Origin of the sequence: Vibrio lamellibrachiae, assembly GCF_050337265.1 — a bacterium.
Taxonomy (GTDB): Bacteria; Pseudomonadota; Gammaproteobacteria; order Enterobacterales; family Vibrionaceae; genus Vibrio; species Vibrio kyushuensis.
This window is the reverse complement of the sequence record NZ_JAKJSU010000005.1, coordinates 173,015-403,700: the sequence shown is the minus strand read 5'-3', so window position 1 is coordinate 403,700 and position 230,686 is coordinate 173,015. Positions and strand designations below refer to the sequence as shown.

The 230,686-nt window shown below is 42.4% G+C and carries 201 protein-coding genes and 1 pseudogene (2 of these 202 cut by a window edge); 120 read left to right on the top strand and 82 right to left on the bottom strand.

Going from position 1 to position 230,686, the window contains the following annotated elements:
- The 9 genes from L4C54_RS07390 to L4C54_RS07350 all read left to right on the top strand — a co-directional run.
- A protein-coding gene (locus L4C54_RS07390) for a sodium ion-translocating decarboxylase subunit beta (RefSeq protein ID WP_428799847.1) crosses the window boundary here: on the top strand, positions 1-915 show its 3' portion. 390 nt of this gene lie to the left of the window's left edge; 915 of the gene's 1,305 nt are visible here — the last part of the coding sequence; its start codon lies beyond the left edge, outside the window; it ends in the stop codon at positions 913-915.
- Positions 916-1,026: 111 nt separating this feature from the next.
- Positions 1,027-2,664: an ATP-binding protein gene (locus tag L4C54_RS07385; RefSeq protein ID WP_428807664.1), complete on the top strand. Its 1,638-nt coding sequence runs from the start codon at positions 1,027-1,029 to the stop codon at positions 2,662-2,664.
- The gene (locus L4C54_RS07380) at positions 2,661-3,350 is read left to right on the top strand and encodes a response regulator (protein WP_428799849.1); all 690 of its coding nucleotides are present in this window, start codon (positions 2,661-2,663) and stop codon (positions 3,348-3,350) included. Before L4C54_RS07385 ends, L4C54_RS07380 begins: the two co-directional genes overlap by 4 nt.
- Positions 3,351-3,662: 312 nt before the next feature.
- Positions 3,663-3,962 carry a citrate lyase acyl carrier protein gene (gene citD, locus L4C54_RS07375; protein WP_428799850.1) on the top strand — a complete coding sequence of 100 codons (300 nt, stop codon included), beginning with the start codon at positions 3,663-3,665 and terminating at the stop codon, positions 3,960-3,962.
- Complete coding sequence (citE, locus tag L4C54_RS07370; protein ID WP_428799851.1) at positions 3,962-4,837, top strand: citrate (pro-3S)-lyase subunit beta; 876 nt, start codon at positions 3,962-3,964, stop codon at positions 4,835-4,837. Before citD ends, citE begins: the two co-directional genes overlap by 1 nt.
- Positions 4,838-4,849: 12 nt before the next feature.
- On the top strand, positions 4,850-6,364 hold the full coding sequence (gene citF, locus L4C54_RS07365) for a citrate lyase subunit alpha (protein ID WP_428807663.1): 1,515 nt from the start codon (positions 4,850-4,852) through the stop codon (positions 6,362-6,364).
- Between the two features lie 3 nt (positions 6,365-6,367).
- Complete coding sequence (gene citX / locus L4C54_RS07360) at positions 6,368-6,889, top strand: citrate lyase holo-[acyl-carrier protein] synthase (RefSeq protein ID WP_428807662.1); 522 nt, start codon at positions 6,368-6,370, stop codon at positions 6,887-6,889.
- Positions 6,876-7,826, top strand: coding sequence for a triphosphoribosyl-dephospho-CoA synthase CitG (gene citG / locus L4C54_RS07355; protein WP_428807661.1), 951 nt, complete (start codon positions 6,876-6,878; stop codon positions 7,824-7,826). The genes citX and citG overlap by 14 nt, the downstream gene beginning before the upstream one ends.
- 129 nt (positions 7,827-7,955) lie before the next feature.
- Positions 7,956-8,729 (top strand): DUF5718 family protein, encoded by a 774-nt coding sequence (locus L4C54_RS07350; protein ID WP_428807660.1) that lies wholly within the window; start codon positions 7,956-7,958, stop codon positions 8,727-8,729.
- A 94-nt stretch (positions 8,730-8,823) separates the two neighbouring features.
- Here the strand turns inward: L4C54_RS07350 and L4C54_RS07345 are convergent, their stop codons facing one another.
- Genes L4C54_RS07345 through L4C54_RS07335 form a run of 3 tightly spaced genes read right to left on the bottom strand, consistent with a single transcriptional unit; the run spans position 8,824 to position 12,049 of the window.
- Complete coding sequence (locus tag L4C54_RS07345; protein WP_428799855.1) at positions 8,824-9,798, bottom strand: TAXI family TRAP transporter solute-binding subunit; 975 nt, start codon at positions 9,796-9,798, stop codon at positions 8,824-8,826.
- A 48-nt stretch (positions 9,799-9,846) separates the two neighbouring features.
- Entirely contained in the window at positions 9,847-10,686 is an 840-nt protein-coding gene (locus L4C54_RS07340; protein WP_428807952.1) for a beta-keto acid cleavage family enzyme, read from the bottom strand.
- A gap of 25 nt (positions 10,687-10,711) precedes the next feature.
- Positions 10,712-12,049 carry an aspartate aminotransferase family protein gene (locus L4C54_RS07335; protein WP_428807659.1) on the bottom strand — a complete coding sequence of 446 codons (1,338 nt, stop codon included), beginning with the start codon at positions 12,047-12,049 and terminating at the stop codon, positions 10,712-10,714.
- A 225-nt stretch (positions 12,050-12,274) separates the two neighbouring features.
- Here L4C54_RS07335 and L4C54_RS07330 point away from each other — a divergent pair, with 225 nt between their 5' ends.
- From L4C54_RS07330 to L4C54_RS07320, 3 genes are read left to right on the top strand one after another with little or no spacing between them, the layout of a single operon-like run.
- The gene (locus L4C54_RS07330) at positions 12,275-12,646 is read left to right on the top strand and encodes a GntR family transcriptional regulator (RefSeq protein WP_428807658.1); all 372 of its coding nucleotides are present in this window, start codon (positions 12,275-12,277) and stop codon (positions 12,644-12,646) included.
- Positions 12,643-13,515: an ABC transporter ATP-binding protein gene (locus L4C54_RS07325; protein WP_428807657.1), complete on the top strand. Its 873-nt coding sequence runs from the start codon at positions 12,643-12,645 to the stop codon at positions 13,513-13,515. The genes L4C54_RS07330 and L4C54_RS07325 overlap by 4 nt, the downstream gene beginning before the upstream one ends.
- Positions 13,515-14,345 carry a hypothetical protein gene (locus L4C54_RS07320; RefSeq protein ID WP_428807656.1) on the top strand — a complete coding sequence of 277 codons (831 nt, stop codon included), beginning with the start codon at positions 13,515-13,517 and terminating at the stop codon, positions 14,343-14,345. The genes L4C54_RS07325 and L4C54_RS07320 overlap by 1 nt, the downstream gene beginning before the upstream one ends.
- Positions 14,346-14,961: 616 nt before the next feature.
- On the opposite strand, the gene L4C54_RS07315 is transcribed toward L4C54_RS07320, so the two are convergent.
- Genes L4C54_RS07315 through L4C54_RS07295 form a run of 5 tightly spaced genes read right to left on the bottom strand, consistent with a single transcriptional unit; the run spans position 14,962 to position 21,377 of the window.
- Complete coding sequence (locus L4C54_RS07315) at positions 14,962-16,065, bottom strand: ABC transporter ATP-binding protein (protein ID WP_428807655.1); 1,104 nt, start codon at positions 16,063-16,065, stop codon at positions 14,962-14,964.
- A 55-nt stretch (positions 16,066-16,120) separates the two neighbouring features.
- Positions 16,121-18,232 (bottom strand): ADP-ribosylglycohydrolase family protein, encoded by a 2,112-nt coding sequence (locus tag L4C54_RS07310; protein WP_428807654.1) that lies wholly within the window; start codon positions 18,230-18,232, stop codon positions 16,121-16,123.
- Positions 18,233-18,237: 5 nt separating this feature from the next.
- On the bottom strand, positions 18,238-19,140 hold the full coding sequence (locus L4C54_RS07305; protein WP_428807653.1) for a carbohydrate ABC transporter permease: 903 nt from the start codon (positions 19,138-19,140) through the stop codon (positions 18,238-18,240).
- Between the two features lie 3 nt (positions 19,141-19,143).
- Complete coding sequence (locus tag L4C54_RS07300) at positions 19,144-19,998, bottom strand: carbohydrate ABC transporter permease (protein ID WP_428807652.1); 855 nt, start codon at positions 19,996-19,998, stop codon at positions 19,144-19,146.
- A gap of 59 nt (positions 19,999-20,057) precedes the next feature.
- Positions 20,058-21,377, bottom strand: coding sequence for an ABC transporter substrate-binding protein (locus L4C54_RS07295; RefSeq protein ID WP_428807651.1), 1,320 nt, complete (start codon positions 21,375-21,377; stop codon positions 20,058-20,060).
- Positions 21,378-21,918: 541 nt separating this feature from the next.
- On the opposite strand from L4C54_RS07295, the gene L4C54_RS07290 reads away from it, so the two are divergent.
- Positions 21,919-23,139, top strand: a complete 1,221-nt coding sequence (locus L4C54_RS07290) for a ribokinase (protein ID WP_428807650.1) — start codon at positions 21,919-21,921, stop codon at positions 23,137-23,139.
- Between the two features lie 336 nt (positions 23,140-23,475).
- On the opposite strand, the gene L4C54_RS07285 is transcribed toward L4C54_RS07290, so the two are convergent.
- From L4C54_RS07285 to L4C54_RS07270, 4 genes are all read right to left on the bottom strand, one after another.
- The gene (locus tag L4C54_RS07285; protein ID WP_428807649.1) at positions 23,476-25,221 is read right to left on the bottom strand and encodes an ABC-F family ATP-binding cassette domain-containing protein; all 1,746 of its coding nucleotides are present in this window, start codon (positions 25,219-25,221) and stop codon (positions 23,476-23,478) included.
- Between the two features lie 333 nt (positions 25,222-25,554).
- Positions 25,555-26,421, bottom strand: coding sequence for a helix-turn-helix transcriptional regulator (locus tag L4C54_RS07280; RefSeq protein WP_428807648.1), 867 nt, complete (start codon positions 26,419-26,421; stop codon positions 25,555-25,557).
- A gap of 347 nt (positions 26,422-26,768) precedes the next feature.
- Positions 26,769-27,917 (bottom strand): L-threonine dehydrogenase, encoded by a 1,149-nt coding sequence (yiaY, locus tag L4C54_RS07275; RefSeq protein WP_428807647.1) that lies wholly within the window; start codon positions 27,915-27,917, stop codon positions 26,769-26,771.
- Positions 27,918-28,218: 301 nt separating this feature from the next.
- Positions 28,219-28,494: a hypothetical protein gene (locus tag L4C54_RS07270; protein ID WP_428799864.1), complete on the bottom strand. Its 276-nt coding sequence runs from the start codon at positions 28,492-28,494 to the stop codon at positions 28,219-28,221.
- Positions 28,495-28,653: 159 nt separating this feature from the next.
- On the opposite strand from L4C54_RS07270, the gene L4C54_RS07265 reads away from it, so the two are divergent.
- From L4C54_RS07265 to gatZ, 4 genes are all read left to right on the top strand, one after another.
- On the top strand, positions 28,654-29,241 hold the full coding sequence (locus L4C54_RS07265) for a hypothetical protein (protein WP_428807646.1): 588 nt from the start codon (positions 28,654-28,656) through the stop codon (positions 29,239-29,241).
- Positions 29,242-29,368: 127 nt separating this feature from the next.
- On the top strand, positions 29,369-31,270 hold the full coding sequence (gene secD, locus L4C54_RS07260; protein WP_428807645.1) for a protein translocase subunit SecD: 1,902 nt from the start codon (positions 29,369-29,371) through the stop codon (positions 31,268-31,270).
- Between the two features lie 74 nt (positions 31,271-31,344).
- Entirely contained in the window at positions 31,345-32,265 is a 921-nt protein-coding gene (gene secF / locus L4C54_RS07255) for a protein translocase subunit SecF (RefSeq protein ID WP_428807951.1), read from the top strand.
- Between the two features lie 314 nt (positions 32,266-32,579).
- Positions 32,580-33,854, top strand: a complete 1,275-nt coding sequence (gene gatZ, locus L4C54_RS07250; protein WP_428807644.1) for a tagatose-bisphosphate aldolase subunit GatZ — start codon at positions 32,580-32,582, stop codon at positions 33,852-33,854.
- Positions 33,855-34,000: 146 nt separating this feature from the next.
- Here gatZ and xylB read toward each other — a convergent pair whose 3' ends face one another.
- Positions 34,001-35,488 carry a xylulokinase gene (xylB, locus tag L4C54_RS07245; RefSeq protein WP_428807643.1) on the bottom strand — a complete coding sequence of 496 codons (1,488 nt, stop codon included), beginning with the start codon at positions 35,486-35,488 and terminating at the stop codon, positions 34,001-34,003.
- 162 nt (positions 35,489-35,650) lie between these two features.
- On the opposite strand from xylB, the gene L4C54_RS07240 reads away from it, so the two are divergent.
- The 8 genes from L4C54_RS07240 (at position 35,651) to L4C54_RS07205 (ending at position 44,591) form a co-directional block, all read left to right on the top strand.
- Positions 35,651-36,697, top strand: a complete 1,047-nt coding sequence (locus tag L4C54_RS07240) for an alcohol dehydrogenase catalytic domain-containing protein (RefSeq protein WP_428807642.1) — start codon at positions 35,651-35,653, stop codon at positions 36,695-36,697.
- The gene (gatY, locus tag L4C54_RS07235) at positions 36,697-37,551 is read left to right on the top strand and encodes a tagatose-bisphosphate aldolase subunit GatY (RefSeq protein WP_428807641.1); all 855 of its coding nucleotides are present in this window, start codon (positions 36,697-36,699) and stop codon (positions 37,549-37,551) included. Before L4C54_RS07240 ends, gatY begins: the two co-directional genes overlap by 1 nt.
- Before the next feature lie 12 nt (positions 37,552-37,563).
- Positions 37,564-37,986 (top strand): L-fucose mutarotase, encoded by a 423-nt coding sequence (gene fucU, locus L4C54_RS07230; protein WP_428807640.1) that lies wholly within the window; start codon positions 37,564-37,566, stop codon positions 37,984-37,986.
- 9 nt (positions 37,987-37,995) lie between these two features.
- A complete protein-coding gene (locus tag L4C54_RS07225; protein ID WP_428807639.1) occupies positions 37,996-39,519 on the top strand; it encodes a sugar ABC transporter ATP-binding protein in 1,524 nt (507 codons plus the stop codon).
- A complete protein-coding gene (locus L4C54_RS07220; RefSeq protein WP_428807638.1) occupies positions 39,519-41,519 on the top strand; it encodes a substrate-binding domain-containing protein in 2,001 nt (666 codons plus the stop codon). Before L4C54_RS07225 ends, L4C54_RS07220 begins: the two co-directional genes overlap by 1 nt.
- Before the next feature lie 49 nt (positions 41,520-41,568).
- Positions 41,569-42,591, top strand: coding sequence for an aldo/keto reductase (locus L4C54_RS07215; RefSeq protein WP_428807637.1), 1,023 nt, complete (start codon positions 41,569-41,571; stop codon positions 42,589-42,591).
- 137 nt (positions 42,592-42,728) lie between these two features.
- Positions 42,729-43,502: a DeoR/GlpR family DNA-binding transcription regulator gene (locus L4C54_RS07210; protein ID WP_428799876.1), complete on the top strand. Its 774-nt coding sequence runs from the start codon at positions 42,729-42,731 to the stop codon at positions 43,500-43,502.
- A gap of 138 nt (positions 43,503-43,640) precedes the next feature.
- Positions 43,641-44,591, top strand: a complete 951-nt coding sequence (locus L4C54_RS07205; protein WP_428807636.1) for an AEC family transporter — start codon at positions 43,641-43,643, stop codon at positions 44,589-44,591.
- 56 nt (positions 44,592-44,647) lie between these two features.
- Here L4C54_RS07205 and L4C54_RS07200 read toward each other — a convergent pair whose 3' ends face one another.
- A complete protein-coding gene (locus tag L4C54_RS07200; protein ID WP_428807635.1) occupies positions 44,648-45,685 on the bottom strand; it encodes a sensor domain-containing diguanylate cyclase in 1,038 nt (345 codons plus the stop codon).
- A 211-nt stretch (positions 45,686-45,896) separates the two neighbouring features.
- Here L4C54_RS07200 and yjjG point away from each other — a divergent pair, with 211 nt between their 5' ends.
- A complete protein-coding gene (gene yjjG, locus L4C54_RS07195; RefSeq protein WP_428807634.1) occupies positions 45,897-46,571 on the top strand; it encodes a pyrimidine 5'-nucleotidase in 675 nt (224 codons plus the stop codon).
- Between the two features lie 92 nt (positions 46,572-46,663).
- Here yjjG and L4C54_RS07190 read toward each other — a convergent pair whose 3' ends face one another.
- The 3 genes from L4C54_RS07190 to L4C54_RS07180 form a co-directional block, all read right to left on the bottom strand.
- Complete coding sequence (locus L4C54_RS07190; RefSeq protein ID WP_428807633.1) at positions 46,664-47,809, bottom strand: conjugal transfer protein TraF; 1,146 nt, start codon at positions 47,807-47,809, stop codon at positions 46,664-46,666.
- 306 nt (positions 47,810-48,115) lie between these two features.
- Complete coding sequence (locus L4C54_RS07185) at positions 48,116-48,802, bottom strand: helix-turn-helix transcriptional regulator (RefSeq protein ID WP_428807632.1); 687 nt, start codon at positions 48,800-48,802, stop codon at positions 48,116-48,118.
- 33 nt (positions 48,803-48,835) lie between these two features.
- The gene (locus L4C54_RS07180) at positions 48,836-49,147 is read right to left on the bottom strand and encodes a hypothetical protein (protein WP_428807631.1); all 312 of its coding nucleotides are present in this window, start codon (positions 49,145-49,147) and stop codon (positions 48,836-48,838) included.
- 261 nt (positions 49,148-49,408) lie between these two features.
- Here L4C54_RS07180 and L4C54_RS07175 point away from each other — a divergent pair, with 261 nt between their 5' ends.
- Complete coding sequence (locus L4C54_RS07175; RefSeq protein WP_428799883.1) at positions 49,409-50,008, top strand: DUF1294 domain-containing protein; 600 nt, start codon at positions 49,409-49,411, stop codon at positions 50,006-50,008.
- Between the two features lie 574 nt (positions 50,009-50,582).
- Positions 50,583-52,229, top strand: coding sequence for a BCCT family transporter (locus tag L4C54_RS07170; protein WP_428807630.1), 1,647 nt, complete (start codon positions 50,583-50,585; stop codon positions 52,227-52,229).
- Positions 52,230-52,323: 94 nt separating this feature from the next.
- On the opposite strand, the gene L4C54_RS07165 is transcribed toward L4C54_RS07170, so the two are convergent.
- The 4 genes from L4C54_RS07165 to L4C54_RS07150 form a co-directional block, all read right to left on the bottom strand.
- Complete coding sequence (locus tag L4C54_RS07165; RefSeq protein WP_428799885.1) at positions 52,324-52,611, bottom strand: carboxymuconolactone decarboxylase family protein; 288 nt, start codon at positions 52,609-52,611, stop codon at positions 52,324-52,326.
- 49 nt (positions 52,612-52,660) lie between these two features.
- Positions 52,661-53,080, bottom strand: a complete 420-nt coding sequence (locus L4C54_RS07160) for a VOC family protein (RefSeq protein WP_428799886.1) — start codon at positions 53,078-53,080, stop codon at positions 52,661-52,663.
- A 62-nt stretch (positions 53,081-53,142) separates the two neighbouring features.
- A complete protein-coding gene (locus L4C54_RS07155) occupies positions 53,143-53,505 on the bottom strand; it encodes an MmcQ/YjbR family DNA-binding protein (RefSeq protein WP_428807629.1) in 363 nt (120 codons plus the stop codon).
- Between the two features lie 53 nt (positions 53,506-53,558).
- Complete coding sequence (locus tag L4C54_RS07150; RefSeq protein WP_428807628.1) at positions 53,559-54,050, bottom strand: DUF2867 domain-containing protein; 492 nt, start codon at positions 54,048-54,050, stop codon at positions 53,559-53,561.
- 234 nt (positions 54,051-54,284) lie between these two features.
- Here L4C54_RS07150 and nfsA point away from each other — a divergent pair, with 234 nt between their 5' ends.
- Entirely contained in the window at positions 54,285-55,007 is a 723-nt protein-coding gene (gene nfsA / locus L4C54_RS07145; protein WP_428807627.1) for an oxygen-insensitive NADPH nitroreductase, read from the top strand.
- Between the two features lie 99 nt (positions 55,008-55,106).
- On the opposite strand, the gene L4C54_RS07140 is transcribed toward nfsA, so the two are convergent.
- Positions 55,107-56,582 (bottom strand): peptide MFS transporter, encoded by a 1,476-nt coding sequence (locus L4C54_RS07140; RefSeq protein WP_428807626.1) that lies wholly within the window; start codon positions 56,580-56,582, stop codon positions 55,107-55,109.
- Between the two features lie 317 nt (positions 56,583-56,899).
- Positions 56,900-58,270, bottom strand: a complete 1,371-nt coding sequence (locus L4C54_RS07135; protein WP_428799891.1) for an L-serine ammonia-lyase — start codon at positions 58,268-58,270, stop codon at positions 56,900-56,902.
- Between the two features lie 152 nt (positions 58,271-58,422).
- On the opposite strand from L4C54_RS07135, the gene L4C54_RS07130 reads away from it, so the two are divergent.
- Complete coding sequence (locus L4C54_RS07130) at positions 58,423-59,283, top strand: YdcF family protein (RefSeq protein WP_428807625.1); 861 nt, start codon at positions 58,423-58,425, stop codon at positions 59,281-59,283.
- Between the two features lie 16 nt (positions 59,284-59,299).
- Here L4C54_RS07130 and L4C54_RS07125 read toward each other — a convergent pair whose 3' ends face one another.
- Complete coding sequence (locus L4C54_RS07125; protein WP_428799893.1) at positions 59,300-59,560, bottom strand: putative hemolysin; 261 nt, start codon at positions 59,558-59,560, stop codon at positions 59,300-59,302.
- Positions 59,561-59,745: 185 nt separating this feature from the next.
- Here L4C54_RS07125 and L4C54_RS07120 point away from each other — a divergent pair, with 185 nt between their 5' ends.
- Positions 59,746-60,678, top strand: a complete 933-nt coding sequence (locus tag L4C54_RS07120) for an exopolyphosphatase (RefSeq protein WP_428807624.1) — start codon at positions 59,746-59,748, stop codon at positions 60,676-60,678.
- 90 nt (positions 60,679-60,768) lie between these two features.
- Here L4C54_RS07120 and L4C54_RS07115 read toward each other — a convergent pair whose 3' ends face one another.
- Both L4C54_RS07115 and L4C54_RS07110 read right to left on the bottom strand, forming a co-directional pair.
- Positions 60,769-61,785: a GGDEF domain-containing protein gene (locus tag L4C54_RS07115; RefSeq protein ID WP_428800736.1), complete on the bottom strand. Its 1,017-nt coding sequence runs from the start codon at positions 61,783-61,785 to the stop codon at positions 60,769-60,771.
- A 131-nt stretch (positions 61,786-61,916) separates the two neighbouring features.
- Positions 61,917-62,813: an EamA family transporter gene (locus tag L4C54_RS07110; protein WP_428807623.1), complete on the bottom strand. Its 897-nt coding sequence runs from the start codon at positions 62,811-62,813 to the stop codon at positions 61,917-61,919.
- A gap of 126 nt (positions 62,814-62,939) precedes the next feature.
- On the opposite strand from L4C54_RS07110, the gene L4C54_RS07105 reads away from it, so the two are divergent.
- On the top strand, positions 62,940-63,425 hold the full coding sequence (locus L4C54_RS07105) for a MarR family winged helix-turn-helix transcriptional regulator (protein ID WP_428807622.1): 486 nt from the start codon (positions 62,940-62,942) through the stop codon (positions 63,423-63,425).
- Positions 63,426-63,470: 45 nt separating this feature from the next.
- The gene (locus L4C54_RS07100; protein ID WP_428807621.1) at positions 63,471-63,839 is read left to right on the top strand and encodes an MmcQ/YjbR family DNA-binding protein; all 369 of its coding nucleotides are present in this window, start codon (positions 63,471-63,473) and stop codon (positions 63,837-63,839) included.
- 56 nt (positions 63,840-63,895) lie between these two features.
- Here L4C54_RS07100 and L4C54_RS07095 read toward each other — a convergent pair whose 3' ends face one another.
- Positions 63,896-64,813 carry a chemotaxis protein gene (locus tag L4C54_RS07095; RefSeq protein ID WP_428807620.1) on the bottom strand — a complete coding sequence of 306 codons (918 nt, stop codon included), beginning with the start codon at positions 64,811-64,813 and terminating at the stop codon, positions 63,896-63,898.
- A gap of 196 nt (positions 64,814-65,009) precedes the next feature.
- On the opposite strand from L4C54_RS07095, the gene ppiC reads away from it, so the two are divergent.
- The 5 genes from ppiC (at position 65,010) to L4C54_RS07070 (ending at position 70,355) form a co-directional block, all read left to right on the top strand.
- A complete protein-coding gene (gene ppiC / locus L4C54_RS07090; protein WP_248009694.1) occupies positions 65,010-65,288 on the top strand; it encodes a peptidylprolyl isomerase PpiC in 279 nt (92 codons plus the stop codon).
- Positions 65,289-65,525: 237 nt separating this feature from the next.
- Entirely contained in the window at positions 65,526-66,878 is a 1,353-nt protein-coding gene (locus L4C54_RS07085; protein ID WP_428807619.1) for a TackOD1 domain-containing metal-binding protein, read from the top strand.
- Entirely contained in the window at positions 66,865-68,181 is a 1,317-nt protein-coding gene (locus L4C54_RS07080; protein ID WP_428807618.1) for a glycosyltransferase family 2 protein, read from the top strand. Before L4C54_RS07085 ends, L4C54_RS07080 begins: the two co-directional genes overlap by 14 nt.
- A gap of 2 nt (positions 68,182-68,183) precedes the next feature.
- Entirely contained in the window at positions 68,184-69,218 is a 1,035-nt protein-coding gene (locus tag L4C54_RS07075) for an HlyD family secretion protein (protein WP_428807617.1), read from the top strand.
- Between the two features lie 219 nt (positions 69,219-69,437).
- Complete coding sequence (locus L4C54_RS07070) at positions 69,438-70,355, top strand: LysR family transcriptional regulator (protein WP_428807616.1); 918 nt, start codon at positions 69,438-69,440, stop codon at positions 70,353-70,355.
- A 157-nt stretch (positions 70,356-70,512) separates the two neighbouring features.
- On the opposite strand, the gene L4C54_RS07065 is transcribed toward L4C54_RS07070, so the two are convergent.
- The 4 genes from L4C54_RS07065 to aceB form a co-directional block, all read right to left on the bottom strand.
- Positions 70,513-71,460 carry a GGDEF domain-containing protein gene (locus L4C54_RS07065; RefSeq protein ID WP_428807615.1) on the bottom strand — a complete coding sequence of 316 codons (948 nt, stop codon included), beginning with the start codon at positions 71,458-71,460 and terminating at the stop codon, positions 70,513-70,515.
- Between the two features lie 14 nt (positions 71,461-71,474).
- Complete coding sequence (locus tag L4C54_RS07060) at positions 71,475-71,831, bottom strand: group I truncated hemoglobin (protein ID WP_428807614.1); 357 nt, start codon at positions 71,829-71,831, stop codon at positions 71,475-71,477.
- A 325-nt stretch (positions 71,832-72,156) separates the two neighbouring features.
- Positions 72,157-72,594 (bottom strand): GlcG/HbpS family heme-binding protein, encoded by a 438-nt coding sequence (locus L4C54_RS07055; protein ID WP_428799903.1) that lies wholly within the window; start codon positions 72,592-72,594, stop codon positions 72,157-72,159.
- Positions 72,595-72,660: 66 nt separating this feature from the next.
- Entirely contained in the window at positions 72,661-74,316 is a 1,656-nt protein-coding gene (aceB, locus tag L4C54_RS07050) for a malate synthase A (RefSeq protein WP_428807613.1), read from the bottom strand.
- A gap of 312 nt (positions 74,317-74,628) precedes the next feature.
- On the opposite strand from aceB, the gene gcl reads away from it, so the two are divergent.
- The 4 genes from gcl to L4C54_RS07030 all read left to right on the top strand — a co-directional run bounded on the left by gcl (position 74,629) and on the right by L4C54_RS07030 (position 79,355).
- A complete protein-coding gene (gene gcl / locus L4C54_RS07045) occupies positions 74,629-76,410 on the top strand; it encodes a glyoxylate carboligase (RefSeq protein ID WP_428807612.1) in 1,782 nt (593 codons plus the stop codon).
- Between the two features lie 206 nt (positions 76,411-76,616).
- Positions 76,617-77,393: a hydroxypyruvate isomerase gene (gene hyi, locus L4C54_RS07040; protein ID WP_428807611.1), complete on the top strand. Its 777-nt coding sequence runs from the start codon at positions 76,617-76,619 to the stop codon at positions 77,391-77,393.
- 47 nt (positions 77,394-77,440) lie between these two features.
- Positions 77,441-78,355, top strand: coding sequence for a 2-hydroxy-3-oxopropionate reductase (locus tag L4C54_RS07035; protein WP_428807610.1), 915 nt, complete (start codon positions 77,441-77,443; stop codon positions 78,353-78,355).
- Between the two features lie 382 nt (positions 78,356-78,737).
- Complete coding sequence (locus tag L4C54_RS07030) at positions 78,738-79,355, top strand: TetR/AcrR family transcriptional regulator (RefSeq protein ID WP_428807609.1); 618 nt, start codon at positions 78,738-78,740, stop codon at positions 79,353-79,355.
- A 36-nt stretch (positions 79,356-79,391) separates the two neighbouring features.
- Here L4C54_RS07030 and L4C54_RS07025 read toward each other — a convergent pair whose 3' ends face one another.
- A complete protein-coding gene (locus L4C54_RS07025) occupies positions 79,392-80,309 on the bottom strand; it encodes a LysR family transcriptional regulator (RefSeq protein ID WP_428807608.1) in 918 nt (305 codons plus the stop codon).
- Positions 80,310-80,399: 90 nt separating this feature from the next.
- On the opposite strand from L4C54_RS07025, the gene L4C54_RS07020 reads away from it, so the two are divergent.
- On the top strand, positions 80,400-81,302 hold the full coding sequence (locus tag L4C54_RS07020) for a PhzF family phenazine biosynthesis protein (protein WP_428807607.1): 903 nt from the start codon (positions 80,400-80,402) through the stop codon (positions 81,300-81,302).
- Between the two features lie 86 nt (positions 81,303-81,388).
- On the opposite strand, the gene L4C54_RS07015 is transcribed toward L4C54_RS07020, so the two are convergent.
- Positions 81,389-81,565 carry a hypothetical protein gene (locus tag L4C54_RS07015; RefSeq protein WP_428799911.1) on the bottom strand — a complete coding sequence of 59 codons (177 nt, stop codon included), beginning with the start codon at positions 81,563-81,565 and terminating at the stop codon, positions 81,389-81,391.
- A gap of 272 nt (positions 81,566-81,837) precedes the next feature.
- Between L4C54_RS07015 and L4C54_RS07010 the strand changes: the two genes are divergently transcribed.
- A complete protein-coding gene (locus tag L4C54_RS07010) occupies positions 81,838-82,431 on the top strand; it encodes an HAD family hydrolase (RefSeq protein WP_428807606.1) in 594 nt (197 codons plus the stop codon).
- Positions 82,432-82,683: 252 nt separating this feature from the next.
- Here L4C54_RS07010 and L4C54_RS07005 read toward each other — a convergent pair whose 3' ends face one another.
- The 3 genes from L4C54_RS07005 to L4C54_RS06995 form a co-directional block, all read right to left on the bottom strand.
- Positions 82,684-83,841: a GGDEF domain-containing protein gene (locus tag L4C54_RS07005; RefSeq protein WP_428807605.1), complete on the bottom strand. Its 1,158-nt coding sequence runs from the start codon at positions 83,839-83,841 to the stop codon at positions 82,684-82,686.
- A 183-nt stretch (positions 83,842-84,024) separates the two neighbouring features.
- Entirely contained in the window at positions 84,025-84,453 is a 429-nt protein-coding gene (locus L4C54_RS07000) for a MarR family winged helix-turn-helix transcriptional regulator (protein WP_428807604.1), read from the bottom strand.
- A 4-nt stretch (positions 84,454-84,457) separates the two neighbouring features.
- Positions 84,458-85,087, bottom strand: coding sequence for a cytochrome b/b6 domain-containing protein (locus L4C54_RS06995; protein ID WP_428799915.1), 630 nt, complete (start codon positions 85,085-85,087; stop codon positions 84,458-84,460).
- A 121-nt stretch (positions 85,088-85,208) separates the two neighbouring features.
- On the opposite strand from L4C54_RS06995, the gene L4C54_RS06990 reads away from it, so the two are divergent.
- The gene (locus L4C54_RS06990; protein ID WP_428807603.1) at positions 85,209-85,670 is read left to right on the top strand and encodes a c-type cytochrome; all 462 of its coding nucleotides are present in this window, start codon (positions 85,209-85,211) and stop codon (positions 85,668-85,670) included.
- 104 nt (positions 85,671-85,774) lie between these two features.
- Positions 85,775-86,245, top strand: coding sequence for a hypothetical protein (locus L4C54_RS06985; protein ID WP_428807602.1), 471 nt, complete (start codon positions 85,775-85,777; stop codon positions 86,243-86,245).
- Between the two features lie 14 nt (positions 86,246-86,259).
- On the opposite strand, the gene L4C54_RS06980 is transcribed toward L4C54_RS06985, so the two are convergent.
- The 3 genes from L4C54_RS06980 to L4C54_RS06970 all read right to left on the bottom strand — a co-directional run bounded on the left by L4C54_RS06980 (position 86,260) and on the right by L4C54_RS06970 (position 89,345).
- Complete coding sequence (locus L4C54_RS06980) at positions 86,260-86,496, bottom strand: hypothetical protein (protein WP_428799918.1); 237 nt, start codon at positions 86,494-86,496, stop codon at positions 86,260-86,262.
- 159 nt (positions 86,497-86,655) lie between these two features.
- Positions 86,656-87,282 carry a hypothetical protein gene (locus L4C54_RS06975; protein WP_428799919.1) on the bottom strand — a complete coding sequence of 209 codons (627 nt, stop codon included), beginning with the start codon at positions 87,280-87,282 and terminating at the stop codon, positions 86,656-86,658.
- Between the two features lie 152 nt (positions 87,283-87,434).
- Positions 87,435-89,345 carry a tetratricopeptide repeat-containing diguanylate cyclase gene (locus L4C54_RS06970; RefSeq protein WP_428807601.1) on the bottom strand — a complete coding sequence of 637 codons (1,911 nt, stop codon included), beginning with the start codon at positions 89,343-89,345 and terminating at the stop codon, positions 87,435-87,437.
- Positions 89,346-89,589: 244 nt separating this feature from the next.
- Here L4C54_RS06970 and L4C54_RS06965 point away from each other — a divergent pair, with 244 nt between their 5' ends.
- A complete protein-coding gene (locus tag L4C54_RS06965; protein ID WP_428807600.1) occupies positions 89,590-90,249 on the top strand; it encodes an alpha/beta hydrolase in 660 nt (219 codons plus the stop codon).
- Between the two features lie 63 nt (positions 90,250-90,312).
- Here the strand turns inward: L4C54_RS06965 and L4C54_RS06960 are convergent, their stop codons facing one another.
- The 3 genes from L4C54_RS06960 to L4C54_RS06950 form a co-directional block, all read right to left on the bottom strand.
- Positions 90,313-91,860, bottom strand: a complete 1,548-nt coding sequence (locus L4C54_RS06960; RefSeq protein ID WP_428807599.1) for a glutamate synthase-related protein — start codon at positions 91,858-91,860, stop codon at positions 90,313-90,315.
- Between the two features lie 210 nt (positions 91,861-92,070).
- Positions 92,071-93,063: a glutathione S-transferase family protein gene (locus L4C54_RS06955; protein ID WP_428807950.1), complete on the bottom strand. Its 993-nt coding sequence runs from the start codon at positions 93,061-93,063 to the stop codon at positions 92,071-92,073.
- 57 nt (positions 93,064-93,120) lie between these two features.
- Positions 93,121-93,978, bottom strand: coding sequence for a pirin family protein (locus tag L4C54_RS06950; RefSeq protein WP_428799923.1), 858 nt, complete (start codon positions 93,976-93,978; stop codon positions 93,121-93,123).
- Positions 93,979-94,137: 159 nt separating this feature from the next.
- On the opposite strand from L4C54_RS06950, the gene L4C54_RS06945 reads away from it, so the two are divergent.
- The 5 genes from L4C54_RS06945 to L4C54_RS06925 all read left to right on the top strand — a co-directional run bounded on the left by L4C54_RS06945 (position 94,138) and on the right by L4C54_RS06925 (position 99,701).
- On the top strand, positions 94,138-95,043 hold the full coding sequence (locus tag L4C54_RS06945; protein ID WP_428799924.1) for a LysR family transcriptional regulator: 906 nt from the start codon (positions 94,138-94,140) through the stop codon (positions 95,041-95,043).
- An 82-nt stretch (positions 95,044-95,125) separates the two neighbouring features.
- Positions 95,126-95,485 carry a DUF6559 family protein gene (locus tag L4C54_RS06940; protein ID WP_428799925.1) on the top strand — a complete coding sequence of 120 codons (360 nt, stop codon included), beginning with the start codon at positions 95,126-95,128 and terminating at the stop codon, positions 95,483-95,485.
- A gap of 274 nt (positions 95,486-95,759) precedes the next feature.
- Positions 95,760-97,274 carry an Lcl C-terminal domain-containing protein gene (locus tag L4C54_RS06935; protein WP_428807598.1) on the top strand — a complete coding sequence of 505 codons (1,515 nt, stop codon included), beginning with the start codon at positions 95,760-95,762 and terminating at the stop codon, positions 97,272-97,274.
- A 76-nt stretch (positions 97,275-97,350) separates the two neighbouring features.
- Entirely contained in the window at positions 97,351-97,656 is a 306-nt protein-coding gene (locus L4C54_RS06930; protein WP_428799927.1) for a DUF1330 domain-containing protein, read from the top strand.
- A 428-nt stretch (positions 97,657-98,084) separates the two neighbouring features.
- Entirely contained in the window at positions 98,085-99,701 is a 1,617-nt protein-coding gene (locus tag L4C54_RS06925; RefSeq protein ID WP_428807597.1) for an ATP-binding cassette domain-containing protein, read from the top strand.
- 73 nt (positions 99,702-99,774) lie between these two features.
- On the opposite strand, the gene L4C54_RS06920 is transcribed toward L4C54_RS06925, so the two are convergent.
- Positions 99,775-102,165 (bottom strand): PKD domain-containing protein, encoded by a 2,391-nt coding sequence (locus tag L4C54_RS06920; protein ID WP_428807596.1) that lies wholly within the window; start codon positions 102,163-102,165, stop codon positions 99,775-99,777.
- A gap of 265 nt (positions 102,166-102,430) precedes the next feature.
- Here L4C54_RS06920 and rsgA point away from each other — a divergent pair, with 265 nt between their 5' ends.
- On the top strand, positions 102,431-103,480 hold the full coding sequence (gene rsgA, locus L4C54_RS06915) for a ribosome small subunit-dependent GTPase A (protein ID WP_428807595.1): 1,050 nt from the start codon (positions 102,431-102,433) through the stop codon (positions 103,478-103,480).
- 160 nt (positions 103,481-103,640) lie between these two features.
- Entirely contained in the window at positions 103,641-108,254 is a 4,614-nt protein-coding gene (locus L4C54_RS06910; protein WP_428807594.1) for a response regulator, read from the top strand.
- A 280-nt stretch (positions 108,255-108,534) separates the two neighbouring features.
- Here L4C54_RS06910 and L4C54_RS06905 read toward each other — a convergent pair whose 3' ends face one another.
- Positions 108,535-109,575: an alkene reductase gene (locus L4C54_RS06905; protein ID WP_428807593.1), complete on the bottom strand. Its 1,041-nt coding sequence runs from the start codon at positions 109,573-109,575 to the stop codon at positions 108,535-108,537.
- Positions 109,576-109,715: 140 nt separating this feature from the next.
- On the opposite strand from L4C54_RS06905, the gene L4C54_RS06900 reads away from it, so the two are divergent.
- Positions 109,716-110,294, top strand: a complete 579-nt coding sequence (locus L4C54_RS06900) for a TetR/AcrR family transcriptional regulator (protein ID WP_428799933.1) — start codon at positions 109,716-109,718, stop codon at positions 110,292-110,294.
- A 5-nt stretch (positions 110,295-110,299) separates the two neighbouring features.
- On the opposite strand, the gene L4C54_RS06895 is transcribed toward L4C54_RS06900, so the two are convergent.
- From L4C54_RS06895 to uraH, 6 genes are all read right to left on the bottom strand, one after another.
- Complete coding sequence (locus tag L4C54_RS06895) at positions 110,300-110,719, bottom strand: GNAT family N-acetyltransferase (RefSeq protein ID WP_428799934.1); 420 nt, start codon at positions 110,717-110,719, stop codon at positions 110,300-110,302.
- 66 nt (positions 110,720-110,785) lie between these two features.
- Positions 110,786-111,226: a hypothetical protein gene (locus tag L4C54_RS06890; protein ID WP_428807592.1), complete on the bottom strand. Its 441-nt coding sequence runs from the start codon at positions 111,224-111,226 to the stop codon at positions 110,786-110,788.
- 267 nt (positions 111,227-111,493) lie between these two features.
- The gene (locus L4C54_RS06885) at positions 111,494-112,852 is read right to left on the bottom strand and encodes an 8-oxoguanine deaminase (RefSeq protein WP_428807591.1); all 1,359 of its coding nucleotides are present in this window, start codon (positions 112,850-112,852) and stop codon (positions 111,494-111,496) included.
- A gap of 167 nt (positions 112,853-113,019) precedes the next feature.
- Positions 113,020-114,450, bottom strand: a complete 1,431-nt coding sequence (locus tag L4C54_RS06880) for a nucleobase:cation symporter-2 family protein (RefSeq protein WP_428807590.1) — start codon at positions 114,448-114,450, stop codon at positions 113,020-113,022.
- Positions 114,451-114,791: 341 nt separating this feature from the next.
- On the bottom strand, positions 114,792-116,132 hold the full coding sequence (locus L4C54_RS06875) for an NCS2 family permease (protein WP_428799938.1): 1,341 nt from the start codon (positions 116,130-116,132) through the stop codon (positions 114,792-114,794).
- Between the two features lie 207 nt (positions 116,133-116,339).
- On the bottom strand, positions 116,340-116,693 hold the full coding sequence (gene uraH, locus L4C54_RS06870) for a hydroxyisourate hydrolase (RefSeq protein ID WP_428799939.1): 354 nt from the start codon (positions 116,691-116,693) through the stop codon (positions 116,340-116,342).
- Between the two features lie 434 nt (positions 116,694-117,127).
- Between uraH and puuE the strand changes: the two genes are divergently transcribed.
- The 5 genes from puuE to L4C54_RS06845 all read left to right on the top strand — a co-directional run bounded on the left by puuE (position 117,128) and on the right by L4C54_RS06845 (position 121,661).
- The gene (gene puuE / locus L4C54_RS06865) at positions 117,128-118,039 is read left to right on the top strand and encodes an allantoinase PuuE (RefSeq protein WP_428807589.1); all 912 of its coding nucleotides are present in this window, start codon (positions 117,128-117,130) and stop codon (positions 118,037-118,039) included.
- Positions 118,040-118,066: 27 nt separating this feature from the next.
- The gene (uraD, locus tag L4C54_RS06860; RefSeq protein ID WP_428807588.1) at positions 118,067-118,582 is read left to right on the top strand and encodes a 2-oxo-4-hydroxy-4-carboxy-5-ureidoimidazoline decarboxylase; all 516 of its coding nucleotides are present in this window, start codon (positions 118,067-118,069) and stop codon (positions 118,580-118,582) included.
- 99 nt (positions 118,583-118,681) lie between these two features.
- Positions 118,682-119,689, top strand: a complete 1,008-nt coding sequence (gene alc, locus L4C54_RS06855) for an allantoicase (protein ID WP_428807587.1) — start codon at positions 118,682-118,684, stop codon at positions 119,687-119,689.
- Between the two features lie 62 nt (positions 119,690-119,751).
- Positions 119,752-120,327 (top strand): ureidoglycolate lyase, encoded by a 576-nt coding sequence (locus L4C54_RS06850; RefSeq protein ID WP_428807586.1) that lies wholly within the window; start codon positions 119,752-119,754, stop codon positions 120,325-120,327.
- Between the two features lie 62 nt (positions 120,328-120,389).
- Positions 120,390-121,661 (top strand): urate hydroxylase PuuD, encoded by a 1,272-nt coding sequence (locus tag L4C54_RS06845; protein ID WP_428807585.1) that lies wholly within the window; start codon positions 120,390-120,392, stop codon positions 121,659-121,661.
- Between the two features lie 92 nt (positions 121,662-121,753).
- Here the strand turns inward: L4C54_RS06845 and L4C54_RS06840 are convergent, their stop codons facing one another.
- Together L4C54_RS06840 and L4C54_RS06835 are read right to left on the bottom strand one after the other, a co-directional pair.
- On the bottom strand, positions 121,754-122,455 hold the full coding sequence (locus L4C54_RS06840; protein ID WP_428807584.1) for an SDR family NAD(P)-dependent oxidoreductase: 702 nt from the start codon (positions 122,453-122,455) through the stop codon (positions 121,754-121,756).
- Between the two features lie 246 nt (positions 122,456-122,701).
- Positions 122,702-123,577, bottom strand: coding sequence for an AEC family transporter (locus L4C54_RS06835; protein ID WP_428807583.1), 876 nt, complete (start codon positions 123,575-123,577; stop codon positions 122,702-122,704).
- Positions 123,578-123,791: 214 nt separating this feature from the next.
- Between L4C54_RS06835 and L4C54_RS06830 the strand changes: the two genes are divergently transcribed.
- From L4C54_RS06830 to L4C54_RS06820, 3 genes are all read left to right on the top strand, one after another.
- The gene (locus L4C54_RS06830; RefSeq protein WP_428807582.1) at positions 123,792-124,940 is read left to right on the top strand and encodes a sugar diacid recognition domain-containing protein; all 1,149 of its coding nucleotides are present in this window, start codon (positions 123,792-123,794) and stop codon (positions 124,938-124,940) included.
- 173 nt (positions 124,941-125,113) lie between these two features.
- Positions 125,114-126,469, top strand: a complete 1,356-nt coding sequence (locus tag L4C54_RS06825; protein ID WP_428807581.1) for a GntP family permease — start codon at positions 125,114-125,116, stop codon at positions 126,467-126,469.
- A gap of 22 nt (positions 126,470-126,491) precedes the next feature.
- A complete protein-coding gene (locus tag L4C54_RS06820; RefSeq protein ID WP_428807580.1) occupies positions 126,492-127,625 on the top strand; it encodes a glycerate kinase in 1,134 nt (377 codons plus the stop codon).
- Positions 127,626-127,746: 121 nt separating this feature from the next.
- On the opposite strand, the gene L4C54_RS06815 is transcribed toward L4C54_RS06820, so the two are convergent.
- From L4C54_RS06815 to dsrO, 4 genes are all read right to left on the bottom strand, one after another.
- Complete coding sequence (locus L4C54_RS06815; protein ID WP_428807579.1) at positions 127,747-128,712, bottom strand: DUF2860 family protein; 966 nt, start codon at positions 128,710-128,712, stop codon at positions 127,747-127,749.
- A gap of 271 nt (positions 128,713-128,983) precedes the next feature.
- The gene (locus L4C54_RS06810; RefSeq protein WP_428807578.1) at positions 128,984-132,076 is read right to left on the bottom strand and encodes a tetrathionate reductase subunit A; all 3,093 of its coding nucleotides are present in this window, start codon (positions 132,074-132,076) and stop codon (positions 128,984-128,986) included.
- 26 nt (positions 132,077-132,102) lie between these two features.
- Positions 132,103-133,251, bottom strand: a complete 1,149-nt coding sequence (gene nrfD, locus L4C54_RS06805; protein WP_428807577.1) for an NrfD/PsrC family molybdoenzyme membrane anchor subunit — start codon at positions 133,249-133,251, stop codon at positions 132,103-132,105.
- Positions 133,248-134,024, bottom strand: a complete 777-nt coding sequence (gene dsrO / locus L4C54_RS06800; RefSeq protein ID WP_428807576.1) for a sulfate reduction electron transfer complex DsrMKJOP subunit DsrO — start codon at positions 134,022-134,024, stop codon at positions 133,248-133,250. Before dsrO ends, nrfD begins: the two co-directional genes overlap by 4 nt.
- Before the next feature lie 175 nt (positions 134,025-134,199).
- On the opposite strand from dsrO, the gene L4C54_RS06795 reads away from it, so the two are divergent.
- The 6 genes from L4C54_RS06795 to L4C54_RS06770 all read left to right on the top strand — a co-directional run bounded on the left by L4C54_RS06795 (position 134,200) and on the right by L4C54_RS06770 (position 142,907).
- Positions 134,200-136,152 (top strand): sensor histidine kinase, encoded by a 1,953-nt coding sequence (locus tag L4C54_RS06795; protein ID WP_428807575.1) that lies wholly within the window; start codon positions 134,200-134,202, stop codon positions 136,150-136,152.
- Positions 136,152-136,748: a response regulator transcription factor gene (locus L4C54_RS06790; RefSeq protein ID WP_428807574.1), complete on the top strand. Its 597-nt coding sequence runs from the start codon at positions 136,152-136,154 to the stop codon at positions 136,746-136,748. The genes L4C54_RS06795 and L4C54_RS06790 overlap by 1 nt, the downstream gene beginning before the upstream one ends.
- A 268-nt stretch (positions 136,749-137,016) precedes the next feature.
- Positions 137,017-138,498: a DUF1800 family protein gene (locus tag L4C54_RS06785; protein ID WP_428807573.1), complete on the top strand. Its 1,482-nt coding sequence runs from the start codon at positions 137,017-137,019 to the stop codon at positions 138,496-138,498.
- Positions 138,499-138,504: 6 nt separating this feature from the next.
- Positions 138,505-140,262, top strand: coding sequence for a DUF1501 domain-containing protein (locus L4C54_RS06780; protein WP_428807572.1), 1,758 nt, complete (start codon positions 138,505-138,507; stop codon positions 140,260-140,262).
- 316 nt (positions 140,263-140,578) lie between these two features.
- Positions 140,579-140,728, top strand: coding sequence for a hypothetical protein (locus L4C54_RS06775; RefSeq protein ID WP_428799952.1), 150 nt, complete (start codon positions 140,579-140,581; stop codon positions 140,726-140,728).
- Positions 140,715-142,907: a hypothetical protein gene (locus tag L4C54_RS06770; protein ID WP_428807571.1), complete on the top strand. Its 2,193-nt coding sequence runs from the start codon at positions 140,715-140,717 to the stop codon at positions 142,905-142,907. The genes L4C54_RS06775 and L4C54_RS06770 overlap by 14 nt, the downstream gene beginning before the upstream one ends.
- A 58-nt stretch (positions 142,908-142,965) precedes the next feature.
- On the opposite strand, the gene ykgO is transcribed toward L4C54_RS06770, so the two are convergent.
- Together ykgO and L4C54_RS06760 are read right to left on the bottom strand one after the other, a co-directional pair.
- Entirely contained in the window at positions 142,966-143,109 is a 144-nt protein-coding gene (ykgO, locus tag L4C54_RS06765) for a type B 50S ribosomal protein L36 (RefSeq protein WP_428799954.1), read from the bottom strand.
- Positions 143,110-143,122: 13 nt separating this feature from the next.
- Entirely contained in the window at positions 143,123-143,380 is a 258-nt protein-coding gene (locus tag L4C54_RS06760) for a type B 50S ribosomal protein L31 (RefSeq protein WP_428799955.1), read from the bottom strand.
- Between the two features lie 183 nt (positions 143,381-143,563).
- Here L4C54_RS06760 and L4C54_RS06755 point away from each other — a divergent pair, with 183 nt between their 5' ends.
- A complete protein-coding gene (locus L4C54_RS06755; protein ID WP_428799956.1) occupies positions 143,564-143,920 on the top strand; it encodes a hypothetical protein in 357 nt (118 codons plus the stop codon).
- A gap of 119 nt (positions 143,921-144,039) precedes the next feature.
- Positions 144,040-145,542, top strand: coding sequence for a PepSY-associated TM helix domain-containing protein (locus L4C54_RS06750; protein ID WP_428807570.1), 1,503 nt, complete (start codon positions 144,040-144,042; stop codon positions 145,540-145,542).
- A 124-nt stretch (positions 145,543-145,666) separates the two neighbouring features.
- On the opposite strand, the gene L4C54_RS06745 is transcribed toward L4C54_RS06750, so the two are convergent.
- Positions 145,667-146,452 (bottom strand): hypothetical protein, encoded by a 786-nt coding sequence (locus L4C54_RS06745; protein ID WP_428807569.1) that lies wholly within the window; start codon positions 146,450-146,452, stop codon positions 145,667-145,669.
- Between the two features lie 624 nt (positions 146,453-147,076).
- Here L4C54_RS06745 and L4C54_RS06740 point away from each other — a divergent pair.
- Positions 147,077-148,570 carry a DUF1214 domain-containing protein gene (locus L4C54_RS06740; RefSeq protein ID WP_428807568.1) on the top strand — a complete coding sequence of 498 codons (1,494 nt, stop codon included), beginning with the start codon at positions 147,077-147,079 and terminating at the stop codon, positions 148,568-148,570.
- A 93-nt stretch (positions 148,571-148,663) separates the two neighbouring features.
- Here L4C54_RS06740 and L4C54_RS06735 read toward each other — a convergent pair whose 3' ends face one another.
- A complete protein-coding gene (locus tag L4C54_RS06735; protein ID WP_428807567.1) occupies positions 148,664-150,313 on the bottom strand; it encodes an SgrR family transcriptional regulator in 1,650 nt (549 codons plus the stop codon).
- Between the two features lie 132 nt (positions 150,314-150,445).
- Between L4C54_RS06735 and L4C54_RS06730 the strand changes: the two genes are divergently transcribed.
- Both L4C54_RS06730 and L4C54_RS06725 read left to right on the top strand, forming a co-directional pair.
- On the top strand, positions 150,446-151,009 hold the full coding sequence (locus tag L4C54_RS06730; protein ID WP_428807566.1) for a porin family protein: 564 nt from the start codon (positions 150,446-150,448) through the stop codon (positions 151,007-151,009).
- Between the two features lie 54 nt (positions 151,010-151,063).
- Complete coding sequence (locus L4C54_RS06725; protein ID WP_428807565.1) at positions 151,064-151,816, top strand: YadA C-terminal domain-containing protein; 753 nt, start codon at positions 151,064-151,066, stop codon at positions 151,814-151,816.
- A gap of 135 nt (positions 151,817-151,951) precedes the next feature.
- Here the strand turns inward: L4C54_RS06725 and L4C54_RS06720 are convergent, their stop codons facing one another.
- From L4C54_RS06720 to L4C54_RS06695, 6 genes are all read right to left on the bottom strand, one after another.
- Positions 151,952-152,167 carry a hypothetical protein gene (locus tag L4C54_RS06720; protein ID WP_428799963.1) on the bottom strand — a complete coding sequence of 72 codons (216 nt, stop codon included), beginning with the start codon at positions 152,165-152,167 and terminating at the stop codon, positions 151,952-151,954.
- A 197-nt stretch (positions 152,168-152,364) separates the two neighbouring features.
- The gene (gene guaD / locus L4C54_RS06715; protein ID WP_428807564.1) at positions 152,365-153,699 is read right to left on the bottom strand and encodes a guanine deaminase; all 1,335 of its coding nucleotides are present in this window, start codon (positions 153,697-153,699) and stop codon (positions 152,365-152,367) included.
- A gap of 45 nt (positions 153,700-153,744) precedes the next feature.
- The gene (gene xdhC / locus L4C54_RS06710; RefSeq protein ID WP_428807949.1) at positions 153,745-154,593 is read right to left on the bottom strand and encodes a xanthine dehydrogenase accessory protein XdhC; all 849 of its coding nucleotides are present in this window, start codon (positions 154,591-154,593) and stop codon (positions 153,745-153,747) included.
- A 260-nt stretch (positions 154,594-154,853) separates the two neighbouring features.
- Entirely contained in the window at positions 154,854-157,241 is a 2,388-nt protein-coding gene (xdhB, locus tag L4C54_RS06705) for a xanthine dehydrogenase molybdopterin binding subunit (RefSeq protein WP_428807563.1), read from the bottom strand.
- Entirely contained in the window at positions 157,234-158,679 is a 1,446-nt protein-coding gene (gene xdhA, locus L4C54_RS06700; RefSeq protein WP_428807562.1) for a xanthine dehydrogenase small subunit, read from the bottom strand. The genes xdhB and xdhA overlap by 8 nt, the downstream gene beginning before the upstream one ends.
- A gap of 426 nt (positions 158,680-159,105) precedes the next feature.
- On the bottom strand, positions 159,106-159,837 hold the full coding sequence (locus L4C54_RS06695; RefSeq protein ID WP_428807561.1) for a GntR family transcriptional regulator: 732 nt from the start codon (positions 159,835-159,837) through the stop codon (positions 159,106-159,108).
- 747 nt (positions 159,838-160,584) lie between these two features.
- On the opposite strand from L4C54_RS06695, the gene L4C54_RS06690 reads away from it, so the two are divergent.
- Genes L4C54_RS06690 through L4C54_RS06670 form a run of 5 tightly spaced genes read left to right on the top strand, consistent with a single transcriptional unit; the run spans position 160,585 to position 167,869 of the window.
- A complete protein-coding gene (locus L4C54_RS06690; RefSeq protein ID WP_428807948.1) occupies positions 160,585-162,363 on the top strand; it encodes an extracellular solute-binding protein in 1,779 nt (592 codons plus the stop codon).
- 11 nt (positions 162,364-162,374) lie between these two features.
- On the top strand, positions 162,375-163,463 hold the full coding sequence (locus tag L4C54_RS06685) for a microcin C ABC transporter permease YejB (RefSeq protein WP_428807560.1): 1,089 nt from the start codon (positions 162,375-162,377) through the stop codon (positions 163,461-163,463).
- Position 163,464: 1 nt separating this feature from the next.
- Entirely contained in the window at positions 163,465-164,562 is a 1,098-nt protein-coding gene (locus L4C54_RS06680; protein ID WP_428807559.1) for an ABC transporter permease, read from the top strand.
- 2 nt (positions 164,563-164,564) lie between these two features.
- Entirely contained in the window at positions 164,565-166,187 is a 1,623-nt protein-coding gene (locus L4C54_RS06675) for an ABC transporter ATP-binding protein (RefSeq protein WP_428807558.1), read from the top strand.
- 59 nt (positions 166,188-166,246) lie between these two features.
- On the top strand, positions 166,247-167,869 hold the full coding sequence (locus tag L4C54_RS06670; RefSeq protein ID WP_428807557.1) for a lipase/acyltransferase domain-containing protein: 1,623 nt from the start codon (positions 166,247-166,249) through the stop codon (positions 167,867-167,869).
- Positions 167,870-168,066: 197 nt separating this feature from the next.
- Here L4C54_RS06670 and L4C54_RS06665 read toward each other — a convergent pair whose 3' ends face one another.
- Positions 168,067-168,351 (bottom strand): malic enzyme-like NAD(P)-binding protein, encoded by a 285-nt coding sequence (locus L4C54_RS06665; protein WP_428807947.1) that lies wholly within the window; start codon positions 168,349-168,351, stop codon positions 168,067-168,069.
- Positions 168,352-168,699: 348 nt separating this feature from the next.
- On the opposite strand from L4C54_RS06665, the gene L4C54_RS06660 reads away from it, so the two are divergent.
- Entirely contained in the window at positions 168,700-171,042 is a 2,343-nt protein-coding gene (locus tag L4C54_RS06660; RefSeq protein WP_428807556.1) for an exo-alpha-sialidase, read from the top strand.
- A 268-nt stretch (positions 171,043-171,310) separates the two neighbouring features.
- Complete coding sequence (locus L4C54_RS06655; RefSeq protein ID WP_428807555.1) at positions 171,311-173,056, top strand: methyl-accepting chemotaxis protein; 1,746 nt, start codon at positions 171,311-171,313, stop codon at positions 173,054-173,056.
- 249 nt (positions 173,057-173,305) lie between these two features.
- Here L4C54_RS06655 and L4C54_RS06650 read toward each other — a convergent pair whose 3' ends face one another.
- Positions 173,306-174,205 (bottom strand): LysR substrate-binding domain-containing protein, encoded by a 900-nt coding sequence (locus L4C54_RS06650; protein ID WP_428799974.1) that lies wholly within the window; start codon positions 174,203-174,205, stop codon positions 173,306-173,308.
- Between the two features lie 130 nt (positions 174,206-174,335).
- On the opposite strand from L4C54_RS06650, the gene L4C54_RS06645 reads away from it, so the two are divergent.
- Positions 174,336-176,213: an alkyl sulfatase dimerization domain-containing protein gene (locus L4C54_RS06645; RefSeq protein WP_428799975.1), complete on the top strand. Its 1,878-nt coding sequence runs from the start codon at positions 174,336-174,338 to the stop codon at positions 176,211-176,213.
- 78 nt (positions 176,214-176,291) lie between these two features.
- Positions 176,292-176,783: a hypothetical protein gene (locus tag L4C54_RS06640; RefSeq protein ID WP_428799976.1), complete on the top strand. Its 492-nt coding sequence runs from the start codon at positions 176,292-176,294 to the stop codon at positions 176,781-176,783.
- A gap of 147 nt (positions 176,784-176,930) precedes the next feature.
- Here the strand turns inward: L4C54_RS06640 and L4C54_RS06635 are convergent, their stop codons facing one another.
- The gene (locus tag L4C54_RS06635) at positions 176,931-177,569 is read right to left on the bottom strand and encodes a DUF2268 domain-containing putative Zn-dependent protease (RefSeq protein WP_428799977.1); all 639 of its coding nucleotides are present in this window, start codon (positions 177,567-177,569) and stop codon (positions 176,931-176,933) included.
- A 112-nt stretch (positions 177,570-177,681) separates the two neighbouring features.
- Here L4C54_RS06635 and L4C54_RS06630 point away from each other — a divergent pair.
- Positions 177,682-177,954: pseudogene (locus L4C54_RS06630) on the top strand (response regulator); the annotation flags it as partial.
- Between the two features lie 11 nt (positions 177,955-177,965).
- Here the strand turns inward: L4C54_RS06630 and L4C54_RS06625 are convergent.
- The 3 genes from L4C54_RS06625 to L4C54_RS06615 form a co-directional block, all read right to left on the bottom strand.
- Positions 177,966-179,258, bottom strand: a complete 1,293-nt coding sequence (locus L4C54_RS06625; RefSeq protein ID WP_428807554.1) for a hypothetical protein — start codon at positions 179,256-179,258, stop codon at positions 177,966-177,968.
- Positions 179,259-179,637: 379 nt separating this feature from the next.
- The gene (locus L4C54_RS06620; protein WP_428807553.1) at positions 179,638-180,063 is read right to left on the bottom strand and encodes a hypothetical protein; all 426 of its coding nucleotides are present in this window, start codon (positions 180,061-180,063) and stop codon (positions 179,638-179,640) included.
- A gap of 118 nt (positions 180,064-180,181) precedes the next feature.
- Positions 180,182-180,628, bottom strand: coding sequence for a PPC domain-containing DNA-binding protein (locus L4C54_RS06615; protein WP_428807552.1), 447 nt, complete (start codon positions 180,626-180,628; stop codon positions 180,182-180,184).
- Between the two features lie 455 nt (positions 180,629-181,083).
- On the opposite strand from L4C54_RS06615, the gene L4C54_RS06610 reads away from it, so the two are divergent.
- Positions 181,084-181,590 (top strand): YgjV family protein, encoded by a 507-nt coding sequence (locus L4C54_RS06610; RefSeq protein ID WP_428807551.1) that lies wholly within the window; start codon positions 181,084-181,086, stop codon positions 181,588-181,590.
- A 174-nt stretch (positions 181,591-181,764) separates the two neighbouring features.
- On the top strand, positions 181,765-182,319 hold the full coding sequence (locus tag L4C54_RS06605) for an RNA-binding S4 domain-containing protein (protein ID WP_428807550.1): 555 nt from the start codon (positions 181,765-181,767) through the stop codon (positions 182,317-182,319).
- A gap of 129 nt (positions 182,320-182,448) precedes the next feature.
- On the opposite strand, the gene L4C54_RS06600 is transcribed toward L4C54_RS06605, so the two are convergent.
- Positions 182,449-183,192: an NAD(P)-dependent oxidoreductase gene (locus tag L4C54_RS06600; RefSeq protein WP_428807549.1), complete on the bottom strand. Its 744-nt coding sequence runs from the start codon at positions 183,190-183,192 to the stop codon at positions 182,449-182,451.
- A 95-nt stretch (positions 183,193-183,287) separates the two neighbouring features.
- Here L4C54_RS06600 and L4C54_RS06595 point away from each other — a divergent pair, with 95 nt between their 5' ends.
- On the top strand, positions 183,288-184,199 hold the full coding sequence (locus L4C54_RS06595) for a LysR family transcriptional regulator (RefSeq protein ID WP_428807548.1): 912 nt from the start codon (positions 183,288-183,290) through the stop codon (positions 184,197-184,199).
- A gap of 197 nt (positions 184,200-184,396) precedes the next feature.
- Positions 184,397-185,236, top strand: coding sequence for an isopenicillin N synthase family dioxygenase (locus L4C54_RS06590; RefSeq protein ID WP_428799985.1), 840 nt, complete (start codon positions 184,397-184,399; stop codon positions 185,234-185,236).
- Between the two features lie 220 nt (positions 185,237-185,456).
- On the opposite strand, the gene L4C54_RS06585 is transcribed toward L4C54_RS06590, so the two are convergent.
- From L4C54_RS06585 to L4C54_RS06575, 3 genes are all read right to left on the bottom strand, one after another.
- On the bottom strand, positions 185,457-186,911 hold the full coding sequence (locus tag L4C54_RS06585; RefSeq protein WP_428807547.1) for an amidase: 1,455 nt from the start codon (positions 186,909-186,911) through the stop codon (positions 185,457-185,459).
- Positions 186,912-186,971: 60 nt separating this feature from the next.
- The gene (locus tag L4C54_RS06580; protein WP_428807546.1) at positions 186,972-188,648 is read right to left on the bottom strand and encodes a M28 family peptidase; all 1,677 of its coding nucleotides are present in this window, start codon (positions 188,646-188,648) and stop codon (positions 186,972-186,974) included.
- Between the two features lie 118 nt (positions 188,649-188,766).
- Positions 188,767-189,783: a helix-turn-helix domain-containing protein gene (locus tag L4C54_RS06575; RefSeq protein ID WP_428807545.1), complete on the bottom strand. Its 1,017-nt coding sequence runs from the start codon at positions 189,781-189,783 to the stop codon at positions 188,767-188,769.
- A 289-nt stretch (positions 189,784-190,072) separates the two neighbouring features.
- On the opposite strand from L4C54_RS06575, the gene L4C54_RS06570 reads away from it, so the two are divergent.
- From L4C54_RS06570 to vctC, 6 genes are all read left to right on the top strand, one after another.
- A complete protein-coding gene (locus L4C54_RS06570; RefSeq protein ID WP_428807946.1) occupies positions 190,073-191,455 on the top strand; it encodes an MATE family efflux transporter in 1,383 nt (460 codons plus the stop codon).
- Positions 191,456-191,593: 138 nt separating this feature from the next.
- The gene (locus tag L4C54_RS06565) at positions 191,594-192,670 is read left to right on the top strand and encodes a PQQ-dependent sugar dehydrogenase (RefSeq protein ID WP_428807544.1); all 1,077 of its coding nucleotides are present in this window, start codon (positions 191,594-191,596) and stop codon (positions 192,668-192,670) included.
- A 176-nt stretch (positions 192,671-192,846) separates the two neighbouring features.
- The gene (locus L4C54_RS06560) at positions 192,847-193,788 is read left to right on the top strand and encodes a siderophore ABC transporter substrate-binding protein (RefSeq protein ID WP_428807543.1); all 942 of its coding nucleotides are present in this window, start codon (positions 192,847-192,849) and stop codon (positions 193,786-193,788) included.
- A 25-nt stretch (positions 193,789-193,813) separates the two neighbouring features.
- On the top strand, positions 193,814-194,752 hold the full coding sequence (gene vctD, locus L4C54_RS06555) for an iron chelate uptake ABC transporter permease subunit VctD (protein WP_428807542.1): 939 nt from the start codon (positions 193,814-193,816) through the stop codon (positions 194,750-194,752).
- Complete coding sequence (vctG, locus tag L4C54_RS06550) at positions 194,742-195,692, top strand: iron chelate uptake ABC transporter permease subunit VctG (RefSeq protein ID WP_428807541.1); 951 nt, start codon at positions 194,742-194,744, stop codon at positions 195,690-195,692. Before vctD ends, vctG begins: the two co-directional genes overlap by 11 nt.
- 5 nt (positions 195,693-195,697) lie before the next feature.
- A complete protein-coding gene (gene vctC, locus L4C54_RS06545) occupies positions 195,698-196,453 on the top strand; it encodes an iron chelate ABC transporter ATP-binding protein VctC (protein ID WP_428799993.1) in 756 nt (251 codons plus the stop codon).
- Positions 196,454-196,485: 32 nt separating this feature from the next.
- On the opposite strand, the gene L4C54_RS06540 is transcribed toward vctC, so the two are convergent.
- On the bottom strand, positions 196,486-197,292 hold the full coding sequence (locus L4C54_RS06540) for a hypothetical protein (RefSeq protein WP_428807540.1): 807 nt from the start codon (positions 197,290-197,292) through the stop codon (positions 196,486-196,488).
- A gap of 285 nt (positions 197,293-197,577) precedes the next feature.
- On the opposite strand from L4C54_RS06540, the gene L4C54_RS06535 reads away from it, so the two are divergent.
- Positions 197,578-198,240 (top strand): DNA alkylation repair protein, encoded by a 663-nt coding sequence (locus tag L4C54_RS06535; protein ID WP_428807539.1) that lies wholly within the window; start codon positions 197,578-197,580, stop codon positions 198,238-198,240.
- A 35-nt stretch (positions 198,241-198,275) separates the two neighbouring features.
- Here L4C54_RS06535 and L4C54_RS06530 read toward each other — a convergent pair whose 3' ends face one another.
- Positions 198,276-199,496 (bottom strand): cyclic di-GMP phosphodiesterase, encoded by a 1,221-nt coding sequence (locus tag L4C54_RS06530; protein ID WP_428807538.1) that lies wholly within the window; start codon positions 199,494-199,496, stop codon positions 198,276-198,278.
- A 331-nt stretch (positions 199,497-199,827) separates the two neighbouring features.
- On the opposite strand from L4C54_RS06530, the gene L4C54_RS06525 reads away from it, so the two are divergent.
- From L4C54_RS06525 to L4C54_RS06435, 19 genes are all read left to right on the top strand, one after another.
- Entirely contained in the window at positions 199,828-200,826 is a 999-nt protein-coding gene (locus L4C54_RS06525) for a succinylglutamate desuccinylase/aspartoacylase family protein (protein WP_428807537.1), read from the top strand.
- Between the two features lie 116 nt (positions 200,827-200,942).
- Positions 200,943-201,608: a response regulator transcription factor gene (locus L4C54_RS06520; RefSeq protein ID WP_428799998.1), complete on the top strand. Its 666-nt coding sequence runs from the start codon at positions 200,943-200,945 to the stop codon at positions 201,606-201,608.
- Complete coding sequence (locus L4C54_RS06515; protein ID WP_428799999.1) at positions 201,608-202,990, top strand: histidine kinase sensor domain-containing protein; 1,383 nt, start codon at positions 201,608-201,610, stop codon at positions 202,988-202,990. The genes L4C54_RS06520 and L4C54_RS06515 overlap by 1 nt, the downstream gene beginning before the upstream one ends.
- Positions 202,991-203,220: 230 nt before the next feature.
- Positions 203,221-205,329: a TonB-dependent siderophore receptor gene (locus L4C54_RS06510; protein ID WP_428807536.1), complete on the top strand. Its 2,109-nt coding sequence runs from the start codon at positions 203,221-203,223 to the stop codon at positions 205,327-205,329.
- Between the two features lie 198 nt (positions 205,330-205,527).
- Positions 205,528-206,295 (top strand): DUF3450 domain-containing protein, encoded by a 768-nt coding sequence (locus L4C54_RS06505; protein ID WP_428807535.1) that lies wholly within the window; start codon positions 205,528-205,530, stop codon positions 206,293-206,295.
- Positions 206,295-207,677: a MotA/TolQ/ExbB proton channel family protein gene (locus tag L4C54_RS06500; RefSeq protein WP_428807534.1), complete on the top strand. Its 1,383-nt coding sequence runs from the start codon at positions 206,295-206,297 to the stop codon at positions 207,675-207,677. Before L4C54_RS06505 ends, L4C54_RS06500 begins: the two co-directional genes overlap by 1 nt.
- Positions 207,678-207,733: 56 nt before the next feature.
- A complete protein-coding gene (locus tag L4C54_RS06495; protein WP_428807945.1) occupies positions 207,734-208,255 on the top strand; it encodes a MotA/TolQ/ExbB proton channel family protein in 522 nt (173 codons plus the stop codon).
- Positions 208,252-208,656 (top strand): ExbD/TolR family protein, encoded by a 405-nt coding sequence (locus L4C54_RS06490; RefSeq protein ID WP_428807533.1) that lies wholly within the window; start codon positions 208,252-208,254, stop codon positions 208,654-208,656. The genes L4C54_RS06495 and L4C54_RS06490 overlap by 4 nt, the downstream gene beginning before the upstream one ends.
- A complete protein-coding gene (locus L4C54_RS06485) occupies positions 208,656-209,276 on the top strand; it encodes an energy transducer TonB (protein WP_428807532.1) in 621 nt (206 codons plus the stop codon). The genes L4C54_RS06490 and L4C54_RS06485 overlap by 1 nt, the downstream gene beginning before the upstream one ends.
- Positions 209,273-210,445, top strand: coding sequence for a tetratricopeptide repeat protein (locus L4C54_RS06480; protein WP_428807531.1), 1,173 nt, complete (start codon positions 209,273-209,275; stop codon positions 210,443-210,445). Before L4C54_RS06485 ends, L4C54_RS06480 begins: the two co-directional genes overlap by 4 nt.
- Before the next feature lie 215 nt (positions 210,446-210,660).
- Positions 210,661-211,287 (top strand): PepSY-associated TM helix domain-containing protein, encoded by a 627-nt coding sequence (locus L4C54_RS06475; protein ID WP_428800006.1) that lies wholly within the window; start codon positions 210,661-210,663, stop codon positions 211,285-211,287.
- Positions 211,288-211,316: 29 nt separating this feature from the next.
- Positions 211,317-211,835 carry a DUF2271 domain-containing protein gene (locus L4C54_RS06470; RefSeq protein ID WP_428807530.1) on the top strand — a complete coding sequence of 173 codons (519 nt, stop codon included), beginning with the start codon at positions 211,317-211,319 and terminating at the stop codon, positions 211,833-211,835.
- A 143-nt stretch (positions 211,836-211,978) separates the two neighbouring features.
- Entirely contained in the window at positions 211,979-212,812 is an 834-nt protein-coding gene (locus L4C54_RS06465; protein ID WP_428807529.1) for a DUF4198 domain-containing protein, read from the top strand.
- Between the two features lie 61 nt (positions 212,813-212,873).
- Positions 212,874-213,254 (top strand): hypothetical protein, encoded by a 381-nt coding sequence (locus L4C54_RS06460; protein ID WP_428807528.1) that lies wholly within the window; start codon positions 212,874-212,876, stop codon positions 213,252-213,254.
- Positions 213,251-213,931, top strand: coding sequence for a DUF6162 family protein (locus L4C54_RS06455; protein ID WP_428807527.1), 681 nt, complete (start codon positions 213,251-213,253; stop codon positions 213,929-213,931). The genes L4C54_RS06460 and L4C54_RS06455 overlap by 4 nt, the downstream gene beginning before the upstream one ends.
- A gap of 44 nt (positions 213,932-213,975) precedes the next feature.
- Positions 213,976-214,872, top strand: a complete 897-nt coding sequence (locus L4C54_RS06450; RefSeq protein ID WP_428807944.1) for a metal ABC transporter solute-binding protein, Zn/Mn family — start codon at positions 213,976-213,978, stop codon at positions 214,870-214,872.
- A complete protein-coding gene (locus L4C54_RS06445) occupies positions 214,872-215,600 on the top strand; it encodes a metal ABC transporter ATP-binding protein (RefSeq protein ID WP_428807526.1) in 729 nt (242 codons plus the stop codon). Before L4C54_RS06450 ends, L4C54_RS06445 begins: the two co-directional genes overlap by 1 nt.
- Positions 215,600-216,475, top strand: coding sequence for a metal ABC transporter permease (locus tag L4C54_RS06440; protein WP_428807525.1), 876 nt, complete (start codon positions 215,600-215,602; stop codon positions 216,473-216,475). The genes L4C54_RS06445 and L4C54_RS06440 overlap by 1 nt, the downstream gene beginning before the upstream one ends.
- Before the next feature lie 2 nt (positions 216,476-216,477).
- Positions 216,478-217,365, top strand: a complete 888-nt coding sequence (locus L4C54_RS06435) for an ABC transporter substrate-binding protein (protein WP_428807524.1) — start codon at positions 216,478-216,480, stop codon at positions 217,363-217,365.
- A 50-nt stretch (positions 217,366-217,415) separates the two neighbouring features.
- Here L4C54_RS06435 and cueR read toward each other — a convergent pair whose 3' ends face one another.
- Positions 217,416-217,802, bottom strand: coding sequence for a Cu(I)-responsive transcriptional regulator (cueR, locus tag L4C54_RS06430; RefSeq protein ID WP_428800014.1), 387 nt, complete (start codon positions 217,800-217,802; stop codon positions 217,416-217,418).
- Positions 217,803-217,849: 47 nt separating this feature from the next.
- A complete protein-coding gene (locus tag L4C54_RS06425) occupies positions 217,850-218,905 on the bottom strand; it encodes a helix-turn-helix domain-containing protein (protein ID WP_428807523.1) in 1,056 nt (351 codons plus the stop codon).
- Between the two features lie 115 nt (positions 218,906-219,020).
- Between L4C54_RS06425 and L4C54_RS06420 the strand changes: the two genes are divergently transcribed.
- The 4 genes from L4C54_RS06420 (at position 219,021) to L4C54_RS06405 (ending at position 224,730) form a co-directional block, all read left to right on the top strand.
- Entirely contained in the window at positions 219,021-221,027 is a 2,007-nt protein-coding gene (locus L4C54_RS06420) for a TonB-dependent siderophore receptor (protein WP_428807522.1), read from the top strand.
- Between the two features lie 85 nt (positions 221,028-221,112).
- Positions 221,113-221,418, top strand: coding sequence for a DUF2218 domain-containing protein (locus L4C54_RS06415; RefSeq protein WP_428807521.1), 306 nt, complete (start codon positions 221,113-221,115; stop codon positions 221,416-221,418).
- A 311-nt stretch (positions 221,419-221,729) separates the two neighbouring features.
- Positions 221,730-222,923, top strand: a complete 1,194-nt coding sequence (locus L4C54_RS06410; protein WP_428807520.1) for an acetate/propionate family kinase — start codon at positions 221,730-221,732, stop codon at positions 222,921-222,923.
- A 274-nt stretch (positions 222,924-223,197) separates the two neighbouring features.
- Positions 223,198-224,730: a phospholipase D family protein gene (locus tag L4C54_RS06405; protein WP_428807519.1), complete on the top strand. Its 1,533-nt coding sequence runs from the start codon at positions 223,198-223,200 to the stop codon at positions 224,728-224,730.
- 166 nt (positions 224,731-224,896) lie between these two features.
- On the opposite strand, the gene L4C54_RS06400 is transcribed toward L4C54_RS06405, so the two are convergent.
- The gene (locus L4C54_RS06400) at positions 224,897-227,596 is read right to left on the bottom strand and encodes a DUF2339 domain-containing protein (protein ID WP_428807518.1); all 2,700 of its coding nucleotides are present in this window, start codon (positions 227,594-227,596) and stop codon (positions 224,897-224,899) included.
- Positions 227,597-227,906: 310 nt separating this feature from the next.
- On the opposite strand from L4C54_RS06400, the gene L4C54_RS06395 reads away from it, so the two are divergent.
- Together L4C54_RS06395 and nifW are read left to right on the top strand one after the other, a co-directional pair.
- Positions 227,907-229,886, top strand: coding sequence for a methyl-accepting chemotaxis protein (locus tag L4C54_RS06395; RefSeq protein ID WP_428807517.1), 1,980 nt, complete (start codon positions 227,907-227,909; stop codon positions 229,884-229,886).
- Positions 229,887-229,990: 104 nt separating this feature from the next.
- Positions 229,991-230,266, top strand: a complete 276-nt coding sequence (nifW, locus tag L4C54_RS06390) for a nitrogenase-stabilizing/protective NifW family protein (RefSeq protein WP_428807943.1) — start codon at positions 229,991-229,993, stop codon at positions 230,264-230,266.
- A 42-nt stretch (positions 230,267-230,308) separates the two neighbouring features.
- On the opposite strand, the gene L4C54_RS06385 is transcribed toward nifW, so the two are convergent.
- Positions 230,309-230,686 carry the final stretch of a LysR substrate-binding domain-containing protein gene (locus tag L4C54_RS06385; protein WP_428807516.1) on the bottom strand. Its footprint extends 510 nt past the window's final position, so 378 of the gene's 888 nt are visible here — the last part of the coding sequence; its start codon lies off the right edge, out of view; its stop codon occupies positions 230,309-230,311.

Genomic DNA, 230,686 nt, shown 5'->3' with positions numbered 1-230,686 from the left:
GTCATTGCGTCTGGTGTTGGTCCACTAGTTATATTTATGGGGGTGGGTGCGATGACCGATTTTGGTCCTCTACTCGCTAACCCTAAAACATTGCTATTAGGTGCAGCTGCGCAGTTCGGCATTTTTGCCACCGTGTTAGGTGCATTGGGTCTTAGCCAGCTAGGGTTAATGGATTTTAGCGTGGCACAAGCAGCGGCAATTGGCATTATTGGTGGCGCTGATGGCCCAACGGCTATCTACGTTTCTAGCATGCTTGCTCCTGAACTTTTAGGCGCAATCGCTGTTGCAGCATATTCTTACATGGCTTTGGTTCCAATGATCCAGCCGCCTATTATGAGAGCGTTAACAACAGAAGCGGAACGTAAGATCACAATGACTCAGCTTCGCACAGTGAGCAAAGTTGAAAAAGTGTGCTTCCCGTTAATGCTGCTTATACTGATTGCTATGTTACTCCCTTCAGCAACACCACTACTGGGTATGTTCTGTTTTGGCAACCTGATGCGTGAGTGTGGTGTGGTTGAACGTTTAAATGAAACAGCTCAAAACGGCTTAATCAACATTGTGACTATTTTCCTTGGTCTATCTGTTGGTTCCAAGCTTATGGCTGATAAGTTTTTACAACCACAAACACTTGGAATTCTAGCATTAGGTATCGTGGCTTTCTGCGTGGGTACAGCGACTGGCTTGATCATGGCTAAACTAATGAACAAAGTCTGCAAAGAGAAGGTCAATCCGCTGATCGGCTCTGCTGGTGTTTCTGCTGTACCGATGGCTGCACGAGTGACCAACAAAGTGGGCCTAGAAGCGAATGCACAGAACTTTCTACTGATGCACGCAATGGGTCCAAACGTCGCTGGTGTTATTGGCTCGGCAGTAGCTGCCGGTGTAATGATCAAGTATGTGATCGGTGGTTAAGCAAACTATTAAAAGGGAGGCATCAGTGCCTTCCTTTCTATTGATATTCTTGTCAGAATAATAATTCAATATTTTGGATGAATATAGAATTAATAAAGGGAGCCTTTGTGTATGAGCACTACCTCTATGCAATTAATAGCAAGAGTAAAAAGCGGTTTATCATTTAGAAATCGAGTCTTTATATTAATTTTTGCATTAATGATGGTGCAACTGATCTTTGTAAGTATAAATTTCCACAAAGGTCTTCTCGATACTTTAGAGCACCAAGTTGGAACGCGTGCCTTAATTCAAGCAAAAGAAATTGCCAGTGATCCTGAGTTAATTCAAGAAGTAAGAATTAAAAATGTCCCAGCGATAGAGCGAGTAATAGATAGACTGCATAAGATCTCTGATGCTAGCTTTATTGTCATTGGTGATTCGAATGGCATACGGTTATCTCATCCAGTAAAAAGTCAAATTGGATTTCCGATGCAGGGGGGTGATAATGCGGGCGTTTTAGAACGCGGCGAAGCATATATTTCGCTAAAGGAAGGAAGCCTTGGTTATGGTGTTCGTGGAAAAGCCCCAATTGTTGATTTCGATGGTGAAATAATCGGCGTTATTTCAGTTGGTTATTTATTTGATCGATTTGAACAGTGGGTTGAATTTTATTTTGAACCTGTCGTGTACGAATTCATATTGATGTTCTTTCTTACTATCGTGGGAGCGTGGTTCTTTTCAAGCCATATTAAGAAAAAAATGAACGGTATGGAGCCTTCTGAAATTGCTATGGCGCTCTATTTGCAAAAATCCATTTTATCTTCCGTTTATGAGGGTGTTATCGCCATAGATAAAGAAGGGACGATTCTCACGACAAACCGTAGTGCACTAGATATCCTAGGGGCGAATGGCAATGTTCAAGGCGTTACCTCTCGGTCGATTACTGACCTCGTTAGCAACTCACAGTTTTTTTTCCAAACCCCTTTCGATAAAAACATAAAAGATGAAATTGTCTCAATTAATAACCAAACAGTTATAGCAAATCGTGTTGCAATATTTGATAAAGAAGACTTAATTGGTTGGGTTGTCAGCTTTAGGCACAAGAATGATATCAACTCATTAACAGCAGAATTAACACAAATTAAACAATACACCGATAACTTACGAGTTATGCGTCATGAGCATGCTAATAAACTATCGACAATAAGTGGTTTAATTGAAATAGGTGAGAACCAAGCAGCATTAGAATTGATCAATAGTGAAAGTATTAGAAAACAGCAATTAATTGATTTTGTAAGCTCTAGAATTAAATTAAAGCAGATTGCGGGGATTTTACTTGGTAAATATTCTCGATCTTGCGAACTTGGTCTAGATTTACAGTTTGATCCTACCTGTCAATTATATCAATTAAGTGAGAAAATAGATCCAAACGAATTGTCTGCCATTATTGGAAATTTGATTGATAATGCATTCGAGGCAACTCTAAAAAACCCTGAAAGTAACAAGATTGTTACAGTGTTAATTACCGATGCAGGTAATGACTTAGTTATTGAAGTTGGTGATAACGGTTGCGGAATTTCAGCTGATATAGCCAGTACGATATTTAGTCGAGGGGTTACCAGTAAAAATGATAATGAAGGCCATGGAATAGGTCTGTACCTAATTAACAGGTACGTAACAAATGCTGGAGGAGTTATATTAGTCGACGATGCAGAACCGAAGGGAACCATATTTTCGATATTTATTCCGAATAAGGTGAATGAAGAATGAATATGATCGATGTATTAATTATTGAGGATGAAGTAGGGATTGCTGAACTGCATGCACAATTTTTTCGTCAAACGGTAAGGTTTAACCCCATTGGTATCGCTTCAAGCGTCGCCATGGCAAAAACCATGATCCGTATCCACAAACCAAAACTGATTATTTTAGATAACTATCTGCCAGATGGCCTAGGGATCGATCTTTTCCGAGATGTGATTGCGGAGAAAGGGAATTACAAACCAGACTTTATACTGGTAACGGCCTCAAGTGAGATGGACACCGTTAAAGATGCGCTTCAGTGTGGCTGTTTTGACTACCTTTTAAAGCCAATCTCTTATGATCGATTACAAGAAACGCTGAACCGATACTTAAAGTACAACTGTGCAATTAAAGCGTTTGATAATATCAGCCAACGTCATGTTGATGATCTTTTTAATATTCAAGCTAGAGACAAAGAATCGAGTCGATTACCAAAAGGAATTGGTGAGTTAACGCTGGATAAGATCAAGCAAGTATTTAGCCAGAATTGTGGTTTTAAATTTACTGCAGAGAGCTTAGGCTCAGAAGTTGGCATTAGTAAAACCACCGCAAGACGCTACCTTGAATACTGTTCGGCAAGTGGCTTTTTGGCTGTTGAAAATGAACACGGTCGAGTTGGTCGCCCTGAAAGAGTTTATGTTAAAAACGATTAGTCGATCCTAAACTTAGTTGTCTCTAAAAAACGCCGCTTTCTTTATAAGAAAGTGGCGTTTTTATGCGTACAACGCTGCCATTCAAACACTAAAACCCTCTCTTCATACGAATTAAAGCACTAAAACTAACCTTCAAAGTGGTTAAATTCATTAACTCCATTAATGGTGTTTACCCTATGACGAAACTTGAACTTCATCCCCTTATAACAGCAACTGATTAACGACAATATCCTTAGTCGGCAATAGCTCTTAACTTCGTCTGTTACCTACCCAAATTAAAGATTTCCAATAGCCGTATCTTAAGGATTTGTTATGAATATTAGTCAGCGATCTTACGCTGGAACACTAGAGTCAAGTGACTTGCTGGTCGAGGTTACCCCTTGTAGCAGTGGGCATTTAGAAATTGATATTACCAGCTCTGTAGAAAAACAATTTGAACCACTAATTCGACGCGTTGTGAAAACAACACTCGAGGAGATGGGTGTAACGTCTGCGATTGTTGTCGTTAACGATAAAGGCGCACTTGATTGCGTGATTCGGGCTCGCGTGCAAGCTGCGGTTATGCGCGGCGCTGGTATTGGTAGTGAAGATATCATTTGGGGAGCAGTGTAATGAGTAAGCTACGTAGAAGTATGTTATTTGTGCCGAGTTCAAATGCAGCAATGTTAAGCAACTCATTTATCTACACGCCCGATGCAATCATGTTTGATCTTGAAGACTCCGTTTCAATTCGTGAAAAAGATACCGCGCGTATGTTGGTCTACAACGCGTTGCAACATCCGTTGTATGCCGATATTGAGACTGTTGTTCGTGTTAACGCTTTGGAGTCTGAGTTTGGTCGCGCTGATGTAAGAGCGGTGGTTAAAGCGGGTGTTAACGCAGTTCGTCTACCAAAGACTGATACGGTTCAAGATGTCATTGATATGGAAATGGTTATTGAGCAAGCCGAAATTGAGTTTGGTCGTGAGTTAGGTAGTACCAAAATGCTTGCTGCTATTGAATCAGCGCAGGGCGTTAATAATGCCGTTGAGATCGCATGTGGTTCAAAACGCTTGATTGGTATTGCTCTTGGTGCTGAAGACTATGTGCGCGATTTACGTACGCAGCGTACTCCACAAGGCACTGAGTTACTGTTTGCTCGTTGTTCAATACTACAAGCGGCACGCGCTGCAGGCATTATGGCCTTTGATACTGTCTATTCTGACACTGCCAACGAAGAAGGTTTCTTGAACGAAGCTGAACACATCAAAGATTTAGGTTTTGATGGCAAGTCACTGATCAACCCTCGTCAAATCGAAATGATTCATAACGTTTTTGCTCCGTCACAAAAAGAAGTTGACCACGCCATTGCTGTGATCGAAGTTGCCGAAGAAGCAGAGCAGCAAGGGTCGGGCGTTGTATCGCTAAATGGAAAAATGGTGGACGCGCCAATCATTGAACGCGCTCGTTGGACACTTGAAAAAGCAAAATCTGGAATCAAACAGTAAGGCAGCAGCGCTATGAATAACGAAAACACCCTATACATTGATTTAGAAAAACAGAACCTAACCCCTTATTCTGGGCCGCATGCTTTAACACCTCACTTGCTTGATAGAGAGAGCAAAAAAAACCGCAAGATTTTTAAAAGTGTTGAAGATTCGGTCAAAAATAGTGGCTTAAAAGATGGAATGACCATCTCTTTTCACCACTCGTTTCGTGGCGGAGACAAAATCATCAACATGGTGATGGACGTAATCGCTGATCTTGGGTTTAAAAACTTAACCCTAGCCTCAAGCTCATTGTCCGATGTTCACGCGCCACTGGTTAGACATATTGAAAATGGCGTGATCACGCAGATCTATACGTCTGGATTACGTGGAGAACTTGCAGAAAAGATCTCGCGTGGATTACTTGATCAGCCTATCCATATTCACTCTCACGGTGGGCGCGTTCACCTTGTTCAAAATGGTGAACTGAATATTGATGTAGCGTTTCTTGGCGTATCAACAACCGACGAATTCGGTAATGCCAATGCTGTTAGTGGTAAAGCGCGCTGTGGTTCACTAGGTTATGCACAAATTGATGCGAAATACGCTAAGCATGTTGTGCTGCTAACGGAAGAGATAGTTCCATTTCCAAACCATCCAGCTTCGATAGCTCAAGACGATGTCGATAGTGTTGTCGTTGTTGAGAGCGTTGGAGATGCTTCGAAGATTGGCGGTGGTGCAACACGAATGACAAGTAACCCTCGTGAACTATTGATAGCACGTAAAGCGGCGGATGTGATTGAACATTCGGGCTATTTTAAACCTGATTTCTCAATGCAGACTGGCTCGGGTGGCGCATCATTAGCGGTGACTCGTTTTCTTGAAGAGAAGATGGTGAGAAAAGATATTGCCGCGAGTTTTGCGCTTGGTGGTATTACGTCAACCATGGTGGATCTGCACGAAAAAGGGCTGATTAAAACCCTACTAGACGTGCAATCGTTTGATGCTAATGCAGCAGACTCATTAGCGAGAAACCCAAATCATATCGAAATTTCTGCAAATCAATACGCGAATCCAGCCTCAAAAGGTGCGGTAGTTGACAGGCTTGATGTGGTTATTCTCAGTGCTTTAGAAATTGATACTGATTTTAACGTCAACGTTATTACCGGATCAGACGGTGTTATTCGTGGTGCATCGGGTGGTCATAGTGATACCGCTGCTTCTGCAAACTTAACAATAATTGTGGCTCCTTTAGTTCGTGGGCGTATTCCAACGGTGGTGGATTCGGTTCTTAACGTTGTCACAGTTGGTAGCCTGATTGATGTTCTCGTAACCGATCACGGCATTGCAGTAAACCCAGAGCGTAAAGACATTCAACAGAAGCTTGAGCAAGCAGGAGTTGAATTAATGAGTATCGAACAGCTTCAGCAGCGCGCTGAGTTGTTAACAGGCAAAGCTCGTCCGATTGAATATAAGAAAAAGATCGTGGGCTATGTACGTTATCGCGATGGATCGGTTATAGACACAATCAATCAAGTTCGAGATTAGCGTTTGTACCGCGGGCCTAAAGTTACTTTGCATCAAGTCCTTGAGGGCAAAGAGGAACGCGTTCGGCGGCAAAGAGAGTGGATGGCAGTCCATTCTCTTCCGCTTATTTCTTTTACCATCAATATGCTAGGAGAAGTAAAGCAAAACAAGATAGCAAAAATCGCCTTTGGATCAGGTCATCAGGCCATTATTGAGAAATGCAAAGAACATCAGATCAATATTTCGGGCGTCGGAATCAAAATCGCTGTTACTGGTTATGAGTTGATATTTGCCATAGATGTGAATAGCGCACAACAACTGAAACAGCTAATGGTTGAAGTAGAAGAAGATCACCCGTTTGGACGTTTATTCGATATTGATGTTATTGACCTAGACGGATCTCAGATCTCACGCCAACAGCTAAACCAACCTCCCAGACGATGTTTGATATGCGAACAGCAAGCTAAAACATGTGCTCGCAATCGAACCCACTCTCTTACCGAAATGATCAATAAAATGAGTGAGATAATAAATGAACGCGACTAAAACTTTAGAATGGCTCATGGACGATTGCCCCCTGTATCGTTCATCGGAAAAAGGTGAAGCCCAGCTAAATATCTATGAATTAGCCGGTAACTTGGCTTACCACGCCATGATGTTAGAGGTACACCTAACGCCAAAAGCGGGTCTTGTTGACTGTGTTTCAAGTGGTGCTCATTGCGATATGGATATCGACACCTTTATTGCGAGTTCTAACACCCTTAGGCCGTACATGAAACTGTTCGTTAAAGCGGGCTGTAACATGCATGAAAAACCGGCGAAAGAACTTTTACCGGGCCTACGTAAAGTCGGCATCCAAGCGGAAAATGCCATGTTCCGAGCAACGAATAATGTGAATACCCATAAAGGGATGATATTTACTCTTGGGCTTATCTGTGGCGCTGTCGGTTGGCTTCATAAAAAGGGGATCAGTTATGACGCTGCGCGGGTTCGAGCTGTGATTAAAGAGTGCTGTGCTGATTTGGTGTCTAAAGAATTAAAAGACGCTATCGGAACCCCCAAAACAGCCGGCGAACGTGCTTATCATCAACATGGATTAACGGGCATCCGTGGTGAAGCGGCAAAAGGGTATCCAACCATCTTTAAATACAGTCTTCCCCTTTATGAAGGATGTATTCGCAGTGGACAGTCTGAAGAACAAGCGATGTCCAAAAGTTTGTTGTCTTTAATGGCACATAATGATGACAGTAACTTAGTTAACCGTGGCGGTATTGAAGGTCTTAATTATGTTCAATTGCAAGCTCAAGGCTTACTGCAATATGGAGATCTTGCACCTGAGTATTTGGAGCAGAAAGTTACTTTGTTTGACCAGCAATTGATTGAAAGAAACCTAAGCCCAGGTGGTAGTGCTGATTTACTTGCTGCAACGTGGTTATTAGCTCAACTTAACGTTTGCTCACAAATTCTAGTCAATAAGCGTTAATTGTTTCGTCGAAAGAGGGCTGTGAAAATATCCAATAGCAGTCAATAAATGAGTGGAAAATTAAAATAATCCAGTCAATAAACTGGAAATAGTCAGAGTCATAGCCAGCAAAAATAAGAGGAAGAAAGCATGCTTAGTTTAGGCATCATAGGAAATTTTTTAGGGCATCTAAGTGGTGCAGAAAGTGTCACAGAGGATCGTTTACCTAACGGAATATTTGTTATTGATTGTGAGCACCCTGACACACTCAGCAGCAATGAGATTGCAAAATACCCAGAGCAGGGCAGTAAGGTAGATATAGAACCAGAATTCGTATTACGTTGTCAGGTGAGTTACGCCGGAGGCAAAGTGAGCGCGCTAATGGCGAAGCAGATGACGATTGGAAATGACTTTACCATTCGAGACCTACCGGGTTCAGAGAAAATAGATCAACGGAAATCGTGGGGCGCACAATCTAAGGGCATCAACGCTCATTGGTGGGATATTTTACGATTAAGCCCCGCCAATTATGGTGAAAATTTTAGGCTCATTTCCTTTATTGAGCGAAACGGAGAGATGATCTTAGCAACGCCTGAAGTTAACTGTACAGAGTTGAAAGTGTTTTACTGTCACTTGATGGCTTGGATGGTGGATAGAATCAACAACCAAAAGGACGAAGGCATGTACAGTGCCATCTTACCAAGCATTGCAAAGTTAGGTTATCCAAGTGAGTTGATTCTATATACCGGCGCGCCTAACTATACACCTTGGGGTGAGAAAAACTTCGTTCAAAAAGGTGATAAAATTCATATCGCAGGTTATGACGCTGAGTTTGTCGATAGTGCACTTGTGAAAGAGATGTTTAACCGTAATGAAACTGACAATAACGATTATCTTCTCTCATTCACACAAACCGTCGAATAGTTTCAAGCCGTAGATAAATAGATAAATAAAGAAAAAGGGCTTAATAACTAAGCCCTTTTTACATTTTTCTTATGCTTTATTTAAGTTAAGTCAATTACTTAATCAAACCAATCTCACGATAGTACTTTTCCGCACCAGCATGCAATGGAGCAGATAGACCATCTTTCATCATCTCTTCTTTCTTCAAGTTGGCAAATGCAGGGTGAAGACGTCTAAAGTCGTCAAAGTTTTCAAAGACAGCTTTAACAATGTTATAGACGACATCTTCTGGAACTTCCGTTGACGAAACAAACGTAGCACCTACACCAAATGTTGCTGTGTCGTTGTCGTTACCACGATACATACCACCGGGAACGCTAGCTGTACGATAGAAGCTATTGTCAGAGACTAGCTTATCGACTTGCTTACCAGAAACAGAAACCACGACACTGTCACATGATGTTGTCGCTTCTTTAATCGCCCCACTTGGGTGGCCAACCGTGTAGATCATTGCATCGATTTTGTTATCACACAGCGCAGAAGACTGCTCAGATGCTTTTAACTCTGATACCAATTTAAAGTCGTCATTTGTCCAGCCATACTCAGCCATCAACACTTCCATGGTACCGCGTTGACCAGAACCAGGATTACCAATGTTTACACGCTTACCTTTAAGATCTTCAAATGTTTTAATTCCAGAATCGGCTCTTGCTACAACCGTAAAGGGTTCAGGGTGAACAGAGAATACTGCGCGTAGCTCTTTAAAAGCCCCTTTATCAGCAAACTTGCTGGTGCCGTTGTAAGCGTGATACTGCCAATCTGATTGAGCAATACCGAGATCGAGTTCACCCGCACGAATGGTATTGATGTTGTAAATTGAACCGCCAGTGCTTTCTACTGAACAGCGGATATGGTGTTCACTTCTAGACTTGTTGACTAGACGACAGATAGCACCGCCTGTTGGGTAATACACCCCAGTAACACCTCCTGTGCCAATTGTAACGAATCGGTCTTGAGCTACCGCAGTGCTTGCCGCACCAATCAATAAAGTTGCGGTTGTAGCGGTGACGAGTGACTTAAGTCGCTTCATGGTATTTCCTTATTTCTTTGTTAGTACAGTGACTCAACGGGTAACAGGTTATTGAATAATTAGATTCCTGTATTCGTTGGCGTCATAGGTTCCAATGTTGAGTTGGGTTAATAGATCTTTCAGTTGTTTCACTTGCTGATCATTGCTAATAGCAGGGTGTCCAAATACATCTAAGTGGTTATTTTCAAACCCTATTCGAACATCTCCTCCTAAAAGCGCTGCCGCAGTAAGAGAGTGTAACTCTAGGGAGCCAAACGCGCATACCGCCCAACGGCAAGAAAGCTGTTGCAAATATGGGAAATAAGGCAACAAGTCAGTTGGGTTGGACAATAAATGGTCGTTATATCTACCTAAGACTAGCAAAAGATGATGATTTTGCTCTGGAAGTATCTGATTTTCTATGAGATCTAGGTAACGTTTAAGCTCATTAACTGAATAAACGATATATTGAGGAATGATCGATTGCTCTGCCACCCAATGGAAAAAACCTCTTGCCGTTTCATTGTGGCTATCATCGGGGATGAGTTCTTTAATAGCGAAAGAAGCCGCTTCAGGCTTCACTGCTTTAACTAATGACATCTGTTGCTCCGGCGAATATTGGCCGACTGCTTCAGTGGTCAGCTGAACTAATATGCTGGTTCCTACTCGTTCTTTTACGGCTCTATAAGTGTTGATATTGTCTTCGATCTCTAGCGAATGCTTGCCTTGTGCATCCCTTGAGTGAAGATGAACCATGGCCGCACCTTGGTGGAGACATGCTTCAACGGTATCGGCAATTTGTGTTGGCGCAATAGGCAGAGCAGAGTGTGTGCTTGTGGTCTTTGTTGCGCCATTTGGGGCAACGATGATTCCGATTGCTTTTGGTGTTACGACACTTGTCTCTGATATCACGATATTCTCCTTGGACATCAGGTTACCCTTTATTTAGTTGGCGCATTACTTTTTGCAGTGTGACGTTAAGCTTATCAACGATTTCATCCGACTGATGGTCATCAATAATAAACGGAGGTGCAAGGAGGATATGGTTACCCTGAGACCCATCAATAGTCCCCCCCATTGGGTATATCATTAAACCTTCGTCCATTGCTGTTGCTTTTAATTTTTTAGCTAGTTGATCAGATGCCGGGTGAGGCTGCTTCGATTCTTTGTCTTTAACCAGTTCAAGACCGATAAAAAGACCACGACCACGTATCTCGCCTATGTAGCTTTGATGGTTGAGAGTATCGTGTAGTTTTTCTTGCAAGCTTTGCCCTACTAGTGCGACTTGTGTGATTAGATCGTTATCTTGAATATAATTTATAGTGGCAAGGCTTGCTGCACATGCCATTGGGTGGGCCATAAAAGTATGACCATGCTGAAAGAAACCACTTCCTTGAGCAATCGTGTCGTAGATTTTACTACTCACAAGAGTTGCACCAATAGGCTGATAACCAGCCCCAAGCCCTTTTGCCATAGTGACAATATCAGGGACAATATTTTCATATTCAAAGGCGAAAAAACGCCCACTTCGACCAACGCCACACATCACTTCGTCCAGAATAAGTAAGACATCATATCGATTGCAGATTTTACGTATTTGAGAAAAGTAACCTGCGCTAGGCACGACCGCTCCAGAGGTTGCGCCAACAATAGGCTCTGCAACAAAAGCCATGACATTTTCTGCCCCTATTTCAAGTATTGAAGCTTCAAGTTCACTAGCAGAACGAAGGGCGTAGGCATCATCACTCTCTCCCTGAGCTTGAAACCGATAAGGGTAGCAAGGGTTGATATGATGCGAAGAAGGCATGATGGCTTTGAACGGATCCCGACGCCAATGATTCCCTCCAACAGATAGAGCACCAAGCGTATTACCGTGATAGCTTTGATGCCGAGCAATGAACTGAGTTTTTTGAGGTTTACCTTGCTCAAGGAAATACTGTCGGGTCACTTTTAATGCGGCTTCAACAGCCTCTGAACCACCACTTGTAAAGTAAACATGATTGAGAGAGTCGGGTGCTAACGACGCTATTTTCGTCGCTAGATCTTCCGCCACTTGGCTAGTAAAAAACCCGGTATGAGCGTAAGGGACATCATCAAGTTGGTGTTGTATGGCTTGCTTTACGTGAGCATTGTCGTGCCCTAAATTAGACACTGCCGCTCCCCCGCAGGCATCAAGGTATTTTTTACCGCGAGTATCATAAAGGTAAGCACCTCGACCGTGAGATATTGTAGGTAATGCCGACTGGCAATGACGATGAAAAATATGAGACATATCCGTAACCTTTGGACCACTGACTATTGGAGAATAGTTGAGGATTTGACGCTTTCCAGTAGCACGGAACAATTGTTTGTGACTTGATATATAGCTCACGAATAAAGTTATGCTAACAATATCTGAATCTGTCTAAATATGGTCGAAACGCTAATTTATCTTCTCATTCAACACTTGCGGTGTTATATGTATATATAACACTGAATCAGCCAAAGGAAACTACTCATGATGCATTGGCATGATCGCCAACCGATTTTTCGTCAGTTGGCTGATCAGATCACCCAACAGATACTGCAAGGCATTTGGAAAGAAGGAGAAGCTTTGCCTTCAGTACGAAGTGTTTCTGCGGATATGAAGATTAACCATTTGACGGTAATGAAAGGTTATCAATTGCTGGTTGATGAAGGGTTAGTAGAAAAGAGACGTGGTCAAGGCATGTTCGTTACCCTAGGTGCAACGCAACAGCTTCTTGCCGATGAGAAAGCCAGTTTTCTTCAACAACAAATTCCTCAAATTGCTGCCACATTACAACGTCTGGGCATGTCGCTCGAAGAGTTCAATCAGCAACTTAAACCACACATTAAAGGTGAAGAATGAGCGCATTAGTCAGTGTAAAAAACGCCTCCAAGCTTTATAGCAAACAAGGAGGGCAAAAGCAGGGTGAAGCTCTACATGACGTCAGTTTTGAACTGCAAGCTGGTCAGGTGCTTGGCCTTCTAGGTCATAATGGCGCAGGTAAATCGACGCTTATTAACGCTCTACTTGGTGCTCACGAATGCCAAGGTACGATTCGTATTAATGGTTTTGAACCTATCGCACAGCGCGACAAGATCATGCAGAGCTTATCGTATATCTCTGATGTCAACGTTTTGCCCGGTTGGATGACCGTTGCGCAGCTGCTCAGCTACTCTGAAGGGGTTCACCCTGCCTTCAACCGAAGTAAAGCGGATGAACTACTTCATCAAACCGATATCAAACCGCGTGCTCGAATTAAATCGCTCTCAAAAGGAATGAAGGTACAGCTGCATCTGGCCATTGTGATTGCGACCAATACCCAAATCCTTATCTTGGATGAACCGACGTTAGGGCTTGATTTAGTCTACCGCGATACTTTTTATCGCCACTTGCTAGAGTGGTTTCATGATGGTGAGCGCGTACTGATTATTGCAAGCCATGAAGTTGATGAGATTGAACACCTGCTTACCGATGTATTAATTCTTAAGCATGGTCGGTCTGTGCTACAAACGTCGATGGAAAGCATCAGCGAAGATTACTTCATCCTTGATGCCAGCGACGAGCATCGTGTGCAGGTTGAAGCTTTAAAACCACTCTCTTCACAAAAGGGGCTAGGTACAACTAGGTGGCTGCTCTCATCTCAACATGCAGAACAAGTGGACGGGCTTGGTGATATTTATGGCGTTAAGTTATCCGATCTATTTTTGGCCTTGCAGAAGGAGGCAGCGTAATGCGTTCAATCTTAGCTATGATGCGTAAAGAGTGGTTAGAAAATCCATTAGTGACGCGTATTCCTTTATTCATGTTTGCTTGCGGTCTACTACTGTTTATTAGCTTAATTACTAGCTCAACCTTGCAGCATAATATGTTTTTCCAAATGAGCTTTAGCGGTGATGTTAGTGATATCCATAAAGAGTTGGGTGACGACGTCAATATGCTCGTCGCGGGCGGTGTGGGGTTATTATCCATCTTGATGAGTGTGCAATATTTCCCAAGAACACTGCGTAAAGAACGCTCTGAGGGGAGTATTATGTTTTGGCGCAGTATGCCAGTCAGTGATATTAAAACTCACTTAGTGAAGCTAGCTTTTGGTTTATTAGTCATTCCTTTGGTCTGTTCGATACTGGTCTTTTCTGCAGATTTAATGTTGTGGGTTTTGAACATATCCACTGATCATCAGCTGGCTCTGTTGTATCGTCAAGCATCATTAGGTTACGTGTTGCTGAACTGGATAGAGTTTTTATTTAGAATGATCGTAGCAGGGGCTCTGCTGTTGCCTCTAGCACTCGTAGCGATGGCGATATCACAGAAAGTGAACTCGCCGCTTCTGGTGATCTTAATTGCCGTTTACGCACTGCGCTGGATGCCAATAGCAATGTTCAATAACTATGGATTAGATCAGTTCTTCTCTGAAATATTCTACTTACCACTGCACGCTATTCTTGCGCCAAACCCATTTAGCGCCATTCCTGAAGCGGGTTGGATAAATGTTGCTATTTACGCTGTCATCGGTGTATTAGCATGGTTAGCGAGCCTTAAATTTAGCCGAACAGTCAGTTAGATTAAACAGCAGACGAAGCGGGGGGCCCTCGCTTTTGCTCCTTTTGAAAATATACGTGGCTTAGACTGACGTTACGTGGTCGCCGAGATAGATCACTTATTTATTGAACAATCAAATGATATCGAAGGTGACTGGTATGACATTATATACCAGTCACCTTTGATAACCTCTCACATGACCGATATTAGAGTAAGCTCAATAGAGAGATTAATTTGAGGTAATAATGATGATGAAGGTCATGATTGGATTGTTACTGTTTTCTCAATATGCATTTTCAGAAGTGTTCATCACACATTGCTGAGATAGACCTCCTGAGCTAAACGTAATTGAGAATGGCTGCAGTGGCCCCCAGAGCAAAACTGCCATCCGAATTAGTCGTAAATGACGATAAAGATTGAAGCTGCCCTTGCACTTTCTCGCTAGAATGAACCAACTGTAACGATTTTGTACTGAAGTATGCTACACGCTTTACTAATATAGAAAGGCATGGATTGCTTCAAGTATTGAATAGCTACCGACTCAACGCCTTCTTAGCTACCTCAGGCATTCCCTGATAAGCATAAGTTTAAACGATACGCAAACGCGTACCGTTAGCTTTAGCCTAAACACAATATAACTACGTTATATTTCTTAACGACTCTCCACTAGATGAGCAAAACAAATGGATGTCATCTAACGAAAATCTCAACTCTAATTCATCACTGTCTTTAACTGAATGATTGGCATCTACCTCGACAATAAAATTCTGGTCGCCAATTAATGAGTCTATTTGAATTGTGGGACCAAGTAATTCACTTGTTACCACAGTGCTTTTAATTCTCAACATCGGTTCATCACTAGCACTCTCGCCGGCTGTAGATACATCCATAGGGCGCACACCAAAAGTTACATCTTGCCCATCAAGCAGAGTTTTAAACTTCGCCTTTGGCAACTCAATTGATTGCTTACCAAGTTTCAACTGTAATATATCCTGGCTTTCTTCTACTTTTGCATGTAGCAAGTTCATATTTGGCGTACCAATAAAACCTGCAACAAATGCATTAATTGGATTTTGGTAAATTTCTTTCGGTGTTCCAATCTGCTCGATTACCCCATCGCGTAAAATTACCACTCTATCAGCTAATGTTAATGCCTCTATTTGGTCATGAGTAACGTAAATAGTCGTTTTATTCAGTCGCTTATGAAGTGCTTTGATCTCATGTCTCATTTGCCCACGCAACTTAGCATCAAGATTTGAAAGCGGTTCGTCAAACAAGAACACATCTGGTGTTCGCACCATAGATCTCCCCATTGCTACCCTTTGTCTTTGTCCACCGGAAAGCGCTTTAGGCTTACGCTGAAGATAGGGAGTAAGCTCTAATATTTCGGCTGCCCACTGCACCTTTTTATCCACCTCTTCATCACATAGTTTACTAATCCTTAATCCAAAAGCGATGTTCTCGTATACGGTCATATGCGGGTAAAGGGCGTAACTTTGAAAAACCATTGCGATATTACGATCACCGGGTGACAAATCATTTACTATACGATCCCCAATAGAGATCTCTCCATCCGTTATATCTTCCAACCCCGCTAGCATACGCAACGTAGTTGATTTACCACAGCCTGACGGGCCTAGTAATACAATGAACTCGCCATCCTTAACATCAAGGTTGAAGCCTTTGACAATTTGAGTGTCACCAAAGGACTTATTTACATTGTTGAATGATAGTGTTGCCATCTTGTACTCCAATCGGTTTATTAGGGCATGAAAACATGCCCTAACCTTATATTAGTTAAAGAGATTTAACTTCGATGCCACTGAACGTAATTGGACCCATTGAGTTATAAACACCAACTAAGCCACATTCAAAGGTGCTTGCCATATCATTATCTGTAATGTTGAAAACCTCTTGATCACCGATATGGCCGATAAAATGGTTGCCCTCTACTTTCAGACTAAATAGGTACCCGGTATGCGTACTCCACGGGAAGTTCTCTTCGGTAATCACTGTTCTTTCATCATAGTGATAACGAACCAACTGAGCTTTATCATCATGGGTCAGTTCGAGTACATAATATCGAGTCAGGCCACGATAACGTGCTATCAAACCGAAATTTTCCTTGAGCTCAGAGACAAGATTTGTTTGACACTGGTAGTCAGTCCAATCTTCACTACCGTGAACAAATACACCTGCATCACTACGGTCATTATTGATAATTGATACTGATTTTCTGTTAGGAAATTTTCTTAACTGATCAGTTGTTTTAATCCAACTATTTTCCCAGAAGTCAGAGAGTTCTTCCGTCCCGACCATCAATTCCATGTTTGGTGAGCCACTCCAATCCAGTTCATGTAGGTTCAGAATTCCACTCTTACCTATATCAGTCGAGTTAAATAGCTCGATACCAATACTTCGAATCAAGTGAGACCCTACGGAGGGAATTATCCATTCAATTTTTTGTTCTGAGTCGATAACGTAGTCATCTGAATAGATGATGTGGCTGGATAATTCGCTATCGTATGTCTCAATGTAGAATCGAACATTAGCTTGACCATTATCACTTTGACAAGTTGAAAGCGTCGCTTTAACTGTTTGACCAGAGTAAAGAGTCGGGCAACCTAGTGTATGGTAGCGTTCTTTAACCAGTACCTCTCTGTCAGTATGTGTCGCCGTACTAACTCTCGCAGGAACACCTTTTATAAGGTGAGCATATTCAATTGTAAGTTTTTTACCTGTGTTAGATAGACGTACATTTGGTGATAAGTCTTGATGACTCAGTGCCATAAACCCTTGCAAGGACCCTGGGAGTGAAAAGTGAAACTTGGCAGCCCTTGGTACTATTTCATTAAGATGTAACTTGGACGCAATACGGTAAAACTTATCCGTTTGTTGTACAGCGTCTGACACATTCTGATAGCTGCTTCCACTTGGAAGGTAGAAACGGTCACATACAGGGGTTCTCCAATCATAACCATCATCTAGTGCTGTTAACCCTAGACGAATTCCATTGATACAACCTACATTTGCCGCGTTACAATCCGTATCCCATCCTAAGGTGTTCACTATCTTCATCGACTTGTGGAAGCTATCACCAGCATACAACAGCGATAGAATGATCAAGCCATGATTGGGCATAACATGACAATTCCCCGGGTATTTATCATAGCCATAGTTCTCTTTGAGAAGTTCAAATGCGGCTCGCCAGTTGTTTGGATCCGCTTCATACCATCCACGAATATCTGCAATCATAGTTGAAATTGCACAGTCACTAGGGATGTAAGACAGGCCCAAATCAATCAGGGTATTAAGATCTTTCTCTACAAACGCTTGTGCTTCCATCGCTGCAATCAAGCACGCAGCATGTACAGCTTCACCGTCGTGACTCACAAGGCCGGCTTCGCGAGCAAGTTGTACAGCTTTATCTGGCATTGCAGGACAAAGCATAGCCCAACCATCTATAAATATCTGCGCACCAATCTGTTCCGCTACGGCATGACCATTTTGTTCAATAGACCCACTAGCCGGTGCTTCGATACCACGCTTTAGATTTAACCAAGCCGTATGTTCCGTCGACATTCCCATGCCACCCCACCACAATATGGTTTGATGCTCGATAAGGTAGTCAACCCATGTTTGACCTATATGTTTGGCTGAGAAATCAGGTCTAAATAAATGGTCTTCTAGTGCATGTGCAAATAAAAATGTGCCTGTAATGTCATCATCACTTACTATCAGAGGAACGCCAACTTGCTCATGGACATAACGGTTTATGTCACCAAACTGAGCCGTTATTTCTTCATAGCTCCAGCCTTCAAAAGGCCTTCCTACATATACACCAATAATCTTGCCGACGATGCCAGCATATAATTTTTCATAATAATCAGATGGAAATTGAATACTCATTTTTATTACCCTTTTACTGAACCGCCAACTAAACCTTCCACAAAACGCTTTTGCAAAAGAACAAAAAAGAAGATGACAGGCGCAATTAAGATCATTGCTCCGGCCATCAAAATGCCAGAATCATTACCGTATGTGCCTTGTAAGGAAAAGAAGGCAACTATTGCAGATGATTTTTCCGTGCCTTGCATGAAAATGCTAGACAACAAGAACTCATTCCACGCTCCAAGGCCAACGATTAACGACACTGTCAAAAGCCCAGGTGCTACCATAGGAATTAAAACCCGTCTTAGCACCTGCCATGGAGACGCCCCTTCAATTTGAGCACTCTCCTCAAGTTCCACAGGAATTGCTGCAAAGTAGGTTCGAAGAATAAAAGTAGCGAATGGGATTTGTGTCACCGCGTAGATAAGTGCCAAACTTAACTGATTGTTTAAAATATTTAATTCTGCGTAAGTAAAATACAGAACAAACATAAATAGCTGGGATGGTACGGTCATCACAGCCATCAGCCAAAGCATGATCATTTGCCAGCTTCTAACGAGTTTTCTTGCGAGCACCCAAGCTAGCGGAGTAGCTAATACGAGCACTATAGAAATAGTGTAAAGCGCTACCATAATGCTATTTGGTATTGTTGATGAAAAGTGTGCATAATTCCAAGCGTTAGAAAAGTTACTCCAAGCTATATCACTGGGTAATGCCAAGGGATTAGATGTAATATCAGCATTAGACTTAAAACTATTAATCACCATTAAAGCAATGGGAAACAAAGTCACAAACGAAACGAATACCAACGCAATATGACTTAACCATATAGATAAGCTTTTCGTATTTTTCCGTTTTCGAGTCGATAATCCTTCTCTAAATACCTTTTTTTCCGTCCTAATCACCTGTTCAGAATTGATAGACATTATTTAGTTCTCCTCTCTCTGGAAAAATATATAGGCTGCTGTCGAAATCAATCCAAAGAAGCTAATAACAACTGAAATTGCTGCTGCTCCACCTACATCGAACTCCTGGAATGCCCGCTTATAAGACAACGTTGCCAATAACTCTGACGAGTTAGCTGGACCCCCTCCGGTTAAAACAAAAACATAGTCAAAGGCTAAAAATGACCAGATAACTGACAGCGAAAGAATGAGTAAAATCGTAGGTTTAATAAATGGCATAATAATGCGGGTCACAATTTGATAAAAACTCGCACCATCCACCTTAGCTGCTTCAATTTGCTCCTGATTTATTTGCCTCATGGCGGCAAAGAAAATGATGGCAACGAAGCCCCACCAATGCCACATATCTACTACGATTACACCAAATAATGAAGTGGCAGGGTCTGAGAGAGGATTTTGCAATACCCTTTCACCTTCAAACATCACCTTGTTTATATAGCTAAAAACACCAGAGACTGGGCTATAAATCATATCTCGCCAGATTGTTGCGTTAATAACAGATGCGAGTAGGTATGGAATCAAAAATATTGATTGATAGATTATTTTTCCTTTTTTTACTAGCATTAAAAGCGCTGAAATAAAGACACCAAAAATAACGGGAATAGTTATAAATAAAAATGTCCAAACGACATTATTCCAAAGAACACCCAAAAAGGATTCATCGGTAAACAACATTTCAAAGTTCTCAAGACCCACCCACAAAGGAGTACCAAAGCCATCCCAGTCGGTAAAGGAAATGTAAACCGTAAATAAAGCGGGCACGACTATCATCAAAAAATTGATAGCGAGCGCTGGTACAACCCAGTATTTTACATTCATAAGTTATCTCGCTCTAAAAACAGGCATACATGTGTACGCCTGTTTTTTTGGGGGGAGGGCTAGCTACCTACAGGTGCAGGGATAGTAGGAACTTCGCCACGTTTTAGTTCACGTTGAAAGGTTTTATCAAGATCATTGACAAATTTATCCATAGTCATCTTTTCAAGCCAGACGGCTTCAATATTTTCAATAATAAATTGACGACTTCTAGGCGGAAAGAACGTCCAAGTAGCAAGGCCTATATTGCCTACATCCATTGCATTAACGACTTCTGTCACATGCTCATAGAAAGCGGGGTGCACATTCTCTTTAAATGCGTCTAACGGAAGCTCTTCTAAAGGCACTAACCATTCTCCCGGCCAAACACTTGCCATATCAACAAATGTTTCCTTAGAAAGAAGTTTATCTAAGACAAACGCTGCTCCGTCTTTATTTTTCGAATTAGCATTGATAGAGAAAGCTGCGCCAATGGCAATTGAATAATTAGGATAGGTTGAATCCGAGCAAAGTGCTGGTAGCGGAGCTACGCCTATATTGTCTCGGTGCTCCTCCTTGATGAACTGAAATGCCCAGGTGCCAGATATGGTCATTGGATAGACTTCCTGCTCCATCCCCGCAATCATTTCATCTATATTCAGAGAAAAGTAATCATCTTTAGTAAAGGATTCTTTGAACCAATCATCAACAATATCAAAACTTTCTCTCACTTCTGGTGATGACCACTTTATCTTTCCTTTCAATACATCATGAAATTGTTGTGAATTTAGGCAACTTGCTTGTATAGCAGAGACATAATGCTCATTATTTCCCTGCCAACCTTTATTACCGGCAGCGAACGGCATGTAACCAGCCTCTCGCACTTTCACTTTAAGAGATTCAAGCTCACTCTTTGTTGTTGGTACATCCCAGTTGTTATCTTTAAACATTTTTTTATTGTAAAAAACACCTAAGCTTTCGAATGTTTTTGGTAATCCGTAAAGAGTATTATCAACTTTAAGTGAATCCATCATCACTTCTTGGTACTTGTTCGTCCAACCATATTTTTTAGCATACTCATCTAAAGGCTCTACCTTTCGAGAAGTTACAAGTCTTTTTAAAATAGTAGGCCCTTCGGTCATAAATATATCAAAGGTATCTTGACTAGCCATTAACGCCATCTGGGTTTTAACACCAACATCACCATAATATTCAATTTTTACATTGTATTCATCCTGTGAATTATTGAACGGAGTTATAAACGTATCTTGTAGAGCCTGTTGGTGTCTAGGTTCTGCATTCTCATACCAAATTGTTATATCTTCTTTAGCAAGCACACTCCCTATACTGCCGATTATTACAGCACAGGATATTGAATTAATAATGAATTTTGGTGAGTTCATTTTATTCTCTCTATTATTATAATTTAATGAGGACTGGGTTTCCTCATATATTCATCAAATGCAAATTGAAAATGAAATCTACATTTAACGCTGTTATTGGATATTTAACCTAACAATTACTTTAATGAAGCCAGAGCATAAAAGCTGCATTAAAACTCACAAATAGAAAATCAACATGGACATAGAATGTCCTTCACATATAACTAAAAACAAATCAACATCACAATTCGGCCTAGTAAATACAAAGATGGCGATTCATAAGCAAGTCATAGGTGATTAAGTTATATTATTGATATAAATGAATAATGTATGAATAAATCAAGCGAAAATGAATAATAATATCGATGCAGCTATATATCTTGAACCATCAACAATTTCCAACTCACTAATAAAAGAATCACACTCGTTAACAATGTGTAACAAATAGTCTACGCGCCATCACTCAAAGTGGACATTAAATGTCCATTGCGGTTATATTTTTGTGTAATGCTTTAGATAATATTAATTCTATTATGACTATATTATTGATTAAGGGGGCGTCATGGACAAATACACTAGAATTAACACCATTAGAATCTCACTGTTAAAAGATAAGATAATTTACACACGTGACCTAGAAAAACGCTTCAATGTTACTGGAAGGACAATTCGTAGAGATCTACTGAACTTACAGAAATCAGGGATAGCGGAGTTAATATTTGGTGGCGCCAAACTTATTGAATCAAATAATAAAACTCTATTTAGAGATATAGGAATAAAAAATATTATGTCTAAACTTGTAGAAAAGTACCCTGAATCATTAAACATTGATCCAAGAGATGAAAATAGTGAAATAGGTGTTTACGTTCTGGGATCATTTAATATTGATATCGTTTCAGAAGTGATAGACTTCCCGAAAGTAGGTCAAACTATTCATTCACTTTCAACCAATTTTTATGCTGGAGGTAAAGGGTCTAACCAAGCAACAGCAGCTAGTATTGTTTGTGATAACGTACATCTAGCAGTGAAAATTGGAAACGATTCGTTCGGCCTGAAAGCTAGAGACTATTTTGCTGGAACTAATATCCGATCAAAAACGATACTTGAAGATGATGAATTGCCGACAGGTAATGCGATGATCATCGTTTCTCAAGAAACTGGCGACAACATAATTACCATTGACCTTGCTGCCAACCAAAACATCCACTCTGTTGAGTTAATGAATGAATTCGCCTTAATAGAGCGTTCAAAGATTTTTCTGACCCAATTGGAAAATAACTTTGAAATTACACGCCTAGCTATTGAACACGCTAGTCGCACACCAGCTACAGTCATGGTCAACCCAGCGCCTTATCAAGACAGTATAAAAAGCATAATGCACCTAATTGATATCATTACCCCAAATGAAACTGAAGCTCATGATTTATCTGGAATTGAAGTAATTGATCTCGAAAGTGCAAAAGAGGCCGCTCTTGAAATATATAAAATGGGTCCAAAGATTGTAGTCATCACTCTAGGCGCAAATGGATCACTACTTTTTAATGGCAACAACTTCCAACATTTCAAACCATTTAAAGCGGTAGTCAACGATACTAGTGGAGCAGGTGATTCATTTAATGGATCTCTCGCGGCCAGCCTCGCTAATGGGGAAAGTCTTGAATTTTCGTTAAAATATGCGTCTGCATTTGCATCTTTGGCTGTTGAACGTAAAGGAGCTTCAAATATGCCAGACTCATCGTTGGTTGAGGCTAGGTTAAGTATGGAATCAGTTGGGGCAATATAAAATAATAAGAACTCTTAAACACGAACGAATCAGCAATGCCTTAACATAGTCGATTCGTTCTATTTAATTTAAATGTATGTATTTATTTTGGAAGTCAACCTACTGTCAAACTTGTAGTGGATTAACAAATTTGGTCACATAGTTAGATGAGGAAAAATAAGTCAAAGTGCAGGACTTGAAACTAGCCATAATCCCACTCTCTCTCATTTCGGGGCACTTTTAATTAAGCAAATACCAATAGCTATTTTTCTGGTGTAAAAAAGGCTACCCATACAACATGCAGGGTAGCCAATTAGTTGTACCGTTAGTCATAATTATGTGTATGACTGCTCTTGCTTAAAGTTGACTATTAATGGCGACAATTTCTTCTCGCCACTGTTTTTGTAAACTTGGTTTTTGATGCTTAGGTCTTCGCTGTAAATCGTTTTCCAATAGTGACTCAAGTTGTAGCAAACGCTTTAATAGCTGGTCCTCTTCTGATGGTTCTTCACTTAGGGTAGGGGCTGCTTTTTTAACTATCGGCTCATTACTGACGATTGAATGTTCACTTCGAACAGTAAGTTGCAGGTAGACCTCTTCCACTGATAAGTATTCCGTTAGAGTCCCATTTTGAATTAGCCAGAAACGATTACAGCTTTGTTCTATTAAGCTACGATCATGACTGACCAGAACCGTTGCCCCATCGAATTCATTAAGCGTTTCAATCAGCTCCTCTTTTCCTTCCATGTCTAAATGGTTGGTAGGCTCATCAAGAAATAGCAGGTGATACCTTGCAAGTGTCAGCCCAACGAACAGTAATCGTGCTCTTTCGCCACCGCTCAGTGATGAGATTTGTTGACCATGCCTGACATACTTAAAACCAGCATTAATTAATGCTCGCTTACTTTGCTCGGTATTGATTGAAGCAAATTGACTTAAAGCATCAGTCAGTGTGTCTTCATCATTAAGCTGCTCAAGTGACTGATCGTAATAACCTAAACGACAGCGCTCATGAAAAGTAATAGAGCGCTCTGAACCATTTAAGGAGCCTGCATCTTCTGCTTGTTCTAGAAGGTAATGCCGATGTAGGAAATTCAGTAGTGTTGATTTACCACACCCGTTACTGCCTAAAATTGCAATCCGATCACCGCTTTTAATGCGTAAATTGGGCATATTAAACAGTGCGAGTGAGCTTTGTGGTGGCTTTATGGTAAAAGGGGCGATCTCGATTAAACGATTTGCAGCCAACGCCTCTCCTTGAAGCTTCAAACGCCAGGGCGGACCTTCGCTAACTTCTGTTTGCTCTTCTTCCAAACGCTCTTTTCTGGCAAACATGGTTTTTGCTTTGCGAGCCAAATCTTCGTTGTCGTATACCTTGCCCCACACCGCTAGGCGTTTGGCGCTTTTCTCTATACGGTCGATTTCTTTTTGCTCACTAAGGTGACGAGCTTGGTCTTGCATATCTTTCTCAACCAGTGCTTCTCTTGCTTTAGAACATGGCAAAGCAAAGTGGTGAAGAGATTGGTCACGCATAACCCATGTTGTATTGGTTACCGAATCAAGCAAGGTTTGATCGTGAGAAACCAACACAAATGATCCCTTCCACCGCAACAGAAATTGCTCTAACCACATAAGAGAGGGTAGATCTAAGTGGTTACTTGGCTCATCGAGTAACAACAAATCGGGATCTTTGATTATTGCTCTGGCAAGTAAAAACCGCATTTGTTGACCGCCACTGCAATTAACCACTGGCATATTCCAAGTCGATTCAGAAAAGCCTAATTCGGATAGAAGTAATTCTGCACGCCATTGCTCTCCCTCATCTAAGGTTTCGGCTAATGCAGTTAGAACGGTTTTAAACTTCAGTTCGTCAGGAATGTGTTGTTCAACATAACTTAGAAGGCACTGTTTGGCTTTCGAGATATGCCCTTCACTGGGTTCGTATTGCCCATCCAACAGCTTAAGCAGTGAACTTTTGCCACAACCATTATGTCCGATAAGGCCAATTTTATCGCCACGATTAACGGTGATAGACAGCTCTTTGAATAGTGCGCTAGAGGTGTAGGAAAGTGTAAGGGATTGTGCTGTTAAAAAAGTACTCATAATTGTCTCAAGAATTTTGGGCGTAAGACGCCATTGTCTGGGTTGACAATAATTCTTCGAGCTTGAGGGGAACTACTCGTGTAACGTTTTCTGTAAAGGTAATTATTCGCTCAAGTCGAGATTATCGCAACGCGATATCAGTAACTATTGAGCGAGCTGTAATGCCAAATAAACGTGGGTTGATTGAAGACCACAAAGACATAGATTCCTCCTTAGATTAATTGTGAAAATGTATCCATTTTCGATTATTCGGTAACCATAATTCTATTGTTGTTTTGAGCAAAGTAAAGAAATTTGAAATCTAAACATGCGTACTTGCTACTCAGTACTATATTAGTGAAAACTTTCAGCGCGGTAGTGATGACGCTGATATTGTTTTGGTGTTAGACCAAAGGCTGCTTTAAATAAGCGAATGAAGTGCGAGATATTGTCGTAACCCACTGCCATTGCTGTGTCGGTAACCGACGAGTGGCCTAGCAATAACTTGGCTTGATCTAATTTTAAATCCTTGAGGTATTCCTTTGGTGTTTTATCCATAATCGCCTTAAAACGTTGGCTGAAGTTGGATGAAGACATACCCACTTCTTCTGCCACATCTGACACCGTCATCACTTTACCAAGATCAGAATTCATAAGCCGTACAGCTCGATTAATCGGATGATGATTATGGTTTCGAATGATATCAAAGCACCCTTGCTGTTTTACAAGCTCATAGACCATTTCTTGGCTGTTTAAGTTGAGTAAGAAAGGGATGTTTACATCGTTATTATTTAAAATTTCTAGAGTGCGTTGATGCAAAGTACTCATTCGACCGGACACTTTATTGTGTTGAAACTGTGAGTAATTCAAATCACTGAGTGTATTGAGCTCTAAGTTGTCTGATACCAGCTGTAAAACGCCATCAATGATTCGATCGTTAAATTCATAGACCAAGGCTTGCGTTGATTTTGGCATCGACATGTAGACACAAGAATCAGGCGGCAATAACACGAACTCATCTTTATGGTATTGAAAGCTTTGAGATTGATTCACGCTGACCTCTTTTGCACCATTCAATATGGTACATAAGCGTGGTTGGTTATAGGTATGGTACTCGTCTTGAAAAAATTGAGGCAGCTCGTAGTAGAGCAGGTTAATGTCATTGGTCGTAATGGCGTACTCTCGTTCTGCTACTCGGCTGAAATTTTTTATAGTTTTCATCGTTAAATCTAGGTGATAGCAATAAGCAATTTTCGATAGTAGTCAGCGAAGGTCGTTAATTCTATGATCTAGATTAGCTCGGTAACAGACAAAAAGACCCCACAGCCATAACTGTGGGGTCTCTATCACTTCAAACGTAATTCGTTATTACCTAACCTCTGCACGGGATAATTTAAGCCAGTCAGCCCAGCTTCTTTAGTATCTAACTTCGTTAAAATCAACACAATAGACTAGCTATTGACTTATGATTTTGCCTTGTTATCCAACTAAATTAGCCACACTGACTTATGAATTAGCCCAAGCGATGAAAGTTCGATTATTGTCGACTTTCTTATCCCGAGCTGAGGTTACATGGCATGAGAGAGTATTTTCACGATCTCTTCATGTGTTGCTTGTTTTGGATTGGTGAAACCACACACGTCTTTCAGCGCGTTCTCAGCAAGTGTGTTGAAGTCATCGACCTTCACACCTAACTCTTCCAAGCCAGCAGGGATTGAGACATCTTGAGATAGCTGTCGAATAGCGTTTAGACCGGCTTCTGCGGCTTTTTCACTAGTCATTCCCTCAACGTTAACACCCATTGCTTTTGCAACATCACCAAGGCGTTCTGGGCTAACTTGCGCGTTGTACTCTTGTACATGAGGCAACAAAATCGCGTTACATACGCCATGAGGAAGGTCATAGAATCCACCAAGCTGGTGAGCAATAGCGTGTACATAACCAAGAGAAGCGTTGTTAAACGCCATACCCGCCATGAACTGTGCGTAAGCCATGTTGTCTCGCGCTTTAATATCATCACCGTTGGTCACAGCTTGGCGAAGGTTTGCTTGAATCATCTCAATGGCTTTGATTGCAACGGCATCAGTAACGGGCGTTGCAGCAGTCGAAACATAAGCTTCAACGGCGTGGGTTAGCGCGTCCATCCCTGTCGCGGCGGTTAATGATGCGGGCTTATCGAGCATTAGCTCTGGATCGTTGACTGACATGATTGGTGTCACGTGTTTATCAACAATAGCCATTTTAATGTGATGCTCTTCATCGGTAATGATACAGAATCGTGTCATTTCTGAAGCAGTACCAGCGGTTGTGTTGATTGCGATAAGTGGCGCTTGTGGTTTAGCTGATTGATCAAGGCCTTCGTAATCTTTGATTTCGCCGCCGTTAGTTGCAAGCAAAGCAATGCCTTTCGCACAATCATGCGGAGAGCCGCCACCTAAAGAGATCACACTGTCGCAGTTTGCTTCTTTAAACATGGCAAGGCCATCATTGACGTTAATTATAGTTGGGTTTGGCTTTGTTTCATCATAAACCACACATTCAACGTCAGCTTCTTTTAGTAGGGTAGTCACTTTAGCAACTAGGCCGATTTGCACTAATACATTATCTGTCACGATAAGCGGTTTTTTGTACCCATAAGATTGAATACTTGTCACTGCTTCTTTTAAGCAACCTTCACCAATCACGTTCACTGCCGGTATGTAAAATGTGCTAGACATGTTTTTTGCTCCAGATTTAATAAGTAATTTGGTCGAGAAGACACGTTGGTTATCCCTCTTAATGATTGGAGTCTATCAACCTGTATTTTTCTCAACTAGCTGGTATTTTACGAAAGTAGTCCGTTTTTAATATCTTCAGCTCAACCCTTGAATTAGCGCGATTTTTCTTGATATGCCTCAATCTTTTAGTGTAGAAAACGGCGTTTGAATAAAGGGTAAACGGGCAGGCATAAAAAAGAGCAACGATAATAGGCATCATTGCTCTGTACCCAATAAAACAATCCCTACAAGGATCTATAGACTAGAGACTTAACTCGGCTGGAATAACAGTTGCTTGCTCATCTAATTCAATTTGGGTTAAAAAACTGTTGCTGTGCTCTTTACACAGTGGCACAACGAATAGGGCTTCTTCGCTAAACGCGGATTGTTTTACTAATACACCGTGGTGGTGCTCGTTCGTGCAATTATGTTCAGCACAAAAGCTATACTGGCTCTGGTTAAAATGCTTCCAGTAACTTAGCCAATGCTGCTTGGATTCCTCACTTAGATTCTCGTTGAATGCGTTCGTCACAATCATTATTTTGTCCTGTTGATTAGCTTGGAATCCATATTACCTGCGAGTGAAAAAGTGATGTATGAGTGAGCACTCATGTTTGTGTGGAGGTTATACCTTTATTGGTCGAAATGAATTTAATTAAATGAGAGCGTTTTGTCGCCGTGACTCGATAGATTTTAGATGTTTTTAGTTGTGACCAGACCTATTCATCCTTATTATGTCAGCCTGTTAGTTACTCACTTGGCTGGTTTGATGCCCGTTCACTTTATTAAGATATTTTGGTTAACGATTTTTGCGCTGCTATTGCCATCGCAAGCATTCGCGAGCCTGATACAAAGTGATAGCGTTCATGACTCAAAGCTAGAAAACAGTGAGCTAACTTATCACCATCAACCTTTGTTGATGGAAGATCAACCATCGCCTCACACATCTCTACAATCTCTTTTTGATTCAATCGTTTTTGAATCTACCGAGGAAACGCCTAAGCCACTAGCACCAAGGCCGGTGTCACAAACTGAAGTTATTGATAGTGCAATCGCCATCATTAACTCTAGCCGTTGGTCTGCTTCTTCTACTCTGATTGAAGAGGCCAGTGAGCCAAGCAGCGAATTCTTCGACGATCTTACTCATGTGCCACATTATAAACGTTATCTACACGCTATTTATGATGTCGATTTTTGGGTAGGTGACGCTTTTGCATCAGAGCACCGCATTTCAGGCTGGAAAGAGACCAACGCTCTTTATGTCGCATTAAATAGCCAGTTCTAAATAGATAATCTTTACTCCCCTTAAATAAATTTATTCATTTTGATGAGCACGTCGGTTGTATTACATCGACGAGGCTGGTCAACGCTATTTATAAAACTTGATCTTGCGGTCAAGGGACGGTTTATCTATGAAAAATCTTTCTCAAAAGAACACGGCCAAACAGAGCTTAGACAGTAAGAAAAAAGCTAGAAAGGCGAACTCTGCTCGCCTGCTTAATCACTACCCTGTGTGGAAATACATTGTACTCATCACTACCATCATTGTTTTGGCATTGAGTGCCATTCCGACGTGGTATGGGGAACAACCGTCTATTCAGCTTTCACTTTCCGAAGAGACAGTGAGTAACGAACTCAATAAAACATCGAACGCGGCATTTCAACTATCAGGCCTTCTCGAGTCAGAAGGTATCTCGACGAATCAAATCGAGCAGGTAGGCAATAAATTCACATTAGTCTTTGATTCAGAGACGGATCAAAGTAACGCTCGCATTATTTTAGACGACCTGATTAGTGAGCGAGACAGCATTAGCTTCTCTTACCTTTCAGTGGCACCAAAATGGTTTACCCAGTTCGGATTTAACCCTATTAAGCTAGGTTTGGACTTACGTGGCGGCGTCCAGTTTCTGCTTAACGTTGATGTTGATAAAGCGTTTGAAGAGCAGCGCGATACGATGGTGGAAGAAGTTAGAGACTCATTACGCCAAGAGCGCTTACGGGGTGTAAAACTAACTAAGCTAGGTGTCGATGGTTTTGAGGTATCGACGTCGTCGTCACAGGCATTGAACAGCGCCAGTACCTTTATTAAAACCAATTACTCCGGTTGGGATATAAAGAACCACTCAGACTACCTAACGGTTTCTCCATCTGCGCAAAACCGAACTGAATTTCAAACCATTACGATTCAGCAGAACTTAAAAATAATGCGTGACCGTATTGAAGAGCTTGGTATTACTGAAGCATTGGTACAGCGTCAGGGTGAGCACGGAATACGTATTGAGCTACCGGGTGTACAAGATCCAACCCAAGCGAAAAACGTTATCGGTGCGACTGCGAGTTTATCTTTCCATCAGGCGAAATCGACCACTGACGGTATGACTCGTTCTGACATGATATTAAAAGATGAAAGCGGTCAACCTGTGATGCTAGCGAAACGCCCTGTATTAACAGGTGAGCACATCGTTAATGCCCGTGCAGGGGTCGACGAAATGGGGATGTCAGAGGTCAACATATCTCTTGACCACGCTGGTGGCAAGATCATGAGTGATTTCTCTCGCACCAATATTGGCAAGCCAATGGCAACGGTGTATCGCGAGTACACCACTAACGCTAAAGGTGAGTCTCAGCGCAGCGAAAAAGTCATTTCAGTCGCAACTATTCAGTCTCAGCTAGGAAGTCAGTTCCGTATTACAGGAGCAGGCTCGATGGCTGAAGCACAAGAGCTGGCTTTGTTGCTGAGAGCCGGTTCACTCACCGCTCCGGTGACGATTGTCGAAGAGCGTACCATCGGCGCATCTTTGGGCGCTGAAAATATCAAAAATGGCTTTGCGGCGTTAGCGTTAGGCATGGGGTTAACCTTAACCTTTATGGCGTTGTGGTATCGACGCTTAGGCTGGGTTGCCAATACGGCTCTGATCACTAACATCGGCTGTCTACTTGGTTTAATCGCTTTATTGCCCGGTGCAGTCCTTACTCTGCCCGGAATCGCTGGACTGGTATTAACCGTAGGTATGGCGGTGGACACCAATGTGCTTATATTTGAAAGAATACGAGATAAGCTTGCAGAAGGGAGAACATTCGCGCAATCCATCGATCTGGGTTTTAGCAGCGCGCTTAGCACCATATTAGACGCCAATATTACCACCATGATCACTGCTGTGATTCTTTACTCTATCGGTAACGGCCCTATTCAGGGGTTTGCATTAACTCTAGGTCTCGGTCTATTGACCAGTATGTTTACAGGTGTCTTTGTTTCACGCTCTATCATCAATCTAATTTGGGGTCGCGATTCTCGTCGTGAAGTAAAGGTTTAATCATGACTAATCGCATCATAAAGACAAACAGCAATATCGACTTAACCAGTAATATCGAGACAAATGGGAAAACAATGAAAGTGAATCCATTTAAAAAGAACATTCGAAAAATACGATACTTCACCAGTTATGTTTCTCTTTTCTTAATGGTGATCTCCGTTGCTGCTCTTGGAATGAAAGGGCTTAATATGGGCCTCGATTTTACCGGAGGAATGGTGACTGAAGTCAGGGTTGACCTTGGTCTGACTAATGGGGAGTTAGTTGATACCTTAGCTCCGGAATTAGGCGAGTTAACGACAGTAACGCATTCAGGTGAAGAGGGACGTTGGGTTATTCGTTACCCTATTCCTGATTCTTCCATTGAACAATCAGGCGTTGAACTGCCGAATATAGAACAACTGCTGAGTGGAGTTTCAAACAATGTCGAAGTCATGAGTAACAGCATGGTGGGATCCCAAGTAGGAGATGATCTAGTGAATCAAGGCGGACTTGCATTAATGATCTCTATGTTGACCATATTGGCTTACTTATGTTTTCGCTTCGAATGGCGGTTAGCCAGTGGCTCGTTGCTTGCACTGCTGCATGATGTGGTATTAGTGCTTGGATTCTTTGCTGCAACCCAGATGGAATTTAACCTTACGGTCTTTGCGGCAGTATTGGCAATATTGGGTTATTCATTAAATGACTCAATCATCATTGCCGATCGTATTCGTGAGCTGCTGGTGGCGAAACAAGACAAACCAACTGCAGAGGTGACTGATAGTGCCGTCATCGCAACGTTTTCAAGAACAATGGTAACTTCAGGGACGACGTTAATTACTGTTTCCGCGCTTTGGTTCATGGGGGGCAGTGCTTTGGAAGGTTTTGCTACGGCAATGTTTATCGGAATTCTATCTGGCACGTGGTCTTCGATTTCGATTGGTACAGTATTACCAGAGTGGTTAAAGCTACAACCTATACATTATTTACCTGTAGAGATTGATACTGCGCCTTAATGTGCTATGGCCCGCTATATAAAGGGTTTACATTGTAAACTATCAAAGAAAAAGAGCCATTTATATGGCTCTTTTTTGTATTCATAGTGATATTTTTTGTCGAAGTGCGTGTCTATGATTGGTCAGGCTTTCTAATCTATTTCCTGATGTAATTGAGCATTCATACTTAGTGTTGTCTCCTTCCATTTTTTCCTACCCTTCTTCTTTATCTTTCGTTTGCTTGTGTTTTCTTTCTTTTATTTGCCATTTGTATTTACATTTCATTTCACTTCGATCAATAATAAACGAAATCAATTGAAGGAATAGGTGGTGGAATGAAAAATATCGTTAAGGCTCATGGTAGCAAAGGGAATGTAGGAATCTGTTCAGTGTGCTCTGCTCATCCTTGGGTGATTGAAGCAACGCTCAGATTTGAGCTGGCATCGACCAATAAGGTTCTTATTGAGTCAACGTCAAACCAGGTGAATCAATTCGGTGGCTATACGGGAATGGTTCCGTCGCAGTTCAGAGACTTTGTATTTGAGTTGGCTAATAAGATTGGCTTTCCAAAGCAGCGAATAATTCTTGGCGGTGACCACTTAGGGCCAAATTGCTGGCAATCAGAGTCGGCGGAATCGGCAATGCTGAAATCTGAAGCATTGATTGATGCATATGTATCAGCAGGTTATAGCAAAATTCACCTTGATACATCGATGTCATGTGCTGGTGATCCCGTGCCTCTTGACCCAATGGAAGTTGCTCGAAGAGCGGCAAGATTGGCCAAAGTAGCAGAGGCTTCTGCATCGCCTGAGTTAAAAGAGATCCTAACTTATGTTATTGGTACGGAAGTACCTGTACCGGGTGGTGAAAAAGAGGCCATTAAGGCTGTTCATGTCACTGAAGTGGACTCGGCGCGCATGACCATTGAAACGCATAAACAAGCTTTTGAAGAGATCGGTATTTACCATGCCCTTGACCGTGTTGTTGGTGTAGTTGTACAACCCGCGGTTGAATTTGACCACTCAAATGTCATTCACTATAAGTCAGAGCAAGCTCAAGAACTTTCAAAATTCATCGAATCAACGCCGTACATTTACGAAGCTCACTCAACAGACTATCAAACCAAAGAAAACTTACAGCAGTTGGTACGCGATCACTACGCAATTTTGAAAGTGGGTCCTTGGCTGACGTTTGCCATGAGAGAGGCCATTTATGCGCTGGCTGAAATAGAGAAAGAACTCGTTGATGCTGCAAAGCAGAGTCATGCGAAAGATGTGATCAGTCAAATATTGATGGATGATAAGCGTTACTGGGAGCAGTACTACAGTACTACTTTTTCAGATGCTCGCGTTCAACTGAGTTTCAGTCTTTCGGATAGAATCCGTTATTACTGGGCAGATGAACGTATTATGAAAGCATTGGATACAATGATCAGTAACCTTGATGATGTTGAGATTCCGCTGGGCTTATTAAGCCAATACCTACCCGTACAGTGTGGAAAAGTACTCTCAGGAGAGATGAAAGCAACGCCGATGGAGGTCATTTACTCTAAAATCCAAGAGGTGTTAGAACAGTATAGTTTCGCCTGCGTTCCTCGTGAATGCGCTTAGAATATAAATAATTATGCCGACACTGCTTAATGAGTCGCTGCATTCTAATTAGAGACCTAAAAAACACCCAATGCTATTTCATTGGGTGTTTTTATTTAGTCTTTGTCTCGCTATTGATGAGTCTATTAGCCAACGAAGGGATTCACTTAACTCGGGAAATTACTGTCTAGGTAGTGATCGACAAGACGGTTGTATTGAGTTGAAAGTGCTTTGTATTGAATGTGATTGTTTTGATTCGGTCTAATCGTTTTGGATTCATCAAACTCGACAAATTTTTCACAGACTGTCGATATGTCGAGTTTATTGGCCCCATCATTCTCTTTTGTCCAATAGGCTTGTAATGCACCACCAATAGCTGCTGCTTCTGTTGATAGAGGAGTAATAAGCTCAAGGTTTGTTACATCAGAAATCATTTGGCGCCATACTCTACTGTTCGCGCCACCACCTATAACGCAAGCACGGTTAAATTCGACCCCGGACTGTTTTAGCACGTCTATGCCTCGAGCAAGATTATAAGTTACCCCTTCAACAGTTGACCTAACTAGGTTTTGTTGTGTCAGGTTTGATGCAGATATATTCAGCAATGCACCTTTTGCACTGGGTACATTGGGAAGTCTCGCTCCATTGTAAAAAGGGAGCGAGAGTAGATCTTGCGAACCAATAGGAGCGCTGTCTAATAATGTGTCAAAATCTGCAATGCCTTTGCCAATTAAATCAAGAATTTGATTATTCGCAGTAGTGACATTCATGGTACTCACTAGTGGTAAATAGCCATTAGTAGAGGAGCAGAACGCATTAAGATCCGGAAATCTCCTGCTATCAACCTGATTATGAGTGTGAGCGAAAGCGGTTCCAGATGTGCCTAAGCTAACCGTTAACATACCTTGGTCTACATTTCCGGTACCAATGGCTGCCATCATATTATCGCCACCACCACTCGATACAATAACGCTTGGGCTTAATCCTAGACTGGCACAAATATTAGGCATTAACGTTCCGAACACCGCTTCTGATGAAACCACTTCAGGTGTTTGATAACTTGTTGGTAAATCTATATATGAAAGTAGCTCATGATCGATTGATTTAGTATGGGTATTAAACCAACCTGTTCCTGATGCATCACCAGACTCTATAGCATAACGCCCTGTTAAACAGTAATTAAGGTAGTCATGAGGCAGCATAATTTTGTGTATGCGTGAGAAGGCGGATGGGTTATTTCGCTTTACCCAGAGTAATTTTGCGATGGTGAAAGCAACGGGGACTTGAATTCCGAGTCTTTCATTTATTTCAGTATTATGAAATCTTTCAAACTCTTTCAGTTCGTTTTCAGGCCTAGTGTCACACCAAAGCAGTGCATCACAGATGATTTGGTCATTTTTATCGAGTAGCACTAAGCCATGTTGTTGCCCAGAAATACCGATACCTTTTAAGGACCTCTTGCCACTTTCAAAGCCTTTAAATGCAAGCCTTATTGAGTTATACATCGCTTCAAGCCAGTCCTGCGGGGCTTGCTCTCTCTTTCCTGTCGAGTCTTGTGCAAGTTTATGTGGTGTATAAGCAGTATTTAAAACGTGCCCTTCATCCCACAGGACTGCCTTGGTCCCTTGCGTGCCGCAATCTATTCCAATGTACATTCTTTGATTCCATCCATTTGTTACTAATTTGATTGTTTTTGTGATCCAACATTAATATTCGTAATATTACGTTGGCTTTCGAAAGGTATTGTACATAAAGTAGTAAGAAATCGAAAGATAAAATAAAGTTATGAAACTAAGTTAAGGGTAAGGGTCGTTTGAATGCTAAGTATCGCGGTTAAATCAAACAAAAAACTTGAGGTCGCCCACATCGCACAACCGGAAGTTGAAGACAATTCGGTAATTGTGAAGGTGCACTTCTCTGGATTATGTGGTTCAGATCTTCCACGTATTTTCTATGATGGGGCTCATTTTTATCCCATCGTTCTAGGGCACGAATTCTCGGGGGAGATTATAGAAATAGGAAAAGGAGTCGCTGATCTAAAAGTTGGAGATCGCATAGCGTGTGCCCCGCTCATTCCTTGTGGTGAATGTGAACAGTGTAATGAAGGCAACTACAGCTTATGTCCAAATTACAGCTTTATTGGTTCGCGTATTCAAGGCGGTAACGCTCAGTATGTAAAGGTTCCAAGCAAGTGCTGCTTTAAGCTTGCTGATGATGTGACATCTCAAGATGCCGCATTTTTTGAGCCGTTAACCGTTAGCCTTCATCCAATTTTGATGGCTGATGGATGTGAAGGAAAAAACGTAGTTATCGTTGGCGTTGGAACGATTGGTCTACTAGCAGTTCAAGCAGCAAAAGCACTGGGTGCAGTGAGTGTAACAGCTATCGACATTGATCAATCTAAGTTAGAAAAAGCGATGTCGATGGGGGCTGACTTTGTTATTAACTCGGGTACAGAAGAGGGAACGGCATTAGCCAATAATATAGAGACTCCCCATGGAGCTCAGCTGATATTAGAGACGGCCGGTAACCCACAAACGGTAAAACTGTGCATAAGCATAGCAAAACCAAAAGCGACCATTGCTCTTATAGGAACGTTACATCATGACCTTACAATGTCTCATCAAGAGTTTGGTCAAATACTTCGTAAAGAACTGAAGCTATTCGGCAGTTGGATGAACTACTCAGCACCTTACCCAGGAAAAGAATGGGAACTCGCTGAGAGCCTATTTTCATGTGGTTTGATAAAAACCGACGCTTTAATTGATGGTCTATATAGCCCAAATAATTTTGTTGAACGAGTAACCGAACTGCAAGGGCAAAGCCCATCAGGAAAAATCCTATTAGATTGGAGCCAACAGTAATGAGCCTTACACACACTAAATTTTTATTAGAGCACGCTCAAAAGTATGGGTACGCGGTTCCTGCTTTTAATATTCATAATCTGGAATCAGTGCACTGTGTACTAGATACAGCAAAAGAGATGAATTCTCCTGTTATTTTAGCGGGTACGCCATCAACGTATCAATACGCAGGAACACCGGAATTAGTTGCTTTAGTGACCGCTGCGGCAAGGGATAGAGATATGCAAGTGGCATTGCATCTAGATCATCATACGAGCATTGATGATATTGAAGTAAAGATACAGGCAGGTATACGTTCAGTAATGATTGATGGGTCACATGAATCATTCTTAAATAATATTTCTATCACTAAACATGCCGTTGAATTATGTCATCGTTACGGCTGCAGTGTTGAGGCGGAATTAGGCCAATTAGTGGGCCAAGAAGATGACCTGATTATTGAGTCGGTTGACGAGCCATATACAGATCCTATGCAGGCTGCAGAGTTTGTTGCCAAAACGGGTATTGACTCATTGGCCGTTGCGATTGGTACTGCGCACGGTCTTTATAAAGAAGAGCCTAAACTCGATTTCGAACGACTCGCGGCGATTGCCAAAGTGGTTTCTATTCCTCTCGTTCTTCATGGGGCGTCAGGCATTTCAGCAGATGATGTATCTCGTTGTGTCTCAATGGGAATTACCAAAGTTAATGTAGCTACCGAACTTAAAATTGCCTATGCAAACACATTAAAAGAAGTGTTTGCCAACGACCCATCAGTCAATGATCCACGCATATATAACGTAGAAGCAAAAAAGGCGATGGCAAGTGTTATTCGCCAGAAGATCGATATATGCGGAAGTGCAGGTCGTTTATAAGGAATCAATGTGATGCTTAAAAATGTCAACTCAATAATAGAGCCAGAGCTTTTATACATACTGGCCAAAATGGGCCACGGAGATGAAGTGATATTGTCGGATATTCATTTCCCTGCTCATTCATTTAATAACAATGTTCTGCAAGCCAGAGGCTGTGAAGTTTCTGATCTTGCCAATGCGATTACGGATCTTATCGAGCTAGACCAGTATGTAGTCGATAAGGCCGTCATGATGCAAACCGTTGGTGATGATGTTCACCCTGAAGGGCTTGTTGAAGAGTATGTTGCCAATTTACCCGTAGGCACCGAAATTTCATTTATTGAGCGCTTTGCGTTTTATGAACGAGCAAAAAAAGCAAGTTGTGTGGTAGTAACGGGCACGACTAGAAAGTACGGGAATTTAATTCTCAAGAAAGGCGTGACTCCGACAAACTAAGGAATAGTTATGTGTAGTCCAATATTAACAATGAGTGGAATCTCTAAGGCATTTACGGGCGTGCAAGCTCTAAAAGATGTCAATTTTCAGCTTCGTGCTGGTGAAGTTCACGCCCTAATGGGTGAGAACGGAGCGGGTAAGTCTACTCTAATGAAAGTATTGATTGGTGTACATAAAGCCGATGAAGGGCATATCACCTATCAAGGTAAAAGTATTGAATATAGCTCAGTGTTAGATGCACAAAAAGCAGGGATATCCATGATATTTCAAGAGCTTAATCTAATACCTCACTTGTCGGTGGCTGAAAATATCTTTTTTGCACGAGAGCCCCTTAAGCATGGATTAGTAGACTATAAAACCATGTGCCATGAGGCGAGTAAATTGCTTGATATGTTTGATATTGATGTCAAACCAACGGACATCGTAAACACGCTATCTGTGGCGAAACAGCAGATGGTTGAAATTGCTAAATCGCTTAGCTTTGATGTTGAAATCCTAATAATGGATGAGCCAACATCTGCCTTAACTGATCGAGAAATTGATGCTCTATTTGTGTTGGTTGAGAAGCTGAAATCGCGTGGTGTGGCAATCGTATATATCTCTCATCGAATGGATGAATTAAAACGTATTTGCGACCATATCACCATCTTCCGTGATGGCCAGTATGTCTCTAATCATCGGTTTAGTGAGATTTCCATGGATGACATCATTGCCAAAATGGTAGGGCGCTCCCTTGATAATCACTTTCCTGAAAAAAAAGCCGTGGTGACCGATGAAATGATCTTATCGGCAATGAATGTCACTCGCTATGGTGTATTTAAGCCGCTTAATTTCGACTTACGTAAAGGTGAAATTCTCGCAATAACAGGACTTGTGGGAGCGAAAAGAACTGAACTTGCAAGAGCACTGTTTGGAGCTGACCGTCTGTCAGATGGTGAGCTTTTTGTTCACGGCGAGAAAAAGACGATTAAGACCCCATCTGATGCAATAAAAGCGGGTGTGGCGTATCTCTCTGAAGATAGAAAGCTCAATGGCGTCGCAGTAAAAATGTCGATTCGTGAAAATACGACCATGGCGTCAATGGATAAAGTAAGCAGCCGTTTAGGTATTATTTCAACAAAATCTGAAACCGATGCTGCAAAGCAATATATCGATAAGATGGCCATCAAAACCCCAACCGTTGAGCAGATTGTTGGCAACCTTTCAGGTGGTAATCAGCAAAAAGTGGTGATCGGGAAATGGTTATTTAGAGATGCCAAAGTAATGATTTTTGATGAACCAACACGCGGAATTGATGTTGGCGCAAAATACGCGATTTATGAGTTGTTGGATGAGCTAGCTTGCCAAGGAGTCGGCGTCATTATGATTTCGTCTGAGCTACCAGAAGTACTGGGCATGTCTGACAGAGTCATTGTAATGAAGGAAGGAGAGATGACAGCGATGCTAAATACCGCTGATACATCTCAGGAGGAAATTATGCAGTACGCAACAGGAGTGAAAAACATGTTCCCTTTACTTGAGGAGGCTATCTAATGAGCGAACAACATAAAGCTTTGCTACAGAAACTGGCTTCGGTGGGGGGATTGCTTGCATTGATCATCGCCTTCTCTTTTTCAAGCCCGTACTTTCTGACAATGAATAACATTATGACGGTTGGTCTACAAACGTCGACGATTACCATTATTGGCATCGGTGTCATGCTAACCATTCTGACTGGCGGGATTGATCTGTCGATTGGCTCTGTGATGGCTCTTTCTGGCGTGACTGCGGGTATCGCGGTTAACGCAGGCTTACCTGTGCCACTTGGTATGGCTGTGGGTGTAGCAACAGGGACATTTTGTGGTCTATTGAATGGGCTATGTGTTTCAAAGCTTCGTCTTCCTCCTTTTATTGCCACTCTTGGAATGATGATGATTGCACGTGGTGTCGCACTGTACATCACCAATGCAGCGCCAGTTTCAGGAATGCCAGAATCCTTTTCATACTTAGGTAATGGCGCACTATTTCGAGTGGTTGAAATGGGTGCTAATGGATTTCCTATTGTGAAGTTTGCGGGCATTCCGTATCCAGTTATCGTCATGCTGTTAGTTGTGGCTGCGTTTTCATTCTTGCTAACCAAAATGCGTCTAGGACGCTATCTGTATGCAATAGGTTCAAATGAAGAAGCTGCTCGCCTATCGGGCATTGATACTCAAAAAGTTAAGACTGCTGCTTATATGGCATCAGGCATGCTTGCAGGACTTGCAGGCGTCATTATTGCTAGTCGACTTGTCACCGCACAACCCAATGGTTCTGTTATGGCTGAGTTAGACGCAATCGCATCAGCCGTTGTGGGGGGAACATCATTAATGGGCGGAGTTGGTACTGTAACCGGTGCAGTTATTGGCTCATTCATTATTGGTGTATTACGCAACGGTCTGAACATGAATGGAGTGAGTTTCTTCGTTCAACAAATAGTCATTGGTGGTGTGATTATCGCTACCGTTGCATACGACCAATACCGTATGCATAGAACAACGACTGTAAAACAACCTACAAAAAACACGACAAAAAAATCCAAAACGGATGGAGATAATATGAAAGTTAATAAATTAGCTACGCTTGCTGCTATGGGACTTGCAATCACTTTTTCTGGTGTGTCAGCTGACGCTACTGCCGCTCAAAAGGAAATTGCAGTTGTTGTTAAAACAGAAAACTCAAATTTCTGGCAAAACGTGAAAGGGGGGTCAGTTGATGCGGCCAATGGACTGGATGACTACAACATTACTTTCCAAGGACCAGCTGCTGAAACGGCCGTGGATGAGCAAGTTAACATGATTCAAAATGCTTTGAACCGTGGTGTAGCAGGCCTTGTTATAGCTCCAACGGATCCTAATGCCTTGGTTCCAGCACTAAAAGCAGCGTGGGAGCGTGGTGTACCGGTTGCTCTGATAGATTCAGGTCTAAACGATGATGATAAATATCACCAAGCTTTCTTATCTACCGATAATCGTGCGGCTGGTAAATTAGCAGCTCTTAAAATGATTAAAGCGCTAGATGGCAAAAAAGGTAAAGTTGCAATGATGAGCTATACCGCAGGTTCTGGTTCAGCGATTGACCGTGACGGCGGATTCCAAGAAACAATTGAAGCAGCTGGCTATGAGGTTGTTGGCCCGTTCTACTCAAATGCTGACATGGTTACAGCGTTAAACCAAACCGTTGATGTGTTGGCATCAAATGAAGATTTAGTCGGTATCTTTGGCTCAAATGAACCAACGGCAGTAGGCATGGCTCGTGCAATTGAACAACGTGGTTACACAGGTCGCATCGTAGCGGTTGCTTTTGACGGTAACGCCGACATCCAAAAGTTCATTCGTGATGGAGTTCTTGATGGCGCAGTAGTTCAGTCTTCATACGGTATGGGCTTCATGGGTGTAGTAACAGTAGCAGAAATCTTAAATGGTAAAAAACCAGAACCGTTTATCGATACGGGTGTTGTCTATGTAACACAAGACAATATCGACAGCAAAAAGGCACAAGCAGTACTTTACTAATAGGACTTCCCCCTTTGCTTAGGTAAAGGGGGACACATGGAGAAATACAATGTCTTTATCAACACTTGAGCGCACGGTCGACATTAACAAAGTACCAACCAAAACATTGCGTACCGGTGCGATTATGCCTGCGATTGGTCTTGGAACATTTGGTTCAGATAGATTTACTGCAGAGCAGGTTTCAGAAGCGGTCATGGGCGCTCTCAAAGCGGGTTATCGATTCTTAGATTGCGCTTCAATCTATGGCAATGAAGACCAAATTGGTAAGGTGCTGAGTGATGCAATGGCGGATTTAAACCTGCCAAGAGAAGCGTTCTTTGTCACCTCTAAAGTTTGGAATGATCAGCATGATGATGTGATTAATGCTTGTAAAAAAACGCTGGCTGATTTGCAGGTAGATTATCTAGATCTCTATTTAGTTCATTGGCCATTCCCTAATTTCCACCCAATTGGTTGTGATGTTGATTCTCGCAGCGCAGACGCAACACCTTATATTCATGATGAGTTTATGAAAACATGGCGTCAAATGGAGCAGCTGGTTGATATGGGGCTCGTTAAGGCGATTGGTACATCTAATATGACCATCCCTAAAATGGAGCTATTGTTGCGTGATGCTCGGGTTCTTCCTTCAGTCAATGAAATGGAGTGTCACCCTCTGTTTCAACAGCAAGACCTCTACGACTATTTGACAGAAAACCAGATTGTACCTGTTGGATTTTGCCCTATTGGTTCTCCATCAAGGCCTGATCGTGACAAAACTGAAAATGATTTAGTTGATACTGAGCACCCGGTGATCGTTAATGCAGCGAAACGACTTGGTGTGCATCCTGCGATTGTTTGCTTGAAATGGGCAGTTCAGCGTGGCCATGTTCCGATTCCTTTCTCGGTTAGAGAGAGTGAATATGTTTCGAATTTAAAATGTGCAACGGAAAATCCGCTTACTGATCAAGAGATGAGAGATATCTCGAAAATAGATGCAGACAATCGACTCATTAAAGGTCAAGTATTTCTTTGGCAAGGTGCTAAAGGATGGGAAGATTTGTGGGACTTAGACGGTACCATTACTAAATGAACGTCGATTAAGTCATTATAAAGTTAGAATTTGCCTAATTAGATTGCAGTTTGCTTCAGGTCATGTTGAAGTGGACTGTAATCGCTTAGAATCGAAATGAAACGAAAGTTTGATGATTGAAATTGTAAGGTTGGTAAATGAATCCATTAAAACGTAAAGAGAAAATCCTCGAACTTCTGAAGACACAAGAGCAGGTGTCCGTTAAGGAGTTGTCGACACTGTTTAAGACGTCTGAAGTGACACTTCGAGCCGATTTAAAGAACTTAGAGAAACAAGGCAAACTAAAGCGGTTTTTTGGCGGTGCTCAATCTATCAACTCTCTGCCTCTAACTCAAAATGATGATGAAGTTCAGTTAGACAGTCGCTATGACATGAACAAAGATTCAAAAAGCAAAATTGCTCAAGCTGCGGCTGACCTTGTATCAAAAGGCGATTCCATCATTATGGATAGCGGTAGTACAACTCACTTGGTTGCCGAGCAATTGGCTGGCGAAGGTGGTTACACTATTATTACCAATAATTTAGCAGCATCTTCAGCTCTGATGGAAGCGCAAGATACGACTTTGGTCATTGTCGGTGGCACGTATCGCGCTAAGACAAAATCACTTCACGGATATCAAGCCGCTCAATGCCTAGAAGGTGTTCAGGCGGATGTGTTGTTTGTCGGTGCTGATGGTATTGACCCTAGCAAAGGAATTACGACTTTCAATGAAGGCTTTGCGATTACTGACGTCATGGCAAAGTGCGTACAAAAAGTCATTGCTGTTGTGGATTCTTCAAAACTTGGACGCATCGGTTTTAATAAGGTACTTGATGTATCACGCATTAATACGCTGGTCATTGATAGTGGAATATCAACGGAAATGAAGCAACAATTTGAATCTTCAGGTGTTGAAGTGATCGTTGTGTAACTTTGTTGAACGATGGATCGCTTATCAACGGACTGTTGGTCAGTGGACTGTCGATCAATAGATTGTCGTTAAATAGAATTCTTGATGAGTTAATAGTGTCACTGTTAACTCATATCTCACTGAGATGTTGCCGTTGTTATGGGTATAGTTTGGGCTTTAGTTATTGTTGTCATTGGCTTTTTATTAGGTCTGGTTTTTCAAAAAAAGAACCCAAATCATAGCCGAAAAGTGAGTATTCTATTTTCTAAATCTTCATTATTCTTTTTAATTCCATTCAGTGTTTTAAGTTCACTCTGGCAAATGCCGAGTATTACCGCTCAGCTTATCTACTTACCGTTGATTGGTGCTGCTGTTATTGGTGTTGGTGCGGCAGTTGGGTTTATTTATCGCCGTTATTTTCAGCTAACGGATCATCAGTTTGGTGCGCTTCTTCCCGTCACCACTTTCTACAATTTAGGTGCACTGGGAAATCTTATTGTATTTGTCACCATAGGTGAGAATGGGGTTGCTCTGCTTGCTTTGTTTAAATTGTGTGAAGAGTTAATCTATTTTGGATGGGCATTTCCCTATTCACGAACATTAGGGCGAACCAGCTCTGTAACCGGGGACGAAAAGACTCGATTTTGGAAGGATCCTATTTTCATCATCGCTATTGGTGCGGTCATCTTGGGTATCCTCATGAATCAATCCCAAATAGCTCGCCCTACGATATTTACTGACATTATTCAGCTAACCGTTCCTTTAAGCAGTTTTTTAATGATCATGGCTGTCGGTATGACATTCAATATAATTGGTGGAGGAAAGTGGATAAAGCTTGGTATATTTTCTTCGATCATGCGCTCAACGCTTTCTGTTATCGTCGTGATGACATTGATTTCTCTATTCGATCTCTGGAGTGTATATCAAGGGGATCTTGCTCGGGTGTGTCTATTGCTTGCTGTTATGCCCACGGCATTTATGTCAGTACTCCCGTCGGTGCTTTATGATTTAGATAAGAGCCTAGCCAATACAGTCTGGCTAATTAGTTTTCTAACCTCTGTTGCGGTGATCCCCTTTACAATTGCTTTGTTTCCGCTGTTGGGGATATAACATTAGCGAAGCCGGTAAAGTACTAGGTAATATAGGTTGTTCAGTACTTATTTCAGTTATTGTTTTTCAGCATAGCAACAGACTCGATTACGCCCCGAGTTTTTGGCTTGATAGAGTGCTGAATCTGCGCGCGCCAAAACATCGGTGAAATTGGCATCTGTGTCCTTAGGGGTAGATATACCGATGCTAATCGTACAGTGGAGCTGTTGTTCTTTGAAATAGACAACCATTTCTTCAATCGATTGTCGGTATTTGTCAGCAAGTGTTGCCGCTTCTTCTTCAGTAATGTTACTGAGTAACAAAACAAACTCTTCTCCTCCAATTCTCGCGAACAGATCGTTTTTACGTTTTATCTTTTGGATTTGTTTTGCCATTGCAATAAGTACTTCATCCCCACCTAAATGCCCATGTTTATCGTTGAGTAGTTTGAAGTGATCGATATCGATAATTAATAAAGCATGGTTTTTATCAAACGCTCTCGGTTTATCATTGATAAGTTGGGTTGCTTCAAAGAAAGCGCGTCGATTCATAATCCCAGTTAACACGTCAATATTAACCAAGCTTTCCATCTTAACAATTTGTTCCTGCACGCTTATCTGAGAGGCGATCCAACTGACTAAGCTTGAGAGAACACGTGCATCTTGATCATTAAAATGGTGTTTATCTTGGTGTCCAATATTAATCGTACCAAAACACTTATCATTACTAACCAGTGGTGCGTCCATACATGAGAGTAGGCCACCTTCGGCTAACCACTGACAATCTAGCAGTGTTTCGCTACTGGTATCATTGCAAATAGCCAGCTTTTCGTTAGCAAAAACACGTCCAACCATAGTGTTTTCTATTGGAATAGGTCGTTCAAGTGGAATTGCTTCATTGCCACTTAACGCGAATAACGAAAGGAACTCAGGCTCTTTGTGCAAAGCAATACTGACGCGGTCAGAGTGAAAAATCTGTTTGATCCAATAGGAAGTGCTATGAAGTATGTCGCCAAGAGTTTTGGCTTTAGATAGCTCATCAAAAAACTCTAGGGGGAAATAGGCGTGTTTACTGTGATTTTCCTTTGCAGGTTGTAAAGGAGAGACATATTTCAATTCTGGTATCCTCTTGTTAACAACCGTTTACCCTCATTTAAAGTCTAGTGAGTACAACAGGAAATTACCAATCTCATTATTGAGTAACAGATTAATTAATTCAAAATTAGGTATGCGTCAAGTTGAAATGGGCTGCAGATGTTCTAGCAAAGTTTGATTACATCCTTTTATAAAATGATTACACTTGCTGACAGACATAATAGGAGCAACCATGAAGTACGATTGGATTTTATTTGACGCTGACGAGACCCTGTTTCATTTTGATGCCTTTAAAGGGATGCAGCTGATGTTTTCGCGCAAAGGCGTAGATTTTACTAAGCAAGATTACGCTGTGTATCAACAGGTTAATAAGCCACTTTGGGTTGACTATCAAAACGGTGATATTACCGCACATCAGCTAAAGCATACGCGTTTCGAATCGTGGGCTGAAAAGCTAAATACGACAACAGCAGAGCTTAACTCAGCGTTCTTAGAAGCGATGGCAGACATCTGCACGTTGTTGCCTGGGGCCAAAGAACTCATGAATGCTTTGTCTGGTAAGGCAAAAATGGGCATCATCACTAATGGTTTTACCGAGCTTCAAGCGATTCGTTTGGAACGTACGGGCATGACGGAATATTTTGAACATGTAGTGATCTCTGAAGAAGTGGGCATCGCGAAACCTGACTTGGGTATTTTCTCGCATGCATTGGAACGTATGGGGAACCCGTGTAAATCCAAGGTTCTAATGGTGGGTGATAACCTTCATTCTGATATTGTTGGTGGTATTAATTTTGGTATCGAGACATGCTGGTTAAACGCAGCAGATAGCCTAGCTTCTAGTGACGTTAAACCACATTATACGGTGAATTCTCTGCATCAGCTTAAGAGTATACTTCTAGATTAGAAGGCGAATTAAAAGAAATAGCACCGAGTATTGAGTCAATGACATTCGGCGCTATTTTTTCTTATTCTTACTCGCTAATTTATTTCTACTGACTAGTAGGTAAATGCAAGCTGAGCAGAAACACCGTAATTATTGTCACTTCCTGCTTGTGCTGCGATATCAAGACCAAGCACTCCCCATGGTCTAAAGCCAAGCCCTACCGAAATTAGGTCATCAGCGTGATCAGTCAAGCTATGCATGTAGCCGGTTCGAAACTGAGCCCAACCCCAAGCATCAAGCTCAGCACCAAAACGAGCGTACTGAGTTTTATAATCAAACTCTTTCAAATATTGCTTACTATTTAGATCAAAATCTGCAGCAAGCCGAACCCAGTTTCGATCGTAATTAATCCCTAGTACATACTCGGGTTCAACGAGAAAAGTTGCCGATTGGCCATAGAGTTCGTTAGTACGTAATTCATGACTAATTAGGTTACGAGCAGTAAAGCCAATGTTAGTTTTTTCTGTTAGATCATAAGACAATCCGAAATCCATGTTGAATCCGGATTTTTCAGTATAATCTTCATCCCACTCAAATGAACTATCTTCCATATCGCTTAATGATTCGACGTAATTCAGTGCATAGATCTGCTGAAACTTTGGTGAGAACCCTAGAAGAAACGCATGCTCTCCCCATTGTATTTCTCTAGCGAAAGTCAAACCAATATCCAAGACTGCTCCTCCCGCTGACTGAGCGCTTGAAAAGAGCTCATCTTGCGTTGGGTCAGCTGCCGCCAAGTCCCGTTGATCAACCATTATAGCCGAAACAACAGAGACTTGACCTTTAGTGAAGAAATTCGTACTTAACACACTGTTTGGAATAGCAACGGCCATACCTACGTTCGCTTCAACATTAACCACCCCTTTGTCCAAAGAGCGCATAGCTTGTCGCCATTCTTGAAGTAATTGTTGATCACTTGGGTTGAGTTGTAGTTTGTCATCTAAATCGATGAAGCTATCGAGTTTATCAATGGTGTCATCGCCATCATGAACGCGCGCACCCACCATCGGTAGGATAAAACCAAATCCATGATCTTGTTGATCCTTTGCAGCTAGAGCCGGGTTGTGGAAGCTAGATGTAAGAAAGTTAGCGGAAGCAACACCTGTCCCCCCCATACCAACACTTCGTGTATCAAATGCGGTCATTGCATTAATGCTACAAGGAACCAAAAATAGACTCATGAATACTGACTTTTTCATTTACAACCCACTACTTAATTATATTTATACCGAATGGTATTTTTGTGGGGGCGATGATATCCATAGTGCAATTATTTGTATATTGGAAATGAGCGCTCAGAAACAGTTTGAAATGCTTTTGTCAGAGTTTGGTGATTTTTTGGTTCTTTTTTGGTGGGTTGGAGCTGATGTATAAAAATATAGTTCCAAATAGAAGTGTACCGCAACTAGATGAAGTACGATGTTTTGTTTGATGTGACAGGTGGAACCTATAATCTTCAGGTTCGCTTTTATCGATTACCATTAAAGTTTGAAAACTAGCTAAGTTTAATCAGGCGGTGAGTACTGGGCAATATAATGAGTAAGGGATTTGGAATCACTAGTTTCAAATCCCTCTTCTAATACAGCCAAAGATTCAATTCTATCCAAACGAAAATGACGATAATCATCCCTAAGCTCACACCACGCGACAAGCGTCCAGTTCTTACCCCAAAATATCTGTCCTAATGGCTGCAACACCCGTTCGGTTTTAGAGCCGTTCTCTGCGGTATATAACATTGAGACTTTATGCCGTTCATCGGTTGCGTGGCGAAGCAATTGCCCCCGTTTCGCCGTATCGGTTTGAATGTGATAATCGGGTACTAGAATAGGAAAAGATTCGACTTGTTGTTTGAGTTTATCTGGCAACACGGAAAGTATTTTAGCAGAGGCGCTTCGTGATGCATTGGCGAGCTCTTCGTCTGACCATGCTCTGACCATTCTCATGCCAAGTTCAAGTGCCATCATCTCTTTTTCAGTAAACATAAGCGGTGGTAGGTGAGAGCCAGCTTGCAGTACATAACCGACCCCCGCCTCTCCATGTATGGGTACACCGGAGCTGATCAGGGATTGAATATCACGATAAATGGTACGTTCACTGACTTCCATTGTCTCAGCGAGCTGCGCGGCAGTGGTTGCGAAGCGCTTAGAGCGTAGTAGAGTCAGTAGTTCAAATAATCGTTCTGATTTACTCATTTCAATCCCTATTCATTGTTATTCTCTCGCTGCCTACCCTTGGCATGAACTCATTTTAATCACTTGGTGCTTCATATCTACTGATTCAGGGTCAATCAGTGACATAAGAGGCTGACAATCAGGGCAATTCATAAATTGCTCTCCTGCAGATTTTGCTTCTTCCATCGATTTCCAATAAACCGTGTCAGTCCAGTGACCACTTTCTTCATTGTGGCTAAGTGAGCGGTATAAAAAACCAGGCAGGGTAGAAACAAAAGCTTGGCTCTTTTCAGAAGCTTGAATAAATTCTTGTTCGTTAGAAGTAGATAGAAGGTTAAAGCTGACCATTTCAATTACTTGACTCATGTTATGTCCTTATTTAGTTAGATTGTGTTGCGTTCAAAACAATCATACGAGTTGCGTGTGTCAGAACGTGTCAGTAGAGAATGGGTAAAAAATTGTGCTAGAAGCTTGCCTATAGTTGAATATGCAACCTAAGCTCAATACAGTTCGATAATTAGCCATAAATCAAGAATTGCCTAAAGGTGATCGAAATTGGTGTCGAATACGTCATTGGTTTAGGAAGGAGCAAGCGTTGGGCGATCAATGCTTGTAGGGGAAGTTACTATGTCTATAGTAGGTAAAATTGCTGAGTGGGATGATATTAAGGGCTACGGTTTCATCTCGGTTGACAGGCAAGCACCACGTATTTTATTTCATCTCTCTGACCTGTCTGGTCACAGTCAAAGGCCTCGTTTAAATGAACGGGTGCATTTTACGTTAACGAAAGATGTTCACGGCTCGTTTATTGCGAAAGAAATCGAACGGCCAGTAATATTTAGTTTTTCTTTGGCGGTCACTGTCTGGTTTATCACTATATTGGGATCGGCTGTGTGGCTGCTTCATTATCCTTCGATTGCGCTATTGTATTATGCGTTTCTTAGCTCTGTTACTTATCTTGTCTATCTTTATGATCGGTCAGCTACGATAGATAAGCATACTCGAATGCCTGAAATTTTCCTTCATACTCTAGCTATTTTGGGTGGGTGGCCTGGTGCTGCTTTGGCCCAGTCGTTTTTAAGGCATAAAAGCATCGGTACGAGTTTTCGGTATGGCTTTTGGGCAACCGTTGTGTTGAACGTATCGCTTTATGCTTGGACATTTACCAAAGCTGGCGAAATGAAGCTCTATGAAATTATCAATACATTACAGGTTTATATGATGTAACTCTGTAATTGTCTTCTATAAACAAAATTAGGCGGCTTATGCTGCCTTTTTCTTTTTGTCACACATCTATAATCACTTCTATTTATATTTTTCTTGTATGAACCTTAAGCTGTTTAATGACATTTCCTGAATTATGAAGCGACAGGGTACAGTTGCTTTTCATTCTATTTAATTTTCGATCTGGATTGTATTGCTAGTAAATACAATGAGATAGCATTGGTTTTGAGTGGTGTTATCTAAGGAAAAACCTTTTTGGGAACACCTTTTGTAACGACTTTAGATTAGGCAGTGTAGGTTTATTACACTAGAATACGGCGCAAATTATTCTTTGCTCCTCCAATTAAGGTAGTAGAGCTTAGTGGAATAGTTGCCCATTTTAAGTCATGCAGACATATTCAATATCATCCTTATTAGATGCCGGTGCTTACGAAAAAATAAGTCTGGCTAGATATTGATTAAATATTGCCAAGCTGAATAAAGGCGATATGTACGTGATTAGAACAATTTCAGTGAATGGAGTAATTCTGCTCGGTTCACTTTAGAAGCACTCAAAGAAATAAGTGCTTTTATTCCTATGGCAATAACTAAGGAGTTACTTATTAGTAACGACATGATGTCTCCTGATGGCAAAGTATCAGCAATTTCAACCGACTATCAATTAGGTCAAGATAATATCGCACTTAAAGTCGGCCCATTTGGTTTAGACATCCATAACCGAGTCTTTCTCATCTCCGCTATATCCATTGTGCTTTTTGTTCTGTTTACCCTCGCTCTTGGGGAGCAAGCCGGCACACTATTTAACGACCTAAGAAATTGGGTTACCTCCAAAGTTGATTGGTTTCTATTACTCGCGGGCAATATTTTTATACTAGTGTGTCTTGGTCTATTGGTTTCACCACTAGGTAAAGTTCGCATTGGCGGTACAGAAGCAACGCCTGACTATTCCTATAAAGCGTGGATATCAATGTTATTTGCCGCTGGGATGGGCATAGCGCTGATGTTCTACGGCGTAGCTGAGCCGCTTGGTCACTATAATGCAGCTCTTGGCGGCATCGTTATCGAAGATGGCGTGAGAACTGACTGGGCTCCGATTGGCGCAGCTGCTGGCGATATGGTCGCGGCACAAAGCCTTGGCATGTCAGCGACTATCTTTCACTGGGGTTTGAACGCGTGGTCTATCTATGCTGTTTTGGCTCTAAGCTTAGCGATCTTTGCTTTTAATAAAGGCTTACCGTTAACGATGCGATCTGTTTTTTATCCTATCTTTGGTGAAAGAGTTTGGGGTTGGACAGGCCACGTGATTGATATTTTAGCGGTTATCACGACACTGTTTGGTTTAGCTACTTCTTTAGGATTTGGCGCCGCGCAAGCAGCCGCGGGTCTTAACTATTTGTTCGGTATCGATAACTCGGTAACAACACAGGTGGTGTTGATTATCGCTATTATCTCCATTGCTGTTGTTTCATGCTGTGCTGGATTAGACGCTGGCGTTAAACGCTTATCTGAATTCAATATGGGGCTTGCTGCTCTATTGTTGATTTTCGTTGTTATTGTCGGTCCAACGTTAGCCATTGCGACAGGTTTCTTCGACAGTCTACTTTCTTATGCAAAAGATCTTCCAGCATTATCAATGCCATTTGGTCGTGAAGATGCAAACTTTAGTCAAGGTTGGACAGCGTTCTACTGGGCTTGGTGGGTTTCTTGGTCTCCGTTTGTTGGCATGTTCATAGCGCGTATTTCTCGTGGCCGTACGGTCCGTGAATTCATGACATGTGTATTGGTTGTTCCAACTTTGGCGTGTGCGCTTTGGTTTACCTCTTTTGGTACAACGGCAATCATCAAAGTTCAGCAAGGGTTTGATAGTATTTCTGATGCTGAGTTGCCAGTGCAGCTGTTCGCAATGCTAGACACGTTACCGCTATCTCAGATTACGTCAGTTATCGCGATTATATTGGTGATTGTGTTCTTTATTACTTCTTCTGATTCTGGTTCACTTGTTATCGATACCATTTCAGCAGGCGGTAAAGTAGACGCACCAGTTCCACAACGAATCTTTTGGTGTAGCCTTCAAGGGTTAGTTGCGATTGCACTACTTATTGGTGGTGGATTGGGCGCACTTCAAGCGATGGCAATCTCGACAGGTCTTCCGTTTACCGTCATTTTGCTTCTTGGCTGTGTGTGTTTAGTCAAAGGCTTAATGAGTGAGCCAAGAGTAAGCTAATTAATGATTAGCCAAATAGCCACGGTGATGTGGTTATTTGGCTCTTGCTGCCATTCCGTGGTTTACATTCACCGATCAAGCTTAAGCGACACTTCTATTCAAACGAGTCTAGGTCGATTTTGTATTTTTCCAACACCTCTTGCATCTGCAATTTCTTTTGCCCCGCAGCTACAGCCATTACCTTTGCCGTTACATCTGAAATCTCGCCTTTAGTAATCCCTGCTTTTTTTGCTTGGGTTAAATAATAACGAGTGCAAGGTAGACAGTTCATTGCCATTGCTGCTGATAAGCCTACCAATAGCTCAGTTTTTGTGTCTAGGTGATCATTATCGTGGGTCGAGCGATAAAACGCTCCATAAGCTTCTTGGTGCTTTCCTAGCATAAGGTTCTCCTTTGGTGTGCCAAGGCATATTTCCTGAACTTATTTGCTATTAATTTCTTGATGCCATTGGGTGTTCAGGGTTCAACTGAAGTAGATCCCATAAGTTGCCATAGAGATCTTCAAATACCGCGACGGTTCCATAATCTTGCTCTTGCGGTTCCCGAATGAACTTGATGCCATCGGAGATCATTCGGTTGTAGTCACGCCAAAAGTCATCAGTGCTAAGAAATAAGAAAACGCGACCACCAGATTGGTTGCCAATGAATTCGTCTTGTTCTGGTTTGGACGCACGAGCAAGTAAAAGGGTTACGCCATTCGAACCTGGAGGTGATACCACAACCCAGCGTTTATCTTGTTCTGGCTGATATGTATCTTCTACAAGCTCAAAGTTTAATTTGTTGACATAAAAATCAATCGCTTCGTCATAATCCTTAACGACTAAAGCAATATGTACTATTGATTGTTTCACTTTACTACCCTTGATCATGGTTAACGTTGGCTAGCTCTATAGCGCTTACTTAACATACATGGCTAAAACTCTACGCCTAGTTCTTTCTGTTTACGCTTACTCAAGCCTAATGAAACTATGCGATAGGACTCCGAGATATAATATCTTAATTCTTCGTCTAACGATCCTGTTGTATCCGTTTGCTGTATCCATTTCATGCCACGGTTAGCAAAGTATGGCGCAGGTTGATAGCCATTGTATTCACTTAGAAACTCAAAGTTTCGAGGTGATGTTTTGAAGGTGTAGGCGGGTTGACCATTCTTATCACGAAATCCAATCGCGAAAACTTTACCGCCAATTTTCCAAACATCCGAATTACCCCATTGAACAACATGGGTCGTTGAAGGGAATTCTCGGCACAGTTGATTGAATTGGTCATGAACCATATTTATACCTTTTTGGAGTCAGGTCTGAGTACTGATTCAACATGGTTATTTACCTAGGCTAATTGCTTTAACGAAGATGGAACGATAACTTTATGAACTGGAGCTACGAAAAACATGTAAATCTTGCCCCATATATTATGCACATGAACGACGGTGGTGGCATGAATGATGGCTTGTTCACCTTTTGGCTCAATTAAAAAGGATAAACGTACATCTAAGTGCTTATCACGATCTTCCATGACTATTTCATGTTCTAAATTAGCCACAACTTTGAAAATGCCTATAGTGTCTCCTGGTTTAAAATCTTCACGTGTTTTCTCGTGATCAAATTCGTTCATTTGTCCAAGATGTTTTAATCCAAGCTTTGAGACAGTCCAATTTCTGAGTGCCATGAGTCGTATAACCCAAGCCGGGGTTTTTTGGGCGATTTGTGAGTAGATATCAAAAGCGCTTTCGCCGCTATAGGGAATGGTCTTAGTGTGACAATCTTTAAAGTAGGCAGTGCCTAACGAATCTTGAAGTAGGGTATTACTTGGAATATCCACCGATCTCTCCTTGTATCTTGGTGTGGGAGTTGGTTATAAAGTGAGCTTATACAACATACCACAATAGAGTTAAGGTGTTATTCTGATTGCCTATAATTTGCCAATAGTGATTCAAGATTGAGATCATCTTGGTTTACGCAAAGTTTAAATATAGCTAATGTAAACATCCCCATCAGATGGGGATTCTTATGACATCGTTATTATCACTTCAAACAGAAGGAATGTATGAGACTTATGAACAGCACAATTGAAACCATTTTAGGCCATCGCTCTATTCGTAAATACACCGAACAGCCAATAGAGCCGAGTCAATTAGAGGTTATTATTCAAGCAGGGCTCGCAGCCTCTTCATCAAGTTTATTACAGGCCGTTTCCATCATTAGAATTACAGATAAAGAAAAACGACACGCATTGGCGCAATATGCGGGAAATCAAGGTTATGTTGAAAGTGCCGCTGAGTTTTTGATCTTCTGTATAGACTTTCAAAGACACGTTGTCATCAACCCAGACGTTCAGGCTGATTTTACCGAACTCACTCTTATTGGAGCGGTGGATTCAGGCATTATGGCGCAAAACTGTTTATTGGCGGCAGAGTCTATGGGACTAGGTGGTGTGTTTATTGGCGGCTTGCGTAACAGTGCTGCGCAAGTTGATGAACTTCTTGCGCTGCCAGGGAATACGGCTGTTCTGTTTGGTTTATGTTTAGGTCATCCAGATCAAAACCCAGAAACGAAACCTAGATTACCGGCGCAGGTTGTCTTGCACGAAAACCAGTATGAGCCCTTGAATTTAAAGGATGTTGAAACGTACGATGAAACAATGAAAACGTACTATTCACACCGCTCAAGTAATCAAAAACAGAGAAGCTGGTCACAGCAAATTACTGGGAAGCTTTCAGGTGAATCAAGACCACATATATTGCCTTACCTGAATGCTAAAGGTTTGGCAAAACGTTAAGAGACGTTAAGCGTATTGATACAATAAATGTAGAAAGCCCTAATCATATGATTAGGGCTCTGTCTTTTAGTGCTTTAAACCGGTTGAATAATTGAGGTATTAGCTCTCTGCTTCAACCAACTCTGGCTGCTCTGATTCTTTAGCGGCGGCAAGCATCTTACGAATGACGACTGAAGATACAAACGCGATACCCACCATAACAACCGCTAGAACTGTTAATAGCTGGAAGTAATCACCGTAAACCGTTTGAACGATCTCTTGAGTCAGCTCTTGACCTTTTTCTAGTGCGATCGACGTAGAGAATACTGCGCCAACGATACCACTTAGCGCGATAGCAACAGAGAAAAGGCTCACAGAGAAGTTCTCGATGTGCTTAGGCGCAACGGAAAGAATAAACGCAACCACGAGACTTCCCACAATAACTTCAGCAAAGGCTTGGAAGAAGTGAATCACTAAGAATACTTCAGGTCGAATAACGACATCCTCACCAACACCCATTACAGCCATTGTCAGTATGCCGAATGCAATCGCCGTGCAGATGAATGAGAAGCCAATCTTTGTAGCCGTAGAGAAGCTAACGCCACGTTTTTCTAAAGATGAAAAGGTCATTGAAATGACAGGGCCTGCAACAATACACCACAGTGGGTTCATCGCCATTGAAGCTTCAGGTGCAATAGGAATAATGCCGAACAGATCACCGCGCATGGTGTTGATGGTTACCATGGTCATTGATGTCATCATTTGACCGTAGTAAACGAAGAAGCATGTCGTGAGCACAACCATGATTAGGATTGTCCCCATCTTCAGCGCGTCAGATTTGCTTGATTTAAGCATTAACGAAATGAAGTACAAGATAGCTGCTGCGCCGATTGCGTAAACGATATTTTGTCCGATATCCATGTTGGAGAACATGAAGAACACCAAGCCAACCATTGCTGCTGAAAGACCGAAGAACGCAATCCAATTTTTTGTACTTACTGGTGCTTTATCAATGTCAGCGGCTACATTGACTAGCTGCTTGTTGAAAATGATCAATGTGATAAATGCAAAACCAGCCATTACAGCGGATAGCATAAAGCTGCCGTGGAAGCCAATCACCAAAACGAACATTGGGAATAGGTATTGGCCTAACAGCGCGCCTACGTTATTAACGGAGTAGTTAACAGGGTAGCCATTTTCGAAATCTTCTTCAGTAGAAAAAGTGCGTTTGTACAAACTAGGATATGAAGGAGACATTAGGCCACGAGCGTAACTTGCTAGTGCAATACCAACTAGGGCTAGCGGAACATTGGTTGTCGACGCCCCAAGAATGAGCAAGCCATAACCCACTGAAAACGTACCGTAGGCGATCGTTAGCGAGCGGTATGAGCCGAGAAACTTGTCAGCAATAAATCCGCCGGCGATAGCAAATAGGGGGCCGATGGATGAAAATGCACCGACAACCATCATCGTATCTGCTTCGCTATAGCCTAGGTCCTCTAGGAAGAATCGGGTCAGAATGACCATGACACCATAGAAAGACAAACCAAACATCATTTGGCAGAACATCATTGATTTGTTGAGCTTATTCCACATAATCACCTCGTTAAATTGCTTAAAGATAGAATTAACATCTAACAACTCTATCATTTGTAGATAGACATAAACTGAAACAATTATCGCAGAAAAAGTTATTTAGTCACGAGGATTTCTAATGTATGGATTCGTTTATCTAATGCGAGTGTGGTTATTATGCTTATTATTAACACGTAACCGATTGCATTTTGAATTAGATAGACTAATGGAAACACTGATTTCATTATTGGTAGGGTGATTCGAGATGTTTGAACGCTATTAACGCCCACTTTTGTGGGCGGTAGAAAGAAAAGGAACAAGATAGGTTGGAGTATTGGTTACTCGCAGGGAGGCGCTTGATAAATAGTTGCTAGCCCACCGAGTGATGTTTCTCGGTACTTTCTATTCATGTCCTTACCTGTTTCATACATGGTTTCAATTACCTTATCGAGCGAGATTAAGCATTTGCTGGTTCGTTTCAGAGCCATACGTGAAGCATTGATCGCTTTCATCGCCCCCATCGCGTTACGTTCGATACATGGCACTTGAACAAGGCCGCCGATTGGGTCGCAAGTCATACCTAAAGAGTGTTCCATTGCGATCTCTGCGGCAATGCACATCTGCTCATTACTACCGCCTCTTAGGGCTGTTAAGCCAGCAGCAGCCATAGAAGAAGAGACGCCAACTTCACCTTGGCAGCCGACTTCTGCGCCAGAAATCGACGCGTTGGTTTTATACAAAATGCCAATGGCACCAGAAACTGCGATAAAGTCCTTGAGCTGCTTGGTATCAAGCTCTTTAATAAAGCGATGGTAATACATCAATACGGCTGGAATAACACCAGCCGCACCATTGGTAGGCGAGGTAACAACTTGGCCACCTGCTGCATTCTCCTCACTAACAGCGAACGCAAATAGATTAACCCAGTCGAGGATCTCCATAGGATCGTTCTCAATTGCGGCATTCGCTTCAAGTTTTTTGAGCAGATTTGGTGCGCGTCGAGTTACATTTAAGCCGCCATCTAAGATACCTTCTGTATCAAAGCCACGCTGCATGCATAAAGACATCACCTTCCATATTTGGTCGGCTTTCGCGTCAATCTCAGCAGGTTTTAAAAAGCTCTGTTCATTTTTTAAAATCATTCCACCAAGGCTTAAACCAATACTGTCCGCAGTTTCGAGCATTTCTTGCGCAGAACTAAAAGGGTGGGCGACGTTAACGTCAACCTTTTGATCTTTACTTTCAAGTTCGGTCGCAGTCGCGATAAAACCGCCGCCAATGGAATAGTAGGTTTCAAAGCCTATTTGGTTGGCCTGGTCATCAAAGGCGGTGATGGTCATGCCATTTTCATGCAATGGCAGGTTGGTAGAATGGAATAAGATGTCACTGTCGTAATTAAACTTAATGTTGTGGTCACCGGCAATGCACAAAGAGTTGTCATCAATCGCGGCTTGCATTTCAACATTCGCTGTAGTGACTTTAATAGTGTCAGGTTTGTATCCAAGCAAGCCCAAAATAGTGGCTCGATCGGTATGGTGACCAATACCAGTGAGTGACAAAGACCCGTAGAGATCAACCTGAATACGAGTCACTTTGGATATCTGTTCTTTGATAAGACGAGTAAATCGGTAGCCCGCAATCATCGGGCCGTTAGTATGTGAGCTAGAAGGGCCAACGCCAATTTTATAAATATCAAAAATCGATAGCATAACTTCGTCCTACCTTGGTTGTGTCTGTTAAACTGGGACAACTAATTAAGTTTAGCTGTTAAGTGAATGAGTGTGCGTCTGTTTTATCGATTTAATCTAACTCAAAAGGTCATTTATTCATCTATTCAACAACGAGAATTGAGACATCAGTGATGGGTATTGAGAAAGTTATTATTGTGTTAGGAAAGCGCCTTCAGAATAGTCAATTGACGTTAGAAGGAAAAAGCCGCGTAGATGCTTTGATTGATTACTTGCCGAGTCAAAGTCCATCTCATACTGCATTGTTGTTCTGTGGTGGAACAACCAAAGAGCAGAGTATCTCTGAGTCTCAGGCGATGTTTGGTTATTTTCAGATGCACGCTGGTGCGATTGAATTTCCTACGCAACATATCTTATTAGAACAAGACTCAACGAGCACCGTAGAAAATATTCAGCACGGCTCAAAAGCATTACTTGATAGCGGTCTCATTAAAAATGATGCTCAACTTGAGGTTGTATTTGTATCAAATGATTATCACTTATATAGAATTTTTGAGATTCAACAGTTGATGGATGAGCAGGGGCTTCTAGGTGTGTTACGCGCTAAGTGTTTGGCTCAAGGGGTAACACTAAATATATCCTATCGATTAGATGATCATGTATCTGTACCGATTCCATATAACGATGTTAAAGCCGATCTATTTTTGCATGTTGAAGCACTAACGACCTATCGCGTGTATTTAGAAGGGGTGGTGAGTGGTGTGTTTCGTAGGGATTTAACAGAGGTTCGAAAACAGCCACTTAAGATAGCAGAACAAGCTCTGATAGCACTTAATCAGCAATTAACAGGGAATGATGAATTTATGATGCTAGCGTTGTTGGTTCAGACGCTAGAAAAAGCGGTGTTTGAGACTATGCCTAATATGCCAATAAAAAAGGTAAGGGAGTATCTCGCAGTGTTGGATACAAACCTTACCTTATTGAATCGATATCTTGACCCTGAGAGTCAATTAGAAACTCGTTGGTGGCGCTGATAACTCGCCAGATTGATTACTTCTCTTTCTTTTGCTCTTGAGCATTACGGTAGTATTCCCACTGCTCTGTACGCTCTTCTTCTGAAATCACACAGTAAGTTACGCGCATTTCATTTTCAGACACGGTTTCAAGTTCACCGCCTTGCTGTACACAGTAAACTGACGCTGGGTTAGCAATAGACGTATATTCTTTAACCTCATATTCATCAGGTTCGCTTGAGCAGCCAGCTAACACAGCAACGGCTGCTAAACTCGCAAAAATATAGGTTTTTTTCATTATTATCTCCAAATAAACACCTTTATGTCTTAGGTCAGTATAAAAGAACCTTTAAAAAATATTGTGTTAAGTTTGTCAAAAAATTGAACATGTCTAGAATTAATACAAACACCACAGTAATTACACATTGATCCAATTAATGATGTTTGACTCAGTGAACATAAATACCAAGTAAGGATCTAGGTATGTCAGTGAATAAATTTCGGCTTGTTACTCGTAGCGATTTCGATGGGCTAGTTTGCGCTGTACTATTAAAGCAACTTGATTTGATTGAAGACATTACATTTGTTCACCCTAAAGATATGCAGGATGGCAAAGTAACGATTACCGAAAATGATATCGTGACCAATCTTCCCTACGTTCCTCAAGCTCACCTTGTTTTTGATCATCACCTTTCAGAGAAATTGCGTAACCCTGGTGAACACACCAATCACATTATTGAACCCGACACCCCATCAGCTGCGAGAGTGGTTTGGGACTATTACGGGGGAGTTTCAAAGTTTCCGCTGCATTGGGTTGAGATGATGGAAGCGGTCGATAAAGGGGATTCTGCAAACTTTACTCGTGATGAGGTTCTAGATTCAACTGACTGGAATCTACTTAATTTTCTAATGGATGCAAGAACGGGACTGGGGAGATTCCGAGATTTTAGAATATCTAATTATCAATTGATGATGGACCTTATCGATTTTTGTAAATCCCATACGATAGATGAAATTCTACAGCTCCCTGATGTTATTGAACGGGTTTCTATGTATCGAGAGCATGAAAACCTGTTCAAAGAGCAGATTGTTCGCTGTGCAAAAGTATACGACAACTTAGTGGTTTTAGATCTCACCAAAGAAGAGACGATATACGCAGGGAATCGTTTTATGATTTATGCGGTATTTCCACAGTGTAATATCTCGATTCATAAAATGTGGGGATTTCAAAAACAGAACATTGTGTTTGCCACAGGTAAATCGATCTTTGATAAAGGCTCAAAAACCAATGTAGGTGAGTTGATGCTTAAACATGGTGGAGGTGGGCATAAAGCCGCTGGAACCTGTCAAATCAATATTGAGAAGGCAGATGAAGTTGAACAAATCTTGATTGAAAAAATAACCACTGATGGATAAACAACCAAGTATCTGGTTGTCAGATTCAAACAAAATAAGGGCTCAATATCTACTATTGAGCCCTTATTTTTCTAACTATTATGTTACGTCTTAAAGAGGCATTACACGATTTCTTCCTAATTGCTTCGCCTCATAAAGCAATGCATCAGCACGATCTACTAACATTTCGACAGAATCACCTCTTTGATATTCAGCCACCCCAAATGAAGCGGTAATATTTGCAATCTGCTTACCAGAACGGCGATCTTTTATCGACAGCTTTTCAATACCACGGCGAACGGTTTCTGCAAATTGGCGGGCAATTCTAATGGATTTATTTGGAACAATAAGCGCGAACTCTTCTCCACCAAATCGATAAGCTGTTATCCCTTCACGGCAGCTGGTTTGCAGCCGTTTTGCTAACGCTCGAATAACGGTATCACCAAATAGATGACCATAATTATCGTTGAAGTTTTTGAAGTGATCGATATCGAGCAAAATAAGAGACATCGGCTGCTCTGCACGGCATAACGAAAAAAGATCAGCATCAAAGGCTCTACGATTGTATAGGCTCGATAAGCTATCAAAGAGCGCGTCTTGTTGAACTTCTGCAAGTTGGGATTTTAAGCGAGATATTTCTTGGGTAGCAGTACTAAGTTGACCATTGAGGAAATCGGTCGAATTACGGATCTCTCGTGACTCAGAGACAAGTTGACGAATTACTCCCATTACTTCATCGAGAGATAACCCTTCTTTTTCTACGCGGCTAAGATCGGTAAAACTCTTATCAATAAATTCAGAAAATGAAGAGGTGTCGGAAAGAGTATCAGTCATCGAGCTAGCGACTTCGTTGACCAGTAGTTCGATATTTTCTCTCAGATCTGTTAGATCAGTTTCAGCTTGATCGGCAACATAGTTGTTATAAAGCTCTTTGCCCGCAGCAGGCGGACACACACCAAAATTCTCAACAACCATGTCGAGTTCTTGATTAAGTTCAGGGTTACTTTCATCGACGTAGGTGTACCACACTGCATAATTCGCGGGCGTCGCGGCAACATGGTTTTTCATCATCAATGGAACTGCCTTTTTTAAATTAGCAGTCGATTTTTTGAAGTCGTCGCTCGTCATTTCTATTTTTGCTGCCATAACTAACAATTACTTATAAGCCTAAGATTAGTTGATTAATTGAATGTTTGCTTCAATATTCTTTGTCTATTTTAGCAAAAGCAACAAAGCTGAGTAACCATCAAAATCAAGCTTTAGCTAACTTTTACGGAAGATGGAGACTTGACTTGTCTAATCGAAATAATAATCTGAGGTAATAGGGAAGTAGCTATCATACTAAGCATCAATGTATATTGATAGAGTGTAAATGAGTCCCCAATCAGTATTAATCCACTGACGATTCCAGCGATAGGGTTTGCGATGCTACCAAATGTAAAGTCAACGACAGACATTCTTTGTAAGAGCCAAACGTACATGCCATAGCCAAGCGCGGTATTAAAACCAATAACCCAAAGTAGGCCCATAAAGTTTGCGCTATTAAAGTTCTCATATACGGCAATATATGGGGCAGAATCGACAAAATAGTGGAAGCCAGAAGCAAGAGCTAGAATAATGCCACCGATTAATAACTGCCAAGTTAGTACACTCCACCAGTCCATTTTGCTGCCAAGTGATTTCGTAATACTACTGCCAACAACAATACACATGATCGCTGCCAACATCGCCGCTAAGCCAATAGGGTTGAGGCTAATGGAACTTGGGTCAAACAGTAGCCACGCTAAAATTACTAACCCGATACCAGATAGTGCCTGTAACAAATTGGGTCTTTTATTTCCGATTACCCAATGAAAAATCATCGCAAAGACGGGAACGGAAACCATACCAACACCTGATATAGCAGATGGTAATGTCAATGCCATAACAAATATCAAGCCAAAGAACGTCGCAATGTTGATTAGGCCCAAACTGAAGAGAACTTGCCACTCTCCCTTTTTAGGTAGGGTCGGTTTAACCATTAGCAGCAATAATCCAGCGGGCAAAGCGCGCAAAGCCCCTAGCAATAAAGGTGGCCAGTTAGGAAGCGTATACTGTGTTACGGCATACGTTGTGCCCCAGAAAAATGCGGGGATCATTGCTAAAAGTATATTCATAAAATCAATTATCTTCACATTAAGATATTTTTGTGTGAACTTACGCCTAAAATCACTATTTGTAAAGTATCTTTATGTTAAGATATTGAGGATCTGATCTATTTTTTAAGGGAGAGTAAATTAATTATGGACGCAATTGAACGTGTTGTAGAGCAGTGGGCCACCGAGAAACCAGAGTTAGATACGCAGCCAATGGCAATGCTAGGGCGTTTATTGCGTGTTTCCAAACACTTAGAAACACACGTTGCAGAAAAACATAAGCAATATGACTTAAAATTAGGTGAATTTGATGTACTGGCCACGTTGAGAAGAAGTGGCAAACCATACAGCCTAACGCCGTCTGAATTAATTGACTCAATGATGCTGACATCGGGTGCGATGACCAATCGTCTCGACAAGTTAGAAAAGAAAGGGCTTATTGAACGTACTCACAGTAAAGAAGACCGTCGTAGCGTATTCGTAAAGCTGACGAAAGATGGATTAGTTCTCATCGATGAAATGATGACAGAGCATGTCGCCGTGCAAACCAGTTTGGTTGACTCTTTATCGGCAACTCAGAAGAAGCAATTAAATCAATTGTTAACAACATGGCTAGCTCAGTTCGAATCATAAGGTTGCAGCTAGTTGCGGTAAGAGCACCTTGACAAGGAGGTAGTGGTGGAGAGTAAGCAACTTGAAGAGTTCTTAATGGCGTTTGTCGCAGCAGAGCAGGACTTCCCTTTTGGCGTTGAGGTTTTAGTTCTGAAAGTGAAAGGTAAAATGTTTGCACTTATTAGTGAACGTGATGGAAGAGAAATTGTAAACCTAAAGTGTGCCCCTGAAGATGGAGAAGTTCTAGTCAGCCAGTTTGATGGTATTTCTCCGGGGTATCATATGAATAAACGCCATTGGGTAACGGTTGACCTCAATAGTGATGTTGAAGAGTCCCTTATCAAAGAGTTAAGTGAGCGATCCTACCAACTCGTAGTAAGCAAACTCAAAAAATCAGAAAGAGAAACGCTCTATGTAAGCGAGTGCCAGAAATAGAAATGCTGAGTGATTCACTCAGCATTTTTCGGCATATCCCAAATTCAATAAACGGGCTAAACGGGTTGTTTACTCTCTTCGATATGCTTAGCACCTTTCAGCATCGCTTGTATCAATTCGCCAGCATTAAATTTCTCTAACGCTTCATGAGCGCCCACTTGATGCGCTCTCTCAATACAAATCTCACTCGATAGCGACGTGTGCAAAATGCAGTAAGCGCTATCAAGATCTGGCGAGTTTTGTACTTCAAATGCAAGCTCGTAACCATCTAAACCCGGCATTTCAATATCACTAACTAAGAGATCTATTGCCTGAACGGTTGAAGACTGAGACTTCATTAACTCAAGTGCTTCCAGCCCGTTCTTACAGATTTGATAAGGGATATTGATTCTATCCAACGCATCTGCGAGTTGTTTTCTGGCAATTGAAGAGTCGTCCACAAGTAGGATGTTCAGAGCTTTTAAGCGCTCTCGTTCAATATCTGTAAGCATAGGGATATTGGCGGATTCATATTGCGGATATATTTTTGACAGTAATAATTCAACATCGAGCATCTGTACGATTTGCTCGTCGTGACGCGTGATACCCGTTACGAACACATCCTTACCTGTTGTTTCAGGTGGAGACTCAATGGAGCGCCAGTTACATTCAATGATCTTTTCAATTGAGCGCACCATAAAGGCAACAATCGTACGTAAACAGTCGGTCACAATGAGGTAGCTATCATTGTATTCTTCAGGTTGAATCGGTCGAAAACCAATGGCCGCAGCCATATCGATTACAGGGACTGTTAAGTCACGAATTGTCACCGTACCAACTACATGGTGATGTGAGTAAGGAATTTGAGTTGTAGGCATATAGGGAACAATTTCCCGAACCTTTAGTGTCCCTATAGCGAACAGTTGTTTCTGCGCATTCAGGGTGAACATAAGCATACCTTGGGATTGGTTTGCTTTACTGGGTGTTTTAGCCATAACGTGTCTCAAAGATGAATCTACTACTATTAATAGTAACGTATTTTCCTTATGGGGCAATGCCAACGGATGTGGAATTTGGCACCAGTGAAACGTTTATTGATCTAACAAGGTATGTGAGTTGGGTGAAGATCTCGATTGGTTGAGGTAGAATCGCAGCCAATGAGTAGTTAGACATTACAAGTAGAGCAAAAACATGGCGAGCACCGCAGCAGCACTTCACATTTTGGTGAAGCATAAAGAACAAGCAGAAGACATCATCAAGCAACTTAAAAAGGGCGCAAAGTTTCAAACCCTCGCTAAGAAATACTCAAATTGCCCATCAGGTAAAAAGGGTGGCGACTTGGGTGAGTTTCGTAAAGGTCAAATGGTGCCTCAATTCGATAAAGTCTGCTTTAGTGGCGAAACTCTAGTTCCTCACCTAGTTAAAACTAAGTTTGGCTGGCATGTGGTGAAAGTGCTTTATCGTACTTAAATAACATAGATATTATCTAGTATTAGCAAGAATATTTTTGTTGGCACTGCTGTTGATAAGATAGGTGATAAAGGGGGGCTTATATACATCTACATGCGTAATGTATTAAGTGTTATTAGTGATGATGTGTTATTAACATTTAGCATTTGTACATGATGATCAAATGAAATAACATCGCGCTCCTCTATCAAGTGAGGTAGGACATAGGTTGAGATTTTGCAAACTCTGGGGGAGTGTATGAATAAAAGTATAGATGTTTATTGTATTGGAAACATGGAGTTCAATACTAGTCAGCAGGTTACTTTTCAATCCGTAGAAAACTTAGTAGATCTTCCCAAGGTTCTTGGTGGCACACTTATTATCAACCTAGTACCTAGTAAGCAAGATACGACGCTACAGGATTTTCATCGTTTACTTAGCTTTTGGTCTTGGCGTGTCTATGTATTAAACCCAAGCCCTCTATCTGCAATCTTATCTGACGGCATTTTTGATCCTGAAAGGATGATTGAAGATTCAAGTAATCACTCCTTAAAGTTACAAACAATACGTTCTACAAGTGATATCGAACCGTTGATAGGATGGTTAGGCCTAGATTTCTCGAGGCGGCTTCTACCAAGTAAGATTGTAACTAGTCAAACTGTCTATTCGTATCCGCTTGTGGAACTCTATTACCCTGAACTGAGTTCTACATATCGATTTGTACTTTCTGAAGTAAAACGAGATATTCTAGAGATTGACAGTCTCGTAGATCGAATTCGTGTATGCCGAGATTGTAATAGCGCACATCTTAATTATATTGAATCATGTCCTTCATGCAAAAATATAGATATTTCAGAGAGGGTGTCTTTACATTGCTTTACTTGTGGTCACGTTGCCGAACAAAGTAAATTTAAGCGAAATAATAAAATAGAGTGCCCTAAGTGTTTAACACAACTACGCCACATTGGTGTTGATTATGATCGCCCGTTAGAGACCCATTCATGTAATGCTTGCGCACACACCTTTGCAGAAGCAGAAACATTATCAGTATGCTTTAGCTGTGGTTCTCAAAATGATATTTCTGAGCTCGTGGTTAGAAAAATCTACGCATTAAAGCTCGGTACTCAAGGCGAGTATATAATGCGACATGGCGCTCAGTCGGCAGCACCTGAATTGTCCTTACAAGGTAAGGTAGATGGTAACTATTTTTCTAACTTGCTGGATTGGGTAAACCGATTGGCTGTTCGACATCAAGAAGAGCATTTATTATTAGGGCTATATCTGCCTCGATTAACAGACTACGCATTAAAAAATGGTGAAGCAAAAATGTTCGCATTATTGGAACAAATTACGTATCGATTAAACGGTTTATTTAGAGATTCGGATATTTGCTGCCAATATAAAAGTGATGTGTTATTTGTTTTAATGCCAAAAACTAAGATGAAAAATATGCAGGTACTGAAAGATAAAATTGAACAGCTGTGTAGTCTAATTGAAGATGAAGAGTTTACCCTAAATGTAACAGCTTGGAGCATACCTGATATAGACATGAAAGGTGATGTATCGTTCTGGCTTGAAAATAGAGTCGGCGAAATCTATGCTGCCGAATAGTATTAGTTTACAACAATACTTTTGGGGCATGCTGAGTGAAAACGTAGAATTATGGTTACTACTCTTTCCCATGATGTTCTTAGTTGAGCTACCTTTATTTCTACTAGTATTAACGGGGATATTTCGTTGGGCATACTATGAAAATAAAGTTGAAGTAGTTGAGTATCCGTCAATTTCTTTTGTAATTACTTGTTATGGTGAAGGTGATGCGATCGAGATTACGATCGACACGCTAGTCGAACAAATCTATCCTGGGTCTATAGAAATTCTTGCTGTAGTAGATGGAGCCTCGCAAAATCAAGACACGTATCAGGCTGCAATTCGTGGAGAGCGACGTCATGCTGGAGTTAAAAATCGTACTGTTCGAGTCGTTCCTAAATGGCAAAGAGGTGGGAGAGTATCTACATTAAATGCAGGTTTAGATGCCGCCAAAGGTGAGTTTGTAATTAATGTAGATGGTGATACATCCTTCGACAATGATATGACGTTGCAAATGGTGAGCAAGTTTTCGGATGCGAATGTTATAGCGTCTGGTGGGGCTTTAAGAGTTCGAAATTGGAAAAAAAATTTAATTACTCGGATGCAGTCTTTAGAGTACATGCTATCTATGCAGGCGGGCAAAACTGGACTATCTAATTGGGGTGTACTAAATAATATTTCCGGTGCTTTCGGTGCATTTAGAAAAAATAGTTTGAAACAGGTTGGAGGCTGGGACACCCATACAGCAGAAGATTTAGATCTTACTATGAGGCTCAAACAATATAAGAAGCGCTATCCAAATACTAAATTGGCTTTTACACCAAGAGCAGTAGGGCATACTGATGTACCTGATACCATAAGTGGATTAGTATCTCAACGATTGAGGTGGGATGGAGATCTTCTCTTCCTTTTTTTACGAAAACATAATGAAGGTATAACTCCAAAGCTATTAGGTTGGGGGAATTTTGTTTTTACTTTAGTGTATGGGGTGTTACAAAATATTCTATTACCGATATTAGTAACATTATTTATGCTTTATATATCCTGGTCTTACCCTTCTGACTTTGTCATAGCATTACTTGTATTGCTTTATTCCATGTATTTATTTATTGGTGCGATATTTTATATTGTTTATCTAGGGTTAGTATCAGAAAGAGTAAAAGAGGACTTTCTGATGGCGAAATGGTTACCACTATATCCGCTCTACCAAATGTGTATGCGATTAATTACGGCTTTTTCAATGGTTAATGAGTTACTCAGAAGGAGCCATGAAGAATCAAGTATGGCTCCATGGTGGGTACTTAAAAAAGGTAAAAGGTTTTAATAATGAAAGTGAAGTTTCATTTAAAAAAAGAGAATAACCCTCAATCGAACGATGGCGTGAAAGTTGTATATGGTAAAGCTAAAAGAGGGGGGTATCGACTACGGTGGTATCTAATTTTAGCTCTGGTGGTTAGTCCAGTAATATTTTTGGCCTATTTATTTTTTCGGAATAATATTTTGACTATTTCTCCTGCTATTGTTACTTCAAACCCGGTAACAATAACCGCTAAGACCGCGGGTACCGTAGGGCCAACTCCAGTTAAAATAGGAGTCTTAGTTAATGAGAATCAAGCCGTTATTCAACTTAATAATCTAGAAATAGAAGAGCAGATTAGCTTTCTGGAATCGGAGCTTCTTAAACTTATTGAAGTGCCCATCGATATTGATAGTCTTCACTTGAATGGCATAACTGAAACCCGAAGAAGTCTAGATAAGATTTTACAGATACAACATCGGTATGAAGAATACCGAGAGAAAGGACAAGTCTCAGAAGTTGATTATACTAGTATAGTTGGAATAAGTAATTCGCTTAATAATCAGTTAAATAATCAGTTAATTGCTTATAATGAAGCCAAAAGAGATAGGAAAGAACGCAACCTTGCCGGGGCGGTTAGTCAATCTAGGCGTTTATTAATGCAGGACTTGGTGCTAAAAAGGACACTTGAGCGTGAACTGACCATAACATCGCCATATGATGGGCGCGTTGTAGACATTCACGTTGTCGAAGGACAACGAGTTCAAGAGGGTGATGAGCTAATTACAATATCTAGGAACACCGTTCCGCATATCGTTGCCTATTTAAACCCTAAATACCTTGATCTTGCGAAACAGGAAAAGAAGGTGAAGGTGAGATTTCCTGATGGAACCAGCTATGATGCAATGGTGTCGAAGTCTGTCGAAGTGGTGAGCAAACTACCCTCTCAGCTTGTGAGTCCATTTGAAGGTCAACCTGCATTTTTGAAAGTGAACTTAGATCTTATTACTGAACCTAGACAGGAGCACTGGGTAGAGGGTATGACAGTAGAGGTACGTTTTTAATAAAATAGAGATAATGACCTTTACGATGTAGTAGAAAATTCAACTCATTCTATCTGCTTTTATTATGGAACCGTATAGGTTGGCTATTTCAACTAGCATATTTGATTAGTGTAGGCGAAGGAGACATCTTCAACGGACGTCTCTTTACTTATCTAAATATCGATAAGTAACTGTTTAAAGGTTATGATCATACTGCGGGTGGATAACTAAGATAAAGCTATGGATGATCAACTTAAAAATCTAGACTTACGACTTTTGATGTTATTGAAGGTTTTGGTAAAAACCAAAAGCACCTCGAAGGCCGCAGAGCAATTAGGTATATCTCAATCTTCTGCGAGTAAAGGGCTAGAAAAGCTGAGAGCGGCATTTGGCGATCATCTGTTTATTCGTAAACCTTATGGAATCGAACCGTCTGAGATGGCGATTAAGCTTGCCGAAGCTATGGACGCTCTATTATTACCAGTTTCGAATGTCTTAAGAGACTACCAAAACTTTGATCCATTGGAATACACTGGCAACCTTTCTATCGTGGCTAATACATTCTTGTTGGAAGTCATTGGTGCAGAGATCATCCTCCATTTGAAAAGTATCTTTCCTAAAGCAACGTTTAATATAACAAGCTGGAATGAACACAGTATTGCGGAACTATTGGAAGGGAAGCACGACTACGGTATTCAACTTGAACAAGTTCCTTTACCACAGGATTTATACAGTCAAAAAATATATTCAGAAGGCAATTTAATTTTTGCCAGACAAGATCACCCTGTTCTAGATAGCTCAACGACATGGGAAGATATTGCGGAGCTGCCCTTGGTTATTTTAAGGCAACCAGTTCAAAGCATGGCGACACTGCCTTTACTTAAGACTTATCGAGAACTTGGGCATGATCCTGAAGTTCAGCTCATCTCTACTAGCCTTTCTGCCGCCAATGCTTTTTTGAAGACATCTGATGCGATTATGTACGCCACAGAAACACTTATTCGCTTAACGGATGGGCTCAGTTGTTACCCAGTACCGAATGATAGGATATCAATTGGTACAACGGTGTTAAAAGGCTGTCTGTTGCAAACTCGTAGAAATTATCCAATGCATAAGTACTTGCATGGCGAGATGAAAACGTTGTTTTCTAGGCTTTAAACACCACTTCTGTAGCTAAACTATATTGATAAGGCTGATGCTCATTGGCCTTAACTATTAATATATCTATTTTTTAAAACTCTCTTCCATAACCCTAAGCAGCTAATTTAACTCTATTTCAAGTAGCTAATAGCTCTATAAATACAGTACCTAGAAATTAATAGGTGTTTTGCCGCTCGCTGCAACCATGCTTTACCTGATATTCGTTATCCAACGGAATAGATTTTGAATATCTGATGATTTGAGAGCGTCCATTTTGTTTTGCGTAATAAAGGGCTTTATCCGCTTTTCTTAATAGATCATCTAATGAGTCGACTGAGTTAATACTGTCGGCAACTCCAGCACTAAAACTTACCGTAGTTAATGTCCCTGAAGGGGTAGTCAACGGTAGGGCTCTGACCGCGAGCAAAATGAATTCTAGTTCTTTTAGATGCGTAAGAGAATCGGCGCCATTGTGGATGATGCAGAACTCTTCTCCACCAAGGCGAGCAAAAAATTGCGAATCGGTTAAATGCTGGTTGATATGCGTTGCAAAAGCTTTTAACACATCATCACCAAAACAATGACCGTAGGTGTCGTTACAGCGTTTGAAATGGTCGATATCAATAATGCTAACCGCGCAGTCTAATTCTTTACTTGCTTGTTTCATCTCATCGAACTTAGCAAACAGCGACCGTCGATTAGGGATATTGGTGAGCTGATCAACGTGGGCGAGAACATGCATGTCATGGCTATACTTCTCAAGCATGTGTGATGAGCTACGAAGCAGCTGTTGCGACTTTTTCAGTTGAGTGATGTCTTGCCCATGTGTAACGATAAGGTTAGTGATTGAGCAATAATTGAAGGTGAATTCATAAATCATACGGCAACGAGCTTGTGCAATTTCAAGTGTAAACTGATGTGTGTTCTTTTCTCCTTCAACATATTGGCTAAGCATATTTTCAAGCTTACCAATCAAGACATTACCGGAAGGCGCTTGTTTACTGTTGCTGAGTTCAAATAGTTGACGGCTGCACTCGTTGAGAAACACCGAGCGTTTTGTTTTTGGGTCAAACAAAATGATGGGTGCAGGTATTGAGTTGAATAAACCAAACCTATCTTTCATGTTCAATACTCTCTCTAGCCGAGAATTAACGTTTTTTTCGTTGTTATAGTATCAAGTAGTTGCTTAATGTCGTGGCTTTCAACACCAAAGTTAGTGAGTACTTCTGTTAATATTGAGACTACTTCAGACCATGCGTCCTCGCTGATAGAAAACCGGCTATGAGCGTTTAATAGCTCTCTGTCATCATAGTTTTGTGGACCACCCATGATGGAGCTTATAAAATTGACTTGATGGTCAATCAACGCATTAAAGTTGGTGTTTTCGAAGTAGGGGCTTAGCGTTTCTGAAGCCAACACTTGATCAAAAAACACTTCCACGATTTGGTGTACTTGCCCAAAGCCGCCGTATTTTAGGTATAAAGAAGAACTCAATGTGTCATCTCCATGCTACTTGATGCGTAATATCCTTAGTTACTGTAACTATAGGATAACTTAATGAAATGGCGACTTTAGAGCATGTAATATGTCAAAAATTGAGTATTCCCTTCATTATTTCTAAGAGTTTTGGTATGAGCTTGAAATTATGCAATTGGTTTCTCTTATTGATACTTACCAATACTGAGGGTTGTGTTTATTCATATCGTTTGAGCAAAGTAGTTGTCCCTCCACTGTATGAAGGGACATAGTAGAAGCCATCAAGAACGTGTTAAATGTAGCTAGAGAGCTATAAGTAGCACGTTAGATAGATTGGTGTTGATTAAGCCACCATCTCATCACAAAACAGCTCTGCATGACTTATTCCATCAAGCGCACAACTTTCGTCAACGTCAGAGACATCACCACTTACACCCACAGCACCGAGTACCGTATTTTCCTCATCACGAATCAATAAACCGCCCGGTACAGGCACCATGTTTCCGTGAGCGAGAACATTCACAGCAGAGATAAACGCAGGACGTGTATCTGCATCTTGAGCGAGCTTTCTTGAAGAGCAACCGAGCGCTAAAGCTCCCCATGCTTTTGCAACCGCAATATCAGGTCGCATCATACTCGAGCCATCTTGGCGCTGGAGTGAAATAAGCTTTCCACCGCTATCAAGTACTGCAACGGTAAGTGGTGCACTATTGGTTTGTTGCCCTGCGTTTAGCGTGCCGTCAATAATGGTCAACGCTTGTTGAAGAGTTAAACTTCCCATGTTATCTCCTAAGTCTATGATCGCTATCGGTGCTTTTTGAGGAGTAAGAGTGCCTATAGATAAAGCTTATAGGCGACTAGCTCCTTTAAGAAGCGGATAGCTTGGTAAAGTTAGGAAGTTGGCAAACTGTTTTGCTGTTGAAAGATCGTAAAATAGATCGGCGGTTTCTTTAAATCGCCCAGCAGCATAACGAGCTTCTCCAACTTCTTGTGAAATTGTATCGAGCTCTTGATAGAGCCATTTATGCAAACGTTCTTTGTCAAAAGGTTGGCCATCATCCAGAGTGATGCCGTGGTGGATCCACTGCCAAATGTTTGCTCGTGAAATTTCAGCAGTAGCAGCGTCTTCCATTAATCCGTAGATTGGTACACAGCCTTTGCCTTGAATCCATGACTCGATGTAATACAGCGCAATACGTATGTTTTTACGAACGCCTTCCTCATCGCGTCTGCCGGTGCAAGGTTTAAGCAGCAGGTCTGCATCTATGGTGTGTGTTGGGCTACTAAAATCCAGTTGATTGGCTTTGCCATTCATGTGCTTGTTGAGGGTAGACATAGCAAGGTCAACAAGAGCAGGGTGAGCCACCCAAGTACCATCGTGACCATTGGTGACTTCGCGTTGTTTATCCTCAATCACCTTCGCGGTGACTGCCGCCATTTTTTGAGGATCTTTATTTGGAATAAAAGCTGACATTCCCCCCATAGCCAGTGCGCCACGAGCATGACATGTGCGTACCAATAACTGACTGTAAGCGTTCAAGAAATCTTGATTCATGCCAATGCCATGTCTGTCTGGCAAAATTCGGTCGGCATGATTTTTCAGTGTTTTGATGTAGCTGAAGATGTAATCCCAGCGGCCACAGTTCATCGCAACGATGTGGTCACGCATAGCGTAGAGAATTTCGTCCATCTGGAAAGCAGCAGGTAAGGTTTCAATTAATACTGTTGCTTTAATGGTTCCGCGTTCCACGCTGAAATAATCTTCAGTAAAACGGAAAACATCATCCCACCATTGCGCTTCTTCCATGCTTTCTAGTTTGGGAATGTAGTAGTAAACGCCCAATCCCTTCTCAGCACGGCTTTGATAGTTATGAAAAAAGTACAGCGCGAAGTCCATTAGACAACCCGCAATCGCCTCATCATTAAAGTTAATACCTTGTTCAGGTAGATGGATTCCACGAGGGCGTGCAATCAGTTGTGAATGTTCTGCATTAAGCTCGTATTGTTTGTTTTTTGCTTCATCTGAATAGCTGATCGTACCTAGGTTGGCATCGCGCAGGTTAACTTGACCATCAATCATGTTCTCCCATGTAGGCGCAGAGGCATCTTCAAAGCAGCACATAAAGACCTTTGCACCAGAGTTCATGGCATTTATAACCATTTTTCGATCAATAGGGCCGGTTATTTCTACTCGTCTATCGAGCAGTGGTGCTGGAATTTGGGCAACACGCCACTGTTTATCTTCACGTATTTGGCGTGTGTCTTGTCTAAAATCGGGTAGAGCGCCTTTGTCATATTCTGCTTGGGCAACATCTCTTGCAGTTAATAGGCTGTTTCTACGATCTTGGAAGGTCTCTACTAGTTTATGTAGAAAGGTAATAGCAGGCTTAGACAGGATCGATTTGTACTCTGGGTTACAATTATCACCTAATATTTCTAGCTTCGACTCCGAAAGCTTTGGTGTAGAAAAATCAGTGCGATCCGCTGTGTCATTTGAATTCATTGTTCGTCTCCTTAAACAATACCGATTGAATTTGTATACAAAATCAAATTTACATGTCTACTTATATTGTAATTCTAGTAAACAATCAAAGTAATTTTAACAAAGTATTATCATTAATATTCGAGTGAAATTAATTTAACGTAAAGATAGTTTATATAAAGCTAAGTGGGTTAGGGGCCTTGAGGTTAGTAACCACTTAGGAATGCGTGTGGTTGTTATTTTGATGTTAAATTTGTTCTTGCCAAATTCTGAGAAAAGCTCATAGTGTACAAAGTCGTTTTAAATTGTATACAATCCGAAAGGGAGATTCACATGGCTAGAATGAAAGCAATAGAAGCTGCAGTTGAGGTAATGAAACTAGAAGGTGTTGATATCGCCTTTGGTGTTCCAGGTGCAGCTATTAACCCAATGTATGCCGCAATGAAAAAGCTGGAAGGTATTGATCATGTGCTGGCACGCCATGTTGAAGGTGCTTCCCATATGGCGGAAGGGTATACACGTACCAATCAAGACAACATCGGTGTATGTATAGGTACATCAGGCCCAGCGGGAACAGATATGATCACGGGGCTTTATTCTGCATCAGCGGATTCGATTCCAATTTTATGTATTACAGGCCAAGCACCACGCGCAAGACTGCATAAAGAAGATTTCCAAGCAGTAGACATTGAAACTATTGCTAAGCCAGTAACCAAATGGGCAACAACCGTACTAGAGCCAGCTCAAGTACCGCGTGCTTTCCAAAAAGCGTTCCATATTATGCGCTCAGGCCGACCTGGACCGGTTCTACTTGATCTACCCATTGATGTTCAGTTAGCTGAGATTGAATTTGATATCGAAACCTATCAACCTCTAGAAGCTTACAAACCTAAAGCGACAAGAGAGCAAGCTGAAAAAGCAATGTCGATGATGTGTGATTCTGAGAATCCTCTTATTGTCTCTGGTGGTGGTGTTATTAATGCTGGGGCATCTGAGTTGCTTCAGCAGTTCGCTGAAATTACCGGTGTTCCTGTTGTTCCAACATTAATGGGTTGGGGAACGATTCCTGATGACCATGAGCTGATGGCGGGTATGGTAGGGCTTCAAACTGCGCACCGTTACGGTAACGAAACCATGCTTCAATCAGATTTCGTATTTGGTATTGGTAACCGTTTTGCAAACCGTCATACGGGTTCATTGGATGTTTACACCAAAGATCGTACGTTCGTTCACGTTGATATCGAACCGACGCAAATTGGCCGCGTATTCTGTCCGGATCTAGGTATCGTATCTGATGCGAAATCGGCACTTGAGCAGCTAGTAGAAGTAGCGAAAGAGTGGCGTGACAAAGGTATTCTGCCGAATCGTAGCCAGTGGGTGAACGAGTGTCAGCAGCGTAAAGCAACCATGCTGCGTAAAACGCACTATACCGAAATTCCTGTTAAACCAATGCGTGTTTACGAAGAGATGAACAAAGCATTTGATCGCGAAACTTGTTACGTAAGTACGATTGGTTTGTCGCAAATTGCTGCAGCGCAAATGCTTCACGTTTATAAGCCGCGCCACTGGATCAACTGTGGTCAAGCTGGCCCTCTAGGTTGGACTATTCCTGCTGCGCTAGGTGTACGTGCCGCAGATCCAAGCCGTCCTATAGTTGCTATCTCTGGTGATTACGATTTCCAATTCATGATCGAAGAGTTAGCGGTTGGTGCTCAATTTAACCTTCCATACATCCACGTTGTCGTGAACAACTCGTACCTTGGCCTGATTCGTCAAGCACAGCGACAGTTTGATATCGATTACTGTGTTCAGTTAGCTTTTGAAAACCAAAACGCACCAGAGCTTGAAGGTTACGGCGTAGACCACGTAGCGGTTGTTGAGGGCCTAGGTTGTAAAGCGATTCGAGTTCGAGATCCTGACCTATTGCCACAAGCTTTTGAAGATGCAAAATCGCTAATGAACAAGCATAAAGTGCCAGTTGTCGTTGAAGTAATTCTAGAGCGCGTTACGAACATTGCGATGGGTGTTGAGATTAACGCCATCAATGAATTCGAATCTCTAGCTGAAACACTTGAAGATGCGCCAACAGCGTTACGTAATAACTTAAGCCAATAGATTCAGTAAATAGCTTATGTAAATAACGTAAGCAAACAGCTTAGAGAGTTACAAATAACACGAGCTTAAGAACCAATACTATTTCATGTAATGCACGCTATTAGTAAGGACTGTCGCACATAAGGCTCCACCAACGTTATCAACAGCGGTGTTATGTGTGATGGACTTTACACGATTTGGCTTACATGAAAATTAAGGAGAACATCATGCCAAAATTTGCCGCCAACTTATCGATGCTTTTTAACGAAGTTGATTTTCTAGATCGCTTCAAAGCAGCCTCAGATGCGGGTTTTCAAGGGGTAGAATATCTATTTCCTTATGACTTTAGCGCACAGGAAATTAAACAAAACCTGGACACATACAAGCTGGAACAGGTTCTGTTCAATTTGCCTGCTGGCGATTGGAATGCTGGAGACAGAGGTATTGCAGTTGACCCTAGCCGTGTTGCCGAGTTCCAATCAGGTGTAGCAAAAGCGATTGAATACGCGAAAGTACTCGGTTGTACGCAAATCAACTGTTTAGCGGGTATCGCACCAAAAGGTGTGACTGAGGCAGACGCCTATTCAGTGCTCGTGATTAACCTAAGATACGCGGCTGAAGCACTAAAAGCTCAAGGTATCTCTATGGTTATCGAGGCGATTAACACTCGCGATATACCTGGCTTCTTTATTAATAACACAGAGCAAGCAAAGGGTATTATCAAAGAAGTTGGCAGCGATAACTTGTCACTTCAGTATGACATTTACCACATGCAGATTATGGAAGGCGACCTTGCGCCAACCATGAGTAATAACATCGCTCATATTGGCCACGTTCAGCTGGCTGATAACCCAGGACGTAATGAGCCGGGAACAGGCGAAATCAACTATCCATTCGTACTTGCTCACCTAGACAGCCTTGGTTATACCGGTTGGGTTGGGTGTGAGTACAAACCAAAGACAACAACGACAGACGGCTTAGATTGGCTTAATCAATATCGTTAATTGAATCGTGATAACTGAACAATCGAGTTAAAGCAGAATATTCAATAATGAGTTATGGAGAACAAAGTATGAAAATAGCATTTATCGGAACAGGAATCATGGGTAAGCCAATGGCTGAAAATCTGCAAAAAGCAGGTCATCAGTTGGTATTTACTGACCACTTTAACCCAGCACCACAAGATCTTGTAACAGCTGGCGCTATCGTGACTCATTCACCAAAAGAAGCAACGCAGGTTGCTGACGTTATTATCTTGATGGTGCCAAATACACCGCAAGTGGAAGACGTTCTATTTGGTGATAACGGTGTTGAGCAAGGCTTAGGTGACAACGCGGAAACGAAGCTTGTAATTGATATGAGTTCAATCTCACCAATGGCAACGCAAGCTATTGCTAAACGCGTTAAAGAGAGTGGCGCTCAATATCTAGATGCTCCTGTTTCAGGTGGTGAAGTTGGTGCAGTAGGCGGTACGCTAAGCATCATGGTTGGTGGCGATCAAACTGCATTTGACGTGGCAAAGCCTCTGTTTGAAGTGATGGGTAAAAACATCACACTAGTGGGCGACAATGGCGCAGGTCAAACAACGAAAGTAGCAAACCAAATCATTGTTGCACTGAATATTGAAGCGGTTTCAGAAGCCTTAGTCTTTGCTTCTAAAGCAGGCGCAGATCCAGCACGTGTTCGCCAAGCTCTATTGGGTGGCTTTGCTAGCTCGAAAATTCTAGAAGTGCACGGTGAACGAATGATTGAAGGGACGTTTGATCCAGGCTTCAAAATCGCACTTCACCAGAAAGACCTTAACTTGGCGTTAAGCGGTGCAGAAGAGCTGAAAGTAGCCCTTCCTAATACAGCAAACGCACAAGAGTTGTTTGGTGAGTGCGCGGCATTAGGTGGTGAAAACTGGGACCACTCAGCACTGATCAAAGCAATTGAAAATCGTTCAGACCATTCGATTCGTAAGTAACTTTACGCTGAGAATTGAATGAGCAAAGAAGGCTAGTATTTACGCTGTTTGGGTCGTTATGTTTAGATTATTTCCACTAAATTATACCGACTCAAATAGAAGCAGCGTAAGTACCCTATAGAGTGATTACTTGGGCAGGCGATCACTCGGATTTTTCCTCGCAAATCGCGTAGTTTCGTCTCCTTTTATGCGCGTTCCCGTCCCTTGAAGACAAAGCGAATAGGCGCTTCACCTATTCATTCTTAGCAGGCGCTTTTGATTCAAGGTCGGGATTTTTTCTTTCCCGCTTTATCCCATAAATAGTTTTAACTCTTTATATCTATTGGACTTATCGAACAAATTAATTACTATGACAAAGAAGACCCTATGGATAGGTAAACGCATGTCTCGGATTAGAGAGAAAAACCAACAGCTTATTATTGAAGTTGCCAGTGAACAGTTCGCCATAAATGGTTACGCTGCCACAAAAATGGTCGATATTGCCAAAGCTGCCAACATTCCGAAACCCAATGTATTCTATTATTTTAGTAGCAAGGACAAGCTCTACTATGCGGTACTGGAAATGGTTACTCAGCCGTTACTGGAAGCCTCCCGTCCTATTGAGCATCTCGACAACCCCGTCGAAGCGTTAACTCAATACATTCAAACCAAACTACGTATCTCTCGTGATTACCCTTATGCCTCAAAAGTATTTGCTAATGAAGTTATGTCGGGGGCAAAAGTATTGCCTAGTGAAGTGGGTGAAGAGCTATTCAAACAGTCTCAAATGATTCTAGATAAGTTCAAAGCATGGTCTGACCAAGGCTTAATGGATGTAGTCCCACCACATCATTTAATGTTCACTATATGGGCAGCAACTCAAACCTACGCTGACTTTAGTTGGCAGATCTGTAATGTGATGGAAAAAGATACCCTAGATAATGAAGATTATGCTGACGCAGCAGAGTTCTTAACACAACTTGTGATCAAAGGATGCGGCGTAAAAAGCGCAACTGAATAGTTCTAATTTGTCATGCTTGTTTGTACATAACTATCATTAGGTTCGTTTAATTTCCTCTTTGAGCCATTGATACAAGGACTCAAAACGCTGGCCCTCAGCGAAACTTGGCTTACACACTAGCCAATATCCTGATTGGATTGCGACAGGTGGGCCAACCTTTTTCAAAAATCCGGACTGAATATCCTGTTCAATGAGTAGGGTACGCCCCAAAGCAATGCCAATACCGTTAATCGCGGCTTGCAGCATTAAATCGGCGCGGTCGAACTGATGTGTAGGTAGCTTCGATACATCACCATCATAGCTAGTTCCTTCAAAGTAACTTTTCCAGTCGAATTGAGTACGATCTTTTTCTCCAAGACGATCACCCAATAGCGTTGTATCGCTGCCAATAAATAATGATTCAACGTCTTCTTCAAAGGTGCTCATCAACGCAGGGCTAACGACAGGCTGTAACGAACAGCGGCTCAGACGTGTAGAGTGCAACCCTGGATATGGGCCTGTTCCAAACCTAATGGCAACATCTATAGGCTCATGATCAAAATTCACAGGTTCGTCACTCACATTGAGCGAAATATTAATGTCATGTGATTGTGCATGACTCAGTATCGGTATCATCCACTTCATTGCCAGTGATGAAGAGAGCGAGAGTTTTATTTGTGCAGTCGATTGTAACTCACTGAGCTTATCAAGTGCCTTTGGCCATATCGATTGGGACTTTTTAGCTGCATGGCATAATACTAAGCCAGCCTCGGTTGGCACGAGTTTCCTTGTTGTGCGTTCAAAGAGCGTAACGCCTAGAGCTTGCTCGAGAGATCGAACTCGATGACTCACTGCCGATTGCTGAATATTGAGTGTATCAGCGGCTTTGGTAAAACTAAGTTCTTCCCCAATAGCGGCCAGCATCGGTGCAGCTTGGCTCAGGCGAATGAGTAACTTCTCTTGATTGTCATTCATGAATTTAACTCATGTTTATATGAGTATTTATAGTAGTCGAACCTATCTATTATTCCTAACAACAAGATGAAACTTTGATAGGGAAATAGCATGAATACTGAACAACGTCATATAAAAGCGCACATCGTGAATGGTTTCGTAACTAACGGGCAAGGTGGTAATCCCGCGGGTGTGGTTCTCAATGCTGATGATTATTCTGAAGCGGATATGTTGAACATTGCACAGCGTATTGGATTGTCTGAAACGGCTTTTGTTTCTAAATCGCAGACTGAGGCATTTAAATTAGACTTCTTCACACCCAATCGCCGAATTGCCCATTGTGGGCATGCGACTATAGCGACTTTCTCTTATTTGGCTGAAAGTGGCACGATCAAAGAAGGCGACTCAAGCAAAGAAACAGTGGACGGTCCGCGGAAGATACTCATTAAAAATGGCGCGGCTTATATGGAGCAGTTAGCCCCAAGGTACTCTCAAGAAGATGATTGGAAATCGAAGGGCGTTACCACCGACGATGTCCTTGCATCATTAAATATCTCAGAACAAAGCTTGGCTCCTAGCGCACCGATTACATTAGTGAATACCGGAAACAGTTTCATTATTATCGGCGTACGAAGCGGTGAGGATCTAAGAAATATAGCGCCGAATTTTGAACAGATCGCTGAGATTAGTGAGAAGTTGGATTTGATTGGCTATTACGTATTTACAGTTGATGAAACGGTGACGGATAAAGACGCAACGACACGTATGTTTGCACCTCGATTCGCTATAGAGGAAGAGTCAGCTACAGGTATGGCCGCGGGACCATTGGCGAGTTATTTACGAGATTATCTTGGTGTGAGAAAAACCACGCTTCTTATAGAACAAGGCGCTTATATGCAGCCTGCTTCGACGAGTTTAATCACGGTCGACCTTGAAGTCGAAAAGGGGAAAATTGCAGGACTAATGGCGGGTGGGTATGGTCAGGTAATGCGTGATTTGGATATCTATATTTAGTTGTGTAATGAATGTATGGGTAAATAAGAGTTCATAGAGAAGAAGTCTACATTTTAGACTTCTTCTCTAATCATTTAAACCATGCGCTAGTTAACTGCTGCTTCTAAAGATCTGTGCTCCTCAATGTGAGGTACTTCAGCGTGCGTACTGAGATCAAGTTGGTAGGCATCATAAGTGCAGTCTCCAATGGCGTGTCTTGGGCAGACATGAACATTGGCTCTACCGATCAATTCTGTATGGCAGTTTGGGCAGTACTTTTCCATTGTAACCTCCAGATTAGCTAATGATTGTCCCAGCCAAAATTGGCGTGGAATTTAAACTCTAGTCAACAAGTTTACTATCTGTATGAACAAACAATGCTAACTTACATCTATTAACCTTTGCTTACACTTTTATGAATTGTGGCTCATATTGGATGATGTTGTATTGCGAACGTTTCTAATCCGCGTAAAGTGGAAGTTAAATGGTGTTTTCGTCAATGTTTACAACACAGTAAACGTTCGAAGCCCTAGTTACCTTTTCTTTGGAGATACGATTGAACCTTTCTCATATTAAAGCCGTTATTTTTGATCTTGATGGTACGCTGGTGGACTCGAAACTCGATTTTCATCAATTAAGACAACAGCTTGGTTTTCCTCATGGGGAACCAATTCTTGAATATATTGATAAAATGGAGAGTGAAAAGGAAAGAATCTCGGCGAATAAAACGGTTTTTGATTTTGAAATGAAAGCAGCTAAAACTGCAACCCTAATGCCCGGAGCGTTAAAGCTTATCAACGCGTTACACCAAGATGGCTATCCAACCGCTATTCTGACCCGAAACATAAGGCCTGCAAGCCAAATGATGCTCAGCAACTTAGCCTTACCGATTGATTTGATGCTCACGCGAGAAGATTGTCCGCCTAAACCAAGCCCTGAAGGATTATTCATTCTTGCTAACACATTGAAGCTAGATGTCAGCGAGCTGGTTTATGTGGGGGATTATAAGTTTGATTTAGAAGCTGCTCGAAATGCCAATATGCTCGCGTGTCTTTTTGATAGATACGGCGACAGTGAGTTTAAAAACCAAGCAGATATAGTGATTAATAATTTTGAACAACTCTTGGGCATGCTAAGAACTGATGCATAATTGATAGGACGTTACTCATTCCACTGAGGTAATAGAGTAGAGGTCTTGCCTTTTCCATTGCAGCCAGTAAGCTACTGGCACTTTCAAATATCCACTTACTAGGCTCAGTATGTTTATCTTTATTCGTCTTTTTAAACTAGCGATCATTTGTGCGCTGTTTTTCACTGTTTTTGATCTTATTGAATCAGGGGAAATTACTTGGGTTGGCCGCTTAATGAGTAGCGTTAATCTGTAAGCCTTTCGAACTCTTTTCTAATCACTCACGACAACACGATTTCTACCTGCGCTTTTTGCGTCATAGAGCGCTTTATCTGCACGCTCAATAGCTGACTCCCAATGCTCGTCAGCTTTTAATGCGCTAACTCCGAAGCTGGCGGTACAAAACTCTCGATTACTCGGCAGCATCGACGTTCTTTGGATTACGCCTTTCAATTTTTCAGCAACAATTTCTGCGTGGTGTCTGGTCGTTTCAGGTAACAAAACTAAAAACTCTTCCCCACCATAGCGGAAACAGAAATCATTACTGCGAGTTTCTACTCGTAAGATTCGGCCAATATCACGTAATACCTTGTCGCCCGTTTGATGCCCATAGACGTCGTTAATATTCTTAAATTTATCGATATCGATGAGAAGTATTGATAGCGAGTGGTCGAATCGTTGGGCTCTAGCGGCTTCTTTTGGGACGAGTTCTTCCAGTGCTCTTCGATTGTAGAGTTTCGTTAACTCATCTTTGAGTGATGAATCATATATCGTTGCCACCAAGCGTCCTGTCAGCATCCACGTAATAGAGAGCCCGATAAAGATAATCAACGTAATGATTGTGACAAACGTAAGTTGCTGCACTGCATTCGCCGCCATGAAGTCTTCAATTCGTTCGTCGAAAGGCAGCCGAATAATTCGAAATAATGAATAGAGTGCATAGATCACTAGGCCCGTAGAGAGTAAATGCTTAGCGGGTACTATGTCATCCACGGTTCCTTTATGGTTGGCATAAAAAGCAAGAATGCTTATTAGCCCCGTGTGCGTTGCCATTATAGCGATGCGCGCGTCGGTAGAGGTGGAAAAATAGGTGAAGTAGGTTAATCCAATCACCACGGCAGGTAAGGAGTAATATCCCCAGTTTGCTATGGCGATAGGGTAGCCTCTAATCCGACACACACCATGTAGAATCAGAGTGTAACTTACTGATATGAGGGAGTTCGCGAGTATTTTAGATACCCATAGTGTCGTGTTATTACCAAAGCTTAAAAGAAGAAAGCCGATACCGAGCAAGAAGAGTGCAAAAGCAATGATGCTAACACCGTGGATGCTCGGCTGAAGCCTTTGAATGAGCGCAAGGCTAATGCCGTATGTGAAAGAAAGTAACACGCAGACGATAGATAAAGTGGGAATATCTAGTTCGATCAACATACAGCCTCTCATCTGTGATTATATCGTTCAGTGTAGGTCATATCTGAGCAATGGTAATCAGGTCAGTGCTTATTGATGAGCATTGGTGTAAACAAAGGAAGGGCAATGATTAGTCGAGTCACCAAGCGTGATATCGCTGTTGGTGACCCGATGGTAACCTGATTTATATAGATTGTTTTCTTTCTAAACGACTGCGACCATTTTCTGTAATAGCCTAATCATCTCAGTTTGCTCAGCTTTATCTAACGAGCTAAGCATATCTTTGTTCACAGCAAGAGGAATCGGCAACAACACTTCTTTTAAAGCGTGTCCTTGCTCGGTTAAATAAATACGAAAAGATCGTCGACTATTAGGATCATCACGCCTTTCAACTAGCCCAAGTTTTTCGAGTTTATCGAGCGTTCGGGTCGTGGTGGAGTTCTCGACCTTAGATTTTGCTGAAATATCCCGTTGAGTCACGCCTTCTTCTTCCCAGAGGCACATCATGGTTGGCCAAAGGGCGAGGGTTAAGCCGTGTTTTTTTAGCTCTATTTCAAATTTCTTAGCGGCTTGTCCTGCGATGACATTGATCATCCACCCAAAGCTTGTTTGCCTACTAAACTGTTCTGTCATTTCGTTATGCCATTGATGGTGCAATTATTGTCATGGTAACTAATCCTGCAATAACTAGCATTAAAAAAGCGCGTCGGTGAGAGACAAACTTCACTGCCATAGGGCCTGATTTAGTTGCTTGGCTTCCAGTCAACATCGCCTTTAATAAAGGTTTTCTTTTGAACTTATAGACAATAATAGCTGCTACATGGAGAACAACGACGAGCGGTAAAATGTTAGCTAGCAATAAATGCGTTGACTCTAGCCAGTCGAATACGCCATCAGTTAGCCAAATATCTGAATTGGGTAAACTATCTAAAAAACCTGAAAGTGCTAAACCAGAAATACATTGAAGGAGCAGTAAAGAAATGAGCCCGATAACCATAAGAGCTCCGAGCGGGTTATGCCCGATATTGGTTTGAGGCTGACCTTTTAAGTATCGAATGATCTTAATAGGTGACACAACAAATTGAGTGAAACGATTGGTATCACTTCCCCAGAATCCGAGCAGTACTCGCCAGATTATTAAACTCAAAAGCGCTAACCCCAATAGAGTATGTGGGCCATTCCCTGAGAAACCAGAAATGAGTAATCCACAAAAAATTGCGGCTTGTAACCAGTGATAGACCCGTGTCGCTAAATCCCAAACTTTCATGTTTTTTCCTCGGTATAAATTACGTTTTCATTTAATTTACACTGCAATAGTTGCAATCGCAACAGTTGCGGTGTAAATTATCGTTCAAAGGTCAACTAGGAACCTGAAAAGAGGACATACCATGAAGAAAACAGTTGTTACTACAAAGACGATGATGCATGTACTACTAGCAGTAGTGCTAGTGATTCCAATTGTTGCGTTAGCGAGCGGTTTTGAGAAACAAATTGATGATAGGCAAAATGCGTTCTCTCAAATTGAACGTGAATTAAAGTCTGCAAAAAATGTTATTGATGGAAGCAACACTGATTGGTTCGAGCTGAATGAACGCAGTCAGGCGTTACAAAGTTATGGAGATACCTTACACGCCTCATTTTCAGTCGGTAGCCAAAACGGAAGTAAGGCCAAACAAGAAGTATGGGATAACCCAAAGAAGTTTAATTCGTTACTGAGTCAGATGACGTCGAGTTTCGAAGCGTTAGAGAGAGCAAGTGAGAGTAAAGACGTAGCAAAGGCAAACTCAGCGCTTAAAAGTGCTAATGGTACGTGTCGAAGTTGTCACCGAGCTTACCGTGCTCGCTGGTAGAACATGATTGTTTAAAGTGTACGTCTATATAAGTACTTCCATAAATGCCTGTCTATAACTGAGTATTGCCATTTTTACTCTCAAGCTTAATTAGGATTATAACGATGAAACCTACAATTACAGTCATACACCGAATCGCAGCCATGCTTGCGTTTTTAATGATATTTTCATTTTTCACGAGCACAGTAGTGGTTGAATTATTCGGTGATCATCAGGACGTTTATCAAGTCAAAACGGTCATATCTTATGCGATATGGTTGCTTATACCGATGATGGCGATCACGGGGTTCACCGGAGCAAAAATGGGCGGAAAAAGTTCGTATCCGCCTATTCTAGCAAAGAAAAAGCGAATGCCTTTTATCGCGATAAATGGGTTATTGATTCTCACCCCATGCGCTTTTTACTTACAGTACCTAGCTGAACAGTCTCAATTTAATGATATCTTTTATGTTGTTCAAGGATTGGAACTGATGGCTGGAATGATCAATCTCACCTTGATGTCGCTCAATATTCGAGATGGCTTAGCGATGAGCAAACGAAGAAAGAGCTCATCTAATCGAACAATTAAAAGCTAAAATCCTTGTTGATTTTAACGAACTTCTAGACCGAGATTATATTGGGCTAAGCAGCGTGTGACGTAACTGATCTTTAGAAATGCCGCGATGATAATCGTACTGAGATGCGCGGCAATTTGTACCGGCAAAGAGAACTGGTTAGCCAATGGGTACGCAATAATAATACTGGTAATCATGGCAATCACTGTGAAAGCTAAAATGATATTGGATACTGAAAGAAGTGTTTGAAATCGTTGAGTAGTGTTCGACATAGTAATCACCTAAATAGTAATAGTTACCATTATCTATAGCGAAAACCATGCCAATACATAAAACTCATATAAATCAATTGAATGGAAAATTCATTGATTTAAATCATGTAATTATGACATAGTATAAATTAAGTCATAATGACTCTAGTGTGTTTTTTGTTACCAGCTTCTAAAACCACAGGTATCAATGTGGAATCGAACGCCAGAATAGAGCCCTAATCCAACTTCATATTTTTGCCCATTTTTAGCATGGATAGCTTTGAGTTTTTTATGTAAATCAGGGCGAGAAATATCAGAGGAAGGCACAAGGTCTAAAGCGCAAAAGTCTAAGTGCTTACTACGCAGCGCTCCTCCAGCTTGTTGATTATAAATGTCGGTTCTTTCTCCCGATACAGGGATCACGACACCAATTTCAGGTTCAATATAGGTTTGAATGAAGATGAGCGTACGAATCATGTTAGGGAGGTGTTTCGAGTTTGGCAGCGTGAACAGGGTCGTATTACTCATCACCCAATCCGTCCCTTGTAATAAGATTAAATGCAGAGGCATAGTTGGTTTTATCCCTGCGTCTCTTAACTGCTTTCCTATTTTTAATACCTTGTCTTCGGCATGGTTCAGCAGTGTCCAACCCCGAAAGGCGACCCGCGTGGGAAGCTTGTAACCATGAACATCAACAATCAAATCGTCGTAGTTGATTTCAGTTTCTTCAGTGTAGAGCTTTTGCAGATCATCAGAATGAGGCTGGGAGGTCATCAGGAGCAAGGAAATAAACAGGTGAGAGTACATGGCGTCGCTCCAATGTTTGAGGTCTATTGAGTATAGACGCTCGTTTATTTCTTATTGATTGATGTGATTTTAAGGCGAGTTTCAAAAGACTTAGGCATGCTCCACTTAGAGGGGAGCATAGTTTTTGATTATCGACAGCCCGTTGGAAGTGGCTAAGGAAAGGTCGCTTGATTTCGACCGTTTTGTTTTGACTGATACAAGAATGTGTCGGCCTCAACAAACGGGGAGGAGTCATGGCGAAGCGAAGCAATACGGTTGGGTTTACTAACGCCAACGGAGATCGTAATGGTCAATTCTCCTGCTTTGGTTAAGTAAGGATTTTCACCTATCTGTTGCAGAAGTAAGTTGATGCGAGGTTGGATATCTTTACTCTCTTTGAGTAACCACAAGAACTCTTCGCCGCCCCACCGAATGAGTAGCTCATCATCATTGATGCATTGCTTAAGCCTTATCGCGGTTTGGATTAACACCTCATCACCCACATCGTGCCCATGGGTATCATTAATACTTTTAAACCAATCTAAATCGATGAGAACTACGCGATATTGAGCGTCTTTGTCTAGCCTTGAACCTGACTCCAGCTCTTTTTGATAGTATCTACGATTATTCACATTTGTTAGTGGATCTTGATAGGAAAGCTGCTGAAGCTCGGTGTTTTTACTCCTAACGATCAGGGTTTTACGAACGACAAGAACGAGTAGAAGCAGAGCAACGGTCCCCCAAATAGACAGTATTCTAAAATGCAGTTTTTCTTTACCAAGTTGTAAGGCATTTAATTTGTTTTGTACGCTGAGCAAATCACGCTCTTGCTGAACTTCTTGGGTATCAAAAGCAAATTCTAGAGCGTATATTTCATTAATGAATTGCTCACGCTCTTTATCATTATATTCTTTATAAATGCGTAGAGCCTCCGTTGAATTCCCTTGAAGCTCATATATTTCAGCTTTGGCTTTATAGGAGTTTATCAACCACCGGTCATGCTCAATTTCCTTGAATATGGCGATTGCGCTGTTTAACTGATCCATAGCCTGAGCGTAACTCTCTAAACCGATAAAGCTTTTGGCTGTGATAAATCGGCATATTCCGAGTTGTTTTGGGTAATCCTTGGCAGTTGGATAGGATTGACAATCCATAGATATATTATTCGCTTCTTCATATCGGTTTTCGAGCAACAGCAACCGAGCTTCAACTTTAAGCTTTAGGATTTGGTAGTAGTCACTCAAATCAGAATCAAAGTACTTTAGTGCTGCTTCGTAGGTATTTCTAGCGGCGGTGGCATCTAGTAGTTTGTTGTAGATAAATGACTGATTGAACAGTACTACTAACAGCCGTTCTTTAGGGGCATTGTCACTGGATTCGAACGTGGTATAAGCCTGTTTTAAGTAATCTAGCGCCTTTTCCCATTGCTCTAAATGAACGTAAAGTAGACCAAGATTATTGTAAAATCGTCCGTTGTATTCGTTTTTTGGGTACTTCTTTCCTAGTTCTAAGCCTTTGTGAAAGTACAGTTGTGAGGCTTTGAGTTGGTTTGAAGCATTATAGAGAGCGCCGGCTGTATTATAGGCTCTCAATAATAAAAATTCCGCGCGGTTACGTTCAGCCATCTCAATAGCCTTTTTAATATTTTCTATTCCGGTATTGATTTCACCACTCTTTACTGTTTTTTCAGCTTGCTCTATGAGTAATTGGGCTTGAAGCCATTCCACATCCTTCGCCTTTGCCAATAGAGTCAGTTGTTGATTTAGATCTAATGCTAAAGATGCAGCGCTTTGCTTGTTTGCAATATCACGCTTTAAAAGCAAGCTGACAATGTTCTCTAGTGTACTCCATGTCTCATTTGACCGAGTTTCTAATGCTTTTAAATCTTGATGGGCTTCCATTGGATCGTGATGGATGAGTTTACCAATGCGAATAAGTTCGTTACCAACGGTGCTATCAGCCAACTGTTCATTTGGGCTTAACATTATGGTGGCTTTTTGAGAAGGTAAGTGATTGGTACTGAATAAAAAAACTTCAATTGTAATGATTGCAAGCATTGTGAACAGTGACGCTACAATGATCAATCCAACTCTTTTAAGAAGCGTATCTTTGCTAATCAATTTCAATTCTCAATTACTATGAATGTAGCCACTGCTGCTTAAAGTGGCATTGGCCTAAGTATAGCGTGAAATGTTTAGTAGTAGACTATTACATAACTACTTATTATTGAATTACTTGGGGCTAATGCGATTGTATTATAATATTTGGCCATCAAACATAGGTGTCAATGGAATCTACTTAGCCTATGAACATATATGAGAAGTGATTATGAAATATTTGTCGAGTGTTGAAATTGAACCAACAACTAAAGCGACCGCTTCGGTAATTTGGTTGCATGGTTTAGGGGCTGATGGTCATAATTTTGAGCCAATAGTAGGGGAGCTGAATCTTCCTGAAAGCTTAGCGGTTCGCTTTGTATTCCCTCATTCCCCTTCTATACCAGTCACGGTCAATGGCGGTATGGTCATGCCCGCGTGGTACGACATTTTGGATATGAGCATTGAACGAAAGGTAGATTTGCCTCAGTTAAATGATTCAGCCATTGCTGTACAAGCGCTAATCGACCGTGAAATAGAGCGTGGAGTTGAACCTAACCGTATTATTCTCGCAGGCTTTTCTCAGGGTGGCGCTGTCGCGTATCAAGCTGCATTGACTTATGAAAAACCATTAGCGGGTTTATTGGCGATGTCGACCTATTTCGCCACCAAGGACACCATCGAAATACATGACAGTAATAAGAACATTAACATTAGCATACAGCACGGTAGCTTAGATCCTGTTGTTGCGCCTTTACTGGGTGACCAAGCGCTAAAAGCATTGGAAGATAAAGGATTTCAACCAAGTTATAAGCAGTACCCTATGCAACATTGCGTGTGTGAAGAGCAAATAGCCGATATCTCGGAGTGGTTACAAGAGCGCTTAATGTAATAAAAAGCGCGACTCATAGGTCGCGCTTAAAGTTTCTAGTGATTAATGAAAATTACTTGGTCTCTAATTTAGCTTACTTGCTCCCGAATACTTAACGCCAGATAACATCGCCATTTCTCTGTCCCATGTTGCTAGATCTTTCGGGTTAAATTTACCGAGGTCATCATGACCACATGCTCGTGACATAACTTGCATCAACTCAGTTGACGCCTCAAAGAAGTTCTTCAGTTGCTTTGATGCTTTGTCTACGTTAAGTCGTTGGCGTAAATCCGCTTTTTGTGTCGCAATTCCAGCGGGGCAGTTATTGGTGTTACACATACGTGCCGCCACGCAGCCAATGGATTGCATTGCGCTGTTTGAAATCGCTACGCCGTCGGCGCCTAATGCCATCGCTTTTACGAAATCCATTGGAACACGTAGGCCTCCAGTGACGATTAATGTGACTCGTCCGCTCGCGCCTTGCTGATCCAAATAGCGTCTGGCTCTGGCTAAAGCAGGAATCGTAGGCACGCTGATATGATCGCGGAACATCTCTGGTGCTGCGCCTGTACCGCCGCCACGCCCATCTAGAATGATGTAGTCAGCCGTTGCATCTAGCGCAAACTGAATATCTTCTTCGATATGGTTGGCACTGAGTTTAAAGCCGATGGGAATGCCACCTGTGACTTCACGAACTCTGTTCGCAAAGGCTTTGAAGTCTTCTACGGTATTTAAGTTGGAAAACGTAGGAGGGGAAATCGCGGGCTCACCCTCAGGGATGCCACGAACTTGAGAGATCTTTCCGATATTTTTATTACCAGGGAGGTGACCACCCGTTCCGGTTTTCGCGCCTTGCCCACCTTTAAAGTGGAATGCTTGTACGTTTTTGAGTTTCGACTCGTCATAACCAAAGCCTGCACTGGCGTATTCATAGAAGTAGCGAGAATTCTCAGCTTGTTCTTCGGTGAGCATACCTCCCTCACCAGAACAGATACCTGTGCCAGCAAGCTCTGCGCCTCTCGACATCGATATTTTTGCTTCTTCCGACAGTGCGCCAAAGCTCATGTCAGAAACAAACAGTGGGATGTTAAGTGTGAGTGGTTTTTTAGCGTCAGGTCCAATGACGAGTTCAGTAGCAACAGGAACATCTTCCATCAATGGCTTAGTTGCCATTTGTGCAACCATGACTTGTAGGTCATCCCAGTGGGGTAGGAGGTGTCTAGGCACTCCCATGGATGTCATAGGACCATGATGCCCAACTTTAGCAAGACCATCTCGCGCCAACTGGTGAATAAACTCGACCGTAGGCTCTTCTAATGTTGCCGTTGCTGTAGGGGAAGCATCCACTGATTGAATTTGAACACCAGGGCCTTCTTTCCCAACTTGATCGGTCGTAAATTGTTTATGGGAACCGTCGCAAAAAGGTGTGTTCGCCGAGTGCTTACACTTACAAAGGTAAGCGTCGCCACTCTCTTCAGCGACAAAGCTTTTTGACTTCATGCCTGTTCCTGCGTGTGAGCCGTCGCAGTAAGGTTGATTTTTGGAACGTCCACAGGCACAAAAATAGTAGGTTTGATCTTTCACCAGTTCGACTTTAATTGGTTTGTTGTCCGCGATTATTGGATTGCTCATGCTGTTTCCCTCTCCATGGGGTTTTTATCATTATGATTTGATCTTTCTTTTACTAGTAAGCTATTCGTTAAGAACTAGTCATTTAGAAGTAAGCATAGGAAACACAACGAGAATTAGCGTAGATTTATTTGCGACATCAACGCTAATTCTAGGTGTAACGCCTACTTAAGTTTCATTTCTCTCCATTCCCTGTCAGTAATCGCCTGTAAGTCACTTGTCTAATAGATCAGCGCGGTTATGAGGCGTTGTGAAGTCTAGTTCAGGGCCTTTTGGAATCACAAGCGTTGGGTTTATGGTCTCGTGGCTGCCGTAGTAGTGCGCTTTGATATAAGGAATATTAACGGTTTCAGCAACGCCCTCAACTTGATAGAGGTCGCGCAGATAGCCCCAGATATTCGGGTAGTCGACAATGCGCTTTAGGTTACATTTGAAATGGCCAACGTAAACTGCATCGAATCGAACCAAGGTAGTAAATAAGCGCCAATCCGCTTCCGTTATGGTGTTACCCATTAAATAACGCTTGGTCGATAAGCGTTCCTCAAGCGTATCAAGAGCGTTAAATACGTCGACAACAGCTTCATCATAAGCAGTTTGAGTGGTTGCAAATCCTGCTCGGTAAACACCGTTATTGATATTTGGGTAAATGAACGCATTAAGCTCGTCAATTTCAGCTTGAAGCGCTTGTGGGTAGAAATCGAGAGGTGTCGTGGTCGTCTCAATATCATCAAACGCTTCATTAAACATACGGATAATTTCCGCAGACTCGTTGCTCACAATCGTTTCGGTTTTCTTATCCCAAAGAATGGGCACCGTGACTCGACCAGTGTAATCAGGATCTGCTTTGGTATAGATCTGGTGAGCAAATTTTGCATCCATAATTGGATCTGGGATCACACCGTCTCCCGCCTCAAAATGCCAACCGTTTTCACCCATATAGGCGTTAACGACCGACATTGAGATGATATCTTCTAACCCTTTTAGCGAGCGATAGATAATGGTTCGATGAGCCCAAGGGCAGGCTAGTGATACATATAGGTGGTAGCGATTCGCTTCTGCTTTAAAACCATTATTACCGGTTGGCCCAGCGCTGCCATCCTTTGTTACCCAACTACGAAAGCTCGACTCTTTGCGTTTGAATTTTCCGCCGGTTGATTTAGTGTCATACCAATCTGTATGCCATTCGCCATTAACTAATAATCCCATCATATTCTCCTTTTCAAATCGTGGTAGTGCTAAGTAATTAGTGGAAAGCAACGAGTGTTAAGCAAATTTTCCGCTGCTGTAGTCTTGAAATGCTTGCATCAATTCTTGTCTGGTATTCATCACAAATGGGCCGCCTCTTACCACAGGCTCGTTCAGTGGTTTCCCCGCTAAAAGCAGGAACTGTGCATCGCTGCTTGCTGTGATTGAAAGTTGCTCTTCGCCTTTGCTAAGAATACCGATGTACTTCTCTTCAACAGATTGGCCATCAATATAAATGCTACCTTCGATAACGTAGACAAAGGCGTTGTGTCCTGCCGGAATATCTTGAACAAATGTTCTGTTATGAGGCATCGACACATGCATGTAAGTCGGTGACGTGTAGGCATTATCAACGGGTCCCGTTGTCCCTTGATTAGTCGTTCCTGAAATAACACGAATCGATGTACCATCTTCGCGCTCTTCGAGTGGCGTACGTTCCGGTGGAAACTCTTGGTAGCCCGGCTCAACCATCTTGGAGTCTTGAGGAAGGTTTACCCACAATTGATAGCCCTTGAGTAGTCCATGTTCTTGCTCTGGCATTTCAGAGTGCAGGATCCCTTTTCCAGCTGTCATCCACTGTACGCCCCCGGGTTCAATCACACCTTCATTGCCAGTGCTGTCTTTGTGGCGCATCTTACCGTTTAGCAAATAAGTGACCGTTTCAAAGCCTCGGTGCGGGTGAGTTGGAAAACCGCCTACGTAATCAGACGCTTGATCACTTTCAAAACAATCGAGCAATAAAAATGGGTCGAGCATATCGAGTTCGTTAGTCCCGATGATGCGAGTCAACTTCACGCCGTCACCATCAGAGGTATTCACGCCTTTGTAGACTCGGCTGAGCGTACGGTATTGAGTTTTCGTTTTTGTCATGTCCATCGGTTAATCCTCGTTGTCTCTCTGATTCATCTGTTTCTTCAATAAACCTGTTTTTCAATAAACTAATACTAGTTGTTGATAAAAACGCATTAAACAGCAAGAATGAGAAATGATTGTTCTCATTTCGAGATTAATGGGCAAGGTTAGGAGAGTGCTGGTATGGGGCAGCTAGAGAGTATTCACATATTCATCAAGGTTGTTGAAACGGGCAGTATTACTAAAGCTTCTGAGCAGCTAGGTTTAGCAAAGTCAGCCATCAGCAAAAGGCTCAGTGAGTTAGAGCAGCAATTGGGCGTGAAGCTGATAAACCGTACCACACGTAAATCGAGTATTACTGAAGCGGGCCAGATCTACTTTCAAAAAAGTAAATTGATCTATGAAGAGCTTGATGAATTGAACTGTGAGATCTCCTCAGTACAAAAGAACTTAATTGGGACGTTAAAAATCGCCGTACCACTCTCTTTTGGTATTGAGCATTTAGTCCCTGCTCTTGATGAGTTCTCAAAGTTGCATAGTGAGCTAAAATTGGATGTCGACTTTTCAGACCGAAGGGTAGATTTGGTTCAAGATGGTTTTGACCTCGCGCTTAGAATCGGTCATTTGGCAGATTCCACACTCAAAGCGAAAGCCATCACGCCTATCCGACACATATTATGTGCAAGCCCCGCTTATCTTAATGAGTTTGGCATTCCAAAATCGCCAGACGATCTTAAAAACCATAAGTTTCTTAGGTACAGCCAAATGTCATTATCAGGGTTGCAGCTTATGGATGAAAACAAACAGAAGTTCATGGCGCAGATTGATGTGGTTCATAGTGCTAACAATGGTGAGTTTCTTAAAAGTATGGCGACATCAGGGCACGGCATTACCCACTTACCAACATTTATTATTTGGAAAGAGTTGAAAAGTGGTGCGTTAAAACAGATCCTAACGGCATACACGCCGGAGCCACAAAACGCTTATATTGTTTACCCAGAGACGCGTTACTTACCTCAAAAAAGCCGTGCGCTGATTGATTTTTTAGCTGACTACTTTGGTGATGTACCATATTGGGATGACGAGTAATCAAGGTTATTGATGTAAAGAAGTGGGCTCGGAAGTTGGGCCCTATTGGCGATACTTCTGACAAACAGAGCGAGAAATCTAAGTGATAAGATACATTCAACGACGCCGTATTAAAAAGGTAATAAAGTTACTTTCTGCGCGCTTGGTTAAGAGTTATGGGAGTAGAGAATACTTTTCTATTGGTCAGGTCAAGACCTCCACCAGTGAGCTAAATAAACGTCAACAGCAAATCGCCTTGGCGTTGTACGCCAATCCACAAGATTTGGATCAAGAGGACAACTTGGCACTTCACTCACTGCGCAGTGACGTATCGAACGATTTTTTTGGTGGATGTGATTACACAGGCCAAGACGTTCTCAATTTACTGGGTTCAGGCGGTTGGAAAGGCGGCCGGATGAACGATGATATGTCACACCGATTTGGTATGGGGAGTCGGTATTAAGTTGCGTACTACTGTTTCTGGGAACTAGAAAAAAACGCCCCTATATTGGGGCGCTTTTCGTTTGTTGATACTTCCTGTATCCATAGACAAGTCCAATCTGCAGCACCTTTACGGAAAGCCAGATCATCGATATCTCCAGTTGTGTATCACTGTCGAGTTTAGCACAGTGATGCTTTGAAAGCTGACTGTTCTTTACGCAACTTTACGGCCTGACACTGTTTATTTACTTAGCAGCATCTACAGTATGATGAGGATTCATTGTAGGGAAATTCAAATGACTATCGATCATCGCATGACACCCATTAAATTGGCTTTAACACTAGCCTCAACAGTGGGCGCACTTCTATCTGCAAGCAGCTTTGCTTCGACGTTAACGACCCCAATTGTTGATACCAACCAAACCCAGTGCTTTAGCAATAAAAACAGCAGCAGTTGCTCTAGTAATGTCGGTCAGGATGCGCAGTACCAAGGCAATCTGCCAAACTATACAAATAATGGTAATGGAACAGTCAGCGATAACGTCACCCGTCTAATGTGGACACAATCAACAGACTTGGATAATAACGGTAAAATCACCGTAGATGACAAGTTAGGGTATGAAGACGCGTTAGAGTATGTGAAGTCAATTCGAACAGGTGGCTATAATGATTGGCGTTTACCTACTATTAAAGAACTCCATTCATTGGTGCTGTTTGACGGACAAGACCCAAGTGGTTTAAAGCCGTCGGGAGAGGTGAGTTTAGTGCCGTTTATTGATGCTCGATATTTCGTGATTAATGCGGGAGATACCGATTCTGGGGAGCGATTAATCGACAGTCAGTTTGTCTCTAGCACCAAGTATGTCTCTACCACGATGAACAAAGATGAAACCGTGTTTGGGGTGAATTTTATTGATGGGCGAATTAAGGGTTATGGTATTGAGCACCCACGAGGCGGTAAGAAAACTTTCTACGTATTAGCGGTTCGTGGTAATACCGATTATGGCGTTAATCAGTTTTCAGATAACCGTAATGGAACGATTATGGATTCGGCAACAACCTTAGTGTGGCAACAGTCAGACAGCCAAAATCAGATGGATTTCCCCAAAGCACTCTCTTATTGCGAAAGCCTTTCCATCGCAGGTCGTGATGACTGGCGTCTGCCGAATGTAAAAGAGCTACAGTCCATCGTCGATTATTCACGGTCTCCCGCAACCACAGACTCTCCCTCCATTGACCCTATCTTTTCGAGTACTTCAATTAAGAGTGAAGGGAATCAAAATGATTACGCGAATTATTGGAGCAGCACGACGCATATCAACCTTCGAAATGGCGCTAATGCTTCCTATGTTTCATTTGGCCGTTCAATGGGGTATATGAATGGAAAGTGGATGGATGTACACGGCGCAGGGGCGCAACGAAGCGATCCTAAAGTAGGCGATGCAGGCGACTATCCTACAGGGCATGGCCCGCAAGGGGATTCGATTCGAATTGATAATATGGTGCGTTGCGTCACCGGAGGTTCGGTTCAATTTGTTGAGCAGCCTGATCTTATTCCGCGCCCTGCCATGACGTTCAAAAATAGTGCATCTAGTTCCGCAAGTTCAAGTGGGTCACAAGGGGTTTCAAATAAACAACCAATGAGACAGGGTAGCGGAAAATCAGGTAATGGGCATTTTGAAAAAATGGACCGAAATGGTGATGGGAAGCTTTCCAAAAATGAAGTGAAAGGCCCGTTAGCGAATGACTTTAAACGACTTGATAACAATAGTGATGGATACATATCTAAAGATGAAATGCCTAAGCGGTGACTCGTGAGCGTATTTGATCTATGAATACCGTAATAACTTCTATACTAAATAAGCAAATTATCAATAGGAGTTAAAAATGTCGGTTTATTATTCGGTAGTGGAAGTGACCCCAACCAGTGAAGACTGGATCCCAAGTTATATTGAAGAGGTGACCAAGTTAGTTGCTAAGCATGGTGGTAAGTATCTTGCGAGGACGGGCAACCATAAACAGATGGAAGGCGACCGTGAAAGCCCTGCACTCTGTGTCATTTTGGAGTGGCCATCAAAAGAAGCGGCTGAACGTTTTATGGAAGATCCCGCTTACGGACCTCACTTTAAAGCGCGAACAGAAGGTGCAGTCAATCAGCATGTGTTCATCGAAGGTAAGGACGATTTTGCTTGAAAACAGTGTTACCTAGAGCATTCAGATGCCCTGTCTATTTTGATGGGGCGTTTTTATTTTTAGTGATTGAGTAATTAAAATTGTGACTGCTAGCAGTTGTCAATTGCTTCGAGTTACGGTTACAATCTGTTCAACCCATCTCTAGGAGTCTACGCCCATATGAATAACTAATACCTGTCATCCACTTTTTTACATTATTTTTTGGATCCACAGGGTTAGTAGGCGTAGCTTTATCGCTCGTATCGAGCCGTATTTTTTGCTCATACCGAGCGCGATTTCCAGCACAGCACTACATTATTTAGAACGCATTCGATGACGTTTATTCGTTAATTATGGCTGCGTTCTATCTAGGTTTTTGTCTAGATTATTTCTAGGTCAATACCGTAATCTCGCTACGTCTAACGCCCCTGTTTAACAGGAGGCTTTTTATGCCACAAGTACACATACAATCAACAATACAAACCACACAGATAGCGATACAAGCTAATAATCTAAGCTACCAATTCGATAATGGAGAAACTCTGTTTGAGGGTATTTGCTGCACATTAACTCATCGCCGAATTGGTTTAATTGGTCGAAATGGAGTCGGTAAATCTATTCTGGCGTCGTTGCTCATTAAAGAGCGAGAACCCTCTTCGGGAAACGTTACGTTACACACGCAAGTTGCAAGCTATAGCCAATTACCGTCGTCGCTTCTTAATGGTGAGATAACGATAGCTCAGTACTTAAACCTTGATGTTGTGTTTACGGCCATTGAGCGAATAGAGCAAGGAGAGTGTGATGCTGACCTATTTACAATCGTTGGAGAGCAATGGTTAGCCAAACAAGATCTAGAACAACAATTAGTGGAACTCGGTTTGCCAAAAGATGTTCATTTTCCTTGCCAATTGCTCAGCGGAGGCCAATTGGCACGGCTCCGTTTATGGCAGCTGTTTCGATCAGATGTTGGTTTGCTCGTGTTGGACGAGCCGTCTAATCACCTAGACGACGAAGGTCGATCTTGGTTGATCAAGAAAATAAATCAATTTTTAGGGCATGTCTTACTGATCAGCCATGATAGACAGTTATTAAGACAAATGGAGCGAATTTGGGAGCTGTCGACGTTAGGGCTTACACAGTTCGGTGGCAGTTTTGATTTTTACGTCGAACAAAAGCAGCAAGAATTGTTCGCAGTTGAAAGGCAGATAAATAGCGTCGCTAAGCAGCAAAAATGTTTGGAAGTGGAGGCGCAGAAAAACAGGGAGAAGTTCGAGCAAAGAGCAGCCAAAGGAAATAAGGAGAGAGCAAAGGGGGGAACACCTAAAGTTGTTCTCAATCAACGCCGCAGTAAAGCGACGGCCAAGGTGTCAAATCGAATAAAAAATGAGAACGGTCGGCGCGGATTGCTACAAGAGAAAGCGAATGGATTGCTAGCGAGACAAGAGCAATTGAAAGATCAAAAAATGTACCTATCGGACGGTACGCAACGATCGAAAAACTTACTATCAATTGTTAATGGACAGCTCCCGTTTGGTAACCAAGGCTCGATAAATCTGCAAATTAACAGTTCGATGAAAATGCACCTTCAAGGTGGAAATGGGATCGGTAAATCGACACTGCTTAAAGCCATGCTAGGTAATGTGGAACGTGTTGGTGGCCAGTGGAACATCAATACGCCGATGGTTTATTTAGACCAGCACTTTGGCTTAATGAAAGGGGATAGCTCGGCATTGGATAATGTTTGCCACTATTGTCAGGGCATGCAGCAAAGTGACGCGAGAACCTTACTGGCGGGAATTGGTTTTCGTCGTGATGATGTGCATCGGTTGGTGAGCCAACTCAGTGGTGGAGAGAAAATGAAACTCGCCATGTTGGTGGTGACCCATCAAATTGATCAACCGTTGCTTTTATTGGATGAGCCGGATAATCATTTAGATTTAGACTCAAAAATCACACTATCGAGTGCACTTCAGCAGTATCAGGGCGCATTCGTGATAGTCAGTCATGACGACGAATTTGTACAAGAGTGCGGGGTGAATCGTACTTATTTATTAGAAAAAATATGATGATTAGCTAAACAGGAAAACTATAAAAAAGCGGCTTCATGTTCGAAGCCGCTTATTGATTTACATGTGATCCTTATGGGGAGCTAATACTGGTTTCGCCACCAAAGTCATAACCAGATTTACTGATGTTCGTGACAGTCAAAGTGATGCCTTCACCTGCTGGGATTGAACTTGAGGTAAATGATACGACTCCTCTTTTATTGGTTCTTCCTGATGCAGTTTGAGAACTGTTGCTTCCCCAATCCCAACGAACGCTAACATTGGCTCTGCGAATAGTATCGCCATTACCGTTATGGTCTTTAACAGTGGCTGTAACAGTATAGGTAGTGCCAGAACCTCCACCATCATCGCCCCCTCCTGATCCACCGCCGCCTTTACCTTTTCCGCCTCTTGCTTTAGAGACTGTAATGTTTTGGGTAATGGTCAGGTTAGCTTTCATGTCATTGAGTGTCGGGTCGGAGTCGACGGTGACATTAACACTATCATTACCCGTAGCGCCGAAATCATCTGTGACGGTGAGTGTCGCAGTGTGGTTACCTGTAGAGCTGTATGTATGGCTTGGGTTCGCTTGTGTAGAGCTATTACCATCGCCGAAGTCCCAGCTATAGCTCACGATAGTACCGTCACTGTCTGTTGAGCCAGTGTTTGAGAATTGCACAGAGGTTCCTAGGATGACAGAATTAGAATCGACGGATGCTTGAGCCGTAGGCGCTGTGTTGGTTACGTTGATGATTACGGAGTCTTCACTGCTATTACCATTGCTATCCGTAACGGTGAGTGTCGCTGTGTAGCTACCCGGTATTGTATAGGTATGTGAAGAATCGAGCCCTGTATCGACATTGCCATCACCGAAGTCCCATTCATAAGAGCTGATAGTTGTGTTTGGTTCGTTCGCGGAAGAACCGCTACCGTTAAATTCAACAAAGAGTGGGTAATTACCAGAGATGGGTGTCGCGCTTATGTCCGCTGTTGGTTTGAGTACTCCACCAGCATCAGGATAGGTACCACTAAGTGTGTAATTCCCTAAGCTACCGTAATCGGTATAGCCTGAAGGGGATGAACTCATTGGAGAGCCTACACCCACACCTTCGACGGAGAGGTAGTAATCATTAAGCGCAACTGGATAATTAACGATGGTGGCAGAGAGTGAAGGGCTTGGGTTGAAGCTAGCAAGCATGCCACCACTGCTATCATATAGAATCGCCATAATATCTAAGTTAGGGCTTTCAACATGAGGCTCTATGGTGATACTGAGATCGCCTGAACCTGATTCAATACGATAGAAATCTACATCGTTGGTACCTGAAATAATACTGGATACAGCATCAAGCGTTACGTTAGAGCCATCACTGCTCCCTGTAAGTAGTTCAGCACTAGGAAGGCCATTATTGTCATCAACCAGTAATTTGGCTCCAAAGCTATCAATGACACTAAGATCGTCCTCACTATTATTCGCACCGTAGTAGTCTCCTTTGCTCCACTGCACAAGTGGTTGGTCGTAACCTACGCCCATTATTGGAGCCCAACCAAGCGAGTTGCCGGTACCGTTGTGACCCCAGTAGTAGTTTGTTCCCGGGCCGCCATCATGAGATAGACCTAAATTATGCCCAGCTTCATGAGAGGTTGCCTCAGCGATATTTTTTGCAGAATTTGATAGGTTGTCATAAAACACAAACGCTGGTTTATACCAACCTGCGGAGTAAAAGCCAGGGTAATAATCAAATACGCCCACGTAAGCAAATCCACCACAATTACACGCATTAGGGCCTGCGGTGAAATCCTCTGTGATCATTACTCGGGTCCCATAGATACTATCACCCGAGTTGTCTCGCATGATGGCGTCAACGCCGGGGTCTTGTGTCGTTACATCTACATCAAAGGGTGCGTAATCTTCCGCGACCATCTGCCATACTTTTTGAATAGCGCTATGCTCGCTGCTACTAAATGTATTTGGAGAGCCATCTAAATCAAATGGAGTTGCGTTGAAGTTACCGTAACTGTTATTCCATGCCGTGTTGATAATATTACTATCACCTGTGAAATCGAGGTATATCACACGACTTGATCCGGGGCGGCTATGCAACAGAAAAGTTTGCGAATCAGGAAAGGCACCTTCTGATATTTCAGATTCACCTTCGGGTTCTGGTGCTAGCTGTGGGCTTGGCTCAATAATGAGCATGCGACCAGTTTGATCAATCCATATCGATGGGTCATCGCGAATCATTTTGACAAATTCAGCCACAGTTTTACCATACCACGCAGCGACTTCTGGAAGCTTATTCCCCAGCGCAACAATAGCAACTTGTCCTTGCGCCCGCTCTGGTAGTTCTATATTAGGGAAGGGAGGGCGGTTTTCTTGCGCTGCTTGGGTAACATTAGTCGTAAACAAAGCCAACAGTACGATCATCGCAAAGTGAATGAATACCTTATAGGCATATTGAGGGTGTGATAAATAACTTGTCATAACAACGTCCTAGTAAATACTGCATGTAGTAAGGAGTAAGCCAACGTTATTTTTATATTTAGTTATCCATTAATTTTAGTCGATCAGAGCAGTTTGTGCGGATTAATTAACGGTTCTATCAATAATGATTGGTGTTGCTATTAATTGATGTGAATATGAGATTAACTTGACCTGTCTACTGCTCTATAGTTTAAAGTGCTAATAGTAGAACGAGCATCAATAGTCATATAGAAATCAGCACCACCAATACGATATAAGGTTAAACATGAATAGCGACATCAGCCCCACTCTTCCTCAACTGGGTTGGAGACCATTCTTTCAACAACAACTTAGCTTAGAAGACCTTGAAAACTTGCAAGTTGGGCGCGTGTTAGAGCAGCATCGTAGCCAATTAGTAGTCATGAGCGAGCAAGGACAAGTTAGTTTATCGTTGACTCCAAATAGCGAACGAGCGTGTGTCGGGGATTGGGTCTTATTTGATGAGTCACATCGTTTGCAGCGTCTACTAGATCGTCAATCTCTGTTTCAGCGTAAAGCGCCGGGTTCTAAAGTGGATACGCAGTTGATCGCAGCCAATATCGATAGCGTATTTATAGTCTGTTCGCTGAATGATGATTTTAACCTAAGTCGAATTGAGCGCTACCTTGCAATAGCAAAAGAAGCAGACGTTGAGCCAGTGATTATTTTGACCAAAGCTGACTTGTGTGATGAAACCGATGAAAGGCGTCAACAAGTTCAAGCACTTGATCCGTTCTTAATGGTGCATGCTATCAATACCTTAGATGCTAGCCATCTTGATGAATTAAGTCATTATTGCAAAGTGGGCAAAACCATTGCCTTTTTGGGCTCATCTGGTGTCGGTAAATCAACGCTAGTCAACGGGTTGATGGGATCTGAGGTGATGGATACGGGTGCAATCAGAGAGGATGACAGTAAAGGGCGTCATACCACCACATATCGGGCGATTAAGTGGCTACCTCAAGGTGGGTTGTTAATGGACACTCCGGGAATGCGAGAATTGCAATTAAGTGATTGCGAGCAAGGTGTCAGTGATACCTTTGGAGAAATTACCGAACTTGCCGAGCAATGTAGATTTGGCGATTGCAGCCATGGTTCAGAGCCTGGATGCGCTATTCAAGCTGCATTAACCCAAGGCACACTGGAAGAGAGACGTTTTGTCAGCTATCAGAAGTTAATGCGAGAGCAGGCGTTCAACAGCGCCACATTGGCAGAAAAAAGAGCCAAAGATAAAGCGTTTGGTAAGATGGTGAACAACGTACAAAGTGAAGCAAGATATAGGAAAAAAGGGCGTTAGCTGGCGCATATACCAAAGCTTATGTGAGCACTTAATTTAGTTTCTCTACGTATTCGTTGGCTAATGATAGAGAGGCTTTAATTTAAAGATACTCAGCGTTTGACAAAATCCTTGTCTAGACTTTTAGTTAATATTATAAAAGTAAATAGTGGCTAGGCTTATGAATGTACGTTTTAACAAACGTAATATGTTCGTGTACGCCGTTGTAGGGATATGTTTAATTCCCATTATTCTCAATGTATTTGGTTTAGGTTTTGAATCTGATTATTTGGTTTTAACACCAGATATGTTTTCAGATGGGTCAATCAAAGTTGACTTGTTATTTAAGGTATTGACGGGAGCGTTACATCACGCTTTGTTAGAGTGGACGGCGGTGAACATTGCGTTCATTGCGGCACTTTCCTCATTTCTACATTATTCGATTCGTAAAGACATCACTGTACCTATTATTGGCATGGCAATTTTTTCAGCCGGCATGGTTGATGCCTTTCATACCTTAGCGGCTTTGCGTTTGATTGAAGCTAACGCACCCAATTCCGATTTCATTCCTTTTACTTGGGCGTTATCAAGAATATTCAATGCGTCAATAATGATTGTCGGTGCAAGTATCAGTATCTGGATTTCGAGTCGTCGATTACGAGTAAGTAAAGACGATCCTGCCTTTTCTCATGACCCGCGACAGCTGTATGTTCTACTTGGTATTAGTTTATTGTTTGTAGGCTTATCTTATTCGGTTGTGCATGTCGCTGCGGTCAGTACTACCCTGCCACAAACCATGTATCAAGATGCGTTAATTACACGACCATTTGATGTGTTGCCTTTAGCTCTATTTTTATTTGGAGGGACACTTTTTTGGGTATGGTATAAACAAGATCGTACGATAATTAAGTTTGCCTTATTGGTCAGTATCATCCCTGAAGTTGTAACTCAGGCTCACATGGCTTTTGGTTCAACAGCTCTGTTTGATAACGACTTTAATATTGCCCATGCGTTAAAAATACTGGCGTATAGTACGGTGCTATGCGGCTTAGTGTTTGACTTATCGTTAAATAATACGCTTGCCAAATCGAGTGAAAAACGTGTTCACTGGAAAGAGGAAGAGAAAGCTTGGAAACAGATTCAAACAGAAACGCTAAATGTGGGAAGCGCGAATCGACCACTGGCAATTAAGCTTCCGATTGCCGCTTTCATTTTAGCACTCTCAGTTGCGATCGTTGTGAGTGTAAGTTTCTACCTAGAAAGTGAACGACTAATATTGAATCAAGAAGCCGAGGAGCTACATTCTGAATCGACGATTTTAAAACCAACCATTACTCAGATTTATAAACAATCAGTCAGTGATTTAATATTTTTGAGCCGAACGCCCCCCATTCAAGGGATTATATTCTCTGAATCAAACCAAGATTCGGTTAACTACGCGTTATGGCGAGAGCGGTTAGAGCAGATATTTGAACAAATGATGCGAAGTAAATCGTCCTATTCTAAGTTGCAGTATGTAGGCGTTGCTAACGATGCAACTGAAATAGTGGCAAGTGTTAGGACCGATTACGGTATCAATACCGTTCCTGCTTCCAGATTGGCTAAGACCGCAGGTGACACGCTAGTTACTCAAACATTGTTGCTTTCAAAGGGGCAAACGTTCCATTCAGCTTTTGAACGAGACCAAGGCAGTTATGGCGTGGAATTACGCATCTCAACGCCGATATTTGATGAGAGTACGGGAGATGTTTATGGTTTAGTCGAAATGAACATCAACTTGTCGCTGTTTTTAGAAGACTTTGTTGAAGATAATTTAGATAACTTTAATGTGTATTTGGCAGACAACAAAGGACAATTGTTGATTGAGCCGAGCCATGACCACGAAGTGAGGAAGGACCATAACTTATTCGATATATTTCCGAATTTAGATAAGGCGCTCATTAAGCGTGAACAAATGGGATTCTTCTATGAAGAAGACGTAGAGACAGAACAAAGCATTTCATCCTACTTTTCCAAAATCAAATTAACCGATATTAGAAGTTCTGATTTTTTCTACATGGTATTGCAGCGTCGAAATAATTTAACGTCGGTCCAATTGGAAGATTTTCGAAACCGAAGTTTAATACTCGGAGTTTCTCTTTCTTTGATTGCGCTTGCCTTTGCAGTCGTTGCGTCTAGACGGGCGCTAAAACCGTTATTGACCCTTACAACCGCAGTTCAAGAATATGAGAGCACGGGACGAATTGTAGAGGTTCCCATTGATGCAAACGATGAAATAGGCGTTTTGTCACGAAGCTTTAGTAACGCGTTGAAAAGAACCAATGACGCTTTAGCGTCAGAGCAAGAATCATCGAAAGAGGCGCATGATAACCTCATAAAATTGCAAGGTATTTTAGATTCCGTTGCCGATGCCATTATCACGGCTGATGAGTTTGGCTGCATTCAGTCCTTCAACCCTGCAGCGGAAAGAACGTTTGGTTATACTGCCGAGGAGGCGATTGGTCAGAATCTTAAAATGCTTATGCCCAATGAAACCGCGAAAAACCATGATGATTATCTGAAAAATAGAAACCGATTAAAAGAAACGTCCATTCTGGTTAATGGTGCTGAGCTAGTTGCTGTACGAAAAGGAGGAGAAACTTTCCCCATTTATTTATCGGTTACGGAAGTTCAATTAGAAGAGAGCGTGCTATTTACAGGTATTGTTCGGGATATTACGGCAGAAAAAGACGCTGAAAATTTGTTGATCATTGAGAAAGAGAAAGCCGAAGTTGCAGCGACGCAAAAGTCTGAATTCTTGGCTTGTATGAGCCACGAGATTCGAACACCAATGAACGGTGTACTGGGTATGTTAGGGCTTCTTCTCGACACCAAATTAGACAAAGGGCAACAGCATCAAGCCCAAGTAGCACAATCCAGTGCGGAATCACTGCTTACCATCATTAACGATATTCTTGATTTTTCCAAGGTAGAAGCAGGCAAGCTAGAGCTGGAGTTAATTGAGTTTAACCCTAGAAACTTATTGGGTGAATTTTCTGAATCCATTTCCTATAAAGCCCATGAGAAAGGTCTTGAATTTATATTGGATACGGTAGACGTCGATCAATCGATTGTGATTGGCGATCCTGGACGTATCAGGCAAATATTAACCAACCTTGTAAGTAATGCGATCAAGTTTACCCAGAAAGGTGAAATAACAATTCGAGCGCAATTGATGCCGATTGAAGACGATCGAGTTAAGTTTACTTGTGGTGTTTTTGATACCGGTATTGGTATTGCTGCAGAAAAACAATCTTCACTGTTTGAATCATTTACTCAGGTTGATTCGTCAACAACACGTTTATATGGCGGTACTGGGCTAGGGCTTTCTATCTGTAAACAGCTTTGTGAAATGATGAATGGGGAAATAGGTGTATCAAGTGTATCTGGGCAAGGAAGCCGTTTTGAGTTTAGCGTCGAATTGCAAAGCAGTGAAAACTCTAGACTGGTTAAACCTTCAGTGAGTATTGACGACGTACCAATGCTAATAGTGGACGATAATGAAACCAATCGATTTGTAACGCGCAGCCAATTAGAAAGTTGGGGAGCTAAGGTTACAGAGGCTCATAGCGGGACACGAGCACTTTCATTATTGGATGACAACCATTTTTCAGAAACGCTTTCTCAATTCAAAGTGGTCTTTATTGATATGCAAATGCCCGGAATGGATGGTGCGCAGTTAGGAGCGGCTATCAGAAAAGAAGCACGTTATAACGACGTTCAATTAGTCGTAGTAACGTCCATGGCGCAAAGAGGGGATGCGAAAAAGTTTGCTGATATTGGATTTAACGCTTATCTACCCAAACCCACGACATCCTCAGATTTGCTCGATACGTTATCGGTCGTTATTGAAGGCGGTGAAGTGTTGGCTCAGGCCAAGCCGTTGATTACATCCCATTACCTCAATGAATTACAGCCGTCAGATCCTGAAGAGGAAAGTCGTTGGTGTAAGCAGACAAGACTACTACTTGTGGAAGATAACGTTGTTAACCAACAAGTAGCCCAAGGCATTCTAAAACAATTAGGGTTAAGTTCAGATATAGCCGCGCATGGTATCGATGCGATTACTAAGCTTGAAGAAGCGGACGAACTAAATCCATTCACGCTTATTTTTATGGACTGTCAAATGCCAATTCTGGATGGCTATGAAGCGACCAGAAAGGTCCGTAATGGGGTTGCGGGTGATAGATATAAAAATATACCGATCATTGCGATGACGGCAAATGCGATGTCGGAAGACAGAGAAAAATGTATCGACGCAGGCATGGATGATTATTTATCTAAGCCAATTAGCACGCGTAACTTACAAGAGATATTGAAAGGATATATTAAAAAAATGACACATAATGAAAGTGCGGAATTAACAGGCTTAGACACCAACAATGGTGATGATATGGATACTTTGAAAGTATGGGATAAAGCCGAAGCAATGCTTAGGATTAACGATAAAGATGAGTATATGGTCATGATCATTAATAGCTTTTTGGGGTCTATAGATCCCCAGGTTGAATTGCTTGTAAACGCAGTTCGTAATGACGATTTTGAAATTGCTCAGTTGGAGTCCCATTCATTTAAAGGTGTGGCGGGTAATATTAGCGCACATGAATTAATGGGAATTGCGGGAGAATTAGAAGTTTTTTCCAGAGAGAACAATGCAGACAAGTTGACCGAGAAACTCCCTGAGTTTTTAACCAAGCTCGAAACTTTAACTAAGGTACTGGAAGAGTATGTAGCGGGTATAAATGAAGCAATATAATCGATGTAAAATAGGACAGTACGGTAGGTCTGTTAAGAAATAGGACTATAAAAATAAAAAGCCGCCAAAGATATTGGCGGCAAAGTTATGAATTGAGGCGAGCATAGCAGACACTGTATTTAGCAATGGAACGACAGAAAAGGCAGTGCTGTAGTCAGTATTGTTGATTGGTACCTGCTACTTATTGGCTCTATAAAATCAATTTCAAACTAAAGATAAAACTGATTACTGATGTTACACAACGCCAGCAATCAAAAGTAATCTAAAATAAGTAACGAAACTAAACGAGTTCCATCAACATTTCGTCAGAGTAGGTGACTAGGTCATCCCCCGATTTTACTTTGGCAACATAATCAGGGTTTGCGATTAATGGACGGCCGATAGCCAGTAAATCAAACTTGTTGGCTTCGATAGCTTCACTGCCTGATTGCGCTGTGTAGCTGCCGACACCGACCAAGGTTTTAGTGTAGTTAGCTCGGATATAAGTCGATGCGCTTCCATCTAGATAGTCAAATGTTGTCGAATCATCAAAAATACCTACATGCAGATAAGCGAGGTTTCGTTTTTCAAGTTCTACGAGTAAGTAATCAAACACACCTCGGTCACGAGCGTCTGTTTCGATATTGAAATAGGCACCCGGAGAAACACGTAGAGCCGTACGATCTTCGCCGATTCTTTCAGAAACAGCATCGACTACTGCTAGTGGGAATCTAGCCATATTCTCAGAGTTTCCACCGAATTCATCATCACGAGTATTACTGCTGTAATGAAGGAACTGGTCGATGAGGTATCCGTTAGCACCGTGTAATTCTACGCCATCAAACCCTGCATCAATCGCATTCGCTGCAGCTTGACTGTAATCCGCTACTAACTGTTCAATATCATCTTTTGATGCTGGTTTTGGAACGATATACGTCAATTCACGCATACGCGGTACAGTGCCTTCTACAGCAATAGCTGACGGCGCTAGTACGTAATCACCATCATAGAAATGCGGGTGAGCTACTCGGCCTGTATGCCAAAGTTGAGCAAAGATCTTACCGCCATTTTGATGGACAGCATCGGTTACTTTCTTCCAACCGGTAATTTGTTCAGCCGTAAATAGCCCCGGAGTGTTTGGGTATCCTTGGCCATCAGGTCGAATAATAACGGCTTCGGAAATGATCAACCCAGTATCAGCACGGCGAGCGTAGTAGTCAGCCATCGCTTGAGTAGGAACAAGATTATCATCGGCCATGCAGCGTGTTAAAGGCGCCATCAAAATGCGGTTTTGTAGAGTAATCGTATTGTTTAAAGCAAGTGGTTGAAAAAGGTTTTCCATGCTGATCCTTCCGTTTCTATTGTTCGTTTCTTGAATGTCCATTCAAATTAGACGAACTTGAATGATCATTCAAGTACTTTTTTGAACAATCATTCAAAATAGGATAATATGCATAAATATCATCAGATGAGAGAGTCAATATGCGCAGCGCTGAATTTGATCGAGAAAAAGTATTACGATCAGCCATGGATGCCTTTATCAGCAAAGGCTACAGTAAAACCAGTATGCAGGATTTAAAGAAAGCGACTGGCTTGCATCCGGGTTCTATTTACTGTGCGTTTGAGAACAAACGAGGCTTACTCGTTGCCGCTTTAGAGCACTATCGTTCAGAAAGAAATAACGAGTTTAATACTTTGTTCGACAGTAAAGGCTCGGTTATGGAAGGCTTAGAACTCTATCTTGATGGGGTTGTGGCCGAGTGTGAAAGTGCTCAGATTAAGCAGTGCCTGTTGCAAAAAGCCATGAGTGAACTTGCTGACCAAGACGAAGAGGTCGAAGGTATTATTAGCAACATGCTCAATGATTGGCAGCACGCCTTTACAGACAAACTGAGCCAAGCACAGCTGAACAAAGAGATTTCATCGGATCGAGATTGTGAGGAGCTATCTCAGTTTCTCGTGATGGGAATTTATGGTATTCGAACGTTTTCCTATACTCATCCAGAGAAAGGTTCGCTAGCACGGTTAGCCAAGCAGTTGTTGGATTATATTAGGGGCTAGTTATTTTATTTTTGGGTAAGGGACTTTACCAAAAATGATAGGGATGAATCTTTGGGATAATTATCGAGTACCATTTGGCATTCATAGCCGTGTTTCTCGTAGAAGGGTTTAGCTTGAAAACTTAGAGTGTCGACAAGTGCAGATTTACAACCTTTAGATTGTGCATATTCTTCAATAAGTTGAAGAAGTTGACTACCAATTTGCTTCTCTCGCATTGAATCATCAACCCAAAGAAACTTGATCAGTAACCAGTTACCCCATAGGTCTGCGATAATACCACCAACTTTGTTCTCCCCCTCAACTGCATAGTACCCAACTTGTGAATTAGGTATACCTTCCAAAAATGGTGTGTTGTGTTTGATTAGTCCACCACGAATTTCGTTTAAGTCACGGTCTGAAGGTTCTATATCTAGTTTATATTCCATGTGTATCTTAACCTCCTTCGTTGGCTAAGCCGATTGGAATCCAGTTGAACAATTTGTTAAATACACTTAACTACGATTTACCTTTTTATATTCGCCCTTACAAACAGCGCAATTATAGCTAGGTGCAAACGAAGGCATGTAACCATTACTTGTACTTCCCTTAAAGAAGGTCATATGAATCAACTTAGATTCGTCCTCATAGCACTTTGGACAGTAAGGAGAAGGGTCATTTTCTGCCCAATAAACTTCAGTCTTATGATCATATTTAATCTGAATTTTTTCATCTAATTTTTGTTTTAGCTGTCTAATTTCTTCATTTTTTTGTGCTAACTGCCCTTGCAACTGAGCAGCTTCTACCATTGTCATAGATAATTGCTGAGTTAAAGTTGCCAAATGAAGAGAAATCTTCTCTCGCTCAGGTTCTTCTTGCTGAACTAACTTTAATGTCTCCAACGATTTATTCAAAAAATCGATTAATGTTACGCCTGCAGCTAATGTAACTGACATTAATTATCCTCGTAATTGATTTGTGTATATAACGGTTTTAGACAGAATTTTTCTGTATAACCTTTCGTCTATCTTGCTTACTCTTTTTATACAACTCAAGCCGTATTATAAGGTTATGTGATTCGAAGGTTGTTGGTATGGATTTTAACAATGAAATTGAAAATAGAGGGTATTTGGGTGATTGCAAACTAAATAGGGGGAATTAAAAAGAGCATACACCAATCAGGTAAGTGCATGCTCTGTAGTATCTAGAGGTTTATTCTAATACTAATTAACAGACAACTTCGCAAGCCTAACAGCTGCAGCTTTGTGCCTGTGGATCAGTGATTCCAAATCAACACCAATGACTTGTCCATCATGCACTCGCCACTGACCAGCAATCATCACGCGGTCAGCCTGTTGCGCACCGCAAAGTAGTAGTGCTGCCAGTGGGTCATGGCTACCAGAAAAACGAATGTCATCGAGCTTAAACATGGAAATGTCCGCTTGTTTCCCGACTTCCAGTACGCCAATATCATCTCGTCCCATAGACAGAGCAGAACCTTTAGTTGCCCAGCGAAGCGCGTCAAAATGGCTGACATTGCTAGAGCCATATTGAAGGCGTTGTAAATACATCGCCATGCGAACTTCACCAATCAAGTTTGAACCGTCATTTGAGGCTGAACCATCAACGCCAATGCCTACTTTTACACCTGCCGCTTCAAGTTCATTGTTTCGGCAAATACCAGATGCCAACATCATGTTTGAAGTAGGGCAGTGACTTATCCCAATCTTTGCATCACCTAATCGTTTGATTTCATCAAGGTTAAAGTGAATACCGTGGGCCAGCCAAGTTCGTTCGTTTAGCCAACCCACATCTTCGAGGTAATCGACAGGACGCAAACCAAACTTCTCTAAGCAAAAATCTTCTTCATCAATGGTTTCGCATAGGTGGGTATGCGTCATCACATTTTCTTGCTTTGCTATTTTCGCTGTCTCTTTCATTAGATCGGTAGTGACAGAAAAAGGAGAGCAAGGAGCCAATGCAATTTGCGTCATTGCGCCGTCAGACTTGTCATGGTACTCACGAATAAGTCTTTGACTATCATCAACAATCGCTTGTTCCGTTTGAATAGTGTGGCGCGGAGGTAATCCACCGTCATCTTCACCTAGGCTCATTGAACCACGTGTGAATACTGCTCGAACACCTAACTTCTTAGCGCTCTCTACTTGCAGATCTATTGCGTTTTCTAGACCGTTGGGCAGCAGATAATGGTGATCAGACGCGGTGGTACACCCTGACATCATTAACTCAACTAACGCCAGTTCGGTGGCGACACTCATCATTTCAGCATCAAGGTTTGCCCACACAGGGTAGAGCGCTTGTAGCCAAGGGAATAGCTCTTTATTTAACGCGTCAGGATAAGCACGCGTTAGAGTTTGATAGAAGTGATGGTGTGTATTCACTAACCCCGGAGTAATGACATGCTGTGACGCGTCAACGGTATAGTCGACCACAACACTGGGTTCTTGGTGACGTGCTAGCAATTCGACAATCGTGGTACCTCGCACAACAATGCCGCCTTCAGCTTGTTGATTGGTGCCTGTGTAGATTGCTAGTGGATTCTTAATCCAGATTGTTTCCATTCATGGTAGTCCTTAGCCATCTCAACCTTTGCAGGGAAGAGGGTCTTTATATTGTGTATTTGAAATGTATAGCAATGCTTAGATGAGATCGAAACATTGCCCTAGTGCTTTTCTTTCGTTTTGAAAGTCGTCCTAGCCACTGATTTGGTATTTCCAAATCAATAACGTTAACTTTTTGATGATTCCAGTGATGCCGTAGGCTCTGAATTAATCGTTGTTGCCTCTAGTACAGTATCGCTTTGTTCATTAGCTTGCTCTGCCATCTCTTCCGCCACTTGAGACTGACTTTCGGCCAATGCTTCTTGTTGCTCTTTGGCTGTCGATTTAGGCAACACCAGATTAAGTAAAACGGTCACAATAGTACCAGTCGTAATACCTGAATGAAGAAAGTTCGAAAGGTCATGAGGTAAGTGTTGTAGTAGTCTTGGCTCAAAGGTAACCGCCAAACCAGAGGCTAGTCCCACACAGATAACCAATGCGTTTCGCTTAGTATCAGCAGCTTTGATCAACATGCGAATACCCGCATAGGCAATCATGCCGAACATAACGAACCCGACACCGCCTAATACAGGTTTAGGAATGGTTACTGCAAAAGCGGCCAGTTTAGGGAATAGTCCACCAAGTATCAGGAGTACGCCTGTTGTCGCAACAACGTATCGACTCGCAACGCCTGTAATACCGACGATACCAACGTTTTGGCTAAATGACGCTAAAGGCATAGCGGTTAATATTGAAGACAACGTACTGCCCACACCATCAGCCAATAAGCCGCGTTTTAGATCTTTACCACTGACTTTGGTATGACAGTTATTACCCAGTGCCATAAAGTCACCGGTCGCTTCAGCGATAACAACGATGTACACCAAGCTCATACTGATAATTGCGCTAAAAGAAAAGGTTAAGCCGTATTTGAAGGGCTCTGGACCACCAATCCAAGCAGCTGAACTCAACTGTTCTAGATTTACCATTCCAAGTGATAATGCAACGATATAGCCGCCAGCTAAACCGATAACGATAGCAGATGCGGCAACTGCACCTTTACAGTAAACAGAAACGGCAACAACGATACCCAGTGAAACCGCTGCAAGAAAGAGTTTGGGCAATGTAGCAAACTCTTCACTCACTGTTGGTGAGTCACCAACCCAGTTCATGGCAACGGGCAAAATGGTTAAGCCGATTAATGTCACCACGACGCCACTAACAACGGTAGGGAAAAGTTTTCGTACTTTATCCATATAGAAGCTGGCCGCAATGACGACAAACGAACCGACCAGTGCGGAGCCCATAATACTGGCGACACCCCCTTCTTTCCCTATGGCGATGGCGACACCCAAAAAGGCAAAGCTTGATCCCATAACAACAGGTAAACGTATACCAAGTGGACCGAATCCCATGCATTGTGCAATGGTCACAATACCGGAAGCCAACAAGGCAGCGTTAATGAGTGAGACGATTTCTCCACTAGGTAAACCTATCGAAGAGCCGACAATGAGCGGGACAGCAACAATACCGCCGATAGAGGCAAGCATATGCTGAAGTGCGAGTAAAAGCGTAATCCCTTTTGGGGGACGTTGATTTAAGGTGTAGAGAAGTTTCATGTTCTGTTCCTCAAGAGTGTATTAGTTCACTCTTAGTTGTTGAAAAACAATGACTTCTACAAACTGCGTAGGGTCAACTATATCAGTCTCAGTATTGTCTGAGCCGAATTTTTGGCGTACAAAGCTCACGAAGGGGCGATGCCCATCATTAAGCAGAGTTCGGGTATTTAGTTGTGTTAGAGCGCAGGACTTATCAATAAAGCTGTTTACCACTGCTTTGACGAGCAACATAACTGCCCAACAGCGGGCGAGCTTTAAAGTAGAGCGAGCCCAATTAAAAGCCAGTTTTCCCTTAACAATCTAAGAAGAGAACTGGCTTATTTTGAATTGCTCAGAGGTGGTTAGATGTAAATAAGCTTAGCGACGAAGATTGCCGTCAAGATATACATCGAGATAGAAACATCTTTCGTTTTACCTGTCGCAACTTTTAGAACCGTGTAGGTAATGAAGCCTAGTGCAATACCGTTAGCGATAGAGAACGTTAATGGCATCATAAGTGCGGTAATAGCGGCAGGAGCACCGTTAGTAAAGTCTTTCCAATCAATGTGTTGCATGCTGCTCATCATTACGAATGCAACGTAAATAAGAGCGCCTGATGTTGCGTAAGCAGGGATCATTCCAGCCAGTGGCGATAAGAAGATAGCCGCAATAAATAGCAGGCCAACAACGATAGCCGATAGACCTGTACGAGCACCTGCAGCTACACCCGCCGCACTTTCTACGTAACTAGTCACTGGTGGACAACCTACACATGCACCCGCAACACTTGCAATACTGTCGGCTTTAAGCGCTTTGCTCAAACCTTCGATACGGCCTGTGTCTTTGTTGATAAGGTTTGCACGGTCAGCAACACCCATCAATGTACCGGCAGTATCAAACATGTTAACAAACAAGAAAGCTAGGATAACGCTGACCATCGAGATGTTAAATGCACCTGCGATGTCCATTGCCATGAAGGTAGGCGCAATGCTTGGTGGAGCTGCGAAAAATCCATCATATTGAACAAGGCCAAGACCCATACCAATCAATGTAACACTTAAAATACCGATAAGTACCGCGCCGAAAACGCGTCTTTCACTTAATACAGCAATGATTAAGAAAGCAACGGCAGCAAGCAGTGCATTAGGGTTAGTGAAATCACCTAGTGATACTAGAGTTGCTGGGTTTTTAACGACGATGCCTGCTGTTTGAAGACCGATAAGGCCAAGGAACAGACCAACCCCCGCAGTCATTGCGTAGCGCAAGCTGTGAGGAATACTTTCTATAATCCACTCGCGAATTTTGTAAAAGCTCATTCCAACAAAGAGGATACCAGAGATGAATACCGCACCTAGCGCGACTTCCCAGCTATAACCCATTTCACTTACAACAGTAAAAGAGAAGAAGGCGTTAAGCCCCATACCCGGAGCAAGACCAACAGGCCAGTTCGCGAATAGACCCATCAAGATACAGCCGATTGCAGCACCGATACAGGTAGCAACAAAGACAGCGCCTTGGTCCATTCCTGAAGCGGCCATGATTTGAGGGTTAACAAAGATAATATAAGCCATCGTTGCAAACGTTGTTACGCCGCCCAGTAGCTCGTTTTTAATACTACTTCCATGTGCTTTAATTTTAAAAAAGCGCTCTAACAAACCGTTTGACGGTTGTTCGTTGAGTACATCTGCTTTACTGTCATTCATTGCAGCTAGTCCTTTTTCTTATTTATATTCCGTTATTGATTCTGTAAAAATCGTAACAATATTATTAAGTTATATCCCGCTGTTGAGCTGCTCGTTACTGAGCTCGTTACCAAATAGCTAATAGGTGAAAATCTATTAGATAAACAGCTAGCGGAACTGTTTTAGATGAAATAAGTGTGTTGCAGTTACCGATACTTTCGGCGTAAATCAGCTACCTCGGTAGGTTGAAAAACTGTATGGCGAAACGAGTAAAGGCACATGATAGTGAGAGTCTTCATCACTAAGCCCGAATCGGATCACGACATCATCAAGAAAAGGAACGTCATCTAGATTAACGCCTTGTCCCTCAAAGTAACTTGCGACATGAAAGACCAATTGATATTTCCCCGGAACAAACTGTTCGTCTTCCAATAATGGTTTATTGGTACGGCCATCATCATTAGTAAATGTCTGACCAATCGGTTGATATTGCTCACCATCAAACTTGAATAGTTCCACTTTGATTTCTGAGCCTGGTGTACCTTTCATTGTATCTAGTACGTGTGTAGTTAGTTTTCCCATTGTGACTCTGCGCGGTAGCGCACTCCTTGATAGCTTTTGTTAATCGAGATCTTTTACAAATTCATTCTCTCTACAAACAACAAACAAATCGTTGTTCGTAATGCTGTGATATTAATATGTACACAATTTTTGAAATAGTAAAGCTTAATGTTGCAGGTTTGTTACGTTGAAAAGATGATTTTATCGGTACTCTCTCACAGAAGTTACTAACAATCATGTGTTAGGTTGTTCATAAGTTATTGAAAAGTGGGTGTGATTTTAAGTTAATTAACTTAATAAACAATTTCTTTACATTAAAATAAAAAATTGTATACAATGTAAGTATGAAGTTTGTAGAAGCAGTCTGATTATTGAATTGAGAATTAACTCTTCAATTAGCATTGTTTCTTTTATTAATAACGGTTTCTTAAAAGAATCGAGCAAGGAGCATTTGGATGAATAAGGATTATTCCCGAGATTTAGTAGGCTACGGCCCGAATCCACCTCATCCCCACTGGCCTAATAACGCCAAGATCGCCATTTCATTTGTTCTTAACTATGAAGAAGGTGGTGAACGATGTGTACTTCATGGTGATGGAGAGTCAGAAGCTTTCTTATCAGAGATCCCATCAGCGCAGCCAATCAAAGGCGAACGCCACATCAGCATGGAATCGATTTACGAGTACGGTAGCCGAGCAGGTGTATGGCGCGTATTACGTCTGTTTGATGAGTATGAGATTCCACTTACCGTATTCGCAGTAGCGATGGCAATTGAGCGCTACCCTGATGTTGCTAAAGCAATGGTTAAGGCTGGCCATGAGATTTGCAGCCACGGTTATCGTTGGATTGATTATCAATACATGGATAAAGATCTTGAACGTGAACACATGAGTAAAGCCATTGATATCATTGAGCAGGTGACAGGGTCACGCCCGGTAGGTTGGTACACGGGAAGAACCGGTCCAAACACGCGTCAACTTGTGGCAGATGAAGGTGGCTTCTTATACGACTCTGATGCTTACGACGACGATCTTCCATATTGGCATACAGACGGCGATAAGCCGCAGCTTGTTATACCTTATACGTTAGACGCCAATGATATGCGCTTCTCGACTGTTCAAGGCTTTAACAGTGGCGAGCAGTTCTATCAATACCTGAAAGACACGTTCGATACGTTGTACTTGGAAGGTGAAACAGCGCCAAAAATGATGTCCGTTGGCCTTCATTGCCGATTGATCGGTCGCCCAGGTCGAATCGCAGCACTGCGTAAATTCTTAGATTACGTAAAACAGCACGACCGAGTGTGGTTAACGCGCCGTGTCGATATTGCAAAACACTGGCACGAAGTGCACCCATATTCAAAATAATCATCATTAATGCTCAAGGAGGGCGAAATGACCCAGTTTAGATTTTGTAAGCCAACCCAAATGGATAAAGAAGCATTTGTTTCTCATTTTGCTGATGTATATGAGCATAGCCCTTGGGTGGCGCAAATCGTATTTGAACAAGGGCTTAGTGATGAAGATAACAATGTAGAAAGCTTACATTTAAAAATGGCTTCATCACTGCTTAACGCTGACCAAAAGAAACAGTTAGCACTCATTAATGCTCACCCGGATTTAGCAGGGCGAGCAGCCATTGACGGTGAACTTACAGCTGCATCAACATCAGAGCAAGCTGGCGCGGGCATAGATCAATGCTCACCGCAAGAGTTCACTAAATTTACCACCTATAACGATAGCTACAAAAGTCGCTTCAACTTCCCCTTTATCATGGCGGTTAAGGGGGCCAATCGTTACCAAATTCTCGAGTCGTTCGAGAAGCGATTAGGCAATGATAGTGAAACTGAGTTTGCTACTGCGATACAAGAAATCAATAAGATTGCTCTGTTTCGCCTCCGAGATATGTAAGTCACCAGCGACAACTATTTCGGCCAAAAGCGAGCGCTTAGATAAAGCCCTCGATACTCATTTTATTATTAATTGAACAATTGGATAGGATCTAAACGAATGACTCAACAACTCGAACAAGCAACGGGCTTTCAAGATTACACAAACTTAGCGGACGAACGTCTAGGCGCAGAAGCACTTTTTGCAACCGATGATTTCTTTGCAGACAAATCTCGCATGCTACGCCGTGAAGCCCCTGAGTGGAAAGACGATGTTTATGACGATAATGGTAAGTGGATGGATGGCTGGGAAAGCCGTCGTAAGCGTGGTGAAGGTTACGATTACTGTGTAGTAAAGCTTGGCCTAGCTGGAACGATTGCTGGTGTGGACATCGATACAACATGGTTCACAGGTAACTTCCCGCCGTCAGCGTCTTTAGATGCATGTTTCAGCCCTGAAGGTGCGCCTTCTGATTCGCAAGAGTGGGATGAAATTATTGCTTCTACTAGTCTTCAAGGCGACAAGCATCACCTAACCGAAATCGACAGTGACAAAGTGTACACGCACGTTCGCCTGAACATTTATCCTGATGGTGGTGTTGCGCGTCTACGTATCTACGGTCGTCCAAGTGTTGATTGGGACAACCTAAGTGCTTCTCAGCAACTTGATTTCGCAGCGGTAGAAAATGGCGGTCGTGCACTGGCATGTAGTGATGAGCACTATGGAACCAAAGCAAACATTTTAGGCCCTGGTCGTGGTGAAAACATGGGTGACGGCTGGGAAACGGCTCGTCGTCGTACGCCTGGTAATGATTGGGTAATCGTGGCACTTGGCCACTCTGCGAATATCGAACGAGTAGTGGTTGATACCGCTCACTTCAAGGGTAACTTCCCAGACAGCTGTTCGATTCAAGCGGCATACGTCAGCGGCGGAACAGACGATCAAGTAGAGACTCAGAGTTTATTTTGGCGCGAGCTATTACCTGCTCAAAAGCTATCAGCGCATGAGCTACATGAGTTCAATGAGCAAGTGAAGGACCTTGGTGCGATTACACACGTTCGACTTAATATCTTCCCAGATGGTGGTATCAGTCGTTTACGTTTATTCGGTACTAAAGCCTCAAAGTAAAAGCATAAGACAAAGTAGTTATTAGGTAGCAACTAAGTAACAAGTGAATAAAGGGAAACTAAATGAGTAACGGCAATCGTCAACTTGAACTATCACGTTTAGAAATAGAGCCATTAACAAAAGCAGCATTTGCTGAATTTGGGGACGTCATTGAAGCTGAAAACAGTGATTTCTTCATGATAAATAACGGTTCAACTAAACGTTTTCATAAATTGGCGAGTGCGGATGTTGAAGAGCAAGGCGGTCAAACCATCATGAGTATTTTTGAAGCAACACCGCTTGAATACCCATTGACGATCAAAATGCTTGAAAGACATCCGTTAGGCTCTCAAGCTTTTATTCCGCTACTTGGTCAGCCTTATCTACTGGTTGTCGCTCCAAAAGGCGACAACCCAAGCCTATCACAGTGTCGTGCTTTTTTAAGTAACGGCAAGCAAGGTGTGAACTACTTAAAAGGGGTTTGGCATCACCCAGTATTGGCATTGACTGCTCAAGATCGTTTTCTAATCGTAGATCGAGCAGGAGAGGGCAATAACTGTGATGAAGTGCATTTTGAAGACAATTTAGTCTCTTTGCATTTGGATGACCTCCCTAGTGTAAATAATCAGGATGAAAAGCAGCTCGCTGTAGCGAATTAAACGTCTGACTAATAGACGAAGAAACAACGAACTAAAGCGCAGGTGCATTAAAGGAGTAAATTATGGATCCGCATATTACTGAATGGCTGAACCTAGCAATTCGCTGGGCTCATATGATAGTTGGTGTCGCATGGATTGGCGCATCATTCTACTTTGTATGGTTGGAAAACAACTTAAACCGAGTTAACCCTAAAACAGGATTGGCTGGTGATTTATGGGCAATTCACGGTGGTGGTATTTATCACCTAGAGAAATACAAACTTGCTCCACCAGAAATGCCAGAACATCTTCATTGGTTTAAGTGGGAAGCGTACTTTACGTGGATCACAGGGGTATGTTTGTTAGGGGTGGTTTACTACCTCAACGCAGAAATTTACCTAATTGCACCGGGTTCAGGTCTTGACTCAACAACAGCTGTAGCGATTGGTATTGGCGCTTTAGTGGCGGGTTGGTTTGTCTACGATTTCTTGTGTGACTCTCCACTTGGTAAAAAACCAGAACTGCTTGGCTTCGTCTTATTCTTAAGCTTAGTTGGCGCAGCATACGGCTTGTCTCAAGTGTTCAGTGGTCGCGGTGCTTATATCCACGTAGGCGCAATCATTGGTACGATAATGGTCGGTAACGTATTCCGTATTATCATGCCAGCGCAGCGTAACTTGGTTAAAGCAATTGAAGAGAACAGAGAACCCGATCCTGCATTGCCAGCGAAAGGTCTATTGCGTTCGCGTCACAATAACTACCTGACGTTACCAGTACTGTTCATCATGATCAGTAACCACTTCCCAAGCACATATGGTTCAGCCTACAACTGGGCGATCCTTGCTGGGCTATCTGTCTTTAGCATCTTGGTTCGCCACTACTTCAACACTCGCCACGGCAGTCAGAAGTACGCATGGACAGTGCCTGTTGCGGCTCTAGGTATGATTACACTCGCGTTTGTTACATCGCCTTATGCAAATAAAACGATGGCACCTGTTGCGAAAGCAAAAACAGAACAAACTCAATCATTAGATTCAGCAGCGCAAGGTTCAGATACTCAATTGGCTTCAAGTGCGGGTCATGCTGGAGATCAAGTGAAGTTTGATGCGATAAATCAGGTCATACAAGAACGTTGTTCTGTGTGTCACTCAGCAAGCCCAACTCACGCAGCCTTTCAAACGGCGCCGGGTGGAGTGGTGTTAGATACACCTGAAGAGATCAAAATCAATGTACCAAGAATCATGGCTCAATCAGTACAGACAAAAGTAATGCCTCTTGGAAACCTAACTCAGATGACAGATGACGAGCGTACGCTTATCGGAGAGTGGGTAGAACAAGGCGCTGTTATTCAATAACCATAAACAACAGCGACGAAGTTCTTCGTAAAATTACCGTGACATTGCTGTAAGTAAGAAGGCGATGCCACGGTAAATACCAAGCGCTGAGATTATCTCAGATAAGCCCCATCGTTAATATCGATGGTACTGCCATTAATGTACTGTGGGCTTTCTGTCCCTAACCAAGTAATGGTTTGAGCTACTTCCTGAGGCTTAGCAAAACGGCCGGTTAAAGCGGATGCTTTGATTTGGTCTAAACGTTCTTTAGCAATTGATTCCATCATCGGTGTCATTACCGGACCGCTTGCGATCGCATTAACGGTTATGCCATACGAACCCAGTAATTTAGCGAAGCTTTTGGTTGCGTTAATTAAGCCCGCTTTAGTGACGCCATACCAAATGTCTGGGTGACCAATGTGACCCGCAATAGATGCGTTATTAACGATTCGCCCATGTCCTTTACGTTTCATATTTTTAGACACTTCGGTGATCAATGCGATGGGCGCTTCTAAGTTGACTTTAATGGTGAGCTCTTGCTTTGATAATGGGTAGTTTTCATAAGGTGCAGAGATCATAACGCCTGCGTTGTTAACCAATGTATCGACAGCAGGTAAAGAATCAATAAGGTTAGGAATACTCGCGATATCGGTAAGGTCAAAATCGACACACAACACTCTTTCATGATCGTTAAATACAAAGTTTTCAAAAGAGTTTGATAAAGCGATGACGTGATAGTTTGCATCAAGGAACTGCTGACAAATTTCGCTACCGATTCCGCCAGTTGTTCCCGTGATCATTGCGTACTTTTTCATTCGTTACTGCCTCTCATGTGAATTGCCGTTTATGGAATATCGTGTTCCGATTTATGGAACTTTGTCATTGGTTGTTGAGAGTGACGAGTAAATTAAAATGATAAAAAGTAAGAATAGACAGTGGGTATAAGGACAAACAGGGGCTAGGCAGAAAGTCTAGAGTGCCCATGTTTATTAGGATTTAGGATAATTTTGGAATCTTTAGAGCACTCTGTGAGCAGTTTAATTGATGCTAGGCTCTGTGGTTTACAAAGAAAGCGCGAACAGAAGCAAAATAGGCAAGGTAATAACGCTTAAAAAATTACCAAATAAGACCATCGATGCAACGTTACCAGGCTCGACATTAAAACGCTCTGCAAACAGGTAATTCATCACAGCGGGCGGTAGCATGGTAAACAGCACCATCATTTGTAGGTGCAGCGCTGGCAGCGGAATGAAAAAGTAAATAATGGCAAACGCCACGATTCCGGTGGTCAGTGACTGTACAGTGCAAAGCAGTCCAACTTTGAGTCCACTGATGCGTAGATTTACCATTTGGGACCCAAGAGATAGCAGCATAATAGGCACAGCAGCTTGGCCCAGTAATGAGCTTGCTTCATACAAAGGGTTCCAAACCGTAATTCCGGATAGGTTTAAAAACATGGCAAGAGAAGCGGCTAAAAATACAGGCATGGTGATAATTTGTTTAAAAGGGTTTCCTGTACTGAGCAACGCTAAACCAATACTGATGTGAACACAGGCAGACATTACAAAGAGTAAAACTGCAGGTGCCAATGCAGCATCACCGAAGGTATAGGTAAATAGTGGAATAGCCAAGTTACCGCTATTACGAAACATATGCGGTGGAGCCCAAGCCTTAAAATTTAACTTAAAAATTTTACATATTGGAACCATTAATAGGCCGGGTATCAATATAGCTACTAAAGAAGCGTAAATGAGAGGCAGCTGCTCAGTATCGAGTTGCATGGTGGCTAACGAAGCAAACACCAACGCTGGAATACAGACGTTCATGTTGATCTGATTAATGGGTTGAAAATCAGGCTTTAGCCAACGGCCAATAGCAAAGCCTGCGAACGCAAGAGCAAAGACGGGGAATAGAATATTAATCACTTGCTCGAACATGGGAATCCTTTTCCAAAAGAGAGACAGAGTTAGCGACGTTAGATCATTAAGTTATCAATATTTTACGGGGCCGTCACTTGAGTTCTCTGAGTTTACAAACGCAAGTGTGAGATTGAAGTGAAAGAGTATGGTTTGAATATAATTTTTACTAAGAACAAAAATATCAGCCCAGTTTGGATATACTGAAAACTGATTAATATTAAGAGCTTCCGTCATGCAGTTAAATTCACTGATCGCGCGTCAGATTGTAGAAAGAGCAAGTAAGATCATTCAATACCCAGTCAATGTAATGGATGAAAATGGTCAGATCATTGGTTCCAGCGACCCTGCTCGATTGCATCGAACCCATGAAGGGGCGCTACTTGCCATTCATGACAACCGAACGGTAGAGATCAACAAAACCGTTGCCAGTACGCTGATTGGCGTGAAAGAGGGGATTAACCTCCCAATCGTTTATCAAGAGAAAGTGATTGGTGTCGTTGGCGTTTCAGGGGTTCCTGATGACGTGAGAAGTTTTGGCGAATTGGTTCAGATGACGGCGGAATTGATTGTTGAGCAAGCTGCAATGATGGCTCAAATGCAGTGGAATAACCGTCATAGAGAAGAGCTGTTAAGACAGTTAATAGAAGGGTCGAGCCTTAATGACAACCAGTTGATGTCCATCGCTGAGCGTCTTGATTTGGATCTTGTACAGCCTAGAGTGGCAGCGTTAGTCAGAGTGGTACCCAAGTTAAATGAACCCGTTACCCAAGCACAATTGCAAAAGCTGGTGAATTTATTGGAGTACCCTGAGCGGGATAACATTGTCGGCATTGTATCTGTATCAAATAATGAAGTGGTGGTGCTAAAACCCATCACAATAAAAGAAGACCAGTGGTGCATTGATGTTGAAAAAAAACGGGTAGAAAAACTGATTAAACGGGCAAAGAAAGAGTGTGACTTTGCCATTCAGATTTTCGTTGGTGGCTATTTCACAGGGTTAACAGGATTGGCTCGGTCGTATGAAACGGCGAAAGCCACACTAGATTCTTGTATGCCCACATCGAAGAGTGCCCTGTTTTTTGGTGATCATAAGCTTTCAGTCTTTATTAGTAGCTTAAAGCAAGATTCTTGGAAAAAAGAACAGCTCATGAATCCGGTGAACTTATTAATGGATCACGATAATAAGGGGACGCTAACTCGAACTCTTAACCAATATTTCGATCAAAACTGCGACATGGCGCAAACTTGTAAACTGTTACATATACATAGAAATACGCTTAGGTACAGGTTGGATAAGGTTAGTGAAGTTACTGGTTTAAATATCAATAAGTTAGAGGATATGATTCAGCTCTATTTGGCGCTTAAAACCATTAAGGATTAGTACCTAATTTGTGCGTGCGCACAAAGTTAAACGTTATAATTGTCAATAATTTGTTAATGTGCCTAAAGGAATATAGGCAGTATATCTTGATAATGGTGATGTCCCTACAGACTCACCCAGCATAAGCAATGATGCGATACTGCTGAAAAATATATAATGAACAAGGAATTATCATGACACTTATCTTGATACTGTTGGGGGTGATAGCATTTATCGTCCTTTCAACCACTAAATATAAAGTACACCCATTTTTGGCGTTGATACTGGCGGCATTTTTAGCAGCGTTCGCCTATGGCTTACCACCAGAGAGTATCGCGAAAACTATTGCTTCAGGCTTTGGTGGAATATTAGGTTACATCGGTCTGGTTATTGTACTTGGTACGATCATCGGTGTAATTTTGGAAAAAAGTGGCGCTGCGATTACCATGGCAGACACGGTTATCAAGGTTCTTGGTGAGCGTTACCCAACACTAACGATGACGATTATTGGTTACATCGTTTCTGTTCCTGTTTTCTGTGATTCTGGCTTCGTCATCCTCAACTCATTAAAAGAGTCGTTAGCGAATCGCCTAAAAACGTCTAGTGTTGCTATGAGTGTTGCGCTTGCGGCGGGCCTTTATGCGACTCACACCTTTGTGCCGCCGACTCCGGGACCTATCGCTGCTGCAGGTAACCTCGGTTTGGAATCTAACTTAGGTTTAGTTATCGGTGTTGGTGTCTTCGTTGCTGCGGTTGCTGCTCTTGCGGGGATGTTGTGGGCAAACCGATTTAAAGATGTTGAGCCCGATGGCCAAGTTGATGAACTAGCCGAAGCTAACCAAGATTGGAAGACACTTAAAGCATCTTATGGCGAACTTCCTACAGCAAGTCAGGCGTTTGCACCCATTTTTGTACCTATTTTACTTATCTGTTTTGGTTCAATTGCACGATTCCCATCACTTCCACTTGGCGAAGGGTTTATCTATGACACGCTTAACTTCTTAGGCCAGCCATTAACGGCGTTGATTATTGGTCTATTGCTTGCGACACGTCTATTAAAAACAAGCGATAAGATTGCCGAATTTGGTGAGCGTATTAATCAAGGTATTACTGCTGCTGCACCTATTCTACTAATCACTGGTGCAGGTGGTGCGTTTGGTGCAGTACTTAAAGCAACGCCACTGGGTGACTACCTAGGCACAACGTTATCGGCTCTAGGTGTTGGTATCTTTATGCCATTCATCGTAGCAGCGGCATTAAAATCTGCGCAAGGGTCATCAACGGTTGCACTAGTGACTACCTCAGCATTGGTTGCGCCTCTACTCGCTCAGCTTGGTCTTGATTCTGAAATGGGTCGAGTACTAACAGTAATGGCGATAGGAGCAGGTGCAATGACAGTTTCACATGCCAACGACAGCTTCTTTTGGGTGGTATCTCAATTTAGCCGTATGTCGGTAGGGCTGGCGTATCGTGCCCAGACAATGGCGACTTTGGTTCAAGGTGTAACGGCAATGACGCTTGTCTACATCTTAAGCTTAGTCCTTTTATAATTATAAAAATCAGGAAGATCCTATGAAAGTGGTTATTGCACCGGATTCGTACAAAGAAAGTTTAACGGCAATGGAAGTGGCAACGGCTATTGAGCGTGGTTTCAAAAAAATCATGCCTAATGCAGAGTATGTGAAGTTGCCAATGGCTGATGGCGGCGAAGGTACTGTTCAATCACTCGTTGATGCAACAGGTGGTGTTATTGTTAAGCAACGAGTTACAGGCCCGCTGGGAGATACCGTTGAAGGTTTCTTTGGCCTAGTGGGTGACGGTTCGACGGCCATTATCGAAATGGCTGCGGCTTCTGGTCTTGACCTTGTTGAACGCAATAAACGCAATCCACTAATAACCACTTCATATGGAACAGGCGAATTAATTAAAGGCGCGCTCGATAAAGGCGTGAAGCATATCATTATTGGCTTAGGCGGCAGTGCGACTAACGACGGTGGCATAGGTATGGCGCAGGCATTAGGCGCTAAGCTGCTTGATGAAAATGGTATCGACTTAGCCTTTGGTGGTGGCAGTTTGCATCGTCTAACTACGATTGATTTGTCACAGCTTGATCCTCGCTTGAAAACGGTAACGTTAGAGGCGGCTTGTGATGTTGATAATCCACTTTGCGGGCCAAAGGGCGCTTCAAGTGTTTTTGGACCTCAAAAGGGCGCAACACCAGAGATGGTTGAAAAGCTAGATTCTAACCTTGCGCACTATGCCAAGATTATTTACCAAGCAACGGATAAAGACGTGAAAGATATTCCAGGATCAGGTGCTGCTGGTGGTCTCGGCGCTGCTTTGATTGGTTTGTTTGACGCAGACCTTCGCCCTGGTATCAACATTGTTATGGATGCGGTTAACCTTTCTGATGTTGTGAAAGATGCCAATCTAGTTATCACTGGTGAAGGCCGTATTGATAGCCAAACTATTCATGGTAAAACACCGGTTGGTGTTGCTCGCACCGCGAAACAATTTGGTTTACCTGTGATTGCTATTGCTGGATCAACGGCTGCAGATTGCGAAGTTGTTCATGAGCACGGCATTGATGCGGCATACAGTGTTGTGCTTGGCGCGACAGATTTACCGACAGCGCTTAAAGAAGCAGCATTTAACGTGGAAATGACCTCACGTAATATTGCGAAGGCATTAACCATCAAATTATAGAATGTCGTTAGGCATGGTTTGAGTTTATAGATAATACGAGGGGGCTTAGGCCCCCTTTCTTGTGCTTTGTATAAGGTGAATCCCAAGATTTTTCCTTTCGCGACATTGCAGAACAGATGATTTAAAACTGATAATTCAAGCCGACCGACATGAGATACTCATCACTCTCATAGAAATCAAAATTGGAGGTCGTGATGGACGCGCCAGCAAAAGATGTGATGCTCCAATTATCCCAGTTCTCCAAATCTCTGTATTCATAAGCTAAGAATAAGAAATAAATATCGTCTTTACGGTGTCCGCCAAAGTAAGGGTGTGCAGCGTCATATTTTCGGTTGCCGTAACTGCCTGTTAAAGATACAAAGTGTCTAGGCGTGTTATAAAAATAGGTCACTTCCCCTGTGTATTGATCGAACGACGCCGCGTCACCTTGAGCGTCGTGATTAATAACGTTAACAGCGCCGGTGAATCCAGTGTGAGGAGTCAGCATTGTTAGGTGCTGGATTTTGTAATACAGGCTGTCACTCTCACGATGAAGGGATTGATCAGATATCGCTTCATCATCAAATTTGGCAATAGCGTAGGCCATGTCAAATGAGAAACGGCTTTCCATGATGTTAGTGAACTTAAATCGATACGCTCTCCCGTCGACATCCGTTGTCACTCTCTCGCTCCCGGTCGCATACGGATCTGACCACATTTCATTGGCGACGATAGTGGGTAGGAACGCAAGATCAAGCTTCGTCCCTCGTCTTGACGTAAAGCGATAACCCAACTCAAAGGCAAGGGTTCCGACTGCGAGGTCATCTCTAGAAGTACCAAGGTAGACGCTGTGAAAGCGTTCTTTATCAAACTTATATTCGAAATTTCCTAATGGCCCGACGAAAAAGTCCGTATTGCTTGAGCCCTTGCTAGTAATGTTGCCAAGGCGGCTGTCTCCCTCAGTATCGAGATTGGAGTTTGACGATGTCACGCCTGTATTAATTGAAAAGTTGCCGCTAAATCGTTTGGCGTCAAAAGCTTGAACCGAGAAACTGGTACTTAAGGTTAGTGCAATGAATGTAAAGAATGGGATGAAGTGGTTGGTCATGAACTCTTTTCTCTCTTGCTGATTGTGATGAAAGTCACAAGGCGCTTCGGTATTGGCAGTCTAGACAATGAGTTGAGTTATATGAAATTAATTGAAGTGAAATTAAGTAAACACAGTGACAGCTATAGGTACATCAGAAAAAGTAAAATGTAATATAAAATATAAAAAGTTATAGGGAGCCATACGGTTACACGGAAGATCAATATGGCTGCTTATGAGATGACAGGGGCATCAAATTGATGCCCCTGTGTAGCTCTAAGACTGTGTATTATTAGACTTTTCGTATTTTGGCTGGTAATGCTTGTCTTGCTGCAGCACCGACAACCCAGTCAAGCATGACCCCTTTTCCTTCTCGAGTAGTGTCGATAAGTCCAATATCGTTAATGTTCACCCCATCATTGGATTTCATTTTCACAGGCTGCTGCGTGTCGCCAATCCAGTGAGCCCTTTCACCCAGTTCTTTGTGGCCAAACCCATGTTCAAACCCTAGTGTTCCGGGTTTGATACCTTCTACCACCATAGCTAACGCTTTCGTTGAAGCACTCGGCGTTTCAATCACAAAAGTATCGCCTGTGCTGATGCCTGCTGCGCTAGCATCTGATGGATGAAGGTAAACAGGGTTTACGCCTTTAATCGATTCCAAACGCGGTGATAAGTTAGAAACTGCGCTGTGAATATTTGATTTGAAATTGGTTAAACTAAAAGGCCAATCAATTTGCGGATACTTCTCTTCCAAAGGCGTTCCATCGGCGAGCTTTTGAGGGTGCCAAGTAGGGCAGCCGATGTAAGTTTCACCTGTCATTGTGTTTATTGAAGAGCCAAGTTTCTCATTCCAAATCGCCAGTGGACGAGTCCAGCGGTGTTTCATTTTTTCGTTATCGTAGGCTTCAGTTGCATCTTGGAATCGTCCACCACGGGCAAAGATAAACGAGACTTTACGCACTTCTTCTGGGGTGAGTGTGGTTTGCATTTGTGGCATTAACCGTTCTAACCCTGACCATGCAATATCTTCTGCATTCACACTCGGCACGCCACCTTTGGCAAAGGCTAAATTCGCAGCAGAGCGCAGGTAGAAGTCTTCCGCGCTATGAATACCGTGCCAATTGCCGTTACTGTCCGGTATCGCGTTGTCACCGAACCCGCCTAGCTGCATGCTTTTCGCTACATCGATAAAGAAGTTTTCAAGATTGATCGAGCGTCCATCGGCTGTTTTCTCTGTTTTTGGTTCAACAATCGGCCAACGTGTCGTAACGGCCTTAGTGGAAACACCATGCCATGGAACTGCGGTTCCCCAGCTTTCATAAGTCACGGTATCGGGCACTAAATAGTCCGATAAAGCGGTAGTTTCATTAATAAACGCATCTACAGAAACGATCAGTCCCAGTTGTTTTGGATCTTTAAGCTTCTCGCCTAACAGGTTGTCTAAACCCGGAACGCCATAAAGTGGGTTTGCCATGTGGTTTATCCACGCTTTCGCTCGGTAGGGATAGCCATCAATTGCTGCGGATAAGTGCTCTGTCAGCAGTGGTGCTGAAATAGGGTACCAAGGCGCACGTGTTGGGTAGGGTGATTCTCCTGCCGCGACTTTACGTTTGTATTCACTGGTTTTTTGGTATGGGAATTTACTGCGAGATAAAAAGATCCCTTGAGGCTTGGTTTTACCTTTGAATTTGGTGAAGTCATAGCGTGGACCAGCAGCTGAGGTTGGAAAACCACCTGCTTTGGCCATTGCGCCGCCCTTTAGATTAATATTACCGATCAACGCATTAAGCATTAGAATCGTGAACGAGTTATAGAAACCATTGGTGTGCATGTTGCCACCATGAGTATCGACAACCGCTTTAGTGCCATGGCTTGTGAAGCGGGTGGCAAGCTCAATGAGCTTCTCCTCAGGGATATCACATTGCGCGCTATAAAAGCTTAAATCGTGTTTGAACGCTTCCTCTTTGAGTCGTTGTAGTGACGATTTAACCACAACTGGTTGGCCGTCAATCATCACTTCTTGCTCGACAAATAATTGCGCTGAATCCGATTGAGTGTGCTTAGTTAATTGACCAGACTTTTCGTTGACCACAATGAAGGAGTCGGCGTCAGATTTAGGATCTCCATCGAATGTTAATCTAATATCCGATGCTCTTAGCATACGTCCGTTGTTTGGGTGACTTTCATCACTGATCACAAGATGAGTGGCATTACACCAATGTGCCGTTCCTGCTTCTTTCATAGCATTAGCGCTAGGTTGAGCTAGGAAGTTTTGGTTGTAGCGCTTGTTGTCGATGATCCATTGAATCATACCCAAAACTAACGCCGAATCGCTGCCCGGTTTTATCGGTAACCAGTTGTTACGATCACCTGCCGCTAAGCTAGAAGATCCAGCTGGAAGGCTAGGTGTGACGATTGTGTAGCTAAGAGATCCATTGGTTCTTGCTTCCGCTATTTGACGTGCTTGTCGTTTAAATGGGTTTCCGGCTTGAGCAGGAGACATACCAATAAAGAGAACGTATTCGGCGTGGTCTAAATCAGGCTTTAAGTGCGCAAACTTGTCGAGGTCATTCATTAAAGCACCTGATCCTGCTCTAAATGCGTAGCCACAATACGAACCATGATGACCAAAATTACGTGTGCCATAACTGTTAAACGCAAAGCGCTTTAGAATGTCATCGCGCCCTTCGTTACCGGCATTGGTCACCAGCAGTTGGTTTGCTTTTGGTCCATACTCTGGGTTGTTTGGATCTAGCGGTGTGTTGATGTCACGAATGGCACGTAAACCTTCAACGTGACCCTCACCAAAAAGATCGCCACCTTCAACCACTTCTTCTATAAGTTGCTCATAGCTGATGGGTTGCCATTTCCCTTCGCCACGTTTACCAATTCGTTTGAGAGGCTGTGTAATACGGTATGGGCTGTTACGGATTTCCATCATGCCATTGCCGCGAGCGCAGGCGGTGGAGCGTCCATTCAGTCCCGCTTCACCAGACATACCGAGATAAGCGTCTTTAACTGGCGTTTCAAATGGAATGTGGTCATGGTTTGAAAGTGGATGGTAAGGGTTGCCTGATATACGCAAGATCTCATCGTTACGGTTATCAATGCGAACTCGAAGCCCACAGAGTGTCCAGCAGCCAAAGCACATGGATGGCGCAACACGTTGGTTTGGGTTAGGAATGATCTTGCCATTCTCTTTAACCGTGTATTCTGTTTCTAGAGAATTACCGTGGTGAATATGCTGAGTTTTTTGCCCAGCAGTACCTGTTAGCGCACCATCTAGCATATGTTTGCCTGTAGTGGCGTAACCTGCAGCGAATGCACCAACACCACCGACAGCAAGACCAGATTTTAAAAATTGGCGACGTTTATTATCCATTGTTTAATCCTTCGTTCTTTGGTGGGTTAGTGGCTGTTCATTGGGTTGCTTTTTGATAATGATGATGGCGTTCTGGTGGACACGACTTCTGATGCAAACAGAGCAAGTGCTAACCAAAGACCAATCATGCCGATAATTCCTAGGAGCCCTGAGCCATTTAAAGGCAACTCGTAAGGGTAAGAACCTGCATCAAAACGTGGGATGGTTTGTACTTCCATCATGGTTACCCAACGGGTTACCCAAGCCGCAGTAAGAGTCGTGAACGATAATGCGGCGCAACCAAGCCATGTTGCTGTTAGTCGAGATACCATGAACGATAGAACGAAACACCCAAGTAGTGAGGTCGTCATCATTGCGATATTGGCAATCCACTGGCTATCTTGATAGAGAGAAAAAGTCAGGTTGTTTGAAGCCCAAATCGGCACAAGGATGAGCGCTAAAACTCCACTGAGACCTATGGTGTTTCGCAAGATTTTAGTATCACACGTAGTCAGCTTCTTTTGCTCACTAGGTACTTTTTCATTAAGCGCTTTTTCAATAGGCATTTGGCCACTAGGGAATAAACGCCAAACGAAAAGGGTTAAGCCCACTGCTGCCAAAAACGAAGTAACAAACCATATTAATGGGGATGCTGGTTGATTCCATAATGAACGGCTTTCGATAACCGCGATTTCAGCTCCGGTATATAGTGCAATGGTAAGCCCAGAAATTGCAGTGGTGATCGCAACCACTAGCAGTTGTTTAGCTGACACTTGCCAATTACCGAGGGTTAACCACGCCAGTTTTCTTAGCAATAGATTGCTGTTATCACGCAGTTTTGCAATGTCATTACGTAGATACAACCACGCGGTAATGACGGTTAACCCAGAAAATATTGGTAGGAAAATTGAGCCTAATGACATCCATGACCATGGGGTTAGATGGGCGTAAAAATGCCATGCTCGCCCAGGTTGGTGGAGGTCACCCGTTAAGGCTAGTGGCCCCACAATTGCGCCAATCGCCATCACCAGAACTAATGCGCTGCGAAACGAGTGACTGGTTTGGTTTTTCAATAGCAGTGCAATCACAAATAAAATGGCTGCCGCATAGGAAGAGCCAATGTAAAAGAAGTATTGAACGGCCCACGGTAGCCAAGCGATCTCTTGAGCGGGCACTAGGATTTCAGTAATGTTCATGCCTGTTCTCCTTTAGGTTCATAAATTGCAGCTTGGCCTTCAACATGGCTAACAAAGCGATCGTTCATGCCGATGTAAAAGACGTGAGGCTTGGTATCTTGTTCAGGTTTCAGTACGTTGATGTCTTGTTTGTTTTCGCTTAATAAACGATTAATTTCGCTAGAAGGATCGTTGATGTCACCAATCACGCGAGCACCACCAACACAGGTTTCAACACAAGCGGGCAGCAAGCCTTCTTCTAGCCGGTGTGCACAGAAGGTACACTTGTCTGCGGTTAATGTTTCTTTATTAATGAATCGAGCGTCGTAAGGGCAGGCCTGAACGCAATAAGCACAGGCGACGCAACGTTCGTTGTCGACCATGACAATGCCATCTTCTCGCTGAAAGGTAGCTTGAACTGGGCAGACTTTGATACAAGGCGCATCATCACAGTGATTACACAGGCGAGGCAGCATGAAAGCTTTCGCTTCTTTTTGAATTTGCGTGCCGTCCTCAAGAGTCACTTCGTACTGTTTAACTGTGGTTCTGAATTGACCAATCGGAGCTTGGTTTTCAATGGAGCATCCAACGGTACACGCTTGGCAGCCTACGCATTTACGCAGGTCTATCGCCATGGCGTAACGTTTTCCCACTTGCCCTTTGCGATCGGGTAGATTGTTATTACGAATAACGGTGCTGGCGGTAGCGGTTTGAATACCGGTTATCGGGATTAGCGCTGCGCCTGCACTGACTGCGCCGAGTCGGTTGAGGAAGCGTCGTTTGGTTGAATCCATAATGTACCTATAGCGAAGAAGTGGCAGTAAATTAAGCTTTGGTACATTGTCAGCAATTCAGTGATAGGCGGGTATTGTGGATTTCCACATACTCAGAGCTAGCTTGATCTAGAACAAATGCGGATTCACCAATCGAGCTGTTATGCTATAGGTAAGCGTAGGGTGGGTTGAGTTCATGAAAGTAATGGTGAGAGTGAGTAACCTCGTTCGATTAATGATGTTGATGGTGAGTTGCTCTGTTGGCGGCGTTCTAGCGTCTGGGCCATCTGTTGCACCGGCTACGGCCAATGAAGTTGATAGCCAAGAAGAGCTGAAAGTTAGCGCCAATGTTTACCCTGAAGCGGTGGTTAGACACGATCTGAACGCTAATACGGTTGATGGGGAGACGGTGATCACCAGACGAAAAACAGTCGTTAACGTTGGTGTATTAGCTATCCGTGGACGTCTTTATGCCGAACATCGATGGCAACCAACCATGGACTGGCTAACCCATCAAGTTCCAAATACTCATTTTGAATTGATGCCATTAACGCTAAAAGAAATGGCAGAGGCAGTGAAAACCCGTCAGGTAGATTTCATCATCACAAATCCGGGTCAGGCGGTACAATTAGGGCGTCAATATGAACTCTCATGGTTAGCGACCATGACGACTAAAAACGCGGTGAATCGTACCAATAGTATCGGTTCTGCATTAGTAGTAAGGCGTCTCTCACCCTATATATCTTTAGAGCAGTTACAGGGGAAATCGATTGCTGCTGTCAGTGAAAATGCGTTTGGTGGCTACCTTTCAATGCGATATGAAGTGATGAACGCAGGGCTAAATCCACAGCGCTATTTCTCTAATACCCAATTCCTCGGTTTCCCAATCGATGTCAGTTTGTATCAGCTACGAGATGGCAATGTTGATGCGGCAATCGTACCGGTATGCTTACTAGAAAATATGATTTCAGAAGGGTTACTTGCAGGCGATAAGTTTAGAGTAATCGATAGTTCAGGGCCGGATGGCTTTGGTTGCTTCGTCTCGACGCCACTTTATCCTAATTGGTCGTTTGCTAATACAGGTCGTGTATCAAGCCTAGTGTCGAAGCAAGTTGCTCAGGCGCTTTTTTCTATGCCGAGCAGCAGTGACGCGGCGTTAGCGGCTAAGGCTACCGGTTGGACATCTCCAGTCAGTTTGCTTGCGATCGATAAGTTGTATCAAGGGCTAGACATACACCCATTACAACAACCGTGGTGGAAAGAGGCATTAACCTGGCTTCGATATAATCAACAATGGGCATGGGCATTTTTCGTACTTGTCGTTGTGTTAAATGTGTATCACTTTTGGCTGGAATTTAAATTCAGTCGAAGTAAAAAGCAGTTAGAGCAAACTCAGAATCGCCTTAAAGAAAAAAGTGAGTTATTAGAGCACTCTCAAAGAGTCGCAGTCGTTGGGGAACTAGGCAGTAGCCTTGCTCATGAAATAAACCAACCACTCGCCGCCATCAGGAATTATAGTGAGGGCGGTCTACTTCGTCTTGCTAAGCAAAAACCAGCTGAAGAAATAGCCCCTATTTTCGAAAAGATTCAGAATCAGGTAGATCGAGCTGATGGAATTATTCAAAGGCTGCGTTCGATGATCAAAAAACGATCGTCAGAAAAACAAGAAACCGATCTTGAACGACTGATCAGCGAAACCATCGAATTGCTTGATTTTCGTTTATCTAAGCAAAATATTACTATACAGAGAAATCGTGAAGGCGAGTTATACCAGATCTGGATAGACCCAATTGGAATACAGCAGGCAATTGTAAATCTCATTAATAATTCCGCGGATGCTTGCATGAGTCACCAATATTCGACAGCGCCTTTAGAATTTCAGCCCACGATTGAGATTCGGACTCAATATAGTGCGAGTGGCGTCATCATCGAAATAATCGATAACGGCGTAGGGTTACCTCAGCACCATGACCAACTTGAAAAAGCATTTATGAGCACGAAAGATGATGGACTCGGGTTAGGCCTTGCTATTTGTCGGGATGTGATTGATGCCCACAATGGTCAACTCGACTTAACCTCAATACTGCCAACAGGTTGTAAGGCGTTGATTACACTTCCAGCACTTCGAACTGATAAGGACGTTACATAATGCAAGACACTAGGCTTCCCGTTTATGTGGTCGATGATGATGAATCTATAAGAGATTCACTGACATTTTTGTTGGAAGAGCATGAATATAGAGTGTCTTCGTTTGTTGATGGGCCGAGCTTTTTGGATGGAGCAGATATAGGTCAAGCAGGCTGCGTGATACTGGATAGCCGAATGCCGAAGATGCGAGGACAGCAGGTTCATGAGTACCTTCTTGAGCAGAATAGCCCGTTATCGGTTATCTACTTAACGGGCCACGGCGACGTTCCAATGGCGGTCGATGCATTACAGGCAGGAGCTGTGAATTTCTTTCAAAAACCAGTGAAGGGCGCGGATCTTACTCAAGCGATAGAGAAGGGTTTTTTAGCGTCTCAATCTCAAGTAGATCGTTTGCAAAGCTTGTTAGCGTACCAATCTTTGACCGAACGAGAAAAAGACATTCTTCGATTAATCATTGATGGTAAGCGTAATCAGAAAATCGCTGATGAGTTGTGTATTGCGATGCGAACCGTTGAGGTACACAGAGCGAGCCTATTAAAGAAATTTTCGGCCAAAACTGTCGCAGAGCTTGCTTTTATCTATGGGCAACTTGCGTAATACAGAACACTTTAACGCGGTTTTTTCAGCTGCCTAACAAGCCTTAGCGCAGATTTGACATGATGCCCCTGTTTGAGTTTTAAGTTGGGTTATAGGCGTGTACTCGGGCTTATTTTCAATGTGTCAATGCTACTTAATTGAGCTAAGTAATGGTTTTGTAAATAGTTTTATTATTGGAATAACACTTCAGGTTTTATAACGCATTGCGCATATCATATGATTTCATCGGTATATTTTTTTGCTGAACTCAAGTTAGCAAGGAAATCGAATGCAAACTATTGAACAACAAAAAGCTCATCAAGTGCTGTTACAAGCAACGATGGGATTTAATCATAATGATGTTACTAGAATTATTGATGCGGGAAGTATAGATAACTGGGTTGATGAACAAGTGAGTATTTGGAAGCCCTCACTGTTTAGCCAACAAACCAAGATTAAAGAATCGCATCCGAATAAAGAGTGGACAGACGTCCACTTTAATATTGGCTACACTACACTTCTGCTTAATCATAATGATATTCTTCGTCATAGAATTAGCTATATTTTGACTCAGCTGTTTGTGGTGAGTAAAAACAATACGGTGTTGAAAAATAACAATATTCGTCCTGCTTTCGCTAAGTATTACGACAATTTATCCTCAGAGTGTTTCGATAATTTTCGCACCTTATTAAAGACCATGGCAACGTCCCCAATGATGGGGCAGTACCTAACGTATCTTAATAATGACTATGCCGAAGGCGTCGCAGCCGATGAAAACTTTGCACGTGAACTGATGCAACTGTTTACCATCGGCCCGGCAAAGCTAGATATGTATGGTAATGTTGTATTGGGGAGTGATGGTCGTCCAGTGCTTTCATACACACAAGACGACATCGAACAGGGTGCGAAAGTCATGACTGGCTGGACACTAAATAGTGGCGACTGGGAGCGCCCAATGTCTGAGAAAGTGGGTGCTCATAATACGCGCTCAAAAAATATTCTGGGCTATGAGTTTCCAGAAGGTGCTAGTGCAGACGAGGACTTAGACCGACTTCTAGATATTCTTTGTACACACGATAATCTAGCGCCATTTATTTCGAAGTTCTTTATCCAGAAAATGGTCACTTCTAATCCTTCACCAAAGTATATCTATCGTGTTGCATCAGCATTTCGTAACAGCGATCTTGATATGGTAGTGCTGATCAAAGCCATCCTAAATGATGAAGAAGCGTCTTACACTCGTTCAGATCGAACGAATGGTCTTATCCGCGATCCCCTTATTACCCTTTCCCATGCTCTTAGAGCATTGAATGTCACACTTAAGTCGGGTAAAGAGATTCTACCCAACGCATTCTCATGGTCAGATCGCCGATTTATTCTTGATGGGCCGAGCGTCTTTTACCATTACCAACCGGATGAAGCTCCGAATGATGAGCGATTTGAAGGCATTGCTGCACCTGAGTTTAAGTTATACAGCTGGGATGATGTGCATCATTACTACAATCAGGTTTCATCCCTCGCGGTGAAGCTTGAACACGATGGTGTTGATATGTACATGAATCGACCTTCTCTTAGCACCCATTTCTACGATACGGAAAATAACGAGAAGTTGATCGAGGAGATAAATAAGCACCTTTTCGCTTCAAATATGAGTCAAGAATCTAAAGATGTCGTGTTTGATTTCTTGAAGTCGGCGCCACGCCGAGACGGTTATTTTCGAGCGCTATTCATTCAGTTGCTAATGTCACCAGAATTCATGACTCAGGGGTAAAGAACCATGCAAGTTTCAAGACGTTTATTTTTAAAAGGCAGTGCATCGACCGCAGGTATAGCGGCACTGAACCTCTCTTCACCAATGGCTCATGCTTTTTCGGAAAGTTGTGATAACGACATGGCACATAAAGCTTTGGTGGGTATCAACCTCGGTGGAGGGAATGACGGTTTTAACTGCTTTATCCCAAAAAATGATACAGAGTACAATGAATACAAAGCGTTACGGGGTAGTCTCGCGTTCGAAAACAACGAAGTGTCTTGTCTGAAGCTATTAGGTGACGATGCAAAGTTAGGGCTCTCGCCCGAGCTTAACGATCTCAAATGGTTATTTGATGATGGATTAGCGCTGCCTGTCGTTAATGTTGGCCCTTTAACGCAAGAACGGAAGCCTGATACTCATATTGATGATCTTAAGCCGATACATATTTTTTCTCACAATCATCAAAGTACGATTACTCAAACCAATACTCGAGAAACCATTGGTAATCAGGGATGGGGGGGATTATCTGCCTATATTTTAGATAACAGCTACGGATTAAAAGAGTTACCGCCATTATTTGAAGTTGGATCTCAAACGGTTTGGACCAATAGCCTTCCTAAATCAGCGAATAGAATCGGGACATCATTACCGCCAGCAATGAGTTTGGAAGAACATGGCGCGGAGCTGTATGCTGGATTTCGTCGTAGCCACGCCACGAAGGACTCTCTGTTCAAGAAGTATTATGCAGAGATGTGTGATGAAGCTAAGAACAATTTTGACGAATTTGGGCAGATTTTTGATGAAGGGGATGATTACGGTTTTAATGTTGAGACATCAATTGGTAGACAGTTAAAAACAGTACTTTTGCTTTTGGACTCAAGAGATAAATTCGATCATCCTGTACAGTTTTTCTCGGTGACGTTAGGTGGATTTGATACCCATGCATCACAAAAAGAGGACCAAGGTGCATTACTGCGTCTACTGGCATCTCAGGTTTCGAATTTCTATTGTGAATTAAAGAGCCGCGGGTTAATGGACTCTGTGACCACGTTCACTTTCTCTGAATTTGGCCGCACCCTTGAGCCAAACGGTTCAGGCACTGATCATGGCTGGGGTAACTGCCAAATGGTTCTAGGTGGTGATGTATTGGGTGATCGTGTTCTTGGCGAGTGGCCGAACCTGGCTGAAGGCAGCAAAGACTTAATGACAAGAGGTCGTGTTGTACCAACAATGAGTGTCGATCTTTTTCATGCATCGCTTCTGAACTGGGTTGGCATTAAGGAAAGTTGCCTTGAGCATTTATTCCCATCTCTAAAGGAGTTTGACCAAAAAGCACTACCTATATTCCGTAGCTGCGACAATGGCAATGATACTAAGTTAGAAATTATTGGAGCAACAGCGAGTGCAGAAAACCCTAACGGGATAGATAAAATTTCGCATGGCTATGACAAGGACATGAGCACCAAGTGGTCAGCCAAGGGCCAAGGTGTCACTTATACCGTTGAATTAGAGTCACTTTCGACAGTACATTCTGTTCGCTTTGCGCAAATGAAAGGACAAGAGCGTAGTTATCGCTTGGATATTGAAACCAGTCAAGATGGTTATACCTTTGATGCTCTATTAAGCATTAGGACGGAAGGCAAAAGTGATGAAATGGTGGCGTATCCGTTAGGCTCATTAAAAGCGAGATTTGTTCGTTTCGTGTGTAATGGTAATTCAGACAGCGATGAGTCATTAAAGGATTGGACGAACTTCCGCAACATAGAAGTGCTCGGTCGATAATCCCTCATTTAACACCCGTATCAACTGATCAATAAAGCTGGCCATTAGGTTAGCTTTTTTGTTTGGTACGAATGAATATCGAATATTATGTGATCTCAGTTCTGCTTTTTGTTGTAATTAATGATAGATGTCTTTTTAGTTGGAATGACTAAATATATGAGCTTAATCATTTAATTCAACGTACCTTGTGTTTTTATAAGCTTTAGGTCTAAGCATATTCTATTTTTCTATAACGCCTGAGACAGAGTTCTCTACTGTTAAGTTAAGACCACAATGACTGTGGTGGCTTATTTTAGAACTCTTGTCAGGAGGCAATATGATTCATCCTCTCTTGAAATACCTATCCATTCTATGTCTTATCGTTGGAATTAGTGCATGCAGCGATAGTGATGGTGCAAGCGCTACATCTACATCCTCATTACAACTACCAGAACAACTGGAGGTAGTGACCAATGAAACTGACTAATATAACTGTTGCAATCTGCGCGTTGACACCGCTATTTTCTTACGCTGCATTTAATGATTCAGGAACAGACTACACCAATGCTAAGGTCAATTCTCATGTATGGAACGCGGCATTAGAGCCGATTGATTTGGTGAACAGTATTTTGTGTTTCACTGCGCAGTTCAATAGCATTGAATTTGTTAACGAAGGCGCGTATTCCGTTCTTGCCGATGAAGCGGCTTGTTTTGATGAAGAGGACGATGGCTCATCTGGGCAGTCATCGGGGGCTAGTAATACAACTACCTACATGAAGGCCATTTCTACGGTTACCCGTGATAACGACTTTTCACCTCTTATGATCAATGTCTGGCTACCAGAAATGTCCGGTGGTGACGGTGAACAGGCCATCAAGTTTAAAGCGGAGATTTCTGAAGGAGCCTCGAGCGATAATCCATTTGGTAGTTTCACGTTTAACTTCGACTTCTTTGATAACTTCACCTCTGGTAATCAATATGGAGGAGGGGAGGTTATTACGGTTGATACTATTCCAGGCTCAATTGGTTTCACCTTGTATGAATCGAGCACTCAGGGAAGTAACAGTTACTCTCAAAGCGCCAGTGTTGTTATGGCAAGCGATAGGTCTAGCGGTGTTGCTTTAACGGGTTTTGATAGAGGTGGAAACGGACAGACTTCATATGCACTGGCGTTTAACTCAACACATGTACTGGTTCAGAGTGTTAGTGGTGACTTTGCAGATCTACCGTATAAGTCGGGCAGCAATAGTGGTCAGTGTTTAAGCCGTACTAGCTTCGACAGCTTTGCATATCGATATGATTTATTTAACGCTACATCGGGAGCTCAAATTGATATCAACAGTGGGTTTTCGATTAAATACGATAGTGATAACAACGGAAGCTACGACAGTTACGGACACATAGGTTATTGGGGAGCTTGGACGGAGACAGACGGAGCATTGTCGGACGGGGATACGGTAATCCGAGATGAAAACGGAACTCAAACTTCGTACACCTATGTGAATGCCCCGGGGCGGTTAATCAAAAATACGGTGAAAACACTGGCGTTAAGTAGTGCTAGAGGGATTGGTTTCGCTTACTGGGATAGTGCAATATTTGCAGATAATAATTACGACCAGTGGGTTGTGAACTATATGACCGCTGCCGACGACGGTGTTGGCTCTGATGGATTCTATAAAACAGGCAAGCTTTCCTGGGGAAGTAATGGCTCAACCGTCACATCACAAACGCCGGTTCAAATTCCAATTAATGCCAACGAGTCGTTGTATATGTATTCGGAGCAGCTCGGCGGAGAGGTGAAATATCTGGATGGTCAAAGCTCGCTCACCTATTACGAACAAACCTTTATCAATGGCAGCGAAACTGGCTCTGGTGAACTACTAAACTCAGGTACAGTGACACTGACTTGTTATGATAATTGTCCTATTGGAACATTTGATTTGAGTGATTTAACTGACTTTAGTGGCAATGATAGTCCATTTGAAACGGGTTCCGGCCCGTATTACTTTACGTTTGCGACATCGGGGGGTAACACATTAACCTTGGTTAGCGTAACAAGCAGCGAGCCTGTACGTTATAACGCGTCACTGTCACAATCTAATATTGACTCTACACCACACAGCTGGGGTGTAAGAAGTGGACCTATGATTTCGGGCACTGTGAGTAACTCATGGGATATTTACGATCCGTCAATCACCACTGAGTTTTATGTCTGGGAAACGGGCTTACAATCATGGAATCAATTGTCAACGGTAAAAGATGGCTCGGGCGATGTAGTTAGCTTTGAACGACCGCTACAGTTGGCCTATCAACATTCTGATGCAAAAGATCGTAGTGGTAATGCAGGAGATTACGACGGTCAAACCTTCTTGATTAATTATGGTGGCAATGGGGATTTATGGGGGATTCCGAGTAATAGTGATGATGGTCAATATCGACCAGACTTTTCTATCGCTGATGGAGTGCGAATGGGAAGCTCGAATCAATACGTTGTGAAAGCGATTGAAATAGAGCAAACAATGCAAGTTGTGTCTGGACAGTGCTCAGCTCTAACTCTTGCTGACCCTGCCGTTGATGTACCGACATCGGTTCAAGGCAGTGCTGACATAGGAGCTATGCCAACCGTGACTGATGACCCCGCTGTAATTGCTGGGGTGACTCAATAAAAGAAAGGTTATTGACCTAAAGGTAAACCGCCGGCTATCAGCGGTTTACCTTTTGTGGCTACTTTTTATTTTTCACTCCCCCTTGTACCGCTTTAAAGCGTGGGTTTGTCTTGCATATAACGTAAGTTCGACCTTTGCGTTTAACCACTTGGCAATCACGATGGCGCGCTTTCGCACTTTTTAAAGAACTGAGTACTTTCATATGTTTTCTTCCATTATTTCTTAGTGCTTAATGCACCAAACTTGCGATTAAAGTTCGCAATACGGCCTTCTTGATGAACAACTCGTTGTTTGCCCGTGTAGAAAGGGTGTGACTCCGAAGAGACTTCAATTGTCATATATGGGTAGGTCTCGCCGTCTTCCCACTCAATGGTTCGTGTGGTTTCCAACGTTGAACCGACCAAAAAATATTTATCGACACTCGTATCATGGAATACAACGGTTCGGTAATTGGGGTGAATTCCCGGTTTCATTTTTCCCTCCAGCAATTGTTATGTTATAACATAATTAATGATACTCATTATCAATTGACGCGTCGAGTACTTTTTAATTTGCTTGTTACTAAAAAGTTATGATCTTGGTTGGATTACTCGTCAGTCGGGGAGGTAATTGTCTTTTACTTGTTGTATTTTCTCGTCTTCTTATTTGAGGTGTGAATGATACGCGATACTAAGTTCAATCAATCAATGCTAATTGCAAGTGTCCTGAGTTGGCTGCTTGTAAGTCTAATGCCAGTCATTAATGCTCATGGAGCAAGCGCTGGCGTTTGGGCTACGCTGTGTACTCTAAATGGGTTTGAACTGGTTCAAGTTGAAGAAGGGAAAATTGAGACACAACACAGTAAACCTTGTCCCTTCAGTCATTTCTCTCGTTTACATCAAGACTCTATATCTGCTCTCCAATATTCAGGGAGACAGATCTTCGCATCGTTAGAAATTTATTCTTACTTTGTTCCTAATGTTCGATTCCAACTGGCTTTTACAAGAGCCCCTCCAATAGTCCATCTTTCTTAATTCTTACTAAAACAAATAATAAATCAATAAGTTACTGAATAAGTAAAGTTCAGAAGCGGTACCGATCTCTCTTCATTTTGATGAGGGGGACTGGGCTGCATTCAGAAAAGGAAAATGCAATGTTGGATAGTCAAACTCAGACAATACAAATGGAAATATCACCTCAATCAACTCGCCAGAAGCAGGCTAAATCTCGCTACTTTCTTACTTGGCGTTGGCACTTTTATATGGGGCTATTCGTTATCCCCTTTATGCTTATGCTTAGCCTAACTGGGTTGGTTATGCTGTTTGATGATGAAATAGAATACGTTCGATACGGAGACATATTGTCCGTTGAACCACAGGAAAAAAAAACGTTAGCTTCGGTGCAAATTGAAGCGGTAAGAACGCTCTATACTGATGCATCGGTCACTCAGTTTGTTGCTGCTCATGATGCTGACGTAGCAAATAGGGTAAGCATTCGACTTGAAGATGGCCGTTCGATATTTGTCATCGTCGACCCTTATACAGCCCAGATACTGGGGGAAATCGACCGTAGTGACAGTTGGTATCAATTGGCGAACGATATTCATGGAACGCTTTTGATTGGGAAGTGGGGCGATCATTTGATAGAAATCTCGGCGAGCTTAAGTATTTTGCTGCTCGTAACGGGCATCTATCTGTGGTTGCCGACTGACAATGCTTCTAAATCGGGCTTTATGCAAATACGACTTTCAGCCGGGAAACGTATCGTAATGCGAGATATCCATGCAAACTTAGGCGGCGCTTTATCGATAATCCTATTGTTATTCTTGCTCTCGGGCTTGGCATGGGCCGGAATATGGGGTGCTAAGATGGTGCAAGGCTGGAATACTTTTCCTACCTATTACACATGGGGAGATAAGCCAGAGTCTGACGTATCAAAACTCGTTGTAACGCCAAGTAGTTTAGAAAATAGCAGCTTAAATCACAGCAGTTTAAACCATGGAAGTGAGGAGGAGATGCCTTGGAATCTTGAGTTAACACCTCTACCTGAATCAAACGTTCATGACCATTCCAACCACCAAGAAGATGAGATGGCGAGCAATAGTAATGTTGAGTCCGCAGTTTCTATTGACTCGATTATTTCTGAAGCCAAGCTTGCTGGCCTTATTAACTTTAAGGTTTTTCTGCCGAGTTCTGAAACTGGGGTATTTACCGCGGCGGCAAACTCGATGGCGGGGGATATAAATGATCCGCGTTTAGATCGTACGATTCATTTTGACCAATATTCAGGTGATGTGTTGATGGATATCTCTTGGCAAGATTACAGTGTGGTCGCGAAGTTAATGGCAGCTGGGGTGACACTGCATCAGGGCGACGCAAGTATCGTTAATAAACTACTCAATGCTCTGTTCTGTTTTGGCTTTATCGCAATTTCGATTACCGGTGGGATCATGTGGTGGATTCGAAGGCCAATTGGCGTGTCTAAGTTAGGCGTTCCCCCTCGTTTTGAACAAGATGGGATTTGGCGAGTTGGTCTTGGAACGGTGGTTATTCTAGGGTTGTGTTTTCCATTAGCGGGAGCGACGATCATTGCAGTATGTTGTATTGACTGGCTCGTGGTTAGCCGATCACAACGCTTAAAGCACTACCTGGCATAACCTTTACTCGCTAATGTTGTGTTTGCTGATATTAAGTTGTGATTTTTCCATAACGAAATATCTATAACGAAGAAATCGCTGTTAATTCAGCGGTTTTTACATTAATGCCATTGTTCGTGTTATTTCAATGATTGACGGTATAGGCGTAGGTGGAATTAACACGCTCTAGAGAGATGGTTAAATCGCTGTTTTTTGACCATATCACGTTGAGATGAGATGAGGTAACCGGCTCTATATGCCCACTGGCCGATAGCTGCCCCGCTTCAACGATGTGACTGTTATTGTTAATGCATTGGGCAAGGATACTAGGCCATTGGTAGTGGCTATACCAAAGTGGATTATCAACGCGGCACTGGAACTCTTCAGTATTCTTGGTAGGCGATTCAATTTTTATTATGAACGTTTCTGGTTGGATAAGGGATTCCTCTAGAGACGCTATGCGGCCCACCTCAATGCGTTCATAGGCTTGAGTGTGAAGCACATTCACATAACCGGTTGTGGTTTCATTTTTTGTCCCGTCGTTGTTTTGGAAGGAATAAGTGATGAATGTGATCAAACAGTAGCTGGTGTCTTTAGTTAATCCGTCGATGATAAATTCTTTATCGCCAATAGGTGTTAAGGACTCTTGATAAATGGGAATTTGTATCGGGCTATTGCTATAGCACTCTTCAAAGTTGTCGCCTTCATAAACAGCGCTTACAAGCCTATACGCGGATAACCCACCGATCGAGTTGGCATTGAAGTGATAAAAAGGGCTTTCATATTCAGTAATCCAAGCGCTAATACTATTTGTAGATATGTTATTGACCGTTTGCAGGTGAAGATCAATATCGTTATCTGGAAGGTAGCTTGCGTTTATTGCGCTAACCCAAAGACATGCCACTGCTGCTGACCACGTTATCCATTTCATACGGCTTTCCTTGCTCAAGCGTTTCGCACTTATATCCGTATAAATGCGGCTTTGATGTTAATGCCTTGTTAATTAATTTAGGTGATCTGCATATGTAATTCAATGCGCATTATTCGAATAATTACTTTGTGTGAAATGGCTCACTGGTCAGCCAGTTCTTACGTTCTTTCTAATTTAGCTGTCGCTTTATGGTAAATCATGAGGGAGGGCATATTTATGTTTGGAAGGTGGTGGAATAAGTAGTTAACCCGTCGTTGTCCACAAAACGGTAAATTCGTTCAAAGCATAGGAGACCCCAAAAAAGGGAATAACGGTTATACCTAGTCATCGGATTATAGGGTGCTTAATATTGAATGCGAAGAGGGTGATGTTTGTTCCGGCTTTGCTGTTTTAATAATGATTGCTTGGTGAATAGCCAGCAGAAAAAAGTGAGAAGAATCAATGTTAACGAAAGCCATTGTTGTGGTTTGGATTGTGTTTATTTGTACTCACTCAGTCGGAAAATACACGCTGAATCGTCATCACACGATAAAAATAAATCAGCTTTGTAATAAAGCAAAAATGAAAACTTAAGCCCTACAAAATGATCTATTTGTTCGTAATTCCCTACATTTCGGAGTTGTTATGAAAAGATTACTGCTGGCCGCACTGGCTCTTTCTCCAACCGCATTTGCTTCCACTCAATATACTGAAGTTCCAGATAACATTACTACGCCAGACGAGGTCATTACCTCTGTAGGCACGTTTCATTTTACAGATGGAAACCCTGATCGGATCACAGTGGAACGAGCTTATGAATTGCTCGGTATTCAGCGTGCCTCTCAGGTGTTTTTAGAGCACATACCTTCTGCTTCTATCTATTCAATGATGGAAGGCTTTAAGAATATGGGGCAAGTTGAACCCAATCAAGTATTGCTGCTTGAAGATTTAATGGATGCCAAAAACATCTTTCTAACCGGTAATGCTGATACGGTTTATTTCTTTGCTCAATACAATGTAGAACAGTCGCCTGTTGAACTAACCATTCCACCGAATACCTTAGGCATGTTTAACGATGCTCGCTTTCAGTGGATGGAAGATGCAGGGCGCAGTGGGCCTGATAGAGGCAAAGGTGGCGTGTACGTAGTTGTTCCCCGTAATATCGATCTAGCAGAGCGAACCCAGCTCGCTAACCATTATGGCGAGTCGTATGTGATTACGTCACCATCGAACAACTTTGCGTTCATTAGCCGTGGATTTAAAGACCCACAAAGTGGAGAGCACCAAACGGCGGTTGAGAATATAAAAACGCATTTTAAAGCAAGGTACGTAAATGCCGAGCAGAAGCCTATGCAGTTTATAAACCCTAATGGCGTCTCGGTATCGACCATTCATGCGAATGACGAGCATTTCTACGTAGAGCTAAATGAAGTTATTCAAAGAGAGCCTAAAGAGCTTTATTCTGCTCACGAAAGAGGAGTGATGGAGCATATTGGTATCGTGAAAGGTGAACCAATGGACCAAGAAAAAGTAGATCTGGTACAAGCGGCAGCCGTTGCTAATGCACAAGCTCGATCGTTAACGTTACGCCCGCACTCCGATTTTTTCCAGTATGAAGGTAACCCACAATGGCACATTCCATTTAATCGAAATCCTAGTCACGATTACATGTCGAAAAAAGGTAATAAAGACTTTGACGCGCAGGTTTATTTTCATTATCCAGCAACCGCTGTCACTCCCGCAATGGCGCTGGACCTTATTGGTATTGGTTCAAAGTATGCGTTCGCCACCTACGACCATAACGGTGACAACTTTGATGGGGGAGAGCACTACGCAGTAACCATTCCAGCGAACGTTCCAGCAAAAGACTTTTGGTCGTTTGTTATCTACGATATCCAGACTCGCTCCATGCTACAAAACCCGATCAATAAGCCAGGCGTAGATGGATTTGTAGCACAGCCCAATGACGATGGTTCGTATACTGTCCATTTTGCACCTATACAGCCTGAAGGTGTAAACGAGGGTAATTGGATTCAGACGATACCGAATAAATCGTGGATGATCTTATTCCGTACTTATGGGCCATTAGAGCCTTGGTTTGATAAAACCTGGCGACTCGGTGATATTGTTAAACAATAGAATTTCAGAGACTTTAAGTCTGTAGAAAGTCGATAGCCAGTGATAAAACTGAATACGGCCAACGTGAGGAGCATTGGCCGTTCCGGATAGACGTTACGTTCTTCGGTCAAACCATATGTCTTTTAATGACATGACTCCACGCTTGTCCATATTCGTTCCATTTAACATCGCGTGGGTTTTAAACGTCACATGTTTGCGCCATAGGGGGAGGATTTTTATTTCATTAACGAGGAGTGATTCAATCTCATTGAGATGCGGGAGTAGGTTATGGGCTGAACCATCTTGCGAGGCTTTATCATCTAGCTCAACGAGTAATGTTTTTTGTTCTTGTTCCCCCAACGCCGAACGGCTCATATTGCTGACTAAAAGCCAGTAGAAGTAATCAAATGTGGTGTCATTTCCAAATAAAACGTCTTGAGAGCCAATATCTATCGCTTCAATCTCGGTGGAATCGACGTATTTTATACTCAACCCTTGCGCTTGTAACTGTTCAAATAGCTGACGAATATCATGACTAATTGAAGAATCAATCAAAACAGATCGTTTCGGCAATACTGGAACTGTCATTTCTTCCTCGACAATGACTTCGGTATGGCTGAGTAGACTGTAGGCTGGATCATTATTGGGAGTGTCTTTTAAAATCCTTTTAATATTTTGTTTTATCCAGGCTCTTTCTTCCATTGACAAAGAGGTTGAGTGTTGATGAAAGCAGAGGCATTCAGCACCTTCTAGTTCGCAATGTGTAAACTCATTGTCACTCTTCTTAGGTGAGCCATCATTGACCTGCTCTAAATGTCCGGAGGTTGGGTTTTCTTCTATATCTATAGCCCAGAAGTCCGCTTGTTCAATGATTCCACTATGAGAAAAGTAAGTTTGAAATTTACTTAAAGACCAATGATCTTTCTCACTATGTTGTAGTTGATAGGGGCCAGTTCCGAAGGGGATGGCTTCATTTTCTGGGTTATCAAGGAAAATAGCTGAGTGTATATCCGCGAGCGTATGAAGAAACAACGGGTCACTTTGAGAAAGTGTAATCTCTACCCATTGCATCCTTACTTCCACGTTCTCTACATGCCTGTAGAAAAGTGACGCTACGTTTGGCTGCTGAGCTCGTTCTAGAATATTGTTAGCCACATGCTGAGGGGTTAACAGCTCACCATTATGAAAATAGACATTGGGATGAATGCGAAAGAAGTAGGTATTCGCTTCGACATAAAACTGATGTGCCAAATGTGGAATAAACTTGTCTAAGTTACTGTCATAGGTGATTAAGGTGTCGAACATGGCTGTGACATAAAGCCCTGCATTGATATCGACCATATGCATAGGATGAAGCTTGGGTAACGTATAGGGCGTGAGAGAGATAAGCTTATCAAATGCCTCGTGTGTATCGTCAAGCCAATCGGAAAGTTTTACTTTGAAAACATGGGTATATTTGAATGTATCAGCGTATCTGTAAGCGTCTTCGATTTTCCCTTGAGAAACCATCTCTTTTAATTGCTCTGATAGAACGGAATGGAAACTCTGAATCACGGTTAATTTAGACAGATTGCCTCTGCCTCTTCCTGCCTGCCACTGAATCCATCCAACGCTGCTAAGCGTTTTCATTAACTTAGCGATATTACGAGTAGAGCAATAAAGTGCTTCGCTTAAGCGTTCTGTTGTGACTCTAGATTCCACTTGATAGCCATACAGATGTTCAATTTGTTTTAGTCTCTGCAAGAGAATGACGTTTACCGACATATCAATTTCTTCCTTTCATATTCGTCCCTTGAATAAAAGGTGAACTCAATCATGACGACTGTTCATTATTAAGTAAAGTTTTTCGCCGCATACTTCAACCATACCGAAACAAAAGATAAAAAGAGAAACATTATGAATAATCAAATCAAAGCAGTAACACTTATCGCACTTCTCGTTTCTGGTGGAGCAATGGCCGATATTCGTGACGAAACAAGCGGTGTATATGTTCAGGGTGGCGTCGCTGGAATGAATGTCGAGAGTCCGAAACTAAATGACCAGAAAGTAAACGGCGGCGCACTAACGGTTGGATACGACATCAACAAAATCGTGGGCGTATCTTTGTCAGTTCAAGGCGCGAGCGATGAAGACATTATATCTGCGAATCTAGACGGCTCAATGAATACACAGAAAATTGATGTTGGCGCGTCTCAGATTGGAACGGATATAGGTTATACCTTCAACATGAGTAACAGCATCACATTGAAACCTTACGTGTCAGCAGGTGTTGGAGCCACTAAATTAGAGAGAAATTTATCAGGCAATACTGAAACTCAAAAATCAGAAGCATTATTTGCTGGTGTTGGCGCAAAAATGACCGTTAAAAAACACTTCATCGTCTCTCTGGATCTTCGTCAACAAGGTAGCTCAGATGAGACAGCGAAAATATCCATGCTCCAAGCCGGCTACAAATTTTAAAGGTTGAGATTATTTCTTTGAACTATCAAAATAAATTTATTAAGTGAGAATTATATGAACGCACTAAAAGTAACCTTTGTAGTTTCATTGTTTGCACTAGCTATTGCTCCTTCTGTTTATGCCAAGTCAGGAAGTGATTACGACAGTTATTCACGGCTAAACGAGGTTGTGAAATCACAAGTACAAGTGAAGGATAATGCATTGGCAATTGAAACTAATGCTGCAACAACACTTAATGGGTTTGAGGCTGTAGCTCAAAGCCTTAAAGGTGTTGAAGATCGCATCGATTACGAGCGTAACGTAACAACTAAGGGGTTTGAGGCAACAAACCTTACACTTACTACAAATAACGCAAAACTATCAGGGCAACTAATTGAAACTCAGAATCACGAGCTTGAAACCCGTGGAATGGTAGAGACAAATAAAGCTGATGTCACGCTTAGTCATGGCTTGATTGCTACTAACATGACAGACATTGACCATAATGCTGACGGTGTAGCTAAAAACGCCGTGGGCGTTAAGAAAAATGCAGACGACATCGTCGATCTTCGCGCTAGCTTTGAACAGCAAGCTAAAAAACTTAACGGTGTCATGGCATCTAATCAAGCTGTTACAGCTGCACATCCTTACCTAGACCACGGTCAAGTATCTTCAGTTGGTGTTGGTATTGGCGCTGCTGATGGAGAAGGTGCTTTGTCTGTCGGTTATGCTCAACGTCTAAGTTCTAACTGGGTACTTGATGGTAACGTGGCAACCACTTCTGCTCACGATACATCAGTAGGAGTCGGCGCTTCATATGCTTGGTAATTACTCTCAGTTTAACAAACCGCCTCTATTGGCGGTTTTTCTATTTAGGGAGGGATTAGATAGGGAATTGGTGAAACGCAAAGGTGTGTTCAGTTCACAGGATTTAGGTAGAGCAGAGGTGTTTTCGACGTACGACTATGTAAACCGGCTATATATATGCAGAACAATCAATGTCAGCGTTATAACCAACCAGATTGCACTGAATCGAACAATGTATGGCCTTTGGTTTTCTTTATCGTAGAAAGTGAGGCTGATACCAGCCACCATAAATGGGTACAAGATGGATGTGATTACCAGTGTCGCTAGATAAACTGAGATTGCCATTGATGAATCTGAACCAAACTGCTCCATTGACGCCACCGAATAACCAAGTAATTGGTGATCATAATATATCAGCTGACTTTATAGGGTTATCGAACGAAATGGCTCTGTGAGACGATTCACACCTCAAATTGTAAATGAAAATTTCAAAGATGAGAATTGATTAGTAGATCAAAAAAACCGCTGATGAACAGCGGTTTTTGTTGGGTTTGGATTTGCTAGTTCAACTAGCTAACGAGCTTCTTTTGTTGTTCAAAATTCACATCGTAAGCTTTTTCACCAGCAATATAGGTTTCGCTGACTGTACGGTCATCACCCAAGCTCATAAGAACAAACAGTTTCTCTTCAAGCTTCTTCGCTTGCTGCATTCTGAAGCGCATGAGTTGAGTTGCGTCCATGTTAAGTACCACAAAATCGGCTTCTTTGCCTACTTCAAGGTTACCTATTTTGTCTTCAAGGTGAAGTGAACGTGCACCCCCCAACGTTGCTAAGAACAGCGACTTAATTGGGTGAAGCTTCTCTTGTTGAAGCTGCATGATTTTATACGCTTCGCTCATAGTTTGTAGAATAGAGAAACTGGTTCCCGCGCCCACATCCGTTCCCATGCCGACACGAATACCATGCTCTTCCAGCTTTGGAAGTTTGAATAGACCCGAACCTAAGAATAGGTTTGAAGTTGGGCAGAACGAAATAGCAGAATCGGTCTCAGCAAGGCGTTTGCATTCACAATCAGACAAATGTATACCGTGTGCAAATACAGAACGTTTATGCAGCAAACCATAGTGGTCGTAAACATCAAGGTAGCTGTCACGCTCAGGGAATAAATCCAAAACCCACTCAATTTCTTTCTTGTTTTCAGAAAGGTGCGTGTGCATGTATACGTCAGGGTATTCTTCTAACAGTTTACCCACGGTAGCCAGTTGCTCTGGGGTGCTGGTTGGCGCAAAACGAGGTGTTACCGCGTAAAGTAAACGGCCTTTATTGTGCCATTTTTCGATCAGCTCTTTAGAATCGTCGTAACCTGACTCTGGCGTATCGACCAGGTAATCGGGTGCGTTACGATCCATGAGAACCTTACCCGCGATCATACGAACGTTACGTTTTTCTGCTTCTTCAAAAAAGACATCAACAGACTCTTTATGAACCGTACCAAATACCAGAGCTGTAGTAGTCCCGTTACTCGCTAATTCATCAAAGAATAGATTGGCGACTTTATGTGCGTAGATAGGGTTTTTAAAGCGACGCTCTTCTGGAAAGGTGTAGTTTTCTAGCCAATCCAATAATTGCTCCCCGTATGAGGCGATCATGCCCGTTTGAGGGTAGTGGATATGGGTATCGATAAAGCCTGAAGTGATGATTTTATCTTTGTACTCTTTAACTTGAAGCGTTTTTGGTTGGCGCTCAAGAACAGCGAGAGCATCGCCAATGTCAACCACGTGACCATTTTCTACGACTAGAATGCCATCTTCAAAGTATTCGTATGAATCTTCAATACCGACATCTTTAGGGTCAGCAATGCTGTGAAGAATGCTTGCGCGGTATGCTTTACGTTGAGTTGTCATTATTACTTCCTTTTAATCTCTCTAAAGACAATATGGCCTTTAGATCTAAGCGATTTTATTTTTTATATGAGATTCGCTTAGGCTGTTTTCACTGTGCATATCAGGGCGCTTTTGTTCAAGCGTCTGGCCTTGATAATGTGCGATTAGTTCACCCGCAACCGATACCGCGATTTCAGCAGGGTGTTTCCCAGTCACTGAACTGACGCCAATAGGGCAGATCATGGTATTAATTTGCTTTTGGCTGTAACCACGTTGCTCTAGTCGGTGGTCGAATTTTTTACGCTTAGTTAGTGATCCGATCATGCCAAAGTAACAACTGTCTTCACGGTTGATAATGGCTTTCGCTAAGTCGAAATCGAGCTGGTGGTTGTGTGTCATGACTAAGTAGTAGCTATTCGGTGGCATGTGTTTCACTTCGCCGACAGGGTCGTCAGAAACCAGTTTTTTCACGCCTAGAGGCAGTGTTTCTGGAAACTCTTCTTCGCGCTCGTCTATCCAAGTGACTCGGAACGGCAGGGTAGACACGATATGAAGCAACGCTTTGGCAACGTGTCCTGCGCCAAATAACACTAGGTGATTTTGTTGTGTACCAATGGGCTCGAAGCTTAGTGTCGCCATACCACCACAACACTGCCCCAAACGAGCACCAAGATTAAAACGCTCGACCTTCAGAGACTTCTCTCTGCCGATGAGCATTTCACGCGCCATTTTGGTCGCAATGTGTTCTAGGTGACCACCACCAATCGTGGCGATGAGTTTGTCACGTGTTACTAACATCTTAGTACCAGCATCACGTGGAACAGAGCCACGATCTTCAAGAACCGTCACCATGACGCAGGGTTCATAGCTCTCTTCTAACTTAGCTAATTCATGAATCCAATTATCCTTAAACATCATTACCTCCTAAAGCGATGCGACTATTCTCAATCTAATAAGAGTTAGGGAGTGGCCGACCTGCTGTATAGAGGGTGGACGAGCAGGTGACCACTGATACATTTCGTACTTGAAGGTGCAGCTTTGTTAACGGCGATTATTCGCCCCAATCACATAGGCTAGCTATGCTCATGGGGACTCATTCTCTTGTTGCCTCACTGCAACTCCAATTACTTTGGGTATATCTTTGTTTCTTTATATCTTTATTCTAAACCTTAACGCTAAGCCGTTTCAGACTTGCTGTTAACGGTTGCTGCTTGTGGCTTTGTTACTTCTTGCACTGCCATTAATACTCGTTCTGGTGTTGCTGGTGTATCCAGTTTCGGAATTGCGCCATCAATAGCGACAGAGGCTACTGCGTCTTTCAGAGCACTCCAAACTGACATGCCTAACATAAACGGTGGCTCACCAACAGCTTTTGAGTTAAACACTGTGTCTTCAGGGTTGCTGCGGTTTTCTAGTAAATGCGTTCTAAAGTCGATTGGCATATCAGCAATCGCTGGAATTTTGTAACTCGCAGGACCATTAGTCATTAATCGGCCTTGTTCGTTCCACACCAACTCTTCCGTTGTTAACCAACCCACACCTTGAATGAAGCCGCCTTCAATTTGGCCTATATCAATCGCTGGGTTAAGTGAAGCACCCACATCATGCAAGATATCAACGCGCAAGATTTTGTATTCACCGGTTAAGGTATCAATCACAACTTCTGAACACGATGCGCCGTAGGCGTAGTAGTAGAATGGGCGACCTCTTGCTTTCTCGTGATCGTAGAAGATCTTCGGAGTGCGGTAGAAGCCCGTGCTTGATAGTGAAATTTGGTTAAACCAAGCAAGCTCGACGAAAGAGTTGAAGCTCATGATTTCATCACGAATTTGAATCATGCCGTTTTTAAAGACCACCTCTTCTGGCGAAACTTTAAAGTGCGATGAAGCAAAGTCGATCAAGCGCTGCTTAATCGTTAGTGCGGCGTTCTGGGCTGCTTTACCGTTGAGGTCGGCGCCCGATGATGCTGCGGTTGGTGATGTGTTCGGTACTTTGTCTGTGTTGGCTGAGGTGATCTGGATACGTTCGACATCGACTTGAAACTCCTGTGCAACGATTTGCGCAACTTTGATGTTCAAACCTTGGCCCATTTCAGTACCACCATGGCTTAAATGAATACTGCCATCGGTGTAGATATGAATTAGAGCACCAGCTTGGTTCAAGAAAGTAGCGGTAAATGAAATACCAAACTTGACCGGTGTAAGCGCAAGACCTTTCTTAAGGATCGGGCTTGTCTTATTGAACTCAGCAATTTCTTTACGACGAGCGTGGTAGTCACTGCTTTGTTCTAGCTGTTCAGTGATTTCAGGAAGAAAGTTATCTTCTACTTTTTGGTAGTAGTGAGTAGTATCTCGGCCCTCTTCTCCGTAATAGTTCGCCTTACGAACTTCAAGAGGATCTTTTTTCAGGTAACGGGCAATTTCGTCCATGATATGTTCAATGGTCATCATGCCTTGTGGGCCACCAAAGCCGCGGTAGGCCGTGTTTGAGGCTGTATTCGTTTTACAGCGGTGACCCGTTACTGTTGCATCACCTAGGTAATAAGCGTTGTCTGAGTGGAACATAGCACGGTCAACGATTGAGCTTGAAAGATCAGGCGAGTAACCACAGTTACCGGTTACAACAATGTCAGCACCTTGAATAACGCCATCGTCATCAAAGCCTACTTTGTATTGGTTGTAGAACGGGTGACGTTTACCGGTTGTGCTCATGTCTTCATTACGCATCAAGCACATTTTGGTCGGGCGACCTGTTAATAGAGCGATGACCGCAGACATACAAGCTGGTGAAGCGGCTTGTGTTTCTTTGCCACCGAAACCACCACCCATGCGGCGCATATCAACAACAACTTTGTGCATTGGTACGCCAATAACTTCGGCAACCAGTTTTTGAACTTCAGTTGGGTTTTGCGTTGAAGTGTAGACAATCATGCCGCCATCTTCGGTCGGTACAACGCTGCTGCTTTGTGTTTCAAGATAGAAGTGCTCTTGACCGCCGACATCTAAGTCACCTTCGATAACGTGTTTTGCGCTCGCTAGTGCTTTGTCTGAATCGCCACGTTTTTGTTGGTGGCTTTCGGTAACAAAGCTTTTCTTAGCCAAAGCTTCTTTCACATCAAGAATAGGAGGGAGTGCTTCGTATTCGATGATGGCTGCTTGAGACGCTTTACGAGCAAGCTCAAGACTTGATGCTGCAACTGCGATGACCGGTTGACCGTAGTACTCGACCTTGCCATCAGCAAGAAGAGGATCGCCGGGTAAGATAGCGCCGATATCAAGCTGACCAGGAACATCGTCAGCTGTGATAGCAATTGCGACACCTTCAAATTCGTAACAAGGTGACACATCAATCTTGGTGATTTTCGCGTGCGCTTGAGTACTTAGGCGAGCGTAGACATGAAGCTGATTAGGGAACTCTAATCGGTCATCAATGTAGAGTGCTTCACCAGTCACTTGCATAGGGGCGCTATCGTGTTTCACGCTTTTGCCTACACCAGTTTTTAAATCCTGTTTAACTATGGCGAGCATTTCCTCGTGAGTCATAGTGTTGTGTGCGTTAGACATAAGACGTTACCCTTGTTTCGATTTGGTTATCTTTATTCTGCGTTTCAATAAAGTAGCGACGCAGCATGTTTGCAGCTGTTAACGAGCGATATTCTTGACTTGCTCTGAAGTCAGACAATGGTTCGAAATCGTTATTCATTTCCGCCATCGCTTCGTCGATATTCGCTGAATTCCACGCTTTTCCTAGCAATAAGTTTTCACAGCGCGTTGCACGTTTCGGTGTTGCAGCCATTCCGCCAAAAGCGATTCTTGCCGCGACAACCTTGCCGTCTTTCAGGGCGATGTTAAATGCGCCACATACTGCTGAAATATCATCGTCTAAACGTTTAGAGACTTTGTATGCTCTAAAGCTTGAATCAGTCGGTTTTGGAATGATGATCTGTTCAATAAACTCACTTGGTTGCTGTGCTGTAACCTTGTAGCTAATGAAGTACTCTTCAATTGGAATGATTCGAGTCTTTTCACCACAGCGAAGCTTAAGTTTTGCATCCAGAGCAATCAAAAGGGGCGGCGTGTCGCCAATGGGGGAGGCGTTAGCAACATTGCCGCCAATAGTCCCTTGATTACGTACTTGCAGCGAAGCAAAACGGTGTAATAGTTCACCAAAATCTGGGTAGTACTTGTGAAGAAGCGGGTATGCTTGGCTGATTGGAAGGTTTGCACCAATCAGAAGATCCGTGTCGGTTTCTTCGCAGGTCTTCATCTCTTCAACAAGGTTTACACTGATTAGTGTTTCAATCTCGCGGTGGAATTGAGTCACTTCCAGAGCCAAATCTGTACCACCAGCGACAAGCTTAGCTTGAGGGTGAGCAAGGTAAAGCTTGGCTAACTCATCAAGACTCTTTGGAGAGAAAGCGGTTAAGTGTCCATCGCGTAAGTTTGCATCTTGATCTTGAATGCTGACTAGTTTGTCGATAGTTACTCGTTCAAGCTCATTAAACTGGTCTAGAAGAGGCTTTTCGTTTGAAAGCGACAGCGCCGCATCAACAATCGGGCGGTAGCCTGTACAGCGACACAAATTACCTGCTAGTGATTCCATCACGTCTTCTTTGCTGGCATTTGGTGTTGTTTTACCTAGTGCAAACATTGACATGATAAAACCTGGAGTACAGTAACCACATTGTGAACCGTGGAAATCTACGACTGCTTGTTGAACGGGATGCAGTGATTTGTCTTTGTTTTGTAGATCTTCAACCGTAATTAACTGCTTGCCATGAAGTGCTGAAACAAAGGTAAGGCATGAGTTAACTGAACGATATTCGAGTTCGCCATTGACTAATTCACCCAATACAACGGTACAAGCCCCACAATCGCCTGAACCACAACCTTCCTTGGTACCTGTTTTATTAATCTTAGTGCGAAGATAGTTCAGCACCGTCATATTGGGAGACAAGTTTTCTTCTTGTCTGATTTCCTGATTGAGTAGAAAAGTAATCAAGAGACCTCCTTGTGCAATGACACATTTGTAGTTGAAATTATTTTCTGACCTTATGGTCAATAATTAGATAATCTGACCCAAAGGTCAACTAATTATTTACAATAATGCAACATTGCATTGTGTGCAATTTCACGTGCTGACTACAAAGGTATCGTAAGCTTATGTTTTTATGAACCTTTGTAGCCAAGATTAATTTACTCAATAGGAGCAAATTATTTACAGTTGTTACTTATAATTGTATGCAATTTTGAGGGGATTTCATGTGCGAAAGGAATAAATGAGTATCGAAGAAGGCGCTCTTAGATGAGTAGAGCTAAGTGGTTGAAGTTAGGATAGGTTTTTGGACTAGAGACAAAGGACCCTGCTGATGAGCGCCATCAGCAGGGTATATTAGATTGAATTATGTTTCGCTTTTAGCTTTAAGGCTTACTTACTTTTCAAAATATCGGAGAAAACCACGTGCAGATCGTTCGATGTAGAAGAGTTATCCAAATTAAGTTTCGAGCGAATATGATCCAAGTGCTCTTGCATCAACTCTGTGGCTTTTTCTACGTCACCTGACTCAATGGCATCGAGTAATATCGAGTGTTCATCAAGGGAACAATTTGAATGGCTGCCCGTTTCATATTGCGCGATTAGCAGCGATGTTTGAGAGACCAAGCTGCGTTGAAAAGCGAGCAACGGAGCGTTCTCAGCCATCTCAGCCAGTTTAATATGGAACTCACCAGAGAGACGTAAACCACTCCCATAGTCACCATGATCAAAAGCAGCGTTCTCTTTGGTTACCAGTTTACGACACTCGTCAATTTGGGCCTTAGTTGCGTTCTCGACCGCAAGCTCTGTGATAGCCAGTTCCATAATTTCACGTGCTTTGAAAATCTGCTTCGCTTCTTCTACCGTTGGCGCTGCAACCACAGCTCCACGGTTTGGTCGAATAACGACGACCTGTTCTAGCGAAAGTCTTAATAGAGCACGACGAATAATAGTACGGCTGACGCTGAAAATGTCGGCAAGGGCTTCTTCACTCAGCTTTGTCGCAGGTGGTAGCCTCTGTTCCAAAATGGCATCAAAGATATGACAGTAGACGACGTCATCTTGCGTCTGTCCTGCAACTTTGGTTTTAACGTTTTTACTGACTGAATTCTTAAGGCTTGTCATGTGTATTGATAACCAAGGAAATATTGATGTTATTAATAAACAATAATACTTCAGTTTGTATACAAAAGACCAGTGTCTGTTGCGATTTGCTTCTAACTCTTCGCAGAATTTTTGGATTGTATGACCAACCTGCCATAAGAGCAGGAATTTGCCCTGATTCTATAAGGCAATAGTGGATAATAATTACTACTTTTGGTTGAGATAGTAATGATCTAAGTAACGGGAATTGAAACTAATTTTTGAATTGGTGTCGTTACAAAAAAAGAATGCTTCATACTAGGTATGAAGCACAAGGAGATAGTAAGCCTTTCTTATTGTATATAGAGATGATGTATATAGGAGCCTGACGCTTAGTGAATTTTTTGCATTTTGTCTAACTCTTCAACTTTAGTAGTGATTCTATAAATAGCAAAAAAGAATTATTGCTATGCACTTGGTCTCACCCTGTTTTGTGATCTTTATTCAAGGCTTTGAGTTGTTTTCTTTTGTTAATCGCACTTTTATTTGCCGTCTGAGGTCATATTCCTTCTTGGGATGAAGCAATCAAGATTCAATTGGTGAAAGCGTTAAGAACAAATACTCGCATTGAATGAACTTGAGTATATACTTATCCAAGTAACTGAATTATTAATAGTATTTTGTATGCTCTCCGTAGTTGAGAGGATACATCGCATGAAGCACTATAAAAGCTATAAAAGGGAGCAGGGCATGCAGCAGCGAAAGCGTATCGTTTTAGGGTTAATTTTGATGATACTTGGCACAGGGGTACAAGCCAAAATTATCGAATCAACCAGTTTGGTTGGGTTTGGGGCAGCTAAGTACCCCGACAGCTTTACTCATTTTGATTACGTAAATCCTGATGCACCTAAAGTAGGTAAAGTTACCTTTGGTAAGGTAGGGACGTTCGATAACTTCAATCGCTTTGCCTCTCGTGGGGTAGCCGCTGCGAATACGGGTGAGTTGTACGACACATTAATGTATTCACCGAGTGACGAAATAGATTCCTACTATCCGCTAATCGCTTCTAAAGTTCGATATTCCGATGACTATAGCTGGCTTGAAATTGATATTAATCCAAAAGCCCGTTTCCACGATGGGAAGCCAATTACTGCGCACGATGTTGCGTTTACGTTTGAAAAATTCAGTACAGAAGGCGTTCCTCAATACCGCGTTTACTATAAAGATGTAAAATCAATCACCGCAGTTAGCGATTTAGTTGCCCGTATTGAAATGGAAACGCCCAATCGTGAAAAGTTGTTTAGCCTTGCGCAGGGCATGCGTGTCTTGCCGAAACATTTTTGGCAAGACAAAAACTTTTCAGAGCCACTTTCAGAGCCGCCAGTTGGCAGTGGCGCTTATCATGTGAAATCATTTAAATCTGGTCAAAGTGTTACGTATGAATTAGTCGATAACTATTGGGCGGCTGATTTGCCTGTTAATGTAGGCCGCAACAATTTTAAGCAAATGCAATATGACTATTACCGTGATGACACAGTTATGCTTGAAGCGTTCAAAGCGGGTGAATTCGATTTAAGACAAGAGAGTTCGGCTAAATTCTGGGCAAACTCATACACCGGCGCAAATTTTGATAAAGGTTTTATCAAAAAAGAAGAGATCCCACATCAAAGCCCTCAATCTACCCAAGCGTTTGTATTCAATACTCAACGAGATATCTTTAAAGATCCAAAAGTTCGTCAGGCACTAAACTACGCGATGGATTTTGAGTGGATGAATCGAAACATGTTTTATGGCCAATACACCCGAACTCGTAGTTACTTTCAAAACACCGATTACGAAGCAAAAGGCTTACCCTCAGCAGAAGAAGTCGCGTTGTTAACACCGTTTAAAGACAGTATTTCTCCTAATGTGTTTACTGATGAATATCAGCCACCTGTTACCGATGGTTCAGGACGAATTCGTAGTCAAATGAGAAAAGCATTTGCGCTATTGAAAGAAGCCGGGTGGGAGCTAAACAATAAAGTGATGACCAATGTAGAAACGGGTCAGCCTTTTGAATTTGAGATGCTTATCTACAGCCCAACCACTGAACGTATTGCGATACCAGTTCAAAAGAATATGACTCGTATGGGGATCACGATGAAGATCCGCACGATTGATACCACCCAGTACATTAAAAGATTACGTGATCGAGATTTTGATATGGTGTCGTCTGCGTACTCGTCGAACCCTTACCCAAGTCCAAACTTGATGATTGTTTGGAATTCGAACTACATTGATTCAACTTACAATACCGCAGGTGTTATGGAGCCAGTGGTTGATCATCTAACCAATGAAATCTCAGCGAATCAGCAAAACCCTGAGAAACTGCTGACGCTAGGTCGTGCTCTTGACCGCGTTTTACAGTGGAACTATTACATCATTCCTCAGTGGCACATCAGCCAACACCGTGTGGCCTCGTGGGATAAATTTGAAAGACCATCAACAATGCCAAGATATGACTTAGGTATTGATACGTGGTGGATTTCAGAAGAAAAAGCCGCCAAACTTCCTGAAAAACGTCGTTAATAGAGGCTTCAATGGCAGCATACATATTTAGGCGTTTACTATTGGTGATCCCCACCTTGTGGGCGATCATCACCATTAACTTCTTTATTATTCAAATAGCCCCTGGTGGTCCAGTTGAGCAGGCGATTGCTCAACTCGAAGGTCATAACTCAGGTATTATGGAGCGTTTTTCTGGTGGTGGTAACGAGGTTGAATTAACCAAGGGAGCAGATGACACCGCTTCTGGTTACAAGGGGTCGAGAGGTCTTGATCCTGAAGTTGTAGAAGAGATCAGGCGTCAATTTGGCTTTGATAAGCCGATTCACGTTCGCTACTTTGAAATGCTTAAAAACTACGCCACCTTTAATTTTGGCGAAAGTCTATTTAAAGGCGGCAATGTGATTGATCTCATTGTTGACCGTTTGCCCGTTTCGATTTCCCTTGGATTGTGGAGTACGTTAATCATCTATTTGATATCCATACCTTTGGGTATCATGAAAGCCATTCATCACGGCTCTCGATTTGATGTATGGTCGAGTGCGTTGGTCATCATTGGCTATGCTATTCCTGGCTTCCTGTTTGCGATCATCTTAATCATTGTTTTTGCTAGTGGTAATTACTTCAGCTGGTTCCCGTTAAGGGGTTTAGTTTCAAGTACGTTTGATCAAATGACCTGGTATCAGCAAATCCTTGATTACTTTTGGCACTTGGCTCTTCCAACTTTTGCAATGGTGATAGGCGGCTTTGCTACCTTAAGTATGCTGACCAAGAATTCGTTTTTGGATGAGATTAATAAGCAATATGTGGTGACGGCTCGTGCGAAAGGATTGGATGAGAATACCATTTTATACAAACACGTCTTTCGTAACGCTATGTTGATTATTATTGCCGGATTCCCAAGTGCATTCATTAGTATTTTCTTTACAGGTTCAATGCTGATTGAGGTGATGTTCTCACTTGAAGGTATCGGGCTGCTTGGTTTTGAATCGACCATACAGCGCGATTATCCAGTTGTATTTAGCTCGCTTTATATCATGACTCTGTTGGGACTAATCTTGAGTATTATTTCCGATCTAACTTACACGTGGGTTGACCCTCGAATTGATTTTGAGGCGCGCTAATATGTTGGAAGCACAAGAAAAAATGCAAAAAGTTCCGCAAGACACTCAAAAGGTAGGGATACTTAAAAAAGTAAGAAGTAATCCACTTAATCAAGCCAGATGGCTGCGATTCAAATCGAATAAACGTGGTTATTGGTCGTTGTGGGTTTTCAGCCTTCTGTTCATTGTTACCCTATTTGCGGAACTTATTGCCAATGATAAACCGCTGATGGTCAATTACGATAGTGGTTGGTATTTCCCTATTGCTCAGCAATACGCAGAAACAGAGTTTGGCGGCGAATTTGAAACGGAAGCGGACTATACCGATCCGTTTGTTACCGACTTGATTGAAGAGAAGGGCTACATTATTTGGCCTTTGATTCGATTTAGCTACGACACGATTAACTTTGATATTGGAGGGAGCGTTCCGTCTGCGCCAGATTCAGTTAACTTGTTGGGTACCGATGATAAAGGGCGTGATGTGTTAGCACGTATCATCTATGGCTTTAGAATCTCTGTTCTGTTTGGTTTTGTCTTGACCATTGTGTCGAGTATCGTCGGTGTTGCAGTGGGCGCGACACAAGGCTATTACGGTGGTTGGCTTGATCTTATTGGTCAGCGTTTTATAGAAGTTTGGTCTGGCATGCCGACACTGTTCTTATTAATTATCTTATCGAGTTTCGTGGAACCTAATTTTTGGTGGCTTCTGGGCATCATGGTGTTGTTTAGCTGGATGGGGTTAGTTGGGGTAGTACGTGCAGAGTTCTTACGCTGTCGAAACTTTGATTATGTTCGTGCGGCGCAAGCAATGGGCGTCGATGATAAGCGTATTATGCTTCGACATATGTTACCCAATGCCATGGTTGCCTCACTTACTATGATGCCATTTATCTTATCGGGATCGGTAACAACATTAACCTCGTTAGACTTTTTAGGTTTTGGTTTACCTGCAGGTTCTCCTTCATTGGGTGAGCTTCTTGCCCAAGGTAAAGCAAATCTACAAGCGCCTTGGCTTGGGATTTCTGCTTTTGTTGTCTTATCACTTATGTTAACGCTACTTGTCTTTGTCGGTGAAGCGGTACGTGATGCTTTTGACCCGCACGCAAATGGAGGCAGATAGTTATGATTCAGACAACTAAGACTCAGACAGGTACAACTCAAACGGTACTGACTATAAAAGATCTGTCGGTTGGTTTTGGCCGAAAAAACGAGATTGAACAAGTCACGACTAATGTTTCTTTGTCGATCAACAAAGGTGAAACTCTCGCGCTTGTAGGGGAAAGTGGCTCTGGGAAATCGGTCACAGCCAACTCAGTTCTAAAGCTGCTTCCAAGAGGCTCATCCCATTACCTTAACGGCAGTATTAATTTCAATGGAATTGATACTCTAAATTGCTCTGAACGAGAGTTGAGAGGGATCCGCGGTGGCCGAATTGGTATGATCTTCCAAGAGCCGATGGTCTCTTTGAACCCTTTGCATAAAATTGGCAGACAGCTCGTGGAAACACTCGCCATTCACCGAGGCATGCGCCAGAAAAAAGCAGAAGAGCTTGCGGTATCTTGGTTAGAAAAAGTAGGAATTCGACATCCAGAGCAAAAAATTTCAGCTTACCCTCATGAGCTTTCTGGTGGAGAACGTCAGCGAGTGATGATAGCGATGGCACTGATTAATGAGCCAGAGCTTTTGATTGCCGATGAGCCTACCACTGCATTGGATGTTTCGGTGCAAGCACAGATACTCGATCTATTGAAAGATTTGCAACAAGAGCTTGGTATGGCAATGCTGTTTATTACGCACGATCTCAGTATTGTACGCCGAATTGCAGATCGCGTTGCGGTGATGAAAGACGGTGAATTGGTTGAAGTGGGAGAGAGCCAAACGGTGTTCACTGAGCCTCAGCACCCATACACGATTAAACTGATTAACTCTGACCCTAGAGGTCTACCTGTTGAAGTGCCAGAAACAGCCAAGACTCTACTTGATGTAAAAAACCTGAGAGTCTGGTTTCCTATTACTGGCGGCTTATTCAAGCGAGTTGTTTCACATGTTAAAGCCGTTACTGATATGGCTTTTGAACTCAAGCAAGGCCACTCCATAGGGCTTGTTGGAGAAAGTGGCTCGGGTAAATCGACCACGGGTATGGCGATTTTAAAGCTAGTGAACTCACAAGGTTCTATCGCGTATGAAGGTAATGAACTGCAAGGTCTTAATCGACAACAGATGCTGCCCTTTCGAAGTAAAATGCAGGTCGTATTCCAAGACCCATTCTCTGCATTGAACCCGAGAATGTCAGTGGCTCAGGTTATTGGTGAAGGCTTGATTGTTCATCAAGAGCTTGATGAGCAAACACTGGATGATCTGATCTGCTCAGTCATGAAAGAGGTGGATTTGGATCCAGAGACTCGTTTTCGTTATCCCAATGAGTTTTCAGGCGGGCAAAGACAGCGTATCGCAATTGCGCGAGCGTTGATCCTAAAACCTGAATTCATTTTGCTTGATGAGCCGACATCATCACTAGATAGAACAGTGCAAGCGCAAGTATTGGATCTACTTAAATCATTACAGGAGAAGTATAACCTGACGTATCTATTTATCAGCCATGATCTCAATGTGGTCAAATCGTTATGCCATTACACGATTGTGATGAGAAACGGAGAGATAATCGAGCAAGGCGACACGCAGCAGATGTTCAGTCAGCCAACTCATAGCTATACACAGCAATTGGTGTCGCTATCTAGTTTTTAACTCGCATTGATCCAAGCGGACGATCTGCTACGCTGTATCATTATTTGTTTGGTGAATGTGTGAGGCAATTTGTTTTGGTTTGGCTACGTAATGTTATATCGGTTTGTTTTGCTCTGTTACTAACATCGTGCACTTATTTGCAATATTCAGCTATTCACACTGAATATGAGAAAATACAAAATTCAGATCCTAGTCAAGTAAATTTGAAGCACCTTTTAGACAATGATACCTATTTTGTCTGGGGCAAACCGATAGCTGAGTTAGGAAGTTACACTGCTGTTCCCATGGCCATTGCCGCTTACACGAGCCAGTTTAAAGAGCATGAACGAGTTGACACTATGTTCTTTACAGGAACAACGACTCATTATGCGCTCTCTCTTCCTGATGGGGTATATACGTTACTGATATATGCTGACATTAATGATGATCAGATATTTGACCCGAATGAAGTTGTAGGGCAAAAAGAACTCAAGCTAGGCTCTGCTCTGTATCCTGAAAAGTTGGCAAAAGATATCAATGTAGAACTGACCTTAAGCCATTTAATTCCTTGGGCCGAAACTATTCAGGCACCTGAAGCACCCGCATTGGAGTCGTCAGTCTATTACCCTGCAGGTGCTATCCGTCGTTTAGGCGACTCTATTTTTGATGAAAACATAGCCACGATGGGGATGTATGATCCTGCCTCGTTCATCGAAGTTGCCCCGACTATGTTTTATGCGTTAGAAGAAGATCAGGCACATAAAATTCCGGTCGTATTTGTCCACGGCATTGGTGGAAGTTCAAGATCGTTTGAAACCATCGTCGAACGAATGGATAAAGATCGCTATCAACCTTGGTTCTTCTATTATCCTTCTGGTGGTGATTTAGATCAGTTGGGTGACTTCTTTTACAATATATTTATATCAGGGGAAGTGGTTCTAAAGGGGGATATGCCCATTATCGTTGTGGCACATAGCATGGGAGGATTGATAGTTAGGGATGCGCTTAATCGATATGGTAGAGACGAAGATGAAAATAATGTAGGGCTGTTTGTCAGTATCGCGAGCCCATTTGGTGGTCACCCATCCGCTGCGCTCGGAGAAGAACATGGGTTATTAGTGTTGCCTGCTTGGCGAGATTTGAACCCAGCTAGTGAGTTCATCAATGACCTTTATAAAAATCCATTGCCCAAACGAATTAACCATCAACTTTATTACGCCTACAATAATTCCAGCGTTATCAAAATGGGTGAAAACAGCGATGGTGTCGTGCCACTCTCAAGTCAATTAAACCCAACGGCACAAAGACAGTCTCAAGGCCAGTTTGGCTTTAATAGTGATCATGTTGATATATTAAAAAATGAAGAGATGATTGTACGGCTGCTAATCGAAATGGAGTCGGTTGAGAATCCATTTCCTGAATCACATTTAAGCATATTGAATAATGGCGGCATTGATGTGGCGCTACCAGATACGTATAGCCCTGTAACCAAACAACTCATCGGTTATGCCGGTAAATATTTGGTTCTGCTGGTAAAGGGAGGTATCGAGCCGATTAGCGTAGAACAAGAGCGATTTATTCAAGCTGTAAGAGGAGACGTTACAGCAACGAGCGATCTCGAAATTAACTTTAAACGCTTTATGCAAGAGTACCAGCAGCAGGTTCGATTGGTTTTAGATGAACATGAGGCCAATCTGCAATAAAGTAGGGCGGTTGCTTTAGACCTGAAGGCTTACTTTGAATCAAATTTCTCGAGCGCAAATCACTAAATTGGCAGAGACGCGAACGCATTTCTCATTTTACATGCGAAATAGGGACATTCCAAGGTTGATTTGGAGCATCCCTTATTCGTAACACTAAATGAGAAGTGGCAAATTTCCCTTTCTAATCTGTTTTAACATTAAAAGGAAGTTCGGCGATACTGTCGGTATTCTGGTCGCCAAAAGCACGCTTCAATCTCTTTGAGGACTGCTTGGTCGGAAATCGGTAGTGCCAAATCCTCGGCCATTGCCTGTTTTGCTACCGAAAAAGCAATATCTCGGCTGATTGACTGGATTTCTTTTAGTGGAGGGAGAATAGCGCCATGGACCAATTCAAACTCTGATGCCGCTTTAGCTAAAGCCTCACTCGCCGCCATTAACATAGCGTCACTCACGCGTTGCGCTTTAACAGCAATAACACGTATACCGACACTGTGGGTAAAGTGCTTTCAGAGTCCACATTAAGTGGTAGGCCAATAACACTCTGCGTTCAGCCGCATTACGCAACTCTCGAACATTTCCCTATTAATGCAAGACGATAACAACCCAATCTGGTACTTAATCACCACAAACGCATCACACACCTAGTACATAATTATAACAAATATATTTTTTGTTACGTCGATCAAAGATAAAAATTTCCTTCATGTCATCCTATATGCAGAAGTACATTAAGAACAGGGCACGGAACTGGCAGACAAAAGGAGTCCTTTCTTGTCTGCTTAGCAAATTGAATGGTTCAAACATTACTAATTATGGTAGAAGGAACAAGCATGAACGTTAAAGTCACTCACATCAGTCTAATACTCGCATCGGCCCTTTTTGTGGCTCCCGCTGTGAACGCAAAACTAATCAATTATTTGGCTACCAACGACTCAGCACAAGATGAACCGATGGAACAAGGTTGGCTCGCTGACCATAGCGGCAGTGGTAATGGAGCTATTGATACAGCAGACGGCTTCCCTACTTGGATCGCAAAAGGTGAGAATGGTCGTGCCCAATGGAAGGTCGTTCCAATAGCAAGTGAACACGCGCAAGCATCTGATTATGGGTGGCGACTGACTACGGATATGAAGGTGATCAGTGGTGGTATGATCACTAACTATTACGCGAATGGCACCAATCGTGTGTTGCCAATCATTTCACTAAATGGAAACGGGGAGTTGGTTGTCGCTTTCGAAGGTCAAAGTGGCAGTACAGTATTAGCGACTGGTGAGTCTGCGACCGACTATCATCGTTATGAGCTTATCTACCATCCAGGTAGTACACCTACAGCGAGCTTCTATTTCGATGGGCAATTGGCGGTTGACCAAATTTCACCAGTATCGACCACACAAAATATGATGGTTTGGGGGAACGGTTCTAGTCATACTAACGGTGTTGCAGCTTATCGGGAAATTCAATTCGAAATTCAAGGTGATATGATTTTTGCAGGGCCAGACCGCATTCCTTCTATTGTAACAAGCTCTTTAACACCGGGCGTTGTTACCGCGTTTTCTGAGAAGAGAGTCGGCGGCGGAGACCCGGGGTCAATCAATAACACAAACGATATTATTACACGGGTATCTCATGATGGTGGCGTAAGCTGGGGAAATGAAATTAATCTCACAAAGCAAATCAATGCAAGTGATAGCTATGACTTCTCTGACCCTAGACCTATCTATGATAAAAATACGGACAGAGTGCTTGTTTCTTATGTTCGCTGGCCTACCGATGCCGCGCAAAATGGTGACAAAATCAAATCTTGGATGCCCAGCGGCGTATTTTACAACACCTATGACGTATCAACCGATAACTGGCAAGCTCCAATAGACGTTACTGATCAGCTTAAAGAAAGAAGCTTTCAAATTGCAGGCTGGGGAGGCTCTGAAATTTATCAGCGTAATGCCAATCTAAATAGTCAGCAAGATTGGCGAGCAACCGCGAAAGTTAGGGTCTTCGATGGCGCTGAAAACAGACTACAAATTGCAAACGGTATTCAATCATTTGAGCTTACGCTTGCAATTGATTCTCTTGGCCAGTTGACTGCATCTCTTAATGGTGAAGCAACACCGATAGTACTTAAGCCCGCGGGCGACCGAGTTACCGCTTTTTATGAATATCAATTTGAATATTCGGCGAGTAGTGGAGCGGTATCTCTATCAGTAGACAATGTTCAGATAGCCAGTTGGCAAGGACAAGTTTCAACTGATAATTTAGTCGGATTTGGCAATGCAGATAGTGCCGTTGATGGCAGGATCCATCTACAATCTATTTCATTGACTCAACAGGGAGCTAGCCTTGTAGCACTTGATGCCTACCATCTAGCCCAACAAAACCCTGCTGATACAGTGACGGATTTACAACAGCTTGGCTGGACCAAAATTAAGTCAGGTAATACGATGAGCTTCTATGGTCACGCGAGTGTCAACCCAGGGCCAGGGCATGGTATTCAACTAGAGAATCAACAAAGTATCATGGGGACTAATAATGGCCGTATGATTTACCCTGCGATCACACTTGATCGATACTTTCTTAATGTATTGTCGGTATATAGTGATGATGGTGGACTAAATTGGCAGTCTGGTTCGAGCTTACCTTTACCATATCGCTGGAAAAGCGGTACTAGCATGGAAACTTTAGAACCAAGTGAAGCTGATCTTGTGGAGCTAAATAATGGGCACTTATTACTCACAGCCCGATTGGACTTTAACAAAGTCGTAGACGGCGTAAATTATGGTCCTCGTCAGCAGTTTCTTAGCACAGATAGTGGCGAAAGCTGGCAGTTAATGGAAGGAAATAACGCTACTGTTTTCTCTGGAATGAGTACAGGAACGGTGGATGCTTCAATCACACGATTTGAAGAAGCTGATGGAAGTCGTTATCTTTTATTTACCAATCCTCAAGGATCACCATCAGGCACTAATGGTAGACAAGATCTTGGGCTGTGGTTCAGTTTTGATGAAGGGTTAAGTTGGAAAGGTCCAATTCAGCTTGTTGAAGGCGCATCTGCATACTCTGATATTTATCAACTGGATTCAACCAGTGCGATTGTTATTGTTGAAACTAACAGCTCTAACATGCGTATCTTAAGAGTACCTATTACTTTATTAAAACAAAAAGCAAAGGCACTTTAAGTTCATCAAAAGAAACTAGGCGTAACGGGCGTCTGGTTTCTTTATAGAACGTTTCGGCTGTCTGCTCTTGCTTCAGCATCTTATCCATTATTTAAAACACGCAACTTCTGAGTAGTAATACTAATGGGCTGAATAACCTTTGGAATATTAGCTAGTCTTCGCACGCCCCTGAATGGAATTAATCTTCATTATAAGATCGCTATCATGAAACTTAACTCCGTCATCGGCTAGAATATCCTCAGGACACAAAAAGGAATTGGTACAGCCCATGAATAAAACCCTCCCTTTCAAGCTGAAAATTATAGGTATTTTCATCATTATCACTTCAATTACTATTCTGACGTCATATTTCAGCGCTCGTCACCATATTAGTAATTATATTTACCAAAGTGATACGCAAAATATCAACAGTCGCATCAACCTAGCGAAAGACAAACTTGTTGACGATATCAACAATAAAATCACGCTGGCGGAAAACTTAAATTTTGGATTGATTGCGATAAAATCAACACAGGACAAAACTGGTTTTCATAACATCGTAAAGGTCGTTAGCGACTTAGTCTTTAATGCTCAAGGTAGCATTGATAACGCAAAGGAAGCACAACAATTTATTGATATGATTTCTGCAGCAAACGGTGAAGTGACCGTAAGTAACATCATTTATGAAGAGGGAAAACCACTTCTTAGCATCACTGTTCCAAGCAAGAATAACGGGGGCGATATTTTCTATATTGACCTTAGCCAAACGCAGGCACTTCTGGCTTCTTCTGCTGTTGAGGGCAGCTATATGGAGTTGACCGACCCAAACAACACTGTACTTTTTTCAAACAAAACAGTGGGCGAATTTATTCCACTAGCTAATACTTTTGTTCTTCGCGGAAATGAATGGAGCCTGACCGGTTATATTGATAATAACTATATTTTGCAAAATACCGCAAAGCTAAATAACGCGATTACCCTCGCTTTAGTTATCTCAGGCATCATCATCATCGCTCTTAGTATTGTGGCGGTAAATATCGCCTTCAAACCGATTGTTTCTCTACGAAATATTGTCACGGATCTATCTCAAGGCAATGGTGATTTGACCCGCCGCTTAGAAATACACACGCAAGATGACCTTGGAAAAATCGCTACTGGTATCAATCTTTTTATTCAAAAGCTGCAAGATATGATGCTGGATGTGGACAAATCAAGCCAACAAATCAAGAATCAAATTGACGTGGTCACTGAAAGCGCAGACTCCAACCAAGTCTTACTCACCGCCCATTCAAAAGAGACTGAACAAGTCGTAACCGCTATCACTGAGATGAGCTCGACCGCAGAGTCCGTCGCGCAAAGTGCAGCCAATGCAGCAAAATTAACGCTTAAAACAAACGATGAAGCTAACAACTCTAAAGACGTTGTGCAAGAAGCAGTTTATAGTGTTTCAGCGCTGGTGGATGAAGTAGCGAGCATGTCTAAGTCTATTACGACTATGAGTAAAGACACTGACAAGATTAGCTCAGTTCTTGGGGTTATTGGTGAGATCGCAGAACAAACAAACCTATTAGCGCTTAATGCCGCCATTGAAGCTGCTCGCGCTGGTGAGCAGGGGAGAGGCTTTGCCGTTGTCGCTGATGAAGTACGAGCTTTGGCTGCTCGTACTCAACAGAGCACATCTCAAGTTAATGAAATGCTCACTAAACTCCGTAATGGAAATAACACGGTTGTGAGTGCAATGGAAACCACAAAATCTAGCTGTGAGCAAACATCAAAAGCGACAGCTCGTGTAATGAATTCATTGGATACAATGACTGATTCAATCGTTGAGATTAATGATTTAACGGCGCAAATTGCAGCATCAGCTGAACAACAGAGCGTGGTTACCGAAGAGATCAACCACAATATGAGCAGTATTCAGGAGATGATAAATAATATAAATAACAATGGGCTACAAACGGTGAATAGTACCCATCAGTTAACGAAAACCAATACTCAACTTGGCGATGTTGTTGGCCGTTTTAAGTTATATTGATAACCTGTAATTCACACTAGCGAGTCTATTTTTGACTCGCTTCTCTAGATAGATTTCCCCTCATTTATACTTCTTTTTATAATACATCTACTCAAAGTAGGTTCTGGACATTTCCGTTTTAGTGGCAATGCTAATTTAGATAAATATGAATTAACTCAGGTATGGAAAAAGCTATTTACTTAAAGTTTCGTGTTAATGGACCAAACCTTAAATTCTCAATAAACATACTTCTACGACAAGTAGATATATTTACCTTACAGCTAATTTAATTCGTTCTCTTAACCACTGATGAGCACTGCTATGAGTATTCGCTTTGTGCCACATCAAATAGTACTTCAAATTTGACATTTTTATCGGTGGCGTAATGACTTGAAGTTGCAGTTTTTCTTGATAGCGCTTTGCAATACTCAAAGGAACATGCGCAAAGTAATCTGTCGTGCTACATAAGATTAAGCTTCCAAAGAAAGAGTCCGTTTCATACACGATATTACGGTTAACTCCTAAGGTAGTGATGTAAGCACTTAATGGGTATTTGTTTCTGCGTCGTTTACTTAAGGCAACCTGAGGAAGTACTTCATACTGTTCATTGGTGATAGCTTGATTAATGACAGGATGATTAACACGGCAAACAAGAACGATTGGCTCTTCAAATATTTGTTCTGCATCTAACATATTTGAATCAAAGAGACTGTTATCAATTACAACATCTACATTTCGTAAACGTATGTCTTCAAGCGCATCCTCTTCACTTGAACTGTACTCTCTTAAAGCAAATTTAATATTAGAATTATTTGGATAGGGTAATACTTCCAAAAATAGTGAGTTCAATTGCTCAGGAGAGGTGATACGAAAAAGGTTATGGTCATCGATTGGCGAAAAATCAGCAACTGCATTGAGTGTGCTTTCTATTAAGCTAAGTGATTGACCAAGGTTTTGATGTAAAGAGTTCGCAAATTGGGTGGGGCGAATACTGTTTCCTTCTCTTAGAAACAATTCATGGCCGAGTTTTTTCTTTAGTCGGCTAATAGAGAGGCTGACTGCCGAAGGAGAGCACTCTAAGACCTGACTAGCTTTGGTAATACTTTGAACTCGCATTACCGCACTAAACGTTTTTAGAAGATTGAGATCAATATCTTCAAATAAATTCACTGATACACCGTGTTAATATTCGGTTAATGGATTAACCAATGTTAAATCCATATTCACTTCCTGACCCATGGTAGCCTCTTGTTCTTCATTTGTATACTGGCTCTATTGAAGACCCCAATAGGAAAGTACGATGAATATTAAAATCTCTACACTGGCAATTGCGATGAGTGCTATCGCTTTCGGAGTAACTGCAAAAACACTTGAAGTTGCTGATCACGGTTTCTCATTCGGTGCAGGTGAGCGTGTTACACCTGTGCATGTTTCAGGTGATAACATATCATTTGCTGGTGGCGAAGGTTACGGTGATGACCGCATTCACCCACTTTTACAAGAGTTGGGCAAATCTCAAGCTCAAGCTGTGATTAAAGTTGATGACAACGTTTATAAAATCTTCGGCTACGGTCTGACTTCTCCAGTAGTTTTTGTTGGTGATAGCGGTCTTATCGTTATGGATCCAGGCGAGTCTACGGAGCACGGTCTAGCAACAGAAAAAGTATTTCGTGACGTAACAGGTATTGATTTACCGGTAACGGGTATCGTTTACTCCCACAACCACTTCGACCACCTTGGTGGCGTAAAAGGTTGGGTAAATGCTGAAGATGTTCAAGCGGGTAAGGTTGAAATCTACGCACACACTAGCTTAACTAATGCAGTAGCTAACTGGGCATCTAACGTAGGTGTTATCCTTGGTCACCGTACCACTTATACTGCTGCTGTTTACGCTGGTCGTGAATCAGGTGTTCATGGTTCTGTTACTGATGCACTTGGTCCACAAGTACAGCTAGGTGAAGTTGGTTTCTTACTGCCAACAACTGAATTTGATGATGTTCTTAAAGTAAGCAATGGTGGTGTGAATTTCGAACTACATTACGTTCCATCTGAGACGAATGATGAAATCGTAATGTGGCTACCAGAGCAGAGGATCCTTCATGCTGCTGAAGTTCTACAAGGCGAAAATTTCCCGAACCTACACTCTATCCGGGGTACTAAAGCTCGTGATGCTGAAGTATGGTTCAAAGGAATTGACTACATGCGTAATACTTTCCATGATGCAGAAATCATGGTGCTAGCGCACGGTCGCCCTGTTGAAGGCAACTGGGAAGTGATGGATGTTCTAACTTCTTACCGTGATGCGCTACAGTTTGTTCATGATCAATCTGTACGTTTCATCAACCACGGTATGACTCCGTTCGAGATGATTGAAAACGTTAAACTGCCTGAAAACCTACACAATCATGCTTGGCTACACCAGCGTTACGGTACAGTTGCTCACGCAGTCCAACAACAATACAGCAACTACATCGGTTTCTTCCACGCTGACCCATGGCAGCTAGAGCCAATGGCTCACATTCAGCGCGCTGAAGAGTACGTAAACCTAATGGGTGGCCGTGACGCTATTATTAGCTCTGCGAAAAAGTACATCGAAAATGGCGACTACACTTACGCGGCAGAAATCTTGACTTACCCAATCCGTGTTAATAATGATGATACAGAAGCCCGTGAACTAAAAGCACAAGCTTACACTCAATGGGGTTATGAGAAAGAGAACGTTAACTGGCGTAACTGGGCTATGACAGCCGCAGGTGAGCTACGTGGCGAACTTGATTACAACAACAAAATTGATTATTCATCAGCTGACGTTATGCAGAATCTTCCAACTGAGATGGTTATGGACATGATGACAGTACGTATGAAAGGCGCTGAAATTGCTGACGTACGTGATACTGTCAGCGTAACGTTCACTGATACTAACGAAGCGTTCACCTACATTGTGCGTAACGGTGTTGCTGAGCTAAGCACTATCGCTCTAGATGATGCAAACACGAAAATCGTATTAACACGTTCACTACTAAACCGCATTTTAGGTCAAGGCCAAGCTGCATTAGCCGCTGGTATTGAATCTGGCGAGTTTAAGTTTGCTAAAGGCAATATGGAGTCTTTCCAAACGTTCCTAGGTTACTTCGAGCAACCTAAGACAGGCGCTGATATTCCTCTAATCGTTCGCTAATAAATGTTTGATTAAATGAGATACAAGGGAGTGGCGGGTTCACTCCTATATTTTTTGTTATTAATTGAGAATTATGCGATGAAAAAATTAATCGGCTTAGTAATCTTAACTCTTTCGTTTAAAGCGATAGGTTGTGCGGTTGATGCAGGTGGTTTTTCTGCTGGATTACCACAGCATCGCGGTGCGCTAACCACATTAATGAATATTGCAACAGCTCGTCAAAGTGACGATTTACCGGCTCGTACCATGCCAGAGCAGGTACTAATATGGCAGCTAGCGCAACAGTTGGGGCAAACTAAGCCAGATTTAGATATTACGTTCTACCAAGCGATTGAAGGACACTATTCTAAGTTTTCATCCAGTAGCTTTAGTATCTTTAAACCTTACCCAGACAATACAATGCCCACAAATCAAGAGTTGATGGTGATTTCAGAGTTTGATGTATTAGCTGCTCTGCTAAATAAGGAATTGACATGGAAACAGGTTTTAGAATATAAGCTATTGATTATTAATGGAGAAACTGAAGAGATTGAACAAGTTCAGGAGTGGTTAAAAACCGCGTTTTCTTAGTCTCATATTTTGTAACTGGTTGTCATCAACTTAACCATAACGAACCATCTAAACTTCAAGTTGCCCGGATTAGAAAAAATAAGTCTAATTACATTGTAAAGAAATGCACTGTTAACACCTCTAAACACATAAAGGGGCATAGATAAGTTAGCTTAAAATGAACTCTTTGGGGTTAAGCTTAACGAGTTCAGTAGCTGAAGTTCCTGTATCGCTTACATAACTAGTCACAAGGTTGTACCCCACCCAATACCCCGCATAACGCGGATATTTATTTGGGTTTTCTCCTAAAAAAAGCTCATTGAAAGGAAAAGAACTACTAGCTAAAAGTGGTTTCATACTGTCGTATAAAATAACCCAATCAATTTCATCCATTTCATGAAACATAGATGAAGCTTCTCCACCATTTATAACCGTTTCAAAGTGGCAGGCTAGCCCTTCCATTACCAAGTCGTCTAAAAGTGTAATGTTCTTATAACCATGCCCTTTTCTGATTGCATGGTTAATTTCATGTCCCAGCACCGCAGTTAACTCTCGTTCAATTACACTTTCCAAATCGCTTCTAGTACTGTCCAAAAAGATCTCTACTCGATGAGCATTCAAAGCAAACCCTCCTATACCAAAAGGAGAAACCTTCTCTTTAGAAAAAGGACTAACTGTAATATCTAAATCGGGTATTTCTATATGATATTCAATAACTTTCAGTGATTTTCTTATCTGAGAATCTAGGAAGGCCATATTCCTTTCAAGCTTACCCGTAGCATTCAATACACTAATATTTACTGCCATTATTTTACTTCCAATATAACTAATAAGCTTACTTCTGCGTATTTTCGTACATGAGAGAAAGTAGATCAAAGGAAAGGCAGTAAAAGTGGGCTGTTGAGTTGAGTATGGGCAACAAGCGCTGGATATGGCGAGAAGTCGGTACTACGATTTGATTTTAATGGACAATCAACAGCCCTCCATCAGTGGCATTGAGACGACCACCGCGCTGCGCGCATCAACCCACCCAAATGCCGCCATATTTGGATGTACCGCTGATGGATTGATTGAAACGAAAGACGCGTTTATGGAGGCGGGGATGCAACTAGTATTGGTTAAGCCCCTTAAAGCGAAAGAGTTGCACTCAGCGTTGGTGCAGTTCAAATCTCTCATCGAGGCGTCGGTTTGAGCCAGCTGGATTTACGGATCGACAACAGGGCGAAAATCAATGTGGTGGTAGGGATTATATTTCGACTCAGTGGCTTGGTCTAACCCATTGACCGCGGCATTCACAACCATGACATCCACAAAGAAATCCGATAAGCATATGTGTAACTCTTTGACTAAGTTACAGTTCCAAGGGGCCTCTTCACGAATGTCGTTTCTCATCTCTTTGACGGGGGTTCCCTTTTCAAAATCCGCCACATACAAGGCATCATGAAAATAGGACATCGAATTAAACGACTGTTCGCACGTGAGCGAGCTTGTACCGGACTTAGATAATTTTTTCTGTAAAATCGTTGTAACGGCTGGGTTGTTGATTGTAGAACTCTGAGCGGAAGTATTCCACGCATTCATCACCCCAAGGACCTCACCAAAATCCCACCCATTGTTCATAAACTGCGGGTCTGTGAGGGTTTGTAAATTGCCATATTTATCGGTCATCGCTATCGCGTTGAGTCTTTTGGCGTCTTTTTCGTACTCGAATTTGGTGTCCTCGCAAACAAAGAGCCCCGATTCTATCGACGTCACCACCTCATAATACTTATCATACTCACACTCTTGGTCACAGGTCTTGCCAACGTCTTGAATCTCGCCGTGCTTAATAACCAGGGCCGACAGCAGGGCTGTAAATGTGGCCTCGTTGTTCATCTCGCTAAGCGCACGCGTTGAGTCCTTTGTTAACGTGTTGGTCAGATTACTCGAATACGCGAAACGAACTTCACTCCTAGATAGCGCCTTAAAGCGTGCCATGGCGTAGCGTTTTTGAGGACCATCAATGACGCTATACTGGGCCTTCTTACCCGTATTAATGACTTCTGTGATGGACGCCAATAACTCCGATGGTGAACTCACTTCTATGGAATCAGGCGGGGTAACGACACTTATTTGGCTTTGTGAGTGATACAAAAATGGGTGGTAGCGATACGCATTGCCACTGGCTTCTTCAACCGCAATAAAGTAACCACTGGGCATGCGTTCATGGCGGACCACTTTCGTGATATTCAAGACTTCATCATTGTCGCCATCGGCAAAGTCTGAATACACGACTTGCAACATCGTGTTACTCAGATTCAGAACGTTCAGGTATTTCGTGTCCCCGTCCAACTGATACACAGACGTATTTTCTTTGAAGAAAAACGACGGCTTAAAACTGCGCATTCCAGCGGTTAAATCTTGCTTAGATTCGATTTTACACCCCGAAAGAAGCAGCACCATGGTGATCATAAAGAAGAGTTTGATGGGGTTGCGTGGTTTAAATGCCAAGTCCATTACGATGTTTTCCTGTCACGGTGATAAGGGTGATGCACTAAAGGCACGGTAAAGGATGTTACAATAATGTAAATCACATCACAACTGGCTATCATCTCTTTGGGGTGACGGTCGCTATGGCGCCAAAACGCACTCTGGGGGATTGTGGACACCGTTACTTTAAGGATGTGCCACGTGAATGTGTATTGTAGTGGAATAGCAAGTTTGGCCACATAGTTAGATAAGGAAAAGTAAGTCAAAGATCTCTTTGGTGAAGTGCGTGTCGAATCAGTTGAAACAAGGAAAGGGGCAGAAATTCGCCCCGCCAGATTTGATATAACCACAAACGCGAAATTGGGATAGATAACGGTACCTACGTTAGCAAAGCATTTAATACAAATTAAGGGCAAAGTTCTTTAGAAAACTCTTTTGGAGAGTTCATTCGACCGCATAAATATGCTTGTTTTGCTTCGTCTAATCGCCATTGTTGATGATGCTTTATAAAATTGAGTTGATAAAAAAGGCCACGTACTGAATCGTCCATTAAACCGTCCAGAATAATAGTGACACTCGCCTCTGTTGGGTTTTCCCCTGAGTTGTCTTGCTTTTTAATACTCATAAATCGAGCGTCAGGGTAGGACAAAAATTCCAAAGATAATGCTACGACTGATTGATGGCGAGATGAGCGTTCAATCAAATTGTCGTTAAACGCAGCGACTTCAAGTGTTTCATACGATTTAACGTCATAATGTTCAGCTTCGCTCGCTTGTAGATAAAAGCAGCTGAATAAAGCAGCTATTGCGGGCAACACGAATATATTTTTCATAAAATGCTCTTATGTGATGAGTTTTAATTAACGCTCAACCCAGTTTTTAAGAATGAGACGATAGGTATAAGAGAGAAGGTAGCAAATTCGCAAATGGTTTCAGTTAGATGCTTGTTATTTAATTAGCTGCATTTCTTTCGCGCTCATCATCACTAATTATTTTCTTTCCTCTATCTTCGATAATCAATTCTGTAAACTCTGTTTCTACATCAAACTCACGAGAGAAGCAGAGGTTAGAGTACTTGTGAAGAATAAGTTCGGCTGTGGTATCGATAATACTCCCATCAAGCAGATGTCCGCCAAGTACCTGCCCTGATTGATCTGCGATAGAGATATGAATATGCTGATGTTCAGGCGTCAGTGTTCCCATCACAGAAACGATCTCAAATTGTTCGGTAAGTTGGAGTGTTTCAGTTGCACCCGCTAAACGAAGGTTAACGGAAGATAAACAGCCCACACACGATGCAATACTACCCGCTTGAATGCCATGTTTGATAACCAGCTGAGAAATTGAGTGCTTTAAATCAGCCCCTTTAGTTAGTCGAATTGCGATGGGTGTCAGCATGAATTGGTTCCGTTAGGCACATTGAATTGTATTGAAAAGTAACAGCGAGTGTATTTGTTACAATCGAACGTATACACTGCGAATACCACTTACGATAACAACTATGAGGAATAAAGTAATGCTCTGTTTAGCTAGCCTAATGTTCTCTGATACTTATCGTACGAGTCTATCTTCTCAAGCTTTCGCGATTTACCTCCCCAGACTTTAATCTGTCTACTCGCTCGATCAATGGTTCGAATACGTTGAAATCGGTCGGAGTGAAAGATCGACTGTAACAATAGATAAGTAGCGCCTACACGTTTTGTTCTCTTTTTAATAGAGCGTGTTGCCAACCTAGTCTTATCATCATCCTTTCGTTTGCCTCCTTTCGTATTCCACTATGTCATTGTGAGCATTTCTATACGTAAATTTTAGGATTTGCACCGCATTACTTATGTCGTCTTAATGGAGGACACGTGTCATTTTTTATCGCTTCTCAAATATTAGTAGGAATAGCCTCGCTGTTTGATATTGCTTCGTTTCAGTTTAAAGACCGGAATAAAGTATTAGCAATGTTATGTATCTCTGGCTTGTTTATTGCCGCTCACTTTGCTTTGCTAGCTGAGTGGACAGCCACGTGGTTGCTGGTGATTGGAGCTAGCCGTTTCTTAGTCGGTATATATATATCCGATCCTAGAATGAAGTGGCTATTTTATGCAGTGACATTGCTGGCAACGGCTTTAACCTATAATGGGGTGACTAGTACGTTGAGTTGTATTGCATCACTAGTTCTTACCAAAGCGTCGTTTACTCAAAATGACAAGCTTATGCGCTGGTTAATGCTCATCGGTGTTGCTGTTTGGACAGTACACGACGTTCTTGTAGGCTCTCCAGTCGCAGTATTGATGGATTTTTTCTTCATATTAAGCAGCGCCGTTGGCTATTATCGAATTCATATTAAGAAACCATTGCCAATTGCATAAGCACAAAAGAACGTTTGATATGCAATGGGCGAGTGGTTCATTGTATGTCAAAGGTCGCTTGGGAGAATGGATGAGAAATAGCGCTGAAACCTAACTTTAGTTTATTTGTTCTAAGCTAACGTATACACTGCCGATCATATCAACGAAGACAAACTAGAATTTAGCGATCACACTATGAATCAAGACCAACACGACCAAAATCCAAACTATCAAGAACCTGACTATGATGAAGCTTCTCATGAAGAAGAGTTCGAGGGTGAAGAGATAGAAATTGAAGCGATTGGCATTGATGTATCATCTCAGCCAATTGAGCTATACAAAGTGTTTAAGATTGCGAACTTAGTTGGTGGCGGTGGTGAAGCAAAGCACATCATTTCAGAGGGTTACGTTGCGGTTAACGGTGAATTAGAAACTCGTAAGCGTCGTAAGATGTATGACGGAGACTTCTTTGAATTCAACCAGGAGTATTATGTTGTTGTGTGCGATGCGCCAGTAACCGAACCACAAGATAAGAAACAAAAAGAGTTAGAGAAAAAGGCTGCGGAAGAAGCGAAGAAAAAAGAAAAAAAGAAAAAGAAAGCAGACAAAAAGAAGGCTGAACAAAGCCTAAACACGGATAAAAAGAAATCCGCTAAAAAGAACGAGCCTCACACATTAAATGCGAAAGCTGAAAAACCGATCGAGAGCAAAGATAACAATGGCGGAAGAGGCTCAATCGATTTCTTCTAACTTAATTCTTGTTGTTTAAAACAGGAATATAAATACATAACAGCCCAACGTACGAGGCTGTTATGTATTATCAATTAACATAACGTTTGACTGAATTGCGCTCTATTTCTCAATCTTAACCACTCTATATTATACCTTCACCGATACCATCTGAGCACTGTCATAAATAACCGGTAACTTGCTTTGCCAATGACTCCAGAGTTGGGGGCTAGTGATTAATTCAGCCATAAAATGCGCTACGTTTATTCTGCTGGTTTTCTTTGCGTCGAATATTGGATCATTGGTTGGTGATGAGTGAAGATCGTATGGTGCCACATCTATTTGGTTAGTAAGAGAGTCTGGTCGTACAGCAACCCATTGGATAAATGGAGACTGCTCTTCAACATTATGTTGCAAAAATGCCACCGCTTTTTCGTTATCTAAATGAGGAGGCAGCACCAACCTTAAGAACGTAATGACGGCTTTATGTGTAATGGATGCCTTTTCATGGACCGTTCGGTTCTGAACACCAGTACTACTCATGAGCACTAATTTTATTGGAGAGCTTGGCCGAGCTTTTATAATTGCGTGAGTCACCCTTTCAATTGTATTGGTGACTAGACGTCTAGGCTCACCAAACATTCCCTTAAGCGTCAAATTATGACCAAGGCAAGAGACAACAGCATCACAGCCTGTCACTAGGTGAAGCAGCTCGTTTTCACTTAACTCAAGAATATTCGCGTAAGTGATTTCGACTTTTCTATTATTTAATAAATCAAGTGATAGAGAACGAGTAGAACGAACGACAATCCTTACTTTTTGTTCCCTTTTTAAAAGTTCATTTACAACCAGTCTTCCCGTTGCCCCTGTTGCCCCTAATACTAATACTGTCATTTTCACTCCTTGACCGTGTCTAATCTGTCGTTACTATATATATGTAATATTGATGGGTTAAGTGTCTAAATTGGTATGGAGCTATACGTATTTGTATGAATTGGGAATCTGTTTGTTTTGACTGGAATCGTACACGTGCTTTTTTGGTGACCGCTGAAGAAGGCACATTATCCGGTGCTGCTACTGCGTTGAATATGACTCAGCCAACATTGAGCAGGCAAGTCGCAGCGTTAGAAAAAGAAATTGGCGTGACCTTATTTGAACGAGCAGGTCAAAGATTAGAGTTAACAAGTAGTGGTTTAGAGTTATTAGAAGCCGCTCGACGAATGGGTGAGGCGGCTTGTGAGTTTTCATTGACCGCAAAAGGGCAATCACAGGCACTTGAAGGCCGTGTCGTTGTGTCGGCTTGTCAATTGGATGCGGTATACCGTCTGCCAAAAATCATCGCAAAACTACGCGAGAAAGAGCCAGGTATTACGATTGAAGTTGTGGTTACAAATAATGTCAGCGATATAAAACGTAGAGAAGCCGATATTGCGATTCGAAGTTTTAAACCGACCCAGCCGAGTTTGATAGCTCGAAAACTTGGAGATGAATTGGTTCATCTTTATGGGAAAAAAGAGTACCTCAAACCTTTTTCAAGCGTAACAACACCACAGGAGCTTAAAGATATTCAAATCATTGCTTTCAATTGCAGCACCACGGTATCTGAGCAACTAAACAAACAAGGTTGGCAGTTAAGCGAACGCAATTTCAGGGTTATAACTGAATGCCAACTGATGCAGCTTCAGTTATGTAAAACGGGGTTGGGGCTTATCTACCTTACTCAGGATGTTGGTGATATCGATCCCGAGCTGAAACGAGCTTTTAATGAGTATGTCGCGCCTATTCATCTGCCCGTTTGGATTGTTTGCCATGAAGAGCTTCATACTAATCTGCGTATTCGCCGTGTCTTTGATCTTATTTCCGAAGAGATGAAATTGTATTTGGCAAAGCAACATAGCTAATGGCATGAAGTCGGTTTTCATTTGGCGTTTACTAATGCTGTTGAAAAGTACTTGGTTGGCTCAATTCCTAGCCACGCAGACTCACGCATTTCATTAAAGTTTGATTTACATCCTAGTCACTTTTAAAATTAAGCTCTCAACAAAAAACGATAGCTATCCACATACAATAACTATCCACATATAAAAAAAGAGCAGTCATGAAATTAGAGACAGTCAATTACCTTGATGATGATGCCGCTGAGCAATTTGTAAAGTCACTTAGAGAAACAGGATTCGGTGTATTGAAAAATCACCCAATCCCAAAGGAGCTTGTTGAGTCAATCTACGAGAACTGGTACCAGTTTTTCTCAACTGAACGTAAGAACGAGTTTAAGTTCAACGTAGAAACTCAAGATGGGTACTTTCCACCAAGCGTATCTGAAACAGCGAAAGGTCATAGTGTAAAAGACATTAAAGAGTACTTTCATGTCTACCCTTGGGGTCAGATCCCTGAAGAGTTAAAAGCACAGATCATGGATTACTATCAACGTACCAATGCATTTGCTGAAGAGTTGCTTGGTTGGGTTGAAGCTCACGCACCAAAAGACGTACAAGAGAAGTTCTCGATTGCACTGTCAGAGATGATCAATGGCAGCGATAAAACATTACTTCGTGTTCTTCACTACCCACCAATGACGGGTGAAGAAGAGCCGGGAGCAATTCGTGCAGCCGCTCATGAAGATATTAACCTATTAACGGTTCTTCCTGCCGCTAATGAGCCGGGTTTGCAAGTGAAAAGTAAAGAGGGTGACTGGATTGATGTGCCGTGTGACTTCGGTAACTTGATCATCAATATTGGTGACATGCTGCAAGAAGCGTCAGGTGGGTACTTTCCAAGTACGACACACCGAGTAGTAAACCCAACTGGTGGTCGTCAAGAGCACTCTCGTATTTCACTTCCTCTGTTTCTACATCCTAAGCCAGAGGTTGTGCTGTCAGAGCGCCACACGGCTGATAGTTATTTGATGGAACGTCTACGAGAGCTAGGTGTGATCTAACTAGTATTTAAATTTTGATCGGGGTTTCACTGAAGTCATACCAATACCACCATGTAATAAGATTGTATTGTATGAATAGGTATATAGCTCTCAACGAATTTAGACATAGAGTGTGAGCTTATTAAGCTGATGAAAAAGCCATGGTGGTTTATAGCCCATGGCTTTTATTCATTGCAAATAACTAACTAAACAACTTTAGTGTCAAGTCGAGACAATTTTCTTATTGCTGCCATGTTTTCAACGACACTGAAGGCCATTTATCTTTCCATGGTTTTGCAATTTCAAGCTCGTAAGCGAGTTCGTAAATAGTTTTGTCATCGCCACTCTTGGCAATAAATTGATTACCAATTGGCATCCCCGTCTCATCATCCCAGAAAAGAGGTAAAGACATCGCTGGGTTACCAGCAAAGTTGATAGGTAGCGTGAATTTAAGTAAACCACAGGTATAGTCGAGTAAATCGGCGTCTACATTAAAATCTGGGCTAAGTTTTCCTACGAGAGGGCTAATGATTGGGCTAACAGGTGTTAATACAATATCGCAATCTACAAACAATTCGTCAAAAAGATCAGGGAGAGTATTGAAGTAATCAACCCCATCTTTAGCGTCTTGTTCTGTGAATTGTTCATTGTAATCCAGTAGACTCGCTAATAGCTTAGTGACGAGCCCGGACTCTGCTGGTGTTTTCCCGGTTATTTGCTCAATGGTTGGTTTTAGCATGCTTGATTTTGATGAAAAGAACCCTAAATATGCGTTTGTTAATTGTGTAGCATCAATGGGGTTTGATTTTTCGACAACGGTATGACCTAAGCTTTTTAAAAGCTTAATAGTGCTAAGAAGTGAAGCATGGACTGCTGGTTCAACATCAAGTAAGCCGGTAAAGTCTTTAATCACACCAATGGTTAGGCGACGTTCAGAAGAACCTGTCACCATTCCAATAGGTGGGTAATATTCTCCAGATTTGTCTTCTGTTGCATCTAACATTGCTGCACTGTCTCTAACCGTTCGGCTGATCATTTGGTTAGTTTTTGCAATGTCATGGCCGCTATCAATTTCGCCCGCCAACATTCGGTATCGACTAGGCTTCATTCCAATAACGCCATTTGCAGAAGCTGGCAACCTGTTAGAGCCTGCACCATCACTACCATGTGCCATTGGTACTGCACCACAGGCAACAGCGACAGCTGAACCACCGCTAGAACCAAAAGCTGTATATTGGCTATTCCATGGGTTAATGGTTTCGCCATACAAATCATTGTGAGTCGTTAGGGTACAAGCAAATTCTGGAACATTGGTTGTTCCCAAAATATTGGCTCCTGAGGCTTCAAGGGCTTCTATAAAATCGACATTCTCTTTTGGTATATTGGTCGACATGAGGCGGGAACCGTCGGTACGTTTAACGCCGCCAATATCGATCATATCTTTAACAAGGATAGGTAAGCCCGAAAATTTGCTGCTATTACTGATACTCGTTGTTCGCTCACGAGCGCGATCAAAGGTAGTGTTCGCCATGAAATTAAGCTTAGGGTTAATGGCCTCAATGCGTCGAATGACGATTTCGACTAAGTCTAGTTGGCTTAACTTATTTATCTTAACTAAATTCGCAAGTTCGATAGCGTCGAGAGAAATATACTCATCAAACTCGGTTGTTAGATCTGCATTATTTAACATGTTCATATATCACCTAAAGTGCGTTTTACGCAACGAGAGAGTGCCTAGTTGCGTATCAATCAGGAGTTACCAGTCACCAAGTGTCAGAATGGTAGCGTCCGAGTTATAAATATTGTTCTCCGCTGTATATGGAACATCATTTTTACGCAGGTCTGTTTCTGTGATTTTGAAAACTTGATCGATAATATAAGCATGTGCACGAGTGTATTTTTCTACCGCGTCAAAGCTAATTAGTGACTGTTCTACATCTGCTGTTGTGTGGTAATGCAATCCAGTTTGGATCCAACCGACACTGATTGGCATTGGCTTACCTTCTGGTGGAGTGTAATGAGGTGGGTAAAATGCCATCTCATCGGCAGAAGGGTCGGTAATTGCTCGGCTAGAGCTAGGAAGAGTGTAAAGGTGCTGTGCTTCTTCTAGGATTTTAATCAGAGCAGGGCTTTGGTTAGTCAGTGTAAGCAGCAATGGCATTGTTACATTCGAATCACCGTCTATGACACCTTCATCCATCTTCGCTTGCATACCCAAATGCTCTGAGCGAATAACAAGAAGAAGATTTTCATCTATTTCTTGCTTCCATTTCTTCACGTACTCACGGGTACCACCTAGTCCAGGAACTTCATGATCACCATGGAACATGAACACTAAACCATACTCACGCTCATCTTGCGGTAATGATGCATAGTACTTAGCAAGCGCCATATTTTTAGCAATCGCAACACCGTTATCATGAAGTCCGTAGAAGTAACTATCCATGTGACTCATGATGTGAATAAACTTCTCTGATTTACCCGGTAAAATACCGTAAACATTTCCGGTCATACGGTCTTTTGGTTGATCCATAACGCCTTGAATATTTAAGTAAACAGTCACCGGCTGAGTTTCATCAGAGCGGTCAAGTAACTTACGCAAGTAGACACCATCTTCGTAATTAATCCCAGTCCAAGGGATTGCGTTACCAATTTCATCAGCACCGCCTGGAGCACCAACTCGGCCTGCAATGTTTGATACTTTAGGAATATCAAACCAAATTATGACACCGGCTGGGTTGCCCCATTTTCCAGAAGCAATACGAGAGTAAGCTACTCGTGCTGTTGACATCAGTGCACCTGGGTTAACACGCGCGCGTAATAAAACAATTTTACCTTCAAGATCTCGACCTCGAAGTTCTGAGTTTGTGCCATCACCAACAAAAATCAGCTCAGCTTCAACGCCTTCTACTGGTGTTGACTTAGATTCAAACGCTGTTAATGCAGTTGTTAGCTCTAAAGCTTCGAAGCCCTCAATGCTTGGCGCTGACACGATACGTAATTCATTTCTCGTAGGACGCCACTGCTGTTGGCCTGAAGGGAACTTATCGTGATGAACTTCTTTGATACCAAAAGACTTTAGCTTCTCTTCTGCCCAATCTAATGATTCGCGCTCATATTTGGTGCCTTGAATACGTCCCCAAAGGATATTGCCGTCGTCTTTCGATTGCTTAGATATTGCAACTAAATCGTCAGTCCATTTGATCATTTCTTCTTTATTGATCGAACTACGAGGGTCATTATCAGCATCGATTCGTTGCTCTAAGTGTCGTTGTTCAATTGTGAAAGTACTGCTTTCTAGTGCAGCAGCTTTACGAACAAGGTACTTTTGTGGGGCGCTAAAAGCTGCGTCTGAGATCAGTTTGATTAATTGTTCAGGAGTGCTGGCTAGAGAGCCGCTTTTGTTTTCTTGGTCATTGGTTTTGTCAGTCATTGTTATTTTCTCAACATTCATGTGTGTTATATGTTGAGATTATTAGAACAGTTTATCGTACTGGTCGCTTCACCAATACAGACATTGATTTATCTTATTGGGCCAAATTACAATGAGGTTATCTATGTGCTAGAACAATGGAAGGTGACTTTCCTGTCCATCGTTTAAACGCCCTAGAAAAAGAAGACAGGTTTCTAAATCCTAGTTCTAAAGCTATGGTCGTAATGTCTTGTTGCTCATTGAGTAGGGTTAGTGCTTTTTCGAGTTTATAGCGCTCAAATATCTGGTTGAAACTCACTTCTTCAAGAGCCAATCGACGAGTAAACGTCCGACGACTAAGAAAGAGATGTTTTGCGGTCATATCTAAGGAGATAGCCGCAATATCATGAGATTCAAAGATGGTATAGATTTGTGGCAGCAAGCTTCTTTTTTCAATCTGTGCTCGTTGTTCATAGGCCAGTGAAGTCATAGCGTAGTGAACACTTGCGTTACTGTTTTTCAAAGGCAAATCAAGATACTTGTCATCGAAACAGATTCGTCGAAAGTCACTCCCTGTCTCTATCTTGATATTGTACTGTTGCTCAAAGTCTTTGCGTAGCTGGTCTGGGTAATACCAAGATATAAGTTTATAAATAAACGTAAATTCAGAGCTTGAAACACAATGTCGAATGAAGTTGATCATTACCATTGAATAAATTAATTGCAATTGATAAGCCGTATCTTCTTCATTGTTATACATTTCTGGGTTTATAAGCCACAACTCAACCCCGTGTGGTACTGGTTTATGTATGATGCGGATCGACGGCAGAAAATGTACATATAGCTCAGAATACAATTTTAAAAAGCTACGAAGTGTAGGCGCAGTAGAGAGTGCGATACCTGCTGGGCCAAAGGCGATTGGGTCAAATTCTTCTGCACAGTGCCTTGCAATTGTCGCGCTGTCGCCCATTTCCGTTGCGCGAAGAATAGCTTGTTTAAATTCAGTGACATCGATGTGATCGCTTTTCTTTAAGCGTTTAATATTCTCTTTTCCCAAAAATGCTTCTTCAATATCCACATTTGATTTAACTAACGCAGATTCAAGCATTGCGAACCATGCTTTATTTGCGGTGAGGTGTAATTTGGGTTGAATCATATCTAGTATCTTAAAGTTAAATAAGGGACCGCTAACATTAGCGACTGAACATATTGGGCCAAGTTAACTAATTATGATGACTATTGCTATGACTTAAAGCGATCCTTATCGTAGACGTGATATACACCAAGTCCTAGCGCCACAACATGTGGTAGCTAAAACCCTATGAACAAGCCTTGACCCTGTAGAGCATGGCGTTTATATTACCGCCGCCTAACGGGCACATCCTAAAATGCGCACTCGCTATCCTGCCTTCATTGGCGCATTTATATTGGTGTTTGAACTTCCCATGCTAACGAAATTCCGTCCTTTTACTCGTGAATCGGGTGCTTTGATGCATCTATCTATTCCTATTATTTTTACCCAAATTGCCACTCAGGCGATGGGGTTTGTTGACACGACAATGGCAGGCCAAGTAAGCGCTGCCGATTTGGCTGCGATCGCACTGGGTACCAGCCTTTGGATCCCTGTGTTGCTGTTACTCCGTGGGATTATCATGGCTCTGACACCTGTCGTAGCGTATCACCGCGGTGCTCGAGACTTTGAAAGTGTCTCTGTTGAATTTTTCCAAATGGTTTGGTTAGCGTTGATCTCTAGCGTAATACTGATCGCCTACTTAACCAGCGCAAGATCCATTTTGGAATGGATTGGAGTCGCGTCTGAAATCATCCCGATTGCTAGCGATTACGCTTTTGCACTGGCATTTGGTGTGCCGGGTATAGCCTTGTTCTACACCTTGAACGGCTTCTGTGAGGGAATGAACAATACCAAAGTACCGATGATCATTTCGGTCGTGGGTTTACTCGTAAATATTCCGGTTAACTACATTCTGATTTACGGCAAATTTGGATTCCCTGAAATGGGCGCCGTAGGCTGTGGGTGGGCAACGAGTTTAGTCTATTGGCTGATGTCTGGGTTGCTGTATTCCTACATCAAAGGGCATCACCAATACAAAAATATTATTCGTTCTTCAAACGCGACACCAAGGGCAAAAGAAATGTTTCATCTATTGAAACTAGGCTTGCCGATCGGAATGAACATTGCAGTTTGCGGCAGTATTTTTTCAGTTATAGCGCTTATGATTGGCCGTATAGGAGCCGAAAATGTCGCCGCAGCACAGATTGCACTCAATATTTCGAGTATGACATACGTCATTCCAATGAGTATTTCATTTGGAATTACTATTCGTGTTGGCCATGCGCTGGGTGAAAAAGATGAATTAGGAGCGATTGAGCGTAGCAAGATAGGGATCATAGTTGCGGGTTTAATATCACTGCTGTCTGTTGCAACTTTCTTGTTATTTCCTGATTGGATCATTCGTCTTTACACCACTGACCCTGCCATCAGCGCAACAGCGGCAACGTTATTAGGTTTTACCGCGCTGTATCAATTTAGTGACGCTCTTCAAACGTCTGCCAATGGCGCTTTACGTGGCTATAAAGACACTAAAGTTCCGATGTTTTTAGCAATAGCGTCCTATTGGGGGTTAGCATTACCTCTTGGTATTGTTTTAGGACTGACAGATTACATTGTCCCTGCAATGAGTGAAAAAGGATTTTGGATCGGAATTCTAACAGGGTTAACCGTCGCAGCCGTACTTATGCTGCTGCGGTTGCAATACGTCATTAATAGGCGTTCGTCACTACAGCTAAATAATGCCCCGCTAAGCTAATACGCAAAGGCAATTAAATAGCACCCCATGTTATCGCTGTTTTCTTCCAATGTTACGTTTTAAACAACATTATTCACAGAATCGTTTCTTATCAAACGCTATGCTTTAGAAAAGCTAAGTAATAGGTTAGAGAAAGAGATGAACAATATTCAACGAGTCGGCGTGATTATCTTTTTGATGCTTGCATCGACCAATGTGTATGCGTGGAATGTAGAAAAAATTGCGAGTGGTTTCGCGATTCCGTGGGGGCTAGCCTATGTTGATGACAATACCATGCTCATTACTGAGCGAAATGGTGCGATTAGGCAAGTGGACCTATCAACCGGTAAACATCATGTGGTGGCTGAGATCCCTAGTGTTTGGGCAAAAGGTCAAGGGGGCATTTTTGATATCGCACTTTCTCCATTTGATGACAATAAGATATACGTGACTTACAGCAAAGATGTTAGTGGAGAAGGAGCGACGACACTTGCTCTAGCAACCTATGTCAATGGAACAGTCTCTGGTTGGCAAGATTTACTTGTGTCAAAGTCTCGTACCGATACTGGCCGTCATTTTGGTAGCCGCATCGCGTTCGACGATAATAGCGTTTATTTTTCCATTGGTGATCGTGGTGACCGAGACAATGGCCAGAATACTCAGACGCATGCAGGCTCGATCCTACGTCTGAATCCTGACGGAACGGTTCCATCTGATAACCCTTATGTCGACAACCATTCGGTGCTTAATGAAATATGGAGTTATGGTCACCGAAATCCACAAGGTCTGTTTTTTGATGAGACTAGTCAGAAAATGTGGTCAATAGAGCATGGTCCCCGTGGTGGTGATGAAATTAACCTGATTAAGAAAGGTGCTAACTACGGCTGGCCGATTGTCTCTTTTGGAAAAGAGTACTGGGGACCTATTCAAGTTGGTGAGCCGATTGAAAAAGAGGGCATTGAGCCTCCTGTTAAGATTTACATCCCATCTATTGCGCCTAGTAGCCTAGTTTTGTATCAAGGTAACAAGTTCCCAGAGCTAAAAGGTAAACTCCTAGCGGGTGCACTTAAGCTAACTCACATAAATATCGTAACGATTGATGAAGAAGGGAAGGCGGTAGCAGAAGAGAGGATTATGGAAAAGCTCGGAGAGCGCATTCGAGACATTGAAGTATCGTCAAAAGGAGATATTTTCTTTAGTACTGACAGAGGCAATCTGTACCGGTTAATACGCTAATATCCCACACTTCATTCGCCGCAGAATACGATGATAAAGTGATCGTTCGTTGGACGATTGATTTAGTACACAACTGCCGTTAATTCCGATCAAAAACGTCAAGCTAGTTGATATGCCTATATAAAATATGTATATTCGCGAATCTAAATACAAATGATTTGCATTAGGGGATTTACATGGCAGTTAAAGCAAGCCTTCTTATCATTGGCGCAATTGCGTCGTTCTGCTCCTTTACAAGTGTTGCATTTGCTAATTCTGCGTCAAACAACACGGTCGAGGTGATGCACCGTCTGGGCAGCGTTACACTTGAAACACAACCTAAACGAGTTGTAGTAATCGGCTTAGGACCATTAGATGCACTAGACCGTTTTGGTATTGATCCCGTAGCGATTTCAAAAGCGGCTACGCTTCCAACGTATTTGAATAAGTACAAAGGTGAACAGTACGCGTCATCAGGCAGTTTGTTCGAACCGGACTTCGAAGCCATATACATGCAAAAGCCAGACGTTATTATTGTCGGTGCTCGAGGCGCGAGTAACTATGAAGAATTAAGCAAAATAGCGCCAACCGTTGTCTTTGCTGCTGAGGCTGATCAAGGTTATTGGAATAGTACACAACAGCAGTGGCGTAACCTAGGTAAGGTCTTTAACATCGAAGAAAAGGTTGAGCAGAAGATAGAGTCACTCGATCAGCAATTCGAATCTATACGTCGCTATAACCAAAACCACAGCATCGATGCACTGACGGTGATGAGTTCAGGTGGCAATATCACGACCTTTGGTGAAAATTCTCGTTTTTCTTCAATCTATAAAGATTTTGGTTTTAAACAAACAGTTGAAGGCATTAAAGCAACTCGTCATGGCGATTTGATTTCTTATGAGTTTATTGGCAAATCTAACCCCTCTACATTGCTGATTATTGATAAAGATAAGTTGGTCAATAAAGGCACCAGTAACACCCAAGCAGAGTTTGATAATGAATTAGTACAAGCGACAAAAGCGTATAAGAATGGCCATATGGCTTACCTTGATATCAACGCTTGGTATCTTTCAATTGCAGGTGTAACAGCCACAGAGCAGATGATCACCGATGTAAAAGAGTCAATCGGTCTTAACTAAGATATAGATCAAGCAGAGGTTAGCTGTGAAAAGGTTATTGCTTGGTATGTTGATATTAAGTGCTCTATCGCTCTTTGTCGGTGTTGGAGACTTATCGTTCATATTACTTGTTAATGGTGACCCCGATGCGTGGGCGCTGTTGTTCTTAAGCCGCGTCCCAAGGCTGCTCGCTATTTTACTTTCTGGTGCAGGGCTTAGTATTGCTGGCCTTATCATGCAGCAGATCAGTCAAAATCGATTTGCTGCACCATCGACATCTGGCACCATCGAGTGTGCAATGTTTGGTTATGTGTTAAGTCTTGTGCTCTTTGGGAATGGTAACAATATCTGGCTGATATTTGTGACAGCGATGCTTGGCACACTAATCTTCATCCAGTTTATTCAGCGTATTCAATTTAAGAACGCGATTTTTGTGCCACTCATTGGTATCATTTTTGGCAATGTTGTGCAATCTGCTGCGAGTTTCATTGCTTACAAATACGATGCGGTTCAGAACATGTCTGGGTGGGCGGTTGCCAACTTTGCTAATATTCTTCAAGGGGACTTTGAACTACTTTACATCGCACTTCCTGTTGCCATCTTTAGCTATCTATATGCTGCTCGTATATCGGCGGTGGGTATTGGTAAAGAATTTGCCACTAACTTAGGGCTAAATTATCAGCAAGTGGTCGTTATTGGCGTGATACTGGTTTCGGTTATGTCCGCGACGGTGGTAATGATCGTTGGTCAGCTTCCATTTCTAGGGCTGATAGTGCCAAATTTAGTCAGCCACTATTTTGGTGATAATTTAAGAAAGAATATTCCGCTCACTGCGTTGCTTGGTGCAATCGTGGTGCTTGTCTGTGATTTGGCAAGTCGCATGATTATATTTCCATATGAAGTTCCTATTTCGATGATCATCAGTATGATTGGTGGAGGCGTATTTATAACGTTGATTCTGCGAGGTCAAAAGAGTGCAGGATAAAACGAAATTAATACTACTATCACTGTTTTGTGTCGTGTTTACTTCACTATTTATTGGCTTAGGTTTAACAGCAGATAATTATCAATACTTCCTTTCTAGGCGTGTTCCTAAAGTGGTTGCGATGATATTAGCTGGCATTGCGATCGCTCAATCGTCGCTGGCGTTTCAAACCATCACCAACAATCGGATATTAACGCCAAGTATCATGGGGTTTGACTCCCTTTACTTGCTTACACAAGTGATTGTAGTAGCGCTGTTTGGCGGTTTTAGCGTTGTTGTTCTTAACGAATACATCAATTTCGCTATTTCTGTTGTGATCATGTTGGGTTTTTCACTGCTGTTGTTTTATTTTTACTTCAGAAGCGGAAAGCACAATTTGATAGCGCTGCTATTGCTAGGTGTGATCCTTGGCCAGCTGTTTTCAAATATCTCTTCATTTTTAATTATGTTAATGGACCCCAACGACTTCGCTTCAGTGCAATCGAGTATGTTTGCCAGTTTTAATAATATCAAAGTGGAGCTGGTCTATTTATGCGTGCCGATCTTGTCGATTGTGTGTATTAGCTTATATCGAATGCATTTTCAGCTTGATGTATTTTGGTTAGACAGAGACAACGCAATTAGCCTTGGGGTAGATGTTCGTAAGGTGACAATGCGAGTTCTGGTACTTTCAGCGGTACTCATAGCCATATCTACCGCATTAATTGGCCCAATCATGTTCTTTGGTATTTTAGTAACCAACTTGACTCGGGAGCTGTTCAGCACCTACAAACACAGTGTTTTGCTTATTGCATGTTCTCTTTCTGCGGTAGCGGCTTTGCTTAGCGGGCAGTGGGTCATCGAAAATATATTTAGCTTCTCGACAACGCTAAGCGTGGTGATTAATTTTATTGGTGGTGTCTATTTTCTTTCGATGCTACTTCGTAACAAAGTGACTTAAACTTTATGATCAAACTGAAAAACCTGACCAAGGCATTTGGTGAAAATAACGTCGTCGATGATGCGAGTGCGGAATTTGAAAAAGGCAAAGTAACGTCAATCATAGGCCCCAACGGTGCAGGTAAAAGTACCTTACTTTCAATGGCGAGCCGTTTAGTTTCAAAAGATCACGGTCAGGTTATTGTCGACTGCAAAGAGATTGCAGAGTGGGACACTAAAGAGCTGGCAAAAAGACTTGCGGTTCTTAGGCAATCAAACAGTGTAACGATGCGCTTTACCGTTCGCGAAATGGTTTCATTTGGGCGTTTCCCATATTCGCAGGGTAAGTTAAATAAGCATGACGAGAGTGTTATTGAGCGGGCAATTGATTATCTTGACCTACGTTTGATTCAACATAAGTATCTGGATGAACTCAGTGGTGGTCAGCGTCAGTTAGCTTATATTGCGATGGTGATTGCCCAAGATACCGATTACGTGTTTTTAGATGAACCGCTTAATAACCTCGATATCAAGCACTCGTTGCAGATCATGCGCAATATTCAGAGGTTGGCACACGAGATGGACAAAGCCGTGGTTGTGGTCATTCATGATATCAATTTCGCAGCCTGCTATTCCGATATCATCATTGCTTTAAAGAGCGGAGAAATCGTGGTAAATGGCAAGGTAGAAGATGTGATTCGCTCTGATGTTTTGGCTGATATTTACGAAACGCCATTTAATATTGTTGAAGTAAATGGCCAGCGTATGTGTACTTACTATTAAGTGTTGAACTCGGTATCTGTTATCAAGCGCTATTATTGCGAGTAGACTGGCACGATTACTTTAGCGTGATTGATAGCGAAATCGCGAGCCGATTTTTCATCTTCTCTTAGGGCTATTTCAGACACTCTAGGAACAACGACTAAGATCACTTGTGCACCTTCAATGACGTTATCTGTACGTTCACCATCTTGGTTCATTTTATACGCATCGATATAGACAGTCAGTACCGTAGGTTTCGTATCATTATTGAATATTCGAGATGAATCAAGTTGGTGGACTGCGCCCCAAATAGTATTGAGTGGCTTTTCTTGTGCACTCGGAAGGAATAGGTCGTAGCTACGAGCTGGTATGGAAATGTTATCTAGTGTTGTGGTAAGTCGATTGTTGACGTATTGACCATAGATAAAAGGCTTTCCTTCTAATTTCGAATGGCTACTAACGTTGTTTTTCTTACTGTTAGATGAACTGATGCTAGACGTATCATTGCATGAACTCGCCTGAGGTTTTTCTGAGTAATGGCGATAGCTAACACATGCAAACTCTCCAACGATATTTTGAATTCCTCGAACCAATGAAGAATTTACATAAGCGTTGAGTTCATACTCTCCTAATTGTTCGACTTCTTTAAATAGATCGGCACGATGATCTTTGAATTTTTGATTATAACGAAGAGGAATAAAGCGATTTTGTTCAATGGCGAGTTTAACTACATTATTCGTATCAACGAGCCGAGTTCCGTTGGAATCAATCGTTGTAGAACTAAGGCTAGGGTAGTCAGCGTAGCTTAGTGGCGACAAAAGCAGGAATGATAGTGGAATAAAGTGTCGTAACTTAAGCATATAGCCTCGTTATAATTGGATGCAGAATAACCTAAAGTTCAATATGCATCCTATCCCACTATGTTAGCTAGAAAAAGGCTCCAAGTCACGGAGTTATAAAATCAAGGTTTAAGAAGATATGTTTGAGCATTCGAGTTTCGAGCTATTGATTGAATACTGGAGGACAAAACTACAAGGACTGCAGTTTAAAGTGTATGGTGCGAACTGTACTCTCAACAAAGAATTAGGTTACTTATGCATGATCTGGCCAGTCAATCACCACCTAAACATTATTGGGTTCAAAGTGTGAAAAACGCACTTATTCCCCTAGCCAACGCTGAAAATGCCAGTTTTATGAAGTCTTACATGCGTGATCAATATGCGTATTTTGGCATTCAATCTGGACCACGCCGGACAGCTTTGAAGGAGCTTTTCACTAAGAGTGTACTTCCATCAATTGAGGAGCTACCGGCTGTAATCGATGAGCTTTGGGCTATGCCTGAACGAGAATTTCAAATGGTGGCGGTAGATCTTCTTATCAAGCTAAAAAAACAGTTACCCACAACCATGTTGGTGGATCTAGAGCGTTGGATCACGACAAAATCGTGGTGGGATACCGTTGACATGCTTGCCACACATATCGCTGGTACTCTGTTTCTCAACAATCCTGATGAAACAGGAGAATATATTACCAAATGGCGAAATAGCGATAACATTTGGTTACGACGAACAACGTTGCTCTTTCAGCTAAAATACAAAGATAACACTGACCCTGAGCTTCTGTTTTCGCTGATTCGAGAAAACCAATCGGATAAAGAGTTTTTCATTCAAAAAGCGATTGGCTGGTCTCTTCGGGAATATTCAAGAACGGACGCGAATGCGGTCGTTAATTTTATTAGCACCCAAGATATTCAAGGGTTAGCACACAGAGAAGGGCTCAAATTACTAAAGAAGGCAGGGAAAGTCTAAGTTACTCTCTAGAACCCAAATGCCACCATGCCTGATTACTCGTAAAATGGGGTTGGGTCCACTTTGATAGATGATGGAGATATTGCTCTTTCAATCTTTAAATTACTGCTCTTAAGGTCGACGAGCGCAACATCGGTAAAACGTTTGTATTTATTTGAATAAAAGCACTTCACTTCGGGCTTTAGCGGCTGTGAGGGATTTGACGTCCAAACAATGGCCACTCTGCCATCTGAAAGTTCTATCAATGAGCCAACAGGGTAAACACCTATACAATTAATAAACTTGTAGACCAATTCTGAGTCGAGGTGAAATGGCGTTAAGCCAAGCATGATTTTAAAGGCTTCAGCAGAACTCATTCCTTTTTTATAACAACGGTCAGCGGTCAGCGCGTCGTAAATATCAACAATACATGCCATACGCCCATGCTGCGGTATCTCTTCTCCTTTGAGGCCAAGAGGGTAGCCATTACCATCGAGTTTTTCGTGATGCATCAAACAGACATCGCGGCTAACGTCACTAAGACCTTCGATATCGAAAATCAATTTACCAGCAAATACTTGATGCAGCTTAATATGCTCAAATTCATCTGGCGTCAACTTAGCGGGTTTATTTAGAACTTCATTCTTAACTTTGGTTTTCCCAATATCATGAATGAATCCTCCAATAGCCATCTGTTTGAGTAAGGCCTTGTCTAAATCCAAATGTTTACCAAACGTGACGAGCAAACAGGCTACATTAACAGAGTGCTCTAACAAATATTCGTCTTTTTGCCTCAAAGCCGACACACACCTTAGAGCATCGGAATCGACGAGAAGAGACTCAATAATGTTCTCTGCGAGTTCGTCAATCTTATCGAGTTCGATTACCTTGCCTTCAAAAGTTTGGCTCATCACACGATTAGCTAACCCTCTAGCATCATCAATCAGTTTTTTCGCTTTTTTTTGATTAGCGTGGCGGCTATAGGTTTTTGGTTTTTTCAGTTTAGTTGGTATAGCAGAAGAGGCGGCTTGCGTGTTTTCACTTTCAACTTGCGCAGCTTGAATAGGCTTTATTATACAGCCATCTTTCGATAGTTTAGGGTCTACCCAAACAAATTTAATACCGTTGCTTACTAACTGGTTAATAGCCGACGCGGAAGAGACTCGTCCTGCATTAGACAAGTTCACGCGCTTTGTGTTTTCTATCGCTGTTACAAACATGCCAACAGACAACGTCTCGATAGATATTTTTATGGATTCTTCAATTTTATACAGCATAGCAAAGGAAGGTTCGGGTTCTGGCGGTCACTGGTTTGATTCTACCTCTTTATAGTGTAGTAAAAATACATATAGGTTATAAAAAATTGAAGATAATATGATAAATCTATCAATAGTGAGATCTGTCATAACTTAAGGAAAGATTATGTGATTGATAATTCACCAGATGATGTTTGAGCTCAGAGTGTCGTTCGACTTATGTTAGCTAGTATTATGTGAGTAACCCTATATATATTAAGTATATACAGTGCACTTTACTGCAATTATACCTAAGCGTGATCTTCTTGTTTAAGTTAGTATGAGAGTCATGGTTTAGTAATGGAAAAGCATAATGGCCCGTTCTTTTAACGAATGTATTGTACCGATGTACCCAACCATTCAAGCATTGGATGTCAATGCTCTTGAAGCGGGTGAACATAAGTTTTGGTTTGCGGTTGCGACCGATGCTATTGGCCATCCTCAAACCTTAGCGGTTAGAGTTTTTAAGGGTAAAAAATCGGGTAAGCGAATAATGATTACGGCCGGTATCCACGGAGATGAGCAAAACGGTATTTTAACCGCTCAAAAGTTAGCAAGAACGTTAGTAGGTAAAGATCTTGCTGGCTCGGTCATCATAGTACCCACGGTGAATCTTTCAGGTATTGCTCGCCATAGCCGAGATTTCCATTCAGCGGCACCCGATAGCTCCTCAGCCAACCTAAATCGTGTATTTCCAGGCAGTTCTACAGGCGATGATGCCAGTCGCTATGCTCATAGTCTGTGGGAGAATTTATTGAAACCAAATGCTGACTTGGCGATTGACCTTCACTCTCAGACGAGTGGTTCAACGTACCCACTTTATGTCTTCGCAGACTATCGATTGGAAGACTCGATTCGCATGGCAAAGCTCATCAGCCCAGACGTTATTCTTAATGACCCTGGTGATCCGGGCGTTCTTGAAACGGTTTACAATCGAGCCGGTATTCCATCGATTACTATAGAAGTGGGTGTTGGTCGCTATACCGATTTAGAGATGATAGATCGAGCCACTCAAGGCGTGCTCAATATTCTTAAATCGTATGAAATTCTATCTGGTGAGATTGAATCAGCTCAAGTTCCCTGTATTGAGGGCAATGAGATTATCAGCGTACGAGCTAAACAAGGTGGTTTTGTTATTTGTCACGTCGAGTTGATGGATACAGTAAAAAAAGGGCAGATGTTAGCCAAGCAGTACAATAGCTTTGGCGATGAAGTGGAAATTTATACCGCCCCCATCAATGGCACGGTGATCAGCCATAATGTTGAATCAGTGCGAGCACCGGGTTCCTTGGTCGTAAGATTGATACGCTAAGCCGTTATGTAAGTTATCCTCATTCTCCCTAGAATTGGGTGATACAAGATAAATGGTTGTATTTGATATAACTGATAATTAGAATGCGAACCATTATTGTTTAATGGTGCGCAATTATGTCACGTGTTTTAGTTGTCGATGATGATATTCAGTTATGTGAACTTCTTAGTGAAGTCCTTGAAGAGGAGGGCTATCACGTAGATTCAGTACACTGCGGTGAAAGTGCATTAGAGTTTATTCAAAGTAATCCCGTCGACTTAGTGTTACTTGATGTGATGCTCCCTAATTTGAGCGGCCTTCAAGTTGCTCGTCGAATCTGTCAGCGATTCGCCACTCCAATCCTAATGCTCACAGCCCTCAATGATGAAGCGTCAATGCTAGATGGTTACCAAGCGGGTGCGGATCAATATATTGCAAAACCGTTTAAGGTTCCTGAGTTATTAACTCGAATCAAAGTTATATTGCGTAGAGTTGGCTTAGAAAAGCAAAGGCAATCTATCGCCACCAATAATAAGGGATTAAACGAGCAATTATCCCGGTTACCGTTAACGGGTACAGAATCTGAATTGTTAGATTACTTAATCAAAAACCACGGTGTGGTGGTTTCAAAATCTGATTTACAAGTGAGAGTGTTAAAAAAGGAACTGTGTCCTTTTGATAGAAACTTAGATATGCACATCAGCAATATTCGTCGCAAATTAGTGCAAGCAGGGCTTTCTAAACAACATATAAAAACGGTGCGAGGCAAAGGGTACAGTTATTTAGAAACGGTTGGGGCTTAATGAAAAACTGTATTCGATGCCCTGAATTTATTGCTAAACGAAAAGACGGGTTAACCTTTAAGCTCTTTAGCTACCTAACGGTCATTCTTGTATCAATATTGATTCTTCAAGGGCTTGCAGAAAAAGCCTTGATGAAGGCTCTTCTTAAAGTTCCACAAACCGTCAAGGTAGACATGTTAGATATGGCATATCAAGCTAACGTGTTAATCGAAGAGGGGGACATGGATGAACTGGCGGATTGGGCCAACGCTCAGCCGTATTACTTATTTGTGCTGGATGCAGAAAATCATCCAATTACACATAGAAATATGCACCCTCACTTTGAATTCAAGCTTCGGTATCTACGTGATTTAAATCATCAGCTAGATGCCCGTGTTAATAAACCAATTTTTGGTATCAAGTTAGTTCAAAATAAAACACTGGTGATTCAACTACCTCATCAGGTCCACCCAGCTCAACATTTCTCTTTGTATTTTTCACTGATCAAAGCCTTTATTGCACTCGTAATCTTGACCTTATTTTCAATCATCATGGCGAAGAGTCTTCAACAGCCTTTGGATAGATTACGAGAAGCGAGTAGAAGGCTCTCAAAGGGCGACTTTTCAGTGAGTGTTGTTTCGGAACTAAAATCAAAGACACGTGAGTTCAATGAATTGGCACAAGATTTCGATCATATGACTAATGAGATACATTCACTCGCAGAGAAGCAGCGTAGGCTCATCAGAGATGTCTCTCACGAATTAAGAACACCATTAGCAAGGCAAAACCTCGCACTGCATTTACTCCGTAATAAAATCCCTAGCAATGAGCAGTACTTACTTGATCGTTTAGAGAAAGAAACCGAAGAAATGAATGATTTGGTTGGGGAGATTTTGGAATTCAGTCGATTAGAAAATTCTCGATACGATGCGAAACTGACCCTTGTTCAGCTAGAGCAATATTGTTCTTTACAAGTCAATCAGATGCAGGCTGATGTGAAGCCTAATCAAACGCTAGTAATGAATGACCGGAATGACCTAACCAACTTTGTAAAAGCGGATGAACGTCTATTGTTACGAGTGCTTGGTAACTTAATCGCTAATGCCGTTAAATATGCAGGGGAGGAAGCCGAGATAATAGTTTCTTGTTTTGAAGCTACTTATGCCAAGCGCTGCAGCGTTATAACTATAGAAGATAACGGACTAGGCATTCCAGAAAGCCAACTAGAACGGATATTTGATCCATTTACACGCTTAGAGTCAGCGCGTGACAAGCAATCTGGCGGTTACGGTCTCGGGCTTGCGATTGTTAAAGAGGCGATGGTTCTGATGCAAGGTCAAGTTATTGCTGAAAATAGAAAAAATGGTGGACTGCGGGTCAGTTTATTGTTCCCAATTGATTAAAAATGGCGCTTTATAGCGCCTTTTTTATATCTGATGGCGTGTTGTTAGATTGATTGGTGAATCTTTACAAAAATTTACGAATGCAAAGAATGTAAATTTAATGCAAATGGTAATAATTATCACTTATATTCACCTCCGAAATAATTCAGTGGTACCGGAAACGGATTAACAGGAAGAGCTCATCAAATGAGCCGAAACCTGAACAATAATAATATCGGAGATAAAGGATAATGTTTTCAAAGAGCCCATTGGCTTTAGTAATTGGCGCCGTACTTGCCTCGCCTGTAGCTTTAGCAGATTCAGTAAAAACAGATGAACATATGGTTGTCGAGGGGCGTGAGTATGGCTACAAAGCCGACACCAACTCAACGGCAATGCGTATGGAAGCGACTCAGCTAGAGACTCCAGGACAAGTTTCCGTTATCGATGAGAAAATCATTGATGAACAACGCGCAAGCACACTTGGTGAAGTTTTGAAGAATGACGCTTCTATTTCAGCGGGTTCAAAATCGACCAACCGTGAGCGTTTCAACTTACGAGGCTTCTCTTTAGACAGTGGCTCAAGTTACCTACGTGATGGTGTTCAACATTGGTCTCACTATCGCCAACCTGTTGAGTTGTTGGAACGCGTAGAAGTATTAAAAGGCCCTGCTGGTTTACTGTACGGTGAATCAACTCCGGGTGGCTTAGTGAATATGATCTCTAAAAAGCCAACCTATGAGACTCAAGTGAGCGTGAGTCAAGACCTTGGTTCAGACAACTATACACGTACTGTTGCAGACGTGAGTGGTTCATTGAACGAAGCTCAAACACTAAGAGCTCGTGCGATTGTATCGCAAGAAAATCAAGACTCTTGGCGTACACGTTTCGATGGGACTGATGTAGAAACTGAGCGTTTTGTTGGTGGCCTTTTTGTTGATTACGATATTAACGACGATGTTATGCTTTCTCTTCATTACGACCGTACTCAAGAGCTTGGCGATTTAGACAATGGGTCGAAAATTGACACGACGACTGGGGAAGTCATTGACCCTAGTATCGTGAATGATCAGCGCTTTGCACAAACTGACAATGATATTGCGAATTACGGCGCAGCGATAACTGCGAGCCTAAATGACACTTGGTCTGTGAAAACGGGCATCAGCCGTCAGTTTTACGAACGTCAACGTACTGAAGCAAATAACACAGTTCGCCAAACGGGTTCAGACTACGGTTATAAAGTCTCCGATCGTCATGACGAGTGGACATTCGATACTGCGTACGCAGATTTTACGGGTGATTTTGATGCATTAGGCGTTAATCACCGTTTGCTACTTGGTGTGAACGGACTGCACTACGACTACAAACAGCTGTACTACTCTGATTACGCGTGTGTGAACTCGACTGAAGCTGATGCAATTAAAGAGTGCGGCAATGGTTTCGACAAACCGTCTGATATCCATTACAGCAATGACACATCAGGCCTTTCACACTCTGAAAGCAAACACTACGGCTTTTATGTACAAGATCTAATAACGATCAATGATCAATGGCAGGCGCTTGCGGGTGCTCGTTTTGCTTACGATAAAACAATCAGTAGCAGTGGCTCAGAAGAGAGTTACAACAACATTTTGCCAAAAGTCGGCGTTATTTATTCACCAGCTGAAAATGGCTCTATCTACGCCGTTTATTCTGAAAGCTTTGAACCCGTTGGTGAAATCACGGACCAAGACGATGTGAATTATGGTCAAAAGCAGGATGCTCAGAAAGGCACGCTTTATGAGCTAGGCTCAAAGTGGGAGTTGTTCGACGAGCGTCTATTAGTCTCTGGTGCATTGTTCCAAATTACCCAATCGAATATGCAAGTAACAGAAGACTTGGATCCAAATGGTGATAGCACTCGTACGACGCAAGTGGGTGAGCAAGTTCATACTGGTGCGGAACTGTCAGCTACTGGCTACATCACTAATGAGTTCTCATTAAGTGCTTCAACAATGTTCTTAGATGCAGAGTACAAAAACGACCCTGAACTTGAAGGTAAAACGCCTGCAGACGTACCTGAATTTACCGCGAGTATTTGGTCTACGTACGCGTTCAATAATGGTACTGATGTTAACTTAGGTATTTACCATGTTGGTGAGCGTTACACAGAAAGTGCTAATGAGTTTAAGAAAGATGCCTACACACGTGTAGATATGGGTATTTCACATACGATTAAATATGACGACAACCTAGATTTCGTTGCGCGTTTTAATGTAGAGAACTTGTTTGATACAGAGTATCTAGAAGGCGGCAGCACAAGTGGTGTTGTTGTTGGAGAAGGCCGTAACTATATGGCAACACTCCAAGTTAAATACTAAGTATATTTACTGTCGAATTTAGTCAGCTTTGAGTAAGAAGCTTTAATAATTCAAGTATCGGGGAAGGGTAGCACCTTCCCCATTTGCGCATTTGTTGTTAAAGCGGCATGAATAGCCTTTTATTTCTAATAATTGCTGCTGATAGACATCAGTCAATGACTTTATCTGTAACCTTTTCACACGTAATCAAATACCACTATGAACCCTCTTAAAACCAGCCTTACCTTTCTGATGTGCTCAATGGCAACGTTTGCGACAGCGAATAGCCTAAGTCAGGCACAAGCGATACAAAATAAAACGAACACTGCTTCTGCATCGAGCCAGAAAGTGATTAATCAGAGTGCGGAAGCGGCACTAAGCTTAAAAGCCGAGATAGAACAATTACAAGAGGAGGTGAAAAACCTCGAGATCTACCATAACCATCTCGCTGCGTTAGTGGATAGCCAAAACAGTGAAGCCGTCAATATAGAAGAGCAAATTGACCAGATAAAAGTGACGCGTCAAGGGGTTGTACCTCTGATGTATCGAATGATTGATGGCCTTAATATCATCATTGAAGACGATGCCCCATTTAAGCGTGAGCAACGTTTAGCGCGAGTCGAGAAATTAACCACAATGATGGCTCAAGCTGATGTGAGTGATGCTGAAAGGTACCGCCGTATTTTAGAGGCTTACCAAATTGAAATGGATTACGGCACCAAGCTGGGTGTTTACCAAGGCCGTGTGACGCTAGGTGATTCACAAAACATTAAGGCAGATATTTTACATTTAGGCCGTGTGTCTTTAGTCGCTCGAAACCTGAAAGGCAATCAATATTGGACCTGGAACAAGAATTCAGAGCGCTGGGTTGACGTTGATAGTGGCATGAAAGGTGAGTTGGATAAGGCGTACGAAGTAGCTAACCAACAAGTCGCGCCAAGTTTGATCATGTTACCTGTTTCTCTGAATATTGCTGAGGCCAAATAATGAATTTAAAACGATTAGTTACTGTGAATTTTACGGTATCAACCCTGTGCCTTTTATCCCTATCGTTCAATAGCTTTGCTGAAACAGAACTTGTGGCCCAATCAAAGGCAGAAAATAAGCACCAGCAACAACACAACGCACAGCGTGAAACTGGTTTTAAACTCACAGAAAATGAGTTACTTACGCTGAAATCTAAGATTGAAGCTCAGCGAGTGTCACTTCAATCCAAAACGGACGCTCTTACCGTTAAGTTTAGCGATAACGAAAACAAACTGGCTCAATTAGAAGAGCAGCTTCGCCTTGAAACAGGCAGTCTTGGTGAGTTATTTGGTGTTGTTCGTCAAAATGCCAAAGAGCTGGGCACTGAACTTAACACCAGTGTGACTAGTGTTGATCGCGGTGAACATACTGCAATAGTCGATCAAATCATCGAAGCGAAATCTTTACCATCAATGTCTCAGCTAACAGGTTTGTGGCTAAGCATGGTTGACCAAATTCAAGCAAGTGGCGAGCTAAGTGAAACGCAAATTCCTTTTGTTGATGGCGAAGGTAACACGCACACCATTGACGCTGTACGTTTAGGCTCATTAGGTCTTATTACTGAACATGGTTATGTAAATTGGAACGCCAACCACAATGAGGCTATTGCTTATTTAAAGCAGCCGGGCAACGGCCCAATTCTAAGCAGCCTATCTGCACTTGAAAGTGGTGGCGTTTCAAATGTCGTCTTGGATCCTTCGCGAGGGATAATGCTTGAACAACTTGCTTTATCGCCAAGCCTTATGGATCGCCTTCAAGCGGGTGGGGTCGTCGGCAGGGTTATTATCGGGTTATTGGTTGTTGGCTTAATTATCGCTTTGTTCCGTGGTGTTTCGCTTGCTATGGCAAGTCAGAAAATACGTAAACAATTAAAGAACCCGACTCAACCAAGTAACAATCCTCTTGGGCGTGTTCTCGCTGTCTATGATAAAGAGCAAAATCGCAGTGTGGAAGCCCTCGAGTTACGTTTACTGGAAGCTGTTGTCGATGAACAGACTCATTTAGAGAAAGGGCTGTCGATGCTCAAACTCTTGGCGGCGTTAGCTCCGATGCTGGGGTTACTTGGTACGGTGACTGGAATGATTGAAACATTCCAAGTGATCACACAGTTTGGTAATGGCGATCCGAAAGTGATGGCTGGTGGTATTTCAATGGCATTGATTACAACGGTACTTGGCCTTGTTGCGGCTATGCCTCTGCTGCTTGCTCACAACATTTTGAGTACCCAAGCGGAAAACATTCGCAATACTTTAGAGAAGCAGGGTATCAGCCTTATCGCGGAACAGGCAGAAAAAGACACTAAATCACATTCTCCTGCATCCTCACTCGAGGTAGCGGCGTAATGAGTGCTGTGTTATCAGAGAGTTTGTTATCAAGCTCTCTTTTCGCTGACGTATGGATGAATAATAACTGGTTTCTTTCGCTGTCTCAATTTATGCAACAAGGCGGCTTTGTTCTGTGGTGGTTAGCCGCTGTGGTCTTGCTTTATTGGTTTCTGGTTATCGAACGTGTTTTGTACGTGACGCTTTACTTCCCAAAGCAGCGCCAGTTGTGGGTTGATAAGTGGCATGAACGTATGGACCACTCTTCTTGGCATGCTCGCTCAATAAAAGAGGGGTGGTTAGGCGAAGCCCGCACATCGCTTCAACAGAACTTAAGTTTCATAAAACTGCTCGTTGCACTTTGCCCAATGCTTGGATTGCTCGGTACTGTAACAGGGATGATTTCAGTCTTTGATGTGATGGCAAACCAAGGCAGTAGTGACCCTCAGTTGATGGCATCGGGTATCTCACTTGCAACATTGCCTACCATGGCAGGGATGGTCGCGGCTTTAGCTGGAATGTTCGTGCATGCTCGGCTATCCAAAAAATGTAACTTATTAGAACTGAAATTAGAAAAATCTTTAAGGAGTCAACGATGAGACTCGGTAGACGGCATAACCAAAATGATGAAGCGCAGATCGATCTAACCTCCATGCTTGATATTGTTTTTATCATGCTAATTTTCTTCATTGTAACCAGTTCATTTGTGCGTGAGTCAGGTGTCGAAGTGAATCGCCCTCAAGCGTCTAATATAGTCAGCCAGAAAGACGCGGGTATTTTTGTCGCGATAACTTCGGCAAACGATATTTACATAGATAAACGCATGATTGATGTTGAGCGCGTTCAAGCCACATTGGAGCATTTATTACTTGAACAGCCAGACGCTTCTCTTGTGATTCAAGCGGATGAACATGCTTATAACGGCACCGTTGTAAAAGTGATGGACGCGGCAAAAGGGGCGGGTGTTAAAAACATTGCCTTGGCTGCGGAGAAGCAATAATGGTTCGTTATTTACTAGCGCTGCCTTTGGCGGCGATCTTTGGTTTGGCTCTGTTCTCTTTCATGGCTTGGATGGTGGATAATGGACATCAAAGAGCACCTAAGGGAGCTGAAGCCTTAAGCTTCAACATGGTTATGGTCGAAGCGGAGATGGAAGTCCAGCGCCGACAACGAACGGTTCCTGAACCGCCTAAAGCCCCTGAAATACCGCCAGAAGCTAAAGTTTCTCACTCTAAAGCAGAGGTGACCCCGATAACAGCAATGTCGTCATTACCATCACTGGGTCTAGACACTGCAATAGATGGCTTGGCGATCAATACACCTACCTTTTCAGATTTTGGCGCTAATCAGCAGGCATTACCACTGTACCGTGTAGAGCCTCGTTACCCAGCTAAGGCATTAAAACGCGGGGCTGAAGGCTTTGTGATTATGCAATTTACGATTGATGAGATGGGTCGCCCAATCGACATCCACGTTCTTGAAGCCAACCCAAGACGTATGTTTGAAAGAGAAGCGATACGAGCGCTAAAAAAATGGAAATATCAGCCGAAGGTCATTGATGGTAAATCCATAGCGCAGACAGATCAAACAGTAAGACTGGAGTTTAAATTAGCCAAATGATGAAGCGGATATTTATTAGTCTTGCAGCGGTATTGATTTCACTGTCTGCAATAGCCAGTGAGCTGAGTCAATATACAGCGGTGCGGGTTCAAAAAGCACATCAGCTCGCCCAAGATGAGAAAGTGACTGAGGCGATAGAAACGCTAAACAAACTGGATCTTACGCGTGCCTATGACAAAGCCTTTGTTGCTCGGATGTTGGGTGTGTTTTATTGGCAAAATGAGCAAACTAAACTGGCGGTCAAGCAGTTAACTTACGCTGTAAACAGTGGGTTGCTGACGGATGATCAAGCTTGGATAACCCAGAGAATGTTGGCCGATGTGCTGCTTAACGAACAGCAGTTTAAGCAGGCGTTACCGCACTACTATGCCTTAGTGAAAAGTGTTCCTGACACTCAAAAAGAAGACGAGTTATGGATGCGTTTAGCCCAAGCGGAATATCAAGTTGAGAATTGGAATAAAACCCTCTCGGCGTTAGAGCAATATGAGGGCTTTGAACATCCTAATGCATTACCACCCTTATCTTTAAAGTTGGGGGCTCAACTTCAACTGAAACAATGGAACAGTGCCATTCCAACATTAGAGAAGCTCATTTTACTGCAACCTGAGAAATCAAATTGGTGGCGTCAACTTGTCGGCTTACAACTGCAGTTAGAGGATGATAAAGCGGCGTTAGATGCTTTATCACTGGCTAAGCTAAACGGAGTCGAGTTAACACAATCAGACCGCCGATTACTTGCACAGTTGTATGCCAAGCAAGACATTCCTGAGCGTGCCGCCATAGAACTCAGTGAATTGGAAGGAGCGAACAGTGATGAGAAATTACTTGCTGAACAAGCGACCTACTGGCAGCTCGCGAAAGAGTGGGACAAATCGATTCAAGTTTGGTCTTTGGCATCAAAAATAAATCCAAAATACCATTGGAATGTCGCACAGTTATTGGTGCAAGAAGGTCATTATCGTCAAGCACTCAAACAACTTGATCGGGTGGAAGCGAAGGATAAACAAGCGGATATTGCTTTAGCTAGGGTAAGGGCTTTGTATAAGCTCAACAAGTTAGAAAATGCGTTGATTCAAGCTAAGCATGCAAACAATGTGGAGCCGTCGACAGAAGCGAAAGGTTGGATAAAGTACTTAATTCAACTACGTACTATGGACGCCAGTTCGTAGTGGCCCAGTTAAAAGGGGGTAGTAAATTTTTCTTTAATATATTGATTTTTATATTAATTTGAAATCATGGGCATGGACTTGCTAGTACCGACATTAACCGCTCACCATGAGCGTTTTTTTTACATTTAAAACAAACGTAAACAATGTAAATTAAATGCCAATACGAATGATTATCACATAAATTAACGTCGAATATTTAATGGGTAACTCGTTTTATGGTGTTAAAAAACAGAGCCGTCCAGCTTTGGGCTCGTCGTCTTCATATCTACATATCTATGGCTTTGTTGCTGGTCGTGCTGTTCTTTTCCGTAACCGGGATTACTCTAAATCGTCCTCAACTATTCGAATTGAATGAACCAAGTATTGAACAGTTTGAGTTGGCTCTCCCTGCTTCAATTTTCCCTATGAAAGACGGAAAAATTCAATCTAATAAAGCACAATTAATTGACTATCTGAGAGATGCAGGTGTGTCCGGTATTGCGTCGAACTTAGATGTGTATACCGAGTATGAAGATCATGAGCTTGTCATTGGAGAGATGACTCTTGATTACAAAGCGCCAGGTTATAACGCCGCAGTTTTTATCGATTTAACAACGTATACAGCAGAAGTTGAAACCACCGATTACGGCACCATCGCTTTGCTTAATGATCTGCACAAAGGTCGCAACAGTGGTGAGGTCTGGCGGTGGTTCATCGATATTACGGCGTTACTTATGATCTTTTTTGTCCTCACCGGTGTGTGCTTACTGGTACCCAAGAAGAAGACCTTTGCGACGTCCCTTAAATGGACGATGTTTGGCTCTGCAATTTCCCTCGTTATTTACTTAGTTGCCGTGCCTTAAGCGCACCACTGTAGAAAGAGATACTCATAATGATTACGTACCCTTGGAGCAAAACACTGCTGGCTCTCGCCATGTGCCCAATTGCAGTATTCGCAAAGCCACTACCTGAATCAGCAAAACTCGATATCAGTTTTGAATTACCAAAAATTGAAACCTCAATGTACGCGAGACCATACGTCGCAGTGTGGCTTGAAGACAGTAAGCGAAAGCCAGTCAAAACCATGGAGTTGTGGGTAGGCAAAGACGAATGGCTCAAAGATTTACGAAGCTGGTGGAGAAAGGTAGGACGCTATGATCGAGAGTTGGTTGACGCCGTCACATCCGCAACTCGCCCAGCTGGGCAGTACCGTTTTATTTGGGATGGAACCAATGATGGTGGTGAGAAAATTGAACAAGGTACTTACACCCTTCATATAGAAGTGGTTCGTGAGCATGGAGGCCGGGATTACTTGCGTCAAAAAGTGGACTTGAATGATACCGAAGTTGTGTATCAGCTAGAGCCAACGGACGAGACGGGTCAAATTACTCTCAATTATCAAGTGAAGTAATTCTCAAGTTAAGTAATCCACTTCATACGCATCTGACTGTTTTTATGTCATGGAAACCGCCAGTTAGCGACATGAGATTTAAATAAGAATGATCTTACATTCTCAAGCAGAGAGCTTGTGAACAAACAATGGAATTGAATGAAATGAAACAGACAAAAATGAAAGCAATTGCTCTAGCGGGCGTTATGGCGTTTGGTTTAGCGGCTGCGACGACAGCACAGGCACATCCTCGTTGGGTTTTACCGTCACACTTCACGGTATCAAAAGAAGGAGGTGATTGGCTGACGTTCGATGTTACTGCGTCTCACGGCACGTTCGTATTTGATAAACCCGCTGGAAGTGATAAAGCATTCGTAATCATGCCTGATGGGCGAAACGAGCGACCTAATTTCGTTGTAAAAGGTAAACGTCGTTCAATGTTTGACTTCTACTTTGAAGAAGAAGGGACGCATAAGGTTGCGATAAACAATGAACCGACATATTACACGCAGTACAAAGCGGGTCGGCGTGACACGGTTAAATGGGTAAAAACGAACAAGGCTGAGCGCGCAGGTATTGTTCCAGAAAAAGCACGAGATATTGTCACGCAAGTTAGCTACACCCGTGCTGAAAGTTATATCACAGTCGGAAAGCCAACTGAGAAAGCACTAGAGATTGAAGGTAAGTTGCTTGAAATGAAACCTGTCACTCACCCAGCAGACATCATTGAAGGTGAGGCAGTGACATTCCAGTTCTTCTACAACGGTCAACCTCAACAAGGTGTAACGGCAGAGATTACACGTGAAGGGACTCTTTACCGCAATCAACAAGAACAGATTGATGTTGTGAGCAATGAGCAAGGTGAAGTGACGTTCACACCAGAGGTTGCAGGCCGATACTTAATGAAGGCGAATTACAAAGGCGAATTGGAGAATAACCCAATGGCTGACACAGCAAGCGTCAATGTGCATCTAACTTTTGAAGCGCTACTTCAATAAATCATTCTACCTATTTTAGGGCTCAAGCTTGAGCCCCTTGCTGTGCCACTGGAACACGTCTATGAATCATATTCGAATTAAAAAACTGCTACGAAAAAAACAGTTACTAGAAAAACAATGTCTAATAATTAAACCATCTTTAGCTGTTACGGCATTAATCACGAGCTTATTTTCTCAGCCTGTATTTGCGCACTTTCCATTGATGAGTTGCTGGCTAGAAAGCCAAAATATCATTTGCGAAGCGGGTTATTCTGATGGCAGCACTGCGGTTGATTATGCCGTTGAAATGTTCGACTACGAAGACAACTTAATAGCAAAAACGATGACGGATAAACGTTCTATCGTTGAGTTTACGCATCCTGAAACAGATTTCTATTTGGTATTTGATGCGGGGCATGAAAGCCCAGTTGAAGTGGATGTCGTCGAGATTAGCGAGAAATGATCATCCAAACGGTTAGAGCCGACACTGGTGGTCGTGAAGGGAAATGGGTCGGTGTAATTATCTTGGGCATCTTGTTGTTTGCCTCTGTGTCGATTCCTTTTCATCAAGTTGAATCAAGCGCTCAGCCGATACTCGATCATCAAGTTCATATTTCAGATATTGATCAAGAGAATTTAGCGATGATTGCTGAGCTTCGTCTCGCGCATGAGGAAATCCGAGATGTATATTTTGAGAGTAACTTATCTATCTCAAGCATAGCTGTATCAAACATAGCTGTCTCAAACACAGATATAGATGCCTCAGCGTTAGATTCTTCAGAAACTAATCAAGAAATTCTTCATAAAGTTTGGCCTTCAATTGAGCAAATGGAGAGTGACTGGATCGCACCGTTTGTAAAAGATCAAAGCTGGAAAAGAAAAGGTGAGCATGAGTGGCAGGGTTTAGGAGAAGGGCTTTACTTAGGCATTCCAAGCAACCTCGAAGCGGCAAGTCTAGTTTTACTCGACAGTACACAAGCCTCACCGCAGATTTGGCTCTCTAAGCCAGACAAGGCAAATTTAAAAGATGCATTGGTGATGGCGGACTACCAACATGAGCACTTGATCAAACGGGGCTGGAAGCAAGTCATCATGAACTCAGTCTTTATGAGCCAAGACCAAGACAAGCATCAACACTAATTCCAATAAGAGAAAACAACATGCGAGTTATTACACTTATAGCGATGCTGTTTACAGCGATTGTCTCACCATCGACGTTCGCTGAAAAAGACAAACTGAACATCGGTATTACACTTCAACCTTACTACAGTTACGTCAAAGCCGTGGTTGGGGATAAAGCCAATATTTTACCTTTGGCTGATGCGGGTTTTAACCCACATAACTATTTACCACAGCCTAATGATTTAAAACGGTTAAATCAGATGGATGTCATTGTCGTCAATGGGATCGGGCACGATGATTTTGCTTTGAAGGTTATTGCTGCGTCTCAACGAGAGGATCTTGTTGTGATCAAGGCAAATAATGAAGTTCCATTGCTACCTGCAATGGGGCAATCCGTTGGTCAAGGGGCCGTGAACCCTCATACATTTGTTGGCCTTTCTACGACCATTCAAAAGGTGTATACCATTGCCAGCGAGCTTTCAGAAATCGACCCTGAAAATGCAACGTTCTATCGAAAAAATGCACGTAAATATGCCAAAAAATTTCGCTTGATGAAGCGCGATGCGATGGCCTCTTTAGGTGAGCTGAATACATCAGGCATGAAAGTGGCAACCACGCACAATGCTTATGGCTATATTCTTCAGGAATTTGGTGTAGACGTAGCCGCAGTGATAGAGCCAGCACATGGCGTTGAACCAAGTGCCAGTCAGCTACAGGGCACGATTGAAAAAATTCGAGAGTCGGGCATTGATGTCCTGTTTTATGAACTAAATATGCCCAATCGTTTTGTTGACACCATTGAAGCTGAAACGGGCGTTCAATTGTACCGATTTTCGCACATGACGCATGGCGAGTACGAGAACGATAAAGTCGAGGTCGAAATGAAGAAAAACCTTGAGACGTTGATCGAAGCAATGAAGTTCGCGGCAGAAAATCAAATAACGCAAGGTCACGTTTAATGCTCGGTCCATCTATTTCTATTTCAAACCTGTCATTAAAATACGATGACAACATTATACTTGATGGAATTACTACCTCATTTGAAGAGGGACGGTGCCATGTCATTATGGGGCCTAATGGAGGTGGAAAAACCTCGTTATTACGTTCAGTGCTTGGTTTGACTCCATTCTCTGGTGATGTGCAGATTCAATGGCCCGCTAAAACCAGTATTGGTTATGTTCCCCAAAAGGCGACGTTTGAACCGAGTTTGCCATTGACGGTCATGGATTTTGTGTTGTTGAATCAAACCCGAATGCCTCTTTTTTGGCGAAAGCAAACGAAGCAACATCAACAAGCATTAGCGCAACTCGATCATGTTGGTATGGCGACAAGGTCTGATCGTCGAATGGGGCAGTTATCTGGCGGTGAGCAGCAGCGTGTTCTGTTTGCACAAGCACTTCTCGATAACCCTAGCTTATTGGTGTTAGACGAACCGACAACCGGTATGGATGAGCAAGGCGTACGCTATTTAGAGGCTTTGATCCGTGAATGTGTGTCAGAAGGCCGAACTATATTGGCGGTACATCATGACGTTTCTGCGGTTAGGCGATTGAATGCAACGGTACATGTGGTGAATCGCTTTCTTGTCGAAAGTGGTCATCACGAACAAGTTCTACATCCAACAAAAATTGAAAGCTTATTCCAGCACTATACGTCTTCCGTGCCTTTGAAAAAGGAGGTCGCGTAATGGATTGGTTAAGAGAATTGGCGGTATCCGGTGTTCAAGCAGGGCTGCTCAGTGAAAGTTTTTCATACGCATTTATGGTGAACGCCTTAGTTGCGGCATTGCTACTAGGCCCACTTTTAGGTGGGTTAGGGACATTAGTTATCGCAAAACGTTTGGCTTTCTTTTCTGAAGCGGTCGGACACGCTGCGTTAACCGGAATAGCAATCGGTGTGCTATTGGGTGAGCCTGCTGAGAACCCAATCATTGGTCTGTTTAGCTTCTGTATGATATTCGCGTTATTACTTCACTTTGTGCGTAATCGTACCAATGTCCCATACGACACTTTGGTGGGTGTGTTTCTGGCCTTAGCGTTGGCGGTAGGCGCTGCACTTTTGATGTATGTAGCGCGGAAGATAAATATTCACATGCTTGAAAATGTATTGTTTGGTTCAATTCTAACGGTGACGGATCAAGACCTCGCAATACTGGCACTAAGCTGCTCGTTAATTTTGGTTTTACTTATTCCTACATTCAACCGAATTTTACTGACCTGTATTAGCCCTGATATCGCAAAGGTTAGGGGATACAACACCAGCTTTTATGACTACCTGTTTGTCATGATGATCACTCTGGTCACCATTGCAGCCGTTAAAATTGTAGGCGCTGTGTTGGTAGGTGCATTACTTCTTATTCCAGGAGCAACCGCTAGGCTGTTAACGAAACGGATGGGTAGCTTTGTTCTGTTATCTGCGTTACTGGCGACGATCGCTTGCCTGGTTGGAACGGTGCTACCTATGGAGCTAGCGTTGCCAGTGCCATCTGGCGCATCAATCATTATCGTATCGGCTTCGTTTTTTCTCACCGCAACGATTTATCGAATCATTAAAAAGGCTTAGCAATGAAATCAATAACAAAGCGCCGATACCTTCGTAGTGTTGCTTTTTTACTATTAAACGCATTCAGTGTGTCAGCACTAGCCCAAGATATTTTAACAAGTACACCAGTTACTTATGCGATTGCCAGTGAGTTGACGAAAGATACTAGTATCACCACTGAGTATTTACCGCCTAAGCGTTACGGTATAGATCGGTTACCGAATTGGTTTGCGACAAAAGGAACTAAAGCCGCGACGCAAGCGGGAGAAAAGGCGACGGTTGCTATTACTATGAGTTCTGTTTGGCAAAGTGACCCAACTTACGTATTCGCAAGACAAGGCAATATCGGGCTTATCGAAATCGATGCGGCGCAGGCAATAACACCTCGCGCCCAAGGTGTTGCAGCTTTAACATTAGATAACGGTTCGCTTTCAAAGTATGTATGGCTTAATCCATCGAACCTGATTCGAATGTCTGCCATCGTGGCTGATGACTTGAAGAGAATCTGGCCTCAATATCATTCGCTAATAGACACGAACTTGCAGGCGATGATGTTGAATGTACGTACATTGATTAATACTCAGCAAGATACGATCTTCGACAACGATATAGACTCTATCGTGCTTTTGTCAGAAGCATTAGAAGACTTTGCCTCAGGAAACCAGCTGTTTGTTGTAGACCGAGTGTTTCAAGCCGAGTTGGAGTGGAGTGATGCGCAGAAACAGAACCTTAAAACTCAATTCAATGATGATGAAACACTATGGTTGGTGACCGCGCGACAACCGTCCAAAACTCTACTTGCATTGGTGCCTAAAAGTCGGATTCTGGTAGTGGATTCTGTCGATAGATGGGGCTCTAAAGGAATTCAGGCTGATAAGACGTTAGAACGTTGGGAACTAAGGCTTCAATAGGGGAGCGCTCCTCCTTAACTTAACGACGTATCAGTGAGGTTTTTTCCGGATTACTTGGTTAAATCATCAATAATAGGGCATTGGCTGTCTGCGTTACCCGGGCAGGCCGATACCCAGCTTTCCAACTGGTTTTTTATTTCAGTCAGCTCATCGATTTTCATTTGAATCTCCCCAAGTTTCTCTTTAGTTTTTGACTTCACTTCACTGCTTTTTCTATTGGGGTTTTGCGCGAGTTGGACGAGCTCTTTACATTCGATTAATGAAAAACCTGCATTTTTGGCTCGAGCAATTAAGCTCAGTTCTTGAACGTTCTTTGATGAATATTCTCGATAGCCAGATTCGCTACGAATTGGCGCGGTAATGATCCCTTTCTCTTCATACAAACGGATCGATTTACTCGATAACCCAGTCAGTTTTGAAACGGTACCTATATTCATGTTGTGCCTCAGTAATTTGAACGTTATCGCTTTAGTTATAGCAAGAGTTAAAGCTTGGCATAAGTAGTCGGCGTACAGCCAAATGTCTTCTTAAATGCATTGGTAAAATTAGCTGGGTGATGATAACCGGCTTCATAAGCCGCCTCGGTCACACTGACTAACCCCTGCTCTAAATGTTGCTTCGCGATTTCAAGCCGACGATATCGAATATAACTGTTCACTGTCAATCCAAATTGCTGTTTAAACTTTCTTTGTAAATTGGAGACGCTCATTGAAAAACGGATAGCAATCTGTTCCAACGATAACGGGTGATCAAGCTGAGATTCAATAAAGCTAATCATGTCTTCAACTTTATTATCGGTTTTAATATGGTGTTCAGTCTCGAATGACGGCGGCATTTCCTGTTGCGCTTTGAGTTGCGGCGAAAGTTGCTGGAGCAAATCGACTAGTAAAGAGTACGAGAGCGATTCAAGCTGTATTTTTTCGATAAACGTAGTTGGGGTTTCTGAGGCCAGAATTTGTTTCGTTAGTGACGCCATTTCATTAGTCACTGAGATCTTCAGGTGGCTCTTATGTTGCTGTAGAAAGGAACTGATGTCGCACTCTTTTCCAAGGTGTTCTCGGAGCCATTTTGGTTCCATCATTAAGTTGATTTTAACGACATGATTTCCTTGATTAATACTGCGTCTGAAATTTGCGGGCTTTTTCAAATTCACTAATATAGCGATACCCTTATGCTCGTTAGAGTTAGAGTTAGAGTTAGAGTTAGAGTTAGGGTTGTCGTCGGTATCAAGGTTGAAGGATAGGTTGTCGTAAGCAAATTCAAGTTGTCCCTCTAGCAAAATGGTGACAATCAAAGACTTCGGTGCAGTAGAAATGATATTGGAGTTAACAAGCTCATGGCTGTTTCCACCGTGAACAGTGAATCCATTATTAAAACTGTACGAGACAAATTTACCTTCAACGAGTGATGCACTTTTCTTATCACCTCTGCTGACAATGATTTGTTTTTCCGTGTCTTCTATTTTTTCTGTCAGTGCGATCTTTCTTTTCTTCGGTTTATCATTTCTCGTTTGTACTTCCTTGTTTTTATGAATAGTCATATGCGATTTCTCATAAGCATTGTGTGATTTTGCATAACTTATTTACCTTTCCGATTATTGAAATGAAATCTATCATACTTGCGAATTATTATCATTTGCATTTAGGAAGAGTTACATGGAAAAGTTCCAGTTTTGTCCTCAAAAAAAATCTTTAGTATCCCTAGCCATCGGTATCGCTCTGTCACACTCTGCTTTTGCAGAAGAAGTGAAAGCACTCGAAGAAGTTGTCGTATGGGGCACTAAGGTATCGAGTAGTTCTGAGTCTATTGGGGCTGATGATATGTCTCTGAAACAAGCGGATCATATGTCTGATCTGCTACGTGACGTTCCTGGTGTTGATGTTGGCGGTACACATTCTGTAAATCAACGGATTAATATTCGTGGCCTTAATGAAACGAATTTGGATATTCGATTAGATGGTGCCTCTCAGCATGCCAATATGTTCCATCACATTGGTAACTTAACGCTGAACCCCGATATTTTGAAGTCAGCGGACATTCAAGTGGGTAATAACTCTGTTACTCAAAGCGGCTTAGGTGGTGCGGTTTATTTTGAAACCAAAAACGCGACAGACTTACTTCGCTATGGTGAAACCTTTGGTGCACGTGTCTTTGGCGGATATGCTTCAAATGATAGCCAGCAAGGTTCTATGACGGTATACGGAATGTTAAGCGAGAAAGTTGATGCCATGGTGTACGGGCATTTGGTCAGCCGCGATAACTTTACTGACGGTAGTGGTACAGAAAGTTTTGGTACAGCAGGTGACGTATATAATGTCATGGCGAAGTTTGGTTTTGAGCCATCGGAAAATCATCGCTTTGAGTTTGCTTACGATCTTTACAATGATGAGGGCGATTATAACCCTCGTCCAGACATGAATGGCAGCGCCAATGAAGAGATTTCTGGTGATCTGCTATTACCCACTGTCTATGAACGAAATACAATCACACTGAGCTATAGACTCGAGACAGAGCAACACAAAGGTAAGGTCTCGCTTTATTCAACCGAAACTGAGATAGACCGTGATGAGACTCAGACAGGGTGGGCGAGACATGGAAGAGAATCGGTTAATACCGCAAACAATAACAACACGGGCTTAAATGCGACGTTTCAATCTGACTTAGTGGTCGCTCAACTTGATAACGAGCTTACCTATGGGGTGGATTACATGGATAAATCCAGTAGCAGCGCATATGGCGGTGTTGAGTTTATGGATGAGTCAGCCATTTCAACCGCTGTATTCGCTGAAAATAAAGTGTACTTAGTTGATAACTGGTCGGTTACAGCAGGTTTGCGCTACGATGATTATCAACGTAAAGCCGAAACGGGCACTCATGATTTTGATGAGATGACTTGGTCGTTAGGGACACATTGGGACATCGATCAACATTGGGCAGTATTTGCGAGTGCTCGAAGCTTATTCAAGGGGCCTGAGCTTCTTGAAACATTTGTTCGATACCAAGATGTTACTTTCTTGTCTGACGATATCAAAGCAGAAACGGGGATTAACTCTCAGGCTGGCTTTAGCTACGACAATCGAGAAGGCAAACACAGATACGGTGTTAACTTTACGGCTTTCCAAACTAACATAGATGACTATATTGTCGAAACTTGGGCGTCTGACTACAGCACACTTGTCATGGAAAATAGTGGTGATATTGAAATCCAAGGTTTCGAGTTGAGTAGTACTTATGCTTATGAGCAATTTGCAGCGAAGCTGTCTTACGCGAAATCAGACAGTGAATATAAGGACTCTGGTCTGCCTGTAGACGATGGCAACGGTCGTAGCTTAGACATCGGTGACAGCATCGCGGTAACGCTAGATTACCATTCAGATTCTCTAGAAACTCTGTTTGGTTGGACATCAATCGTTGTGCTAGAAGAAGACAATGTGTTTGAAGGTAACAATGTAAAAGAGAGCTATGATGTTCATAACCTCTATGCTCAATGGCTACCTTCTAACATCGATAATCTATCGGTTACCTTTGGCATTGATAATGTTTTCGACAAGGCTTATGTCTCTCACGCATCTCGTAGTGGTGTAGCGGGTAGAAACGCCACTCAAACAGACGATTATGAACCAGGTCGTAACTATAAGTTATCAGCCGCTTACCAGTTCTAAGTCGCTCTTAGATAGGGGCCTGCTTTTTAGCGGGCCTTTGTGTTTTTTGATACATACAGATTAACTCTATTGGTATACAACAATCATGACAATTTCAACATCATTTATCGCGCAGACGACTATTCAATCGGAGCACGCAAGTAAGTATTTAACGGTGCTGTGCCGACATTTTGCGCGTAAAGTAAAGGCCGAATGGGATGACATAACAGGAACGGTGCATTTCCCTGTGGGTGTGACCACAATGAGAGTCGATAGCAGCATAAATCAGCTAGAGGTCACCTGTACTTCGGACAGTAAAGAGCAACTTGAAGAACAGAAACTCATCATATCTCAACATCTAGATACCTATTCTAGAAGAGAGACCATTGATGTCGTTTGGCGTAGTGTATGAATTTCATTCGATTGAAATTACTTCATTCAACTTTTTTTTAGTCTAAAGGTTCTATTACAGAAGAGAGGTTAACTACGCATATTTAGTAGAGTTAACGTAATAACACTGCTAAATGTGGGGTGTTGAGTAATAATTAGTATTTATTTCGTTACTAAAATAAATGAAAAGCTTGAGCTGGATCAAACTAAATCCTGTTGTGTGACAATAAATTTTAAAAGAAAGTTGAAACATTAAAAAATTATTGAATAATAGGGGCACACAAAAATTGAAGCGCTTGCTTCATCTCTCAGCCTAAACAGGATGCATATTAAATGTCGAACTCGTTTGTTCTAGTCATCAACTCTGGAAGTTCATCTTTAAAGTTTGCTGTTATTGATGCAAATAGTGGTGATGATATCGTCACTGGTCTTGGTGAGTGTTTTGGTTTACCTGAAGCAGTTATCAGCTGGAAATACAACGGCGAAAAAACGGAAGAATCGATTACTGCACCTGATAGTCATCATCAGCATGCTATCGAACGTATTGTTGCACTAATGGATACATTGGGCTTCAATCAAGATTTAGTGGCTGTTGGACATCGTATTGTTCACGGTGGAGAGAAATTTACTTCAACAATTCGCATTGATGAAGAAGTGCTTGCTGAAATTGAGAGCTTGTCTGATCTTGCTCCGCTCCACAACCCTGCTGGTGCTATTGGTATTGAAGCGGCGATGAAGGCTTTCCCAAGCCTTCCACAATTCGCCGTCTTCGATACTGCATTTCACCAAACGATGCCGCAAAAGGCATTTACCGGTGCAATTACTAACGAGTTATACAAAGAGTACGGTATCCGTCGCTACGGATTCCACGGCACTAGCCACTACTTTGTTAGCCGTGAAGCAGCAAAAGCGCTTAATAAGCCAATTGAAGAAGCGAGCTTTATTTCAGTTCACCTAGGTAACGGTGCTTCTGTATGTGCGATTGAAAATGGTGAGTCTGTTGATACTTCAATGGGCTTCACGCCACTTGCTGGCCTAATGATGGGAACACGTTCTGGAGATTTAGACCCAGGCATCATTGAGTTCCTAATGAAAAAAGGTTGGAGCCAAGAGAAAGTCTTCGACACACTAAACAAGAAATCAGGTTTCTTAGGTGTTTCTGGCCTAACGTCTGATGCTCGTGGCATTTTGGAAGCGATGGAAAATGGACATGAAGGTGCTACGTTGGCATTTGAAGTGTTTACTTACCGTGTAGCGAAATACATCGGTTCTTACCTAATTCCTCTAAATCACTTAGATGCAATAATCTTCACGGGTGGCATTGGTGAAAACGCATTGCCAATTCGTCGCGAAATCTTGAAGAACCTGAATCTATTAGGCTTTGTTGAAGATGAAAAAGCGAATGAAGATGCACGCTTTGGCGCTTCAGGCATCATTGCTAAATCTGAATTACTAGACGCAGTGGCGATGGTAATCCCAACCAATGAAGAATTCGTGATTGCTCAACAGTCGGTTGAACTTCTGTAATAACGGATAAAATGCAAATATTATGAAGCGAGCCTTATTGGTTCGCTTTTTTTTGCTTGGTTGCCTCTTCTAGAGGAGGCGTACACAAGATGTTCTCTAGCTTCAACACATAGAGTTAAAAATTTCCTACTTTTGTAAGTCCCTGTCCAAGAAACAGCTTTGAGCGTTGATAAATTATTCCCGTTAGATAAAAAGCTATATACTTCATGCAATATCACTATTAACTAGTGATGAACCATAATCTGTTAGTCGAAGTCCAAAGGAACGGTAACAAATGTCTGTGCTCCAACGCATTAGTATAACTCTATTTTTAATGGCTACTCTCAATGGGTGCTCCTCACTTCCAGAGGAGATTGATCACCCCTATGAACCACAAGTCACCCTATCAAAAAGTACGTTGTCAGAGCTGAGTGACATGTATAGCCTTGAACACTCTTCACAAGGAAGTAGTGCCGTTTTGTTGCAAGACACGGGTTGGGACGCCTTGTCTCAAAGGCTAGCGTTAATCGAAACTGCAGAGCAGAGCATTGATATTCAATATTACATCTGGAACTCCGACGAGTCGGGGAATTATTTGGCAAGTCGCTTGATCAAAGCTGCAGATCGCGGCGTTCAAGTTCGGGTCATGCTTGATGATATCAACCTTAATGAACGCGAGGATCTTCTAACCACTCTTAATTCTCACCCTAAAATTGAGATCCGTATCTTCAATCCAACGCCAAGTCGAAATGGAGTTTCAAAATGGCTTAGCTTCCTTGGTGATTTCTCCCGTCTAAACCGTCGTATGCACAATAAATCATTTACCGTTGATGGTGCGTTGTCTGTGGTTGGGGGGCGTAATATCGGTGATGAATATTTTGACCTTTCTGATGAGATTAACTTTCGTGACCGCGATGTTTTAGTCATGGGCCCCGTGGTTGACGATATACAAATCAGTTTTGTAGAGTACTGGAATAGCCGATGGTCTTACCCTGTCGAGCTTTTGGGAGGAGAAGCCTCACCAGATTTTCCGGCTTTAGACGAAATTCTCACTCCTCAGTATAAGAATTACCTAGCTTTGCCTGAAGGGAATCAGGTAGCGAAACTGTTTTTACAAGATGCAATGAGTGATATGACGTGGGTTAAAGCTCGCTACATTTCAGATAAACCAGTACCAGTCGATTCTGATAATACTGATGAGCCTAAAGCGACAGCAATAATGTTGGCAGAACTGGCGAATCAATCTAAACAAGAAATAGCGTTGGAATCAGCCTATTTGATCTTTGATGACTTCCAACTCGAAGCGCTACAAAATTTAACGAGTAACGGGATTGAAATTAAAGCTTTAACCAACTCAATGGTCTCGAATGATCTGATTGCCAATCATTCTGGTTACGCGGGTCGACGTCAAGATATGCTTGAACATGGAATGCAGCTGTTCGAGCTAAAACCTAATTCGTTATTATGTGAGGAATCGACGAAAGACAAATCTAAGTGTGCACCAACTACGGCTTATGGTCTTCATACTAAGTCTGTTGTGTTTGACGAGCAGATAGCTGGTATTGGGTCTTTTAACTTCAACTTGCGTTCAACCTACCTTAATACCGAGTCGGTACTAGTGATTGAAGATAAACGCATTGCTGAAAAGCTTGCTGAAGATATGGAGCGCGCGATGAATGAAGATAATAGCTGGTATTTGAAGGTAAGCGAAGGTGACGTCACTTGGCATTCAGGATCGCAAGTGTGGGATAGTGAACCAAAGACGGGTCAGTGGGAAAGGTTTCAATCGTGGTTTTTACAGCTATTACCTATTGAGAAGTATTTATAACTCTATTCTTAACTCTTATTTTCTTATGGGCTGACATTCGCAGCCCTATGAAAATAGGAGGGTGCTCAGTTCTAGGTCCGTTTTCAATCGACGTATCTAGAACTTTGCAAACCGATCTGTCTTATCTTTAAATTCAATCCCTTGAATCAGTGGTTAGATCACTTCCTCATTCTATTGAATGCGTCTCCTTAAGTTTCTGAAATAACCATCCAACCCCGAGCAAACTGATTCCTAAACCAAGGAAGGATAAGGCGCGGTATAGTCCTGTTAACTGTGACATATCAATTAGAAATGCTTTACATACGACGACGGCTAAAATCCCAAAGCCAACTTTTGAAATGAGTGGCGCGGTGTAACGGCTAGCAAAGAGCAGACAACCAATAGAGATCAACAACCAAACTAGTGAATAGGCGTACATTTCTAGCTCTTGGGTCGATAGACTGAGTGAGATGACATCGTCATGAAATTGGTGGCGAATGGTGCCGTTGATAAATTGCAGCAGCCACAGTGCCGATATGCTGTACATGATAACGCGCTGTTTAGATTGGAACAGAGGCAAGCGACTCGTTACCAGTACGACTAGAGTGGGTATCAACCATAAGGGCAGCATCCAGTTTAATAGTGACCATTCCCCAATCGATAGATAGAAAACCCAGGGGTTATTGAAAGTGAGTAGGCCCAAATGGTAATAGCTTGCGCCAATAGTTAACAGTACGGCGAAGCCAAGGTAGGACATGCGAAGTGATTGAGAGTACTGACTTCGATAACAATAAACAGCTGCCATAATTAACCAGTTCATAGCCAGTAATATGGCTTCATGAAAGCTTGGTGAGATAAGGTCTGGGTAGCTGCCAACGAGCTGGTAGCTACTTTCAGTGGTTACCAACAACGCGGTCACATGCAGGATTGCTCCACTGATAATTTGGCTCAGGTTAGTATCTTGATAATAGCGACGAGCTGAAAAAAGCAGAGCGATAATCAGCGGGTAAATTATGATCGTCCAATGAAAGCCAAACAGTAATTCATCGCTGTATCCATCAAGCCATGGGAACAGCGTTAAGCGAACTAATAAGATTGATAACAGTGTTTTGACTAACCAAGGTGGAGGCGTGAGAATTAAGCGGTGACACCAATATCCTAAACCGACAACTTGCATACTCAATGCTAAGGTTAGAGTGCTCGACTCGAGTAACATAGTCAGAATTAAGCTGACATGCACGTTAACCAACAATAACCCTGACAGTTTTACCCACGCACAGTCGTGCTTTGCGGTTAGCCTCTCTGCGATAAAAGCCAGTAATGCAAGTTCAACCGCCCAAAGTGAATACATCGCTAGGTTTGCTTGTGGAGGTGAGAAGATATAACACAGCGCAAAAAGAGAGCTAGGCGCTACGACGAGCAACAGAGAAAACGCCAACCGTTCTGGATAGAGCCGTTGTGCGTATAATGCATAGCTAAACAGTGCAAGTGCGATGGCCTGACTATATAGGTGAGCACCAGTGAAAACAAAGTCTAGGTCGTTATAATCAGCTTCTGGTAATAGCATCCAAAGAGTCGCGATGGAGAAAAGCCAACCGAGAATTGGCCAAGTATCGAATGCTGAATGTCTAAGTGGCGCTGCGCATAATAACGCGAGTATTGCTACGGTGGTGAGGATAAGGCTTGGTTGGTAGCCGTAGACATAATAAAACAGCCAAATAGGCAACAGTGAAGCAAGCAGCCCTACTTGCTCTTTTCTTGGCATGAGTAAGACATTGATGGGCATTGGCCGAAAGTTAACTTGCTGTAGCTTCCAACCCAAAATATCACTCAGTACATATAGATAAAGCGATACCAGAGAAAATAGCACTATGGTCAAGGCTTCTCCTTTTCCACCCAGTACGACCATGATGAAAAACCAGCTAAAGTGAGCAACGAAGCTTAACCACCATAACCAGTTAAGCCGTATTCTGTTAGCAACAAATATGGCAGATGCACTAACTAATACGATGTAACCTGCAATCGCCAATACACTATAATCGAGGTGCCAAAATGGCAAAGGAACAGAGTAAGCGCCTAAAATGCCAATGACTGCGACAATTGGCCCATATCGCAGTGTCATTGCTGTTGCTGTTAAAGCGATAATTGCTAAGGTGATAAACGCAAAGGTAGGCGATATAAGCTGGTAGTAATGAGATGCGACGAGTGTCATTGCGTAGCAAGTGATCACCCCGCCTGACACAAGAGCGGCACTTATGTAGTCCCCCTGAATGTTAAAGCGCTCTTTTTTCTGGGTGAGATACTCAGCCGCAATAATCAAACCAATACCGGTAGTAAAGCCGAGCAAGACGCGGGCAACAGGTGACAGTAAACCTGACTCTAAGGTGTATTTTGCTAGGAATAAACCACCAAAGGCGAGTATTACTCCTCCTAGCCAGTAAAGCCCGTTATCTTTGATGTTAAAAGAGCTGATCAACCCACTGAACATTTGCCAAGTAGAGCGCAAGTTCCCAGTCGGCTTCTCGTCACTACCATCACCCAAACTGACGTGTACACCATCTTGTTGGTCAACTTGTGATATGGCATTCGCGCTAACCAATTCAGACGCCTGAAAGTTCGCTATCTTTTCGGTTTCATCTTTAACTGAGTGCCCGATATCTTCAGAAACAAGGTTTGGAGAGGACTTAGCTGAAGGGCTAAGAGCGTCAATATTTCGCTCTCTGCTAGCGGTTTCATCGTCGGATTGTTCGGATAACCGCTGTTCAAGTTGAACGATGCGTTTGGTCAGTTTGTTTACTTTATTACGCGCTTCAATTCCAAGCGCAGCTCCGTAAAGTAAAAAGCAAAAAATAGCAGCAATGACGATAAGTATTAGTGTGAAATCCATCTCAACCAAACTCAATGAAAGGTATGTATAGGGTGACTATAGCCTATTGATAATTACCGATGAAGTAGGGAATGAGACAACTGTCTAAATCACTATAGAAATAGGCAGAGGCTCTATGTTTGATGGAGCCATGTCACAAAATAATGAATAAAGTGCAATATCTCTTGAGTCAAGATAAAGAAGTATCCGTATAACCATTAAGGGTTATTGATGTTTAACCAGCTGAGTAATATTTTCGTGCCACATAAAAGTCGTCTAGACCTAAAGACTTAATTACAGCGCATCCATTGCGCGACGTCAGGAAATATTAATGAATCTATCAAATATCTCTTTCAAACATAAAATTATCGCTTTGCTCGCTTTACCTATACTTGGTTTTCTATGGCTAAGTGGGTCTGCCATTTCCAGCAGTGTCTCGATGACAAACGAGATGCAATCTTTGAATCAACTTACTCGTCTATCGGTTGTTTACAGTGAATTAGTTCATGAACTACAAAAAGAGCGCGGTATGACTGCGGGTTTTCTTGGCTCAAAAGGAAAGCAATTCTCTAATGAACTCAAGGCGCAAAGAAATGCCGCGGATAGCAAACGTGTTAAACGAAATGAATACTGGCAAGGTGCCCATATTGAACTCGCTGACATTAAACAGCTTAATCGTTCGATCAACCAAGGGTTAGACCAAATAGACGCGATACGTCGCCAGATCGATTCACAATCTATAACGTTAGCGAACGCCTTAGCGTTTTATACCCAGCTTAATAAACAGCTGTTGTCTGTATCTGGTTTAGTTGCAGAACTCAGTAGCGATCCTCTTGTGACCAAAGAAACCATTGCATATTACAATTTCTTGCAAGGTAAAGAACGCGCTGGCATAGAGCGAGCAGTGATGAACAACACGTTCGCGAAGAATGAATTTGGCGCAGGAATGCTGACGAAGTTTGTTACGCTTGTTGCAGAGCAAAATACCTACTTCAATAACTTTGAAGTACTTAGTAGCAGCCAGAATGTTCGATTCTATGAGCAGCAATTACAGGATAGTTCGGTCAAAGAAGTAGAAAACCTACGTGCTTTGGCTAAATCAAAATTGAGCGGCTTTGACGTTGATCCTGTACATTGGTTTTCTCAAGCGACAGGGCGAATTGGACAGCTTAGTAAAACTGAAAACGAGATTGCTAAATCTTTGATTCAACTAACGGACCAAAAATATCAAAGCGCGCAAACATCGATGATCATCAGTATCGTTCTTTGTACACTGGTGATTCTAGTGGCAGGGTTGGTCAGTTACTTCACCATTAAAGATCTTACCGCGCGAGTAAAAGATTTAGTTTCAGTGATGGGGACGGTCAGAGAAGAGAACGACCTGACCGTTCGTGCTACTCATATTGATAAGAGCGAATTAGGCGTCATTTCCGCATCGTTAAACGCTACGTTAGAGCAGTTTTCTGGTGTGATTGATAATCTATCAAGTTCGAGCATGACACTAGCTTCTGCAGCAGAAGAAACGTCTCAAACCTGTCAATACAACTCAGAGACGATGGTTGAACAAAAAGACCAAGTTGGCCTTATTGCCACAGCTATTGAAGAGCTATCGGCGACCGTTAGAGAAGTCGCTATAAAAACACAGCAAACTGCAGAATCAGCGAAGGTGGCGAATGAGCAGAGCCTATCTGGATTAGGAACTGTGCAGAAATCGTATCAATCGATTGATAGTTTAGCGATGGAAATCGATGGTCTTGCTGAGAAAATTACGCGCCTTCATGAAAGCAGCAATAGCATAAACAGTGTTATTGATGTGATTAAGTCGGTAGCGGAACAGACAAACTTACTGGCGCTTAATGCGGCAATAGAAGCGGCGAGAGCAGGAGAACAGGGCCGTGGCTTTGCTGTAGTAGCAGATGAAGTGAGAACACTTGCTCAGCGAACGCAGCAATCAACGAGTGAAATTGAAGGCTTTATCAGTTCTTTACAATCCGATGTTCAAGATGCATTTAATGTTATTGATAGCAGTCAGGAAAAAGCCAAAGTTGCCGTTGAAGAATCCAAAAATGTTGAGCAGACCTTAGAAGGTATTTCTGAAGCGGTGAATGAGATCTTTAGCATGGCAGATCAAATCGCCACTGCGACTGAAGAGCAATCTGTTGTCACTCAAGATATCGCAATGAATGTAACGATTGTTGATGAGAAATCGACAGAGACAACGACAGGCGCGGCTCAAATAGCGGCAACTGCGGTAGAGCAAGCACATTTAGCTACGTCTCTTAAGAACCTTTCTAGTACGTATAAGATTTAAGACGATAAGACATAACTTAAATAGAGGCCTTAGATTAGTCGTACTGCTATTCTAGGGCCTCTTTTGTTATGATGGTTTGGTTAAACGTATACCAAAGTAAATCTATGAGCCAAGCTGACATTCAAAAAACCATCGCTGAATTTACTTCCATTGAGCAAGCGCTTGAATACTTCGATATTGGGTTTGATAGCCGATTTATAGAAGAGTATCGAATCCCTCTCACAAAGCGATTTGGTGGTAATTTATTGTTGGAAAAGCCCGACGACTGGTTTTCTGCTCGTCGAGCACTTAAAAATGCGTACTGCAAAATACAACGTGGTCGATTAGATAAAGCAACCCGTTCTGCTTGCCGTGGCTGCACGTCGTGCCAAAGACGATAATTGATTGTCTGTTTCGTCCTAACAAACGGCAGTCATACTGTTTTATTCGCTTTTCCTACACTCATCAACAATCCAATTTGAAAACGCTTGGAACTTAGCTCTTGATTGCATCCCTTGCGGGCAAACTAAGTCATAGCCTTTTCCTGACTCTATAGCAGGGAATGGGGCAACCAACTCACCAGATTCAATGAGTGAATAATCAAACTCTAGCCTTCCTAGCGCTATCCCCATCGATTGGCGTGCTGCTTCTGATGAGTGTTCATGAGCAAATACGTCGCAGCGCTGTGTACAGTTAATGTTAACCTTCATTTGATCAAGCCAATATCGCCATGCAGAGTGACTGCCGTTATGGATAAAATTGACCTCTTTTAGATTAAGTACATCATCGAACAATCGATGCTTGTCTGCGTACTCAGGCGT

Bases quoted from the DNA above. Each gene is read 5' to 3' on its own strand.
- L4C54_RS07385 (WP_428807664.1), top strand. From the start codon at position 1,027: ATGAGCACTACCTCTATGCAATTAATAGCAAGAGTAAAAAGCGGTTTA.
- L4C54_RS07380 (WP_428799849.1), top strand. From the start codon at position 2,661: ATGAATATGATCGATGTATTAATTATTGAGGATGAAGTAGGGATTGCT.
- citD (WP_428799850.1), top strand. From the start codon at position 3,663: ATGAATATTAGTCAGCGATCTTACGCTGGAACACTAGAGTCAAGTGAC.
- citE (WP_428799851.1), top strand. From the start codon at position 3,962: ATGAGTAAGCTACGTAGAAGTATGTTATTTGTGCCGAGTTCAAATGCA.
- citF (WP_428807663.1), top strand. From the start codon at position 4,850: ATGAATAACGAAAACACCCTATACATTGATTTAGAAAAACAGAACCTA.
- citG (WP_428807661.1), top strand. From the start codon at position 6,876: ATGAACGCGACTAAAACTTTAGAATGGCTCATGGACGATTGCCCCCTG.
- L4C54_RS07350 (WP_428807660.1), top strand. From the start codon at position 7,956: ATGCTTAGTTTAGGCATCATAGGAAATTTTTTAGGGCATCTAAGTGGT.
- L4C54_RS07345 (WP_428799855.1), bottom strand. From the start codon at position 9,798: ATGAAGCGACTTAAGTCACTCGTCACCGCTACAACCGCAACTTTATTG.
- L4C54_RS07335 (WP_428807659.1), bottom strand. From the start codon at position 12,049: ATGTCTCATATTTTTCATCGTCATTGCCAGTCGGCATTACCTACAATA.
- L4C54_RS07330 (WP_428807658.1), top strand. From the start codon at position 12,275: ATGATGCATTGGCATGATCGCCAACCGATTTTTCGTCAGTTGGCTGAT.
- L4C54_RS07325 (WP_428807657.1), top strand. From the start codon at position 12,643: ATGAGCGCATTAGTCAGTGTAAAAAACGCCTCCAAGCTTTATAGCAAA.
- L4C54_RS07320 (WP_428807656.1), top strand. From the start codon at position 13,515: ATGCGTTCAATCTTAGCTATGATGCGTAAAGAGTGGTTAGAAAATCCA.
- L4C54_RS07315 (WP_428807655.1), bottom strand. From the start codon at position 16,065: ATGGCAACACTATCATTCAACAATGTAAATAAGTCCTTTGGTGACACT.
- L4C54_RS07310 (WP_428807654.1), bottom strand. From the start codon at position 18,232: ATGAGTATTCAATTTCCATCTGATTATTATGAAAAATTATATGCTGGC.
- L4C54_RS07305 (WP_428807653.1), bottom strand. From the start codon at position 19,140: ATGTCTATCAATTCTGAACAGGTGATTAGGACGGAAAAAAAGGTATTT.
- L4C54_RS07300 (WP_428807652.1), bottom strand. From the start codon at position 19,998: ATGAATGTAAAATACTGGGTTGTACCAGCGCTCGCTATCAATTTTTTG.
- L4C54_RS07295 (WP_428807651.1), bottom strand. From the start codon at position 21,377: ATGAACTCACCAAAATTCATTATTAATTCAATATCCTGTGCTGTAATA.
- L4C54_RS07290 (WP_428807650.1), top strand. From the start codon at position 21,919: ATGGACAAATACACTAGAATTAACACCATTAGAATCTCACTGTTAAAA.
- L4C54_RS07285 (WP_428807649.1), bottom strand. From the start codon at position 25,221: ATGAGTACTTTTTTAACAGCACAATCCCTTACACTTTCCTACACCTCT.
- L4C54_RS07280 (WP_428807648.1), bottom strand. From the start codon at position 26,421: ATGAAAACTATAAAAAATTTCAGCCGAGTAGCAGAACGAGAGTACGCC.
- yiaY (WP_428807647.1), bottom strand. From the start codon at position 27,917: ATGTCTAGCACATTTTACATACCGGCAGTGAACGTGATTGGTGAAGGT.
- L4C54_RS07270 (WP_428799864.1), bottom strand. From the start codon at position 28,494: ATGATTGTGACGAACGCATTCAACGAGAATCTAAGTGAGGAATCCAAG.
- L4C54_RS07265 (WP_428807646.1), top strand. From the start codon at position 28,654: ATGTTTTTAGTTGTGACCAGACCTATTCATCCTTATTATGTCAGCCTG.
- secD (WP_428807645.1), top strand. From the start codon at position 29,369: ATGAAAAATCTTTCTCAAAAGAACACGGCCAAACAGAGCTTAGACAGT.
- secF (WP_428807951.1), top strand. From the start codon at position 31,345: ATGAAAGTGAATCCATTTAAAAAGAACATTCGAAAAATACGATACTTC.
- gatZ (WP_428807644.1), top strand. From the start codon at position 32,580: ATGAAAAATATCGTTAAGGCTCATGGTAGCAAAGGGAATGTAGGAATC.
- xylB (WP_428807643.1), bottom strand. From the start codon at position 35,488: ATGTACATTGGAATAGATTGCGGCACGCAAGGGACCAAGGCAGTCCTG.
- L4C54_RS07240 (WP_428807642.1), top strand. From the start codon at position 35,651: ATGCTAAGTATCGCGGTTAAATCAAACAAAAAACTTGAGGTCGCCCAC.
- gatY (WP_428807641.1), top strand. From the start codon at position 36,697: ATGAGCCTTACACACACTAAATTTTTATTAGAGCACGCTCAAAAGTAT.
- fucU (WP_428807640.1), top strand. From the start codon at position 37,564: ATGCTTAAAAATGTCAACTCAATAATAGAGCCAGAGCTTTTATACATA.
- L4C54_RS07225 (WP_428807639.1), top strand. From the start codon at position 37,996: ATGTGTAGTCCAATATTAACAATGAGTGGAATCTCTAAGGCATTTACG.
- L4C54_RS07220 (WP_428807638.1), top strand. From the start codon at position 39,519: ATGAGCGAACAACATAAAGCTTTGCTACAGAAACTGGCTTCGGTGGGG.
- L4C54_RS07215 (WP_428807637.1), top strand. From the start codon at position 41,569: ATGTCTTTATCAACACTTGAGCGCACGGTCGACATTAACAAAGTACCA.
- L4C54_RS07210 (WP_428799876.1), top strand. From the start codon at position 42,729: ATGAATCCATTAAAACGTAAAGAGAAAATCCTCGAACTTCTGAAGACA.
- L4C54_RS07205 (WP_428807636.1), top strand. From the start codon at position 43,641: ATGGGTATAGTTTGGGCTTTAGTTATTGTTGTCATTGGCTTTTTATTA.
- yjjG (WP_428807634.1), top strand. From the start codon at position 45,897: ATGAAGTACGATTGGATTTTATTTGACGCTGACGAGACCCTGTTTCAT.
- L4C54_RS07190 (WP_428807633.1), bottom strand. From the start codon at position 47,809: ATGAAAAAGTCAGTATTCATGAGTCTATTTTTGGTTCCTTGTAGCATT.
- L4C54_RS07185 (WP_428807632.1), bottom strand. From the start codon at position 48,802: ATGAGTAAATCAGAACGATTATTTGAACTACTGACTCTACTACGCTCT.
- L4C54_RS07180 (WP_428807631.1), bottom strand. From the start codon at position 49,147: ATGAGTCAAGTAATTGAAATGGTCAGCTTTAACCTTCTATCTACTTCT.
- L4C54_RS07175 (WP_428799883.1), top strand. From the start codon at position 49,409: ATGTCTATAGTAGGTAAAATTGCTGAGTGGGATGATATTAAGGGCTAC.
- L4C54_RS07170 (WP_428807630.1), top strand. From the start codon at position 50,583: ATGGCAATAACTAAGGAGTTACTTATTAGTAACGACATGATGTCTCCT.
- L4C54_RS07165 (WP_428799885.1), bottom strand. From the start codon at position 52,611: ATGCTAGGAAAGCACCAAGAAGCTTATGGAGCGTTTTATCGCTCGACC.
- L4C54_RS07155 (WP_428807629.1), bottom strand. From the start codon at position 53,505: ATGGTTCATGACCAATTCAATCAACTGTGCCGAGAATTCCCTTCAACG.
- nfsA (WP_428807627.1), top strand. From the start codon at position 54,285: ATGAACAGCACAATTGAAACCATTTTAGGCCATCGCTCTATTCGTAAA.
- L4C54_RS07140 (WP_428807626.1), bottom strand. From the start codon at position 56,582: ATGTGGAATAAGCTCAACAAATCAATGATGTTCTGCCAAATGATGTTT.
- L4C54_RS07135 (WP_428799891.1), bottom strand. From the start codon at position 58,270: ATGCTATCGATTTTTGATATTTATAAAATTGGCGTTGGCCCTTCTAGC.
- L4C54_RS07130 (WP_428807625.1), top strand. From the start codon at position 58,423: ATGGGTATTGAGAAAGTTATTATTGTGTTAGGAAAGCGCCTTCAGAAT.
- L4C54_RS07125 (WP_428799893.1), bottom strand. From the start codon at position 59,560: ATGAAAAAAACCTATATTTTTGCGAGTTTAGCAGCCGTTGCTGTGTTA.
- L4C54_RS07120 (WP_428807624.1), top strand. From the start codon at position 59,746: ATGTCAGTGAATAAATTTCGGCTTGTTACTCGTAGCGATTTCGATGGG.
- L4C54_RS07115 (WP_428800736.1), bottom strand. From the start codon at position 61,785: ATGACGAGCGACGACTTCAAAAAATCGACTGCTAATTTAAAAAAGGCA.
- L4C54_RS07110 (WP_428807623.1), bottom strand. From the start codon at position 62,813: ATGAATATACTTTTAGCAATGATCCCCGCATTTTTCTGGGGCACAACG.
- L4C54_RS07105 (WP_428807622.1), top strand. From the start codon at position 62,940: ATGGACGCAATTGAACGTGTTGTAGAGCAGTGGGCCACCGAGAAACCA.
- L4C54_RS07095 (WP_428807620.1), bottom strand. From the start codon at position 64,813: ATGGCTAAAACACCCAGTAAAGCAAACCAATCCCAAGGTATGCTTATG.
- ppiC (WP_248009694.1), top strand. From the start codon at position 65,010: ATGGCGAGCACCGCAGCAGCACTTCACATTTTGGTGAAGCATAAAGAA.
- L4C54_RS07085 (WP_428807619.1), top strand. From the start codon at position 65,526: ATGAATAAAAGTATAGATGTTTATTGTATTGGAAACATGGAGTTCAAT.
- L4C54_RS07080 (WP_428807618.1), top strand. From the start codon at position 66,865: ATGCTGCCGAATAGTATTAGTTTACAACAATACTTTTGGGGCATGCTG.
- L4C54_RS07075 (WP_428807617.1), top strand. From the start codon at position 68,184: ATGAAAGTGAAGTTTCATTTAAAAAAAGAGAATAACCCTCAATCGAAC.
- L4C54_RS07070 (WP_428807616.1), top strand. From the start codon at position 69,438: ATGGATGATCAACTTAAAAATCTAGACTTACGACTTTTGATGTTATTG.
- L4C54_RS07065 (WP_428807615.1), bottom strand. From the start codon at position 71,460: ATGAAAGATAGGTTTGGTTTATTCAACTCAATACCTGCACCCATCATT.
- L4C54_RS07055 (WP_428799903.1), bottom strand. From the start codon at position 72,594: ATGGGAAGTTTAACTCTTCAACAAGCGTTGACCATTATTGACGGCACG.
- aceB (WP_428807613.1), bottom strand. From the start codon at position 74,316: ATGAATTCAAATGACACAGCGGATCGCACTGATTTTTCTACACCAAAG.
- gcl (WP_428807612.1), top strand. From the start codon at position 74,629: ATGGCTAGAATGAAAGCAATAGAAGCTGCAGTTGAGGTAATGAAACTA.
- hyi (WP_428807611.1), top strand. From the start codon at position 76,617: ATGCCAAAATTTGCCGCCAACTTATCGATGCTTTTTAACGAAGTTGAT.
- L4C54_RS07035 (WP_428807610.1), top strand. From the start codon at position 77,441: ATGAGTTATGGAGAACAAAGTATGAAAATAGCATTTATCGGAACAGGA.
- L4C54_RS07030 (WP_428807609.1), top strand. From the start codon at position 78,738: ATGTCTCGGATTAGAGAGAAAAACCAACAGCTTATTATTGAAGTTGCC.
- L4C54_RS07025 (WP_428807608.1), bottom strand. From the start codon at position 80,309: ATGAATGACAATCAAGAGAAGTTACTCATTCGCCTGAGCCAAGCTGCA.
- L4C54_RS07020 (WP_428807607.1), top strand. From the start codon at position 80,400: ATGAATACTGAACAACGTCATATAAAAGCGCACATCGTGAATGGTTTC.
- L4C54_RS07015 (WP_428799911.1), bottom strand. From the start codon at position 81,565: ATGGAAAAGTACTGCCCAAACTGCCATACAGAATTGATCGGTAGAGCC.
- L4C54_RS07005 (WP_428807605.1), bottom strand. From the start codon at position 83,841: ATGTTGATCGAACTAGATATTCCCACTTTATCTATCGTCTGCGTGTTA.
- L4C54_RS07000 (WP_428807604.1), bottom strand. From the start codon at position 84,453: ATGACAGAACAGTTTAGTAGGCAAACAAGCTTTGGGTGGATGATCAAT.
- L4C54_RS06995 (WP_428799915.1), bottom strand. From the start codon at position 85,087: ATGAAAGTTTGGGATTTAGCGACACGGGTCTATCACTGGTTACAAGCC.
- L4C54_RS06990 (WP_428807603.1), top strand. From the start codon at position 85,209: ATGAAGAAAACAGTTGTTACTACAAAGACGATGATGCATGTACTACTA.
- L4C54_RS06985 (WP_428807602.1), top strand. From the start codon at position 85,775: ATGAAACCTACAATTACAGTCATACACCGAATCGCAGCCATGCTTGCG.
- L4C54_RS06980 (WP_428799918.1), bottom strand. From the start codon at position 86,496: ATGTCGAACACTACTCAACGATTTCAAACACTTCTTTCAGTATCCAAT.
- L4C54_RS06975 (WP_428799919.1), bottom strand. From the start codon at position 87,282: ATGTACTCTCACCTGTTTATTTCCTTGCTCCTGATGACCTCCCAGCCT.
- L4C54_RS06965 (WP_428807600.1), top strand. From the start codon at position 89,590: ATGAAATATTTGTCGAGTGTTGAAATTGAACCAACAACTAAAGCGACC.
- L4C54_RS06960 (WP_428807599.1), bottom strand. From the start codon at position 91,860: ATGAGCAATCCAATAATCGCGGACAACAAACCAATTAAAGTCGAACTG.
- L4C54_RS06955 (WP_428807950.1), bottom strand. From the start codon at position 93,063: ATGGGATTATTAGTTAATGGCGAATGGCATACAGATTGGTATGACACT.
- L4C54_RS06950 (WP_428799923.1), bottom strand. From the start codon at position 93,978: ATGGACATGACAAAAACGAAAACTCAATACCGTACGCTCAGCCGAGTC.
- L4C54_RS06945 (WP_428799924.1), top strand. From the start codon at position 94,138: ATGGGGCAGCTAGAGAGTATTCACATATTCATCAAGGTTGTTGAAACG.
- L4C54_RS06935 (WP_428807598.1), top strand. From the start codon at position 95,760: ATGACTATCGATCATCGCATGACACCCATTAAATTGGCTTTAACACTA.
- L4C54_RS06930 (WP_428799927.1), top strand. From the start codon at position 97,351: ATGTCGGTTTATTATTCGGTAGTGGAAGTGACCCCAACCAGTGAAGAC.
- L4C54_RS06925 (WP_428807597.1), top strand. From the start codon at position 98,085: ATGCCACAAGTACACATACAATCAACAATACAAACCACACAGATAGCG.
- L4C54_RS06920 (WP_428807596.1), bottom strand. From the start codon at position 102,165: ATGACAAGTTATTTATCACACCCTCAATATGCCTATAAGGTATTCATT.
- rsgA (WP_428807595.1), top strand. From the start codon at position 102,431: ATGAATAGCGACATCAGCCCCACTCTTCCTCAACTGGGTTGGAGACCA.
- L4C54_RS06910 (WP_428807594.1), top strand. From the start codon at position 103,641: ATGAATGTACGTTTTAACAAACGTAATATGTTCGTGTACGCCGTTGTA.
- L4C54_RS06905 (WP_428807593.1), bottom strand. From the start codon at position 109,575: ATGGAAAACCTTTTTCAACCACTTGCTTTAAACAATACGATTACTCTA.
- L4C54_RS06900 (WP_428799933.1), top strand. From the start codon at position 109,716: ATGCGCAGCGCTGAATTTGATCGAGAAAAAGTATTACGATCAGCCATG.
- L4C54_RS06895 (WP_428799934.1), bottom strand. From the start codon at position 110,719: ATGGAATATAAACTAGATATAGAACCTTCAGACCGTGACTTAAACGAA.
- L4C54_RS06890 (WP_428807592.1), bottom strand. From the start codon at position 111,226: ATGTCAGTTACATTAGCTGCAGGCGTAACATTAATCGATTTTTTGAAT.
- L4C54_RS06885 (WP_428807591.1), bottom strand. From the start codon at position 112,852: ATGGAAACAATCTGGATTAAGAATCCACTAGCAATCTACACAGGCACC.
- L4C54_RS06880 (WP_428807590.1), bottom strand. From the start codon at position 114,450: ATGAAACTTCTCTACACCTTAAATCAACGTCCCCCAAAAGGGATTACG.
- L4C54_RS06875 (WP_428799938.1), bottom strand. From the start codon at position 116,132: ATGAATGACAGTAAAGCAGATGTACTCAACGAACAACCGTCAAACGGT.
- uraH (WP_428799939.1), bottom strand. From the start codon at position 116,693: ATGGGAAAACTAACTACACACGTACTAGATACAATGAAAGGTACACCA.
- puuE (WP_428807589.1), top strand. From the start codon at position 117,128: ATGAATAAGGATTATTCCCGAGATTTAGTAGGCTACGGCCCGAATCCA.
- uraD (WP_428807588.1), top strand. From the start codon at position 118,067: ATGACCCAGTTTAGATTTTGTAAGCCAACCCAAATGGATAAAGAAGCA.
- alc (WP_428807587.1), top strand. From the start codon at position 118,682: ATGACTCAACAACTCGAACAAGCAACGGGCTTTCAAGATTACACAAAC.
- L4C54_RS06850 (WP_428807586.1), top strand. From the start codon at position 119,752: ATGAGTAACGGCAATCGTCAACTTGAACTATCACGTTTAGAAATAGAG.
- L4C54_RS06845 (WP_428807585.1), top strand. From the start codon at position 120,390: ATGGATCCGCATATTACTGAATGGCTGAACCTAGCAATTCGCTGGGCT.
- L4C54_RS06840 (WP_428807584.1), bottom strand. From the start codon at position 122,455: ATGAAAAAGTACGCAATGATCACGGGAACAACTGGCGGAATCGGTAGC.
- L4C54_RS06835 (WP_428807583.1), bottom strand. From the start codon at position 123,577: ATGTTCGAGCAAGTGATTAATATTCTATTCCCCGTCTTTGCTCTTGCG.
- L4C54_RS06830 (WP_428807582.1), top strand. From the start codon at position 123,792: ATGCAGTTAAATTCACTGATCGCGCGTCAGATTGTAGAAAGAGCAAGT.
- L4C54_RS06825 (WP_428807581.1), top strand. From the start codon at position 125,114: ATGACACTTATCTTGATACTGTTGGGGGTGATAGCATTTATCGTCCTT.
- L4C54_RS06820 (WP_428807580.1), top strand. From the start codon at position 126,492: ATGAAAGTGGTTATTGCACCGGATTCGTACAAAGAAAGTTTAACGGCA.
- L4C54_RS06815 (WP_428807579.1), bottom strand. From the start codon at position 128,712: ATGACCAACCACTTCATCCCATTCTTTACATTCATTGCACTAACCTTA.
- L4C54_RS06810 (WP_428807578.1), bottom strand. From the start codon at position 132,076: ATGGATAATAAACGTCGCCAATTTTTAAAATCTGGTCTTGCTGTCGGT.
- nrfD (WP_428807577.1), bottom strand. From the start codon at position 133,251: ATGAACATTACTGAAATCCTAGTGCCCGCTCAAGAGATCGCTTGGCTA.
- dsrO (WP_428807576.1), bottom strand. From the start codon at position 134,024: ATGGATTCAACCAAACGACGCTTCCTCAACCGACTCGGCGCAGTCAGT.
- L4C54_RS06795 (WP_428807575.1), top strand. From the start codon at position 134,200: ATGAAAGTAATGGTGAGAGTGAGTAACCTCGTTCGATTAATGATGTTG.
- L4C54_RS06790 (WP_428807574.1), top strand. From the start codon at position 136,152: ATGCAAGACACTAGGCTTCCCGTTTATGTGGTCGATGATGATGAATCT.
- L4C54_RS06785 (WP_428807573.1), top strand. From the start codon at position 137,017: ATGCAAACTATTGAACAACAAAAAGCTCATCAAGTGCTGTTACAAGCA.
- L4C54_RS06780 (WP_428807572.1), top strand. From the start codon at position 138,505: ATGCAAGTTTCAAGACGTTTATTTTTAAAAGGCAGTGCATCGACCGCA.
- L4C54_RS06775 (WP_428799952.1), top strand. From the start codon at position 140,579: ATGATTCATCCTCTCTTGAAATACCTATCCATTCTATGTCTTATCGTT.
- L4C54_RS06770 (WP_428807571.1), top strand. From the start codon at position 140,715: ATGAAACTGACTAATATAACTGTTGCAATCTGCGCGTTGACACCGCTA.
- ykgO (WP_428799954.1), bottom strand. From the start codon at position 143,109: ATGAAAGTACTCAGTTCTTTAAAAAGTGCGAAAGCGCGCCATCGTGAT.
- L4C54_RS06760 (WP_428799955.1), bottom strand. From the start codon at position 143,380: ATGAAACCGGGAATTCACCCCAATTACCGAACCGTTGTATTCCATGAT.
- L4C54_RS06755 (WP_428799956.1), top strand. From the start codon at position 143,564: ATGATACGCGATACTAAGTTCAATCAATCAATGCTAATTGCAAGTGTC.
- L4C54_RS06750 (WP_428807570.1), top strand. From the start codon at position 144,040: ATGTTGGATAGTCAAACTCAGACAATACAAATGGAAATATCACCTCAA.
- L4C54_RS06745 (WP_428807569.1), bottom strand. From the start codon at position 146,452: ATGAAATGGATAACGTGGTCAGCAGCAGTGGCATGTCTTTGGGTTAGC.
- L4C54_RS06740 (WP_428807568.1), top strand. From the start codon at position 147,077: ATGAAAAGATTACTGCTGGCCGCACTGGCTCTTTCTCCAACCGCATTT.
- L4C54_RS06735 (WP_428807567.1), bottom strand. From the start codon at position 150,313: ATGTCGGTAAACGTCATTCTCTTGCAGAGACTAAAACAAATTGAACAT.
- L4C54_RS06730 (WP_428807566.1), top strand. From the start codon at position 150,446: ATGAATAATCAAATCAAAGCAGTAACACTTATCGCACTTCTCGTTTCT.
- L4C54_RS06725 (WP_428807565.1), top strand. From the start codon at position 151,064: ATGAACGCACTAAAAGTAACCTTTGTAGTTTCATTGTTTGCACTAGCT.
- L4C54_RS06720 (WP_428799963.1), bottom strand. From the start codon at position 152,167: ATGGAGCAGTTTGGTTCAGATTCATCAATGGCAATCTCAGTTTATCTA.
- guaD (WP_428807564.1), bottom strand. From the start codon at position 153,699: ATGACAACTCAACGTAAAGCATACCGCGCAAGCATTCTTCACAGCATT.
- xdhC (WP_428807949.1), bottom strand. From the start codon at position 154,593: ATGTTTAAGGATAATTGGATTCATGAATTAGCTAAGTTAGAAGAGAGC.
- xdhB (WP_428807563.1), bottom strand. From the start codon at position 157,241: ATGTCTAACGCACACAACACTATGACTCACGAGGAAATGCTCGCCATA.
- L4C54_RS06695 (WP_428807561.1), bottom strand. From the start codon at position 159,837: ATGACAAGCCTTAAGAATTCAGTCAGTAAAAACGTTAAAACCAAAGTT.
- L4C54_RS06690 (WP_428807948.1), top strand. From the start codon at position 160,585: ATGATACTTGGCACAGGGGTACAAGCCAAAATTATCGAATCAACCAGT.
- L4C54_RS06685 (WP_428807560.1), top strand. From the start codon at position 162,375: ATGGCAGCATACATATTTAGGCGTTTACTATTGGTGATCCCCACCTTG.
- L4C54_RS06680 (WP_428807559.1), top strand. From the start codon at position 163,465: ATGTTGGAAGCACAAGAAAAAATGCAAAAAGTTCCGCAAGACACTCAA.
- L4C54_RS06675 (WP_428807558.1), top strand. From the start codon at position 164,565: ATGATTCAGACAACTAAGACTCAGACAGGTACAACTCAAACGGTACTG.
- L4C54_RS06660 (WP_428807556.1), top strand. From the start codon at position 168,700: ATGAACGTTAAAGTCACTCACATCAGTCTAATACTCGCATCGGCCCTT.
- L4C54_RS06655 (WP_428807555.1), top strand. From the start codon at position 171,311: ATGAATAAAACCCTCCCTTTCAAGCTGAAAATTATAGGTATTTTCATC.
- L4C54_RS06645 (WP_428799975.1), top strand. From the start codon at position 174,336: ATGAATATTAAAATCTCTACACTGGCAATTGCGATGAGTGCTATCGCT.
- L4C54_RS06640 (WP_428799976.1), top strand. From the start codon at position 176,292: ATGAAAAAATTAATCGGCTTAGTAATCTTAACTCTTTCGTTTAAAGCG.
- L4C54_RS06635 (WP_428799977.1), bottom strand. From the start codon at position 177,569: ATGGCAGTAAATATTAGTGTATTGAATGCTACGGGTAAGCTTGAAAGG.
- L4C54_RS06625 (WP_428807554.1), bottom strand. From the start codon at position 179,258: ATGGACTTGGCATTTAAACCACGCAACCCCATCAAACTCTTCTTTATG.
- L4C54_RS06620 (WP_428807553.1), bottom strand. From the start codon at position 180,063: ATGAAAAATATATTCGTGTTGCCCGCAATAGCTGCTTTATTCAGCTGC.
- L4C54_RS06615 (WP_428807552.1), bottom strand. From the start codon at position 180,628: ATGCTGACACCCATCGCAATTCGACTAACTAAAGGGGCTGATTTAAAG.
- L4C54_RS06605 (WP_428807550.1), top strand. From the start codon at position 181,765: ATGAATCAAGACCAACACGACCAAAATCCAAACTATCAAGAACCTGAC.
- L4C54_RS06600 (WP_428807549.1), bottom strand. From the start codon at position 183,192: ATGACAGTATTAGTATTAGGGGCAACAGGGGCAACGGGAAGACTGGTT.
- L4C54_RS06595 (WP_428807548.1), top strand. From the start codon at position 183,288: ATGAATTGGGAATCTGTTTGTTTTGACTGGAATCGTACACGTGCTTTT.
- L4C54_RS06590 (WP_428799985.1), top strand. From the start codon at position 184,397: ATGAAATTAGAGACAGTCAATTACCTTGATGATGATGCCGCTGAGCAA.
- L4C54_RS06585 (WP_428807547.1), bottom strand. From the start codon at position 186,911: ATGAACATGTTAAATAATGCAGATCTAACAACCGAGTTTGATGAGTAT.
- L4C54_RS06580 (WP_428807546.1), bottom strand. From the start codon at position 188,648: ATGACTGACAAAACCAATGACCAAGAAAACAAAAGCGGCTCTCTAGCC.
- L4C54_RS06575 (WP_428807545.1), bottom strand. From the start codon at position 189,783: ATGATTCAACCCAAATTACACCTCACCGCAAATAAAGCATGGTTCGCA.
- L4C54_RS06570 (WP_428807946.1), top strand. From the start codon at position 190,073: ATGCTAACGAAATTCCGTCCTTTTACTCGTGAATCGGGTGCTTTGATG.
- L4C54_RS06565 (WP_428807544.1), top strand. From the start codon at position 191,594: ATGAACAATATTCAACGAGTCGGCGTGATTATCTTTTTGATGCTTGCA.
- L4C54_RS06560 (WP_428807543.1), top strand. From the start codon at position 192,847: ATGGCAGTTAAAGCAAGCCTTCTTATCATTGGCGCAATTGCGTCGTTC.
- vctC (WP_428799993.1), top strand. From the start codon at position 195,698: ATGATCAAACTGAAAAACCTGACCAAGGCATTTGGTGAAAATAACGTC.
- L4C54_RS06540 (WP_428807540.1), bottom strand. From the start codon at position 197,292: ATGCTTAAGTTACGACACTTTATTCCACTATCATTCCTGCTTTTGTCG.
- L4C54_RS06530 (WP_428807538.1), bottom strand. From the start codon at position 199,496: ATGCTGTATAAAATTGAAGAATCCATAAAAATATCTATCGAGACGTTG.
- L4C54_RS06525 (WP_428807537.1), top strand. From the start codon at position 199,828: ATGGCCCGTTCTTTTAACGAATGTATTGTACCGATGTACCCAACCATT.
- L4C54_RS06520 (WP_428799998.1), top strand. From the start codon at position 200,943: ATGTCACGTGTTTTAGTTGTCGATGATGATATTCAGTTATGTGAACTT.
- L4C54_RS06515 (WP_428799999.1), top strand. From the start codon at position 201,608: ATGAAAAACTGTATTCGATGCCCTGAATTTATTGCTAAACGAAAAGAC.
- L4C54_RS06510 (WP_428807536.1), top strand. From the start codon at position 203,221: ATGTTTTCAAAGAGCCCATTGGCTTTAGTAATTGGCGCCGTACTTGCC.
- L4C54_RS06505 (WP_428807535.1), top strand. From the start codon at position 205,528: ATGAACCCTCTTAAAACCAGCCTTACCTTTCTGATGTGCTCAATGGCA.
- L4C54_RS06500 (WP_428807534.1), top strand. From the start codon at position 206,295: ATGAATTTAAAACGATTAGTTACTGTGAATTTTACGGTATCAACCCTG.
- L4C54_RS06495 (WP_428807945.1), top strand. From the start codon at position 207,734: ATGAATAATAACTGGTTTCTTTCGCTGTCTCAATTTATGCAACAAGGC.
- L4C54_RS06490 (WP_428807533.1), top strand. From the start codon at position 208,252: ATGAGACTCGGTAGACGGCATAACCAAAATGATGAAGCGCAGATCGAT.
- L4C54_RS06485 (WP_428807532.1), top strand. From the start codon at position 208,656: ATGGTTCGTTATTTACTAGCGCTGCCTTTGGCGGCGATCTTTGGTTTG.
- L4C54_RS06480 (WP_428807531.1), top strand. From the start codon at position 209,273: ATGATGAAGCGGATATTTATTAGTCTTGCAGCGGTATTGATTTCACTG.
- L4C54_RS06475 (WP_428800006.1), top strand. From the start codon at position 210,661: ATGGTGTTAAAAAACAGAGCCGTCCAGCTTTGGGCTCGTCGTCTTCAT.
- L4C54_RS06470 (WP_428807530.1), top strand. From the start codon at position 211,317: ATGATTACGTACCCTTGGAGCAAAACACTGCTGGCTCTCGCCATGTGC.
- L4C54_RS06465 (WP_428807529.1), top strand. From the start codon at position 211,979: ATGAAACAGACAAAAATGAAAGCAATTGCTCTAGCGGGCGTTATGGCG.
- L4C54_RS06460 (WP_428807528.1), top strand. From the start codon at position 212,874: ATGAATCATATTCGAATTAAAAAACTGCTACGAAAAAAACAGTTACTA.
- L4C54_RS06455 (WP_428807527.1), top strand. From the start codon at position 213,251: ATGATCATCCAAACGGTTAGAGCCGACACTGGTGGTCGTGAAGGGAAA.
- L4C54_RS06450 (WP_428807944.1), top strand. From the start codon at position 213,976: ATGCTGTTTACAGCGATTGTCTCACCATCGACGTTCGCTGAAAAAGAC.
- L4C54_RS06445 (WP_428807526.1), top strand. From the start codon at position 214,872: ATGCTCGGTCCATCTATTTCTATTTCAAACCTGTCATTAAAATACGAT.
- L4C54_RS06440 (WP_428807525.1), top strand. From the start codon at position 215,600: ATGGATTGGTTAAGAGAATTGGCGGTATCCGGTGTTCAAGCAGGGCTG.
- L4C54_RS06435 (WP_428807524.1), top strand. From the start codon at position 216,478: ATGAAATCAATAACAAAGCGCCGATACCTTCGTAGTGTTGCTTTTTTA.
- cueR (WP_428800014.1), bottom strand. From the start codon at position 217,802: ATGAATATAGGTACCGTTTCAAAACTGACTGGGTTATCGAGTAAATCG.
- L4C54_RS06425 (WP_428807523.1), bottom strand. From the start codon at position 218,905: ATGACTATTCATAAAAACAAGGAAGTACAAACGAGAAATGATAAACCG.
- L4C54_RS06420 (WP_428807522.1), top strand. From the start codon at position 219,021: ATGGAAAAGTTCCAGTTTTGTCCTCAAAAAAAATCTTTAGTATCCCTA.
- L4C54_RS06415 (WP_428807521.1), top strand. From the start codon at position 221,113: ATGACAATTTCAACATCATTTATCGCGCAGACGACTATTCAATCGGAG.
- L4C54_RS06410 (WP_428807520.1), top strand. From the start codon at position 221,730: ATGTCGAACTCGTTTGTTCTAGTCATCAACTCTGGAAGTTCATCTTTA.
- L4C54_RS06405 (WP_428807519.1), top strand. From the start codon at position 223,198: ATGTCTGTGCTCCAACGCATTAGTATAACTCTATTTTTAATGGCTACT.
- L4C54_RS06400 (WP_428807518.1), bottom strand. From the start codon at position 227,596: ATGGATTTCACACTAATACTTATCGTCATTGCTGCTATTTTTTGCTTT.
- L4C54_RS06395 (WP_428807517.1), top strand. From the start codon at position 227,907: ATGAATCTATCAAATATCTCTTTCAAACATAAAATTATCGCTTTGCTC.
- nifW (WP_428807943.1), top strand. From the start codon at position 229,991: ATGAGCCAAGCTGACATTCAAAAAACCATCGCTGAATTTACTTCCATT.